The sequence below is a fragment of the Vibrio sp. A1-b2 genome, from assembly GCF_021726015.1.
Lineage (GTDB): Bacteria > Pseudomonadota > Gammaproteobacteria > Enterobacterales > Vibrionaceae > Vibrio > Vibrio diazotrophicus.
Map to the genome: position 1 here is coordinate 230,687 of NZ_JAKKCI010000002.1, position 230,686 is coordinate 461,372.

Annotated in this window: 206 protein-coding genes and 2 pseudogenes (2 of these 208 cut by a window edge); 89 read left to right on the forward strand and 119 right to left on the reverse strand. The window is 42.6% G+C overall.

The features are described from left to right. The 3 genes from L3V23_RS05850 to L3V23_RS05860 all read right to left on the reverse strand — a co-directional run. A protein-coding gene (locus L3V23_RS05850; RefSeq protein WP_042481119.1) for a response regulator crosses the window boundary here: on the reverse strand, positions 1-89 show its 5' end (the start). It extends 916 nt beyond the left edge of the window; only the first 89 of its 1,005 coding nucleotides appear in the window; the start codon lies at positions 87-89; its stop codon lies beyond the left edge, outside the window. 101 nt (positions 90-190) lie between these two features. Beyond that, positions 191-424: a hypothetical protein gene (locus L3V23_RS05855; RefSeq protein WP_042481122.1), complete on the reverse strand. Its 234-nt coding sequence runs from the start codon at positions 422-424 to the stop codon at positions 191-193. A 149-nt stretch (positions 425-573) separates the two neighbouring features. Next, a complete protein-coding gene (locus L3V23_RS05860) occupies positions 574-942 on the reverse strand; it encodes a hypothetical protein (protein WP_042481125.1) in 369 nt (122 codons plus the stop codon). Positions 943-1,412: 470 nt separating this feature from the next. On the opposite strand from L3V23_RS05860, the gene L3V23_RS05865 reads away from it, so the two are divergent. Beyond that, positions 1,413-2,576, forward strand: a complete 1,164-nt coding sequence (locus L3V23_RS05865) for a threonine/serine exporter family protein (protein ID WP_042481583.1) — start codon at positions 1,413-1,415, stop codon at positions 2,574-2,576. Between the two features lie 55 nt (positions 2,577-2,631). Here L3V23_RS05865 and L3V23_RS05870 read toward each other — a convergent pair whose 3' ends face one another. Then, on the reverse strand, positions 2,632-2,835 hold the full coding sequence (locus tag L3V23_RS05870; protein WP_042481127.1) for a ribosome alternative rescue factor ArfA: 204 nt from the start codon (positions 2,833-2,835) through the stop codon (positions 2,632-2,634). A 358-nt stretch (positions 2,836-3,193) separates the two neighbouring features. Between L3V23_RS05870 and L3V23_RS05875 the strand changes: the two genes are divergently transcribed. Further along, on the forward strand, positions 3,194-3,403 hold the full coding sequence (locus tag L3V23_RS05875) for a cold-shock protein (RefSeq protein WP_042481129.1): 210 nt from the start codon (positions 3,194-3,196) through the stop codon (positions 3,401-3,403). A gap of 71 nt (positions 3,404-3,474) precedes the next feature. After that, entirely contained in the window at positions 3,475-4,017 is a 543-nt protein-coding gene (locus tag L3V23_RS05880; RefSeq protein ID WP_102965820.1) for a YaeQ family protein, read from the forward strand. Between the two features lie 61 nt (positions 4,018-4,078). Here L3V23_RS05880 and L3V23_RS05885 read toward each other — a convergent pair whose 3' ends face one another. The 4 genes from L3V23_RS05885 to L3V23_RS05900 form a co-directional block, all read right to left on the reverse strand. Next, entirely contained in the window at positions 4,079-4,942 is an 864-nt protein-coding gene (locus L3V23_RS05885) for a mechanosensitive ion channel family protein (RefSeq protein ID WP_042481135.1), read from the reverse strand. 149 nt (positions 4,943-5,091) lie between these two features. Next, positions 5,092-6,324, reverse strand: coding sequence for a peptidase T (pepT, locus tag L3V23_RS05890; RefSeq protein WP_042481586.1), 1,233 nt, complete (start codon positions 6,322-6,324; stop codon positions 5,092-5,094). A gap of 508 nt (positions 6,325-6,832) precedes the next feature. Beyond that, positions 6,833-7,786 carry a DUF4382 domain-containing protein gene (locus L3V23_RS05895; RefSeq protein WP_102965819.1) on the reverse strand — a complete coding sequence of 318 codons (954 nt, stop codon included), beginning with the start codon at positions 7,784-7,786 and terminating at the stop codon, positions 6,833-6,835. Between the two features lie 285 nt (positions 7,787-8,071). Then, positions 8,072-9,424: an alpha-amylase family protein gene (locus L3V23_RS05900; protein WP_102965818.1), complete on the reverse strand. Its 1,353-nt coding sequence runs from the start codon at positions 9,422-9,424 to the stop codon at positions 8,072-8,074. Between the two features lie 312 nt (positions 9,425-9,736). Here L3V23_RS05900 and L3V23_RS05905 point away from each other — a divergent pair, with 312 nt between their 5' ends. Continuing rightward, positions 9,737-10,393, forward strand: a complete 657-nt coding sequence (locus L3V23_RS05905) for a DsbA family oxidoreductase (protein ID WP_042481146.1) — start codon at positions 9,737-9,739, stop codon at positions 10,391-10,393. 75 nt (positions 10,394-10,468) lie between these two features. Here the strand turns inward: L3V23_RS05905 and L3V23_RS05910 are convergent, their stop codons facing one another. Then, a complete protein-coding gene (locus L3V23_RS05910; protein ID WP_042481149.1) occupies positions 10,469-12,829 on the reverse strand; it encodes an ATP-binding protein in 2,361 nt (786 codons plus the stop codon). Positions 12,830-13,030: 201 nt separating this feature from the next. On the opposite strand from L3V23_RS05910, the gene L3V23_RS05915 reads away from it, so the two are divergent. Beyond that, a complete protein-coding gene (locus L3V23_RS05915) occupies positions 13,031-13,525 on the forward strand; it encodes a hypothetical protein (RefSeq protein ID WP_102965817.1) in 495 nt (164 codons plus the stop codon). Positions 13,526-13,535: 10 nt separating this feature from the next. On the opposite strand, the gene L3V23_RS05920 is transcribed toward L3V23_RS05915, so the two are convergent. Then, positions 13,536-14,435 carry a LysR family transcriptional regulator gene (locus L3V23_RS05920; RefSeq protein ID WP_042481155.1) on the reverse strand — a complete coding sequence of 300 codons (900 nt, stop codon included), beginning with the start codon at positions 14,433-14,435 and terminating at the stop codon, positions 13,536-13,538. 120 nt (positions 14,436-14,555) lie between these two features. On the opposite strand from L3V23_RS05920, the gene L3V23_RS05925 reads away from it, so the two are divergent. The 4 genes from L3V23_RS05925 (at position 14,556) to L3V23_RS05940 (ending at position 20,323) form a co-directional block, all read left to right on the forward strand. Continuing rightward, positions 14,556-15,314, forward strand: coding sequence for a (Fe-S)-binding protein (locus L3V23_RS05925; RefSeq protein WP_237292031.1), 759 nt, complete (start codon positions 14,556-14,558; stop codon positions 15,312-15,314). After that, positions 15,311-16,774 (forward strand): LutB/LldF family L-lactate oxidation iron-sulfur protein, encoded by a 1,464-nt coding sequence (locus L3V23_RS05930; RefSeq protein ID WP_102965815.1) that lies wholly within the window; start codon positions 15,311-15,313, stop codon positions 16,772-16,774. The genes L3V23_RS05925 and L3V23_RS05930 overlap by 4 nt, the downstream gene beginning before the upstream one ends. Continuing rightward, on the forward strand, positions 16,771-17,430 hold the full coding sequence (locus tag L3V23_RS05935; RefSeq protein ID WP_102965814.1) for a lactate utilization protein: 660 nt from the start codon (positions 16,771-16,773) through the stop codon (positions 17,428-17,430). Before L3V23_RS05930 ends, L3V23_RS05935 begins: the two co-directional genes overlap by 4 nt. A gap of 61 nt (positions 17,431-17,491) precedes the next feature. After that, complete coding sequence (locus tag L3V23_RS05940; protein ID WP_102965813.1) at positions 17,492-20,323, forward strand: FAD-binding and (Fe-S)-binding domain-containing protein; 2,832 nt, start codon at positions 17,492-17,494, stop codon at positions 20,321-20,323. Positions 20,324-20,420: 97 nt separating this feature from the next. Here the strand turns inward: L3V23_RS05940 and L3V23_RS05945 are convergent, their stop codons facing one another. Next, positions 20,421-20,840, reverse strand: a complete 420-nt coding sequence (locus tag L3V23_RS05945) for a PaaI family thioesterase (RefSeq protein WP_042481171.1) — start codon at positions 20,838-20,840, stop codon at positions 20,421-20,423. Between the two features lie 426 nt (positions 20,841-21,266). Between L3V23_RS05945 and L3V23_RS05950 the strand changes: the two genes are divergently transcribed. The 5 genes from L3V23_RS05950 (at position 21,267) to L3V23_RS05970 (ending at position 25,839) form a co-directional block, all read left to right on the forward strand. Further along, a complete protein-coding gene (locus tag L3V23_RS05950) occupies positions 21,267-21,476 on the forward strand; it encodes a cold-shock protein (protein WP_042481174.1) in 210 nt (69 codons plus the stop codon). A 98-nt stretch (positions 21,477-21,574) separates the two neighbouring features. Continuing rightward, positions 21,575-22,171 carry a tRNA (pseudouridine(54)-N(1))-methyltransferase TrmY gene (gene trmY / locus L3V23_RS05955; RefSeq protein ID WP_171136841.1) on the forward strand — a complete coding sequence of 199 codons (597 nt, stop codon included), beginning with the start codon at positions 21,575-21,577 and terminating at the stop codon, positions 22,169-22,171. A gap of 9 nt (positions 22,172-22,180) precedes the next feature. Then, positions 22,181-22,564 carry an aldehyde-activating protein gene (locus tag L3V23_RS05960; protein WP_042481179.1) on the forward strand — a complete coding sequence of 128 codons (384 nt, stop codon included), beginning with the start codon at positions 22,181-22,183 and terminating at the stop codon, positions 22,562-22,564. Positions 22,565-22,808: 244 nt separating this feature from the next. After that, positions 22,809-24,365, forward strand: a complete 1,557-nt coding sequence (locus L3V23_RS05965; protein ID WP_237292032.1) for a PAS domain-containing methyl-accepting chemotaxis protein — start codon at positions 22,809-22,811, stop codon at positions 24,363-24,365. Between the two features lie 148 nt (positions 24,366-24,513). Continuing rightward, entirely contained in the window at positions 24,514-25,839 is a 1,326-nt protein-coding gene (locus L3V23_RS05970; protein ID WP_237292033.1) for an MATE family efflux transporter, read from the forward strand. A 51-nt stretch (positions 25,840-25,890) separates the two neighbouring features. Here the strand turns inward: L3V23_RS05970 and aroG are convergent, their stop codons facing one another. After that, positions 25,891-26,943 carry a 3-deoxy-7-phosphoheptulonate synthase AroG gene (gene aroG, locus L3V23_RS05975; RefSeq protein WP_042481189.1) on the reverse strand — a complete coding sequence of 351 codons (1,053 nt, stop codon included), beginning with the start codon at positions 26,941-26,943 and terminating at the stop codon, positions 25,891-25,893. Between the two features lie 177 nt (positions 26,944-27,120). Continuing rightward, positions 27,121-27,729, reverse strand: a complete 609-nt coding sequence (locus L3V23_RS05980) for a TetR/AcrR family transcriptional regulator (protein ID WP_102963781.1) — start codon at positions 27,727-27,729, stop codon at positions 27,121-27,123. Positions 27,730-27,930: 201 nt separating this feature from the next. On the opposite strand from L3V23_RS05980, the gene L3V23_RS05985 reads away from it, so the two are divergent. After that, the gene (locus L3V23_RS05985) at positions 27,931-28,992 is read left to right on the forward strand and encodes an MBL fold metallo-hydrolase (protein ID WP_237292034.1); all 1,062 of its coding nucleotides are present in this window, start codon (positions 27,931-27,933) and stop codon (positions 28,990-28,992) included. Positions 28,993-29,009: 17 nt separating this feature from the next. On the opposite strand, the gene cyoE is transcribed toward L3V23_RS05985, so the two are convergent. From cyoE to L3V23_RS06005, 4 genes are read right to left on the reverse strand one after another with little or no spacing between them, the layout of a single operon-like run. Then, entirely contained in the window at positions 29,010-29,912 is a 903-nt protein-coding gene (cyoE, locus tag L3V23_RS05990) for a heme o synthase (protein ID WP_237292035.1), read from the reverse strand. Beyond that, the gene (locus L3V23_RS05995) at positions 29,905-30,984 is read right to left on the reverse strand and encodes a COX15/CtaA family protein (RefSeq protein WP_237292036.1); all 1,080 of its coding nucleotides are present in this window, start codon (positions 30,982-30,984) and stop codon (positions 29,905-29,907) included. Before L3V23_RS05995 ends, cyoE begins: the two co-directional genes overlap by 8 nt. An 8-nt stretch (positions 30,985-30,992) precedes the next feature. Then, a complete protein-coding gene (locus tag L3V23_RS06000; protein ID WP_102965806.1) occupies positions 30,993-31,538 on the reverse strand; it encodes a hypothetical protein in 546 nt (181 codons plus the stop codon). Beyond that, positions 31,535-32,272, reverse strand: a complete 738-nt coding sequence (locus tag L3V23_RS06005; RefSeq protein ID WP_237292037.1) for an SURF1 family protein — start codon at positions 32,270-32,272, stop codon at positions 31,535-31,537. Before L3V23_RS06005 ends, L3V23_RS06000 begins: the two co-directional genes overlap by 4 nt. Between L3V23_RS06005 and L3V23_RS06010 the strand changes: the two genes are divergently transcribed. Further along, a complete protein-coding gene (locus tag L3V23_RS06010; RefSeq protein WP_102965804.1) occupies positions 32,271-32,495 on the forward strand; it encodes a DUF2909 domain-containing protein in 225 nt (74 codons plus the stop codon). The genes L3V23_RS06005 and L3V23_RS06010 overlap by 2 nt on opposite strands. A gap of 16 nt (positions 32,496-32,511) precedes the next feature. On the opposite strand, the gene L3V23_RS06015 is transcribed toward L3V23_RS06010, so the two are convergent. From L3V23_RS06015 to coxB, 4 genes are read right to left on the reverse strand one after another with little or no spacing between them, the layout of a single operon-like run. Beyond that, the gene (locus tag L3V23_RS06015; RefSeq protein ID WP_102965803.1) at positions 32,512-33,396 is read right to left on the reverse strand and encodes a cytochrome c oxidase subunit 3; all 885 of its coding nucleotides are present in this window, start codon (positions 33,394-33,396) and stop codon (positions 32,512-32,514) included. Next, positions 33,393-34,004: a cytochrome c oxidase assembly protein gene (locus tag L3V23_RS06020; RefSeq protein ID WP_102965802.1), complete on the reverse strand. Its 612-nt coding sequence runs from the start codon at positions 34,002-34,004 to the stop codon at positions 33,393-33,395. The genes L3V23_RS06015 and L3V23_RS06020 overlap by 4 nt, the downstream gene beginning before the upstream one ends. Positions 34,005-34,028: 24 nt before the next feature. Next, positions 34,029-35,639 (reverse strand): cytochrome c oxidase subunit I, encoded by a 1,611-nt coding sequence (gene ctaD, locus L3V23_RS06025; RefSeq protein WP_237292147.1) that lies wholly within the window; start codon positions 35,637-35,639, stop codon positions 34,029-34,031. A 23-nt stretch (positions 35,640-35,662) separates the two neighbouring features. After that, the gene (gene coxB, locus L3V23_RS06030; RefSeq protein ID WP_102965801.1) at positions 35,663-36,850 is read right to left on the reverse strand and encodes a cytochrome c oxidase subunit II; all 1,188 of its coding nucleotides are present in this window, start codon (positions 36,848-36,850) and stop codon (positions 35,663-35,665) included. Between the two features lie 382 nt (positions 36,851-37,232). On the opposite strand from coxB, the gene L3V23_RS06035 reads away from it, so the two are divergent. Further along, on the forward strand, positions 37,233-38,939 hold the full coding sequence (locus L3V23_RS06035) for a phospho-sugar mutase (protein WP_102965800.1): 1,707 nt from the start codon (positions 37,233-37,235) through the stop codon (positions 38,937-38,939). An 88-nt stretch (positions 38,940-39,027) separates the two neighbouring features. On the opposite strand, the gene L3V23_RS06040 is transcribed toward L3V23_RS06035, so the two are convergent. Then, a complete protein-coding gene (locus L3V23_RS06040; protein ID WP_102965881.1) occupies positions 39,028-39,507 on the reverse strand; it encodes an N-acetyltransferase in 480 nt (159 codons plus the stop codon). 275 nt (positions 39,508-39,782) lie between these two features. Here L3V23_RS06040 and L3V23_RS06045 point away from each other — a divergent pair, with 275 nt between their 5' ends. Next, positions 39,783-41,096: a PAS domain-containing methyl-accepting chemotaxis protein gene (locus tag L3V23_RS06045; protein ID WP_102953597.1), complete on the forward strand. Its 1,314-nt coding sequence runs from the start codon at positions 39,783-39,785 to the stop codon at positions 41,094-41,096. Between the two features lie 86 nt (positions 41,097-41,182). On the opposite strand, the gene L3V23_RS06050 is transcribed toward L3V23_RS06045, so the two are convergent. Together L3V23_RS06050 and L3V23_RS06055 are read right to left on the reverse strand one after the other, a co-directional pair. Continuing rightward, positions 41,183-41,383 carry a chromosome partitioning protein ParA gene (locus L3V23_RS06050; protein ID WP_102965799.1) on the reverse strand — a complete coding sequence of 67 codons (201 nt, stop codon included), beginning with the start codon at positions 41,381-41,383 and terminating at the stop codon, positions 41,183-41,185. A 74-nt stretch (positions 41,384-41,457) separates the two neighbouring features. Further along, positions 41,458-43,374, reverse strand: coding sequence for a methyl-accepting chemotaxis protein (locus tag L3V23_RS06055; RefSeq protein WP_102953598.1), 1,917 nt, complete (start codon positions 43,372-43,374; stop codon positions 41,458-41,460). A gap of 314 nt (positions 43,375-43,688) precedes the next feature. Here L3V23_RS06055 and L3V23_RS06060 point away from each other — a divergent pair, with 314 nt between their 5' ends. The 7 genes from L3V23_RS06060 to L3V23_RS06090 all read left to right on the forward strand — a co-directional run bounded on the left by L3V23_RS06060 (position 43,689) and on the right by L3V23_RS06090 (position 50,930). Further along, positions 43,689-44,645, forward strand: a complete 957-nt coding sequence (locus L3V23_RS06060; protein WP_102965798.1) for a MoxR family ATPase — start codon at positions 43,689-43,691, stop codon at positions 44,643-44,645. 10 nt (positions 44,646-44,655) lie between these two features. Next, positions 44,656-45,579 (forward strand): DUF58 domain-containing protein, encoded by a 924-nt coding sequence (locus L3V23_RS06065; RefSeq protein ID WP_102965797.1) that lies wholly within the window; start codon positions 44,656-44,658, stop codon positions 45,577-45,579. A 10-nt stretch (positions 45,580-45,589) separates the two neighbouring features. Continuing rightward, a complete protein-coding gene (locus L3V23_RS06070) occupies positions 45,590-46,075 on the forward strand; it encodes a DUF4381 domain-containing protein (protein ID WP_042481241.1) in 486 nt (161 codons plus the stop codon). Then, entirely contained in the window at positions 46,062-47,030 is a 969-nt protein-coding gene (locus L3V23_RS06075) for a VWA domain-containing protein (protein ID WP_102965796.1), read from the forward strand. Before L3V23_RS06070 ends, L3V23_RS06075 begins: the two co-directional genes overlap by 14 nt. Next, positions 47,023-48,912 (forward strand): VWA domain-containing protein, encoded by a 1,890-nt coding sequence (locus L3V23_RS06080; protein ID WP_237292038.1) that lies wholly within the window; start codon positions 47,023-47,025, stop codon positions 48,910-48,912. The genes L3V23_RS06075 and L3V23_RS06080 overlap by 8 nt, the downstream gene beginning before the upstream one ends. Before the next feature lie 2 nt (positions 48,913-48,914). After that, entirely contained in the window at positions 48,915-50,597 is a 1,683-nt protein-coding gene (locus L3V23_RS06085) for a BatD family protein (RefSeq protein ID WP_237292039.1), read from the forward strand. Between the two features lie 117 nt (positions 50,598-50,714). Beyond that, the gene (locus tag L3V23_RS06090; RefSeq protein ID WP_042481593.1) at positions 50,715-50,930 is read left to right on the forward strand and encodes a DUF3820 family protein; all 216 of its coding nucleotides are present in this window, start codon (positions 50,715-50,717) and stop codon (positions 50,928-50,930) included. A 132-nt stretch (positions 50,931-51,062) separates the two neighbouring features. Here the strand turns inward: L3V23_RS06090 and L3V23_RS06095 are convergent, their stop codons facing one another. From L3V23_RS06095 to L3V23_RS06125, 7 genes are all read right to left on the reverse strand, one after another. Beyond that, entirely contained in the window at positions 51,063-54,164 is a 3,102-nt protein-coding gene (locus L3V23_RS06095) for an efflux RND transporter permease subunit (protein WP_102965793.1), read from the reverse strand. Further along, entirely contained in the window at positions 54,161-55,477 is a 1,317-nt protein-coding gene (locus L3V23_RS06100) for an efflux RND transporter periplasmic adaptor subunit (RefSeq protein WP_102965792.1), read from the reverse strand. The genes L3V23_RS06095 and L3V23_RS06100 overlap by 4 nt, the downstream gene beginning before the upstream one ends. A gap of 5 nt (positions 55,478-55,482) precedes the next feature. After that, positions 55,483-56,136, reverse strand: coding sequence for a TetR/AcrR family transcriptional regulator (locus tag L3V23_RS06105; RefSeq protein ID WP_102965791.1), 654 nt, complete (start codon positions 56,134-56,136; stop codon positions 55,483-55,485). A 164-nt stretch (positions 56,137-56,300) separates the two neighbouring features. Beyond that, on the reverse strand, positions 56,301-57,437 hold the full coding sequence (locus L3V23_RS06110; RefSeq protein ID WP_180980297.1) for a serine hydrolase domain-containing protein: 1,137 nt from the start codon (positions 57,435-57,437) through the stop codon (positions 56,301-56,303). A gap of 493 nt (positions 57,438-57,930) precedes the next feature. Beyond that, positions 57,931-58,542, reverse strand: coding sequence for a DsbA family protein (locus L3V23_RS06115; protein ID WP_180980296.1), 612 nt, complete (start codon positions 58,540-58,542; stop codon positions 57,931-57,933). 735 nt (positions 58,543-59,277) lie between these two features. Then, complete coding sequence (locus tag L3V23_RS06120) at positions 59,278-59,736, reverse strand: nucleoside deaminase (protein WP_219725627.1); 459 nt, start codon at positions 59,734-59,736, stop codon at positions 59,278-59,280. Continuing rightward, positions 59,730-60,413 (reverse strand): NAD(P)H-dependent oxidoreductase, encoded by a 684-nt coding sequence (locus L3V23_RS06125; protein WP_237292040.1) that lies wholly within the window; start codon positions 60,411-60,413, stop codon positions 59,730-59,732. Before L3V23_RS06125 ends, L3V23_RS06120 begins: the two co-directional genes overlap by 7 nt. Positions 60,414-60,496: 83 nt before the next feature. Between L3V23_RS06125 and L3V23_RS06130 the strand changes: the two genes are divergently transcribed. Further along, positions 60,497-61,399 carry a LysR family transcriptional regulator gene (locus tag L3V23_RS06130; RefSeq protein ID WP_102965788.1) on the forward strand — a complete coding sequence of 301 codons (903 nt, stop codon included), beginning with the start codon at positions 60,497-60,499 and terminating at the stop codon, positions 61,397-61,399. 44 nt (positions 61,400-61,443) lie between these two features. Beyond that, a pseudogene (locus L3V23_RS06135) lies at positions 61,444-61,573 on the forward strand (type I methionyl aminopeptidase); the annotation flags it as partial. 144 nt (positions 61,574-61,717) lie between these two features. Here L3V23_RS06135 and L3V23_RS06140 read toward each other — a convergent pair. Next, positions 61,718-62,611, reverse strand: a complete 894-nt coding sequence (locus tag L3V23_RS06140; RefSeq protein WP_267134727.1) for a LysR family transcriptional regulator — start codon at positions 62,609-62,611, stop codon at positions 61,718-61,720. Between the two features lie 102 nt (positions 62,612-62,713). On the opposite strand from L3V23_RS06140, the gene L3V23_RS06145 reads away from it, so the two are divergent. Further along, positions 62,714-63,337 carry a glutathione S-transferase gene (locus L3V23_RS06145; protein ID WP_102965787.1) on the forward strand — a complete coding sequence of 208 codons (624 nt, stop codon included), beginning with the start codon at positions 62,714-62,716 and terminating at the stop codon, positions 63,335-63,337. Here L3V23_RS06145 and L3V23_RS06150 read toward each other — a convergent pair. Further along, complete coding sequence (locus tag L3V23_RS06150) at positions 63,332-64,048, reverse strand: hypothetical protein (protein ID WP_237292042.1); 717 nt, start codon at positions 64,046-64,048, stop codon at positions 63,332-63,334. The two genes, L3V23_RS06145 and L3V23_RS06150, sit on opposite strands and share 6 nt — an antisense overlap. Before the next feature lie 389 nt (positions 64,049-64,437). Next, on the reverse strand, positions 64,438-65,388 hold the full coding sequence (locus L3V23_RS06155) for a LysR substrate-binding domain-containing protein (protein WP_102965786.1): 951 nt from the start codon (positions 65,386-65,388) through the stop codon (positions 64,438-64,440). 100 nt (positions 65,389-65,488) lie between these two features. Here L3V23_RS06155 and L3V23_RS06160 point away from each other — a divergent pair, with 100 nt between their 5' ends. Further along, entirely contained in the window at positions 65,489-65,704 is a 216-nt protein-coding gene (locus L3V23_RS06160) for a DUF1127 domain-containing protein (RefSeq protein ID WP_102965785.1), read from the forward strand. A 151-nt stretch (positions 65,705-65,855) separates the two neighbouring features. Here the strand turns inward: L3V23_RS06160 and L3V23_RS06165 are convergent, their stop codons facing one another. Both L3V23_RS06165 and L3V23_RS06170 read right to left on the reverse strand, forming a co-directional pair. Continuing rightward, a complete protein-coding gene (locus L3V23_RS06165) occupies positions 65,856-66,179 on the reverse strand; it encodes a DUF1840 domain-containing protein (protein ID WP_042481601.1) in 324 nt (107 codons plus the stop codon). A gap of 654 nt (positions 66,180-66,833) precedes the next feature. Further along, positions 66,834-67,769, reverse strand: coding sequence for a universal stress protein (locus L3V23_RS06170; protein WP_102965784.1), 936 nt, complete (start codon positions 67,767-67,769; stop codon positions 66,834-66,836). Positions 67,770-68,207: 438 nt separating this feature from the next. On the opposite strand from L3V23_RS06170, the gene L3V23_RS06175 reads away from it, so the two are divergent. After that, positions 68,208-68,483, forward strand: a complete 276-nt coding sequence (locus L3V23_RS06175) for a hypothetical protein (RefSeq protein ID WP_042481262.1) — start codon at positions 68,208-68,210, stop codon at positions 68,481-68,483. Between the two features lie 221 nt (positions 68,484-68,704). Continuing rightward, positions 68,705-69,016 carry a hypothetical protein gene (locus L3V23_RS06180; RefSeq protein ID WP_042481266.1) on the forward strand — a complete coding sequence of 104 codons (312 nt, stop codon included), beginning with the start codon at positions 68,705-68,707 and terminating at the stop codon, positions 69,014-69,016. A 55-nt stretch (positions 69,017-69,071) separates the two neighbouring features. Here the strand turns inward: L3V23_RS06180 and L3V23_RS06185 are convergent, their stop codons facing one another. After that, the gene (locus L3V23_RS06185) at positions 69,072-70,787 is read right to left on the reverse strand and encodes a GGDEF domain-containing protein (protein ID WP_102965877.1); all 1,716 of its coding nucleotides are present in this window, start codon (positions 70,785-70,787) and stop codon (positions 69,072-69,074) included. 302 nt (positions 70,788-71,089) lie between these two features. On the opposite strand from L3V23_RS06185, the gene L3V23_RS06190 reads away from it, so the two are divergent. Then, entirely contained in the window at positions 71,090-73,006 is a 1,917-nt protein-coding gene (locus tag L3V23_RS06190; protein ID WP_102965782.1) for a diguanylate cyclase, read from the forward strand. Here L3V23_RS06190 and L3V23_RS06195 read toward each other — a convergent pair. Further along, complete coding sequence (locus tag L3V23_RS06195; protein WP_102953613.1) at positions 72,998-73,945, reverse strand: LysR family transcriptional regulator; 948 nt, start codon at positions 73,943-73,945, stop codon at positions 72,998-73,000. The genes L3V23_RS06190 and L3V23_RS06195 overlap by 9 nt on opposite strands. A gap of 140 nt (positions 73,946-74,085) precedes the next feature. Between L3V23_RS06195 and L3V23_RS06200 the strand changes: the two genes are divergently transcribed. The 12 genes from L3V23_RS06200 to L3V23_RS06255 all read left to right on the forward strand — a co-directional run bounded on the left by L3V23_RS06200 (position 74,086) and on the right by L3V23_RS06255 (position 88,581). Then, the gene (locus tag L3V23_RS06200; protein WP_102965781.1) at positions 74,086-74,865 is read left to right on the forward strand and encodes a transporter substrate-binding domain-containing protein; all 780 of its coding nucleotides are present in this window, start codon (positions 74,086-74,088) and stop codon (positions 74,863-74,865) included. A gap of 104 nt (positions 74,866-74,969) precedes the next feature. Continuing rightward, on the forward strand, positions 74,970-75,686 hold the full coding sequence (locus L3V23_RS06205; RefSeq protein WP_102965780.1) for an ABC transporter permease: 717 nt from the start codon (positions 74,970-74,972) through the stop codon (positions 75,684-75,686). Between the two features lie 10 nt (positions 75,687-75,696). Then, entirely contained in the window at positions 75,697-76,416 is a 720-nt protein-coding gene (locus tag L3V23_RS06210) for an ABC transporter permease (protein ID WP_102965779.1), read from the forward strand. Between the two features lie 76 nt (positions 76,417-76,492). Then, the gene (gene dgcN / locus L3V23_RS06215; protein ID WP_102965778.1) at positions 76,493-77,515 is read left to right on the forward strand and encodes an N-acetyltransferase DgcN; all 1,023 of its coding nucleotides are present in this window, start codon (positions 76,493-76,495) and stop codon (positions 77,513-77,515) included. Further along, positions 77,508-78,491: an N-acetyl-D-Glu racemase DgcA gene (gene dgcA, locus L3V23_RS06220; protein WP_237292043.1), complete on the forward strand. Its 984-nt coding sequence runs from the start codon at positions 77,508-77,510 to the stop codon at positions 78,489-78,491. The genes dgcN (L3V23_RS06215) and dgcA (L3V23_RS06220) overlap by 8 nt, the downstream gene beginning before the upstream one ends. Before the next feature lie 629 nt (positions 78,492-79,120). After that, positions 79,121-80,089, forward strand: coding sequence for a helix-turn-helix domain-containing protein (locus L3V23_RS06225; protein ID WP_237292044.1), 969 nt, complete (start codon positions 79,121-79,123; stop codon positions 80,087-80,089). 243 nt (positions 80,090-80,332) lie between these two features. After that, positions 80,333-81,346, forward strand: coding sequence for an arginine N-succinyltransferase (locus L3V23_RS06230; RefSeq protein WP_237292045.1), 1,014 nt, complete (start codon positions 80,333-80,335; stop codon positions 81,344-81,346). Between the two features lie 42 nt (positions 81,347-81,388). Further along, positions 81,389-82,444, forward strand: a complete 1,056-nt coding sequence (gene astA, locus L3V23_RS06235; RefSeq protein WP_237292046.1) for an arginine N-succinyltransferase — start codon at positions 81,389-81,391, stop codon at positions 82,442-82,444. Between the two features lie 163 nt (positions 82,445-82,607). Further along, the gene (gene astB, locus L3V23_RS06240; RefSeq protein WP_042481305.1) at positions 82,608-83,948 is read left to right on the forward strand and encodes an N-succinylarginine dihydrolase; all 1,341 of its coding nucleotides are present in this window, start codon (positions 82,608-82,610) and stop codon (positions 83,946-83,948) included. A 17-nt stretch (positions 83,949-83,965) separates the two neighbouring features. Further along, complete coding sequence (astE, locus tag L3V23_RS06245) at positions 83,966-84,970, forward strand: succinylglutamate desuccinylase (RefSeq protein ID WP_237292047.1); 1,005 nt, start codon at positions 83,966-83,968, stop codon at positions 84,968-84,970. 242 nt (positions 84,971-85,212) lie between these two features. Further along, complete coding sequence (gene tehA, locus L3V23_RS06250) at positions 85,213-86,154, forward strand: dicarboxylate transporter/tellurite-resistance protein TehA (protein WP_237292048.1); 942 nt, start codon at positions 85,213-85,215, stop codon at positions 86,152-86,154. A 522-nt stretch (positions 86,155-86,676) separates the two neighbouring features. Beyond that, entirely contained in the window at positions 86,677-88,581 is a 1,905-nt protein-coding gene (locus L3V23_RS06255) for a GGDEF domain-containing phosphodiesterase (RefSeq protein WP_237292049.1), read from the forward strand. A 204-nt stretch (positions 88,582-88,785) separates the two neighbouring features. Here the strand turns inward: L3V23_RS06255 and L3V23_RS06260 are convergent, their stop codons facing one another. Next, positions 88,786-89,418, reverse strand: coding sequence for a hypothetical protein (locus L3V23_RS06260; protein WP_042481313.1), 633 nt, complete (start codon positions 89,416-89,418; stop codon positions 88,786-88,788). After that, entirely contained in the window at positions 89,411-91,150 is a 1,740-nt protein-coding gene (locus tag L3V23_RS06265; protein ID WP_042481315.1) for a hypothetical protein, read from the reverse strand. Before L3V23_RS06265 ends, L3V23_RS06260 begins: the two co-directional genes overlap by 8 nt. Before the next feature lie 271 nt (positions 91,151-91,421). Between L3V23_RS06265 and L3V23_RS06270 the strand changes: the two genes are divergently transcribed. From L3V23_RS06270 to L3V23_RS06290, 5 genes are all read left to right on the forward strand, one after another. Beyond that, the gene (locus tag L3V23_RS06270; RefSeq protein ID WP_102965769.1) at positions 91,422-92,024 is read left to right on the forward strand and encodes a hypothetical protein; all 603 of its coding nucleotides are present in this window, start codon (positions 91,422-91,424) and stop codon (positions 92,022-92,024) included. 177 nt (positions 92,025-92,201) lie between these two features. After that, positions 92,202-93,692 carry a cell envelope integrity protein TolA gene (locus L3V23_RS06275; RefSeq protein WP_102965768.1) on the forward strand — a complete coding sequence of 497 codons (1,491 nt, stop codon included), beginning with the start codon at positions 92,202-92,204 and terminating at the stop codon, positions 93,690-93,692. A gap of 399 nt (positions 93,693-94,091) precedes the next feature. Further along, positions 94,092-95,123 (forward strand): spermidine/putrescine ABC transporter substrate-binding protein, encoded by a 1,032-nt coding sequence (locus L3V23_RS06280; protein ID WP_102965767.1) that lies wholly within the window; start codon positions 94,092-94,094, stop codon positions 95,121-95,123. A 9-nt stretch (positions 95,124-95,132) separates the two neighbouring features. Further along, positions 95,133-97,535: a GGDEF domain-containing phosphodiesterase gene (locus L3V23_RS06285; protein WP_102965766.1), complete on the forward strand. Its 2,403-nt coding sequence runs from the start codon at positions 95,133-95,135 to the stop codon at positions 97,533-97,535. Between the two features lie 62 nt (positions 97,536-97,597). Then, positions 97,598-97,966 carry a hypothetical protein gene (locus L3V23_RS06290; RefSeq protein WP_042481327.1) on the forward strand — a complete coding sequence of 123 codons (369 nt, stop codon included), beginning with the start codon at positions 97,598-97,600 and terminating at the stop codon, positions 97,964-97,966. Positions 97,967-98,059: 93 nt separating this feature from the next. Here the strand turns inward: L3V23_RS06290 and L3V23_RS06295 are convergent, their stop codons facing one another. The 3 genes from L3V23_RS06295 to L3V23_RS06305 form a co-directional block, all read right to left on the reverse strand. Then, on the reverse strand, positions 98,060-98,674 hold the full coding sequence (locus tag L3V23_RS06295; protein WP_102965765.1) for a 3'-5' exonuclease: 615 nt from the start codon (positions 98,672-98,674) through the stop codon (positions 98,060-98,062). A gap of 147 nt (positions 98,675-98,821) precedes the next feature. Beyond that, positions 98,822-99,853 (reverse strand): methionine synthase, encoded by a 1,032-nt coding sequence (locus tag L3V23_RS06300; RefSeq protein WP_102965764.1) that lies wholly within the window; start codon positions 99,851-99,853, stop codon positions 98,822-98,824. Positions 99,854-99,884: 31 nt separating this feature from the next. Then, complete coding sequence (locus tag L3V23_RS06305) at positions 99,885-100,859, reverse strand: DUF1852 domain-containing protein (RefSeq protein ID WP_102965763.1); 975 nt, start codon at positions 100,857-100,859, stop codon at positions 99,885-99,887. A 251-nt stretch (positions 100,860-101,110) separates the two neighbouring features. Between L3V23_RS06305 and L3V23_RS06310 the strand changes: the two genes are divergently transcribed. Both L3V23_RS06310 and L3V23_RS06315 read left to right on the forward strand, forming a co-directional pair. Then, positions 101,111-101,812, forward strand: a complete 702-nt coding sequence (locus tag L3V23_RS06310; RefSeq protein ID WP_102965762.1) for a YafY family protein — start codon at positions 101,111-101,113, stop codon at positions 101,810-101,812. 66 nt (positions 101,813-101,878) lie between these two features. After that, entirely contained in the window at positions 101,879-102,247 is a 369-nt protein-coding gene (locus tag L3V23_RS06315; protein WP_102965761.1) for a VOC family protein, read from the forward strand. Between the two features lie 188 nt (positions 102,248-102,435). On the opposite strand, the gene map is transcribed toward L3V23_RS06315, so the two are convergent. Continuing rightward, the gene (gene map / locus L3V23_RS06320) at positions 102,436-103,221 is read right to left on the reverse strand and encodes a type I methionyl aminopeptidase (protein ID WP_102965760.1); all 786 of its coding nucleotides are present in this window, start codon (positions 103,219-103,221) and stop codon (positions 102,436-102,438) included. Further along, positions 103,214-103,438 carry a ParD-like family protein gene (locus L3V23_RS06325; protein ID WP_042481345.1) on the reverse strand — a complete coding sequence of 75 codons (225 nt, stop codon included), beginning with the start codon at positions 103,436-103,438 and terminating at the stop codon, positions 103,214-103,216. Before L3V23_RS06325 ends, map begins: the two co-directional genes overlap by 8 nt. A gap of 182 nt (positions 103,439-103,620) precedes the next feature. Here L3V23_RS06325 and L3V23_RS06330 point away from each other — a divergent pair, with 182 nt between their 5' ends. Then, positions 103,621-104,112 (forward strand): DUF1993 family protein, encoded by a 492-nt coding sequence (locus L3V23_RS06330; RefSeq protein ID WP_237292050.1) that lies wholly within the window; start codon positions 103,621-103,623, stop codon positions 104,110-104,112. Between the two features lie 38 nt (positions 104,113-104,150). After that, positions 104,151-104,471: an antibiotic biosynthesis monooxygenase gene (locus L3V23_RS06335; protein ID WP_102965758.1), complete on the forward strand. Its 321-nt coding sequence runs from the start codon at positions 104,151-104,153 to the stop codon at positions 104,469-104,471. Positions 104,472-104,506: 35 nt separating this feature from the next. Here the strand turns inward: L3V23_RS06335 and L3V23_RS06340 are convergent, their stop codons facing one another. The 3 genes from L3V23_RS06340 to L3V23_RS06350 form a co-directional block, all read right to left on the reverse strand. Continuing rightward, the gene (locus L3V23_RS06340; RefSeq protein ID WP_102963733.1) at positions 104,507-105,046 is read right to left on the reverse strand and encodes a L,D-transpeptidase family protein; all 540 of its coding nucleotides are present in this window, start codon (positions 105,044-105,046) and stop codon (positions 104,507-104,509) included. A gap of 173 nt (positions 105,047-105,219) precedes the next feature. Continuing rightward, positions 105,220-106,353, reverse strand: coding sequence for a 23S rRNA (uracil(747)-C(5))-methyltransferase RlmC (rlmC, locus tag L3V23_RS06345; RefSeq protein WP_237292051.1), 1,134 nt, complete (start codon positions 106,351-106,353; stop codon positions 105,220-105,222). Between the two features lie 143 nt (positions 106,354-106,496). Beyond that, complete coding sequence (locus L3V23_RS06350) at positions 106,497-107,405, reverse strand: DUF808 domain-containing protein (RefSeq protein ID WP_102965756.1); 909 nt, start codon at positions 107,403-107,405, stop codon at positions 106,497-106,499. A 121-nt stretch (positions 107,406-107,526) separates the two neighbouring features. On the opposite strand from L3V23_RS06350, the gene L3V23_RS06355 reads away from it, so the two are divergent. Together L3V23_RS06355 and L3V23_RS06360 are read left to right on the forward strand one after the other, a co-directional pair. Then, complete coding sequence (locus tag L3V23_RS06355; protein ID WP_237292052.1) at positions 107,527-108,456, forward strand: M14 family metallocarboxypeptidase; 930 nt, start codon at positions 107,527-107,529, stop codon at positions 108,454-108,456. A gap of 110 nt (positions 108,457-108,566) precedes the next feature. Then, positions 108,567-109,220 (forward strand): glutathione S-transferase, encoded by a 654-nt coding sequence (locus L3V23_RS06360; protein ID WP_042481365.1) that lies wholly within the window; start codon positions 108,567-108,569, stop codon positions 109,218-109,220. 4 nt (positions 109,221-109,224) lie between these two features. Here L3V23_RS06360 and L3V23_RS06365 read toward each other — a convergent pair whose 3' ends face one another. Continuing rightward, on the reverse strand, positions 109,225-110,013 hold the full coding sequence (locus L3V23_RS06365) for a helix-turn-helix transcriptional regulator (RefSeq protein WP_237292053.1): 789 nt from the start codon (positions 110,011-110,013) through the stop codon (positions 109,225-109,227). Between the two features lie 216 nt (positions 110,014-110,229). On the opposite strand from L3V23_RS06365, the gene L3V23_RS06370 reads away from it, so the two are divergent. Next, positions 110,230-110,790 carry an isochorismatase family protein gene (locus L3V23_RS06370; RefSeq protein WP_237292054.1) on the forward strand — a complete coding sequence of 187 codons (561 nt, stop codon included), beginning with the start codon at positions 110,230-110,232 and terminating at the stop codon, positions 110,788-110,790. A gap of 114 nt (positions 110,791-110,904) precedes the next feature. On the opposite strand, the gene gabT is transcribed toward L3V23_RS06370, so the two are convergent. The 8 genes from gabT to L3V23_RS06410 all read right to left on the reverse strand — a co-directional run bounded on the left by gabT (position 110,905) and on the right by L3V23_RS06410 (position 119,833). Further along, entirely contained in the window at positions 110,905-112,182 is a 1,278-nt protein-coding gene (gabT, locus tag L3V23_RS06375) for a 4-aminobutyrate--2-oxoglutarate transaminase (RefSeq protein WP_042481393.1), read from the reverse strand. Positions 112,183-112,197: 15 nt separating this feature from the next. Next, positions 112,198-113,625: an NAD-dependent succinate-semialdehyde dehydrogenase gene (locus tag L3V23_RS06380; RefSeq protein WP_237292055.1), complete on the reverse strand. Its 1,428-nt coding sequence runs from the start codon at positions 113,623-113,625 to the stop codon at positions 112,198-112,200. Positions 113,626-113,694: 69 nt separating this feature from the next. Then, positions 113,695-114,777 carry an agmatine deiminase gene (aguA, locus tag L3V23_RS06385; protein WP_237292056.1) on the reverse strand — a complete coding sequence of 361 codons (1,083 nt, stop codon included), beginning with the start codon at positions 114,775-114,777 and terminating at the stop codon, positions 113,695-113,697. A 12-nt stretch (positions 114,778-114,789) separates the two neighbouring features. Beyond that, a complete protein-coding gene (gene aguB, locus L3V23_RS06390) occupies positions 114,790-115,656 on the reverse strand; it encodes an N-carbamoylputrescine amidase (protein ID WP_102965743.1) in 867 nt (288 codons plus the stop codon). 18 nt (positions 115,657-115,674) lie between these two features. Beyond that, complete coding sequence (locus L3V23_RS06395; protein WP_042481404.1) at positions 115,675-116,952, reverse strand: FAD-binding oxidoreductase; 1,278 nt, start codon at positions 116,950-116,952, stop codon at positions 115,675-115,677. 37 nt (positions 116,953-116,989) lie between these two features. After that, positions 116,990-118,474 (reverse strand): aldehyde dehydrogenase, encoded by a 1,485-nt coding sequence (locus L3V23_RS06400; protein ID WP_237292057.1) that lies wholly within the window; start codon positions 118,472-118,474, stop codon positions 116,990-116,992. 35 nt (positions 118,475-118,509) lie between these two features. After that, a complete protein-coding gene (gene puuR, locus L3V23_RS06405) occupies positions 118,510-119,067 on the reverse strand; it encodes an HTH-type transcriptional regulator PuuR (protein WP_042481409.1) in 558 nt (185 codons plus the stop codon). Positions 119,068-119,086: 19 nt separating this feature from the next. Beyond that, a complete protein-coding gene (locus tag L3V23_RS06410) occupies positions 119,087-119,833 on the reverse strand; it encodes a gamma-glutamyl-gamma-aminobutyrate hydrolase family protein (RefSeq protein ID WP_042481412.1) in 747 nt (248 codons plus the stop codon). A gap of 339 nt (positions 119,834-120,172) precedes the next feature. Here L3V23_RS06410 and L3V23_RS06415 point away from each other — a divergent pair, with 339 nt between their 5' ends. Then, positions 120,173-121,516 (forward strand): glutamine synthetase family protein, encoded by a 1,344-nt coding sequence (locus L3V23_RS06415; protein ID WP_042481415.1) that lies wholly within the window; start codon positions 120,173-120,175, stop codon positions 121,514-121,516. An 18-nt stretch (positions 121,517-121,534) separates the two neighbouring features. Beyond that, the gene (locus L3V23_RS06420) at positions 121,535-123,010 is read left to right on the forward strand and encodes a Na+/H+ antiporter NhaC family protein (protein ID WP_180980294.1); all 1,476 of its coding nucleotides are present in this window, start codon (positions 121,535-121,537) and stop codon (positions 123,008-123,010) included. A gap of 79 nt (positions 123,011-123,089) precedes the next feature. Here L3V23_RS06420 and L3V23_RS06425 read toward each other — a convergent pair whose 3' ends face one another. Next, the gene (locus L3V23_RS06425; RefSeq protein ID WP_102965739.1) at positions 123,090-124,304 is read right to left on the reverse strand and encodes an MFS transporter; all 1,215 of its coding nucleotides are present in this window, start codon (positions 124,302-124,304) and stop codon (positions 123,090-123,092) included. Between the two features lie 779 nt (positions 124,305-125,083). Here L3V23_RS06425 and L3V23_RS06430 point away from each other — a divergent pair. Together L3V23_RS06430 and L3V23_RS06435 are read left to right on the forward strand one after the other, a co-directional pair. Then, complete coding sequence (locus tag L3V23_RS06430; RefSeq protein ID WP_237292058.1) at positions 125,084-127,051, forward strand: AAA family ATPase; 1,968 nt, start codon at positions 125,084-125,086, stop codon at positions 127,049-127,051. 4 nt (positions 127,052-127,055) lie between these two features. Next, positions 127,056-129,179 carry a UvrD-helicase domain-containing protein gene (locus L3V23_RS06435; protein ID WP_237292059.1) on the forward strand — a complete coding sequence of 708 codons (2,124 nt, stop codon included), beginning with the start codon at positions 127,056-127,058 and terminating at the stop codon, positions 129,177-129,179. A gap of 1,248 nt (positions 129,180-130,427) precedes the next feature. Here the strand turns inward: L3V23_RS06435 and L3V23_RS06440 are convergent. The 16 genes from L3V23_RS06440 to L3V23_RS06515 all read right to left on the reverse strand — a co-directional run bounded on the left by L3V23_RS06440 (position 130,428) and on the right by L3V23_RS06515 (position 152,261). After that, positions 130,428-130,829 (reverse strand): hypothetical protein, encoded by a 402-nt coding sequence (locus tag L3V23_RS06440; protein ID WP_237292060.1) that lies wholly within the window; start codon positions 130,827-130,829, stop codon positions 130,428-130,430. A 205-nt stretch (positions 130,830-131,034) separates the two neighbouring features. Beyond that, a complete protein-coding gene (locus L3V23_RS06445) occupies positions 131,035-131,631 on the reverse strand; it encodes a tyrosine-type recombinase/integrase (protein WP_237292061.1) in 597 nt (198 codons plus the stop codon). 395 nt (positions 131,632-132,026) lie between these two features. Beyond that, entirely contained in the window at positions 132,027-133,511 is a 1,485-nt protein-coding gene (locus L3V23_RS06450; RefSeq protein WP_237292062.1) for a TrkH family potassium uptake protein, read from the reverse strand. A 350-nt stretch (positions 133,512-133,861) separates the two neighbouring features. After that, the gene (locus L3V23_RS06455) at positions 133,862-135,322 is read right to left on the reverse strand and encodes a potassium transporter TrkG (RefSeq protein WP_237292063.1); all 1,461 of its coding nucleotides are present in this window, start codon (positions 135,320-135,322) and stop codon (positions 133,862-133,864) included. Beyond that, a complete protein-coding gene (locus tag L3V23_RS06460) occupies positions 135,315-136,013 on the reverse strand; it encodes a response regulator transcription factor (RefSeq protein ID WP_237292064.1) in 699 nt (232 codons plus the stop codon). Before L3V23_RS06460 ends, L3V23_RS06455 begins: the two co-directional genes overlap by 8 nt. 2 nt (positions 136,014-136,015) lie before the next feature. Further along, the gene (locus tag L3V23_RS06465; RefSeq protein ID WP_237292065.1) at positions 136,016-137,038 is read right to left on the reverse strand and encodes an ATP-binding protein; all 1,023 of its coding nucleotides are present in this window, start codon (positions 137,036-137,038) and stop codon (positions 136,016-136,018) included. Between the two features lie 607 nt (positions 137,039-137,645). Beyond that, positions 137,646-138,467 carry a mechanosensitive ion channel family protein gene (locus tag L3V23_RS06470; protein ID WP_237292066.1) on the reverse strand — a complete coding sequence of 274 codons (822 nt, stop codon included), beginning with the start codon at positions 138,465-138,467 and terminating at the stop codon, positions 137,646-137,648. Positions 138,468-138,548: 81 nt separating this feature from the next. After that, positions 138,549-139,517, reverse strand: coding sequence for a calcium/sodium antiporter (locus L3V23_RS06475; RefSeq protein WP_237292067.1), 969 nt, complete (start codon positions 139,515-139,517; stop codon positions 138,549-138,551). Positions 139,518-139,529: 12 nt separating this feature from the next. Further along, complete coding sequence (locus tag L3V23_RS06480) at positions 139,530-140,333, reverse strand: undecaprenyl-diphosphate phosphatase (RefSeq protein ID WP_237292068.1); 804 nt, start codon at positions 140,331-140,333, stop codon at positions 139,530-139,532. Positions 140,334-140,896: 563 nt separating this feature from the next. Further along, entirely contained in the window at positions 140,897-143,173 is a 2,277-nt protein-coding gene (locus L3V23_RS06485; protein WP_237292069.1) for a P-loop NTPase fold protein, read from the reverse strand. 1,048 nt (positions 143,174-144,221) lie between these two features. Further along, positions 144,222-144,389, reverse strand: a complete 168-nt coding sequence (locus L3V23_RS06490; RefSeq protein ID WP_237292070.1) for a hypothetical protein — start codon at positions 144,387-144,389, stop codon at positions 144,222-144,224. Between the two features lie 301 nt (positions 144,390-144,690). Further along, positions 144,691-144,942 carry a hypothetical protein gene (locus L3V23_RS06495; RefSeq protein WP_237292071.1) on the reverse strand — a complete coding sequence of 84 codons (252 nt, stop codon included), beginning with the start codon at positions 144,940-144,942 and terminating at the stop codon, positions 144,691-144,693. Between the two features lie 213 nt (positions 144,943-145,155). Continuing rightward, entirely contained in the window at positions 145,156-147,345 is a 2,190-nt protein-coding gene (locus L3V23_RS06500; protein WP_237292072.1) for a DEAD/DEAH box helicase, read from the reverse strand. Then, the gene (locus L3V23_RS06505; protein ID WP_237292073.1) at positions 147,342-148,652 is read right to left on the reverse strand and encodes an ATP-binding protein; all 1,311 of its coding nucleotides are present in this window, start codon (positions 148,650-148,652) and stop codon (positions 147,342-147,344) included. The genes L3V23_RS06500 and L3V23_RS06505 overlap by 4 nt, the downstream gene beginning before the upstream one ends. Further along, positions 148,653-150,935 (reverse strand): TerB N-terminal domain-containing protein, encoded by a 2,283-nt coding sequence (locus tag L3V23_RS06510; RefSeq protein WP_237292074.1) that lies wholly within the window; start codon positions 150,933-150,935, stop codon positions 148,653-148,655. A gap of 1,071 nt (positions 150,936-152,006) precedes the next feature. Further along, positions 152,007-152,261 (reverse strand): hypothetical protein, encoded by a 255-nt coding sequence (locus L3V23_RS06515; protein WP_237292075.1) that lies wholly within the window; start codon positions 152,259-152,261, stop codon positions 152,007-152,009. 275 nt (positions 152,262-152,536) lie between these two features. On the opposite strand from L3V23_RS06515, the pseudogene L3V23_RS06520 reads away from it, so the two are divergent. Next, a pseudogene (locus L3V23_RS06520) lies at positions 152,537-153,457 on the forward strand (IS5 family transposase). A 142-nt stretch (positions 153,458-153,599) separates the two neighbouring features. Further along, on the forward strand, positions 153,600-153,875 hold the full coding sequence (locus L3V23_RS06525) for a hypothetical protein (protein ID WP_102969789.1): 276 nt from the start codon (positions 153,600-153,602) through the stop codon (positions 153,873-153,875). 12 nt (positions 153,876-153,887) lie between these two features. Here the strand turns inward: L3V23_RS06525 and L3V23_RS06530 are convergent, their stop codons facing one another. The 6 genes from L3V23_RS06530 to L3V23_RS06555 form a co-directional block, all read right to left on the reverse strand. Next, positions 153,888-154,355, reverse strand: a complete 468-nt coding sequence (locus tag L3V23_RS06530; RefSeq protein WP_237292076.1) for a hypothetical protein — start codon at positions 154,353-154,355, stop codon at positions 153,888-153,890. A 219-nt stretch (positions 154,356-154,574) separates the two neighbouring features. Next, positions 154,575-155,252 (reverse strand): respiratory nitrate reductase subunit gamma, encoded by a 678-nt coding sequence (gene narI, locus L3V23_RS06535; RefSeq protein WP_237292077.1) that lies wholly within the window; start codon positions 155,250-155,252, stop codon positions 154,575-154,577. 2 nt (positions 155,253-155,254) lie between these two features. Next, positions 155,255-155,971, reverse strand: coding sequence for a nitrate reductase molybdenum cofactor assembly chaperone (gene narJ, locus L3V23_RS06540; RefSeq protein ID WP_237292078.1), 717 nt, complete (start codon positions 155,969-155,971; stop codon positions 155,255-155,257). Further along, a complete protein-coding gene (gene narH / locus L3V23_RS06545; protein ID WP_237292079.1) occupies positions 155,968-157,509 on the reverse strand; it encodes a nitrate reductase subunit beta in 1,542 nt (513 codons plus the stop codon). The genes narJ and narH overlap by 4 nt, the downstream gene beginning before the upstream one ends. A 2-nt stretch (positions 157,510-157,511) precedes the next feature. Further along, on the reverse strand, positions 157,512-161,276 hold the full coding sequence (locus L3V23_RS06550; protein WP_237292080.1) for a nitrate reductase subunit alpha: 3,765 nt from the start codon (positions 161,274-161,276) through the stop codon (positions 157,512-157,514). A gap of 103 nt (positions 161,277-161,379) precedes the next feature. Further along, on the reverse strand, positions 161,380-162,792 hold the full coding sequence (locus tag L3V23_RS06555; protein WP_276573990.1) for a NarK family nitrate/nitrite MFS transporter: 1,413 nt from the start codon (positions 162,790-162,792) through the stop codon (positions 161,380-161,382). 357 nt (positions 162,793-163,149) lie between these two features. Here L3V23_RS06555 and L3V23_RS06560 point away from each other — a divergent pair, with 357 nt between their 5' ends. Both L3V23_RS06560 and narL read left to right on the forward strand, forming a co-directional pair. After that, positions 163,150-164,823 (forward strand): histidine kinase, encoded by a 1,674-nt coding sequence (locus tag L3V23_RS06560; RefSeq protein WP_237292081.1) that lies wholly within the window; start codon positions 163,150-163,152, stop codon positions 164,821-164,823. Between the two features lies 1 nt (position 164,824). After that, a complete protein-coding gene (narL, locus tag L3V23_RS06565) occupies positions 164,825-165,502 on the forward strand; it encodes a two-component system response regulator NarL (protein ID WP_237292082.1) in 678 nt (225 codons plus the stop codon). 57 nt (positions 165,503-165,559) lie between these two features. Here the strand turns inward: narL and L3V23_RS06570 are convergent, their stop codons facing one another. Further along, entirely contained in the window at positions 165,560-166,207 is a 648-nt protein-coding gene (locus tag L3V23_RS06570; RefSeq protein ID WP_237292083.1) for a hemerythrin domain-containing protein, read from the reverse strand. A 287-nt stretch (positions 166,208-166,494) separates the two neighbouring features. Here L3V23_RS06570 and L3V23_RS06575 point away from each other — a divergent pair, with 287 nt between their 5' ends. Further along, a complete protein-coding gene (locus L3V23_RS06575; protein WP_237292084.1) occupies positions 166,495-167,577 on the forward strand; it encodes an HPP family protein in 1,083 nt (360 codons plus the stop codon). Between the two features lie 61 nt (positions 167,578-167,638). Here the strand turns inward: L3V23_RS06575 and L3V23_RS06580 are convergent, their stop codons facing one another. The 4 genes from L3V23_RS06580 to norV all read right to left on the reverse strand — a co-directional run bounded on the left by L3V23_RS06580 (position 167,639) and on the right by norV (position 171,912). Next, complete coding sequence (locus L3V23_RS06580) at positions 167,639-168,805, reverse strand: methyl-accepting chemotaxis protein (protein WP_102968634.1); 1,167 nt, start codon at positions 168,803-168,805, stop codon at positions 167,639-167,641. Between the two features lie 94 nt (positions 168,806-168,899). Beyond that, the gene (locus tag L3V23_RS06585) at positions 168,900-169,232 is read right to left on the reverse strand and encodes a DUF1971 domain-containing protein (protein ID WP_102968635.1); all 333 of its coding nucleotides are present in this window, start codon (positions 169,230-169,232) and stop codon (positions 168,900-168,902) included. A gap of 40 nt (positions 169,233-169,272) precedes the next feature. Further along, positions 169,273-170,421, reverse strand: coding sequence for an NADH:flavorubredoxin reductase NorW (norW, locus tag L3V23_RS06590; protein WP_237292085.1), 1,149 nt, complete (start codon positions 170,419-170,421; stop codon positions 169,273-169,275). A gap of 9 nt (positions 170,422-170,430) precedes the next feature. After that, on the reverse strand, positions 170,431-171,912 hold the full coding sequence (gene norV, locus L3V23_RS06595) for an anaerobic nitric oxide reductase flavorubredoxin (RefSeq protein ID WP_237292086.1): 1,482 nt from the start codon (positions 171,910-171,912) through the stop codon (positions 170,431-170,433). 196 nt (positions 171,913-172,108) lie between these two features. Here norV and norR point away from each other — a divergent pair, with 196 nt between their 5' ends. Beyond that, the gene (gene norR, locus L3V23_RS06600) at positions 172,109-173,641 is read left to right on the forward strand and encodes a nitric oxide reductase transcriptional regulator NorR (RefSeq protein ID WP_102968638.1); all 1,533 of its coding nucleotides are present in this window, start codon (positions 172,109-172,111) and stop codon (positions 173,639-173,641) included. 577 nt (positions 173,642-174,218) lie between these two features. After that, a complete protein-coding gene (locus tag L3V23_RS06605; protein ID WP_237292087.1) occupies positions 174,219-174,515 on the forward strand; it encodes a cyclic-phosphate processing receiver domain-containing protein in 297 nt (98 codons plus the stop codon). 22 nt (positions 174,516-174,537) lie between these two features. On the opposite strand, the gene L3V23_RS06610 is transcribed toward L3V23_RS06605, so the two are convergent. The 3 genes from L3V23_RS06610 to L3V23_RS06620 are packed head-to-tail and all read right to left on the reverse strand — an operon-like array spanning position 174,538 to position 175,679. Further along, positions 174,538-174,837, reverse strand: coding sequence for a hypothetical protein (locus L3V23_RS06610; RefSeq protein ID WP_237292088.1), 300 nt, complete (start codon positions 174,835-174,837; stop codon positions 174,538-174,540). A gap of 25 nt (positions 174,838-174,862) precedes the next feature. After that, positions 174,863-175,354, reverse strand: coding sequence for a hypothetical protein (locus L3V23_RS06615; RefSeq protein WP_237292089.1), 492 nt, complete (start codon positions 175,352-175,354; stop codon positions 174,863-174,865). A gap of 19 nt (positions 175,355-175,373) precedes the next feature. Then, on the reverse strand, positions 175,374-175,679 hold the full coding sequence (locus tag L3V23_RS06620) for a hypothetical protein (protein WP_237292090.1): 306 nt from the start codon (positions 175,677-175,679) through the stop codon (positions 175,374-175,376). 152 nt (positions 175,680-175,831) lie between these two features. Between L3V23_RS06620 and L3V23_RS06625 the strand changes: the two genes are divergently transcribed. From L3V23_RS06625 to cas6f, 5 genes are all read left to right on the forward strand, one after another. Beyond that, positions 175,832-176,290, forward strand: a complete 459-nt coding sequence (locus tag L3V23_RS06625) for a hypothetical protein (protein ID WP_237292091.1) — start codon at positions 175,832-175,834, stop codon at positions 176,288-176,290. A gap of 148 nt (positions 176,291-176,438) precedes the next feature. Then, positions 176,439-177,626, forward strand: a complete 1,188-nt coding sequence (locus tag L3V23_RS06630; RefSeq protein WP_237292092.1) for a TniQ family protein — start codon at positions 176,439-176,441, stop codon at positions 177,624-177,626. Then, a complete protein-coding gene (locus tag L3V23_RS06635; protein ID WP_237292093.1) occupies positions 177,627-179,549 on the forward strand; it encodes a type I-F CRISPR-associated protein Csy2 in 1,923 nt (640 codons plus the stop codon). It abuts the gene before it with no gap. Beyond that, entirely contained in the window at positions 179,536-180,579 is a 1,044-nt protein-coding gene (gene csy3 / locus L3V23_RS06640; RefSeq protein WP_237292094.1) for a type I-F CRISPR-associated protein Csy3, read from the forward strand. Before L3V23_RS06635 ends, csy3 begins: the two co-directional genes overlap by 14 nt. A gap of 2 nt (positions 180,580-180,581) precedes the next feature. Next, positions 180,582-181,178 (forward strand): type I-F CRISPR-associated endoribonuclease Cas6/Csy4, encoded by a 597-nt coding sequence (gene cas6f, locus L3V23_RS06645; protein ID WP_237292095.1) that lies wholly within the window; start codon positions 180,582-180,584, stop codon positions 181,176-181,178. 468 nt (positions 181,179-181,646) lie between these two features. Here the strand turns inward: cas6f and L3V23_RS06650 are convergent, their stop codons facing one another. The 4 genes from L3V23_RS06650 to L3V23_RS06665 form a co-directional block, all read right to left on the reverse strand. Continuing rightward, positions 181,647-181,853, reverse strand: coding sequence for a helix-turn-helix transcriptional regulator (locus L3V23_RS06650; protein ID WP_237292149.1), 207 nt, complete (start codon positions 181,851-181,853; stop codon positions 181,647-181,649). A gap of 200 nt (positions 181,854-182,053) precedes the next feature. Next, positions 182,054-183,043, reverse strand: coding sequence for a TniB family NTP-binding protein (locus L3V23_RS06655; RefSeq protein WP_237292096.1), 990 nt, complete (start codon positions 183,041-183,043; stop codon positions 182,054-182,056). Positions 183,044-183,054: 11 nt separating this feature from the next. Next, entirely contained in the window at positions 183,055-184,866 is a 1,812-nt protein-coding gene (locus L3V23_RS06660; protein ID WP_237292097.1) for a Mu transposase C-terminal domain-containing protein, read from the reverse strand. After that, entirely contained in the window at positions 184,859-185,548 is a 690-nt protein-coding gene (locus L3V23_RS06665) for a TnsA endonuclease N-terminal domain-containing protein (protein WP_237292098.1), read from the reverse strand. Before L3V23_RS06665 ends, L3V23_RS06660 begins: the two co-directional genes overlap by 8 nt. A gap of 148 nt (positions 185,549-185,696) precedes the next feature. Between L3V23_RS06665 and L3V23_RS06670 the strand changes: the two genes are divergently transcribed. Continuing rightward, complete coding sequence (locus tag L3V23_RS06670; RefSeq protein ID WP_102953652.1) at positions 185,697-186,191, forward strand: acyl-CoA thioesterase; 495 nt, start codon at positions 185,697-185,699, stop codon at positions 186,189-186,191. 36 nt (positions 186,192-186,227) lie between these two features. Here L3V23_RS06670 and L3V23_RS06675 read toward each other — a convergent pair whose 3' ends face one another. From L3V23_RS06675 to dgcN (L3V23_RS06685), 3 genes are read right to left on the reverse strand one after another with little or no spacing between them, the layout of a single operon-like run. After that, positions 186,228-187,085, reverse strand: a complete 858-nt coding sequence (locus L3V23_RS06675) for a D-amino-acid transaminase (protein WP_102965738.1) — start codon at positions 187,083-187,085, stop codon at positions 186,228-186,230. A 9-nt stretch (positions 187,086-187,094) separates the two neighbouring features. Next, positions 187,095-188,069: an N-acetyl-D-Glu racemase DgcA gene (dgcA, locus tag L3V23_RS06680; protein ID WP_102965737.1), complete on the reverse strand. Its 975-nt coding sequence runs from the start codon at positions 188,067-188,069 to the stop codon at positions 187,095-187,097. Then, on the reverse strand, positions 188,069-189,073 hold the full coding sequence (gene dgcN, locus L3V23_RS06685) for an N-acetyltransferase DgcN (RefSeq protein WP_102965736.1): 1,005 nt from the start codon (positions 189,071-189,073) through the stop codon (positions 188,069-188,071). The genes dgcA (L3V23_RS06680) and dgcN (L3V23_RS06685) overlap by 1 nt, the downstream gene beginning before the upstream one ends. A gap of 897 nt (positions 189,074-189,970) precedes the next feature. Between dgcN (L3V23_RS06685) and alr the strand changes: the two genes are divergently transcribed. Further along, on the forward strand, positions 189,971-191,050 hold the full coding sequence (gene alr, locus L3V23_RS06690) for an alanine racemase (RefSeq protein WP_237292099.1): 1,080 nt from the start codon (positions 189,971-189,973) through the stop codon (positions 191,048-191,050). A 188-nt stretch (positions 191,051-191,238) separates the two neighbouring features. After that, a complete protein-coding gene (locus tag L3V23_RS06695; protein WP_167828590.1) occupies positions 191,239-191,484 on the forward strand; it encodes a hypothetical protein in 246 nt (81 codons plus the stop codon). Between the two features lie 183 nt (positions 191,485-191,667). Here the strand turns inward: L3V23_RS06695 and yghU are convergent, their stop codons facing one another. Both yghU and L3V23_RS06705 read right to left on the reverse strand, forming a co-directional pair. Then, positions 191,668-192,528: a glutathione-dependent disulfide-bond oxidoreductase gene (yghU, locus tag L3V23_RS06700; protein ID WP_102939636.1), complete on the reverse strand. Its 861-nt coding sequence runs from the start codon at positions 192,526-192,528 to the stop codon at positions 191,668-191,670. Positions 192,529-192,733: 205 nt separating this feature from the next. Then, positions 192,734-193,537 (reverse strand): MetQ/NlpA family ABC transporter substrate-binding protein, encoded by an 804-nt coding sequence (locus tag L3V23_RS06705; RefSeq protein ID WP_102939637.1) that lies wholly within the window; start codon positions 193,535-193,537, stop codon positions 192,734-192,736. A 200-nt stretch (positions 193,538-193,737) separates the two neighbouring features. Between L3V23_RS06705 and L3V23_RS06710 the strand changes: the two genes are divergently transcribed. Both L3V23_RS06710 and L3V23_RS06715 read left to right on the forward strand, forming a co-directional pair. Further along, complete coding sequence (locus L3V23_RS06710) at positions 193,738-194,454, forward strand: glutamine amidotransferase (protein ID WP_237292100.1); 717 nt, start codon at positions 193,738-193,740, stop codon at positions 194,452-194,454. 69 nt (positions 194,455-194,523) lie between these two features. Beyond that, a complete protein-coding gene (locus L3V23_RS06715) occupies positions 194,524-195,495 on the forward strand; it encodes a GGDEF domain-containing protein (protein WP_237292101.1) in 972 nt (323 codons plus the stop codon). Positions 195,496-195,584: 89 nt separating this feature from the next. On the opposite strand, the gene L3V23_RS06720 is transcribed toward L3V23_RS06715, so the two are convergent. Both L3V23_RS06720 and L3V23_RS06725 read right to left on the reverse strand, forming a co-directional pair. Then, positions 195,585-196,709 carry a M14-type cytosolic carboxypeptidase gene (locus tag L3V23_RS06720; protein WP_237292102.1) on the reverse strand — a complete coding sequence of 375 codons (1,125 nt, stop codon included), beginning with the start codon at positions 196,707-196,709 and terminating at the stop codon, positions 195,585-195,587. Positions 196,710-196,798: 89 nt separating this feature from the next. Next, positions 196,799-197,719, reverse strand: a complete 921-nt coding sequence (locus tag L3V23_RS06725) for a LysR family transcriptional regulator (RefSeq protein ID WP_237292103.1) — start codon at positions 197,717-197,719, stop codon at positions 196,799-196,801. Between the two features lie 130 nt (positions 197,720-197,849). Between L3V23_RS06725 and L3V23_RS06730 the strand changes: the two genes are divergently transcribed. The 3 genes from L3V23_RS06730 to L3V23_RS06740 all read left to right on the forward strand — a co-directional run bounded on the left by L3V23_RS06730 (position 197,850) and on the right by L3V23_RS06740 (position 202,855). Next, a complete protein-coding gene (locus tag L3V23_RS06730) occupies positions 197,850-198,605 on the forward strand; it encodes an SDR family oxidoreductase (RefSeq protein ID WP_237292104.1) in 756 nt (251 codons plus the stop codon). Positions 198,606-198,806: 201 nt separating this feature from the next. After that, positions 198,807-200,981: an esterase-like activity of phytase family protein gene (locus L3V23_RS06735; RefSeq protein ID WP_237292105.1), complete on the forward strand. Its 2,175-nt coding sequence runs from the start codon at positions 198,807-198,809 to the stop codon at positions 200,979-200,981. A 158-nt stretch (positions 200,982-201,139) separates the two neighbouring features. Continuing rightward, on the forward strand, positions 201,140-202,855 hold the full coding sequence (locus tag L3V23_RS06740) for a S8 family serine peptidase (protein WP_237292106.1): 1,716 nt from the start codon (positions 201,140-201,142) through the stop codon (positions 202,853-202,855). A gap of 95 nt (positions 202,856-202,950) precedes the next feature. On the opposite strand, the gene L3V23_RS06745 is transcribed toward L3V23_RS06740, so the two are convergent. Beyond that, complete coding sequence (locus L3V23_RS06745) at positions 202,951-204,354, reverse strand: glycoside-pentoside-hexuronide (GPH):cation symporter (protein ID WP_042481503.1); 1,404 nt, start codon at positions 204,352-204,354, stop codon at positions 202,951-202,953. A 314-nt stretch (positions 204,355-204,668) separates the two neighbouring features. Between L3V23_RS06745 and xylA the strand changes: the two genes are divergently transcribed. Together xylA and L3V23_RS06755 are read left to right on the forward strand one after the other, a co-directional pair. Next, positions 204,669-205,988: a xylose isomerase gene (gene xylA, locus L3V23_RS06750; RefSeq protein ID WP_042481506.1), complete on the forward strand. Its 1,320-nt coding sequence runs from the start codon at positions 204,669-204,671 to the stop codon at positions 205,986-205,988. A gap of 98 nt (positions 205,989-206,086) precedes the next feature. Beyond that, positions 206,087-207,136, forward strand: coding sequence for a glycoside hydrolase family 43 protein (locus tag L3V23_RS06755; protein WP_102962156.1), 1,050 nt, complete (start codon positions 206,087-206,089; stop codon positions 207,134-207,136). A gap of 121 nt (positions 207,137-207,257) precedes the next feature. On the opposite strand, the gene L3V23_RS06760 is transcribed toward L3V23_RS06755, so the two are convergent. Together L3V23_RS06760 and L3V23_RS06765 are read right to left on the reverse strand one after the other, a co-directional pair. Then, positions 207,258-207,884: a LysE family translocator gene (locus L3V23_RS06760; RefSeq protein WP_237292107.1), complete on the reverse strand. Its 627-nt coding sequence runs from the start codon at positions 207,882-207,884 to the stop codon at positions 207,258-207,260. A gap of 145 nt (positions 207,885-208,029) precedes the next feature. After that, positions 208,030-208,821: a DUF3800 domain-containing protein gene (locus tag L3V23_RS06765; protein WP_237292108.1), complete on the reverse strand. Its 792-nt coding sequence runs from the start codon at positions 208,819-208,821 to the stop codon at positions 208,030-208,032. 252 nt (positions 208,822-209,073) lie between these two features. On the opposite strand from L3V23_RS06765, the gene L3V23_RS06770 reads away from it, so the two are divergent. Beyond that, positions 209,074-209,307, forward strand: coding sequence for a DUF2789 domain-containing protein (locus tag L3V23_RS06770; protein ID WP_040903696.1), 234 nt, complete (start codon positions 209,074-209,076; stop codon positions 209,305-209,307). A 100-nt stretch (positions 209,308-209,407) separates the two neighbouring features. On the opposite strand, the gene L3V23_RS06775 is transcribed toward L3V23_RS06770, so the two are convergent. From L3V23_RS06775 to L3V23_RS06805, 7 genes are all read right to left on the reverse strand, one after another. Next, positions 209,408-210,790, reverse strand: coding sequence for a class II fumarate hydratase (locus tag L3V23_RS06775; RefSeq protein WP_237292109.1), 1,383 nt, complete (start codon positions 210,788-210,790; stop codon positions 209,408-209,410). Positions 210,791-210,949: 159 nt separating this feature from the next. Then, positions 210,950-211,639, reverse strand: coding sequence for an HAD family hydrolase (locus L3V23_RS06780; protein WP_102965723.1), 690 nt, complete (start codon positions 211,637-211,639; stop codon positions 210,950-210,952). Positions 211,640-211,949: 310 nt separating this feature from the next. Beyond that, positions 211,950-213,917, reverse strand: a complete 1,968-nt coding sequence (locus L3V23_RS06785) for an alpha-amylase family glycosyl hydrolase (RefSeq protein ID WP_237292110.1) — start codon at positions 213,915-213,917, stop codon at positions 211,950-211,952. Between the two features lie 38 nt (positions 213,918-213,955). Beyond that, on the reverse strand, positions 213,956-215,086 hold the full coding sequence (gene ugpC, locus L3V23_RS06790; RefSeq protein WP_237292111.1) for a sn-glycerol-3-phosphate ABC transporter ATP-binding protein UgpC: 1,131 nt from the start codon (positions 215,084-215,086) through the stop codon (positions 213,956-213,958). 128 nt (positions 215,087-215,214) lie between these two features. Then, positions 215,215-215,700 (reverse strand): glycosidase, encoded by a 486-nt coding sequence (locus tag L3V23_RS06795; RefSeq protein ID WP_042481530.1) that lies wholly within the window; start codon positions 215,698-215,700, stop codon positions 215,215-215,217. An 80-nt stretch (positions 215,701-215,780) separates the two neighbouring features. Next, on the reverse strand, positions 215,781-216,791 hold the full coding sequence (gene lpxD, locus L3V23_RS06800) for a UDP-3-O-(3-hydroxymyristoyl)glucosamine N-acyltransferase (protein ID WP_102965720.1): 1,011 nt from the start codon (positions 216,789-216,791) through the stop codon (positions 215,781-215,783). 19 nt (positions 216,792-216,810) lie between these two features. Then, positions 216,811-217,845 carry a porin gene (locus L3V23_RS06805; RefSeq protein ID WP_102985748.1) on the reverse strand — a complete coding sequence of 345 codons (1,035 nt, stop codon included), beginning with the start codon at positions 217,843-217,845 and terminating at the stop codon, positions 216,811-216,813. Positions 217,846-218,245: 400 nt separating this feature from the next. Between L3V23_RS06805 and L3V23_RS06810 the strand changes: the two genes are divergently transcribed. From L3V23_RS06810 to L3V23_RS06835, 6 genes are read left to right on the forward strand one after another with little or no spacing between them, the layout of a single operon-like run. Next, positions 218,246-219,475: a maltose ABC transporter substrate-binding protein gene (locus L3V23_RS06810; RefSeq protein ID WP_042481632.1), complete on the forward strand. Its 1,230-nt coding sequence runs from the start codon at positions 218,246-218,248 to the stop codon at positions 219,473-219,475. Between the two features lie 2 nt (positions 219,476-219,477). Further along, the gene (locus tag L3V23_RS06815; protein ID WP_237292112.1) at positions 219,478-220,761 is read left to right on the forward strand and encodes a sugar ABC transporter permease; all 1,284 of its coding nucleotides are present in this window, start codon (positions 219,478-219,480) and stop codon (positions 220,759-220,761) included. 2 nt (positions 220,762-220,763) lie between these two features. Further along, complete coding sequence (locus L3V23_RS06820) at positions 220,764-221,597, forward strand: sugar ABC transporter permease (RefSeq protein WP_237292113.1); 834 nt, start codon at positions 220,764-220,766, stop codon at positions 221,595-221,597. Between the two features lie 15 nt (positions 221,598-221,612). Then, positions 221,613-223,406, forward strand: a complete 1,794-nt coding sequence (locus tag L3V23_RS06825; RefSeq protein ID WP_237292114.1) for a glycoside hydrolase family 13 protein — start codon at positions 221,613-221,615, stop codon at positions 223,404-223,406. Then, the gene (locus tag L3V23_RS06830) at positions 223,403-224,299 is read left to right on the forward strand and encodes an ROK family protein (RefSeq protein WP_102965715.1); all 897 of its coding nucleotides are present in this window, start codon (positions 223,403-223,405) and stop codon (positions 224,297-224,299) included. The genes L3V23_RS06825 and L3V23_RS06830 overlap by 4 nt, the downstream gene beginning before the upstream one ends. Positions 224,300-224,352: 53 nt before the next feature. Beyond that, positions 224,353-225,180, forward strand: a complete 828-nt coding sequence (locus L3V23_RS06835; protein WP_102962169.1) for a TrmB family transcriptional regulator — start codon at positions 224,353-224,355, stop codon at positions 225,178-225,180. Between the two features lie 67 nt (positions 225,181-225,247). On the opposite strand, the gene L3V23_RS06840 is transcribed toward L3V23_RS06835, so the two are convergent. The 10 genes from L3V23_RS06840 to L3V23_RS06885 all read right to left on the reverse strand — a co-directional run. Beyond that, positions 225,248-225,625, reverse strand: a complete 378-nt coding sequence (locus L3V23_RS06840) for a carboxymuconolactone decarboxylase family protein (protein ID WP_102965714.1) — start codon at positions 225,623-225,625, stop codon at positions 225,248-225,250. A 58-nt stretch (positions 225,626-225,683) separates the two neighbouring features. After that, entirely contained in the window at positions 225,684-226,040 is a 357-nt protein-coding gene (locus tag L3V23_RS06845) for a MerR family transcriptional regulator (protein WP_102965713.1), read from the reverse strand. Positions 226,041-226,456: 416 nt separating this feature from the next. Continuing rightward, the gene (locus tag L3V23_RS06850) at positions 226,457-227,080 is read right to left on the reverse strand and encodes a LysE family translocator (RefSeq protein ID WP_102965712.1); all 624 of its coding nucleotides are present in this window, start codon (positions 227,078-227,080) and stop codon (positions 226,457-226,459) included. A 372-nt stretch (positions 227,081-227,452) separates the two neighbouring features. After that, positions 227,453-228,022, reverse strand: a complete 570-nt coding sequence (locus tag L3V23_RS06855; RefSeq protein ID WP_102965711.1) for a flavodoxin family protein — start codon at positions 228,020-228,022, stop codon at positions 227,453-227,455. A 38-nt stretch (positions 228,023-228,060) separates the two neighbouring features. Continuing rightward, the gene (locus L3V23_RS06860; RefSeq protein ID WP_102965710.1) at positions 228,061-228,564 is read right to left on the reverse strand and encodes a GNAT family N-acetyltransferase; all 504 of its coding nucleotides are present in this window, start codon (positions 228,562-228,564) and stop codon (positions 228,061-228,063) included. Between the two features lie 80 nt (positions 228,565-228,644). Beyond that, the gene (locus tag L3V23_RS06865) at positions 228,645-229,175 is read right to left on the reverse strand and encodes a GNAT family N-acetyltransferase (protein ID WP_237292115.1); all 531 of its coding nucleotides are present in this window, start codon (positions 229,173-229,175) and stop codon (positions 228,645-228,647) included. Between the two features lie 22 nt (positions 229,176-229,197). Beyond that, complete coding sequence (locus L3V23_RS06870) at positions 229,198-229,362, reverse strand: DUF3265 domain-containing protein (RefSeq protein WP_102954180.1); 165 nt, start codon at positions 229,360-229,362, stop codon at positions 229,198-229,200. After that, complete coding sequence (locus L3V23_RS06875) at positions 229,328-229,966, reverse strand: DUF2807 domain-containing protein (protein ID WP_237292116.1); 639 nt, start codon at positions 229,964-229,966, stop codon at positions 229,328-229,330. Before L3V23_RS06875 ends, L3V23_RS06870 begins: the two co-directional genes overlap by 35 nt. Positions 229,967-230,058: 92 nt before the next feature. Continuing rightward, complete coding sequence (gene def / locus L3V23_RS06880) at positions 230,059-230,562, reverse strand: peptide deformylase (RefSeq protein WP_237292117.1); 504 nt, start codon at positions 230,560-230,562, stop codon at positions 230,059-230,061. A 122-nt stretch (positions 230,563-230,684) separates the two neighbouring features. Continuing rightward, on the reverse strand, positions 230,685-230,686 hold a 2-nt sliver of the coding sequence (locus L3V23_RS06885; protein WP_102954178.1) for a nuclear transport factor 2 family protein. The gene runs 379 nt beyond the window's last position; a 2-nt sliver of its 381-nt coding sequence is all that appears in the window; the start codon falls outside the window, past its right edge; the stop codon is cut by the window's right edge — 2 of its three bases fall inside, at positions 230,685-230,686.

The window sequence follows — 230,686 nt, forward strand, 5'->3', positions numbered from 1 at the left end:
ATATTTGCATTCAGAGCCGCAGGTAGGGAACGCGCCATCTGCTTTCGAGCAAGAGCTGAATCATCACAGATGAGTACAGGAAACGACATATCATCACCTTCCCTTTAATTTGATAAGACTCTCTAAAGTGTATACCTAAAAATGTGATTAAGGCTAAAAATAGATGACTAGTTATTGATTAATTTAGAGATTACGGCCAAAGAGTAAGCGCAATAATACGTAATAGAACGGAACATACCAGTAGGGCTACGCCTATTCGGTACCATTTATATTCGGAAATCGACATAGGAACGCGCTTATAGAACATAGTGATGATGCCTTTCCAGTCATGGCTGCGTCGGCCGTATTGTGTAATGCTGGTGAGAACAAAGATGATACCTGCGACTAAGATACTTTTTTCAATCCAAAACAGTGCAATATCCATAAAATTTCCTTCATACATCATTTGCAAATAAGTATATAAGGAAAAGCAACGGGACACTTTAGGACTATAGTCGTACAACACGCAGCAAAAAGGGGGCCGACTGGCCCCCTTAGAAAAATCTAATCTGTTATGCAGAATCTAGTGCACTTTTACAAATGCGCCATACGGTTACGAACTTTCTTTGGTAACTCTGTAATGCTTTCTCGGTAGCTAAACCACAAGTAGGTTACAGTAATAGAGAAGAATAAATACGACAGTGCAAACACGAGAGGAGACGTAATAAGTTGCGCTGATAGCCCCCACATGACACCAATAACGGTAACCGTTAACTTAGCTAGCAAACCACAAACCAATAAGAAAACGGCCAGTTCAGGTACACGAGTACTTCTGAAGGCAAACCAATAACAGCTACCTACAGCCAGAGCAGCGACAGACATACCTAAAAGGAAAGAATGAATATGGGCTGCAGAAGCGACACCAGCAGAAAGCGACGTCATTAATATCAATAATAGTTTCATAACATGCCTACCTCTTTAAGTGACAGCAATGAATCCTTTCAATTTTGGAAATTAACTTTTCAGTCATTTTCGCTCATCTTTTATTTATTTCAAGGTTGAAAAATCAACAAAACTTATACTTATTAAACAACCTGTTGGTATGTTAAATATGCGTTAAATTGTCACATTTACTTACAAAGATAAGAGCCAGAATTTGCGAGAAAACGGATTATAAAAGGCTTATTTATTAACATTTGTTTAACCGTAAATATTTTCAAAAAAAAGTATTACAAAATGTAACTAAATAGAGAGATTTTGTATTTACAACTTAATTCAGACAGAAAATGTCAATCGTTCATAAGCCAAATCAATAAAAGACGCACTAAAATTAAAAAACGCTATATTTTTTGTTGGTAACAATCACTAACCTCTCGCCAATTAGACAACGCTCTGATACCTTTACGCCAATTTCATTTCAGCCTTCAAAAACCATGTTGTCTCAACACAGAATTAACAAAATTGTAGAAATTGGCGACACGCTACACCGTAGTGGATGTGCACCGTACAAAGTAGAAAAATACACCCAATATTACGCAAAAAAGCACGGTGTCGATGTAATGATCCAAGCGACACCTACGGCCATCAATTACCAATTTCCTGACGACAACAACGCTGTGGTAATGAAGCGTCATAAACCCGCATCGATTAACCTAAGCCTGTTGGCAAACACCATCATTCGAATCAACCAACCAAGCAGTGAACCTCTGCCAGAGCCTGTTGGTTATTCAAAATGGATTATTGCTCTAGCTAACATGGGCATTCCACCAGCGTATTTAATGCTGGTGGGTAGTACTCTCGAAGCTGTCTCTATATCAGTAGTTTTAGGGCTTGTGGTTTGGTTAAGCCAACTGATCTGTCATTCAAGAAGAGCGATTGCAGCCGAATTTCTTGCCTCAATGCTTACAGGCATATTTGTTGCGTTTTTAGCTAGCACTGGATTACCCATCCCTGTCTGGGCGTTATGTGTCGCTGCAGTGATCTTATTTGTGCCCGGTTTGTCTATTGCTAACTCGCTTGAGTGTTTAGCCTTTAATGACTTAGTTTCCGGCACCAGTTTACTCGGGCAGAGTGCGTTAACTCTGATTAAGCTATTTGTGGGTATTGTAATCGGCCTGAACATTGGTGAAGCCATATGGGGGCAAGCAGTTGCAGCAACCTACAAGAACGAAGTGCCGATGTTGCTGCACATCTTTGGCCTGTTTCTTCTTTCTGTTTCAATCGGTGTTATTTTCAATGCAAGACCAAAAGATATCCTGCTTGGTTTACCCGTTGCAGTATTAGGTATGTGGGGGCCATTTTATCTAGGCTTTGACGCTGGTTGGGTTGTCGGCACTTGGATAACGACTGTGCTGATTACGCTATATGGAACGTGGCTGGCAAAGAAAATGGAGCTAACGGGTTCGATATATATTGTCCAAGGTATCATTATTTTGGTACCGGGAAGTCGCGTGTTGATCAGCGCCAGTCAGTCGGTATTTGAGCAGTCTATATTGCCAATTCCGAGTATAGGTTTGTCGGCGCTGTTTATGTTCTCTGCGATTGTTGCAGGACAAATTACCGCTTACTCAATCTATTCACCGCAAATAGACAGATAACCGCTCTTTAGTTAACTCTGGTAACTAATGAAAGAGCCCTATTCGAAAACAGCAATTAAGCAGCTTTTGAATAGGGCTCTTTACCCTTATGTTTCATTTTGCGATTGAAACTTCCTTTACCTTTTTTCGCTTTCTCTACTCTTTGTCTAAATAATTGACTGGTTACTACCGCTTTTAATGCGTTGTCTTTAATAACACCTCGACCAAATTCAGTATCAACAACTTCGTTTGGTAGAGATTTTTTGATTGATTTACTCATCTCACTCTCCTTTTAAAAGTTATGCGTATTCTGCACTCAATATTGAAAGTGTCAATAAAATCGCCGAATCGATAACAATCAAAAAGTTATTCAACCTCACTTAAATCGCTAAGAAATGGTGTTTAGTGCAAAAAATTGGTTGAAACTTGTTTCACTGATTCGACTGACCTCAAGATCCGATTGACAAGTCAATTCAATTGCCTAGACTCGTCATTAGCTAGAAAGAAGTTCTTTGTATACACATTGTTTCGTTGGATTACTTGTAACTCCCCCGTCGTGTCGTACGCAATAGCAATCTATTTTTCCACGCTATCAGCGCCCTAATCGGCTTTAAAGTAAAAATTTTAGGAAAAGAAATATGTCTACACCTGTTACTGGTACCGTTAAATGGTTCAACGAAACAAAAGGTTTTGGTTTCATCAAGCAAGAAAACGGTCCTGACGTTTTCGCTCACTTCAGTGCAATTCAAAGCGAAGGCTTCCGCACTCTAGCTGAAGGCCAAAAAGTTGAGTTCGTTGTAACTCAAGGTCAAAAAGGCCCACAAGCTGAAAGCATTAAAGTTATCTAATTTTATTGCTACATACTTGTTTAATAGCCAGCGTAATGCTGGCTATTTAGTTTTTACGAGAAAAACTCCTCATGGCCCTTAAACCAACTATCTATAAGTTTCGAATTGCCTTAACTGATTTAAATCGTGACTACTACGACTCACTGAACTTAACCGTTGCTTTACACCCTTCCGAAACCAATGAACGCATGATGGCTAGAATCATGGCATTTTGTTTAAATGCGCATCCTGATTTGCAGTTCACTAAGGGCATATCAACAACCGCTGAACCTGATATCTGGCAACAAAATCTAGAAGGTCGTTCAGAAGTGTGGATTGAGCTAGGCGAGCCAGACGTAGACCGAGTAAAAAAAGCCACGCGCGTTGCAGATGTGGTGAAAGTTTACACTTATCAAGTACGTTCTGACATTTGGTGGAATCAACACAAAGGTAAATTCGGCTACCTTCCTGTTGAAGTGGTACGCTTCGATCCAGAAGCCATCAATCTTATCTCTGCATCACCAGCAAGAACGGTCGATCTTTCCGTGATGATTACAGGGCAATCTCTATTCGTTGAAGGCGATATGGGAAGTCATGAAATCGCCTTTGAAGTTTTACAAAACCTTCCTGAGTAATTCTGCCCTAAAATAGAAAAAGGTCTGTATAAACAGACCTTTTTAGCAATCGCTTCTGGAATCAAGCTTGCGCCATCATTTCCACGGGTACTCTTGGATATTTCTGCTCATAGAGTTCCATAAAGTCTTTTCTTATCAACTGCTCCAAATAGGTAGCGCGTTCTGTTGGACAGAAAATTTTGATATGTACGACTTGCTCACCTGCCGCAGTACTGGTGATTTCCACATGCGGATCAGCACCAGGCAAGTCAACGCCCGCATGTTTCTCGATAACAGCGTTATAGCGTCTTGCAACATCCATAAAGTGAGCAAAGTGAACCTCGATACGTTCATGTATTTGCGGAATCAAAGGGAAAAGATTGACGAACTCTGGCACCACAATGGTGATGTCATGAAACACATAGCGTTTCATAAAGTTCAAGTTCTTTACCGGATAAAGAAAGAACATACTGTTTGGTAACGTCGCCGTTTTACCTGTGTAATGATAATGGGATTTTTGCAACGCTATCTCTTGAATAACCGTTGCCATCATATTGTGTTCAATCACTTCGCCACTGATTGAACCCACTTCAATCCAATCTCCAATGCGGAATGAGCGAGAGCTCGCGCGTTGAATAGAACCTGTAAAACACAGGATGATTTCTTTTGATGCGACAACGATAGCAACAGCAATAGCCGTTACAGAGAGTGCAAACTCACTGATCTCTGATTGCCAAAGCATGAACAACAGAAGCACGATAATGGTAAATGCGCCGTTTTTCGTACGCGACATCCATTTACGTTGTTTCTCTGTAATAAATGCAACATCACCACGGATGTATGAAAGAACTACTCGGCGCACCAGCCATACAACAACCAAAATTAGCGTGGATAACAACATTTTGTGCGCGAATAGAAAATCTACCACCGCATTAAATTTTTCCATAATTCTTCCTACTGCAAACAACCGATCAACTTACTGAAATACCTATGACGACTAAGTTCTGTCGGTATTGATATAAAAAAAGCGTTGGCAAACACATCATTGCCAACGCTCAACTAAGTATAACCGACCGAAATTGTTGATAAAGCAGTTTATTGTTTATAATGCCGTGCAGTTTTCTCAGCTAAGGTCACGATCACACTAACCGCCTGTTCCATCCCCTCAATAGTTATAAACTCATGGATGCCGTGGAAGTTATAACCACCCGTGAAGATGTTCGGGCAAGGTAGCCCCATAAAAGAAAGACGGGCTCCATCTGTACCACCGCGAATCGGTTTAATCAGAGGTTCAACACCGCAATGTTCCATCGAGATTTTTGCCAACTCGATAATATGCGGGTGTGGTTCAACCATCTCTTTCATGTTGGCGTAGCTATCATGAATCACCAGTTCAACGCTGCCTTTTAATAGCTGTTTGTTCAGTTCATCCACTTTTTGTTGCATGAAAGCTTTGCGAGCAGCTAAACCCTCTCGTTCAAAGTCACGAAGGATGTAGTTCAGTTGAGATTTGGCGATACCCATTGATGCAGAAGACAGATGGTAAAAACCTTCATATCCTTCGGTATTCTGTGGGGTTTCTTGTTCTGGCATCATAACTACGAAGCGTGAGGCAATATGCATGGCATTCACCATTTTGCCTTTAGCAGTGCCAGGGTGGACACTCACACCATGACATGTCACTTCTGCGGTTGCTGCATGAAAGTTCTCGTATTCCAGCTCACCGACAGGACCACCATCAATGGTATAGGCCCACTCGGCACCAAATTTTTCCACATCAAAATGGTTCGCACCACGACCAATTTCTTCATCCGGCGTAAAAGCAATACAGATATCACCATGGGGAATAGATGGATCAGCAAGCAGCATTTCGACTGCCGTTATAATTTCAGCAATACCCGCCTTATTGTCTGCACCTAAAAGCGTGTTGCCATCGGTAGTGATCAGATTTTTACCATGCAGTTGATGCAGTTCTGGATACTGAATAGGAGAAAGGACTTCATCGCCTTTGCCCAAAGCAATATCTCCACCTTGGTAGTTTTCTACAATCTGTGGAACCACATGTTTACCCGATGCATCTGGCGCTGTGTCCATGTGAGCAATAAAACCAATAGCCGGTACTGGGTAATCGACGTTTGATTTAAGCTTTGCCATCACATAACTATGGTTGTCGATGGAGACCTCACTTAAACCTAGCTCAAGCAATTCTTCATAAAGTGCTTGGGCAAACACTTTCTGCCCCGCAGAACTTGGGCAGTGATGGTTCTTGGGTTTTGATTGGGTATCGTAAGTAACATAACTTAAAAAACGTTGAATAAGATTTTCCATAACAAGTTCCGCTTTGAATTCATTAGTCAGCAACAGAAAGCTCTATGCTGCAACGCGTATCCCAGCATTAAGTGATACGCAGCTTATTGCATTCCATAGTACGTCTTATTTGAAAGTAAGAATTGCTGTAAATCAGTTTTTGGTAACTTAAGCGGTACAGGCGCGAAGATAAGCCCAGACAGGGAAATTGATGGAGTACGGAGGAAAGGATGTTGACCATAATAGGCGTGTCATAAATAAATGTTCTGTTTCATTCACTACATCTAGTTGGAATTAACATCACAAACCACTAAAAAGGTTAAAAGAAAATCATTCACAACTTTGCTGTTTAAGTTTTGTGCAGCTAAGTTTATCCATGTCTCCTTTATTTTCCCCCCTAGAAAATATTTAATGCTGACAACGTCAAACTTCTTACGAGGTTTCATAAAAAAACATTAAGGCTCAAAAAATAAAAATCCCCAGTATGCTCAACTGGGGATTTTTTTGGTCGCCGTAAGTCAATAAAAGTTTAGTTACTGCTCATATCTAGCGAATTGCTTCCAGCAGACAAAGAAACCGTTGTAACCAAAGTAGAAGGCTGCGGAATAGTCAGTTGATCATACTGAATCGGGTCATCCGCACTACCATTGCAAACAAACGCGGCGGTGTAATCGCCTGTTGGCAAATAGCCAAACTTGTATGTGCCGTCAACATCACTTACGTTCGCAGTCGCAAACGGTTTGAGTGCATCACTAGGTAAGGCAGTGCCTTCTGTGTAGTCGATATCTGTCGGGTCAACTAAATCAACCAAGGTTCCTTCAGTACCTTGATATAAGTAAACAAATGCATTATCCGCTGTCGTAGGACACCCTTCGATGTTTGCGTACAAGCTAGAGTTTACCGTAACCGTCAGGTTTGCCGCTTCTTTGTCATTTAGAATAGTTACGCCGTGAGGCTTAAGAATGTAGCCTTTGTTCGAACCGGTATTGCCACGCATAACCAGCGATTGGCGTAAATCAAACTCGATGGTAAAAGCTTGAGTTTTATCTGCCGTAACCTCAAATCCACCAAGTTTCAATTTGTTACTCGGCTGCTTAAGATCTTGAGTACCATCCGCGTCAACCACAAAGTTAACGTCCGATTCGTTACTGATATGAAGAATCAGATTCTTGTAGGTACCTACTGGAATCGGCTTTTGGGTAATGACTAAAGCCGAATCTTGTCCCTGATAGTCCAACAGATCTATCTGTTCATAATCATGACTTGGTGTTGAAGGCTCGACTTCCAAGAAAATGGATTGACCATCACTTTTCACCAATTCAACTTGCGTAAAGCCTATGGTGACAGAACTGGCTTCATCTACCGGAGCATCTGAAACTGAAAACGAAACATTAGACGTTTGTGTTGAGCCCGAATCATCGCCTCCGCAACCTGAGAGTATCAGAGCAGGAGCCGTTAAGAGCAATATTGGCAAGACTTTCATTTCCACTACCTTATATATTCTTATGAACTATGGTTTAGAAACGAAAGACTAAATTAGTAAAATATGTTGAATGTCAGAAAAATTTCAACCGCATGAATCCTGACATAACGCTGGCAGAAACCAAGCATACATTTAACTGAGTGGATGCATGATGACTGGGTACTTTTTCATGTTAAGTAAGTTACCCCCCTATTAAACTACTGCTAGCTTAAATAGTTTTGCCGCATCCAGTCTGAATGCGGCATTTTTTTATCTTTATTTTTTGGAGGGGTAGTCAGTTTTTGATTACTGCTTGCAAAGCATATAGCTAGATAGAGGAGCCGCTTCGACTACAACTTTCGTACCAGTACTGGAGAACACTTGTTCGCTTAACAAATCCCGTAGTGCGTGATTCCAGTTAAGCTCTACTGTCTGTGGCCTTGCAGATTTATTGATAATAACAATTCCTTTCTCGCCACGACTGAACACCAGTAAGTCATCACTGGCTTCAATCATCACCATAGGCAGCCCGTGCATCCGGTTGTGGAACTCAATTTGAGCGATGATTTTTGGATCGTTCCATGCGTTGACCCAACGAGGCTGACCCGATTTGTTTTTGATGCGGCTGGTATCCAGATCGGTGTAAATCAACGGCACACCGCCATCACGCCCCAAAATATAGCTATACGCCAAGCTTTCTAAAGCTTCATCCATTACTAAGTTCTTGAATACATCATTGTTTGGGATGTCATGGGTCACAGTAAAGGTAATGGCTCGTTCCTTAGAAAGCGCTTCACCAAAACAGTAAGGATCTATGAGTGTTTTCAAACTGCCCGATTTTTGTAGTGCGTTGAACACGGTCTGAAATAAAGGGAAATCGTAAGCACCGAGTTGGGTTTCGGCTAAATACGGCTCTAAGAACAACTTATATTCTTCTTTGGTTGCACCGCCATCGGTAATAATTTCACCGAAAATATGCACATCTCTGGTGATCTCATCACTCCAGACTTTTTTCAGATGCTCAATAGACATGTGCTTTGCTGCATCAATTCTGAATCCTTTCACACCCAATGTTTTCAGTGCTTTAAGATAGGTCTGCTGCATTTCGATCACATGCGGACAGTCTCTTAGAGTTGGTAGCCCTTGATCATGCGGCCCCCCCGTAATCCGCCCATTTTGAACTTGCCATTTGTCTTTCCAGTCTTTGATACCGAAGGCTTCAACAAAGTCTTCTTCTTTGAACAGAGGTTTAGACAAATCACCAAACAACACTTGTTTTTGATAATAGCGAGAAGATTTTTGATAGTGCTTCATATCCTCTTCACTCGGGTATTGAAGATCGAGGCGTTTTTTCGATTCATTGGCCATGTGGTTGAATACCACATCGGCGTAGACGTGTACCCCAAAAGCTTTCAAGGCATTGGTCATATCTTTAAATGCTTGGGTATCACCGAGTTGATTATCGATGACTCTGTAATCTTGAGGTTGGTAACGCTGCCACCACTCTGTGCCGTGGTCGCTTTTCGCGGATTTCATTGGAGGGGAAATCAATACGGCTTTATACCCAGCTTCGAATATTGCTGAAGCTCGTTCAGCTACGAGGGCATAAGGCCAGTCAAATGCGTGCAAAATAACGTCAGTTGGCTGATGAAGACTCATTGTAAATACTCCTTGTTACTCTACAAGCCGAATGAAAACTAAAAATGAATGCGCGGCTTGCTAGGGCTAACAGCCCTGATATATAACCGAGTATAAAATATTCAACCTATTTGAAATCCACCTCTTAATGCTAAATAACGGTGGAGAATGAAGGCGTAGATTGACATATTTAAGCTGGGTTGGGTTATCCTTAACCTCATCACAGTATAGACGCCTATACTTAACTAGGCTGTGCAACGTTGTTTTCATTTACGAGACATCAGGATTTGATGTCATTAATAAGTGATCATTTTGCTCACTATGGAGGATTATATGCGGTCCCTAAGAATCGATATCGTCTCTGATGTAGTCTGCCCTTGGTGCATTATTGGATATAAGCGCCTGCAAGCGGCTTTGAAACTGGTATCGAATGAGATTCAGGCAGAAATACACTGGCATCCATTCGAGCTCAACCCAACCATGCCTGAAGGTGGAGAAAACCTTCGCGATCATCTCGCTCGCAAATATGGTACGACCAAAGAAGCGAGCATTGAAGCCAGAAATACTCTGACTCAATTAGGCGCCGAAGTGGGATTCCATTTCAATTTCTATGAAGAGATGCGAATCTACAACACGCGAAAAGCCCATCAGCTATTAATGTGGGCTAATCAACATCACAAACAAAATGAGCTCGAGCTTGCATTGTTCGAAGCGTATTTCCGTCATGAAAAGAAAATTGATGACGAGAATGTACTAATACAAATCGCCGTTGATGCTGGGCTAAATGAAGCAGAATGCCTAGAAGTATTACATGATGATTCATGGGCAAAAGCGGTCGCGAATACTGAACAACAATGGCTTCAGGCTGGTATCCATGCCGTCCCCGCCATTATTATCGATCAGAAACATCTCGTCTCCGGCGCTCAATCCACAGAGCGACTGGTTGAACTATTAAAAAGCATCTCGAATAACATGGCATCAATTCATTAATTAATATGACTCGGAATAAATATAGAAAAGGCCTTCACTGAAGGCCTTTATGTATTGTTTCATCCACTTACGCAGTTACTTTCTTAACGCATTCAATTTGGCCTGAGCCAGACCGTATATGCTGTCCACCGGGTAGCTACCATCTTCTGTCGCGATACCGACTTTTTTACCCGTGAAAATTTCTATCGCTTCAGAAACATGGCTTATCGCCCAGATATTGAATTCGCCTTTTTCTACGGCTCTGACAATATCAGGTCTTAACATCAAGTTGTGCTTGTTAGCCTGAGGAATGATCACCCCTTGAGAATGACTTCTCCCCTTGATGCAACACACATCAAAGAAGCCCTCAATTTTCTCGTTCACTCCACCGATAGGTTGAGATTCACCAAACTGGTTCATAGAGCCAGTAATCGCAATATCTTGTCGATTTGGCTGCTTGGAAAACGCCGAAACGATCGCACAGAACTCCGCCATACTTGCACTGTCACCATCAACACCGCCGTAAGACTGCTCAAACGTGATGGTGGTGGTTAGCGGTACACGCGCCGTACGTCCAAACACCGAGTTGAGATAAGCAGAAAGAATCATCACGCCTTTTGAGTGAATACTTCCCCCTAGATCAACGCTGCGTTCAATATCAATGATGTCACCCTCACCGTAAGACGTTGTCGCTGTGATACGGTTTGGCGCGCCAAACATATGATCTTTCGTAGCCAGAACAGATAAAGCATTCACCTGCCCCACCGCTGAGCCTTCGGTCTGAATAAGTGTTGTGCCGTTGGAGAAAGTTTCCATCACACTTTCTTGCAATCGATTGACGCGCATTTGCTGATTACTCAGAGCCTCTTCTACATGACTTTGGCGAATCATGTTCGAGTTCGCCTGCTTCGCGACGTAGTTTGATTCACGCAGTAAGTTAGCAATATGAGCCGAATGAAGAGAAAGTTTTGACTGATCGCCTGCCATCCTCGAACTGTGTTCAATAATTCTCGCGATGGCCTTACGGTCACAATGTAATAAGCTGCTGTCGTGCACAATGCTGGAAATGAAACGCGCATAGTGAAGCTCTGTATCATCAGTACGCTTCATCTCATCTTCAAAATCAGCCGTAACACGGAACAACTCGCTAAACTCTGGATCATAGTGAGCAAGCAATTCATAAGTGCGGTAATCACCAAACAGAATGATTTTGACATCCAGCGGAATAGGTTCAGGATCCAGAGAGACGGTACCCGTTAGCGTCACTTCTTTTTCCAACGAAGTGAAACTGATTTGACGCGAGCGCAGCGCACGTTTCAGACCATCCCAAACGTAGGGTTGTTCCAATACCTTCACCGCATCCATCATCAATACGCCACCATTTGCCTTATGCAAACTACCCGCACGAATCAATGAGAAATCGGTAAACACTGTGCCTTTATAAGTTGCGGTTTCCACATAACCAAACAGAGAGTGATAGTTCGGGTTTTCCTCAACCACAATAGGGAAATCGTCAGAACAACGGCTCACCAGCACATTCACTTTATAGCGACGTGGCAGTTTCTTATCTAACGCTGCCGTTGCAATATCACCCTGCTCTCCTGCGCCTTCTAAAAAGATATCTACGTTTTCCAGAATGTCTTTTTGCAGGTCGGTCAGGTAGCTTTTGATCTCCGCATACTGCGAATAATCTTGTTTTAATTGCTTAATGAAATGAGCAACAACATCAAGCGTCACGTCATCATTAAGCTTTTTAATTTTTTCCGTGTACGACTCTTCCCACTCAGTTAAGTGACGTACCATATTACGTAACGCAACTTCGAGTTCATCAATCGTCTGGCTAAAATGTTCTTGCTCTTTTTTGGTTAGCGCATCGAAAGATTCTTCGGTGTGCAGTTCTTCACCATTCAAAGCTACAAACTGATATTCACCTTGGTTGGTAATGGTTAGGCTGATGCCTTTTTCTTTGGCGTCTTTCGTGATGTTTTCCAGTTCGCTTTGCTGCTTTTGATCGAGCTGATTTTTCAGCTTTTCAGCACGACCAATGTATAGCTCATTATCAAAAGCTAACGGCATACCGTTCATTAGCTTGGTCATTAGCTTTTCAATGTCTTGGCGAAACGCGCTGCCAACACCACGTGGCAGCTTTAATACTCTTGGAGTACGGATATCATCGAAATTTGCGACATAACACCAGTCATACAGGTTATCTGTCTCATATTTATGGCGACTGAGATAACGCATGATCATAGTACGTTTGCCTAAACCATTTCGGCCAATCGCGTAGATGTTGTAGCCCTTCTCTTTGATCGACATAGCAAACTCTACCGCTTTTTGCGCACGTTCTTGACCAACGATTTCGTCAAGTGGGGGAAGTTCTTTGGTGGATTTGCAAGGCAATTGTTCTAGCTTTGCTACGTGGTAAAGCTGTTCTGCGTTCAGTTGTTGAATAGCCATAGCTCCACTCCTTTGATTTTATATTCTTCTTTTGTATATCAAGTTTAGCCGTAAAGCTTTGACTTTTTAGTGATTTCGCCCGTCTTAACATGCAAGCGGACAAATATTAAGCAAAATTACCAATTCTTATCATTGATAATCATTTGCATTTGAGATTTTATTGCATTTAAATAAGTACAAACGAGCGAATGAGAACAAGTGATGAACTTAAAACAGTGCTGGGCACACTACGCAAAAGCAGAAGAACTTTTAAAAGCTGGTCATTGGCCTCAAGCCCACTATTTGCTTGAAGATGTCCTGCATAACCTTCCCAATCATCTTGAGAATACAGCAAGAGATCCTGCTGCCAAGCCGTGCCAGCTTGTTTGTCTGATTTCAGGATTACACGATGCAGCTATCCATCAGGCTGAGATTCTAAATAATATGGGTCAACAGAAACGGGCTTTTGACGCACTCAATCAGGCTTATGGATTACTTCAATTTATGTCCATTGAAAGAAGCGAGCTGATTTCGGCAGTCGCGTCTGTTCTCGATAAACACAGCACCAACTTATTGATGCATTTAAGTGCGTTTTGTCTCGCGCAAAGGGACGCAAACTGGCAATTGGAATATCAGGATATTGAAAAAGCTCACCAGTACTTTACTCAGCTAAAGCTCTCTTACGGCCTATGTTTAGAAACACCGACACTTAACTAAACTGAGTTGATTAGAAGTAATGAGAGATGGCTAAGTAACGAGTACGGATATGTTCTATCAGCAAACGGACTTTATTCGGTGGCTGGCGTGTAAACGGGTAGACCGCGTAAATACCAAGCTTCTTGCCCACCTGCTCTGGGAAAATATCCACCAATTCGCCGTTTCGGAAATCATGATAAACCAAGCATCTCGGCACATAAGCAATACCGTGACCTCCAAGTGCAGCTTTACGCAGAGCGGTCGCATTATCTGTTGAAAAAGTGCCAGAGACTTTAACGATATAGTTACCTTTGCTGCCCTTAAACTCCCAGTCACTCGCCCCAGTGGTCTGATACGCGTATTGCAGGCAATTATGATTGACCAAATCTTCAGGTTTAAGTGGTTTACCGTTGCGCGCGATGTAAGAAGGGGAAGCACACACTACCCATTGCGAATCCAATATATGACGCGCAATCAGACTGGAATCGTCCAGATAACCGGTACGGATAACCAAGTCATAGCCCCCTTCCACCAAGTCCACAAAGCGATTATCGAGTGACATATCTACCGTTAGTCCCGGATGCATATTGCAGAATTCCGCTACTGCATCGGCGAGAATCAGATCGCCGGAAATAGAAGGTACAGACATCTTAATGTGTCCACTGATGTTCTCGCCAAATCCTGCAACGGCATCCATCGCTTCCTGAGTGGCTTGCTTCACATTTTTCGCACTCGACATCAAAGCCTTACCCGCTTCAGTCAAAGTTAATTTACGCGTTGTTCGATATAATAACTGCACACTCAGCTCTTCTTCCAAACGCGCAATTCTTTTGCTAACTACTGAATTTGTCAGGTTATTTTGTTCAGCCACTTTACTAAAACTGCCAAATTCAACCACTTGGGAAAACAAGATTAAATCGTCTGCACGCATCAAATTATGTCACTTTGGGAAATAATGATTTTCATTATTTCCCTATATTAAGAAAAAGGAAAGCGCTAAATTCACATTTAATTAACACGATAATTACAATAACTCCCGTTAGGAGAAGCAATGCGTATCTACCCTGCAAAACCACAAAAAGTGTATTTCTACGCCACGTGTCTGGTGGATCTGTTTGACCCTCAAGCAGGGCTAGATGCGATAACCCTTCTTGAACAGCAAGGGCTTGAAGTTATCTTCGTTGAAAAACAAACCTGTTGCGGACAGCCCGCTTACACCTCGGGCTATGACGACCAAGCCAAGAAAGTGGCATTAAGCCAAATCGCGCTGTTTCCTAAACCTTATCCAGTGATTGTGTTATCGGGTTCGTGTGGCGGCATGATGCACCATCATTACCGACGCTTATTCAAAGAGGATTCCCAGCAAGATCAGGTTAACGAATTCTGTGACAGAGTGTTCGAACTGACTGAATTCTTAGTCAATGTCTGCCGTGTCAAGCTGACGGATACTGGCGAACCCACTTCCGTGGTCATGCATACCTCCTGTGCTGCACGTCGGGAAATGAATGTCCATGTTACGGCCACAGAATTGCTGAATCAGCTTGAGAGTGTAGAGCTTCGCATGCAGGACTACGAGAGTGAATGTTGTGGATTCGGCGGTACCTTTTCTGTCCGTCACCCCAATATTTCTCAAGCCATGGTTGAAGATAAAACCCATCACATTACTCAAACCAACGCAGAGACGTTAGTCAGTGCCGATTGGGGATGTCTGCTCAATATCAATGGCGCTTTGCAATACCAAGGCAAAGCACTGCAAGGCCGCCACCTAGCAAGTTTCTTATTAGAGCGCACCAAAGGAGCACAATCATGAGTCAGACTCCTCAACAGTTTCATATTCAGGCAAAAGTTGCTTTGGAAGATCCTCAACTACGCGCCAATTTCCGTGGTGCCATGGACTACCTGAGAGATAAGCGTAGAACGGCATTTTCGGATGCAAAAGAAGAGAAAGCGATTCGTGATTTAGCGGAATCTATCCGACAACGCTGCCTGAGTAAGTTGCCAACATTACTGGAACAACTTGAACAAAAATGCTCCCAAAACGGTATTTATGTCCATTGGGCTGAAAACCCAGAACAAGCCAATGGCATTATCGCCGAAATTGCGCAGCGCCATCAGGCGAGAATGATCATCAAAGGTAAGTCGATGGTCAGCGAAGAGATCGAGATGAACCATGAAATGGCAAAACTCGGTATTGAATGTTTAGAAAGTGATATGGGGGAATACATTGTCCAGCTTGATGGAGATAAACCTTCGCATATCATCATGCCGGCGATTCATAAAAATAAGCAGGAAGTGAGTGATACCTTCGAGAAAAATCTTGATGGCTTTACCCCAACTCTCGATGTTGATGAACTGATTCAAACGGGGCGCACCCGTCTTCGTCAGAAATTTCACGATGCTGATATTGGTCTCTCAGGGGTTAATTTCGCCGTTGCTGAAACGGGCACTCTTTGCTTGGTTGAAAACGAAGGAAATGGCCGGATGTCGACCACGATTCCTAAGGTTCATATTGCCATCACAGGCATAGAAAAGGTGGTTGAATACCTTGCCGATGTCCCGCCGCTATACAGTGCTTTAACTCGCTCGGCAACGGGCCAGGCTATCACCACCTATTTCAATATGATCACTTCGCCGCGCAAAAAAGGCGAGAAAGACGGTCCGAGAGAAGTGCATTTGGTCTTACTTGATAATGGTCGCAGTCAGGCTTATCAAGACGAGGAAATGCGTAAGACGCTGCAATGCATCCGCTGCGGTGCTTGTATGAACCACTGTCCGGTTTACACCAAAATTGGCGGGCACGCTTATGGAACCGTTTATCCGGGTCCGATTGGCAAAATCATTTCACCTCATCTCTTGGGTTTAGACGCGACAAAAGATTTGGTTACCGCATCAAGCTTATGCGGCGCGTGCGGTGAAGTTTGCCCAGTACGAATTCCAATTCCTGAACTGTTACAACGCCTGCGCAGAGAAGCAAAGCATGATGCGAAGTCAGGTAACACGGTTATGGAAGGACAGAAAGCCGCGCACAGCAATCTAGAAAGTATGGCGATGACAAGCTTTGCCTTTGCAGCAACGCACCCTACTTTTTACCACTCTGCAACAAGGCTTACCACCAAGATGCAAGCGCTTATCCCAAACAAGCTTGGCGCGTGGACACAATGTCGAACCACACCAAAACCTGCGAGTAAAACCTTGCATCAGTTGCTCAAAGAGAAGCAAACCTTGGCAGACGACCACTCAGAAAACAAAAGTAGTGAGGACAAATCATGAGTACGGCACGCGATAACATTCTAAAACGACTCAAAAACGCCAATGCTATACCAGTCCAAAAAACAGAAATAGCTTTCGAACCATGGGGTTTCGATAAGAGTAAAAATGAGCAGGAAAAAATGGCGCGATTTTACCTAGCGCTCACCGCAAGCCATGCTCAGGTTATTCAACTAGAGAGTTCAGATATTGGTACGACTCTAGAAACGCTCTGCTCAGAAAAAGGATGGCACCGAGCCGCCATTGGCACTGAAGGTGAATGGATTAACGACTTCAGACAAGGCTTAAAAGCGTTAGATATTATTGAATATCAGAATGACATCGAAAATTGGAAAAGTGCGCTGTTCCATGAAGTGGATGTGGGGGTCACGCATGTATTAGCAGGCATTGCTGACACTGGCGCTCTGGTCTTATGGCCAAGTGTGCATGAACCAAGAACATTATCACTGGTACCGCCCTGCCATATTGCAGTGATGCGCGCATCTACGTTACACAATCACTTTCTCGAAGTGATGACTGAACAAAACTGGTCAGCAAACATGCCGACCAACGCACTTTTGATATCGGGACCTTCCAAAACGGCTGACATTCAACAAACCTTAGCTTATGGCGCACATGGACCAAGCGAACTTATCGTCCTCATTGTTAATGATAAATAGACGAAAGATAAATAATAGATGAACGGTAAGTCATCGCGTAAATGGCAACGAGATAACTAAAATGGAAATCAAGACTCGCTATCAACAACTGATAGATGTTCTGAAAACTGAAATTGACGAAGAACGCATTATCACTCAGGAAGCCCAAAGACTCGCTTACGGTACAGACGCCAGCTTTTATCGGCTTATTCCACAGGTAGTGCTGCGTCTTAATAGCCTTGAAGAGGTGGTATTCACCATTAAGAGCTGTGAGAAATTAGCTTTACCTTTTACCTTCCGAGCGGCAGGTACGAGCTTGTCTGGTCAAGCCGTGTCAGACTCAGTACTGATTACCTTAACCGATGACTGGCGTAAGCATCAGATCTTAGAACAAGGCGAAAAAATCCGTTTGCAACCGGGAGTGATTGGCGCCGATGCCAACAAATATCTCGCGCCTTTCCAACGCAAAATAGGCCCAGATCCAGCGTCTATAAACACCTGCAAAATTGGCGGTATTGCTGCGAATAATGCTAGCGGCATGTGCTGCGGCACCGCGCAAAATTCTTATCAAACTGTCGATAATATGAAGGTGGTGTTTGCAGATGGTCTGGTGTTGGACACCAGTGACTCAAACAGTGTAGAAGCCTTTAAACAACAAAGAAGCGATCTTGTTTCTGGACTAGAAACGTTAAGAAAGGAGACGCTGACGAACAAAGAACTGAGCGCTCGAATCAAGCACAAATATCGCTTAAAAAACACAACCGGCTACGCCCTCAACGCACTGGTCGATTACGATGACCCGATTGATATCCTGAAACACCTATTTATTGGCTCTGAAGGTACACTCGGCTTTATCGCCGAAATTACCTATAACACTGTGGTCGAACACAGCTATAAAGCCTCAGCATTGCTGGTATTTGAAAATATCGAGCAAGCAAGCCAAGCCGTAACCACCTTAAAACATTCACCCGTTGCTGCGGTTGAAATGATGGATGGCAGAGCCATGCGTTCTGTCGCCGACAAAGCGGGTATGCCCGATTTCATCAAGTCTCTCGATTTAGAAGCGGCGGCTTTGCTTATTGAATCTCACGCAAGTCACCATAAAGCATTACAGCACCAATGCGGTGAAGTGATGGAGTCACTGAAAAACTTCAATATCATCGAATCGGTTCCTTTCACTTCCGACGCTAATACTGTCTCAACTCTTTGGGGAATTCGTAAAGGCATGTTCCCTGCGGTCGGAGCGGTAAGAGAAGTGGGAACCACCGTTATTATCGAAGACGTCGCCTTCCCGATTGAAAATCTTGCCAACGGTATTCGTGACCTACAAAAGCTATTTGATAAATACCACTATCAAGAAGCGATCATTTTCGGCCATGCGCTGGAAGGCAACCTGCATTTTGTCTTTACTCAGGGATTTGAACAACAACAGGAAATCGAGCGATACGGAGCCTTTATGGATGACGTCGCAGATTTGGTTGCGGTGAAATATCAAGGTTCATTAAAAGCGGAACACGGTACGGGGCGAAATATGGCTCCGTATGTTGAACTCGAATGGGGTAAAGAAGGCTACGCATTGATGCAAAAAATCAAAGCCTTATTTGATCCAAACGGATTGTTGAATCCTGGGGTAATCATCAACAGCAACCCCAAAGCGCACTTAGATAACTTGAAACTGATGCCAGCGGCAGATGAACTTGTAGATCGCTGTATTGAATGTGGATTCTGCGAACCTGTTTGCCCTTCTCGAACGCTGACGTTGTCACCACGTCAACGTATCGTTCTCTACCGTGAGCTTCAACGTCGACGCAAAAACGGAGAACAGGCATCAGCTGAAGAACTAAATAAAGTGTTCGAATACCAAGGTCTAGATACTTGTGCGGCGACCGGACTGTGCGCCGACCGGTGTCCCGTCGGAATCAATACAGGCGATCTTGTAAAAAAACTGCGCAGTGCAAAATACGAAAAGTTCACACCAATAGCACGTTGGACAGCAGACCATTTTTCCGCGACAACTGCGATGACACGGTCTGCTTTAAAAATGAATAAGCTCGCTTCTGGAATCCTTGGTGAAACATCGGTCAAGCGTATTGTCGAAGGTACCCGAAAACTGACTCATGGGAAAACGCCTGTTTGGCTTGCAGAAATGCCGCAAGCAAACCGATATCCGCTTGAGAAAGCGGCCAGTGACCTTCCGCAACGTGACAAGAAAGTGGTTTATCTTCCATCATGTGCCAGCCGTAGCATGGGGCAACAAACCGATGCTAAAGATCAGCGCCCATTAACGGAAGTTACTCTTTCCATTCTCAATAAAGCCGGATACGAGGTAATTCTCCCTGAAGATATTAATCAACAGTGCTGCGGGATGCCTTACGACAGTAAAGGTATGAGCGATATTGCTTATGATAAAGCTCATCAACTAGAAGAAGTACTATGGAAAGCCAGTCAGTTTGGTCGCTACCCAGTGTTAATGGATACTAGCCCATGTGCTAAACGCAGTATTGAGCGGTTCACAAAACCGCTAAAAATTTACGAGCCTTCTGGGTTTGTAAGCCAATACTTGCTGGAACACCTCAGCATCACGCCTAAGCAAGAAACCGTGATGCTGCATGTGACTTGTAGTTCGCGACGAATGGGGCTTACTAATGAGATGGCGAATCTCGCCAAAACCTGTGTAAGCAATGTTGTAATACCGGAACATATTGAATGCTGTGGTTGGGCGGGAGACAAAGGTTTTACCACCCCCGAACTCAATGCAGCAGCGGTTCATCCACTCAAAGAGCAAGTTCCTGAAGATTGCACAAGAGGATTCAGCAATAGCCGAACCTGTGAAATTGGCTTATCACATCACAGCGGAATCACCTATCAGTCGATTCTATATCTTGTTGATGAGGTCTCTAGGCCCATTTTATAGAAACGAATGTGTAGAACCTAACGAATAGAAACGAAGCTAACTCTTTATTAGAGGCTAATTATTTAGAAGCTAACCATTTATTTGGTTAGCTTCTCTTTCAATGATGCTCCGCGAGCTTTGAAGCAATAAATTTTCCATTTGCAGACACACGTGTATCTTGCCCCACTTTCAAATACGCTTTTAAGAAATAGATACCTCGCTTCACCGTCAACAGCTCGCCAACAACCTTGACTTGATCACCGACTTTTATCGGGCTGTGATAGCGCACATCTAACTGAGCAGTTAACGCGGTGATTTGCTGGCTAAGCAAACAGTGCGTCATTGCTGCATCAAGCAACGAACTCGCTATTCCTCCATGCAATAAACCGAAGTAGCCCTGATGCCGCGGTAATACCGCAAAATCACTCTGAACGGTATGGTCCTCTTCCACCTTGAACTCAGCACCCAATGAGTAGTAGTTGTTTTCTTCTTTACCACACACCGCGCACATGACATGTGATTTATGGAAATGCTTCATATCAATACGTTCCTAACCTTTTACAATGTAAATGATAAGTAGCATATGCCATTTATGCGCATCGAAGTTTTCGGTAATCATTGTTTACTGCAAAAATTTTTGGCATCAGCTTCAATCAATCGGCTAAAACGTGACCCAATAACTTTACAGAGCCACAAAAGTTACATAATTATGGTCTAAACTTACTTTGTTTTCGTTTGAGTGTGCGTGCTTTCACTTAATTTGAAATATTCGCTAGTTTATTACGGGTACTTGCGTTATTATGCGCGCGTCCAATCGATTCACGCTCGATAGGTTGTGCGAAGGAAACCTTCCGGTACTAGCGTTTAGCCAGTTATATGTAGAAGCATTTTGTTCAAACGTCACCTAAGTAATAAGCGCCTTCTTTTGGCTAAATAGATTAATTTTTTAAGATTTGGAGACATCATGTCTAACACTACTGGTACCGTTAAATGGTTTAACGAAACTAAAGGTTTTGGTTTCATCGCTCAAGATAACGGCGGCGCAGACGTATTCGTACACTTCCGTGCAATCACTGCAGAAGGTTTCAAAACTCTGAAAGAAGGCCAAAAGGTTTCTTTCACTGTTGAAAACGGCCAAAAAGGCCCACAAGCTGCTAACGTAACTGTTATCTAAGCTTGATTACAATCTTCGGATTGACGTGAAAAGGTCGCTATATGCGGCCTTTTGTGTTTTTGTTGTCTCCTAATTTCGCTACACATTAGAGGAACCCAATGCGTACTTTTGTTCTTAGAGCACGTTCAGCCCCAACCGATAGCCAAAAACTGCAAGCTGAAGTGGGTGGCAAAGCCCACGCTGAAATTCTTGCACACGGTATTATGAACGCGATTTTCACCGCTCAGTCGCACCGTGAAGATGCTGTTATTCACCTCGTGCTGGAAAGTACCCAAGATTACTCGCGTACCATCACTATTGATGCGAACACCATCAGCGATGTTGGCGGTTTCCACGAATCGGCGTTAATTGCTCTGTTGGTCAAAGCATTGGATAAATCTCTCGGAATGACCAAAGAACAAATTCGCGAAGTGCAACCTGGTCTAACGGTGCAGACAATCAGTTTCGAAGCCTTGGTCACTAAGCTGGCTGATACTCACTCTATGTATATGATGGATAAGAAAGGCGAATCCATTCGTACCATCGACATTGGTCCAAACCCTTGCTTCCTTCTGACTGATCATATTCCAATGCCAAAGAAAACCGGTAATTCACTGAAACGGTTAGGCGTTGAGAAACTCAGCTTAGGTCCAAAAATGCTATTTGCTTCCCAATGTATTACGCTTATTCACAACGAACTGGATATGCGTGAATAAAGGTAAACCATGACGCACTCTGACAGTGAAGAAATGCTTACTGGCCGTTGCCACTGCGGGAATGTCACATTAACCATTCCCTACCCTTCAAAAACAGCCACAGAATGTAACTGTTCCATTTGCTCACGTTACGCTTCCATTTGGGGATATTTCAAACAGTCGCAAGTCACTCTCACGGTAAAAGAGAGCGGCGTGGAAAGCTACAGTTGGGGAGATAAAGAGATTCTCTTCTACCATTGCAAAAACTGTGGTTGCATTACTCATTATTCATCAGCGAGCAAATCTGACAATGATCGGCTCGCTGTTAACTACCGCATGTTTAAGCCAGCTCTGCTAAACAGTATCAAAATTCGACATTTTGATGGCGCTGACAGCTGGACCTACCTTGACTAAAAATGTATTTCAGACGGTCTGATGTCATTCGATGTCAGACCAGTAGCACAAATTTAGTGAGGCACATCCCGTTTTAACACGACATCCTATTTGGTGATTGCATTCCTAATGTGACATGAGTATAAATTGAGCAAATAATAATCATAAGCCCTACAACAATAATAAGTACGCGACGTCTTTTAACTACAAATCTCGTCAAACGCTAGGTGTACATTTTTGAATTATTTTTAGGGTGCTCAACACAATGCGTATTAATCAACCTGTTACACAAAAAGAAGTTCTTTACCCTCCTCATTACAACTTACTCTCTATTACTCAACCCAATAGTCATATCACTTATGCTAGCGAAGAGTTTTGTGAAGTTGCCGGATACAGCCTAGAAGAGATGGTAGGTCAACCTCATAACTTGGTTCGCCATCCGGACATGCCAGAAGCGGCATTTCAGGACATGTGGTCACATTTAAAAAACGGCCAATCTTGGATGGGATTGGTTAAAAACCGAACCAAATCCGGTGATCACTACTGGGTTGATGCTTTTGCTTCGCCAATTATTGAAAATGGTAAGACTGTCGAATACCAATCCGTCCGCCTGTCACCTAATCGCGAGCATGTTGAGAATGCGGAAAAGGTGTACTCACAAATCCGTGCTAACAAAACGCCCTGGCAGCTCAAGTTACCTAGAACGCGCTTATGGCAGCGTATGACCGTAGGATTTCTTGGCGCCGCACTCATTGCAGCCGCAGTAGATCATTTCTTGACTGGTGCTGGTGTCCCAATGATGCTGCTACTGAGTATCGTGGCCAGCTACAGCTTAACTCGTCGTTTAGAAAGAGTAACGGAAACAGCACGTAAAGTGTTTGATAACCCATTAATGGAACTTGTTTACAACAAGCGAGTGGATGACATTTCAGAAATTCAGCTTGCGCTGAAAATGCGTCAATCTGAATTAAACGCGGTAGTCGGTCGAATTCAGGACTCGAATTTGCAATTGGTTGAAGCGGCAAAAGCATCATCCGTAAACTGCAACCACACTGCTGACAACTTAGATGGTCAAGCGCGCGAAACTGAACAAGTGGCTACCGCTATTACCGAAATGAACTCGACAGCCAACGAAATTGCAAATAACGCGCAAGCGGCTTCCGCCGCCGCAAACAGCGCCCAGACAGCTGCGAGTGAAGGCATGGATTCTGTCGAAGATACTGTGGGTTCGATTATTCAGTTAGCCAAGCAGCTAGATTCTGCTACCACTGTTATCGAAAAACTCTCTGCCCAAAGCGCAACCATCGGACAGGTTATAGAAGTCATTCAGAGTGTTTCGGATCAAACCAATCTCCTTGCGCTAAACGCTGCAATTGAAGCAGCACGAGCAGGAGAGCAAGGTCGCGGCTTTGCCGTAGTTGCTGATGAAGTCCGCAAACTGGCGCAACGCAGTTCAGAATCCAGCAGTGAAATACAAAATATTGTTCAAACTATTCAGAGCAGCACACGTGAAGCGGTGGAAGCGATCAGTCAAGGTAACTCGCTTTCACAAAGTTGTGTGAACAGTGCAAATGAATCTGGTGACAAACTTAAAGCTCTGCTGGCGCAGATGGCCGATATTGCTCAAAGAAACGAACATATAGCGACAGCAGTAGATGAAATGGCACGCGTAACAGAAAGCATGAACGTAAGTGTTCAGTCTATCAGCGACGGTTCAGCCGCTACTTTATTGCTAGCAAATGACACCCATGAGCAGTGTAAGGCACTGGTTTCTAACCTAGCTTCACAAGGTGTACTTGTTAAACAGTTCCGCCGTTTATAAGACATGAACTCTTTTCAAAGCGTCTCATTTGAGGCGCTTTTTCTTTATCTGACCTATTAGTTGGCTTTTCAAGGTACCAATAGCGGCTACATTGGCTCATAATAAACGTCATTAACATTCTCAAAACAACTAAGATCATAATTCACTAATGAATCCTCCATCATTATCTAATCAGCTATTTCAAATGACTTGGCCGATGCTTTTTGGCGTCATGTCACTAATGAGCTTTCAGTTAGTCGATAGTGCATTTATCGGTCAACTTGGTGTTTTGCCGCTTGCTACGCAAGGTTTCACTATGCCTTTGCAAATGGTGATTATCGGCGTTCAAGTCGGCCTAGGCATTGCTACAACAGCTGTAATCTCCAAGGCTTTAGGGGCTGAAAAGACACGATACGCCAAACAGCTAGGCGGTTTAGTGTTGGCAATGGGTAGCGGCTGCGTTGCTATCTTCGGCTTAATCATTTACTTACTTCGATACCCTATCCTTTCATTGCTTGATGCTCCTGAAACCATCTATTCGATTATTGATGTCTATTGGATTTGGTGGGCTATCAGCGCGTGGACAGGCGCAGTTCTGTATTTTCTTTACAGTATCTGTCGTGCCAACGGAAATACTATGCTGCCGGGCACTATGATGATGGTGACAAGCGTATTAAACCTTGTGTTGGACCCACTGTTTATCTTTGTGTTCGATCTCGGCATTAATGGCGCTGCGATCGCAACCATTCTGGCATTTGGCATCGGTGTGGCCGTTGTTTTACCAAAAGTTTATAACAAGCACTGGATGAGCTACGAATGGCATGATCTGGATATTGTCGCTAGCGTGAAATCTATCGGGCATATCATGGGGCCAGCAATGCTGAGCCAACTATTACCACCACTTTCCTCTATGCTGGCAACTAAACTGTTAGCAAGCTTTGGCGCGACAGCGGTTGCTGCGTGGGCGCTGGGTTCACGTTTTGAATTTTTTGCTATCGTTGCGGTGTTGGCGTTGACTATGTCAATGCCACCGATGATCGGCAGAATGTTAGGCGCAGGAAAGCTCGCGGATATCAGAAAGCTGGTGAATATCGCCATTCGCTTTATTTTGATTTCCCAACTTGCTATTGCGCTGATTACTATCGTGCTATCCACTCCTCTGGCATCGCTGATGACCAGCGAAGCGAGTGTCGAAACTATCTTGAACTGGCACTTAATGATTGTGCCGTTAAGCTTAGGTTCGTTAGGGGTTTGTATGCTGATGGTGTCAGTGTCTAACGCTCTGGGTAAGTCTTACATCGCTTTAACGATTTCAGCATTAAGGCTGTTTATCTTCTTCCTGCCTTGCTTATGGATAGGTTCTGAGTTCGGCGGATTACAAGGTCTGTTTATCGGCGCTTTTATCGGTAACTTATTGGCTGGCAGCACCGCTTGGTGGGTATATCAAAGAACTTTGAAACAGATAGAACAGAACTATACGCTTCAAACTTCCTGATCAAAAAAGGCTCTCAATTGAGAGCCTTTTCTTCATCTATGCACTTATGCTTTAGCCTTTACGACGTTTTTCTACCGCATCAGCAAGTTGACGCAATACAGTCTCGGTATCATTCCAACCAATACATGCATCTGTAATCGACTGGCCGTAAGTCGGCGCTTGACCATCGACTAAGTCTTGGCGACCTTCAACAAGATGTGACTCAATCATCACACCGAAAATTGCGTGTTCGCCACCAGCGATTTGTGCACTCACATCTTCGCTTACAACCATTTGACGTTGGTATTGTTTAGAACTGTTGGCGTGGCTGAAGTCAATCATCACTTTTTGACGCAGACCAGACGCTTCCAGCTGGTTCTTGATGTCACTAACATGTTCAGCGCTGTAGTTTGGCTCTTTACCACCGCGAAGAATGATGTGGCAATCAGGGTTACCTGCTGTTTCAACAATCGCTGAATGACCAAATTTAGTGACTGATAGGAAGTGGTGTGATGACTCAGCTGAGCGAATCGCATCAGAAGCAATTTTGATGTTGCCATCAGTACCGTTTTTAAAACCAACCGGACATGAAATACCAGAAGCCAGTTCACGGTGTACTTGTGATTCAGTCGTACGAGCACCGATAGCGCCCCAGCTAATTAAATCAGCTACGTATTGCGGAGTGATCATATCTAAGAATTCACTCGCAGTCGGCATACCCATGTCTGTCAAATCAAGCAATAGCTTACGACCCATGCGTAAACCGTCATTAATCTTGTAAGTATCGTTAAGGTATGGGTCGTTGATCAGACCTTTCCAACCCACTGTTGTACGCGGTTTTTCAAAATAAACACGCATCACAACTTCAAGTTGACCACTTAACTCATCACGCAGTTTCTTCAAACGCTTACCGTACTCGATCGCCGCTTCTGTATCGTGGATAGAACATGGGCCAACAATAACGAGTAGTCTGTCATCTTCGTCATTCAAAATGTTGTGGATTGCTTGGCGCGCTTGAAACGTTGTTGAAGAAGCAACATCAGTCGCTGGAAATTTTTCTAATACTGCAACTGGGGGTAATAATTCTTTAATTCGTTTAATATTTACATCGTCGGTTTGATACATCGCTTACTTCTTCCTATTTTGCTTTGCTGCTGGTGCTATTGAACGGTGAATAGCAAATCCTTTGGCAGTCTCGTTTCCTCAGTCCGTAACTTAATCCACCTAGGCAGATGAGTGCAACCATTATTTTAAATAAAATGCAATATGCAGAAAATATTTACAAAATAGAAATGGTGTAACTTATTTTTTACACCCGTAATGACTGATAAAGAATAACGTGGTTTGTTGTGCCAAATAGCGCTTTTCTTGGTCTGACAAACTGGATTTAATCCCCATAACTTGCGGCCAGAAGCAGCCACCTTTAACTAGGCTGTGCAACTGACCATTAGCGAGATCAACATCCTGAATATCAAGGTTTTTTAACGAAATCTGATGTTTAAGCCAACTGAGGATCTGCCCCTCTTTTTTTGCCATCAATTCAGATTGTTCAATCAACTCATCGGGGCGATAAAGATAGTAGCCGAGCACTACTCGCGCTAGGTCGATATACTCATTTGACGACAGAATTTCTATTTCGCTGTAAAGCAGTTGTTCTAGCTGCTCTTCCATTGGCAGTGACATTAGCTGATCAGAATCGACAAGGTTAGCCGTTGCACTCCACAAGTCTGCCAGCAAGGTCATGATCAGCACTTCTTTTGACGAAAAGTGGTTATACACGGTGCGCTTGGAAACCTGCGCTAACGCCGCAATCTTATCCATACTGGTGCTTTGTGCCCCGAACTCTCGGAAAGCTTCCTTTGCTGCCAACAATATCGCTTCACGTTTTAGTTCACTTCGAGTTTTCTTCATCACTGTGTTCTGCATATGTCTTGAAAAATAATTCTGACACCAATATTACACTACTCAGTTTACTTTTCATTAAAAATACGTAAACTACACCGTATAGTTTACTTTAAAAGTTCTAAGAAACGTCACAAACGTTTCATATCTCTATTCGATCATAGAGCTCAGAAGTAAGGAAACTTTTCACTTGGCTACAGGAGAAAGACAATGAATACAGTTGAAAACAATCAAGTCTCAGATACAGCAGCACTTGATGGCAAATTTGCTAACCACGAAGTGGATAACAAAAACAGCATTCGCGATTTCTTAGCTATCTCTTGGGCTTATCTGACTGAGAAACACGAGGATACAGTGCCAAAAAAGCCGATTCCGGTGCAAAGTATCACTAACGAACAGCTAGAAGTTGAAAACGATGATGTGGTCTATCGACTTGGTCACTCTTCGATTTTAATGAAACTCGATGGCCAGTGGATCCTTACCGACCCAGTCTTCAGTGACCGCGCTTCACCGGTGCAATGGGCAGGACCAAAACGTTTCCACCAGCCACCCATCTCCATTCAGGATCTGCCAACCATTGATGTGGTGTTAATCAGCCATGACCATTACGATCACTTAGACAAAGCCGCTGTAAAAAGCTTGGCGAAGAAAGTTGACCATTTTCTCGTTCCATCAAAAGTGGGCGCTTTATTACAGAAATGGGGAGTACCTGCCAGCAAGATTCAGGAGTTTCTTTGGTGGGACAGTGCGAACCGAGGTTCTGTTGAATTTGCTTTCACACCTACTCAACACTTCTCAGGCCGAGGCTTGACGGATCGTAATCAGACCCTCTGGGGAAGCTGGGTTATTCGCAGCAGCAAAAAGTCGATTTTCTTTAGTGGCGATTCCGGCTATTTCAGTGGATTTAAAGAGATTGGCAATAAATACGGCCCTTTCGATTTAACCATGATTGAGACTGGCGCTTACAACAAACTTTGGTCTGAAGTACATATGTTTCCTCGCCAAAGCTTACAGGCGCACATCGATCTGAAAGGCAAAATGATGATGCCAATCCACAACAGCACTTTTGATTTGTCTATGCACCGTTGGTATGAGCCACTTGAGAAAGCATCGAATCTCGCAAGATCTTTAGGCGTTACGCTGGTCACGCCTGTTATTGGTCAACGCATGTCGTTAAACGAATCATTTCAATCGGTGAGATGGTGGGAACAACTGGAAGTGGAAATGGAAGCAGAGCCATCAGTGCAAAACTGTTTTAACTCTGCCTCATAAACTTTTCATATCACCACTTACACGAAGTAGTGATCGAGCAGCAGCGCAATAAACAACATCATCAAATGATAGATAGAGTATTTAAACGTGGTGATGGCTGACTGCTCATCTGAGCGATATTTCAGTACCCATGCTGAATAAATAAAACCTAAGCTCAAAATGGTGGATGCAACAAAATAAAGCACCCCACTCATTCCCACCAATACCGGCAATACACAGACAATCGCCAGTAATACTGTATAGAGCAGAATCGACGTTTTAGTGTATTCCACTCCGTGCGTCACTGGCAGCATAGGGATATCCGCTTTGGCATAATCTTCTTTGCGATGAATCGCCAAAGCCCAGAAGTGAGGTGGTGTCCAGATAAAGATAATCATCACCAATAACCAGGCATGGCCGTGCAGTTCATTGGTTATTGCTGTCCAGCCTAATAGTGGCGGCATTGCTCCGGCCAAACCAGCAATCACAATATTCTGCGGTGTTGCACGTTTAAGGTAAACGGTATAAACCAACGCATACCCCAACAAACTGGCAAATGTCAGCCAAGCGGTCAGTGCATTTACCCCAGCATAGAGCACGACAAATCCCGCAATTCCAATCGCCGTAGCAAATGCAAAAACTTTATAAGCCTGAATCTCTCCAGAAGGTAGCGGACGACGATACGTTCTCGCCATAATCGCATCGATTCTTCTGTCAATCAGATGATTGAACGCTGCTGCAGAGCCTGCCATCAAGGCAATGCCACTCAACCCCAACACCACCGCTTGCAAAGGAAGCGCAGCTGGTTGGGCTAAACACATTCCGACCAGAGCGGTAAGCAGCATTAATGCGACCACTTTAGGTTTGGTCAGAGTCCAATAGATTCTCCATCGAGAAGGAGATACGGCGATACCAGATGCGACAGTGACCGACTTATTCATGGGAAACACTCCTTGTTGTAACTTTAGAATTGGCTTTAGCGTCAATGATTGCTTGGCTCATAGGCTGAGAAGACCACAATTGATAGTTGCATTTGAGTACTGCAATCATGAGCAGTGCTGCGCCCAAATTGTGCATAACTGCAATCGTTAAAGGCAGATTGAAAACCACATTGCTGACGCCGAGAACAACCTGAACCAAAAGCGCGCCTAACAACATTTTCGACAATGAAAGCAGGCCAACTTTCCATAGACGAAACGCTAACGCTGACACGACTAAGATGGTCAAGATAGCGCCAAACCGATGTGATACATGGATAGTCAGCCTTGGACCGTACTCCAGTACGCCAAACTCATAGCTGTCATGTCCGTGATGAATCAAAGTAAAGGCTGTTTTGAAATCCAGATAAGAGAGCCAGTTACCTTCACATATTGGCAGACTGCTGCACATCAACGCCGCGTAGTTAGACGATGTCCAGCCACCAAGCATGATCTGCCCGACCACCACCGCCATAGTAAGTACCGCACCGAGCTTAAGGCTCGAAGAGAAAGGCTGTGCTGATGAACTTATAAGAACTCTATTTTCAGAGGCTGACGTCCGTTGTAACTGCCACAACAATAACCACAAACTGGCGAGCAAGGTGAATCCCCCCAGTAAGTGCCCCATCACCACTATCGGCAGAAGCATCATGGTTACCGTCCACATACCAAGTAAGGCCTGAAAAATCACAACTGCAGCAATCATCAAAGGCAGAGTTATCGCCACAGGTCGAGTTTTAATACAGAGAAACGTGATTAAAAACACCACCAGACCAAGAGTGCCGGCAAAATAACGATGAATCATTTCCGGCCAAGCTTTATGCGGCTCCACATCGAGATGAGGGTATAACAGCTCTGCTTTTTCAAGCGCTTGGGAAGATTGCGGAACCGTGAAGTGACCGTAACAACCCGGCCAGTCAGGACAGCCCAATCCAGCATCGGATAAACGAGTATAAGCACCCAATGCAATTACGGTCAGCGTTAACAACAGCGCAAACTTAACTAATCGAATTAACCCTGTATTGGAATTGGCCATCGTCCACCTCACCCAACACGAGAAAGTTTGAGTAACTTACGTAAATCCGCCAGCACACTTTTGCTTTGCATCACCAGTTGCGAAGGGTCTGTTTTGGGGTAATGCATAACCAGTTGACCAAGCGGATCGACAATCACAATTTCAGAGCTCTCAATAGCCGCCATAAAAGCTTGATTGATCGCAAATTTCTCAACGGAGATGTACTCCACACTTTGGATGTCACTTTCAGGTTCAATCAGTAATACAGGTTCCACTCTGCCCTGCTCTTTGCCCAATGCAGTATGACTTTGCATCAGCATATAGATGTGCTGTTGGCACTGCTCATCGCACTGTTTGGGAACCACATACCCTACGCGCCAAAGCTTATCCTGTGTCGAAGTTCCTAACCCTAATGAACTCAAAGTAATTCTTGGTTCAATCAACACACCTTTATTGGTCACTCCTGACTGATACCAATGGTTAGTTAAGACCGTCTTTGCCACTACGGCAGGAAGCGCAAAGAAAAGCACAATCGCTAGCAACATCAAACGCCCTTTGGTCTTTGAATTCATCATGGCCTCCTTGCTTTAAAAGCTCTGACACAGATAAGCAAAACAATGATTAACAATACGGCAGCCATGGCGAACCACTGCACGGCGTAGCCAAAATGTTTTTCAGCACTGAGAGGAAAAGGAACCCATGGCTGCGCATACGGCCAGTTCTGTTCCTGTGGTTGAAACAGAGCTGGCAAAATGGGTTCTCCCAACCACTGAGAAAGCTGCTCAATGTTTAGGTTCTGAATACGGTGCGGTGTCTGACTTTCAATATTCAAATCCGAACTCAGTGGATTATTGGATTTTTGGTACAGACGCCCAACTAACTCTTGAGGCTCAATAAGCCAGTTAACCTCCGGCAAGATGCGTCTATCGTTAGTTGCTGCAACAAAGCCCCTTTCGATCAACATCCAGTGCCCGTTTCGCTCTTTTGCCAGTTGGTAAGCCAGATAACCTACTTTCCCTTGATAGGTTTGGTTGTCGAGCAGAAACGTCATGTTGCTGACTGGCGAGAAAGAAACTCTTACCTGCAAGCCCGTCAAATCTGAGACGGGATACCTTTCTAAAGCCATGCCTAAAGAGATCGGTTCCATCTGCTGACGAAGCAACAGCTCCTGCTCAAGCGCCTGTTTTTCTTCGCCACGCGACAATTGCCAGAAACCCAATTTGACCAATAACAGAAACACAACCACAGTTAAAACAGCACCTAAGATTACTTTCATAGACAACACTCGACTCTTTAGAGGATCAGACATGCTGCCACTTGTTGTAAAAATCATTTTGGTTCTGTTTCTGCTATTCATCATATTCAACCTTGCTCGCGCCTTAATTCAGATGGTTAGAGACCCCAATGATGACGATGAGCGCCCGATGAGCTATTACCTTGGGCGACGCCTTATATTTTCAGCTTTCGTCGTTATCTTGCTCATTTTTGCTCTCCTCAGCGGCTGGCTTCATCCCAACCATACACCTTACTAAAGCGTTAACACTGTGCTTATAAGACATAGACAAAGACAAACAGACACAACCACACCACATCGACAAAGTGCCAATACCAACTGCCCGCTTGGAACGCGAAATGATCTTTGGGCGTGAAGTGGTCTTTCGCGATACGCGCAAGCAGCACAATTAAAAACAGTGTGCCGAGGCAAACGTGTAAGCCGTGAAAACCTGTGAGCATAAAGAAGGTGTTGCCATACACGCCAGATTGCAGAGTCAGTCCCATTTCCTGATAAGCGTGAGCATATTCAACCCCTTGGAAATACAAGAAAAATCCAGCAAGAACGATGGTAATTTCCAGCCATACAATCAGTGCCATGCGGTGATTTTTCTCTAAACTGATGTGTGCCATGTGCAAAGTAATCGAAGACATCAGCAGAATAATGGTGTTTTTGAGTGGGATCCCCTGCCAAGGCATGGCTTGTACCGTCTCCCCTGCTGGCGTTGTAATCAGTGGCCATATCGCTTCAAAACCCGGCCATAACAATTCGTTGGTCATGGCATTGTTGCTGGCACCGCCTAACCAAGGGACAGCCACCATTCGCGCATAGAACAGAGCACCAAAAAATGCACCAAAGAACATCACTTCCGAAAAGATAAACCAGCTCATTCCCTGACGAAATGAACGTGCTATTTGTTTGGAATACAACCCTGCTAATGATTCTCCAATTACGTTACTAAACCAGCCCGCCAACATGCTGAGCAGTACAATAAAACCGATAATCAAAATGGCTTTGCCAAAGACACTTCCCACACCACCAGTGCCAACATGTTGCACTGTTAAACCTGCCCCCACCGCCACCAAAAACAGAGCTACAGCGCCGATAATCGGCCAACGACTTTGAGCCGGAACATAGTAAGAATCGTGTTTAGTACTCATAGATTTGCTCCTTGCGTTGGTGCGCCGTTCACGTGAGCACTTTGGCTTGTTTTGACCAGTTGAGGCTCTGCTTTTTCCGTTATGTTGTACAAGGTATAGGAGAGCGTTAAGGTGTGAATGGAATCGGGAATATCCGGTTCGATATAAAATATCAACGGCATCTCAGCATCTGCCTTGGCCGACAGTGGTTGCTGATGAAAACAGAAACACTCAATTTTATTGAAGTAGCTGGCGCCTTGTCCCGGAGATACCGAAGGAACCGCTTGACCGACAAGTTCGTCATTGGAAAAGTTGTTAGCTAAAAAAGCCGTTTGTATCACCTGCCCAGGATGCACGTCCATGTGCGAAACTTTAGGTTCAAATTTCCAAGGCATGCCATTACTGACATGTGCCATAAACTGAACGCGAATCGTGCGCGATTCGTCTACCACCATGGTTGTCGGTTGAACTGCCGCCACTTCGTTGGTTTTCCCATTGATGCCTAGTGCTTTACACATCACGTCGTACAAAGGCACCAAGGCAAAACCAAACCCGAACATCAGCACAGTACCAATGGTCAGTTTTATTATCAGTTGTCGGTTCTTGCTTTTAAGTGATTCGTTGTCCATTTTTCACGCTCCTAATCCACCCAACTATTCCACTTTGGGTGGTGTAGAGAATGTATGGTGCGGCGCAGGGCTTGGAACCGTCCATTCCAATCCTTCAGCTCTTTCCCAAGGTTTAGCCGGTGCAGGTTTTCCTCCCCGCACACACTTAATCACAACCCACAAGAAAATCAGTTGTGATAAACCAAAGGCAAAGCCACCAATCGAAACAATCTGGTTTACGTCGGCGAACTGAATCGCGTAATCAGGAATACGTCTTGGCATTCCCGCCAAACCCAAGAAATGCATTGGGAAGAACAACACATTGACCGAGATAACAGAACACCAGAAATGCCACAGACTTAGGCGCTCATCGTACATATGCCCTGTCCATTTCGGCAGCCAGTAATAAGCCGCCGCCATAATCGAGAACACAGCACCAGAAACCAGAACGTAGTGGAAATGCGCCACCACAAAGTAGGTATCGTGATATTGGAAATCCGCAGGCACAATTGCCAACATCAGCCCAGAGAATCCACCTATGGTAAACAGCACAATAAAGGCAATCGCGAACAGCATTGGCGTTTCGAACGTTAGCGAGCCTCGCCACATGGTCGCAACCCAGTTAAATACTTTTACTCCGGTTGGGACGGCGATCAGCATGGTGCAATACATAAAGAACAGCTCGGCAAACACCGGCATACCAGTGGTAAACATATGGTGAGCCCAAACCAAAAATGAAAGCAGCGCGATACTGCTGGTTGCGTAAACCATCGAATGATAGCCAAACAATTTTTTGCCACTAAAAGCAGGAACGATGGCAGAGATAATGCCGAAGGATGGCAGAATCATGATGTACACTTCAGGGTGACCGAAAAACCAGAAAATATGCTGGAACATCACAGGGTCGCCACCACCAGCCGCATCAAAGAAGCTCGTACCAAAATACTTATCGGTCAAAACCATAGTGACCGCCCCAGCTAACACTGGCATCACCGCAATTAAGAGAAACGCTGTGATTAACCAAGTCCAAACGAACAACGGCAATTTAAACCATGTCATACCCGGCGCTCGCATGTTGACTATGGTCACGATGACGTTAATCGCCCCCATAATCGAGCTGATACCCATAATATGAACCGAGAAAACAAACAATGCGGTACTGTCTGGGCCATAGGTTGTCGATAGCGGCGCATAGAATGTCCAACCAAAGTTAGGGCCGCCACCTTCCGTAAACAGTGATGCAAGAAGAATTAAAAAGGCAAATGGCAGAATCCAAAAACTGAGGTTATTCATCCTTGGCAAAGCCATGTCCGGTGCGCCAATCATTAGAGGCACCATCCAGTTTGCAAGCCCTGTAAATGCTGGCATTACCGCACCAAACACCATAATCAAACCGTGAACAGTGGTCATCTGATTGAAAAAGTCAGGTTCAACCAACTGTAAACCCGGCTGGAACAACTCAGCACGAATCACCATTGCCATTGCGCCACCAATCAAAAACATGGTGAAGCTGAACCAGAGATACAAAGTGCCTATATCTTTATGGTTGGTTGAATAGATCCATCTCCCTAGACCTTTAGGTACGTGATGTTCATGTTCACTTTCGCCATGATCAACGGAACCGGTATCTGGATTCGAGATATCAGCATCCGCCATTGGAGCCGATTTTTCCTTGTGAATCATTGTCCTTGTCCTCCATTACCCGATTGACCAGAAGCTCCAGCGCCTTGTGACTTAAACGCATTAATATCGGATGCTTGAACCGCATCACCAGTGTTGTTACCCCAAGCGTTACGTTGATAACTGATCACAGCAGCCAGTTCTTTATCACTCAACTGGTTGCCAAAAGCCTGCATTGCTGTTCCCGAACGACCATTAACGACCACATCAAGATGAGCACTTAGATCCCCCGTTGCCACAGGACTGCCTTTGATGGCAGGAAAAGCACCCGGTATACCTAAACCTGTCGGCTGATGACAAACAGAGCAGCGGTCCATGTAAACTTTCTCGCCCATAGCCATCAGCTCATCCAACGACATTGAACTTTGCAGTGCTTTTTCGGCTTCTTGTCTGGCAGCAGCAATTTCGGCTTTTTTATCCGCGAGCCATTGGTCGTATTTTTCTGGCTCCATTGCCTGAACCACAATTGGCATAAAGCCATGGGCTCGTCCACACAACTCCGCACATTGACCGCGATAAACGCCCGGTTCATCAATGCGCGTCCAAGCTTCATTGATATATCCCGGAATGGTGTCTTTCTTCACGGCAAAAGCAGGAACCCACCAAGAGTGGATCACATCATCAGATGTCAGTAAGAAGCGCACTTTACGTTCAGTCGGCAAAACCAAAGGCTGATCCACTTCTAGAAGGTAGTGTGCTCCTTTGGTCTCTTCGCCCTGAATTTGTTTTTGCGATGTCGCCAAAAGACTGAAAAATTCCACGTCTTGCTCAAAATAGCTGTAATGCCATTTCCATTGTGAACCGGTGATCTTGATAGTGAGGTCAGATTGAGAAGTATCTTCCATCGCAACTAAAGTTTTCGTTGCGGGAATCGCCATGGCGACCAAGATAATGATTGGGATAATCGTCCAAATAATTTCGACTTTGGTACTTTCGTGAAAATGAGCCGCCACCGCTCCCTTCGATTTGCGGTGCTTGAAAATGGCATAGAACATGGCACCAAAGACCACGAGAGCTATCGCGACACATATATAAAAAATAAGCATGTGTAGCTCATACACCTTACCACTAATTTCGGTAACACCCGGTGTCATGTTTAATGCTCGTTCTGCAGAAAAAACCTGTGGGGAAAAGCTGAGTAACAGCCCAACCATTGGCAGCCACAGATCGGTTACAAATCTTCTCAAGAGCTCTCTCCTCTGCTTCGCTGTACTTCAACACCTCTCTGTACTTCAATACTTCTCTGTACTGCAATACAAGGAACGTGAATCGACACAAACAGCAAACTTGACTCAATTGTTACATTTGTTAATTTTTTGTTATTTCAAAATATTAAGTAAAGGCTAGTTAGGGTTTTAGATTTGTTCAAGAAAATATCAAAACAGTTTGATAAAAGTGGGTTGTCAAAAACTGTCCTAGAATAGTTTTAAAACTCATGAAGATATTTAAATCTAACGACTGGCGTCTGTTGACCTAAGGTTTAATACAGGTTTTAGCGATTGCGCACTCATAAATGAGAATAAATATCAATTATGCTGCGTGCTCAAATTAATACACAAGGTGGCAATCATGATGGAAAAAGTCACACAATGGTTATCAGCAGATCCTGATCCTAAGACTCGGGAAGAACTGCAATATCTGATTGACCATAAAGAATATGAAGAGTTAGAAGACCGCTTTAAATGCCGACTCGAATTCGGTACAGCAGGTCTGCGCGGAAAAGTAGGTTGTGGTCCAAACCGAATGAACCGTTTAGTGATTCAACAAACCGCTTTAGGTCTTGGTGAATACCTAGTGAAACACGTCGACAATGCTAAACAGCGTGGCGTAGTGATCGGCTATGACGGCCGCACAGATTCCAAATCCTTTGCACATGACACAACAGCCGTTTTAACGGCTTTAGGTATTAAGGTTTACTTAACCCATAAAGTGGCGGCTACGCCAATTGCAGCCTTTGGTGTGAAGCATTTCAACGCGGCAGCAGCAGTTGTGGTGACAGCGAGCCATAATCCGCCAGAATACAACGGATTTAAAGTCTACTGGGAAAACGGCGCGCAAATCATTCCTCCGCACGATTCTGGTATCGCACAAGAGATTGATATTGCAGCCACTCGCGTGATTCCATTGATGCCGCATTCCGAAGCTGAGCGTCAAGGTCTGCTGGTTTGGTTACGTGATGATTATTACCAAACTTACCGTGCAGCGATTAACAGTAATCCTTTGCTTTCTCATCATACCGATCCAAGCAGCATTTCTATTGCTTACACAGCAATGCATGGTGTCGGTGCAAACATGGCGGAAGATCTTCTCCATGATGCTGGATTCAAGAAAGTGATGAGCGTGAAAGAACAGCGTGAGCCAGATGGCTCTTTCCCAACAGTGAACTTCCCTAACCCAGAAGAAGCGGGCGCGATGGACATGGTGATTGAGCTGGCTGACTCCATCGAAGCGGAGCTTGCTTGTGCTAATGACCCAGATGCTGACCGTTTTGCGGTTGCGGTACGCAAACCCGATGGAAGTTACCAAATGCTCACAGGTGACCAAGTGGGTACTCTTTTCGGTCATTACTTGCTTAGTAAAACCGATGCAAAGTCCCAGTTGGTGGGTAACACCATTGTCTCTGCCAGCCTGTTAAGCAAAGTGGCAAAAGCGCATGGTGCGAAGTATTACCAAACGTTGACTGGTTTCAAATGGCTCACAAACATTGCAATGCAAGAGCAAAGCGATGAGCACAAGTTTCTGTTTGCTTACGAAGAAGCGCTTGGCTACACGGTCGGTAATACCGTTTGGGACAAAGATGGTTTATCCGCTTTGGTCGCTTTTGCACAGCTAGCAGCAGAACTGTACGGCCAAGGCAAAACCATTTGGGATCAACTTGAAGAGATCTACCGCGAGCATGGTATGTACATTAATGCTCAACGTAGTATTGCGCTAGACCCTGATTACCCGCCTGTGGGTGAACTGCTTCGTGCAGATCCTCCGAAAAAAATTGCTGGTAAGAAAATCTTAGTTACCGAGGATTTAAAACACTCAGTGCGCACAGACAGTAATGGAAAAACGCAGGCAATCAACCTGCCTAGCAGTGATGTGCTGATCTACCACTTAGAAGGCGGCTCACGCGTTATTGTTCGCCCTTCCGGCACAGAACCGAAACTCAAATGCTACTACGAGGTGGTTGGCAGTTTCGCTAAAAATGAGAGCTTCGCGAGCGCTCAAGAAAGAGCAGAAGAACAAATGTCACTGCTGATCAGTGAACATCAGAACAGCTTGAGATAAACGTCACCGAGCTATACAACAGTGATAAACCAAGAGACAAAAGCGAGTTCGTTTTTGTCTCTTTTCACATCAGACATCTGAAGCGCAATTATTGAATAGTGTCGCCAACGTTTCTGGCTATCATCAACACCTCATCAGCTGAATACAGATTGGAAATGGTGCTTTCTACTTCAGCGCCTAATGTCTTTTTGTATAACTGCTGGGCAAAATTATCTGCTCTTGTAGTAACGAGCACATGCTTGAGCACTGAATCCTGCTCAGCTAATTGCTGCTTAACCAACGGCAAAGATTCCAAAATTAACGCTTTTGCAACTCCTTGTCCCTGGCATTCAGGCAGCACAGCCAGTTGCTCTAACTCCAATACAGCTTCCGGTCTAAAGCCGCTTTTCTGAACCCAAATAATATAACCCACCACTTTGGACTCTGGTTGCTCATCGAGCTCGGCAACATAGATCATATATCGAGGAAAAGCGTTCAAGTTACACTGTAGCCACTCAAATGAACGACGTTGTCTGACAAAAGCTGATTGATGAACCAACGCGGCTTCAGACAAATCACTTTCCTGCATCAAGCGAATAATCACTTTATCTCCTAGTTCGATTAAACTGCATCCGTACCAAAATTCGGCATACCTTTCTTGAGCTAAAACTTGAGCAAAATCCTGACATTTAATGCTTATGAATGAAGAACACATAAGACCACTAAATCCAAAATTAACTTTGACAGACTCAAGCTTTAGACAAAATAATAATATTGAATGATAAATATAACTATTATTTACCTAGACAAGATTTAGGTAACTCCCCCACTAGAGATCGGCGCTTAAACAAAGCTAAGGTTACTATGTTTTTTAATAAGTCACTTCAAAAAGAAAACCAAGAATTAAAAGAGAAACTTTATCCACTTGAACAAGTTCGAGAGAGCCTCGATGAGGACATGTTGAGGTTAACGTTAGATCCTCAAGGTAAAATTATTTCCACTAACGCTAATTTTGAACAAGAGCTTGGAATTAGACTTGAGACAATATCAGGCTCTCACCTCACTTCCTTAGTCCCAGAGAAAGCGAAGAAAACTAAGCATTTTCAGAAACTAAAAAGCGCATTAGAGCAGAAACATCACTGGAACGGCGCATTACAAATTACTAAGGCAAACCGTCAGGAAGCATGGTTGCGCATCATTTTGCAGCCGATCTTTGACATGCAGAAAAAACTGCTTCGTTTTTCTGTTTATGCCACAGAGTTAACTCGAACCATATCCGCCTCCAGAGAGCATGAAGATATGCTCAAAGCGATAAACCGTTCAATGGCGGTTATCGAGTTTTCTCTAGATGGCACCATACTTCGTGCTAATGAGAATTTCCTGAAAACGATGGGATACAAAAGCGAGCAGATCGTAGGTAAACATCACCGAATTTTCTGTGAAACGACGGAAGCTAACTCAAAAGAATACGCAGAGTTTTGGAAAAAACTGGGCCGAGGCCAGTTTGTATCGGATCGTTTCAAACGTGTCGATAACTATGGGCACGTGGTCTGGCTAGAAGCTTCCTACAACCCTATTCATGATGACGCTGGTGAACTTTATAAAGTAGTTAAGTTTGCAACTGTTATCACAGAGCAAGTTCATCAGGAGATGGCTGCTCAGGAAGCTGCACAAATAGCGTTCAACGTATCGGAAGAAACCGGACACCAAACAATACAAGGACAAGAGGTTATTACCGCCATCATCGCTAAGATGGATAACTTAGTGCGACAAATGAAGCAGGCAAGCAAAGATATTGAAGCACTGAATGAGCACTCTAAAAGCATTAGTGATTTGGTTGGTAGCATAAGCGGTATCGCTGATCAAACTAACCTGTTGGCGCTCAATGCAGCAATTGAAGCAGCGCGTGCTGGTGAACAAGGTCGCGGCTTCGCTGTAGTAGCAGATGAAGTTCGTCAACTTGCTTCAAGAACCAATAACACAACTGAAGAAATTGTGAGCGTCGTGGCTGAAAATATGAAACTTACCGCAAAAGCAGTTGAACTCATTACAGTGTGTCAATCTCAAGCAGGCGAAGCTCTGGATCTATCAACCCAAGCAGGACAAGTGATAGAGCAAGTAGAACAAGGTGCCATTCGCGTCGTTGAAGCGGTTCGTCAGTTCAATCAGCAACTGTAAGGCCTAGTCATAAAAAAGGTCTAGCTAAGCTAGACCTTTTTATTGGAATGTTGTCACTATCAATATCGCATAGTGAGGAAGCAAGTTTAGTGAATAGGTGCTTCGTTTTTCGCGTTAAATTTCCCAAAGTGCTGTTCCAGAATTTCTGGAGTTAGCTTACCTTCCGCTTCCAAACGCTTAAGTTCTGCGACTATCGCTTTCTGTTCTTCAATACTTGGTAATGAAACTTCTCCCTCGTTACCTGCTTCTTGAGTCATCTGCTCTAGTTCTTTTTCAAAATCGCTCATTATTCTTACCTAAACTTCAAAGTTCTAAATATCAAATACTGGGGAGAAGTTTAACCCAACTCCCCTGCAGGATACTAGAGCTTAAAGCTACCAACCATCTTATCTAGACGTGCTGAGAGTTCACGAAGCTCTTGGCTTGCACCCGCAAGCTCTTCGGCCGTGCCCGTTGTGATCTCGTTGATAGAGTTAATTTCTTCAATGTTCATGTTGATGGTATGAACCACTGTCGACTGTTCTTCCGTTGCTGTTGCCACCTGTGTATTTCGGTCTGAAATATCGTGGATACGCTCAGAAATACCGATCAGTACTTGAACCGCTTCATCAGAAGAAGAAACACCTTCCAGAGTTACTGACTTGCCTGCTTCCATCGCAGAAACCGCGTCTTTAGCGTCGCTTTGAAGCTGGTTAATCATCTTCTGAATTTCTTCGGTAGATGCTGCGGTGCGGCTTGCGAGATTACGAACTTCATCAGCAACAACCGCAAAGCCTCTGCCTTGCTCACCGGCACGCGCTGCCTCAATGGCCGCGTTTAGCGCTAGTAAGTTAGTTTGATCAGAAATGTCGCGGATAACATCAAGTATTGAGCCGATATTTTGAGTGGTTGACGCAAGCTGGCTAACCACCTGACCAATGTTTTCAATATCATCTGCTAGGCGAGCAATCGCATCTTTCGCTTGATTCACCACTGTACGACCCACTTCGGTATTCGAGGTCGCTTGGTTCGCTGTTTCAGCTGCGGTTGCTGCGTTTGAAGCGATTTCACTAATGGTTGCGCCCATTTGGTTAATGGCCGTTACGACCTGAATCGTTTGATCACGTTGCTGCTGACTGTTGTCATGCGTGGTATGCGCTTTGGTAGACACCGTTTCTGCCGCTTCTTGCAATGCATGACTGGTTGACGCCACTTCCTTCATCGACTGATGAATCTTCTCGATAAATCCGTTAAAGCCAGAAGAAAGTTGTGCAATTTCGTCGTTGCCCTGAACTTCGATTCGTTGAGAAAGGTCACCATCGCCTTTGCCTAAATCAGTAAAGCGAATCGCAATTTGACGAATTGGGTTTGCAATACTGCTCGCCAGAATCAAGCCCATCGCAATAAAGATGGCTGCAACAATAATGGTCGTGATCAACATACGTTGAGCAACATCGTTTAAGTCTGCGAACACTTCGTTCACTGGCACAGTACCCACTACGAACCAGTCCATAGACTTCACGTAATAACTCGCAACGAACACATCAACGCCATCATGTTGTGCCGTAATCAAGTTGAAACCAGATTTGTTAAGCAAATTTTTTGTCTCAGCGCCAAACAACTGGCTCAGGCTAGACTTAGCTTTCGATTTTTCACGGTGAATCTGCACTTCGCCTTTCGCGTCGGTAAGGAACACATAGCCCGTTTGCTCAATCTTGTAGCTGTTAAGCAACTTCACCATGTCATCCATCGATTTAGATAAACCTGACATAGTATCGCCGTTCACATCTTGGAAGTTAGCGAACATCTTCACTTCGCCCGTTGCTTCTTGGAACATGCTCACCATGGTTGGATTACCAGAGCTCACAAAACCGTAGAACCAGCCATCTTGTTGCTTGTTCAGTTCACGCAGGAAACCATTTTGGTTCCAGTAGTATGCTGTTTTGCGGTTCGCCACAGACGCATCGTTCAATTTGAACTGAGTACGGATGTTGTTTAGCTGCTTAACCAACATAGCTTCATCGCCAGAATCAATGTTCTTAGTGGCAATCGCTTTCTTAATAAATTCACTGTGAGTGATCTGTTCGGCAGCCAATAGCAGTTGTGTCACTTCGCTATTCACTGAGCTGCTGATCTGTTGAAGCATAGACGGAAGCTCTATGTCCACCAATCGGTGCTCCAATACGTCTCTTGCCTGACGTTGTGCCATTACCCCGACAATAATTGTTGAGGCCAATACCGCAAAGGTAATACCTGCGACTACCTTTGTCTTAATGCTGACGTTACTAAATTTGAGCATCTATTCTTTACCTATTTTGGCGATTTATTTTTAACGAACGTTATATCGACTTTAAAGCATAAATCTTTATTGTGAAACGGCAATTAATTCACCAAATTTATCAATCAAATAGGCCGAAAGCTGCTATGTACATTTATTTCTTTGAAAAGGTTTAGAAAAGTGGAAACAGACTCCATGTATTGAATATCAAGCAACATCTTATAATTCATCCGTTTGTTCAATATTCATCCAAACAAACGAATATCTTGCCTCACAAGGAACTTTTTGAGTTTCAGGCTCACTAAGAACAAGATTATCAAGGAGATTAGGATTTCATGCAGTCAGAAACCTTTCATTCGCTACAGCAGCATTTAAACCAACAGGTTATTGGTCAATCAGCCCTAGTAGAGCAATTACTGGTCGCGTTATTAGCAGACGGTCATATTCTGGTTGAAGGGCCTCCGGGTCTGGCAAAAACTCGCGCGGTGAAATCGTTAGCAGACTGCATTGAAGGGGATTTCCACCGCATTCAGTTCACGCCAGACTTACTACCCGCAGACTTAACGGGTACGGACATCTTTCGCCCTGAAACAGGTGAGTTTAACTTCCAACCTGGACCTATATTTAACTCGCTCGTCCTTGCTGATGAAATTAACCGCGCACCGGCGAAAGTTCAGGCTGCGATGCTGGAAGCCATGGCAGAAAAGCAAATTACTGCGGGTAGAAAAACCTATCGATTACCTGAACTGTTTCTGGTAATGGCAACGCAAAACCCGATCGAACAAGAAGGTACCTACCCATTACCTGAAGCGCAACTTGACCGCTTTCTGCTGCATTTAAATGTTGATTATCCTGACGCCGAACATGAGCTAGAGATTCTTCGCCTAAACCGCGGCGAAGCGAAAGGTCAAGCTTCATCGAATCTGCCGAAACTCACCCAAGAGCAAATATTTGCTGCGCGCCAAGAAGTGCTGAACATTCATATGGCGGAAACCATCGAGAAATACTTGGTGCGTTTGGTGATGGCGACTCGCAAACCTGAACAATACGATTCAAAACTCGCACAGTGGTTAGAAATGGGAGTCAGCCCGCGAGCGACTATCGCTCTTGACCGCTGCGCACGCGCACGCGCATGGGTTCAGGGTCGCGACTACGTAAGTCCTGAAGACGTACAAGCAATGGCGTTTCCTGTTTTACGACACCGCTTATTGTTGACCTATCAGGCACAAGCGGAAGGCGTACATCCAAACCAAGTCATTACTCACTTACTGACTCTAGTTGGCAGCGCGTAAGGCAAGCATTATGGCTCAGTCTGTAAAACAACTTTTACCCGCACATGCTGATGGCGTTCATCTTTGTCTAGAAGAGCTACTGCCCTACAAGCAACATACGGTGAAATGGTTGCCGCCTGCCAAAAGTTTATGGTCACAGCTTTTAGGCCAACATCAGAGCAAGCAACTTGGGCGTGGTATGGACTTCGCCGAAGTTCGCCAATATCAGCCGGGTGATGATATTCGTGCCATTGATTGGCGTGTAACTGCCCGCACAGGTAAACCGCACACCAAGTTGTTTTCTGAAGAACGGGAAAAGCCCGTGATTCTCTATGTGGATTTAAGCTCGACCATGCAGTTTGGTTCTTCTCTGTTACTCAAATCGGTACAGGCTGCACATATAGCCAGTTTGATCAGTTGGTTATCCGTTGCAGAGAAAGATCGCATTGGTGCGGTGATTGACACAGGTTCAAGCCTCGTTGAAATAAAACCAACCAGCAGAAACAAAGGGCCATTACAAATCATCGCCCAGTTGGTCGAGTGCCAACAACAGGCACTTTCAGGAGCTTCGACACCCAGTTCCATGCAAACCGTTTTAATGACATTAAACCGTCTCTGCCCGAAAGGCAGCGAGGTAATAATGATCAGCGATTTTGTTAATTATGAGGATTCTTTCCGACCATTATTCAACCAGTTACGTAAGCACAATCGCGTGAAGTTAGTCCATATTTTTGATCCCCTTGAGCAAGGTGAGACCCAATTTAGAGGAATTGAGAGAGTGAGCGATGGCAAAAATGCGCGCTGGCTTAACTTTTCGTCCAAATCTGATCGCCTAAGCATCAAAAATGCCTTTGATTCTCGGAAATTAGAATTAGAATCATTGAGCCAATCTATGGAAATGGACTACCGATCTCTTTCTAGCGATATATCTTTGCTACAACAACTTTCTGGATAATTTAAAAGATATGCAAGAATCATCAAATTTACTCAATCTTAGCGATTTGCATTTACCTGAAGTACCTTCATGGCTGCCACTTTCTTGGGGATGGTGGGCAAGTCTATTGGCCATTGTCGTGGTACTGGTAAGTATTGCTTTAATTGTCCGTGCTAAAAAGAAACGTATGGCGCCGAAGAAAACCGCTTTGCGTTTGCTTAACCCAGCACTAGGACATCAAACTCCATCATCAGCGATTGAGTTGGTTCGTCAAGCAGCGTTATGTTATTACCCGCGTGAGCAGGTTGCTCATTTAACCGGTCCAGATTGGTATGCATTTTTGGATTCCCAAGTTGATTCCCCTATTTTTACGAAGAATGAGGAAACTTGGCAGAAGGCTTTGTATCAAAAACAAAAAGTCGAAAATGCACAAGATTTGGTGGCGGATTGCTATCAATGGGTGAACACAGCGTTGCCGCCGCAAAAAAGGAGAAACTTGAGCGTTGGCAAATATTGAGTTCGTATGGTGGTGGCTAGTTGTTCTATTGCCACTGCCGCTAGTTATTCATCGTATTTTACCTCCTGTAAAGGAAAGGGCAGCCATAAAGTTGCCCTACTTACCTCAACAAAATACCGTCGCACCGCCTAAACAATGGTTGGGCAAACTGTTGGCCGTATTGATCTGGCTATGCCTGATTGCCGCTGTTTGTCGCCCGGTTTGGTATGGCGACCCTGTCACCACTTCGCCAAAACATCGCGACATGATGTTGGTTGTCGATCTCTCTTACTCAATGAGCCAAGAGGATATGAAATCCGACGGCGATTACATTGACAGGCTCACTGCGGTTAAAAAGGTTTTGAGTGATTTCATCAGCAAGCGCGAAGGCGACAGGCTGGGCTTGATCTTTTTTGCTGATCACGCTTATTTGCAGACACCGCTGACTTTAGACCGCCAGACGATCAGCCAGCAATTAAATCAAGCCATACTAAGATTGATCGGAACTAAGACCGCGATTGGTGAAGGTATTGGCCTCGCAACCAAAACCTTTATAGATAGCGACGCACCCCAGCGTGTAATGATTTTACTCAGTGATGGTAGTAATACCTCAGGTGTTCTTGACCCGATTGAAGCCGCTAAAATTGCTAAGAAGTACAACGCGACCATCTACACTGTGGGTGTTGGCGCAGGCGAAATGATGGTGAAAGAGTTCTTCCTCACCCGTAAAGTTAACACTGCTCAAGATCTGGATGAAAAGAGCTTGATGGAGATTGCCAAAATCACTGGTGGTCAATATTTCCGTGCTCGTGATGAAAAAGAACTCGCGACCATTTATGACACCATCAACGCACTGGAGCCAATTAGTCAGGCAACTCAGACTTGGCGTCCACAAACTGAGTGGTTTGGTTATCCACTAACAGTTGCGCTGCTTTTGTCTGTCATTTTGTTTATCGTAAGGAGAGACCATGTCTGATTTCGAGTTCCTTACTCCTTTATGGCTTTTAGCACTTATTCCCCTAGCCGCAATTCTATTTTGGCTTTCAACCCATAAACAAAGCCAAGGGCTTATCGCCAACCATATAGCCAGTGCGCTGGGAATCGAAAATCGCAACAAAACCAAATCTGTTCTCTTATTGATAGCGCTTAGTTGGTTGATTGCTGTAATTGCTTTAGCTGGGCCAAGTTTCGAGAAACAAACACGCCCAAGCTACACCAATAGCAACGCTCGTATTCTGGTGATGGATATGTCTTTGTCACTGTACGCGACGGATATTAAACCCAATCGCTTAACTCAAGCTCGTTACAAAGCGCTCGACTTACTTAAAGGTTGGACAGAAGGCAGCACAGGCTTAGTCGCTTATGCCGGTGATGCGTACACAGTTAGCCCGCTGACTAGCGACAGTGCAACCATCGCTAACTTGCTGCCTAATTTATCCCCTGACATCATGCCCTATCAGGGAGCCAATGCCGCATCAGGTGTAAAACTGGCTATAGAGATGCTTAGAAACGCAGGAATGGCACGCGGTGAACTCATCCTGCTAACCGATGATCTTGATGAGCAAGAACAATCAGACATAGAAAATGAACTATCTGGTACACAGTTTAAGCTAGTGATATTGGGCATTGGTACGGCTTCTGGTGCGCCAATTACACTCAGTGATGGTTCACTTCTGAAAACCGACAATGGACAAACCGTCGTTGCCAAAACCAACTTTGAAACCATGCAGTCTCTGGCGAAAAACGTCAGCGGTGTTTTCACGCCATACCAAGCGAATGGTCAAGATGTTGCACGTATCTTGTCTGAACAAGGTTTGAAGCAAGATGTGAGCAAGAAAGACGATAAAAAAACGCTAACCGAAAACGTCAACAATGGCTATTGGCTACTTCCTCTGTTAATTGTGCCCGCATTATTACTTTTCCGTCGTGGGCTGATCTTTGTTGCAGTTCTAACCACGGGATTCAGTGTCATGTCGCCAGATGCAAGCGCCGCATCTTGGCTGGATAGTGGTTCGCCTTGGAAGAACAGCAATCAGAAAGCGATGGAAGCCTTTAATAACAAAGATTATCAAACTGCCAGCGAGCAATTTACCGATCCGGAATGGCAAGGTGTCGCTCGTTATCAGAACAAAGATTATAAAGGCGCAATTGAGAGCTTTTCTAAAGTAGAAAACCCCTCTTCGAGAACACAATACAATCTTGCCAATGCGTATGCTCAAAATGGTGACTTGGAAAAAGCCAAAGCGCTTTATCAACAGGTGTTGCAGCAAGATCCAAACAACCAAGATGCTAAAAGCAATCTCGATGTTGTTGAAAAAGCCCTGCAACAGCAACAGCAACAGCAACAGCAACAGCAACAGCAACAGCAACAGCAACAGCAACAGCAACAGCAACAGCAACAGCAGTCTCAATCGGGTTCGGATTCTGGTCAATCGCAAAACAACGAATCACCGCAGCAGGATTCACAGTCGCCACAACAAAACGATCCGCAACAGTCGCAAGATCAAAAACAAGCAAACTCTCAAAACGATAAGTCACAAGACCAACAGAGTAAGGATTCTGCACAAGACAACCAAGATGCAGACAAGAATGCAAAGCGTGGAAAAGAATCCACGCAACAAACCGATGCTCAAGCCAACGCCCAAGGCGATAAACAAGACGATGAATCAGAGCAGGATTCGCAGCCTGATGAAAAACCGACAACGGCAACCTCAACGACAACTGAAAATATCGATCCTGAATTAAGGAAGCTGGAAAAAGTTGAAAACGCTCGCGACCCAAGTCAACTATTGCGTGCTCAATTGATTATTCAGGCTAACAGTAAACAGCCTCCACAAACTGATGGTAAAAAGTGGTAATGATGAACGTATTACATTCTCCATTCGCTAATTCCCCGCGATTTGCATACATCTCTCGCTTAGGACGACTTGCTCTATTCTTAGCTATTGCAGCTATTAGTTTGAATAGCTTTTCCGTTCAAGCGGCATCCTTTTATGCCAGCGTCAGTAAGAACAAAGTCGTAAAAAACGAAGTTTTTCAGCTACGAGTGGTGAGTGATCAAAAAGCCTCATCAGACGATATTGATTTCACCGTATTAAGCAGTGATTTCCTGTTGGGACGCCCGAGTTTTGGTTCATCAATCAATATCATTAACGGTACGCGCAGCAACAAAAGCGAATGGACGATATCACTCGCAGCCACGCATATAGGCATTGTTACGATTCCGAGCTTTGAACTCAACGGACAAAAAACTCAGCCAATCGCGATTCAGGTAGCACAAGACGAACAAGCGCCAGAGGTGAATGACCTGGTTGAAGTGCAAACTCAACTATCAACAACCGAACTCTATCCGAATGAAAGCGCCTTGCTAAAAGCTCGATTAATCATCAAAGCAGACCCACGTCGTTTGCAAAATCCAACCGTCGCTCCACCAGCCGTTGAAGGGCTTGAACTTAACGCTGCCAGTGAAGCCAATCAGTATCAAACGGTATTAGACGGCGTAGAAGTGACTGTCGTCGATCAGGATTTTCGTATCACAGCAAAAGAAGCTGGAACTTATCAACTCAATGAGCCAGTTTTCAAAGGCACCATTGTCTACGGTAGCAACTACAGCGGTGGCACCCGATTGGTTCCTATTGAAACTAAAGCGAAGACATATTCGATTACCGTCAATCCTAAACCGTCAAACTATCAGGGTATTTGGCTCCCTACGAGTAAGTTGAGCCTGACTCAAAAATGGACGGACAGTCAGGGAAATGCGATATCTGGCGACAGCTACAAAACTCAGGTTGGAGAATCCATTACCCGCGAAGTGAACCTGCAAGTTGCGGGACTAACCCAAGAACAGTTGCCAAACATTAAGCTCAGCGACCCTACTTCGCTAAGTATTTACGATGAGAAACCTCAATTCACAACGCTGGATAACGGAGACGTTGTGATGACAGTGAAACAGGTACTTATCCCACGTCAAAGTGGCGATATTGCTTTGCCTGAAATAACTGTGGATTGGTGGAACACCACAGCAAAACAGCAACAAGCGAGTAAAGTTTCAGGGCTTACCTTAAACGTTAAACAAAATGATACTCCACTGGTTGCGGCACCTACTCCAGTCCAACCCACAACAAAAGTGGAAACCGTCACTGTTAAAGATGCGGGTTTCTGGCCTTATTTAACCGCATTGTTCGCAGTACTTTGGGTGATCACTGGTGTGCTTGCATGGCGTTTTAAATCATCAGCGTCAGACCAATCGACCTCCACAGAAACAACAAGCTCAAGCGAATATCAGGCTGTCAAAAATGCCTTGTCTGGCAAGGTTGATGGCATTGCTATGAGTGCTGCGATAAAAGCTTGGCTAAACACTGTAGTACTAGAAGAGCAAGAGCAGGTAGCGATCAATAAAGCGCTAAATGACATCAATCAGGCTCTCTATTCTTCGACGCCTCAAGAGATCAAAACGGACGAACTTGAAAAGCTAGTTGAACGTATTCAAAAACAGCAGGCAAAGCGCAGTAAAGTTAAACCTGTAACCCTAGCCAACCTCTAATCGATGATCTTCGGCCATCTTTATTAAAGGTGGCTGACTATCGAAAGAAAAAGATCAATGTGCCATTGAAAGATGGCACAATACTCAGAAATAACGCAACAGATCGGCGATCCATTCATGTTAGAAAAAGAAAACCTCATCAAACTTGCACGCATTCAAATGCCCTTTGGCAAATACGCAGGCCGAGTACTGATTGATCTACCTGAAGAATACCTGTTGTGGTTTGACAAAAAAGGCTGGCCCGCAGGCGAGCTAGGTCAATTGCTTCAACTCTGTCTGGCACTAAAAATTGAAGGATTAGATAGCGTTGTTAAGCCGTTGAAACGGATGTAGCTTTTCCGAGTAAACCGCTCAGCCTCCTCCAGCCTTAAAACTCAGACAATAGCGGTTTAATGATGAGAAGCAAACTCAGCAGAAACATTTTAACTTAAGGCAAAGCGGCTCAATTAACCCGCTTTGCCTTAATTAGATTTCCTCGTGTTTATGTACCAAGCCGAAGTCTTCAAGAACCGAATAAGCTGCCGGGATCATAAATAACACCAACAAGGTTGAAGCAAAAATTCCGAACACAATAGAGATGACTAAAGGTTGAATGACCTGAGCTTGCAAGCTGGTTTCAGTCAATATAGGGAGTAAACCCGCAGCCGTGGTCATCGAAGTCAAAAACACCGCTCTGAAACGTTCTCGGCTTGCTTTCACCACAGAGTCGTGAACGCTATCACCTTCATCGACGTGATGACGTATATACTGCACTAGCAAGATCGAATCGTTAACCACGATGCCCGCTAGTGAAACAAAACCCAACAAACTAGGCATGCTCAGTGAGTGACCGAGCAATATGTGTCCCCAAACCACGCCAATGAAAGCTAATGGGATCGCAAGCATAACGACTACGGGCTCGAGATAGCTACGGAACTGATAACTAAGTATGACAAACACACCGAACAGACCGAGTAAGAAACCTTTGCCCATTGAAGCGCCAGTTTCGGCGGTATCTTTGGTTTGGCCTTCAAAATCGAAACGTAACCCTGGGTATTTCGCCATCAGTTTAGACGCTTCTTCACGTTGGAATTGAGCGATGATTGCAGTTGAGCTGGCTTTGGTACTGTCGACATCACCAAATACGCTAATAGTTCTTAGGCCATCAATACGTTGGATTCGAACATAATTACGTTGAAAATCTAACGTTGCGATGGTTGCCAGTGGTATCTGACTACCATCCGACATGATGATTGGAAAATTTGCCAACTGTTGTAAGTCGCCCGCTTGAATTTTATCGAGACGCACTTCAATTGAGATGTTTTCGACACCAACCTGAATTTCATCAGCGGTCTGACCAAAAAAGGCCGCACGTAACTGATTAGCAACCAATTGACCATTGATACCGTAAGTTTCAGCGCCTGGGCGAAGTTTGACTAGCACCTCTTCTTTACCCATACGCATATCGTCAAGCACGCCATGTACCCCATCGAATTCGTTGAGATACTGCTGAATATCTATTGAAGCCGCTTTGAGTTCATCGAGATCATCATGTTTGGCGCGAATTTCAATCGCACGCCCACCCGGCCCCATGGTTGGTTGTTTAAAGACCAGCGAAATGGGATCAGCCAGTTCACCAATATCTTGACGCCAAGCGGTGATGAACTCATCAATCACGGTATTGCGGCTTTCTGCACCGAGTAGATCAAGTCGAACGGTGGCGATATGTGGTCCCGACTCGTCAGCGTCAGCATTGGCATTAAACTGACTGGTTATATGCTCAATTAGTGGAACACCGTTTTCAACATCTCGTGTCCATTCTTTGTTTAGCTTCTGAGCAGACGCAACGAGCTTGCCAACCACGGCCTCAGTTTGAGACAGTGATGACCCAGGGGGCAGAATGATGCGTGCTTCGGCGATATCACCGTCTAACTCCGGGAAAGGCTGAAACTTGAGTAAACCTCCAGCTATAGTAGCTACGGAAATCAGAAGTAGTGTAAGAATCCCACCGATAAAGGCGTAACGAAACTCAACCACTTTCTCCACGGCGTTGACTAGAGTTGTATTGCGAAAGTTCTCAAAACCATCAAGGAGTTTCTTTTTAAATTTTGCAGGTGGTTTTTCATTCTTCTCTTTATGCAGTGAATGCGATAAATGGTTAGGAAGAATTAGAAAAGCTTCAACTAAACTCAGCATCAGAACGAGAATCAGCACTTGTGGAACGGCTTTGAGCACAGCCCCCATTTCGCCTTGCAAAAACAACAAGCTACCGAAAATACACACAGTGGTAAGGAAAGAAGAAACAACCCCAGGAAGGACTTTTTTCACTCCTTTGATAACGGCATTATCGACATCTTCCCCCCTATCAAGGTGAGAGGCAATGGATTCGGCAATCACAATCGCATCGTCCATCATAATACCGACCGCCATCAGCAGGCCGACAAGAGACATGACGTTAATTGACAGCCCGAGTTGCGCCATCAGAAATAAACCACCAAGGAAAGCAACGGGTAAGCCAGCTGCAACCCAGAATGAATAACGAAAACTAAAGAACAGCCACATGGTTGCGAACACGAGTATGATACCTTGCCAACCATTATTAAACATCATGCTTAAGCGGTCCCACAGTACAGACGAGATATCATTAGTCATTTCTAGTCTGACACCATCAGGAGCGATTGCTTGTTGCTGCTCAACGAACTGAGCGACGCGCTCTTTGATTCTAAGCGCATCATCTTCTTTGTTCTTACTCACTTTGAGCAGGGCTGAAGGGTGACCATCGAAAAGAACTTTTTGTTCATCTAATTCGAAGCGGTCGGTAATCATAGCAATATCTTTAAGTCGAATCAGTGAGCCGTTGGCTCCAGAGCCAATGACGATCAGTTCAAGTTGCTCCGGTGATATACGCCTGTCATCAAAACGGATAAGAAAGTTCTTGTCTGGTGTTTCAATATAACCACTTGGTAACTTAATGTTCTGACGACCAATTTGAGTGGCAATGTCGCCGACACTCAAGCCAAGTTGACGCATGGCTTTCGAGTCCAATTCGACACGAAACTGGTGATCAGAAAACCCCGCTATATTAACCAGAGAAACGTCGTAATCGAGCTTTAATGTACGCTTAAGCTGTTCTGCGTAAGCTTTCAATTCCGGCCAAGTAGTATCTGCGGTAATAGCCACGTCCACCACAGGTTCATTCCAGTCCAGTTCCTGTACCACTGGAGATTCAATCTCCTGTGGAAAATCATTGATCGAGTTGATCTGGGTTTGCACATCGACCAACATTCGTCCGATGTCCGCTTTCCCGTTGAGCTTCAAGATCAGTCTTGCCGAGCCCTCAATAGCTTCACATTGCGTCTCTTCAATATTAGCAAGACCATCAACCGCATCTTCCATTCGAACACAAATGCTCTCTTCTACTTCTTGTGGAGAAGCTCCGGGGTAGACCACGCCTGCCATTATGTAAGCAGGATCGAATGCAGGGAAAGTCTCGCGCTTAATGTTGGATAACGATGTCACCCCCAATACAAGCAAACACAACATCAGCAAGTTGGCTGCGGTTGGATGTTTGGCAAAGAATCGAATCATAGCGCTGACTCCTCGTGGCCTTTGTCAGCCTCTTTAAGCAGCATGCCGTTAATCGCTGGTAGCAGATCGTTGAGAATCAGCTTTTGCCCTTCCTCTAGGTCACCTTCTACCACGACTTGGTTGTCACGACGGTAGAGAACCGACACGGTTTCAATCACCAGCTTATTATCCTCATCCATCAAATAAATTTTATCGCCATGCAATGCTCGTTCAGGAATCACCCAGCTTGGATTCGGCTGCCCTTCGATAAACGCTCTGACGAACATGCCGTTGACAAGTGGAGGTCGCGAGCTTAGATTTAGATGACGATAATCTTGTTGGATCTCCAGAATCACACCGACAGTGGCCTGATTTGGGTCTACGGTTTCGCTAATTCGGCTCACTTTCGCAGGCCAACTTGCCTTCATATTGCCGCTGCTAAATTCAATACTCGCGTCAATAAAGGTCATATCGGGTTGGGGAATCCCCGATTCATTGCGGTTAACTTTACCAATACTTGAGGCGAGCGTGCGCATATCATGAATAGAAAGTTGAGCCTCAACTTCCATTATGTCCATACCGTGTGCGGTTACCATGGTTTGCTGCAGGTTAACAACCTGATATTGCTCATTGTCAACTTGAGCAATACGCAGGTCATCGGGCAAAGTAATGATGGTTTTTTCCAGTGAACGATGCGCTTCTTCCACTTTAGATGAGTTAACTTTGACCAAAGCTTCGGCAACCCGTTTTTCGTCGGGCATCAAACCGATTTGATTTTCAATGTCGAGCACTAATTTGCGTTGTGAAAGTGCGCTTTGCTCTTGCTGATCGACATCTGATTGTGAAGTGAGTCCTTTGGTACGTAAATTTTGTTTACGTTCGAGCTCTTTGTTGGCGATCACTAAACGATTACGCTCAATTTTAAGCGTCTGCTCTAGATTTCGCTCTTCTTGGCTTAGCTTAGCAAGAGAAGTTTGAGCAGAACTGAGGTCCGCCTGTGCTTGGACCAACTTAAGTTCGTAGTCGAGTGGATCGATACGCAGTATTTCTGTTCCAGCCTGAAGAATTTGGCCTTTTTCTAATTTAGGGTGTCGGTAGACGATTTTGCCCGTTACTTCTGCAATGGCTTTCCATTCAACCTTGGGCGCAATCTTGCCATAGCCAATTGCTTGTGGCGCTATAGCTTGGCGTTGCAACGGGACAGTTTCCACCAAACGTGCGCGATCGGCAGCAGGCTTAACGGGTAAATCAGGCTTAAGTTTTATGGCAAGTATTAACGTGATTACCCCTATGGCAAGTGCCGGAAAAAACAGTAATTTTTTATTGATTTTCATAAGTGTTAATCCTGCAAGTTTTTGGGTTGTAGCATGCCATCAGTCATCAGTTTTATGTTGTGTTCAAGCAGTCGGTTAAGGAAATCTTCAGAAAGCTCAATACCGTGTAGGGAAAGGAGACCTGGCGGGGCAATAAAAGGAAAGGCCATCAAGCTAAAATAGGAGACTTTACATAATTCAGGCTCGACATCAGGTTTTAAAATATTACTGTTGACGAGCTTGTCAAACATCACCATTTGCATGGGTTGACTGATATCAGCGAACACTTTTTCGAGCAGTTTCCGCTGAGTATCCGATGTATCCATGTGCATGATTTGAAACACTAAACGGGGAAACTGTGGAATTTTGAACATTTCATGATAATAGGTTCGCATAATGTCGAGAAAGTTCTTTTGTGAACTGTCTTTGACCATCATATGTATGCGTTCTTTCATAGGATTGATCGTTTCTCGTATCACCGTTTCAAATAGCCCTTCTTTGTTGCCGAAATAATAGTGAATCATCGCGATGTTCACACCAGCTTGATTGGCAATTTGACGATTTGAAACTTTATCGTAAGGCATGCTCGTGAACAGTTCACGAGCATGCTCGATAAGCTTTTGCCTAACGTCTATATTATTGTCCCTGGGGCGACCTGCTTTTCTGTTATGGGTGGTCACACGTAAAGTCCCTTTAATTAAATGTCTGATTAATTATAGAGTGATGGTGAACTTACGGATATGACAATAATTAAGCAATATTTACGTAAATGATTAATTTTTAAGATTTGATGGTAGTTCAATCCCAAGAAAGCGCCTGTAGTTGCTGCCAATTAGCCTTATAGTCAACCGCCATATTGCTCGGCTAACGCCAAAATATCTACTCGCCTTGTAGTATTAAAATTGCAAAGCTGAATGTAACCTAGCTTCAATTTTGGTGAAAACCAAAAATCACTTGCCATACCATCGATAGATAATCCACCATGGGTATATGAACTACCCTTATTGGTGCGAAAAATTACAAGACCATTAGAATAATGTTGAAGCCCTGACTTCCAAGTCGGTGCTTTGCCGTAAACAGGATCATCAGGGTTGAGAAATGAAACCCAAAGCTCTTTATCGGTTTTTGGAGTCATCAGGTGACTTATCCACTTAGCATAATCAGATAATGTGGTTTTTACCCCACTAGTACCTTGCGTCACGATATTGTTTTCAGTTGGACGATACACACCATCGCCAAAATCAATATATCCTGTCGCACTCCATTTAATCTCACCATTTAACTTTCCATGTATTGTTGTCGATTCCATGCCAAGTGGTTTAAATAACCTATCTTCGGCAAGTTTATTAAATTCAACACCACTTGCCTTCTCAACAATATCGGCCAATAACAGATAACCTGTATTACTATATATCGCTAAAGAGCCTGATTTAAAAATTGGAGAGTCCAAACCTTTCATCCAATTTACAACCGCTGTTGTCACTGTATCTTTGGGAATTGGTTGCCCTATAGTTAACCCACTAGCCAATTCTGATTCATTGACAAGTTGACGAATGACTCCATTCCTTGTTTCGATATCATTAATATAGTCAGGTAAACCACTTTGATGGTGGAGCAAGTGATAGAGCGTTATATCCTTGAACCAATCAGGGCCATCTTGGTAATATTTTTCAAGACTATCGGATCGGGAAAGCTTACCTTCACTTTCTAGTAATAACACCAATGAAGCAGTGATATGCTTGCTGTTAGAGCCAATGTTGAAGACTGTCTTTTTATCTATCGGAATATTGTACTTCAAGTTAGATTGGCCAAAATATCCCTCGTAGAGAAAACGGTTATTTTTTATGATCCCAACTGCACATCCTGGCGTTGTCTCGTTCAAATCACTAAAGCTTCTAACCAAATCACCATTGTCGTTACTCGTACAGCCTAACAAGAATAAAAAACCAATCACAAAACAAGTTTCTTTAAAAGCCTTCACACCTAATTCCTTACGATAGTAACAAGATAGCCTCAAAACCTTTCAAGTATCATCACTTCGAACGAGCAAAAGCATGACTCAAAATGCAGACATAATGCTAAGCCAAGAGACTGGAAACGCTATTACGTAAACTCAACTCATACTAAAAACGCCAAGCGTTCACAGTCCGTCTTAACATTTCAAAAATATGCATTTGATTGTATATATAAATTCACACCAAAAAGAAAACCCAATACACAAAAAACGAGTTTAAAGATCGGAAAAGTTTAATTCAGAGCGAATTTGTCCACCAAGTTAGGTAAAGAAACGCTGTATTTATCACAACAAATAAAATGTCCTTTCGACACCAACAAAACCTATTAAGAATATGGACCTTCAAAGCAAGATTTCAGAAAATAAATAAGCTTCAAATTTGAACAGAGAACATAACACCGTCATCACATAGACCACGGCAAAGTAAAAACCACGCGTTGCACCTTCTCTTGAACCTTTGTTATGTGTTTACTTGGGTAAATCGCTTTGAAAGCTCCTTTGACTTGCAATATCCAAGTGCTAAAGGATAAGCCTGATTACTTTCTGAGACATAGAAAAGAGCCGGGAAACCACTTACTTTTAAACGAGCTGCTATATATAAATGCTCCTGAAACTGCTGCTCTATTTCTTTCGATTTCAACTTGAGTGCAAACTGGCTTTCACTCAAATTGAGCGACTTAGCGCAGTCAATCAATGTTTGATTCAACGACGGATTTTTAGCTTCAAAGTAATAAGCTGATTGAATAGCCTTTACCATTTTCTCAGAGCTACTTTCTACCATGTTTTCAGCGGATATTACGGCCCGACAAGCTTGATATGTTGAACGATAAGGTATGTTCAACTCCCAGTAACTATGATTAAAAGTTACGTGAGACACCTTCTCTATTTGATACCAATAAGAAGAAATGGTTTCCTTCAGATTATCATCCATAGGCACATCATTATCAGGAGCTAGGCCCCCCATTATCCAGTCAACCTTTGCAGTAGGGTGCTTTTCCAAGAATTGTTCCAACTCAGGTTGAAAAGCAAAGCACCAAGCACACATAGGATCCATGACATAGATAAACCGCATTGCATTACTCTCCATTTTAGTGGGAACATCTCTGACACATACCTAACGCCGCTGTAACCGGCAAAAAATTGTTGGCTAAAATGTGTAGCGAGGCGTAACAGCCAACAAGTTTTTTGTCCGCGCTTACGACCTTGTTATACCGTCTTTTCAATTGAAGTTCCATTTATAATCAATAATTTAGTTAGAGGAAAAGGGGAATTTAATCCGTATTCTCTTTAATCACCTGCCATAAAACCAAATGTATAAGGTGCTACAGTTAACCCCTCACGGGCCCTAAGATCTTGGCTTTCGCGCAGTTTATTAAACATCCACTCATCTAACTTGTGAGTCATCTCGATAAACTCCTCATGTGTGAGTTCTGCTTTTAAAGAAATAAGGAATGCTTGGTTATCCTCTGTAAATCAATAACTCTATCTTGAAGCTGGTTCAACACTTGGCTGGTAAAGAATTGTGGAAACTTAGAACCTTTTTCAAATGACGTATGTGTCGGCACCAACAATTTACAAGCGTTGTGCCCCAGTAACTCAATGAGCTTAAGTTTTTCAAGTTGTCTAAGGTATAAATGCAAAATGGTACACACTTCTTGTGCCAACTGTAGGCATTAAAAAACCGGGATATTGGCCAGTATTTACTGACTATTTGGCTATCCAGTATGCTCTAGACAAGAATACTCGGGGAGCATTGCCTTAGCTAGGTCCACCTTGCCCTAACGCTTTAATCAGAACCCAATCGAATCTAAGCTTTTTGGCACTGAATAAATGGAGCTAGTTTAAACTCATAGGGTAGGTTCTCAACCTTAAAGCTAGGTACCACATCATGTTGCGGCTGATAGGTCCAAAGATAATCAAATCCGACCTGCTTGACTTCATTTCTATCTAGCAAAATCACAATGTGACTGATTTTAGCTAGACGTATCGCCATATAACATAAACCACATGGCTCTCCAGAAGCGAACAAGGTTGAACCTTTCAGAGTGGTACGCCCTAACTTCTCACAAGCTTTTCTAATCGCTTGTATTTCTGCATGAGCCGTACAATCATTTAACTCATTGACTTGATTTACCCCCTCAGCTATACAATCACCCTGTTGGTTAACAATTACAGATGAAAAAGGTAGACCGCCTTTTTCGACTTGTTGCTGAGCGAGCGCAATTGTCTTTCTAGCAAAATAGGTAATTTTCATTGTGTCTAACATGTTTCTAGCCTCCCTTTCTCGGCTAACTTACATGCGAGTTCATCAGCTTTGAGTTCTGCCATTTGCAATGATTTTTCATGTCTATAATCGGCAAACTCCTGATACTCAGACGCTATCTCGTAAATTTCTGCCACACCTAAATATTTACTTAAAGTGCGTAAATGCGGCACCAAATGACTGGATGCTTCATTTACTCCTCCTTTTTCGAAGCCAAACTCACCACTTGAAGTAACGATTACTAAAATCTTGTCAGACAATAGAGGTGCCAAGGGCTGATCACCACGTGCTAAGTCAAAGTCAAAGGTTTTGTTGATGCGTATAATTTGATCAAACCACGCTTTTAACTGCGCTGGCATCCCGTAATTATACATTGGCGACGAAATGACGAGGATATTCGCTTTTTCTACCTCAGTAATAAGCTCATCTGACTGCGCCAAAAGATGTTGCTGCTGTTCGGTTCTTTCTAGCTCTGGTGTAAACACCGCGCCTATCCAGTCTTGGGTAATAAATTGAGGTGAATTTACTCCGACATCACGATATATATACTCATCTATCGCACCTTGCACCTTAAACTGATTGATAAACCTTTTTGCTAGTTTTTTCGAAATGGACTCATGTTGTAGGTTGGCATTTGAAATTGCTCTAACACTCGATTCTACGTGTAAAATAATACTCATCCTAGGTACCTTTGCTTGTTCAATCTGTCTACCATTTTTCTTCTTGACGGGATAAATCGCAAACGAGAAAAAGACATTTACAGATGAATAAAATTCATCTAAATTTTTCTTTCATTGTTTCAAGAGTAGCAATCATGCAAGTTTCTTTACCTGCGCTTAAAGCGTTTGAGTCTGCTGCTAGGTTAGGCAGTTTTAAGGCCGCTGCGGCTGAATTATCCATTTCTCCAACAGCAGTGTCTCATCACATTAATAAACTTGAGCATCGACTAAACGTTACCTTATTCACACGTTCAGCAAGAAAAGTGACACTTACGGAACTCGGTAAGGAACTCGCCGTGGCTACCAGCCAGGGATTTCAATCTATTAGAGCTGCGATCGAAAAAATTACTGAAAAAGATAAACAAATCAATGTGACTACCACGTCATCATTTGCGGCTTTGGTTTTAATTCCTGCTCTTCAAGCGTTTTATACACTTTATCCCGAGAGTAAGGTGAATATCACAAGTGGTGAGAGCATTGACACCAACAACTTCACGTTACCCATTCGGCTCGGGGAAACTGACAAACAGTCAAGCATGGATATAATCAAAGTCGAACAATTTAATCTATTTTGCACAGCGCACGCTGCTACACAGTTTCGCCAGGCAGAACAAATAACGATTTACACTACCGATTGGAAAAATAGCAGCTTACCCAGCGTTCCATTGCAAGCATGGTTAGAACTCAACGGGTTACAGAATAAGCAGGTTCAAGTTAAACATTTCGATCAAGAGTTATTTGGTATACAACAAGCCTTGCTGGAAAACGCTTATGTATTCTGTTCAAGAACGCTCTCGCAAGGTTATTTAAAGGCAGGCGTATTAACTGAATTGAACACCCACGCGATCTGTTCTGAGCTTTGTTACTACATAGCGAACAAAGCAATGCATCTTTCTCGGCAGAACTTTATGTTCATAGAATGGCTAGAAAAGTTGCTTAAGGAATGATGATAGCTAGCAGTCAAGACGGTACTGCTAGAATAAAAACCAAAAAAGATGGTTGGACGGTGGTCACTAGAGACGAAAAAACTCTCAGCTCAATCTGAACATACAGTACTAGTCACTAGTACAGGCTATGAGGTTCTCACGTTAAGGGAAGACGAAAAGCTACCAACGATGTAATGATTGACAGTAAAGCTTTCGATCAAAACAAATATGTAGCAAATCATAAGAAATATTAATTCAACGTGGACACCTACCAATTATCAATAACTATGCCTCAAAATCATTTCGGGGCATAGACGTGCAAGCACATATCTGCTGTGTTCAATCAATTGTACCAAGCTTACCAATAACAAAATCTAAAAAGACTTTCACTCGTTCAGGTTGATAAGCACCTCCACGGTAGAGAGCGTTCAATGGATACTTAAGTGGTTTAAAACCAATATCAAGCTTTTGCAGTAGTCCTTTTTCCACATAAGGTGCAACGATAATATCGGGTTGATAACTTGCTCCGACTGCTGAGAGCGTCAACTGACGAATAAGCCTTGGGCTATTGCTTTTGAAAACGGCACGTACGGCGAGACTATTACAGCTATTGCTCTGGTTCAAAGCGTTAGCTACAGGCCAACGAGCTGTGGAGTGAAGATTGTTATCGATAAGGCAAGGCAATTGTGTTATTTCCCGATCATGGCAGTACTGTCTTGCTAACTCAGGCGCGGCGTAAACTGAACTTTGAAGTGACATGACCTTACGGTATCTTAAGCTGGAGTCATCTAATTCACTGGCACGAAAAGCGATGTCTATGGCTTGTTCCACTAAATCAAGTTTTTGGTTGGTCACGATGATATCAATCTGTATATCTGGATAACGAGCCAGGAACTCAGGAATAAGTGGACTTAATAACTCTTCTGCAAAACCCTGTGATGCCGTTATACGTAAAGGACCTGAAGCCTCGTTATTATTTGAGTGGAGTTGGTGATAAAGCTGGTCAACCTTAGCTAAAACCTGTTGTGCTTGAAGGTAGTATTCTTGGCCCGACTGATTAACGGAAAGCTTGCGGGTGGTGCGATGAAACAGTGTGACTCCGAGCTGCTCTTCTACGCGATTAACGTATTTGGAAGTCAAAGATTTAGAAATACCTAAACGCTCTGAAGCAGCGGTAAATGAGCCAGTTTCTATTACTGCCACAACTGTTCTCATTCCATCTATAGTGTCCATAAATTGTCAACATGCTGGAAATTATCATTCCATGTTAGCGGGGTTTTTCTTCTTCGCAAGTTGTTCTTAAATATCTAACAGACAACGAGTTAGGAGAAAACAATGATAAAACTATACTGGCACCCCTTTTCAGGGCACGCACACCGCGTACACATGCTTTTAAGTATCCTCGAATTGAATTTTGAGCTCATTCCCGTCGATTTACCAGCAGGGGAACATCAACGACCAGAGTTTTTGGCACTTAATCCGTTTGGTCAAATACCCGTATTAGTAGATGGTGAAATCGTTATTTCTGACTCAAACGCAATCTTGGTTTATCTCGCTACCGTCTATGATAGAGAACAGCAATGGCTTCCGAATACGCCTCTAGCACGTGCAAATATCGAACAGTTTCTTTCTCTAGCGGCTCATCGACTAGCAGGCTCAATAGCCAAACTACGCGCAGCGAACCTGTTCAATCGCAGCATAGACCGTGAACCACTCACTCAAGAAGCACATAAGCTACTCAAACAACTTCAAAACTACCAAAACGGCCGCCAATGGTTGGTTGGAACAAACCCTACTATTGCGGATTTAGCCCTCTATAGTTATATCAAGTTAGCACCAGAAGGCGGAATAAGTTTAGCTGACTACCCTGTTCTGGAAACTTGGCTCAAACGAGTAGAAGGACTAGCTGGCTTTGTGCCTATGCAACTTTCGAATGTCGGGCTACGGAAGGAATCATGAAACAGGAATGATACACACTGCTGTCCAACCATTAGGGTAATCGGTGGATGGAACCTTATTGTCACTGCTTACATGGTTAACTCCAAAATGTTTTAGATCCTCAATTGAAAAAGTCCAACCATCTAGATGTCCTTTCTTATCAGCCTCGATACAAGATGGTTCTGCTTTCATTAGAGCAAAATCATTTAACTGACCGTAGATAGTAATATCTTCATTTACTCCTATATGCTCAAAAAAATTGCGTTCTAATGTTGTTATAGTGTGCCAATGTTTCCAATCATATGAATCTGCATCAGCATCAGGCTTGAAATTCTTTTGTAACGCTCCCCCATGCCATCCTACAACTGCTCCCTTGTTAATATGAACAGAGGCTGCCGCAGTAAAAAAATAATTAGCACAGGAGGAAAAACATTGATCCACAGTTAATGCGATATCGTGATCATAAATCCATCGTCCCAACTGCATTGCAGGGATAATATCTCCGCCTTGACTCTTAACTGTCATATATCGAATGTTACCTTTATATTTTTCTATTTCTGAAAAGGCATAATTTATTGAGTCATGGGTAATCTCTCCTCGAAAAAACAACCGATCATTTTTTACATATATTTTCTCTGCTAATGTGGATGTTTCCTGACTTGCACTCACGCTTGAACTAAAAGAAAAATAAACGCTTAAAAATAAAAGTACTAAATAACGACATGTATACACAACACCCTCTTCATAATCAACAAGTTGAATAATAATCGTAATACTATTCCTTTTATAAGAAAAAACAACTTTTAGGAAACGGAATAGATACCAACTTGATATCCTCTTTTATTCATACCAAAAACATTAGGTCAATTTAGGCAAAGATGTGTTATATCGGTTCAGGCTTTGTTGTAGGATTCGAGAGGAGCGACTCACCTTCTAGACGTTGAAGCTGATACTCATGAAATTATTGCTGTAGAGTTAACACGGTCAGGAGTGGCGAATGCAGCAGTACTTCGTAGCGTTCTCAAACAAACACTCCAAACCATCAAAGTGACTTCGCGAGATGCAGCTTATGATTCTTTTGTTTAATCCATTTCTTCGGGGTTCAATATTACTTCCGCGGTTTAGAACTCAATCACACCATTGGCATTTGGTTTTAACTCACGTAAATCTATCCCAGATGTGTCGTTTTTATGTACCGCATCTACCTCAGACTTTATCCATTGCATAAATATCTTATTTTTCTCACGATTGGCATGATTACGAAGTGAGCACAGATAGTAGCTGTATCTGGATTTTACTGCTTTATTGCCAATTCGAACTAATTGTCCATCCTGAATGTATCGTTGAGCAAAACTATGTTTTACCAATGCCACTCCCTGAGCAGCTAGAGCTGCATCCATTACGAATTGAGATCCCTCATATTGGAGAGAGGCATTAACAACGGGTAAGTTCATGGTTTCTAACCAGCTAGGCCAATCCTTATCTGGTGAAATCTCTTCAATTAAATCTGCCTTTATGAGATCACTAAGGTCATATAGTTGTTTTTCTTTCTGATAATTTTTATGACATACCGGATAAATAACCTCATCCATCAGCCAAACTGACTCACAATCAGCATAATTTCCAGTTCCATGACGAATACTGATATCCACTAAATCATTCTGAAAATTCACTAACCTATTGGTTGGGTCAATCATTAAAGATAATTGAGGATATTGCGCGCGAAACTGCTTAATTTTGGGAATTAACCAGTACTGAGCAAAGGTCGGCTGAACAGAAATGGAAAGCTGATTCGGAGTAGGATCCTGATTAATTTTTCGGATACCCTCATACATATGAGAAAAGCCTTGTTTGACAGATTCAAACAAAATATGCCCTTCCGAAGTCAACTCCACATTTCGGTGCTGACGGACAAAAAGTTCACATTCTAGCCATTCTTCAAGCAATCGGATTTGTTGACTTATCGCTGCAGCCGTAACAAATAGCTGCTCTGATGCCACCTTAAAGCTTCCATTCTCGGCTGCTACATAAAAATAATATAACCAGCGTAATGGCGGTAACTTCTCTTTCACTTAAGATTTCCTTATCCAAACATCAATTTCTATCGTTTGTAAAACATCTATTCCTCAATGATTATTTAGCATAACGAACTCAATAATTATAGGTGATCGCATGAATAACTTAGAAAAGCACAGTAAATACTGGATTGAAGTTCAAGATCAACCACCACTATCCTTAGGTAAGAATATCTTACTTACCATTAAGCGCTGGCACCAAAACTCAGTAACAAGAAAACACCTAAAAGATTTACCCGATTACCTTTTAGATGACCTAGGAATAGACAAGCAGCTTGCAAAAAAAGAAACAGATAAAGCATTCTGGGAATAGTCAATCTCGACCATCGTCCTAACTTAACTAGATTAATGTTAGGGCGAAGAACATTCCAATTAGTATCATCTGGGTACAGCTAGAGAGGTACTCCGACATGCGCTTGGTCAACATACCGCTCGCTGTGTGAGTTGTCTCTCGCACCTGTAAGTTATTGCGATTCCCACATAACGTTACATTTCCCCTCAATGGCTGTATTTAGTAACTCAAGCAATGGATAAGCTCTGTGAATAATCGAAACGGTGTACTCTGAGTTTTCATTTTCATCTTCGTCATCCGTTTCAGCGATATTAAGATCTCGTAGCTTTTCTTGTTCAAGCGCGCTCTTTAGATGAGCTAACGCCTCTGGAACATTTGGTGCCAAAATTGCACCAGGTACAGTCCCACTATGCCCCATCATTTTTATCATTTCCTGTGCGATTTCACCAAACATGGTGACATTTGCATGATTTTTACAGCTAAATGTTACTAACATAATAAACCCTCTCTCGCTTGCCATCTAAACCAAACTATGGCGTAACTTGTTCCAAAGACCACCTTCCTTTAACCTCGATAAACGATGGAAAAGGTTATGAACTGGCAGAGGTCTTGGACCTTTTGGCTTTCTTAAAATTCTTCGATATACATTGTTCTTGTGAACTTGATATGAGTTGTTTTTCTGTAGTGCGAATTCGTGATGAAGCCAGATTCGGAAATGTGAGTAAAAAATATCGCTCAACACATCCGTTAAATCTTCTTCGCCAGTATTAGTTCATTCACTTGTTATCGATTATACGCCGAAGATGGTGATGTTATGTTATTCATACTGAACTAAATCGAAATTCTACAGAATGAGGACCAAAGCGGGAAAATGACTTTAGCCGAGAACGAGAGTGGTTTGGTTTTCCTGATACCACAGGTTGGAAAACAGGCTTAAATCTGAATTTAAAAACGCTAATGGTGGTATTTACAGCATAGAAGAACTTGGGGCACTGGCACTTACTCAACCAGACCCTAAAGGATTCTTAAAAATATTGGGGATAATGTCTTCGGAGAAGAACCGAATAACGTTTTTGAGTAGAAAGTCCTACCATTGTATGTGTTATCCCCAACCTTGAGTTGGTAATAATCTAGCTATATTTCTATTCATTCATTGTGATACAGGTGATTTAAATGAATCTGGTTTTAGAGTTATAACCGAGCATCCAAGTTGGTTAATCATAGACTCAGCCGTGTTTCCCATCACAAAGCCAGATATCCCAGCTCTAGACATTGAACCTAGAATAACTAAATCTATCTCATTACTACTTACATACTTCGGCAATACATCCCTCGGCTCCCCTTCAAGTAATTTAACCTGTATTGGTACGGCGTTGTTAACATACGGAAGTAACAACGAATTTAGTCTTTCCATTCTTTCATTACGCAATTTCTGCGAAAGTAGAGCGATATCAATATCGGAATAACCGCTCCAGTTTTTAAGAAAATCTTCACATTCAAGCTTCCAAACGTGACAACAGGTAAGACTAGCACCAACGGTTTTACAAAACTCTACGGCTAGAGATATAAGCTTTGAATTGAAATCTTGATAGTCTTGGTTCGTCAAATCAACTGCCGCCACTACGTTGCTTATTACCTTTGGCTTTTTGCTCACAGACCAAATAGGAATTTCAGATTTACGCATTAAATTCAATGTATTACTGCCTCTTTGACACGCTTGCTTCTTAGTATAGCGATAAGAATCAATCATGATCAGCGAGGAGTTAGTCTCTTTTGCTTCTTTAATAATTTCAATAAAAGGGATGCCTATGCGAATTTGCGTAGCAAACTTTATGTTGGGGTATTGCTTTCCCAGTTCATGAATGTGTGCTTTTAAAACGTTGTGGTAATGCTGAGTCGCTTCGTCCAGTATGTCTAATGCGGATCCCGAGATATGATGTATCTCTTTAAACTCATCTAATGCTTTAATGACGGATAATAAAGTTACCTGCGACGAACATTTGTTAGACAAATGAAGTGCCTGATGGAGGGATTCGTTTAGTTCTTGTTCTGGGGCTATAGGGATCAAAATCCTATCAAAAATCATTTCTATCCTCCCTCTGAATTATCTTGTGCAATTTTAACTTATACAAAGTAACTATAGAAAAGAGTACGTGAATTGCTATTGTGTCCTAGTAAAGAAATTGAACAGAACTAGTGAAGTCTGTACCCCCAAAATACCCAAGTGCAAGTCAACGTACTTGTACCTAGCACTTCGTGATAAAGAGTTTGATATACATGCACTGATGTCAGGGAGTCAACCATTCATGGCAGGAAACAATCGGATAAGAACGACCCTGTATCATTTAGTTTTAGTCGAACGTATTGCCCATAGTCTTAAGTTACAGTTCCGTTTGTGGCGAGAAACTTACCAGATAGGAAAACTTAATTTTCGGGAACAGAAAAAGAAACTTGATTCATATCAAGAAACCAACCAAGCAAATAGGAGTACGTTAGATCTTGTTCAATTTTTGAGGGATTAAAAATGACGACGTCTAAAGTGATATTAAGAAACCTACTCGGGTTGTTACTTATTATGTCCGTGGTGTTATGTGGACTCTATTTCTTGCTAGATGCACTAGCGATATTCGCTTATTTTAATCATGAAGTGGTAATTGCAAATCAGTTCATCGATGAATCTTTTTACCTCTTGTTTTTCTTTGTACCTCCCTACTTCATTGGCAAGTACATTAATCGTCCCGATATCGTCAAAGCTGTCGAAGAGTATCTCTTAGCAAAAAGTAAAAACGAGCATTACTAGCGCGTCCCTAATACATCGAAACAAGTTCTTTTGCACCTACTCTACCGACCCGTGAACGCCTCTTGTTTCAGCAAGAGGCCTATAGAAAGTCGGTAGAATGCCTAACGTCTGTTGCCAAGGCTAATTAACAAATTTGTTAACATCGACCAATAATCCGCTCATAAAACCAAAAGCTTTGCCTATACTTTAGCTATGTTGGTACATCGAATATGGATATCTTGATGGCAGAACAAAACATAGGGCAAATCCTTCAAGCTTTTAACAGCATTGAATCCAAAATCCGAGAGCAAAGCGGAATGCTCAGAGAACTCACCGCTCAGGTCAAAGCGCTCGAAGGACAAAATAAGCAATTAGTACAACTTGTACATCAGTTGAAATCCCCTTCAGCACCGCCTGCTGAGCAGTTCGATTCTGGCAAAGCAGAGTTCCAAAACTCTGTAACGAAAAGCTTGAAATCGATTGAAGAGCAATCGAAAAAAACCATGGATATGATTAAAGCCAATGGTGGTGCGAAAAAACGGGCATGGCCTTAGTCTTCAAACCTGATGAATTGAAGACTATACGAGTTCCCTATATTGCGAATTCGCTTTAAACGTTACTTTCATTAACACTCAGTGCTTTCATTTGATTGATATAAAAGCAGTTTCTCCCGTTATCTTTGGCTTTATACAACGCTTGGTCGGCATTTTGTAATAGAGTGTCGATATCTTGCCCTTGCACGTACATAGAACCGCCAATACTCACACTGATTGAGAAGCTGTCTGAGAACTCATGACGAGAGATTTGCAAACATAAACGTTCCGCCAACTGAGCCAGCTCATTCTCATCAACATTGACCAACAGCACGAGAAACTCATCGCCTCCCCAGCGAGCAGCCATATCATAAGACCGTATGGTTTCCCGAATGACTTCCGCTATCGCTTTTAATGATTCATCTCCAGCCGCATGGCCGTAGGTATCATTGATATCTTTAAACCAATCAATATCAATCCACAACAAACCCAATGGAAGGCTTTCACGTTTAGCGCGATTCAGACTCGCTTCAATCTGCTCAGCCATACCGCGTCGATTATAGAGTTCTGTTAACGGGTCTATTTGTGTGAGCCGTTCTAGCTCTACGGTTCTTTCTTGTACTTTAAGTTCAAGATCTCGCTTCGATTGCAAAACGGTTTCAGCCATCTGAATAAAGTGGTTAATCACTCGCCCCAACTCACCTCTTCTGCGATTGGTAATTTCAGACTTCGGATTCTGCCCTTTCTCAAACAATGCCAACGCTTTATCCAGTTCGCTGATTGGGTTTAACACCAAACGATTTAGCACCAAGTTCATTAGCATCAGAGCAATCAATAGCGTGCCTATAAACACGACAACGATCTTGGTGAAGTGAGAGACAGGAAGGAAAATGCTCAGATCTATCAAGGTTATTTTGTACCAGTCGATTTCCGGCAGATAAACCAAGCCCACCAATTGACGAGAACCTTGCATATCAACAAAAGTGGTAACGACTTGCGTGTCACCAGACTCTAACTGGTGCATCAACTGGTAAATGGTATCCAAGTCATTTTTATTATCAAAAATCAGATCAATCGTCTTGTGATCTGTATGCGCCTTCATCACTGACCCATAATCAATCATCGCTTTATCACGATGAAGCTGAATCGCTCCTGAGTGGTCAATAAAGAAGCTGTGTATGCCCGGTTCCACCTCATCCACCACACTGTTTAAAAAGGTGGTGAGATCCAACCCCGTCCCAACCATACCGAAGATATCTTCACCATCTTTAATCAGTACATCAATCCACAACTTAGTTATGCCGAGCTCAACGTCAGGGTTTACGTTGATATGAATGTCGCGTTTCTGTTCGATTAGGTTGTAAAACCAGCTGTCTTCTTGCTTGCTCGGGTCCAATATGTAGCGAAATTCTTTACCGCGAAACTCATCTAACGCGTTGTTGTGGTAATAGTGTCCATTACTCAGCAAAGCGACAAAATAGCTTTTGTCCTGAAAATTCTGGCGATAGTTTTCCAACTCGTCGAGCGCAATAGCTTGCAGAGATTCATTTTGAGGAGAATGTGCCCACTGTTTAATGGTATTAGAAGTAGCAAGCTGACGAGAAAGCGCCAGCTCACGCAAGATTGGCTGCAGCGTTCGGCTTTTATCGTAAAGGGTTTGCTTCGTAATATAACGCGGAGCCCACTGCTCTATGATTCCTTCAGCAAGCGTTCGAACTAACCAAGATACTGCGCCAGCCGTGACGATAAACACCAAAGCAGTAACTAGCATAAACTGAGGCTTTAACTTCATTTCCTTCTCCAGTGAAGTTTGAATCGTCATATCTATAACTTTAGCCAACTCTAATAAAACAATATCAGATATAAGAGAAGAAAATCATCCGTTAATTGCCCATTACAGCTAATATCGGAATCGCACTGAACAAAAGTGGAATCTACGACATAGTTATATGTCTCAACTAACCTATTTTCTCGGTAAAGATGTGTTATTCGACAGAAGTTGAATATTTGGTATGAGATAAAAAACGCATTTCAAACAAACAACCACTTCATTTCTGTCTATCTTTAAAGAACTAGGGGAAACGGAAATGATAAATGCGCTTACATAAAAGCCTTCCAAAACTCATTTTTATCCTAATATCTTTTGGGGCGATCATTGTCGTAACCGAATTTTTAACAAGAGAGCTGCTATTCTCCGGTCAAACAGAGACCATAGCTTTAACCAACGCCAATCAAAAAACCAAAGAAAGAGAGAATTTACTCGCCAACTTCTTTACCGACTCTGAAAACACCATTAAAGCGATAAGAATGAGTCCGTCATTCAATCAGTTTCAACTCAACCCGAAAACGGGCAAACAGGATTTTGAACAATTGGCACTCTCCATCGCGGAAAGTCAGCAAGATATTATGAAAATCCGTTATATCGACAACCGCGGAATGGAAGTGGTCAGAATCGACAGAGACCAGCTTGGCGACCAAGCAAAAATTGTTGAAGCCAATAAGCTACAAAATAAGTCTCATCGTTACTTTTTCTATGACTCTATCGAGAAACAGCCCGATGAAATTTGGTTTTCAAACCTTGATTTGAATGAAGACAATGGCCGAGTTGAAATACCATACAAGCCCACACTGCGCGCAGTAATGCCCCTTTCTTATACGGACACCTTCTCCGGCATTTTAATCGTCAATTATTTTCTCCAGCCACTATTTGTAACCTTCGCCAATACGCCTTTATATAATTCAATACTGGTGGATAGCGACGGTGAAATTCTGCTTCACTATGACAACAGCAGAGAATGGAGCCGATACACTGGCAACGATAATATTTATAAAGATATTCCTAATTTTAAGGAGTTAGTGAACAACGGTACTTATCAAAATTCGATTTTTTACTCGAGAAAACTCAACCTGCCAATCCCTCAGGAATTAATTTTAATTCTTTCTCTCAATAGCACTTACTCACATTTGCAGGCATCAATGTCTCACAAGAGTTTTCTATATAGCTCGGGAATCACCTTGTTTATTACCGTTGTCTTTGGTTTCATTTTCGCCAGTGTATTAAATAAGTTTTTCACTGATTACACCAATCGTGGCAACTATATTGAGAAGTTGATGGATCTGAATTTACGAATCAATAACCTCAATCAGAAAAACAAACTCTATATGGAAATGGCGAGCGATGGCATACACGTCCTCGATAAAAGCGGCAACATCGTTGCTTTTAGTCATTCCTTTGCAGAATTGCTTGGCTACAGCGAAGAAGAGATGTCAAAGCTGAATATGCGCGACTGGGAAGCAAGATTAAAACCAGACGAAATTGCCGAGACTATGGCAACCTTTGGAACTGAAGCCAAAAAATTCGAAACCCAACATCGTAGAAAAGATGGAAGCATTATTGATGTAGAAATTAATGCCAAGTGGATTAGGACCGCTGACGGTCGCTATTTCTATGCATCTTCACGAGATATCACTGACCGCATACGTTTGGAAAAGGAACTCCACAAACTCGCCACTACAGACGCGCTAACCCAATTGCCAACACGCAGAGTATTTATGGAACGGCTAGCGACTGAGATGGAAAGATACCATCGCAAACAATGTGACGCTGTCACGGTTATTTTCATCGATTTAGACAACTTTAAGGCGATTAATGACACTTACGGTCACGGTGCAGGCGATAAGGTACTGATCTCGGTTGCTAATATTCTCAGTGACGAAATCCGTAAAGTTGACTCGGTGGGTCGTTTAGGCGGTGAAGAGTTTGGCCTGATACTAACCGGAACCACCGCCGAAATGTCGGTACACTTTACTAACCGCATACGTAAGCGGATAGAAGAGTCTCCGGTGGTATTAGATCACAGCGTCATTCACTGTACCGCCAGTATGGGCATTACTACCATTAATGCTCTGGATACAGACATTGATAAGATACTCGAACGTGCCGATAAAGCGCTTTACAGCGCCAAACATCACGGGCGTAACCGAGTAGAAGTCTTTAAAGAACTAGCTTAAATTTCGTCTAACAAGCGACTGTGTGTTCTGCTTTAACATCTGAATAAATTTGGACTCAATTTCATTCAAACTCACTGTATCTGGGGTAACCAAGTACATATCGGTCACTGGCAGTGACTCATACGGCGGCAGAGGCCATAAAAGTTCCTGAGCAACAAACGGCTTCGCGCTTTCAACCGTTAATGCACCGAAGCCAATTCCGGCCATAATCATGCGTCTGACTTCTTCAAGGTTTGAAGACACCGCCACCAGCTTACCCCAGAACTGTTGTTGGTCACGGAACTGAGCAATAGCATCTAAGCCCTCACCGGGTTGGTCACTTTCAAAAGAGATGTAAGGCAAACCACGAATGTCTTCCAATGTAAGATCTTCTCTGCCGAAACACGGGTGTGCCCGCCCACAGTAGAAGCCCATCTGCTCATAGCCGAGAAAATCACACCTAACACCTGTCTTAGCTATTTTCTTGTTACTAAGGCCAATATGCAGAACACCTTCTGCCACATGGTTAACAATATCTGCGCTGGGGAACGTATTAACGTTGAAAATCACGTTAGGAAACAATCCGTGGTACTGAGCCAGCGTCACATCATAAGCCGGACATTGAAGATGGCTTGCGATTTCGATAGTTAGCTCACCTTGAATGTTATCAGTCTGGTCTACAAACTGATCGGCCATGGTTCCGACAATACGGCCAACGGAAGAGGCGTACTCATACACGCGCATTCCATGCAAAGTGAGGGTAAAAACGCCTTTCTTGCGCAAGATAAGGCGCTTATCCAAATGATCCTCTAATCGCTTAAGAGCGTTACTCACACTTGGCTGGCTTAACGATAACCTGCGAGCAGCGGCACTAATTCCTCCTTCATTCACAATCGTTAAAAAGGTATAGAGCAAATTCCAATCCAGATTACGAAGTAGTCGGTCTTTAGCATTCAGCATCTCATCGTCCTTTTAGTGGCTTATCCATAGCGACAGGCTATGTATATCATATTTATTCATCATTATGGATATTAGCTAACTTTGCACATACTCAATAAACAACAATTCCAATCTGCAACCATTACGAAAAGGACATCACAATGGCAAAAGCAAAATTACTCAGCACTTTACTGGCTTCAGGTATCGTCCTGCTTGCTTCTACTGGTGCGGCAGCCGAAACGTTAAAAATTGGTACAGAAGGCGCTTACCCTCCATTTAACTATTACACCGCGGACGGTCAGCTTGCGGGTTTTGATATTGAGATAGGTAAAGCGTTGTGCGCCAACATGAAGATTGAGTGTGAGTTTGTCGCACAAGATTGGGACGGCATTATTCCAGCGCTACTTGCGGGGAAATACGATGTAATTCTGGCTTCAATGTTTATTACTGATGAGCGTAAAAAACAGGTCTCTTTCAGCGCGCCATACCAAGCTTCCGCAATGACTTTCGTTGTTGATAAGAACTCCGGAATCAAAGATGTCTCTCCTGCTGCAATGAAAGGCATGATCATCGGTGCACAAAGCTCTACTACTCAGGCGGAATACCTTCTTGCTCAATACCCAGATTCTGAAATTCGCCTTTATCCAACGCAAGATGCTGTAAATCTTGATTTGGCAAGCGGCCGTATTGATGCACAAGCTGGTGACATCATGCCAATGACAGATTGGATAAACTCTGAAGACGGCTCTTGCTGTCAAAAAGCGGGCAACTTAATTACTGACCGTGCTTATGTGGGTGACGGCGTGGGAATGGCGCTGCGCAAAGAAGATGAAGAGTTACTAAAACGCTTGAATCAGGCTCTGGAAAACATCATCGCAGACGGCACGTATAAGAAAATTAATGATGAGTTCTTCTCAATCAACCTTTTAACGCTTCAATAAGACCCAGAATTTCAACAGGCAAAATCGCTATTTAGTAACAACGTCATGGGTGGTAATACGCCACCCAAACCATTGCGAAACAATAACTCAAAGAGACACGTGTAATGGAATATCTGATGTATCTCAGTTTTGGTGACCAAGGTTGGGGAGATGAATTACTGAAAGGCTTAGCCATAACTCTGGGACTTGCACTCTGTGCTCTTCCCGTTGGTATGGTGATTGGAACTTGCGTTGCGGCTTTGTCCGTCAGCATTCGACCTGTTCATCGTTGGTTTGCAACCACCTATACCACTGTGTTGAGAGGTCTTCCTGAGCTGCTTACGCTGTTCATTATCTATCACGGTGTTGGGCTGCTGATTAACAAAACGCTGAAATGGATTGACCCAAGTAACGGATTTTTTGAGTTAAACCCTTTTGGTGCAGGTGTGATAGCACTGGGACTGGTTTTCAGCAGTTATGCAGCCGAGGTATTGCGCGGAGCCTGGAAAGCCATGGACAAAGGACAGCGTGAAGCTGGCTATTCATTGTCGATGAGTCCTTGGCAGATTTTCTGGCACATTGAGCGACCACAGTTATTGCGCCTTGCTTTACCGGGCTTAGGCAACCTGTGGATTAACTTACTCAAAGACACCGCACTCGTTTCGGTGATTGCTTTGAACGACTTAATGCGAGCCGCCAACATCGCCGTTGGTGCGACCAAGAAACCGTTTCTGTTTTACCTGACTATCTGTTTGGTTTATTGGGCCATATGCGCTTGTTGCGAGCGTTTGTTATCAACCATGGAAACCCACTCTAAACGTGGTATCCGCGTAAGCCGTTGAGGAAAGGACGATGCTAGAGTTTATTGAAAAAGTCTCCCCAATGCTCCTTAGTGGCGCATGGATGACCATTAAGATTACCTTTGTGTCCGTGGTTATCGCCGCAATCCTTGCCTTACCTATGTCTATTTTGCGAATTCAAAAGTCCGCTGTTTACCGTGTTCCTGTGCAGGTGTTTATTTCCTTCTTTCGCGGCACGCCGCTGATTGCTCAGCTGTTTCTGGTTTATTACGGCTCCGGTCAGTTCCGACCATTTCTAATGGAAATGGGATTGTGGCATTTCTTTAGAGATCCGATGAACTGTGCGTTACTCACTTTCACGCTCAACTCTCTGTCGTATCAAACTGAAATTATGCGTGGCGCAATTCAATCAGTAGATGCGGGTGAAATTGAAGCCGCCAAATCGATGGGAATGAACAACAGCCTGCTGTATCGACACATAGTGTTACCCCTCGCCTACCGAATTGCCTTTCCGGCATTAGGCAATGAATGCATTTTGATGCTCAAAGGTGGCGCTGTCGCGAGTGTCATTACGGTAATGGACTTAATGGGTCAGACGCGTCGAGCGTTCTCCCAGACATTCGATATATCAACCTATTTTCTCGCTGCGGTGATGTATCTGGTGATCACCACCAGCTTTGTCATCGCTTGGCGCTACGCTGAACGTTATCTGTATCGACATCAGATCCAACGATCACCGAATAAACCCGTACTTCAAACAGCAACAAATTAACTTTGATATCAACAAACAACCGTCTACAGGGGCACCGCTCTTGGGGATTCGCATTATCTGAACAAGGATTTATACGATGAATACAATTGAACTAAAAACACCTTATTTAGTATTTCTTGGTGACGCTAATGATCTTCTTATGGCGAAAGTCGCGAAAGGCGTCGCACACTGGCGTCCTGAAAAATGCCTTGCTCAATATCGCCTAGCTGGTGCAAAAGCCGATTTGGGCTTACCTGAAATGAATCCTCGCGAAGCGGCGGCTTGCGGCGCAAAAACCTTTATTCTTGGCTTAGCACCTGTGGGAGGAACACTGCCTGAAGAATGGCTGGATCTGCTGATTGAAGCAATGGAAGCTGGACTAGATATCGCAAGCGGTTTGCACATGAGACTGAACGATATTCCACGTTTAGTTGAAGCGGCAGAACGTACAGGCCAAAAGCTGCTTGATGTGCGAGTTCCTCAAGGCCCAATGGTGTGTGGTACTGGCCTTCCTCGTTCGGGCAAAAGATTACTCAGCGTAGGTACGGACTGCTGCGTAGGTAAAATGTTTACTACGCTCACTATCCATCGTGAAATGGAAAAACGCGGCATTCCAGCAACTTTCCGTGCAACAGGTCAAACAGGAATTCTGATTGAAGGAAATGGTGTACCCGTTGATGCGGTTGTGTCTGATTTTATCTCTGGCATGGTAGAGACACTAACGCCAGACAACGCGCCAGAACATTGGGACATTATCGAAGGTCAAGGTTCGCTGCTACACCCTGCTTATGCTGGCGTAAGTTTGGGGCTGCTTCATGGCGCTCAGGCTGATGTCATCATCGTGTGTCACGAAGCTGGCCGTGTTCAAATGGACGAAATGCCTGGCTTTACTGTTCCAGATCTACAAACCGTTATCGACATCAACCTCACTATGGGTCGCGTCACCAATCCAAATATCCGTTTAGGCGGCATTGCTCTTAACACTGTAAATCTCAGCCAAGAACAAGCGCTGGCAGAGATTGCACGAGTAGAGAAACAGTTTGGTGTGCCTGTTGTCGATCCAGTTCGCACAGGTGTCGCATCAATTGTCGATCAGCTTGAAGAGGTTTGTTATGCGTAAGATGTCGATCAAGGTTGAACAGTGGCCACTGCACGAACCTTTTGTCATCTCTCGCATGGCTCCGATGCTGCACGGTGAAGTCGTTGTTGTGGGAATAGAACAAGCTGGCTGCATTGGTCGCGGTGAATGTGAACGTATGGATGTATTCGAGCCTGAATATCCAGACGTTCTTGCTATGGTTGAAGCGTTCAAATCTGAAGTGGAATCGGGTATTAGCCGCGATAAACTTCGCGACATTATGCCCGCAGGCGCAGCTCGCAACGCTATTGACTGCGCTTTGTTCGAACTTGAAGCTAAGCAGAACAAGCAAACAGCGTGGCAAATGGCTGGGTTTGCCGAGGCACCGAAGCAAGTCACCACTGTATTTACGCTTTCTTTAGATACGCCGGAGAAAATGGCTAAAGCGGCGGCGGCGCATAAAGACCGACCAATTTTGAAACTGAAACTTGGCCGCGAAGGTGATTTAGAACGCGTGAAAGCCGTTCGTGAAGCCGCGCCAAATGTACGTTTGGTTATTGATGCCAACACAGGCTGGAGCTTTGAACAGCTAAAAACTTACTTGCCGGAGCTCGCCAAACTTGGCGTAGAAATGGTGGAACAACCGTTAAATGCTCAGGAAGAACATTTATTGGAGACCATTACACCAGAGCTGCCAATTACTGCAGATGAGTCGTGTATCGACCGCTCGTCACTGGCGAATTTGAAAGGACGTTATCAAGCAGTCAACATCAAGCTGGATAAAACGGGCGGTATGACAGAAGCGTTAGACTTGCTTAAAGACGCACAAGAGATGGGTTTTGAAATCATGGTCGGTTGTATGATTGGAACATCACTGGCGATGGCTCCTGCCCTGCTTTTGGCTCAACAAGCTCGCTGGGTCGATATCGACGGGCCGTTACTGCTGTCGAAAGATCGGTCTCCGTCTCTCCATTATCATCAAAGCCAAGTTGAGCCTAACGAAGCGGTTTGGGGATAGTTCTTCACTCACCTGAACTATGTGTGCCTGAAGCATACTCTGCTGTAATATCCTAACGCTCACCGACTGGTGGGCGTTTATTTTTAGAGTTCAAACTTCAAAATACAATTGTATGAATCCTCTATTAAACGCACCAACACAATTAAAATATTAATTCACATTTATTATATTTATAGTCAATTAAACATTATCAGACTAATACACCCCAAACTCGGCACTTGCCAGAAAAAGCGAACCACAATATTTTATTTATATTTCATTACCTTAAATACAAATAGCACCTTAAAATTGTTTCCAATTTGTTTTATTTGTTAGTTTTTAATTATGCCTTTAATAATTTTATGCGGTAAAATCATTCAACAAACAGAATGGTCAACAGCATTAATTATTAATATTTGCCATATCTATTGAATATATTTTCATCTTTAAAACATCTTAGTGATTATTTATTCGTTAGTAACCCAAATATTCATTTTTAGTATTGGCAACAGTTGATTTGATTTTCGAATGTAAGCGGTCGAGTCTGCGGACAAATGGAGTGCTTACTTTTAGCAGGATGCGCTGACATAAGTATGCCTAAAACTTCTTCACAGCACAGAATTGGAATTTTCATCCCAAATGAATGCTCTTTGCTTACGTTGGGATCAATCACCGAGCCTTTTGCACAGGTGAACAAAATTCTGGGTGAAGAGAAATTTCAGCTTCTCTATGTGGGAGAACAGGCTGGTGCAAGCATCGAAATCAGTGGTTTTCCACAATCGATGGCAAGCCCACCTATCACCTTGATGACGCAAGCAAGCCTCGCAGACATTTCCCAATACGATGCGCTTATCATTGCCAGTGAACAACAACCAAAAGCCCCTTTATCTAACACCGCTCAACTCGCGCTGCAACACTACTATCAACAAAAAAACACATTCATTATCAGTGTTCAGGCTGGCTGTTTTTGGCTGTTGGAAAATGGTATTGGGCTCGATGAATCATGGGCGATTCACTGGCGCTGGGAAGATGAAATAAAAACAAAATACCCAGACCTTACTGTTCAATACGAACACTTTCGTCAGTCCGCCAAGTTGGCAAGCTGCGCGAGTTATTCCGACTGCCTCGATTTATTAATGGCGTATCTCGCCAAACATGAAAGCCAAGTGGCCGCACGTTCCGTCGCTGATGAGTTGTACCTAGACAGAGACAAACAGTCGTCACAACAACGAAATGCCACTTCAGAAGATGAACTGGCTAATGGAGGACTGGAAAACATCGAGCTGCCTCCAAGGCTCGCAAAAGCCATATCACTGATGGAAAGCAATCTGGAAGAACCATTGTCAGCAGATATGATCGCCGATTTAGTGCATGTATCGAGACGCCAGCTAGAGCGGCTTTTCAAACGTTATCTCGACACCATGCCTGCTCGTTACTACCTGCAACTGAGATTAAAGAAAGCGCGGGATCTGTTACAGACCACCAATTTGTCAGTGGTACAAATCGGCCTGACCTGTGGGTTCTCAAGTGGCCCGCATTTTTCGTCTGCTTATAAATCGTATTTTGAAATCACACCCAGAGAAGAGAGGTCAAAACGTTTATATGCAACCAAGAATTAATGTAAAAAAGCGACCTCACATTTGTTAATAAAAGGTGAAAATCTATAAAAACTGGTCGTTTTTACGAACGTAATGTCGTAACTCGTCGCGTATTCTGAAAGTGATGGAACTGTTCACAGAGGCAAACACAATGACGTTTCCCTTTATCCAGAGCCGAAGAGTACTGAGTAAGAATCGGATACTGGCCTTACTCATTTGAGTAAGTAATAGAAGCGTTGTTAGATACAAAATAAGGTTAAACCCATGATTGTATTACGTCCTGTCAAACTGACTGATTTAAGCAACATAGAAAAGCTTGCGGTAGATAGTGGCCCAATGGTGTGCACACTGCCAGCGAAGCGCGAACACCTATTGCAGAAAATTGAGCAGTCCATTTACTCATTCGAACAAGACGTTTTTTGTCCGGGCGAAGAATCTTACTTCTTTGTATTGGAAGAGACCGACACCGGGCATTTGTTGGGCACAGGAGCCATCAACGCATTAGCGGGATATCGTCAGGCGTTCTACTCGTTTCGCAACGACATCATTATCCACTCCTCGCGAGAGTTAAATGTTCACAGCCGTATTCACGCATTGACGCTGAATCATGACTTAAGTGACCACTCTCAACTGTGCTCTTTTTATATTGATCCATCGCAGCGCCACTCGCTTTCTCCGGCGTTAATCACGCTAGGACGTTTGATGTTCATGAATGCGAACTCTAACCGATTCGCGAATGAATGGATGGCGGTGCTGCCGGGTATTGCAGACACCCAAGGCCGCGCTCCTTTTTGGGAACACGTTGGTCGCAAATTTTTCGGCATGGACTACAACCAAGTCGAATATTACAACGGCACACGCGACAAAGCGTTTGTTGCAGAACTGATGCCTCACTATCCACTTTACGTGCCTCTTATTGACGAAGAAGCACAAGCGGTTATGGGACAAGTTCATCAAGATGCTGAACTTCAATATCAGCTCTTAAATGACCAAGGTTTTGAGCCAGACAAGTATGTGGAAATCTTCGATGCTGGCCCTATTTTGACGGCTCCGCACAATGCGTTGCCTATTTGTCTGAATATGAAAACCGGGTCACTGGTCGGTGAACCTCTTCACGCTGACACAAAGCAATACTTGGTTGGTTACCAAGGAGCCAAAGGCTTCTGTGCGTTTATCGCCGAGGGGAACCAAACAGAGGATCGACTGATCATTACTAAAGAATTGATGGAAGAAGTGGGCCTGACTCAACACCAGAAGGTGTGGTTCTTAGCCCTGTAGTCTCTTCTCTCTTTTCAGGAAAAATAACAAGGAATTTAAACTATGATGGTAATTCGCCCAGTCACTAGGGATGACAAGCAAGCTTTATTAAAACTGGCGACCAAAACCGGTGTAGGTTTTACGTCGCTACCAAACAATGAAGCGAGATTGGCAGCACGTATTGAGCGTATGATCGAGACATGGGAAGGGAAAGCACCTATTCACGATCAAGGCTATCTATTTGTATTGGAAGATACGGAAAGTAAACAAGTGGTTGGTATCAGTGGCGTGGAAGTCGCTATTGGTCTAACAGAACCTTGGTATGATTTCCGTGTTGGCACTTTGGTACATGCGTCAAAGGAGCTTAATGTGTATACCCAAATGCCAACGCTTTTCCTCAGCAACGACCACACAGGTTACAGTGAACTTTGTACACTGTTCTTAGACCCTAATTACCGCAAAGATAAGAACGGTCACTTGCTGTCGAAAAGTCGCATGCTATTTATGTCTACCTTTGAAGACAAATTTGCAGACAAGCTGATCGCTGAGATGCGCGGCGTGTCTGATGAGAACGGTAACTCGCCATTCTGGGAAAGTTTGGGGCGTCACTTCTTCTCTATCGACTTTAGCGAAGCAGATTACCTGACAGGTATTGGTCAAAAAGCGTTTATCGCCGAACTTATGCCTAAACACCCGATGTATGTTGATTTCTTAACTGACGAAGCAAAAGCGGTAATTGCAGAAGTGCACGAAAGCACGCTTCCTGCGCGTAAGATCCTTGAAAGCGAAGGCATGCGTTATGAAGGCTACATAGACATTTTTGATGCAGGCCCTACGCTTGAAGCGTACACCAAAGATCTTCGTATTGTTCGTGAAAGTGAAACTCGTAAAGTATTGATTTCAGATACTTATCACGAAACAGAATCAACACTGCTTGTTGGCAACCTTGATTACCGTAATTATCGAGCCATCATTGGTTGTCAGCCTTGTACAGAAACAGAAATTACCCTGTCTCCTGCACAAGCAGAGATTTTAAATGTTGCGAATGGCGACTTGATTCGAGTTGCGCCACTGTTTGCAAAAGAAGAGTGTCGCGAAGAGCTCGCTCAATCCGAGTAATTGAATATTCATGGCAGAAAATGCCCTCGCGCCTTAATCGGTACACTTATTAGAAATTTATCGGTTAAGTCGCTGGGGTAGACAAACAATAATAACGTACCCTGCCCAAACTGTTTACCTCGCCTACTCTTCCCATTGAGTAGGCTGATAGGAGTCTAAAATTATGTCAGCTTATGAAGTTAACTTTGATGGTCTTGTCGGTTTAACGCACAACTACGCGGGTCTTTCGTTTGGTAACGTTGCGTCTACATCGAACAAAAACGCAGTAGCAAACCCGAAACTCGCTGCGCTGCAAGGCTTAGCGAAGATGAAAAACCTTGCAGATTCAGGATTCAAGCAAGGTGTGCTTCCTCCGCAGGAGCGTCCATGCGTTCACACTCTGCGTACTTTAGGTTTCTCAGGTACTGATGCAGAAGTGATTGCTCAAGCCGCGAAAAAAGCACCGCAACTGCTTGCGAATGTCAGTTCAGCATCATCAATGTGGGTAGCCAACGCGGCAACGGTTTCACCTTCTGCGGATACTGCGGATGGTAAAGTTCACTTCACTGTGGCGAACCTCAACAACAAGTTCCACCGTTCCATTGAAGATCAAACCACCAGCAATGCGTTAAAAGCGATTTTTGCAGATAATCAACACTTTGCTCACCATGCTGCGCTACCACAGCAAATGCTATTTGGTGACGAAGGTGCAGCGAACCACAACCGCTTATGTCGCAGCTATGGTGACAAAGGCGTTGAAGTGTTCGTGTATGGTCGCCAAGCATTTGGTGGTCAGGTTGAACCTAAAATCTTCCCTGCTCGCCAAACGCGTGAAGCAAGCGAAGCAGTGGCTCGTCTGCATCAGTTAGACGAATCACAAACCGTATTCCTACAGCAAAACCCAGATGTGATTGACCAAGGCGTCTTCCACAACGACGTGATTGCAGTAAGTAACGGCCCAGTTCTTTTCCATCACCAAGAAGCGTTCCTCAATCAAGCGCCTGTGTTTGATGAAATTCGCCGCAAGCTAGGCCAATTTGACTGTGAATTTACTCCAATCGAAGTACCGACCAATAAAGTATCAGTGCAAGACGCAGTGGGCACTTACCTATTCAACAGCCAGCTTCTAACCAAAGCTGACGGCAGTATGGTGATTGTGGTTCCAGAAGAGTCACGTAAGAACGAGCGCGTTTGGACATACCTGACAGAGCTAACCCAAAGCGGTGGTCCAATCAACGAAGTGAAAGTATTCGACCTACGCGAAAGTATGTGTAATGGTGGTGGTCCAGCTTGTCTGCGTTTGCGTGTTGTTCTTAACGAACAAGAGCTTAAAGCCGCAAACCCGCATGCACTAATGAATGATGCGCTTTATGGTTCACTGACTCAGTGGGTGAATAAACACTACCGTGATCGCCTGACTGAAGCAGATTTGGCAGACCCGCAGCTACTAATTGAAAACCGCACTGCACTGGATGAGCTGACTCAAATCATGAACCTTGGTTCAATCTACCCATTCCAACGCTAAGCAAGGATTTATTGGAAATGGATTTTTTAAAACAGACATTATCAGGGGAAGCCTTTTCCCCTGCATCAGGTGAAACCGCCACTTTGCGTTGGAATTGTCCGGCGCAAGGTATTATCGCTTTCGAACCTGTAGCGTTCTCAGATAGCCCACAATCGAAAAGTGTGGTTATCTCCGCAGGCATTCACGGTAACGAAACCGCGCCTATCGAGATTGTTTCTGAGTTGGTTCAGGATTTTCTGGCAGAGAGACGTTCTTTAAATGTTCGCTTGCTAGTCATACTTGGCAACCTCGAAGCGATGCGCACAGGTGACCGCTACCTAGAAGTGGACATGAACCGCTTATTCAGCGGTAAGCATGCCAACTATGAAGCGTGTGAAGAAACTCGTCGCGCACAAGTCATTGAACAGCAAGTGATCTCGTTCTTTGAACAACAACCCAATACTACTCAGCGCGTTCACTTTGACCTGCATACCGCAAGAAAGCCGTCTTTCCATGTGCGATTTGGTCTGCTTCCTTATGTAGAATCTGGTAAGTATCAACCTGAAATGATCGAATGGCTGCGTAATGTCGGCTTAGAAGCGCTGGTGATCAACCATGATCCAGCAGCAACGTTCAGCTACTTCAGCAGCCAGACTTGCGGTGCCCAAAGCTGCACTTTAGAGCTGGGTAAAGCGCTGCCATTTGGCGAAAACGATCTTTCTCAGTTTGTTGGTATCAAAGAAGGCTTAATCGCCCTCACCACTGGCACTCCTTGCCCTGACAACAGTGCTCCAGAAATGCCGGTTTATAAAGTCAGCCAAGAGCTAACCAAACTGACCGAAGCTTTTGAACTGAATTTTGCCGAGAGCGTGCAGAACTTCACCGCATTCGAAAAAGGCAGTTTGCTTGCTACCGACGGCGATAAAGAGTACCGCGTTGAACAAGATCAAGAGTGGCTGATTTTCCCGAACAGCGGCGTTCGTCCGGGTCTACGAGCGGGTTTAATGCTCACTCAAACCGCTTTAAATGATTGGATAGCTTAACTATCAAATCTCACTTCCTCTAAGCGCAATTTGTCACTTTGAATTCAAGACTGAATATGAAATGACAGGTTGCGCTTCGTTGTATTTGCCTCAACATTTGATTTTTACAGACACCCGTTCTTGATGAATCCGTATGCGATTGTCTTTGAGATTCGGCAAAAACCTTGATAGAACAAAGCCTTTTGCAATTAGCCCTTGTTTATGATTTGATCGGCGTTTTTCTGCTACCTAAGAGTATAAGCATGCCCAATAAACCCCGCCCTCGTACGACGATTCCTGCTTCTTATTTTGGTATGGTGCTTGGGCTTTCCGGTCTGGGTCAATCTTGGCGTGTTGCTCATTCCCTTTGGGAATTACCATCAATCATCGGCGAAACTCTGCTTGCAGTAGCCATATTGGTATGGCTACTGCTTTTGTTCGCCTATATAGCACAAGCAATTCGCACTCCTTCTGCAGTCTACGAGGAGTTTCGTCACCCAGTACAGGGGAGCACTCCTGCGCTCATAGGTATATCTACATTACTAATAGTCCTTGCAGTTCAACCTTATTCACGTCATTTAGCGTGGGCTTTAACCACTGCAGGAATAATGTGGCACCTGTTCTTTTCGCTTTGGCACAATGGGGCTCTGTGGAAGGGATATCGGCAAAAAATAGACTCTGTGCCTACGCTGTATTTACCTACCGTTGCTGGAAACTTTACTAGTGCTGCTGCACTCGGTTCACTAGGTTATCCAGATTGGGGATGGCTATTTTTGGGAGCTGGTATGTTTTCATGGCTGGCACTGGAGTCATTGATTATTCAACGTCTTTGGCAAGAAAATGAGCTACCTTCAGCTCAGCGACCATTACTTGGCATTCAGTTTGCGCCGCCCGTTGTATGCGCAATGGCTTGGCTTGCCATCGAACCATCAAGCCATGACCACTGGATATTAATGCTGTGGGGCTATGGACTCTATCAGCTTCTTCTGGGGATTCGGCTCGGCAAATGGCTCGGCGCCGAATCGTTCGCTCCATCTTATTGGGCTTACACATTTGGCATTGCGTCAGCAACGGTGAGTGGGTTAAAGCTAGCGCTGGCAGGAGTAAGCACAGCAGAGTTAATTGCGATACCTGTGTTTATCAGTGCGAATCTGTTTATTGGTTATCTGAGTATCCGAACGTTACGCATTTTCGTCGCAAGATAGATGGTTGACTAACGCCCCTTTATATTTGCACGCTTAGCACTCCATCGAATTGAAGATCGACCAATTGGGTTAATGCTTACTAAAATGAATGCATAGCCAAATTGGTTTATATCGCTTCCTCAAGGAGTAACCAGCTTAGTATAAGTGGTTTGCGCCTATTCTATTTGCCGCCCAACTTAATCCAATCACTCATCACCTATACACTTGTACAAATTATCAGCTTTAAACATTTCACAAACGAAAATATTAAAAGCCCGGCTCTAGTATTAATTACTGCCCTATTCGTCTTCACAGAACAAATACGGTTAGACATTAACCAAAAAATATCTAGCTATCAACTTACGCAATACAAATATAACGCATAAGATATTGTTATTACTTAATAGAGTGTTACATTAGATATAGTTTATGTATGAGTAATCTTACCCATACATAAACTATATTAGCCTTTGCTTGTGAAGCCCAAACCTCATGGATGATGTTTCACGAGTTCTTATAACGATGCTTCAGAGAATAACTTCGATGTACAAGTACCAACGTTTGTTGATTTTATCTGCAAATCTTCCTGTCTTACTGGCAATAAACATAGTGATTGCTTTTACTTTAGTAATGACTGATATGTATGGAACCGTTATAGGACAAGAGAAATTATTTTGGTTAATCTTATTAATTTCAGTTACCGCTTTTAGATATTTTGTTCATTCTTATTTTTCAAATGACAATAAACATAAGCTCGATTTGCACTTTGTTGGTGTCGTGATTGCAGGCCTTACCTGGGCTTTTTACCCATCTCTATTTCACCAGAGTATGTCGACTAAAGAGACTATGCTGTCATTAATTATTTTTTGCGGCATGTCTGGCGGTAGCGTTACCTTGTTGTCCTGTGACCTTCGCTCTGCGATCGCTTATGTTTCACTGACCATTTTCCCATACAGTGTCGTGCTAATTATGTCCGGAGACCCAAGCCTAGAAAGCCTTGGACTTATGGGACTACTCTATGGTGTAGCTCTATGTATAACAGCCGTAAAAAGTTCTCGGATTATATTCTCTCTTATAGACAGTCAGGCAAAAGTAGAAGCAATCGCATCAGATTTAGAAATTGATTCTCACAACAAAGATCAAAAAATATCCATGCTTGAGCAGCGTGACATGTTGACGGGGTTGCTTAACCGAAAGAGTTTCATATCTGCAATAACTCTAATAAAAGCCAAAAACAATCAGCACCGCTCGCTCAATGGATTTGTACATATAGATATAGAAAAACTTCATAATGTTAATCAGAACTATGGTCACCAATACGGTGACCACATTATCACCAAGGTCGGTGAGGTTCTAAAAAACATTGATAAATTTTATGACACTTGCTCAGCCCGATACGGCAATGATGAGTTTACCATCCACATAAAAGTAAACACCGAAGAAGAGATCTTAAAATTTATTGCCACAATAAAAAAACAATTAAGCGTTTACTTTCAACTAGATAACATCCGAGTTAAACCTGATTATTATTTTGGTTACTACATAGGAGATGACAGCATTTCGATCAATCAAGCGATGAGAAATGCTTATCTAGCCGTTACACAGGGAAAGAAAAGCAACACAAGAGTTTGCTGTTACGACACAAAAATTCAAGAAGATCAGCAACGAAATCAATACTTGCGTTATCACTTAAAAGCAGCCATTGGCGCTGAGAACTTTTTCATGAACTTCCAACCTATAGTACGTTGTAGCAATCAAGAAGTTCATTCGTTTGAAGCTCTCGTTCGTTGGGAGCTAGAGAATAAAAACATCTCGCCAGCCGAGTTTATATCAGTAGCAGAAGAACATGGATTGATTATTGAACTAGGACAGTTAATCTTGAAAATGTCTATTGAGGCATTAGCGGATATGAATAAAACACATCCGTCGATTTCTATCTCGATTAATGTGTCTGTAATTCAGTTGGAAGATGATGATTTTATTAACTACTTGCAGTTCATTATGAATAAATATTCGGTTAATCCAGCGAATGTTCATTTAGAAATAACTGAAACTGCAATGATTTCAAATATTACCAAGCTCACTAACCGTATTATTCAGGCCAAAGAAGCCGGAGTAATGATTTCTGTCGATGACTTTGGTACGGGCTTTTCATCCATTGCTGTACTTAGAAACCTGCAGATTGATTATATTAAAATTGATAAGTCCTATATTGATAACATTTGCTCTTGTGACAAAGACAAAAGCATTGTTTCTGCTGTCACAAAAATGGCTCATACAATTGGAACAAATGTTATTGCAGAGGGTATTGAGACGGATGAGCAATTAGCATTAATTGGACAAAGTGGTATAAATTTTTATCAGGGATATTTATTTAGCAAACCTGTCTCATTTAAAGAAGCTGTCCATATATTGGAACAAGAGAAACAGAGAAAAATTAATAAGTAACACTAAAGGCCATTGGATTCGAAGTTAAATATGCGCTGAGTCATGAAGTTTTCATACTAAAAAATAATGTACATGATGAATTTTGAAAGCTCCTGAAAAAGAAAGTTGACGAATTGAATACAATAAAAAGGTTACCGTTTAATACCCGGTAACCTCTAGAGTAGACTAACGTTTCCACTTTGCTAAGCGCTATTTCTTACGTTCTTAACGTCTCATGGTATAGTGAAAATGCTGCCCTTCCGAATTTAGGTTGACCACATCTCGAATGGTTTTATATCCACGTTTAGATATTTCGATCTCATAACCTTCTTCTTTAAAAGGAAGTTTCATCCCGTATCGATATTTAGGTTTGATATTCATTACCCTAATCGTTGCATTCTTCGGAGTGGTGGTAATGTTGAATTCAAACAGCATGTTGCGTGCATAGAATTTGGGGACGGTAAGTTCTTGGGAATGCCCTTCTTTAATCACAACTTTTCCTTTGTAGTACATCAAGTTTGTGTCTGAAGGAGTAACAAATACCGTGTGCTGCCCTACGGGTAAAGAGGCATCACCAAAGAGTCTGATGCTTCGTTGTGTTCCGTATAGTGAGATCCAAGCATTTTTATGTTCTTGCTCAGGCTTATAATTCAATCTGCCTTTATGTGGCTTATTGGTTACAAGCTTGTATTTTTTGGCTTCTTCTAGTTCTTGAAGCTGTTTGAGGCCGGGTAAGCTTGCTATTTGCGACCCGACCTCTCCATAAAACCCTTCTTTCAAAATTTCATAAAGCTTCGACTCAGCTTTAACAGGTAGAGCAGTCATCAATAAAGCAAAGGTTGAGATGAATCTAATCACTGAACACCTCCACTCCAAGGCCTGAAACATACTCACCAAGTTCAGGGAACAGCTCGGTTAACTCATCCAAAATAAATAAAGTCATTTCTGGGTCTACGTCATTGTCGATAATAGAGAAGGCCAAGGCGTCTACCTCATCCTTATATTTTTCATAGATTTTCTGAGTCAATATTGATGCCGCCTCATATTGTGTCTCGGACTTAATCTCATCTCTAAGTGCATCCTCAAGTTCTTTGAGCAGCTTCTTCGTTTCGTCGGCTTTGGCTTTGTACTTGTTGTATTTCGCCTTATCAATTGCAGCGGAAAGATCTTTCTTGGCAGGCTTACCCTGTATCTGTGATACCAGTGATGAGATATTGGTTCGCGCAAGTGCGGTAAAGTATTTTTCGCGAGCATCCATTAAACTCTCCCCCTCAAATGATTTTAAACTTGGGAAAGCGTAATCGGTGATATTAGGATCAGGAATACTTCTTAATTCCCCGCTATCTACAACCTCTCCTTTTATCAATAATTTCCAATGGGCTTTAACGCCAAAGTAAAATGCTGAAATCGGAGTCCTTGAAACTTTCTTACCATTAAACACTTTGGTTAGTTGGCTCTTACTATCCTCAACTCTGTAACCCACAGGGTACGGGGCATCTGAGAGATCTTTGAAGTCATCACTCTCGAGTGAGCATACGTATTGAATATGGAGTACGGCTTGCTGTTTAGTCATAGAATCCGTCAAAGCATCAGATTCTTTAACAGCAAGGTAATCTTCGCCCACCACCAGTCTTGCTAGTGAATCTACTTGGCGATAGGTTTCACGTGAGAATATTTGCAAAGCACTTGTTGGAAATATATATAAATTTTCTCGGGCGGTTCTTAGTACAACATCCATCTTAGTGTCTGTATTTGTTCCGTCCGCTTTTTTCTGTGCATCGCGTTTGGCTAACTCTAATAGTTGCTTTTCAAACTCTTCTGGATAGAGCGCTCCATATTGCATAACCACGGACTCATTCTCACCACGAGTCAGGTGTTCCGCGACTACATGTAAAGTAGATAAACCCGCATCTTTAACCTTCTGTAATCCCGAAAAAATAGCGGGTTCAATACCGCGCGCTTTAATCGCTTTGGTGACTACGGCTAGCTTTTGGGCGCTAATAACATCAAGTCGTTTACGTCTCTCTTCAGACTCGCGCAACAACTTAAAAGAATGAAGTTTTCGTACCTTGTTTGCTTCTGCCCACTCTTCAAACTCAACATAGGACTTCTTTTGGTCTGCCTCCAACGCCTCGGCCCATTTGCCGTCGAGTTTTCGACTTCTGGTAAGCCAGAATGTTAAAAGCAGCAAAATAAGCATTCCTCCAAAATAATTTACCCAAATTAGAGGGTCTTTTACGTAAGGATGCTTTTTACTCAGAACTTTTCTGTCCGAATCATGAACTTTGTAAATATCAGTAAAATTGTAAGTGTAGAACCTTGGAACATGGAGGGCGGGTATCAAACGATTCTCAGAATAACCAAAAAGGACTTGCGTTGAACCATTGTTAATTTTGTAGGCAGCTTCAACATGGATTTGGTTTTGAGGAATGCCAAATCCTTTAATAATTATCCAAATGATACTCATGGTTAATGAGTATCCAAGCAATCTTCGACATTTTATTGTTTTTGTCTTTTCGGGGTTGTCTTTAGTCTTTTGCCTTAAAACTAGCCACACCAAGGCCAATGCTAATAAGATAAGTTTGAGCATGCAACAATCCTATGTCCGTCACTTAAATTTCGCTAAGCTTGCTCCTTTTTCAATGACTTAGCGAACCACATGAAGACACATTTAACATATTTACATTACGTAAAAAAGACTTTTGACTCATTTAACCATTTGATTAACTGATACTTTTAGCTTGATCAAGTTACGAGCGAAAGTACGCTTGTCTCTTCTCTTTGACAGAGTAGTATAGCCACTATCTAAATAACGCTGCAAAAGCTGGCCGCTATCATCTTCATTCAAGCAGGAGATCACAATGTTTGAACCCGTCGAATCTGTCGCTGATGAGTTACAAATAGCTATCTGTATACCTAAATTAGCTTCCCTAGAAAATGGGTATTCTATTGCAACAAATGAACTTACAGAGTCGACTTTATCTCACATCCGGCTTGACGCCCTATTTGTATCTGGTCTTTCTCTTAAACAACATTCTGAATTATCAAAAATTTGTCTGTTGCATCATGTTGAACTTGTTGTGTTCGATAATCCTAAAAAGGATTCAACAGTCATTAGAGACGTTGTTATTAATTTAACTAATAAATTGGCATCGAAAGAAATGCCAAATAATCTGGACTTAGCGGACATCCGAAGTTTGAATCAATCATCAGACTGTCTCTTCGCGTTTAATAGCAAAGAGACAGCAATAGATTTCATGAAATATCAGCAATTAGGCGCTGTGGTTGGTGGTATTTATCTTGCTCATGGGGATGTCGGCTTAGGTGAGTATGAATCGACGAATAACGCATTGCTGCATTACTTATCCGAGAAGGCTATTTTGTGTTCTAGTTTTCTCTCAGTTGGGGTTTCCGATTGCACAATCCTTCTCGGTATAAAAAAGCCCATTCAGAACAAACAATAATCACAACTGAAAAACCATAAATCGCTTAGATTTCATAATCACTGCCTATTTATTGTTGTAACTTTGATCCTAAATATATTCACTAAATCGATAAATATTATACTTCTTCAGAATGTCACCTACGTCATTGCTAGATGAGAAATTATTCCAGCATGATAACTGTTCATGGAGTTGAAAATGTTAATATCGATGCGAACTGTACTTTTATCTGCATTACTAGGGCTTTTAATTGGGTGTGCGACGAATCCATCCGTATCAACAGGTAGTAATCTCAGTCTGTCTGACTTAGCTATTGTTGATAACGGTAAGGCAAAGTTGGTTCTTTACAGAAACTGGCATTTTGTGAATGGTGGTGTGCCATCTGCTTTTTATATCAATGACGAAATGGTGTGCGAGTTCCGCTCAGGTTTATGTTCATTGGAACTTACACCGGGTGAATACAATATTTCTTTTGCATTGCCATCCATTACCATTAAAGAAGGTATTAAACCAAGTGAGAGTACCAGCTCATTCGTAAGCCATATCAAAGCGGTGTTAAAGCCAAACACCTTATATAGTATTTATTCGGATGGTAAAGGTAGCCGAACTAGTGGATTAGTCACAGGTTTATCAAACGACGCTCTTGGTACTGAAGTGTACATGCCTAACGCAACGGCATTCGTACCAATCCTAAGTTATGAATTAGTATTGGAAAGGCAACTCAAAAAAGAAAAGCAGGATGAAATAAACCGCATTGAAGCAGAAAGGCTTGCCAAACTCAAAGAGTTGGAGGCCCAGAAGAAGGCTGAAGAACAAAGACACGAACGACAAAAAATTGAACAAGAAAAACGCATAAAAGCCGAGCAAGCCGCTAAGTTGCAAAAGGAAAAAGAAGAGGCAGAACGCCAAAGACTGGCGAAGATAGAAGCCTCTAAAACGCCTGAACAAAGAGCCCTCGAAAAGGCGTTGATAGAGTGGAAAAGTGATCGAGCAAGTTTGCAAAAAAGCTTGGACGCCGAATATAAAAGCCTCAGGCGTGAATGGAGCAAACGTTGCCAAGATGTGTTAAATGACTTTTTTCAGGCTGACTTGGGCCCAGGAGAGCATATGTGCACTGCCTGCGACCGCTGTGATGACAGTAAAAGCAGTGCCCTTGAACGTTTAACAGAACAAAATGAAAGAAGAATGGCTCAATGGACTCGAGCCAATCCCAAGCCAACCCTTGAATCGGTAGCTATGAGTGCAAATGCAAAAGCGACAAGCGCATCTCCAAGTAACCATCCTTCATCGCTTCGAATAACAAAAATGTATTACAAAGATGCTTACGCAGACACAACCATATCGATTCCCGCAGAGTTCTTTGGTAAATATGTTTTTACAAAAGAAGACACGCCAGGTTTCGATCAAACCTACATATTTAACAAAGACGGTACTGGCTCTTACAAGAGCAATCCAGAGGGTTATTACAAAACAAGAAAAATAACCCAATGGGGTGTTTTAGTTGAAAACAATGAGATCTTTAAAAAGAATGTGACCTATCGTTATTATGAGCAAAGAACGACAAGTGCCATGATTATTGTATTCCTATTGGAAGATGGTGAAGCAGGCACGAACGTGTTCTTTATTAATGATGGCCACCCCTCTGTCTTTGGTCCTTATGGAGCAGTCATACATAAGGTTGAACAGTGAAATATACGGGAGCTGTTTGTGTGTTCTTCCTATTCAAAGGCATAAACGAATAGACTTCCCCAAAGGTTATAGACCTGAGTTCTAGGACTGGTTTCCTTTATCACAAACTGACCCACTTTATCGAGCCAGCGGATATAAAGCTTCTCCATGCGTATTGTTTTCTAGAATAAAAGAAACAAGGCAACAACTTTCACTCAAATGCCCGTTGATGTGCATGTTAAGAAATAAAAAATGCCCCCAGATAACTGAGTTGTTGTCTAATTGAACACAGTCGCTGTCTGAGTCTTTGATTTTTTATAGAAAAATGATGTGCTTAACAAGTCATTCACTTGCAGATTGTAGAGCACGGCTATGCTGCTAGAATTGGAGTAGATAGTTAGCCCCCTTAGGACGGTTTTAATGAATATGACATTTTCATCCAAATTTTTGGGGCTCTTACTATTGAGCCTTGCGGTAAGAGCGGAAGAAGTGAAGATTTACACTTGGGAAGAGTATATATCGCCGGAGTTGATTGATGCGTATCAGAAGGAAACCGGCAACAGTATTGAGCTGGTATTTTTTGAAAACGAACTACTTCGAGATGAGGTTATCAACACCGGGCGTGGTAATATTTATGATTTGATTATCGTTGATAGCATCAATCTCCAGTCGATGTATCGGCTTGGAAAATTTCATTCATTAGCATCACCAGCAATTACTCATCGCGAAAACCTAAACCACCAAGCAACGGTCAGTTGTGGGGAAGGTGGCAATCCTTACATGTGGGGTTCTATGGGTATTGTTTACCGTAATTCGCAAACCGATCGTGCAGTTACCAGTTGGATCGAACTGTTTAATCCACGGAGTGAACATAAAAACAAAATTACAATTCCACTTGATGATATAGACACCATAGCTGCGGCGTTATTGGCTTTGAACTATGACCCTTTTACTAGTGATCAACAGCAACTTAAGGAAGCGTTTGATCTGCTACAAAATGTTAAGCCACATATACTGGCTATGCGTAACACCGCCAGCTATACCCTAGAACATCAGCAGCAATCCGAAGTCAACATGGGGCTTGCCTATTCGGGTGAAGGCTATTTAATCAATGAACAAATGCAAGTTGAAGATTGGAGTTATGTGGTCCCCAAAGAAGGCACTTTGATTTGGCATGAATGCTTTGCCGCCCCCAAAGGACATCCCATTAAACAGGCAACAATTGAGTTTTTGAGCTTTATCAATCGCCCCGATATTTCAGCGATTAATGCTGAGTCTGTTTGGTATGCCACTTCCAACGATGCTGCAATAAAACTAACCAGTGATGAATACCAGCTTGACTCGGAGTTGTTTCCTGACCCAGAGGTGCTAGAGAGAAGTTACTTGTATCGCGAAATAGATGTTGAAGGAATGAAACTACGTAATCGTATGATTAGCGTTCTAAATCAGTGAGCACCGTAAGTGAAATTATCAAAACGTATAAACTTAATCATTCTACCTGTTCTCATTGCGATTTTTACTATTGCGGGTTTCGTGGCTTATTTATCACAAAAATCCATTGTATTGCAGGCCCTTCAAGACAAACTGCAATACCAAACAGGGCAAATCATTGACAACTTGAACACCGAGCTGATTGAGACAGATAGCTTACTTAAGCAATTTTTAAACAGTGTAGAAGTCGCAAACTATTTAACTCAGGAACGATCTAGTTACCAAAGCTACTCTGCAGAAGGCTACCTCACTCGATTTATTAGCAGTGTGAACAAAAGCACGGGAAAATCGATTCAGCTTAGAATTACCAACAGTTCGGGAGAACTGCTGTTTTATTTTGATAGCACAGACCCTTTTTCTGAAGCTGATGAAAGCAGTTTATTAGCGGCACACCTAAATTTTATTGATAGACAATTAAGCTCAGATTATTCATCGATAATAGAAACAACCAGTTACAGTATCGAAAAGATAAAGGGAGATCTTTATCAACTGAACGTGTTTAAAAGCTTCTCACCTGAAAAATCGATTTATGATACAAGTTATTCAAAGGACTCTCGACTATTTACCTCAGTCATGTCATTGCACTTTAATCTAAGTGAACGTTTTTTACCCAATATCCTGGCCAACTTTACGGACCGTTCAAAGCTTGAGCTAAATACCAAATTGAACGTTAGTACCCTGAACCGTCTTGAGGCAATTTCGTATTCCCAACCAGATTCCTTGGCTACATCGGCAGAAAACGGATTGGTCAGAGCCACAATCAAAGTATCTGAAACGTATATCGACACGCTATTGAATCCTTACAAAATAGCGATTTTCAGTTTAGTCATTAACGTTACGTTAGTGTGTTTTTACTTGTTAAGACTCTTAATCCAAAAGCAGATAATTCGGCCAATAGAGCACCTAACTCAACAGGTGGAAAAGGCTATTGATGGCGATGAAAAAGCGTTAAAGAGAGTTCCTCATGATGATGAAGTCTCCTCACTGAATAACAACTACATTAAGTTGTTGGAAGACCTGAATTACCTTGCAAAGAGAGACCCACTAACCGGACTTGCTAACCGCAGCGTATTCAGTGCGGCATTAGTGCGTAATATCCAAGATGCGATGAATAATTCAACATTATGTGCACTATTTTTCATTGACCTCGATAACTTTAAAGAAGTCAATGACACTTATGGCCATTACATGGGTGATCGGCTTCTGGTCGAGTTTTCTCAGCAGCTTAGTCAATGCTTCCGAAAGGAGGACTTAATCGTTCGCCCAAATACGTATAGCGACGTTGCTAGAATTGCTGGCGATGAATTTGCCGTTATCCTACCTCATCCACCTAACATCGACATCATTTCGAAGGTTGCACAACGCATTGTCGATATATGTAAAGACGGACTATGGGTAGATGGGCGACATCTTGAAGTAAATCTGAGTGTGGGAGTAGCGGTCTCACCGAATGATGCTACAGATGCTGATACACTTATGCGGTATGCAGATACAGCTATGTATCAAATAAAGCGAAGTGGCAAAAACGGCTTTCATTTTTATTCTGAATCACTTGAAGAAGAGATCTACTTCCATGCGAGCATTGAACAAGCCATACGCAATGCTTTAAGAGATGATAATTTCTATCTAAATTTTATGCCTATCTACGATAGCCAAACACTCGAAGTTATTGGTATAGAAGCGCTTATTAGAGCTAAAGAAAGTCTGCTAAAAGAAGTCGGGCCAGACCAATTTATTCCTATAGCTGAGTCAACAGGTTTAATTCGTTGTATTGATGAGTGGGTTTTAAACAAATCTCTTGAATGTTTACGCGAATTAATCGATAAGCAGCAATACAGTGGCAAAATGTCGATAAATTTTTCTTCATGGCAGTTGAAAAATGACAACTTTGCTTCAAAAGTCGATGAATTACTGGATTTTCATAAAATCCCTCCACAGCAAGTAGAGTTGGAAATTACTGAAACGTGCTTAATTGCCGATGACAATAAAACTATAGACAGACTTGGAAAACTAAAAGGTCTGGGGATTTCACTATCATTAGATGACTTCGGGACTGGGTATACAGCCTTTTCTCAGCTCCAACACTATCCGGTTGATTGCTTGAAAATAGATCGCTCGTTTATTTACCGTCTATCGGAATCGACAACTAAGCATCGTCCATTAGTTGATATTATTTTGGAATTGGCCTCACTCTATCAACTTACCACGGTAGCTGAAGGGGTAGAGACTGAAGAGCAGTTCCAGTACGTAAAAAGACTAGGGTGTGATCAAGTACAGGGCTACTACTTTTCGAAACCCCTAGGCTGGAAGGAGTTAACGAATTTACTTGATAACCAGAAAAGAAACCGTGGACCTCAAAAAACTGAATCTTGAGATAAGTTTTCCAGTGATTGGAAAACTATCTCGCTACATAACACTTAAAGAAGAAATGACTTATGACTGACTTTCAATATTACTTTCATCAACTGCCTTGTTTTAACTGTAAAAAAACCACAGTAAGTACTGATCTTGGTTGGTTAACAGCTGCGATGAAAGAAGATGTTTTAGCGCAAGTGGCTGCAATCATCGAGCAAGGTGACGTTGAACCAGACCTCTCTGTAAACGTGACATGTACTAAAGACGAAGCTCGTGATTACTTATTGCTGAACTTTTACGGCTACTCTGAAGAAGAGCTGGAGAATCAAGTTGAAGAGGAAGACGAGCAAGAAGTAGCGGATGAAATCGCAGAGCTATCGGAAGAAAATACAGTCGTCTTTGAACACGAAATCGCACTACAAAGTTGTACTGATTGCGACGTTGAATAATCAAAGTCAGCGTAATTTTTACGCTTAAAGACGTAATAAAGGCGTTAGCAGATGCGAATTTGCTAACGCCTTTTTGCTTTCTGCGGGTTTTAATTAAACACGGCTTCTAGCAAGTAATAGGTTCAATTTCCCTTTCGCTGTTTTACTAACAGTTTGCATAAACTCAAAGCTTGGCTTTACGATTCCGGCTTGCTCTAAGTCTTCAACCATTCTAAGCCAGAGGTGGGCTGTCATTTGTGCATCGGCTAAGGCTCGGTGAAAAACGCCGTTGTTTTCGATGTTTTTATAGCGAACAAGCTCGCCAAGTTTGTGTGACGGTGCATCTGGAATCAGTCGTCTTGCCACCAGTAAAGAGCAAGCAAACTCTCCTGAATAACTGCAATTGATTCTCTCAAGTTCTGCGTCTAGAAAACGTTTATCGAACGAAGCGTTATGCGCTATCAGGTTTTCATCAGCAATAAACTCACTAAATGCTGCCATTACTTCGTCGCAGCTTGGAGCTGTGCGCAACATGTTGTTAGTGATACCAGTGTAACTTTCAATAAATGAGCTTACTCTGAAGCCGGGGTTCATGAGTTGCTGAAAACTATCAACTATCTCACCATCCACTAATTTAACCGCACCTATTTCAATGGCGCGGTCACCGAGATTGGGAGAAAGGCCAGTGGTTTCAAAGTCGAGTACCACCACAGAATTGGCTTGAGGCATGAGATTATCCGGCTAAAAAATTTGTACAAGAGTATCTTCGAAAGCGATAGAAAAAGAAAGGCGACGAGTTAGATGCAACAAAAAAGGTTACCGATTGATTAAGCGATAACCTTTCTAGTTGACCTAATTCGATGTGAGTAAGTGTTGTTACTTGGCTAAAAGCTCGTTTCTCACAATCTCTGCACCGGCGCTGAGTGCGCTGAGTTTTTCACGTGCTACCTCACGAGGTAGCGGAGCCATACCGCAGTTTGTACATGGGTAAAGCTTGTCGGCATCAACATATTTCAGTGCTTCACGAATTGTCGCTGCTACTGATTCAGGTGATTCAATGCTGTTGGTTGCTACATCGATAGCACCGACCATCACTTTTTTACCTCGCACCAGTTCTAGTAATTCCATCGGTACATGTGAGTTATGGCACTCTAGAGAGATGATGTCGATATTCGATTTCTGCAGTTTAGGGAACACCTCTTCGTATTGACGCCATTCGCTACCCAGAGTCTTTTTCCAATCTGTATTGGCTTTGATTCCATAGCCATAACAAATGTGCACTGCGGTTTCGCATTTCAGACCTTCGATTGCGCGTTCAAGAGCCTCGATGCCCCAGTCATTAACTTCATCGAAGAAAACGTTGAACGCAGGTTCATCAAACTGGATGATGTCCACACCAGCCGCTTCAAGTTCTTTTGCTTCTTCATTCAGAATTTTAGCGAACTCAAGCGCTAACTCTTTACGAGATTTATAGTGCGCGTCGTACAAGGTATCAACCATAGTCATAGGCCCTGGAAGTGCCCATTTAATCGGCTTGTCTGTCTGTGAACGCAGGAATTTTGCATCTTCAACAAACACGGCTTTTTGTCGTGAAACAGGACCGACAACGCTTGGTACGCTAGCTTCGTAACGGTCACGAATTTTCACTGTCTGGCGGTTTTCAAAATCAACGCCATTTAGGTGTTCAATAAAGGTAGTCACAAAGTGCTGACGAGTCTGCTCGCCGTCACTCACGATGTCTGTGCCTGCGAGCAGCTGCTCCTGTAGTGCTACACGCAGTGCATCATGTTTACCGTCAATCAGCTCTTGTCCTTCTAGCTTCCAAGGAGACCAAAGTACTTCTGGTTGAGCTAGCCAAACAGGTTTAGGCAAGCTGCCTGCCGTCGATGTTGGGAATAATTTTGTCATAATGTTGGCTGTTCTTCTGTCTCGTTAAGGATTACGCGTATTGAGCAGACCATTGCTCAAGAACCGACTGATAAGGTTTGATAAAGACTTCTTCAGCAAACTTACCCTGTTCAATGGCGAGTCGAGTGCGTTCTTCGCGGTCATACACAATGTCTGTTAATGCGTGCTCATTGCTCTTCAAATTCGGTTGATAACGCTCCCCTGCTACTGTGTTGGCAAAGTAGATTTCAGGGCGGTAAATCTTCTGGAATGTTTCCATTGTGCTGATGGTGCTGATCAGTTCCAAATTGGTGTAGTCGTTCAGTAGATCGCCAAAGAAGAAGAATGCGAATGGCGCTACGCTGTTCTTAGGCATGAAATAACGCACTTGTAAGCCCATTTTCTGGAAGTACTGTTCCGTTAATGACGACTCATTCGGCTCGTATTCAACACCAAGAACTGGGTGTTGGTTGTTGGTGCGGTTATACACTTTGCTGTCTGAAACGCTCAAACAAATCACCGGAGGTTTGGCGAAGTTTTGTTGGTAAGCCTCTGATTTGATGAAAGACTTAAAAATGTTGCCATGCAACTCGCCAAAATCTTCTGGTACTGAGAATTGCGATTTGCCTTTGTTGTGGTCCAGTAAACGAACGCTAAAGTCGTAATCACGCACATAAGACGAAAAGTTGTTACCGACTATGCCTTCAATACGTTGGTTCGTCTTGCGATCAACAACATAAGTCTTTAACACTTCAATAGATGGAATAGCTTCGTCTGCATTTTCCATTTTGATATCCGCAGAGATGATTTCCAGCTCTACCGAGTAACGATCGCCCGTTGGGTTATCCCAACACGCGAGTTCATTAAAACGGCGGTCAATCATGTTTAATGCGTTGCGTAAGTTCTGCTGACGGTTTTCACCGCGCGCTAAGTTCGCAAAGTTAGTTGTGATACGTGTTTTGTCTGATGGACGATAATTCTCATCAAGACAGGTCTTTTTAATTGTGAACGTAAATTTCTGAGTCATGAGCGTTATCTTCAATGTGCTTAAGATGAAAACAAAATCATCTTTCGTAAAATCCATGACTTAGTTATAACTGGCGTGCTACAAGTTTAATAACGCTATTACTTAATGTTGATTGTGAGAAAAATTCATGATCGGAATGGTTAAGACGAAAAATATTTGCTCAAGAGCTAATTTGGTTGGTTTACTTGTTTCATATCCCATGGAATGTAACGATACTGAGAAGCCTCAACTCTTCTGAATACTTCGCACTTATGTCTAGAAGCCAACGACTGTTTGATTTACTGCAATTACTCCGGTGTCATAAATACCCTATTTCCGCTGAACATCTGGCCGAGCAACTGAATGTCAGTGTGCGCACCATTTACCGTGATATTGCGACCCTGCAAACACAAGGTGCTGAAATAGAAGGAGAAGCGGGGCTTGGGTATGTATTAAAGCCAACATTTACGCTGCCTCCGCTGATGTTTTCAATGGAAGAGTTAGAAGCTCTTTTATTAGGTGCCGATTGGATTTCCAAACAAGCAAATGGCGAGTTTAGCGAATCGGCTAAAAACGCCATTGCAAAAATCTCAGCCGTACTGCCCGCAGATCATAAGGTCAAACATAGCCAAGAAGTCATGCGTGTTGCATCGATTATTGAAGTGCCAGAATTGACCATTGATATGTCTGAGATCCGACAGGCAATCAAACACCAATACAAAGCCAATATTAACTACCTAGATTTGAAAGGGAACTCAAGCTCACGGGTGATCTGGCCAATACTGATTGGTATGTTTCAGCAACACTATGTGTTGGTCGCTTGGTGTGAAACAAGAAATGCGTTTCGCAATTTTCGGTTAGATAGAATTGAAGATTGGCAGACACTTGAACAAAAGTACTTACCGCATCGTTCTGAGTTGCTAAAAAAATGGCAGCAAGAAGAAGGGATTAGCCAACCAAAACTACGCTACTGACAAAAACTGTCACAGGGGTTCATTACATTAACAGTCAAATCTTACTGTATGACCTTTGGAGCATGTATGTTTACATTTGATTCGTTTGTTTTGTATGTGGAAGATATTGAAATCAGTAAAGCCTTCTATAGCGATGTATTTGATTGTGAAGGACACGTTTTATCACCAACGTTTGTTTCTTTCCCATTGAAAATGGGTATCAATATTGAGCTGAAGCAGTTAGCTCAAGCCGACCCGATATCCAAGGTTACCGGTGGCGGAACGGAGCTCTCTCTGATAGTTAAAGACTCGGAGACATTGCACCATCTGTTTAACCAATGGCAATCGAAGGGCGTTAAATTCCTCCAAACACCAACAAAGGTTGTCTTTGGCCTTAGCGCTGTTGCCATTGACCCCGATGGTCACAGAATACGCCTGTTTGTACCTAATCAATAACGACCTGCTCTATACTGGTAATTAGGTTTATTAGCCGCTACCGCGAAGAGATCATTCATCAAAAAGCTCAACGATTGAGTCAGCCAACCTGCGCTGACTCTTCATTACCGCAAGTCGAATCGAAACAGATGTTTTTCTACATCGCCGAGCATGTTTGAATATTTTGCCACTTAGTTCTTAGAGTGAGCTTACATCTGAGGCAGCTTTTCTTCTTCTCTTAACGTCAGGACTTCATAACCCAAACTTGTGACTAATACCGTATGTTCAGATTGAGCAGAAAGCTTCTTATCTCGGGTAACCACTGTCCAGCCGTCTTTCTTGGTCTTTATTTTCGCAGTACCCTGATTAACCATAGGTTCGATAGTGAATATCATCCCCTCTTTTAACGTGAGTCCACTATTTGGCAGGCCATAATGAAGCACTTGAGGTTCTTCATGCATTTCGCGACCTATTCCATGCCCACAGTATTCTCTTACAATGCTGTACCCATGAGACTCGGCATATCGTTGTATTGCATAGCCAATGTCACCAAGTTTGGCTCCAGGCTTAACCTGTTTAATCCCTTCCCACATAGCATTGTAAGTTGTGTTAACCAACTGAACCGCGAGTGGTGAGGCTGAAGGCATCACATACATTTTGCTTGAATCTGCAATGAATCCATTCTTTTCGAGAGTAATATCTAGGTTGATAATATCGCTACTTTTTAGGATCTCAGTCTCTTTTGGTACTCCGTGGCACACCACTTCGTTGATGGATGAATTTAAGACGTACTGATAGTCATACTGTCCTTTACTTGCAGGACGAGCATTCAGTTCATTGACGATATATTGCTCAACTTTGTTATTGATATCCATCGTTGAAATGCCAGGTTGAACGTAGTCATCAAGCATTTTAAAAACCTGAGCAAGTAACCTTCCAGATTCTCGCATCAAAGCGATGTCTTGTTCTGATTTAATCAATACTTCCTTACGCATCAGTGTACTCTTCCGCCGTCGAAACATTTGAAGCAGAAACATTCGCTGATTGCATCAGATTCGCAATGATTTGATTGAATGAAAGTTGAGGGTGTAATTCGGCTAACATGCCCATTTTGATCCAAAACTCTGCTTGTGAATTAATTGAACGTGACATAACCGAACTTGCTTTGCGAAGTTCTTCATGAAGCTCATCCGAAATTTTAACAATTCCCATAAACATACGCTTAATATATAAATCGTATACGTAGTGTATTTATTTTGGATGCTGTGTCAAATCTAAAGGATCTAAGCTAGATGTCTTTTTAGAGCATGTTAAACGTTGACCTGCTTTTTCTTATAGCCGACTATGTTCTTAGTTTTATATAGATAGTTTCCTCTAAGGGCTTGTGTGGAAAAATGACAAACTCAATTAAAAATTTGTTCTTAGGCTATCTGGAACAACTAAAAGTTGTTGTTGAAAAAGTGCCGGAAGAGTTATTTACGGATTCCCTAACGGAAGGTATGTTCTCCCTTGAGATGAATGCACAAATAGCCGCGAACTTTCTTTTAAGGGGGTATTGCCCTTTAATCGGCAAAGATGTGATTTCCTGTACGAGCTCTCAACATGGGAAAGAGGAAGTTCTTCGTCTTATTTCAGACGTTCATATGTTATTAAATGAGTTCCCAGAAGTGACGGAGCTCGACGATAGCGTGTTGCTTTCAGATTCTGCGGGCTTCAACAACATCAACCTTCCTCAAAGCCGTTTTATATTCAGTTATATAGTTCCGAACTACATGTTCCATGTCAGCATGGTATATGCAATAGCAAGGAAAGAAGGCGTTCCACTGAGCAAAGGGGATTTTGATGGTTTACATTCCTATCCAAATGGCTTTAGCTTCATTCGATAGGTTCGTACCTTAAATTGGCACTAAAGGAGAAAAGGATCATGTTCATCGCTGTATATGAGTTTGAAGTTAAAGAAGGAAGCGAAGCCGTATTTCGGGAATCATGGCTAGAGGTGACCAAAGCCATTTATCAGCATTGTGGTAGCTTTGGCTCTCGGCTTCATCAGTCGGATGTACCGAATGTTTTCGTCGGGTATGCACAATGGCCCAGTAGAGAACAATGGGAAAAAGATCATGTTATCAGCGATGAACTCTATAAGGTCTCTCGTCAAAAAATGCATGATTGTCTGCTGAATTCGAAGACAGCCTATAAGCTTGAAGTCTGTGATGATTACCTACAACCATTCCAAGCGCAGGCATAACCAATCTCGATAACTTAAAAGAACTATGGTTTGAATCACCATTCAATTTCTATTGGCGTACCAATTCTCACTAGGCTTAAAAACTCATCCATCTCTTGGTTGGTTAAGGCGATACAACCATTTGTCCAGTCAAAGCTTTGGATGAATTGTGGGTCTCCATCATAGCCATCTTTTAAGCCGTGCACTTTTATTTCACCGCCGGGGTCAACGCCCTCGGCCTGTGCGCGCAATTTATCTCTTAGATTCGGATAACTGATACTCATCGAACGATAAAACTGACTACTTGGCATAATGTCATCCAAATAGTAGCGCCCTTCCGGTGTCCGTTGGTCACCTTCCTGCTGCTTATGTCCGCGCGGAGATTTCCCTAGAGCAATACGATACTCTTTAATCACTTCACCTTGGGATACGAGATACATACGTCGTTTGGACTTATCGACTTTGACCAGATCGACTTTCGCCACTTCAGTTTTGGGCAAGTGAGCTTTGATTGACGGGCCACGTAACACATTGCCCTGAGCAAAGGCAGTGCAGCTTATCAGTAATGAAAGGAATGAAATCAGTAGTCGCTGCATGTTTGTCGTTAGGTTGAGTCAGTGTCTAATGTTGAGCGTGGGTCATTATTAACCAATGTAGTTCCACGCTTCTAGTTGTCATTCTCTATCAATGATAGCCAGACTTTGCTCAATCTATCGCAGTTTCTGTCAGTCGAAAAGCAAACATACGCGGCGATGTTAACTCCAACTGACTAGCTTAATCTTTCTAAAAGCGCTAACACTTCGGCATGGTTGGTATGTGGGAACATATCAAACCACTGAACTTTCACCACTTTGTAGCTTGGTAAGTTCTTCACGTCTTCATTCATGGTGTGAGGATTACAGCTTGAGTAAACAATATGCTTTGGCGCAAGCGCTTCCAGTTGGTCCGTCAAACTGCTACCAAGGCCCCTGCGTGGTGGATTGACCAGCACAAGATCCGGCGCTGAATTTTGTGAGTGAGAGAACTGGGCGGAATCTAACGCGGCAAAACTCAGGTTATCGATACTCATCTCCTGCGCAGATCGTTTTGCGCTGGCAATGGCTTCCGGCTCAATCTCAATACCAATCACTTCCGTTGTTGGTGTTGAACAATGCAGCGCAAATCCGCCCACACCACAGAACAGATCCCACATTTTGCTTGGCGAAACTTCTCTTACCCAATCTCTAGCCGTCGCGTATAGCGCCTGTGCGACTTTCGGGTTGGTCTGGAAAAAGCTCTTAGGTCGAATAACCAGTGGCACATCGTTGAAGCGCTCAATCAGATACTCTTGCTCGGTCAAAAAGATCTCTTCATCACCTTCCAAACGCGCCATGTGTACTGGCTGAATGTTGACTGAAACCACTTCGATAGCAGGAAAATCTTCAAGTAATCGAGGCAGATTGTTGGTAATACGAGGCAACACCTCTTTACTACGCGCAACAAAACGCAACATGAACTTACCACCATGTTCACTGCGAGTTAGCAAGATGAATTTCAGTTCACCTTTCTTTTTGATTTTGTTGTACGGTGGGATGCCCGAAGTGCGAATCCAGTTTTGCAGATACGCCAGTAAATCCTGCATATCTTGCGGATACAAAGGACAATGCGTTAAAGAAAGAGGTTCACCATTGAGCGTATTTTCGATACCCAAAATTGGCGCATGAGCTGCGCCAAGCACAACCATTTTTGCTTTATTTCTGAATCGGGTTTCACTGCTAGTGACAGGGGACAACCACTGCTCTGGATTAAGCTCAGCCAACAGCGTTTTCAATTCGGCATCTTTTACAGAAACCTGTTGTTGATAAGGCTGAGCGCAGTTCGTGCATGAAGTACATAGTTGCTGAGTAAAGAACTCGCATTGCATAGCAGTGGTCACCAAATTTCGAAAAGCGCTAGTCTATTCGCCTAGCGACAAATCGCCAAATAAATATTTCACCTAAATACTCATGCGTCGCCACGAGCCAAACCAGCCTAGCCTAACGCTGCAAACTGAAGCTGCACATAGGCTTATTTACCTCGCACCTTATGGATGATTTCCATAACCGCGACAACAATTAAACCTGCTGCCACACCAATGGCTCCATTCAGTAACGTCGGAACCAGCGCATTGACTAAAGTTAGGTCAGGCAGTTTCATAATAATAGGCTCAACCCAATGATGAATAAACGGCACGTTGTGCACAACGATACCGCCACCGACTAAAAACATCGCGGCAGTGCCAACCACAGTCAGGCCTTTCATCAGTTTAGGCGCGAAAGCAACCAGCACACCACCCAGCTTTGCCATTAAGCCTTCGCCTTTGGATTTTCTCTCAAGATAAAAACCGAGATCATCCAGCTTTACAATGCCAGCCACCAAACCATACACACCTGCGGTCATGACCATCGCAATTAAACTCACGACGATAATTTGCGTCATCATTTCTTTGCCTTGAACCGTGCCCAAAGCAATCACGATAATTTCAGCAGACAGAATAAAATCGGTACGAATCGCGCCACTGATTTTGCTTTTTTCATATTCTTCAATGCTTACTTGTTGCAACTCCGCCATCGCCTCTTCTGGTTCTTTCTTTGGTGCGGAATGAAACAGTTTCTCCAGCACTTTTTCTGCGCCTTCAAAGCAAAGAAACAAACCACCGAGCAGCAGTAAAGGCATAATAAGCCAAGGAACAAATGAACTGATCACCAATGCAGCAGGTACTAAGATCAGCTTATTACGAAACGACCCTTTCGCCACCGACCAGACCACTGGAATTTCGCGCTCTGCGGCTACACCAGACACTTGTTGAGCGTTCAGTGCTAAGTCATCCCCCAGCACACCTGCGGTTTTCTTTGCTGCCACTTTCGACATCACAGCAACATCGTCGAGTACGGTTGCGATGTCGTCTAATAAAGTGAGTAAGCTAGCTCCAGCCATATGACATTCTCTTTTTGGGTTTGTATAAAACAAGAGGTAACATAGCAGCCTGTCAGAAATGATGAAACATCTTTAATAACGCTCATCCCATGGCATGAGAATAATTATTCCAAGGAAAGTAATGAACAATTCACAAGCTTACCCAATCGGAACCCCTGGTCAAAAATGGGGAGAGGCTGAACGCCTACAATGGCGAGCGACAACAACCATCAAACGCGAATATCAGCAAGAAGTTGTGCCCAAAATTAAAGCGTTAGAAAACGAATTTGTTGTGGAGCAATACGGTGCTTTGTCTTATGACAAAGAGCGCTACCCGCTGTTCTCAATCAAAAGCAAAAGCTGGCAAGCGAACAAACCAACCATGTTGATTACTGGCGGTGTTCACGGCTACGAAACTAGCGGTGTACATGGCGCACTTAAGTTTATGGCAAACGAAGCTAAACGCTACAAGCAGCACTTCAACATTATTGCTGCGCCTTGCGTCAGCCCTTGGGGATACGAAACCATCAACCGCTGGAACCCTAATGCGATTGATCCAAACCGTTCGTTCTATGCTGACAGCCCAGCAGAAGAGTCAGCAAACCTAATGGCATTGGTAGCAAGCCTGCCTCAAGAAGTTTTAGTTCACATTGATTTGCATGAAACAACAGACACAGATGAAACCGAGTTTCGCCCTGCTTTAGCCGCTCGCGATGGCATCGACTACGAAGCCGACAGCATTCCAGACGGTTTTTACACCGTTGGCGACACTGAATTGCCTCAGCTGGAATTCCAAGCGGCAGTTATTGAATCTGTTGCGAAAGTAACACACATTGCGCCAGCAGACGCGAACGGACAGATTATCGGTTCAGATGTGGTTCAACACGGTGTGATTCTTTACCCAATGAAGAAACTTGGCCTATGTGGTGGTGTTACCAATTGCCAATACGGCACAACAACGGAAGTCTACCCTGATAGCCCGAAAGTCACTGATGAAGAATGTAACGATGCTCAGGTTGCTGCAGTAGTTGGGGCTCTGGATTATGTGATTCGTCAGCTAGCTAACCAATAACCGCACATCTTATATAACTCTCGCCAATGTATAGCGTATTTTAAATTGACCTATGCTTAGCGATTGGTGAGACTAGCAGGATAAATCAATAAGTAACGTCAGAGGCCTTTATGATTATCCTGCACCATCTCGTTCAGTCCCGCTCTAATCGCATTGCGTGGTTATTAGAAGCGTTAAATCTTCCTTACGAAATTAAAGTTTACCAACGCGACCCTAAAACCTACGGCGCACCAGAGTCACTCAAGCAAATCGATCCGCTGGGTAAATCGCCGGTCATTACCGATGGAGAACTGGTAATTGCTGAATCTGGCGCAATCATCGAATATCTGATTGATACCTACGACACCGAGCAACAGTTCAGACCTAAAGATCCTAAAGCTCTGTTAGATTACCGTTACTGGTTACACTTTGCTGAAGGCTCAATGATGCCTTTGTTGGTAATGCGACTGGTTTTATCAAAAGCGGTCGATAAACCAATGCCGTTCTTTATTAAACCTGTGATTAAAAAGTTTGTGCAGGCGTTAAACCAATACTTCATCGACCCAAGAATTATTCCGCAACTCAAACTGGTTGATAAGCATCTGTCAAACAACAAATGGTTTGCTGGCGATGAACTCTCTGGCGCAGATTTCCAGATGGTCCTAGCTCTGCAACTTGCAACAGCACGTTGTGATATGTCTCCTTACCACCACATTAAGAAGTACATAGAGCAAGTTGAAAAAGTAGAAAGCTATCAAAAGGCGATGAAAAAACTCAGCGAATAGCCAGTTACATCAAACGGTTCTTATACTGCTCCGGCGTTTGGCCGGAGTATTTTTTAAACATGGCAATAAACGGGCTGGCTTGGTTGTATCCCAAGGTTAAGGCGACCTCTTTGACCGAGTGTCCACTTCGGAGTAAGTCCATTGAGTGCAGATAGCGAACACGCAAGCGCCACTCAGTAAAGCTCATGCCGAGTTCTGCCTGACAATATCTGGCGAGCGTTCGCTCGGTAGTGTGTACTCGCTCAGCCCACTGCTGCAAGCTGGTGTTATCGGTCGGGTTTTCTTCTACCGCCGCTAAAATCGGTGCCAAATATTTGTGGTGGCTGGACGGCAAAAAGTGCTGCTGCATCTCGCGTGTCGCAAGCTGATCAATCAATACCTGTAACAGACGTTTGTCTTCGACACTTTCCGCTACACCGATTTCGCGCATGCGGAAGTCATCAATAATCGCTGTCACAATTGGGGTAACTTTAATTAAGCTTGTTTTGGTCGGAAAAGAGTGTGTCATTTCGGCTGAAATATTGATGGAACAATAATCCAGAGGCTTACGGTTAAAACTCTTGTGTCGAGTGCCTGCTGGAACCCAAATCGCGAGATGAGGTGGAGCAAGAAAACGGGTGTCTTCCGCTTCCATTTCCAATATACCACCAGCGATTAACTGAACCTGCCCCCAAGCGTGGCTGTGTACACGCGTTTCAGTGTTCGACAAAAACGCTTCGAAGTTCATGAATACGTCTGAAGGCGCCTTAGCAATTGCTAGAGAAGGATGAAGATTTCTCGCCTGTTTTTTCACTATGCTTTCCTTGTCGATCTATGTTCCTAATGGACTATGTCTTTTTAACGATATTTATCAGGTTAAAGACTTTAAACGAGATGAAAGCAGATATCAAAACCCTAGCGTAGATAAATGAAGAAATAGCCTCTATCGGCTTCATTTTGGCTGCATAGCCAAAAGTTTAGTGGTTATAATGCGACCTTCATTTGGCTGAAAGTAAAGGATTACAGTGACATGACGGACTCGACAACGAAAGGGGATGGGAGCAACGAAGCCCTGTTGATCATTGATATGCAGATAGGCTGTTTCCACACACCAAGACACGACAGAGAAGGCGTTATTTCAAGAATCAATAAGCTTTCTCATGCTTTCCGCGCCAAAAACTTACCCGTTATTTTCATTCAGCATAACGGTATTAAAGAAAACTACTTATTGCCGGGTACAGATGATTTTGAAATCGTCAGAGAGCTTGTCATCAGTGATGCAGATTACACCGTCGAGAAAACCGTTAATGGCGCTTTCTATAAGACAAATTTGAAAGAGCTTTTAGACTCATTAAATGTCGGAACCCTGTATATCACAGGGTTAGCGACTGATTTCTGTGTTAACGCAACCATTCACGCCGCGCTGGTAGAAGACTTCAATATAGTGGTTATTTCCGATTCTCATACAACGGCTGACAAACTGGAAATGAGCGCAAGTGACATCATCAAATTCCATAACTTCATTTGGTCTAACTTAACGCCGACCGAAGGTGTTATTTCGCTTAAAACCCACGAAGAAGTGCTGAGCTAAATCGCGCTACGGATTAGCATGTTTCTGATAGGGGTATCTCCTAAATAAAAGAGCCTGCGAGTGATTTCACCAACTCGCAGGCTCTTTTGCTAATAAGGTCTGAGTGAGAGCTTATTAAGCGTTAACCACTTCTAGAATGATTTTTTCTAGCTTATCCAAACCTTCATTAAGCACATCGAACTCAATAGTCAACGGCGGTAGCAGACGAATCACGTTCGCTTTAACACCACAAGAAAGCAGGATCAGGCCATTCTCTTGAGCTTTGCTGATCACCGCTTTGGTGACATCTTGCAAAGGAGCGCCTGATTGTGGGTCCGTAAACTCAATCGCCATCATCGCGCCCGTGGTACGTATTTCACCAATCGCAGGTACAGACTGCTGTAGCTTGCTCATGCGAGCGTTTACCACTTCACCAATGCTCATTGCTTTGGTACACAAATCTTCTTCTTCGATGATTTTCAGCACTTCTAAGCCAGCTACACAACCTAGTGGTGAACCTGCATAAGTACCGCCAAGGCCGCCCGGTAAGGCTGAATCCATCACATCAGCTTTACCGACTACTGCTGAGATTGGGAAACCGCCAGCAATACCTTTCGCCATGGTCATCAGATCCGGTTCGATGCCCAAGTATTCCGTTGCAAACATTTTACCTGTGCGAGCAAAACCCGTTTGGATTTCATCAGCAATCAGAACGATACCGTGTTTGTCACAGAGTTTACGCAGACCTTGCGCAAATTCTCTTGGCGCTTGGTAGAAACCGCCCTCGCCTTGCACTGGTTCAAAAATGATCGCTGCGACGCGTGCAGGTTCGATATCACATGCAAACAGATCTTCTAGCGCCTGAAGGCTCTGCTCGACACTGATACCGTGGAAAGCGTTAGGATAAGGCGCATGGAAAATTTCACTCGGGAAAGGACCAAAGCCCACCTTGTAAGGTGCAATTTTTCCTGTTAAGCCCATTGTCATATGTGTACGACCGTGGAAACCACCTTTAAACGCGATGACGCCGCTACGACCAGTATGCGCACGTGCCACTTTCACTGCGTTCTCTACCGCTTCTGCACCTGTAGTTAAGAAGATGGCTTTTTTCTTAGTATCACCCGGAGCCAACTCGGTCAGCTTTTCTGCTAGCTCAACAAATGAAGCATAAGGCGTGACCATCGCGCAGGTATGGGAGAAGTTATCTAGCTGAGCTTTCACCGCTTCACTGATACGTTTGTTGGCATGTCCTGTATTCGTTACTGCGATACCGGCTGCAAAATCGATGTACTTGTTGCCTTCCACATCCCATACATAGGCATTTTCAGCTTTTTCTACGTATAGGGGATACAGAGCGCCCATCCCTTGAGCAATGACCTGACTTCTTCTTTGGTGTAGTTGTTGGTTTGTCATTTTTTCGTCCTTAAATTAGTTTCCGCCAAAGCACAGGTATTTCACATCCATGTATTCATCGATGCCTTGCTTCGCGCCTTCACGTCCGATACCAGATTGTTTCACACCACCAAATGGTGCGACTTCAGTAGAGATTAAACCTTCGTTGATGCCCACCATGCCGTACTCAAGCGCTTCGGCAATCTTCCATACACGGTGAATGTTTTGACTGTAGAAGTAAGAAGCCAAGCCGTAGATAGTGTCATTCGCCATTTCGATCAGTTGTTCGTCGTTCTCAAAACGAATCACAGGCGCAACTGGTCCAAAAATTTCTTGCGAGACGATCTTCATATCGTGTGTCACGTCTTTCAGCACTACAGGTTGCATGAACAGACCATCTAACTGGTACAATTCAGACACAGGTTTCGCGCCTTGTTCAATGGCTCCATCAATCAGTGCTTGGATATTCTGTTTTGCCGATTCACTGATCACTGGGCCAATGTTCACGCCAGCTTCCAAGCCGTTACCGACTTTAAGTTTCTGTACCGCAGCATCAAACTTAGTGACGAACTCGTCATACACTTTGCTGTGAACATAGAAGCGGTTAGCACACACGCAGGTTTGACCCGCGTTGCGGAACTTAGATGCAATCGCGCCGGTGACCGCGGCATCAATATCCGCATCATCAAACACGATGAAAGGCGCGTTGCCGCCCAGCTCCATGGAGGTACGTTTGATATCCGCAGCGCTTTGCTGCATGAGAATACTGCCGACCTGAGTAGAGCCGGTGAACGAAAGCTTACGAATCAGAGGATGTGTTGTGAAAATACCGCCCACTTGACGAGAGGTTTCACCCAGAACCACCTGCAACACATCGCGAGGAATGCCAGCCTGATAAGCCAACTCTGCCACTGCAAATGCAGAAAGAGGGGTTGATTCAGAAGGCTTAACGATAAAACTACAACCTGCCGCCAAAGCTGGGCCTGCTTTACGAGTGATCATCGCAATTGGGAAGTTCCACGGCGTAATTGCACAGGCAACACCAATAGGTTGCTTGATGGTCACTAAGCGTTTGTCTTTACTTGGGGCTGGAATCGTTTCGCCGTAAGTGCGTTTTGCTTCTTCGGCAAACCATTCGATAAAGCTCGCGCCATATACCACTTCACCTTGAGCTTCCGCCAACGGCTTACCTTGCTCAAGCGTCATAAGACGACCAAGATCTTGCTTGTTATCCAGAATCAGTTGATTCCATTTTTGTAGCAACGCCGAGCGCGCTTTGGCTGGCATCGCCGCCCACTCTTTCTGAGCGACACTCGCTCTTTCAATGCCATTAAGAATGTCGCTTTCTGCTGACACCGGAGCATAGCCAATGACTTCGCCAGTGGCTGGGTTAGTCACCGCTATCCCTTCCGCTTCATTCGACACCATAAACGAAAGAAGGCTTTTGTTTTGTATCTGTTGCATGGTCAATCCTTATGATGACTTTGCTGCGTTGCTCAGAAGGTTTCACCGACTGAACAACACAGCTTTAAATTACGCTGGGATCTGCTGAGTGATGCAGTGGATGTTCCCGCCGCCCAAAAGAACCTCTCTGGACGGAATACCGATAATCTGATGGTTCGGCATCGCCGCGCTCAAAATCTCTATCGCTTGTGCGTCTGTATTTTTATCAAGCAGTGGCAAAAACACATGATTATTGACGATAAGAAAATTCGCGTATGAAGCGCTTAGCCTTTCTCCTGCGCTGCGATTCATACCAGAACTCACATCAATCCCGCTCACTTCGTTCTCACTATAGTGTAGTGGTCCCGGCAGTGGTAACTTCACGATTTCTATCGCTCGACCTTTCGCATCAGTTTCAGATTTCAGAACAGCTTCTGCTTCGCGAGACAAATCGTATTGTGGATCGCTTGGATCATCTGTCCAACTTAGCACCACTTTCGCTGGCGCAATGACGTGCATGAGGTTATCAACATGTCCGTCAGTTTCATCATTAAACAGGCCATTCGGTACCCAAATGACTTTCTCAACCGCCAGATACTGTTTCAGTAGCGCTTCAATCTCTGACTTACTCAGATGAGGGTTGCGTCCTGGACTCAGCAAACACTCTTCGGTGGTGTAAAGTGTTCCTTCACCATCGGTATGGATTGAGCCACCTTCCAATACAAACGGCGCTTGATAATGATCAATGCCGATAATGTCGCAGACTGAAGCTGCCACCAAATCGTCTTGTTGCCAGTTATCATAAAGCCCATTGTATTCACCACCCCAAGCGTTGAATTTCCAGCTTATGCCTCGGCGCTCACCCTTATCATTGATGACAACCGTCGGGCCTATATCTCGCATCCAAGCATCGTTAAATGGAATGTCCACTAAGCGAACCTCTGAATCTAGCATTTCACGTGCGCGGTCATAACTGCCAGAGCATACCGCCACACGAACTTTTGCCACTTGAGAGATAGCATTAGCAATGTTGGCAAAGGTTTCTTGCGCTGGCTTAGCGTCTTCACGCCAGTTATCACGGCGTTCTGGCCAAGCTAACCACACTTCACTGACCGGCTGAAATTCAGCCGGAAAATAGAAGCCATCTTGCACCGGAGTTGTTGACAACTTCATCTTAACGCCCCTTTAAACGGTTAGTTTGCCAACGCTCGTGTAAAGGTCTGGACGGCGGTCGCGGAATAAGCCCCAAGCATGACGAGCTTTCGCTGTCGCATCTAAATCGATCTCTGCGTAGATGATGGTTTCGCCTTCGCGTGGCGCTTCTGCAATCTTTCCACCTGTGTGGTCGGTAATGAAAGAAGAGCCGTAGAAAGTAGTTTCAATGCCATCATCCACTTCTGTACCTACACGGTTTGAAGCAATAACAGGCACTAGGTTCGCAGCTGAGTGACCTTGCATTGTGCGTTGCCAGTGGTCACGTGAATCCAATGTAGGGTCTTGAGGTTCAGAACCAATTGCTGTTGGATAGAAAATCGCTTCTGCACCATGCAATGCTAGGCTACGAGCCAGCTCTGGGAACCATTGGTCCCAACAGATACCCACGCCAAATTTGCCGAACTTGGTTTGCCATACACGGAAACCTGTGTCGCCAGGGCTGAAGTAGTATTTTTCGCTGTAACCCGGACCATCAGGAATGTGTGACTTACGGTAGTTGTCCATCACTGTACCGTCAGCATCAATCATGACTAATGAGTTGAAGAAGTTGTTACCAGAACGCTCGAAATAGCTAACCGGAATCACTACGTTAAGCTCTTTAGCTAACGCACTCATTTCTTTGATTAGACGACAGTTTTCTGTTTCTTCCGCCAATTCGAAATATTTTGCTTCCTGCTTTTTGCAGAAGTAAGGGGCAGCGAACAGTTCCTGAGGAAGAATAACATTCGCTCCGTTTTGTGCCGCTTCACGAATGGCTTTTTTCGCTTTATTGAGGTTATCTTCCAGATCCCAGCTTTTAGATAGCTGAATAGCTGCAAATTTAACGACTCTGCTCATTTCGATGTTCCTTATCTCTTAAATTGCCAATTTGTCACGTAAGTTGTAGTAAGCCGCACCGATCGCTGTAAATGGAACTTGGAAATGGCGACCGCCTGGGAATGAGTAATGTTTTAGCGCAGCGAAAGCATCAAAACGTTCCGCATGGCCCGTTAATGTTTCTGCCAGCAATTTGCCCGCTAGGTGTGTACAGGTAACACCATGACCGCTGTAACCTTGCAGGTAATAAATGTTGTCTGCGAACGAGCCAAACTGAGGCATGCGTGAATAGGTCAGCAAGAAGTTCCCTGTCCATGTGTAATCGACTTTGATGCCTTTCAGTTGCGGGAAGACTTTTTCCATCTTCGGACGGATCAACGCTTCGATATTTTCTGGGTCGCGAGCGCCGTAAACCACGCCACCACCGAATAACAGACGGTTATCTGCCGTCAGACGGAAGTAGTCCAATAAGTAGTTGCAATCTTCAACACAGTAACCGCTGGTTAATACTTGTTGCAGCTGCTCGTCAGACAGAGGTTCCGTTGTAATTACCTGAGTACCACATGGAATCGCTTTGTTACTGATATTCGGTGCCAAACCACCAAGATAAGCATTGCCAGCCAGCACAAGGTACTTGCTTTTAACGCTGCCCAACGCTGTTTTCACAACTGGGTTAGCACCTTTCTCAATCGACAATACCGCTGACTGTTCAAAAATCTGACCACCCAGTGACATGAACGCCGCAGCCTCACCTAACGCCAGTTTAAGCGGGTGAATATGACCGCCACGCATATCCAAAAGACCACCGGTATAGACTTTTGTACCTACGGTTTGCTCGATTTCTTTTGCATCCAGCAGAGTAAGTTGGTCGTTACCGTAGCGCTCCCAGTTGCGCTTGTGTTCTTCAAGCCCTTTTAACTGCTTATTGTTGAGAGCGGTGAACAGGCCACCTTGTTTGAAATCACACTCGATATTGTATTTATCGATGAGGCCACGGATGATATCGCCACCTTCGAAGATCATTTCACACAAAGCTTTGCCTTGGGTTTGACCATAACGGCTTTCAATCACATCAACATCTCGGCTGTAGCTATTGACGATCTGTCCACCGTTACGGCCAGTTGCTCCAAATCCAACTTTGGCACTTTCTAGAACGACGACTTTAAACCCTTTTTCCGCCAGATGAATCGCGGAAGAAAGCCCTGAGAAACCGGCACCGACAATACAGATGTCACATTCAATGTTGTCTTGAAGTTGAGGGTAATCTGGCATATTTGGCACAGAATCAGCGTAATACGAGTCCGTATGCTTGTTCATAATCATATTCCTTTATTTATCGTAATCGTCGGTGGGCTTAACCGTGGAGACGAATCCAAGTGGTTTTGGTTTCAGTGAATTTTTCCAGAGCGTGGAGTGATTTATCACGGCCGTTACCGCTCATTTTGAATCCACCAAACGGGACAGTCATATCCCCTTCGTTGTAGTTATTGACCCAAACGGAGCCAGCTTGTAGCTGCTTGGCAACACGGTGTACTCGATTGATGTTGCTGCTCCACAATGCGGCACCTAAGCCGTATTTAGAATCGTTGGCAATCTCGATAGCTTCAGCTTCATCCTTAAATGGAATGACGCAAAGTACAGGACCAAAAATCTCTTCCTGAGCAACACGCATTTTGTTACTGACGTTGTCCAAAATGGTTGGTTCAACAAACGCGCCTTGACCTTCAACATCACCACCACAACGCAGCGTTGCGCCTTCAGCCTGACCTAGTGAAATGTATTCCAGTACTTTCGCTTTGTGGTCTTGGTCGATAAGCGCGCCCATCGATGATGTTGGATTCATAGGATCTTTAGGCGTGAACGCTTTTGCTGCTGCAATCACTTTTTCGATGAACTGATCTTTGATGCTCTCATGAACCAGCAAACGAGTCGCGGCAACACACACTTCACCTTGGTTATAAAAACAACCAGAAGCCGTTTCTGCTGCTGCGCGGTCTAAATCGTCGCAATCTTCAAAAACGATATTGGCGTTCTTACCACCAGCTTCCGCGAAGACGCGTTTCAGGTTGCTTTGACCTGAACTGACCATCAACTGACCAGCAATCCGTGTTGAACCGGTAAAGGCGATGCAATCTACATCGTGGTGTTTTGCTAAGGCATCACCTGCTTCATGACCGAAGCCAGTAATCACTTGGAACACACCGTTAGGCATGCCTGCCTGAGCCGCAAGCTGACCAAGGAAAATCGCGGTTAAAGAAGATTTTTCTGAAGGCTTTAGAATAACGCTGTTACCCGCAGCCAATGCTGGGCCAAGCTTCCAACATGCAATCCATAGAGGGAAGTTCCACGGAACAACAGCAGCAATAACACCAATCGGTTGATGGGAAATAAAAGCGTGTACGTCTTTTTCTGTCGGTGCGACTTCACCGTACACTTTATCGATCGCTTCCGCGTACCAGCGCAGTGAATTAGCAGCACCTGGAATATCGGTAGAAAAACTGTGGGAGATAGGTTTACCGGTGTCGAGCGTTTCAAGTAGTGCTAGCTCTTCACGGTTTTGTTCAATCAGGTTAGCGAACTGATTCAGTACTGCTTTTCGATAAGAAGGACTGCTTTCACTCCACTGACCTGATTGAAAAATTCGTCGAGCGTATGATACCGCAAGATCGACATCTTCACTTTGGCAACGAGCGATTTCTGTAATGATTTCGTCTGTTGCTGGGTTTACTACGGGAATCGTCTGCCCGCTCAGCGCGGCGCTGTATTCACCGTTAATATAGGCCCGGTTTTCAATGTTTAGATTATCTTTTAACTCAATCCATTGCTCTTGGGTTTTCATACGCTCTCCTTGTGATCACACAAGGCAAGCGCCACTTAGAAAGTGGTTGGCGTATGCGCACTTATCATTCGACAAGCCTTGTCTGTGTGATTAGTAAATCTATGCGGCTCGTTCGTATCAATAACGTACGACTCGCCAGCTTTGATAACGTGAGATTTGCCTTTGTATTCCAGAGTGATTTGTCCCTCTAAAACCGTGCCTATCTCTTCGCCTTCGTGTTCGATTTCTCTCGCACCTGTCGTTCCAAAAGGTGCGTACTCTTCAATCAGGAATCCAATCACCTGATCTTTTTTGCCATTGGTCACTAGTTTCATCGAGACAGACTCACTGCCCATTTCAACCAGTTCCTCAGATGGAATAACAACCTTCGCTTCATTTTTCGGAGATTGTTCAATCATGAAAAACTCCGAAAGAGATAAAGAAAAAACATTGACGATCTTTTGCAACGAGCTCACCGACGGGCTCACTTTGCCATTCTCGATAGAAGAGATAGCACTGTGTGTTATGCCAGCTCTTTCAGCGAGTTCCCTTTGTGACAATTCATGCTTTTTACGCAACTGAACAATAGTTTTTCCAATCTCCAAATTGTCCATCAATATGCAGCTCCAAACGTTAACGTGAGGCTGCCATCATAAACTCTTTAAATAAAATTTGTGAGAAATGATTTGTTTTAGCTTTCCATTCTGGGTGCCACTGAACACCAACAAAGAAATCTTGCTCGGGAAGGCTAAATGCTTCTATCAAACCATCGGGGGCTTTAGCTTCTACTCTTAACTGAGGTGCCAACTGTTCCACACCCTGATTGTGTAAAGTGTTGACGTGGAAGTGAGCTGCATTTTCCCACTCCTCCTCTTTCAGCCAACGCTCAAACAAACTCTGCTCTTGTACTAATACCAAGTGGCCGTGTGCGTATTTTTGTTCAAAATCTTCAACATCCGATTCTCGGTGGTCATTAAAACCTGAATCGTGAACGGCTGGATTCAGCGTTCCGCCCAGTGCAACGTTCATTTCCTGAAAACCACGACAAATGCCTAAACATGGAATGTTTCGGTCAATGGCTTTTCTAATCAGAGAGATAGAAAGCTCGTCACGCGCTTCATCTCGTTTATTTTCAGTGTGGCTCGCGTTGTAGCGATGCGGTGCAACGTTTGAATGGCTACCTGGGAATAAAAAGCCATCACAGACATTCAAAATTTCTTCCACTTCATCACCAGACATGTCTGGCGCAAGAATGATTGGCATTCCACCAAAATCTTTGACAGCGCGAAGATAAAATCCATTAACCGCTTGAATTTGATAGCCGTTGAGCTCCTTCGTACAGCTAACAACGCCAATGATCGGTTTGCGTTTTCCTACCATGACAATTCCGTGTTCGATATATTTAACATTTACACTACAAACCGTGTACAAAATTATCAACACGGATGTTCAAAATAATGGCAATAACGTGACACTGAGCACCTTTTTAGCATTAAAAGTGAATATTCATGCCCATTATATTGAACAAAACAAAAACGACTGTTACAAAATAGTTAACAAGAAACACATGAAAGCAACTCACCAGAATTCAACGCAAAACAATAAGTGACTGTTTCAATTACAAATAACTGAAGAAACCATATTTCAAAGATGAAGATGTGATTTTTTTGTTAAAAGTTATCTCTAATTTCGATACGTCAGTTTATTCGGAGAAGAAAAATGGAAGCTTATCTACAGGAAGTACAAAATTTTAAACAAAACTGGCCCAGTATTGAGTTTGTCGACCTCATATTCACAGACATAAATGCAGCCCCAAGAGGAAAACGAATCCCAATCAATGCATTAGATAAATTGAACAAAGGTGTTGCCCTACCGCTCTCTACTATTTCCCTTGATACAAAAGGTAACGTTGTTGAATCGGCCGGGCTTGGAGAAGATCTAGGCGAGCCGGATAATTTGTGTTTCCCGATCAGCGGAACACTAATGCCAACAGCCAAGGAGCAGGTCGGGCAACTACTGATCAGCATGATGGATGAAAAAGGCGAACGACCAAATCCACTTTTCATCCGTAATATCGTTTCTAGCATGCTAGAAACACTCGCGAGCAAAAATCAGTTTCCCTGCATAGCACTAGAGCTTGAGTTCTACTTGATCGATAAAGTTCGTGGTGAGCATGGCGAACCGTTAACCGCCATTAACCCAACCAAAAAAACGCGAGAGAAAGACACCGAAGTTTATGATTTAGATGGATTGGACGACTATGCTGACTTCCTTTCTGATTTAAACCGTATTGCTTTCGAACAAGGGTTAAATACTTCTGGTGCACTTTCTGAATCCGCTCCGGGTCAATTCGAGCTTAACTTCAACCACTCGAAAGATGTTCTGCGAGCCTGTGATGAAATCATTATCGCGAAGCGCTTGATCCGACAAATTGCTCACCAACATGGTTTCGACGCAACTTTCATGGCGAAACCTTTCGCAGATCAAGCGGGTAATGGTATGCACATTCACCTGAGCTTGGTCGATAGCGAAGATAACAACCTCTTTAGCCAGCAAGATGGCCAAGCAAGTTCCCTTTTCTATCAAACAATGGCAGCGATGCTTTCACAAACATCTCAAGCCATGGGTTTGATTTGCCCTAACGTTAACTCTTACCGCCGTTTCACTCCTGGTGCTTATGTTCCAACGAAAGCCAACTGGGGAGAGAACCACCGTGGTGTTGCGCTACGTGTTCCAATTAGTGACAAGAACAACCGTCGAATAGAACACCGTATTGCAGGTGCTGACGTTAACCCCTATATTCTCGCTGCAGTTGTACTTTCCGCAGTATTAGCGAGTGATAACTATACCAAGGAGCAATGTCCTCCACCTTTAAGTGATAATGCGGTAACTCTGCCACTACGCATGCCTGAAGCCCTTGACAGGCTAGAGCGCAGCGAACTCAATCAATATATTTCGAGAGAGTTTATTGACCTGTATCTAGCTTGCAAACGAAGTGAGCTCGCTGAATTTGAACGAGCTATCACCCCAATGGAAATCGACTGGATGTTACACTCAGCATAAACAAAGGAACTGTACTTCATGACTAGTCAAACCAAAGCGCTGGAAGCGCCACTAAAGATTAATACGCAACATATCTTTGTCTCTCTTATATCCTTAGCCACGTTTATATTTTTTACGGCGATAGGATTAAACCACGAAGAAGGCGAACTCTACGGGTGGATGAGCCTTCTACCAACAACGCTGGTATTGGTGTTTGCACTGACCACTCATCGCACTGTTGAAGCGCTTTTCAGCGGTGCTATTGCTGGGGTGTTGTTGCTTAATCCAAGAGAAGCGGTTGAACAAATCGTGGATATTTCAATGGGCGTAATGATGGATGAAACCATCGCCTGGATTATTCTCGTATGTGGCCTGATGGGTGGCTTGATTGCGGTACTGGAAAAAGGCGGTAGCATTCTGAGTTTCTCAGATATGTTAGTTACTAAGGTTAAAAGCCGCAGACAATCGATGTTGATGACGTTTGTTCTGGGCATTGTTATTTTCATTGATGACTACTTGAATGCTATTGCTATCTCTTCTTCTATGAAGAAAGTAACTGACGGTTACAACATCTCCCGCGAGAAACTGTCTTACTTAGTCGATTCAACAGCAGCACCGATTTGTATTCTTGTACCGATTTCAACGTGGGCGATTTTCTTCAGCTCACTACTGGAAGCAAACAACGTTGCTGAAGCGGGTGAAGGTATTAAGACCTATATTGAAGCGATTCCTTATATGGCTTACGGTTGGGTAACACTGGTGATTGTGCTGCTGGTTGCGATGGAGAAGATCCCAGATCTGGGTTCAATGAAAGTTGCTGAACAGCGTGCGAAAAATGGTCAAGTTCGCCCAGACGGCGCAACAGACATCGACTTTGGCTCTGATATCTCCTCTCACACTAATCCAACCATGGGTTTGATTAACTTCCTTCTTCCTATGATTGTGCTTGTGGCTGCAAGCTGGTACTTCGGCATTGATTTGCTGGCTGGTGTTTTCGTTGCCCTTATCTTCACTATCTGTTTCTACGGCGCTCAAAGACTGATTTCAATGAACGACATGTTCGAGTCTGTTTACGATGGCATTAAAGTCATGTTGCTGCCTCTTGCAACTGTTATCGGCGGCTTTATGTTGAAGTCAGTGAACGACCAGCTAGGCGTAACTCAGTATGTTATTGAAACAGTGAGCCCTTACCTATCTGCTTCTTACTTCCCAGCGATTATCTTTATGATTACCGGCGCTTTGGTATTCGCCACTGCATCATCTTGGGGTACTTTTGCAGTAGCAATGCCAATCGTTCTGCCATTGGGTGAGCAGCTTGGTGTTCCGCTACACCTAACGGTTGCAGCACTGCTTTCTGCATCGGCTGCGGGTAGCCACTCATGTTTCTTCAGTGACTCGACTGTCCTGTCGGCACAAGGTTCTGGTTGTACACCTATGCAACACGCGACTTCTCAGTTCCCATATGCGCTTATCGGTATTGTCGCCACTGCTATTTTCTTCTTAGTGATTGCGTAAATCTCTAACGAAAAAGTACACCAAAACAAAGCCCCTTATTTAAGGGGCTTTGCTATTTGTATCTAAAGCAGTTGGGAATTTAAGCTCGCAATTTTCCAACTTTCGCAGCTGCTAGAGCTAAAGCGGCCAAAATCAAAGGAACGAAGGATACCCACAACACCATCTGCCAACCGTAAGCGCTTAAAAGCCCGCCTGATGAAAAAGAGCCTATTGCCATCAAGCCAAAAATAATAAAGTCGTTGAGCGACTGAACGCGATTTTTCTCTTCCGGTTTATGACATTCCAACACCAAAGCTGAAGCGCCAAGAAAGCCGAAGTTCCATCCAATGCCCAGTAAAATGAGTAACCACCAGAAATGGTTTACATCTACGCCCAACAAACCAACAGCCGCAGAAACACCCGTCAAAACAATGCCTATTGCGGAAATACGCACAGCGCCAAATCGCGCTATCAGTTTGCCGGTGAAAAAGCTCGGGGCATACATGGCAATCACATGCCATTGAATACCTAAGTTTGACGACTCATGGCTGTGGCCGTGCATATGCATGGCGAGCGGGGCTGCAGTCATAAGAAAGTTCATGATCATGTATGACGCTGCGCCACACACCACAGCAGAAATAAAGCGCGGTTGAAGTGCAATTTCCATTAATGGTCTTCCTCCACCATGCTGCTCTTTTACAGCCGGAGACTGAACGCCATATAAGATCACACCTGAGATCACAGCAACTACTGCCTGTGCAAGGAACGTGGCAGCAAACATTTTTTCTGGCCACAGATACATGGTTTGTGTCACTAGCTGCGGCCCGATAACACCTGCAACAATACCACCAGCCATAACTAGCGAAAGTGCTTGAGGCCTTTTCTCTGGCGGTAAGCCGTCCGTCACAGCAAAACGAAAAGAGAGAACAACAGCAGCGTAAGCGCCACCTAAAAGGGTCGAAAGGCAAAACAACCAGAACAATCCCGTGAACATAGCAGCCATCGCTAACAACCCCGTTAACACGCCAGCTACCGAACCCGCCATAAACGCCGCTTTTCGTCCGTACTTTCTTGCTAATTCTCCAGCTGGAAAAACACACACAGCCATACCGACAACGAAAATAGAAATAGGCAGTGTGGCGAGCAACGGAGAAGGCGCCAGCATACTTCCGACAATGGCTCCGGTTGCAAATACAACCACTGAATTCGCCCCTGCCAATGCTTGTGCCAATGTTAAACGCCATAAATTGGAACGGCTGACGTCTGGACCAAGTATTGCGGGATCAGAGATTGTCGAATACGAATCGTTAGACATGAACTTTACTTTCCTTGTATGAATTCTATTTCTTATACGAGCATATTAGATCAGAAGCAAAGCTCAAAGGCTTATTCAATACTCTACTCCCGTGCTCTACAAACATCCCATAATGAGTTTTCAACCATCACACCATTCTTGTTGGAATTATGTAAAAGAATGGTAGTCAATTGATTAACTTTCAGGTTATCGTAATTGCGTTTTCAACATACGGTTGGATCACTACCATGTATGGTTGTTTGGCAATTGTTGATACAACCATAAAATGATGTTTATGATTTATTATAATTCAGATAGTTATAAAAAATACAACCATATATTGATATCGTCCAATGCAACCATAAGTTGATATTTTTGTGATGATTGGATTTGGGAGTTAAATTTTTTGTAAGAAAGTTTCTTACAGAAAAATGCCCTGAACTCCCCTCACTTCACCGACAAATTCAGTAGCGAGTTAACATATGACAAAATCGCTTGGTGATCACAACACTGATGTCCGGTATCGTAACTCGGAAATGGACAAAAGTTTGCCAGTAATTTTTCTAATTTAGCAATTCATGAATTACTTCAAGTATGGCAGCCTTATATAACGGCGTGTCCAGAATTAGTGGTGCAGTTCAAAACGCATCCAATCCTCAGTGTGCATATCACTTTTGGAGTAACCTGCTGAAAAAATGAGTATTCCTCTGATAATTTGAATGAGACAATATGCTATGCATCAATGCTGTCTTGAACTTTCGAACACAGCCAAGTCTCAAACCCATCAGTAAGGAGCGACCTTGTACTTATCAAAGATAAAGATTACTAACTTTCGTCTATTTCAAGATTTAGAGTTAGACCTAAATCGAGGTCTTAATATATTGGTTGGAGAGAATGACTCCGGTAAAACAGCTTTAATTGATGCAATCCGCTATACACTCGGAACGAAGTCAAACGACCGATCCTATGTTAGCGATGAGGATTTTTACAATGACACCAGTGAGCTAAAAATACAGGTAAAATTCTCAGAGGTAGATGCCCATGCTCATCGTTTTGTAGAACACCTCTCCCATGAAGAGTATGAAGATGATGAAGGAAAAACGAGGTTGCGTTCTGTTCTTTATGTGCAGCTTCGCGCTCGAATAACTGGAGTTGAACGCCGAGGATACCCTTATATTAAAACTGAAGTACGCTCCGGTGTAGAAGGAAATGGATTAGCTATTGAGTCAGAAATTAGAGATTTCCTAGCTGCCACATATCTAAGGCCGTTAAGAGATGCGGAAGCAGAGCTTTCCTCTGGCAGGGCCTCAAGGCTTTCACAGATATTAAGCTCTTCTAAGGATATCAACATAGGTATGGACAATATTCTTAACATCGTAGCCCAAGCGAATGAAGAGCTACTATCTAAAGATTCTGCACTTAAAAAATCTGCCGAGAACATACAGAATAAATACCTTTACAAACTAATTTTTGATGAAGACCAATCCAGACTTGGCGCATTCATTGATATTGCTGGTGTTAAACAAGATGACTTGACCAGCTTACCTGAACAGTCCAAAAAGCGACATCTTAGAGCTTTACTTGAAGGACTGTCACTGACTCTCACTGATGATAAACGAGCTCATGGTCTTGGGTACCACAACTTACTCTTTATGGGTGCTGAATTATTACTGTTAGAGCAAGAAGTAAGTAATGAACTTCCTCTATTACTTGTTGAAGAGCCTGAAGCTCACCTTCACCCTCAATTGCAGATGAAGCTTCTCCAGTTTATAAATAAGAAGTCTAAGACCTTAGAAAATCCAGATGGAGTCCAGTGTTTTCTAACCACTCATAGTCCTAACATTGTATCAAAAGCAGATCCTTCAGAAATTATTATGTTATCAGAAGCGGGTGCATGGTCTTTAAGGGTTGGCGAGACAGAACTTGAAGAGCCTGATTATAAATATTTAAGAAAATTCCTCGACGCCACCAAAGCGAACATCTTCTTTGCTAAAGGAATACTCCTCGTTGAAGGTGATGGAGAAAATATACTTCTACCTGAAATTGCAAGATTGCTAAACCGTCCACTCGAAAATTACGGTGTATCCATCGTTAAATATGATAACAGTGGTTCTTGGAAGCGCTTTGCCAAATTATTTCTTAGGCCGGGACAAGAAGATAATTGTGCTCAATGGCATCCGACAAAAGTTTGCGTACTTCGTGATCTAGACCTGTGGCCAGACTGTGCAGAAAAAAAAGACGATGATAGTAACCCCTACGGTTTCAAAAAGTTCAGCACCCGAAACAAAAGTTATTGGCTCAGGAGCTATGAGAATAAATCAGAGAGAAAATTAGACCTTATTGAAGGATTAAGTAAGCAGAATGTCTGTGTAAAAATATCTGATGATTGGACTTTTGAATATTGCCTCGCTAAACATGGGCTTTTTGATGAATGCTATGAGGCAATAGATGGCCCATTAATACCAAAAGACGACATACTTGATGACAAAGATCAGAAGGCAACATATATCCTCAATCAAGTAATGAAAACCGATTTTGCATATGACTTGTCAGAAATATTGCAAAAACAATTGGATGAGAAGATAAAAACAGAGATTTCAGCGCTTTCAGAACAAGATATAAACTGTCATACAGCACGCCATAGCGCTATAGAAGCTGCAAAGTCAGCGTACGCCACAGAGTTAAGAGCAAAGTTGCCTCCTTACATTGTTGAAGCTATAGATTTTGTTACCGCACCAAGCGGAAAAAAAGAAACTCGTGAGGATTAGAGTAATGAATCACGAACTTGGGAACCTCATTACCCGTGAGGATATTGCAGCTTTAGCTGAGGATGAACAGCTTGTTCTTGATGATAACGTAAGAATATCAATTCTTGAGGCAATGCACTCTATTGATGTTCAGGCGTGTCCTGGAAGTGGAAAAACAACTCTCATTGCTGCGAAACTTATTCTTTTGGCGCAGAAGTGGAGAAGCCAACACCGTGGAATATGTGTTCTTTCTCATACCAATGTAGCTAAAGATGAGATTATTGAACGGATTCAACACTCGAAGACAAAAGAAGCACAGGTGCTACTTAGCTATCCACATTTCATTGGGACTATTCAGGAGTTTGTACATCGCTTTTTAGCACTTCCCTACGTTCGATGTAATAATACTTGCGATATTACTGTAGATAATGATGAATACGCCAAACAAGCAGTGAAGCTACTTAGTAGAAAGCAATTTAGTTGGCTTCGCGGTACTTTAAATTGCTTAAGAAATAATGAAGCTAGAGAAGCCTTTTTCAAAGAAATATACCACTATTCATCTCAAGACGGGACGGCTATAAATATAAAGACAAGGCCGAAATCTTGGAAGAGCGACGCTAATTTTGAAAGGGCTAAGCGTGATTTATTGTTATTAAAAAAATATCTTGAGGAAAGTGGATATTTTCTTTATCGAGATATGTACAGCCTTGGGCAAGAAGTATACAAAAATAATAACGCTATTATAAATTCTCTAAGGGCAAGATTTCCGTATGTTCTACTTGATGAAATGCAAGATACACAGAAATTCCAAGATGAACTGTTATGTGAAATATTTCCAACTAATAATGATGAATTAGTTGTTCAAAGGTTTGGAGATCCAGATCAATCGATTTTCCATGGAATAGGCAGTGAAGAAGCGAATTGTAGCTTTAATGGTAAGAATCGAGATGATATGGACTTTTTGATTCATCACTCTCACCGCTTTGATCGACAATTATCCGAGTTAATTAAACCACTAAGCTTTAATGAAATAGCTTTGGAAAGTGAAATATCAGAAAAGGAGATAAAGAGAAGGTCTGAAACTTACTCTGCTGTCGGTAAATTTGAACACACAATAATTCTATTCACAAAAGAGACCTGCGATAAGGTTGTCGAAACATTTTCGCAAATAGTCTCAACCCAGTTCTCAAATGACTATAAAAAGTCCAAAGATTTTACTGTTAAAGTAGTTGGTGCAGTAGGGAATAAAATCGAACCTAATGCCGAACAATTAAAAATCGGACACTACTGGATTGACTTCGACAAAAGTAAATCAACAAATAGCTATCAAGAAACTAGCCTTATTGATGCTGTCCGTTATTGCCAACGAAGTGTATCCATCGATTGGGCTGATAAGTACAATTTTTTAATGTCATGTATCCTGAAGTTAATGAAACTGTCAGGGAAGGTCGATGAAAACGACCGCTACTATTCAGCATCTACTTTGCGATTGTCTCTATCGAACAATAGTAATTGGGAAAGTTTCCGTAAAGGGATGTTTTATTTGCTAGACAACCCTAAAGCAACACAGCGTAAAATTTGGTGCCAGGTATGCTCAAGGTTTAGCGATCTGTTAGAGCTTCCTCCTCTCCAGTCAGAGGCTGCTGCATATATAGCTTTTAGCGAAGATGTCGCCATTACTCAATTAGAACCTTCTGAAGAAAAACAATGCAGTACTATGCTTGTTTCTTTAAAGGATAACAAAATTGCTCACAGAGATGGGTTTAATATTGAGCTTTCTACGATTCACGGGGTTAAAGGAGAGACTCATGATGCGACTTTAATCGTAGAAACAAAAAATCATACGTTCGATCTAGAAACAATGATGCCTTATTTGATTGGCGAATACCCATGTATTGCTCACCCTAATATGCGGTTACCTGAGAAACCTCACTCACAAAGAGCATTCAAGCCAAATAAAGTTTTTATGCGTCAACTGTATGTTGCGATGAGCCGACCTAAACACCTTCTATGCCTTGCTATGGACGCAGATCGTATTTCCCAAGAGCAAAGAATATTGTTATCAGAACGCGGATGGCACATAAAGGAGACTGAACTATTGACCGACTGCGACTCTAAGATTTATCAAGCACCAGATAAAGTTTTGTAGGGCAAACGCACATTAACAGGGTGTGAATGAGTAGAAGGTCTAACGCGAAAAGGGGCACAAATGATTCAGCTCAGATCAAGCTGAATCGAAGATGGACAAAACTGAGTCAGTGACTTAGCTAAATTAGTAAATCAGGGATACATAAAAGTATGGGCAGTCGCCTAGTTAGTATCCGGTATTAAGCTGAAAATCACCTGATTTTATCAACAACCAAACATCTTTAATGATCACGTGTATAGTTAAAAAAGGCATGACCTAGTCACAACCTGCCAATAAAAATGGCCTAGCTAAAAGATAGACCATCTTGAACTTTGGAACAGTACAAAAAAATAAGGCAATTAAGTTATTTGTTACTTTTTTAGTAGCACCTATCCCAATAAATGTTGCTTCTCTTTAACCGCGATATTATTTGACTTTGGGTAGCAAGTAGCCAACTACCATACTATTAACTATGCATAGTAGAGCACTTACGAATAAAACAATTGCAGCAGGGAATTTCACTACAATCAAACCAATTATGGTCAATAGTGATAGTCCATAATACCACCTGTATTCCAAACTATTCTTTAACAAATAAAACACTACTGTTTGTGCTAAGCTAGCTAACACTATGAGTACTAGAATTACTATCGTTGGGTAATAAGCTTCGTCACTACTTGGCAGCTGAAACCATAGATACAAAAACGGAGCAATTAGTAAACTTACACCTGAGAGATACATTTTTTCTGGAAGCCCTTTTACCTTTCTCATACTTTTTACTCTCTATTATCAGACCGCTCTTCATTGGAGGATGCTTCATTGAACAGTACATTAGATACAGTAGTGATAACTTCACCGCCCACTCTTATGGGAGTTTCATATTGAGCCGGAAGAGCGGCATTGTCCATCTGCTTACTCAGACTTTGCTGCATCCTCAGGGTAATTTTCATCCAATTTTGCTTAAGTTCGAGTCGAGTTATTATCGGCCAAATTCTTCCACCTTAAAGGGGCTTTCTCATCCCTGTCAGTGTTATTGTTGTCGACATATTCTTTTTGGTTTCCTTATTTTGATTAGCCAAGAATGAGGGCAGCCTTCCAACTCAGATACACGATCAACTTGGTGAGCTAACGAACCCCACGGTTTAATTTCAGATGAGTATTTTTAAGACAAAATGATTCATACCATTCTGAGCTAACTGTGACGTTAAAACGTTATGGGGCAAAGGTGAGTTGCACCAGTACATATTACCTCTGGCACTTTATAGGTAATTATTCTGATTCAATATTCTTCTTTTTATAATATTGGGCTTTTTGCTCTTTCAACAAATTGCGTAATTTAACGGTATCGACATCATTAGAAATTAAGTTTAAGCAATAATCCATGTCAGACTCAGAAAACAGCTTCTCCTCTTTGGCTCTATTGGCACGTGAACGAATCGGATTACTACACTTATTCCGTTCTTCAATATCCTTTATATCTTGACATGGTTTATAGGCAAGCATTGCGAAAGTCATAGTCAAATAGCCCGGCCAGCGGAGATCGCCTGTCATAATAGAACAGTGCAATAGTTCTTCTGCTAGAAACATATTAACCTTTGATGCAGAATAGCTAACCGAAGGGAAGGTGCAACTGCTAAAAAGAGTCCCATAAAACAAGACTTTGTAAAACATAATAATCACCCGATGCGCATTAGTTTCCATTTATATTAGTTGCTTTTCGCTCTTTCAGCTTCGTACAGAGAGTTTCGTCTTGATCTGGTCTAATCATTAGTTCAGATTTTGAAAAAACAAAATGTTAAGCTTTAAACGATAAACTGAGGAAACACATTCCGGGGCACAGGCTTCTCAGCGACATGAAAAGCCTGTATTAATCTTTCTAGCAATCCGTTTGCTCTGAGAGTCTCAGAGCATCTTCTAGTTCAACGCCAAGGTATCTAATAGTGTTATCTAGCTTCGAATGGCCAAGTAAGATTTGTACCGCTCGTATGTTTTTCGTTCTGGCGTAAATCAGAGTAGCTTTAGTACGACGCATAGAATGCGTACCATAATAGTCCGCATTCAAACCAAGCTTCACAGCCCAGCTCCTGATAATCGTACGATAAAACGAATAGCTGATGGGTTGGCCTTTACGGCGACTGCTTGGAAATAGAAAACTACTTGCTTCTAGGTTTTCTGAGTAGACCCACCGGTTAATACTCTGTTGCGTTCGCGGAGTAATCTCATAGTGTACATCGGTACCTGTTTTTTGCTGGATGCATTGAACCCTCTCATAGATTACTCCTTGCGAAGAAACATCATATAAGTGGAGTTTTAATAGATCACTTGCCCTTAGCTTGCTATCAATGGCTAGGTTCAGTAGTGCAAGCTGCATTAGGTCATTTTCAAGTTCTAGCCTAGTTCTGATTCGCCAAATCTCTTCCAACTTGAATGGTCTTTTAATGCCGCTGCATTTTCCCGAAGATAACTTTCTCATGTTGACCTCCTCTTCGATGTTGTTGGTCAACATAGAGTCTGGCTATCAACTAGAACTGTTCCAGTCGCGACGAGATTCGGTCAGGGTGAACTGAAACATCCGTGGACAAAAGTGAGTTTCGGAAATTAGAATATTAGCATTTCATGTATAATTTAAAGTATGGAAAAGTATCTTAACTCTTAGTCCAAACCTTCTGGTGCAGATTAATCAGTATTGATCCTACGTCTACAACTTAAGCATATATGTGAGATATTTTTTGACCACAATAAGGGCAATACTTGGCGCTTCCATCTGGGTTGTAGTGCAGCCCTTTTGAACATTTGAACTTTATCCAATACGTTCTTCTGATAACTCGCCAGCAATGAACCATACAGAATCCCTCAATATTGCAGTGTTCAGAAACGCCAGAAGGCACGCGAAAAAATAATCAATATTGGAAAAATTTCTAAGCGACCAAATAACATGGCAACGCACATTAACCACTTACCTTCCGGTTTTAGTGTGCCAAATCCTGAGGCAGTCTCACCGTATCCAATCCCCATATTGTTTATACATGCCGCCACAGTACCAAACGCCGTAACAATATCATGTCCTATCGCCACCATTCCCCAGATGAAAACACAGGTGAAAAAGATATAAAGGAAAAACAATCCCCATACTGAGCGAATCACACGATCGGATACGCTCTGCCCGTTTACTTTCGTGGTTAATATGGCATTCGGATGGATGAGACTGTTAATCTCTCTGCTGCTTTGTTTATAAAGTAAGAGAAAACGAACGGCTTTAATACCACCACAGGTGGAGCCAAAACATCCACCAAAAAAACTCGCACCTAAAAGCAGCAATACAACATGGTTCGGCCAACTCGGATAGCCTCCGGCACCCAGCCCGTTGTCTGTCATCACTGATACCGTTTGAAAAAAACCGTGAACCAGTGAATCCTGCAAGCCAAAAGTCTGCGTTCGATACAATTCAAGACAGGCAACCCCAACGATGCAAGAGAGGATAAAGATGAAAAAGCGAAATTCCGCATTCTGAAGAATGGGGCGCACACTCCTTCTCACTAGCGCTACGTAATAGAGGGCAAAGTTGATAGCGGCGAGGATAGAGAATACGCCGGCAACCAGCTCAACCGCCGCACTATTGTAGAAACCTAAGCTATCACCGTGAGTAGAAAATCCGCCTAATGAAACGGTTGATAAGCTATGACAGATAGCATCAAACCAATTCATCCCCGCAGCTTTAAACGATAGAGCACAAGCAAGCGCAAGTGCGGAATACAAGCCCCATAGGTTTCGCGCCGTATCCGCAAGTCGAGGCGTCATCTTCTCTTCTTTCATCGGTCCAGGCATTTCAGACTGATAGAGCTTGGCACCACCAATGCCCAAAAATGGCATGATCGCGACAGCTAAAACAATGATCCCCAACCCGCCTAAAAAGTTCAGCTGAGCTCGGTAAAACAAAATCGATTTAGGTAGTGTATCTATATTGGAAAAAATCGAAGCTCCAGTTGTAGTAATGCCGGAGACGCCTTCAAACACCGCATCCGTCAATGTCATGTTTAAGCGGCTATCTAAAATGAAAGGCAGTGCACTCATCGCCGAGAAGATTAGCCAGAATAAACATGCAACCATAAAGCCATCGCGCTTTTGTAGGTACTTGTCTTCACCTTTGGTTGACTTCCAGCCAACGATTCCAATCGAAAGAGAGAGTAAAAAAGTAAGAAGGAATGCCGTAATGTAACCATCGCGATTGAGCAGCGAGACTACGATTGGAACCAGCATGGTAAAGCTGTAAATGATAATTAAGAAGCTACATAGGTGAATAATCGTTGTGAAACGAGAGCTGACTTGAACTCTTGAGGAAACATTAAACATCATGCTCGACGTCTCCATCTGATTGGCAATTTACTGTATAAACCTAAGGCAACAGGATGGAGATGAGTAGCTCCGCTCATCGACGATTCGGAACGAATGGGTGGAACATCGCTTGGAATAGGGAACATGATAACCAGTCTTCAGAGCACGTTTTAGCGCCTACATTATCAAAGTGGCAGAACTGAATCGCGTAAAAAAAGCGTAAAAAATTCACGAAAAACAGAGACAGGATTATGCGTTGTGAAGCTTCATACGTCTTCATTCATCGCTGTAGTGATAGAACAAATAATTCTAGGTATAGGGGCAATACACCCACATCAAATGACAATCGAATGCACTGGACAATACCTTTACTATTTTTTCCAAAAGTGTGGCAATAACATGGCTAACACCGTGAAGTATTCCAATCGGCCAAGGAGCATTGCCAGATTTAATATCCAGATACCTGTATCAGAAACCGGTTGAAAATTGCTTGCTACCACGCCAAAACCTGGTCCAAGCACATTGATACACGCTACCACTGCGGTAAAGGACGACCAAAAGTCCAGCCCTGTTGCCATCATCAGCAAAGTGAACACCACGGTGGTCAGCGCTGCCAGAGACATAAAAGCCATCACAGCATTGGTCACATCAGAGGTTACAACACGCCCTTGATAACGGATAGGCAAAATGGCTCTGGGATGACTAAGCTGACGAATTTCTCGTCGAATCACTTTAAACGTGATGATATCGCGCACAAATTTATTGCCCCCTGCGGTTGAACCTGAGCAACCACCAAGATAGGCACAAAACACCAAAAAGAGCGCGCTTGCCGCAGGCCAACTGCCCAAATCCGCTGCCCCAAATCCTGTACTGGTCATAAATGAGACGACGCTGAACATGGCAAAACTAAGAGAGGTAAAGAAATCATCGTAGGCAGAATGGCTAAAAATGTACCAGCCCAAAACAAAGGAGAGCGCTATCGCGGTAAGAATAAACACTCTCGACTCTTCATCAGAGGCATAAAGACGCAGTCCTGCAAAACCATTTCGAAACACACGAAAATGAAGGCCAAAACTGATCGCGCCCAACATCATGAAAATATTGGATAGCATAAGGATAGGGTGACTTTCAAAATACCACATACTGGCGTCATGCGTCGAAAAACCGCCTGTTGAAACCGTGGTAAAACTGTGCGCAATGGCATCGTAAGCCGACATCCCCGCAAAATAGTAAGCCAACGCACACGCGACGGTAATCGCTAAATAGACACCCCAGAGATAATGCGCTGTCTTATTGATACGAGGCGAAAGCTTGTCATCCTTGATCGGCCCAGGCGTTTCTGCCTTAAGCAGACGCATTCCTCCGACATTGAGCATGGGCAGTACCGCAACGACAAATATCACCACGCCTAACCCACCCATCCACTGAAGAAATTGACGATACAAAAGAAAAGATTTCGGCATATCGTCCAAGCCAGTCAGGATGGTGGCACCCGTGGTGGTTAAGGCGCTGATAGACTCAAATACCGCATCAGTCATGCTCACGTCTGTGACCAAATGAATGGGGAACGCCCCTAAAAAACCCGTTAAAACCCAGGTTAAGCTGGCAAACATTAACGCATCTCGAAAGGTGACTTTGTGCAGTTCACTTTTTCGCAATAGAACGGACAACAAAAAGGCACTGAACATCATCAACGCCGAAGGAGAGAAAAAGTCACCGGATATATGGTCTTGAAAGACAAACAGCGACAACAATCCAAATGAACCTTGTACAATACCCATCCAAAGCATAGGCATGACCAAGAGTCGAACGGTATTCTTGAGGTTAATCACGAGGTGGCTCCATCGCAACTAAACGGTAGCCGATCCCTGATTCGGTTTTAATGAGCTGTTGTTCGTCTGCACTGTCGTTGAGTTTTTTGCGCAACTGGCTGACCAGTACGCGCAGATAATGGGTATCGTCGGTATGACTTTCGCCCCACACCTCTCTCAACAAGTCTGTTTGTTTCACAAGTTGCCCTGGTGTAACCATGAGCATTTCAAGAAACGCAAACTCCTTTTTGGTCAGAATCACTTCGGTATCAGAAAGCCAACATTGATGGGTGCTCTTTTGCAGTTTGAGCACACCGAAGTCTAAGATATCCTCGCTAATATGCTCACTAACCAAATCTCGCAGTAGTACCTTAATCCGTACAATGAGTTCTTTAATGCCAAACGGCTTACTGAGGTAGTCGTTAGCTCCCGCTTCAAGTAAGCGGATCTTCTCTTCTTCTTGATCGCGTGCCGTTAGGATGAGCACAGGTGTTTTATTTGACTGACGGATCATTGATAGGAACTCGATACCATCACCATCAGGTAATCCCAAGTCGAGCACCACCACATGCGGCTGAACACGCTCAAATTGCACTTTTGCCGTCGCTAACGAGTTAGCTCCCACGTAATCAAAGCCTTCAGCCGCCAAAGAAATGCGCATAAAAGTTTGGATTTGAGGCTCATCATCCACCACCAGTATTTTGTAGTTCACTACTACTCTCCTTGTTGACTGCTTGGCAGCGAAATCCGAATCAAACAACCTTGTTGTACTTCTACACATTCGATATGGCCTTGATGGGCTGAGACCACGCCTTTAGCCACACTCAATCCAAGACCAGAGCCAGAATCGTCACTTCTTTTTTCCTTGCCTGAATAAAACAGCTCGAACATTCGTTCTGCTTCATCGGGTTGCAGTGATTGGCCTTGGTTGTAGACATCAATCACCACATTTTGCTGATTCTGATAAATTGTCACGCTGACCTGTTTATCTTTAGGGGAATAGCGCAACGCATTGTCCAATACATTAAATAACGCTTGCTCTAACAAAGCCCGGCTGACTTCAACCGATGAAACCGCCTCATTGACGACCACCTCAATACTTGTGGTGGATGAAGAGAAACGGCCAATGACGCTTTTTACAATGTGTACTATGGATTCTTGTTGCTTCTGGATACGAACCACGCCGTGCTGCAATTTCGTCGCTTGCAAAAGGTTCTCTATGTATTGGTGTAAGCGATGGCTTTCTTTGATGGCACTGTCGAGCAGTTCATCCTTTTCTTTGGCTTGCAGTTGCGTCTGATACTCTTTGAAGGTGGTGAGATTACCGATAATCCCCGCGAGTGGGGTTCTCAAATCATGAGATACGGAGAGCAAAATTTGGTGGCGCAGTTGAACTTGTTCTAGCGCATTCTGTTGGCGTCGATACCGCTCAGCGAGCTGGCTAGTGGTAAAGGCAACCACAATAAAAACAAGTAAGTTGATGATGTCATCCAAGTGGAACATCTGAAGCGAATATCGAGGCGTGGTAAAGAGAAAGTTGAAACTAACGGCTTCGGCAATCGCAGCCACATACGCTATTCGTGAGTGACATTGAAGGGCTATCACAACAATAGAAAGCTGGAGTATCAGTAACACCGCGATGGCTGAGCCTAGCCAATGCTCAAGCCCCGATGAAATGACGAGTGCAATGATGAACACCGACGCAGATAAGAGATAGCGATTTTGCGTCCAACTCATTGTCATACCGATCATTTAATTGAAAAGTCGTGAGTTTGACTGTATCAGATACGTCACAAAGGTTCGCGTAAAAAAAGCGTAAAATTTGATAAGTGAAAATGAATTACTATTGAAATAAACCATAAAATCAGGGCTGTGACCTCCATGATTTTACTCGTTGCCCCAAATTGGGATGACTTACATGAAGATTTTTCGTTCAGATTAAAACCACCGACATTAATATGTAGTCTTCAAGAGAAACATCACACCATTCTATGAACCTTTTTAAGTCTGACTGTATGAGTAGTGAAGTTTACTTGTGGAATCTTATTATTCCAGTCAGCTTAGTCATGCGTTTTAACTATAATACATGGCTTGATATTGTGAACGAGGATTGCATGATAGAAATGAAGTGGCACATTTGGGGGCTGAAATTTGCTTGCATTTTGCTAGTAATAGCAACAGGAATATTTGCTTATTGGCTGTATCACTTTTTAGTTAACCATAATTGATACAAAAGCTTTGGTTAAACATACTCTCTGATCAGCGGTGTTTTATGTTGGTTCAACCGATCTAGACTAGAAATTCTCAATCGGTCAAACCAAGGTATCTACGAATAGCCATTGTTTTAGCTGTTCGCTATAACGTGAATCTCTCTCTGTGGAAAGGGAATGGTTAAACCAGCGGCTTCAATTCTTGGTTTGACCTCCTTCTGAACAGACCAATAAGTCTCCCAGTATTTATCCGTTGGACACCAAGCGCGAAGTTGGAGGTTAACTGAACTATCCGCCAGCATGTGGACAATCACTTGAGGCTCAGGATCTTTAAGAATATGCGATTGGGATAATGCCAGTTCTTTTAATACGTTCAGCCCGACCTCTACGGAATCTTTGTAAGAGATGCCAACCGTGATATCCATACGACGTTTGTTGTTACGGCTAAAATTGCGGATGGTTGAATTCCAAACGGCACTGTTCGGGCTAGAAATGTAGAGACCATCTGCCGTCTCGAACACAGAAGTGAATAGGCCAATATCGACCACGCTACCTGAGTAGCTTCCGAATTCAACGAACTCGCCTTTTTTGATTGGCTTGAGAAATAAAATCATGATACCTGCGGCAATGTTGCTCAGTGTGTCTTTCAGAGCAAGGCCAATAGCTAAACCCGCTGCACCGACTAAGGCAACCAAGCTGGCGGTATTCACACCAAAGAGGTCTAGAACAATGACCAACGCGACTAAATAAACCGCATAAGACGCCACTTGAGAAAGCAAGCGAGCGATAATTTCATCCCCACCGCTGACTTTCTCTGTTGCTTTAAATACCCCGCGCTTGACGAGCTTGGATACCACAGAAGCCAAGATAAAAATAAAAATCGTCAAGAGCGCATTTTGCAAGACCTGCATAATGAGTGCCTGATGAGTATCGTAAAAACCCGTGATATGTTCCATGGTTACTCCTCTATCTCTTTTTTGTACGGATTGGTAATGTTTACTGCGTGACTCAATAAGTTCACCGTCCAATATTGTGTATTACAGCGCTCCATAGATGAGATAAACGTTGTATCCCAAATAACACACCAACAGAACAGTGCCTTCACTGCGAGAAATCGTCTGTGATTTGCCAAAACGAGCGGCGGTCAACAGCAGTAATCCTGTAACAAAAAGCATCGATGTCCAGTCACGCCAGAAGACTTCAGCACCAATATTGGCAATAGGTTCAATGGTGCCAGCAATACCGATGACGGCTAAGGAGTTAAACATATTTGAGCCAACCACATTACCCACAGCTATATCATGCTCGCCTTTACGAGCTGCCACGATGGATGCTGCTAATTCGGGTAAGGACGTTCCTAAGGCCACAATAGTTAGGCCAATCAATAAATCGCTGACACCGAGTTGTTGTGCGATTTCCACCGCTCCCCACACCAAAATACGCGAGCTGATAATCAGTAACACTAACCCTGTAATCAACCAGAAAATAGATGACTTCAGCGACATACTTTGGCTAGACAGCTCTTCGTCCATCTCTTGTTCTAAGTGGTCTCCCTTTGAGTGCAAGGCGCTCCAGATTGACCAACCAATCAAAATCATGAATCCACCAATCAACGCCCATGCTTCTAATGTGCTTATATGGTGATTCCACAACATTGCGCCAATGACAAGCGTGATGAGTAAAAGAATGGGAAGTTCTTTACGGATGATGCTTGAATGCACAGCAATCGGTGCAATGATTGCTGTTACACCGAGTATTAAGGTAATGTTGACAATGTTCGAACCGACGGCATTTCCAAGCGCCAGAGCAGGGTTGCCATCCATAGCCGCCATTGCCGAAACCACCATTTCGGGTGCCGATGTACCGAATCCGACGACCAGCATACCAATCAATAAAGGCGGCATTCCCGCATAGTTGGCACTAGCGGCTGCGCCTTCAACAAATTTATCTGCACTCCAGACAAGCAGTGCAAAGCCAGCGATAATCGCGAGTGTCGCTAATAGCATGTTTAATCCCTATTAAATAACGTAAAAGTATAGAATAACGGCCAAAATTAATCGGTAGATGACATAAGGCATCATCCCAAATTGATTCAGGAATTTGAGGAAGTAGTGGATCGCCAGTATTGCGGTGAGAAAAGAGGTAACGCTACCAATTAAAAGTGCCAGCCAATCTACGGTTACCGAACTATCCATCGCTACTTCAGCGATTTTGGCTGCTGCCGCGAGAGCAGTAATCGGTATGGCAAGCAAAAATGAAAGGCGCGAAGCGGCCTGACGCTCGAAACCAAGCATCAACGCAGCGGTAATCGTCGCCCCTGAACGTGAGGTTCCAGGTATCAACGCGAGCGCCTGTGCGCAGCCTACAACCACCACATCCTTCCACGTTAACGTGCTGATATCTCGTGTTTTCTTGCTAAGAATATCAGCCAAACCCAGTAATACGCCAAAGAAAACTGTTGTGAAAACAATCACTTCAACCGAGCGAAGTTGGTGATCAATTACATCCATTAGCAGTAATCCTGCAAGTGCTGCGGGAAAGGTTCCCCACAAAATCGCCCAAGCTAAACGACTGTGTGATGTCGAATATTGACGATGAGTGATTGACTTACTCCACTCCGTAAGCAGCAGAACGATATCTTGACGAAAATAGATAAGCACCGCGAGCAGCGTACCAATATGAGTGGCGAGATCGAAGCTAATACCTTGATCCGCTTCACCAAGCAAGGTGGGCATTAAAATCAAATGAGCAGAGCTGGAAATGGGAAGAAACTCGGTGATCCCTTGGACTATCCCTAAAAACAAAGCGTACCATGCATCCACAGCAGGTTTCCTTTTGTCATCTCGGGCAGGCAAAAAACAAAAGCAAAATTGCGATCCTACCCGTATCGCGATTTAGCTTAAGTCTTACCAGAACATGTCGAACGTGAATACCACAAGCATGAGGCTTGGAGACTGTTGATATTCACTCCACTATTAATCAGTAGTGGAAGGCTACTCCCTTAAACGAGCTGAATTGTAACTAATAAATACATTTTACATCAAATGTTAAATGAATAAGTTGAAATAAGAAAAAGTTTGGGCTGATAGTATGTGTACGAGTTTTTGCTCTAACTAACAATACACAGTTTCACAATTCATCAGAGATAAGTTTTGTGAGGGCTACGCATAGTACAGTTGACAGTAATGCTCTTTGCCGCAAAGAAGGAATGGGGCAGATCTGAGCTAGCCACATCAGCTAGCTCGAAGATGGATAATTTCGAGTTAAAGTCTTGACTCTAACTCGTCTGCTTCGGATAAAAGTATCTATGGGTAAACGCCGCACTCTGCGGCAAATTTGGAGCGCAGCGGAAAAGTTCTCCGACAGCAGCGCTTTGTTAGATTCATTACCAATCGTCTTCGATTCCTTTTTCTCTCTTTTCAAGAGCATCACGAAAAGCCTTTAATGCTACTTTCGCTTGAGAATCGACCTTGTCTTCATCAATATCCCTTACTTTTTCTTGAATTCGTTCTATCTCTAGAAAGTTTTCGATGCTCTCAAGCTTTATGTACGTAGTAATTTTAACTACGTAATCTCCCATTGCTTGAGATGAAGATTTACTTGCAAACCTTTTTAACAAGGTCAAACACTCTTCGGCAGTCTGAGTCTGCAACTTTAACCAGTCTATAACTTTATTCTCATCTCCCCAGCGCTTCCATCTATACAAAAAAGAAACCAAGTGTTCATTAGAAAGTAGTTCGCTAGGCGCATTTTCAGACATTTCATCCAGTTTTTTTACAAACACTGCCTTAAGTAGCTCAAACTCCTCATCTCGTAGTATCTGGTCAGCATCAGCTTTCTTTCTGCGATTTTCATCACCTAGTAATATGTGTTCGACAATAGAGAGCCCTTTTGACGCTTTGAAGCATTCTAAAAGCAGCTTACCTCGCTCCTCGAGATCGTCAATGCGCCGTAGAAACCAAACAACAAGCCTTACAGCATGTGTATTCGAGCTAAACATCGTAAACCCAATTGATTCATGATCAATTTGGTCACCAATATCTAAAACGCCCTTAATATACGCACTGCCATTTTCAAGAGGCACTTCATCTGTGAATGATTCAAACTGTGAAAGAGCATTTTTTAGAATGCCACGTTCTTTGAGGGACAAGATAAATGAAGAAAGCCTGTCAGAATCATCAGTTAGACTAAGCATTTCCTGCAGGTCTGAGTTTGAGAGTTCCCCACTTGGAATTGAAAATTGAAAGTATTTATCAAAGTTAGAGGGGTGACAAACACGCATCTCTCTCAACCATGTACTAGAAAATTCTCCAGAATAGTGTGTGCCTCCCAGAGCCCATTCTATTGTTGGAAATAGTTGCTCTACCATTTCCTTTACAGCATCTCGCTTATTCTCAGAAGCCTTATCCAATATGCTATTAATTAGGGCAGCAGCAGATTCCTGGCTTCTTCCATATCTATCGGAACCATTTTTAGTGAATATCTCTTTCGCGCGTGCGATTTCCTTATAAACATCAGGCTCAAAAACTCTTAGGCACTCAATTGCCATTAAATCCACTGGGTTGACCTCAAAAGCACTTTTGCCTTTAAGTAGTGTAAAATGGAATGAAAGAGTAGAGGTGTATCTATAAACGCTTCGCAGATTGTCAAAATATGCGCTCAGAGCCCCGTGAAACATGTTCCCCCACCGCCCCGAATCAAACATATTTGCAGCTGATTTGTCTTGCTCGATAATTTTATCTAACTGATTGAACAATAAGTTATGCAGTCGTGTAGTTTCTATTTGGGGTATGTCAAAAGGTACCTGAATTATTTTCTCTAAATAATCTCGACCCTGTTGCGCCCCGTCATTCATTTTATCTTCTACCAGATCTCGCTGAAATAGAAGAAGGAAGACCACATTCGGAAATTCCAAGTTTGCTTTTATAAGCTGAAAAACCATCCTTAATTGGGATGACGTCAGCCTATCCAAATCATCCATTACAACGATCAACGGAGATTTTCTTTCGAGTAATAATCCTGTCAATTCCCGTCTTATATCACTCAAACTCTGCTCTTTTTCCTTGGCAGTCGCCTCAACATTTCCACTCAAATTTTCAAGGAAGCCTTTGCCCCACTTTAATATTGCAGCCCATCCACCCAAAATCAGTAGAATAGTAGTACTAACGTTGCTTACCCAAGCTTCGTTTGAAAAATTACCGCCAACCCCTATAAGGGTTGCGAGTACAAACAGTGTAGGGAGAGCCGCTGAGAAACCTGATACTACTGTTTCACCCGTATTAAGATACCGACCATATTTTTTTAGAGTTGCCGCTAACTTTTTACCAGACTTGCTTTTATCTGTGTGACCTATTGACTTTGATACTTCTTGAAAAAAGGAGGCAGTTATTTTTTCTTGAGCGGCCCATTCCCATGGGGAAAATTCAATTACATCAGGTTTTTTCTCTGTTATTTCCGCTAGTCGAGATAGGGCCATGTTTTTAATAGAAGACTTCCCTGATCCCCAGTTACCATGCAAGGCTACTACTAAGCTATCATTTCCATGCCAACTTGCCATTGCATTAGCCAAGTCCATGGAAAAGCCTGACCGTCCCAACAGGTCCTCTTCTACTTTTGTGATCGGCCTATCAGAAGCAAATCCGTGTAAATCTTTTGGTTCCATATGAAATCTCTATAGGGAATCTAACATTTTATTGGTGACATGCGCATTTACCTCGTTGGTTCAGTAAAACGCGCAAAGTATAACCATCTGTATACAAAGAATTTATCAGCTTCACTTCAAATATACTATCTGGAATAACGTGCACGGTATGGCAAGATTTGAGTAAAATGGATGAAAATTTGTACGCGAAGAAGTCTGTGTTTGAATGCGCCACAGACAACGAGTTAACTCGTTTTGGGGCATAGATTAGTTAATCTCTACTGTGGGTGACTTACTAAATCACTAATGCTTGCGATGTGGTATGCTGTGTGCAGTGGTTAAAAAGTAAAGGCATAGCTATGAAGTCTACGAAGCAAATTACAAAAGCTAGAAATGTAAAAATTGAAAGCATGAAAGCAATTAAAGCTGCTTACCTGAAGGCTATGGATGAAGGGCGCATAAAGATCTATCGAATTACGCGAATTCGGTAACGAACTAATGGGGTAGTTTTAAGCTCAGGTTGCTTTGTTGTTGAATTTAGGAATAGACTAGACGCTATCAATGATAGTGGGACTTCTTCAGTACATTGATGTCTACTCTGACAAGTTGCAGGCCGCGCCTGCGATAACCAAAGACCTCCGCAATATCAATAGCCCTGTTCTCTTCCGCTCATAAAGTATTGACCACAGGTAGCGCGTAATATAATCACTTCCTATACACCCTAGCATATAAGTGATACGCACTTTGTGTGCTAGAGCGCATTTACATGCATATAAAGCAAGCGTTAATAATGCTTAATAATCGCTATAACTATTGCTACTATCGATAAAAGTAAAGGGATTGATACAACCATCCATGGCTTAATTGGTGAACTTGGTTCTTGGGTTCGTATCGTTGGGTTTAAGCGCTTAGATAATTCAACAAACACCGCTGAATTGTTGTTTTTTAATTCCTGAAAATCATGTTCGTTCATGAGTACCTAAATACTTGATTAGTTAGCGTGCTTAGAGATCGTAATTTGCGTATTTATATAAAACTTTGCGTACTTGACCATCGTATTTTGCGTACTTTAGCCACCATGTAATTGAACCATAGTAGACTCATAACGTTCAATAGGAGGCCACAGAACATCAAGTAAAATCGCATAACTATCGTCGTAATCATTTGTCAGTTTATCAGCCACAGCCACAGCCAGAGCGTTAGCATACTCTTCTTTCGAGGTGATATAAAATGGCAAAGCGTTCTTTAGCTCCTTTGCAAGATGAAGAATGTTATCAATGTCTTCCTGTTAGTCTAGGTTGAGTTTTGTCATTACTTTTCATTAAGTACAATCTTGTATTGGTGAAGTATAGTGAAAATCAAATGTTACTTTAAACGTAAATACTTTATTCCGTGGACAAGATAAATTTAAATTATCTGAATAGCTGTCAGTATAGTTGTCATATTTAATGTAACTAAATGCATGTCAAATCTACGGTCGATAAAATAATCAATCAACTATGCGTAACTTTGAATGGGGCAAAAGTACGTTGCAGTTATTAAATGGGGAAGTGTTTTTCCTCATACTCTTCAACCAATGCAGCGAGCCTTTCAAGCTCGTCACCTTCAGGAGTGCCTGGTTCGGCTGCATCAAACAATGATTCAATTCGCTTCAATGCGGCCTTGTAATCACTTTCAGAAATTTCAAGGCCCAACTCATCTACTGTTACCTCAGCTAATTCATCACTATGCACTGTATGGGGTGTCATCCCTTCGACCAGTTCTTTTTCTGATAACCGTTTTTTGCTCACTACTCGTCTTTCCATTTAAAATGAGATTAGATAATTTATAGCATACTGAGTTATTAGCTACAGCGTAAGGTTTTGTCCTGAAACACGTAATGGGGCATTTTTGAGTTACGAAGTGCCAACTGTGAAGGTTCTGGACAGTTCGTTAGAGTTTCTACTTAAATTAGCAATATACGGATTAAATCAGGTATGGGAAGCCTATGTCTGGTACAGATATTAAACAATATTAAGCCACTCTTTAGCCCCATTTATATCAAACGCCTTTGTACCATATCCAATAGAGAGAATATCCTCAGGCAAAAACTCGTCAAACTTATCGATTTGCTTTTCCAGTACGGACTGGGCTAACTCTGTCTCACTAGGCAGTTTTTTTGAAGCTAAAGTACGTAAAGTCGATTTAACACCCTCAACGGATGTTTTTTCCACTTCAATAACACCGGCATATGCGCTAGCTTCGTATCCATTCATGATTAGGAGAGCTACAATAGTATTGACTACTTTATCTCCCAACCATGTAAACAAATAAGTACTGTTGCCAACTTTCAGCAGCGGTTTTCGTGCTAAATCTGATAGTTGAAAAAAGGTGACACTTTCCTTGAATTGTTCTCTTGCAATAGCATCTGCAAAATCCACTTTTTTATTACCGACTGAAATTCTGTAGTCACCATCTTTGAGTATGCGAAACATTTCTTGGCGAACGACGTCATGGATTGTCATTCCACTGCCGCCAAATTTTGGTGGTTTACCGCCTTTAGCGCGTTCAACATAAATGGTTTTTTTGTCACTATCGATATCATTTACTTTCCATCGTTTCCCACCAAACACAATGTTCTGCCCAACTAACACAATTGAGTCGATAGGAAGTGTTCCCAGCGTTTTTGTCCCATTAATAACCCTGTACTCTTCTGGCGTTTTGAATACAGCATAAAATGAATAGTGACTTGTAATACGTTCACCTAAGATGCCTAAAACTAATTCACCATTACCTAGCTGAGTAATTAGATTAGTATTCCCCATATGACCTAAAAGTCCTTTGAAGTCATCTACGCCAACTTTCTGAAATGGTCCTTCTTTACAGAGCAAGTTAAATAATTGATCGGCCCGAATGCCCCCCCACTGAGCTATAACAGCGAGTATTTGATGTAGAAGTGTAGAAAAGTGGTAAAGGGACGAATCTGCAGGCTCATACCATTTACTGCCGATGAGTAGCCTAATCATTGCTAGGGATTGTATTAACTCCAGGCGGAGTATATCGACAACGTTTGAATCTTTTGTGAGTTCATCCTCTGCAATCAACACTCGCAGTATAGAAGGACCACCACGTCTTCCTGAGCGTCCCATTCTCTGTCGCAGGCTCGAAATTGAGTGAGGGGCCGTAACCTGAACGACGGAGTTTACTTTTCCAATATCGATACCCAACTCAAGAGTCATGGTACACACCGCTGTAGTAGGATACTGCTCTTGTAGAAGACGTTTCTCTAGGTCTTCTCTCAATTCCTTGGCAAGCGAACCATGGTGAGGAAAGAACTCATTCGGCACGCATTGCTGATCACAGAAATCGCTAAGCGTTGCAGCAATGCTTTCAGTTCTTTTCCGGCTATTTGCAAATACTAAATGGTTACCTCCTCGACAAAATTTAAATAGGTCTTGGCAGATTTTGTATTCAGCGTCAATTGGCGTTTCACTGTCTACCTGAGCTGGGTTCACATACCCTTTGACTTGCACCTTAAGTACCGATGTCGAATTCGAGTCCCTTATTATTTTACATGGCAAAGATTGATTAGGACGAAGTGACAATGGGACTTTATCTAACTCACCGAGAGTTGCACTCAAAGCAACCCTAGGAATCGGCTTCTTCAAACTCCCAAGAAGATGCTCCAATCGATGAAGCAAAGAAAGTAAGTGATGTCCGCGCTCAGTGCCAAGAAATGCGTGAAACTCATCAATGACGATATATTTCAAATCAGAAAATGCAGACTTCATCCAGCCTGAATCTCGGATAAGCAACGATTCGAGCGATTCGGGAGTGATTAATACAATTCCCGCTGGTGTAGTTTTTAACTTATTCTTTCGGCTTTTAGCACTGTCTCCGTGCCACGGGGTGACTGGCAAATCCATTAGATCTGAGAGGCTTTCTAAACGTCTATCTTGATCATTTATTAAAGCTTTTAGCGGGCTGATATAAAGGATACCAACCCCTTCATCTTGATTAGCAATAGCACTGATTGCTGGAAGAAAAAATGCTTCAGTTTTTCCCGCAGCTGTCGAGGCACTGATAACAAGGTCTGTTTTCGCTGAAAGAATCGGCTCAATAGCTAGGCATTGGATTTCTCGTAGGTTTGCCCAACCTTGTTTAAATATCCAACGCTGAACTCGGACATCGAGCTTTTCATGTTCATTAATCATAATTTGAAGTCAGCGAGGCCATCTTCGTTTTCATCTAATTCAAGTTCAACGTCAGAGGGCTTATCTTCTTCAATTCCAACCGATGAAACTAGGTTGTTCCAGCTTATCGTTGGATTTTGATCGATTACCGCAAGCATATCCAAAAAAGCCTTTATCGTATTACGTGGAGTTCGAAAATAAGCGTCTCCAATAGTCTGACTGCAATGTTTTAGAAACGCCATTAGGGATTCGTCAGGAACAAGATATTTGCTTTCATCACCTTCGGCATAAACGTGACGCAAATTTTTTAGTAGTATATACAGCTCTTCCGGGGTCAAGCTTGCGAGGTGCAGTGCTGGAGATGAGTAATCGATAAGGCCTGCTTGCTTCGCAAAGTTATTTCCCGCAAGTCTGGACTGAAGGGCTTCATAACTATAAAGACCTTTCCTAGGATCAAGCAGGAATTCAGGCGTTCCACCAAGTAAAAAGCCTAAATACTCGGTAGTGCCTTGTAGACAGTCGTTGAGAATTCGTAATATTTGTTCATAGTTAGAAGTCCTAGCTGTTGTGTTATTCAACTTATACAGATTTACCATTTCATCGAGGTTAACGAGCAACCCCTGATATCCCGCTTGGCGAACGAATAGACTCATTATTTTGAGTGCATCATAAAAAGACGTATCTGAAATTATTGTTCTGACGCCTAAATCTTTGCGGGCGTCCGTTTTAGTTGAATATTCAGCGCGAAGCCATTTTATGGCATTAGCTTTTTGTGTGTCATTGTCTTCTTCATGTCCAATCCAATAAGCCTCAATGACTTTGGCGAAGTCATATCCACCGACAAGATCAGAAATTGAAGATAGCTTTTCATGTATAACTGTATTAATGTTTTTTCCAGTCGTATCAGCTTCCTTTCTCGTTTCAGTGATAAACTTTTCAACCACACTGGTTAGCGCATTTCCATCTGGTTTATTGCGCGTGGACATATTGCGCATTAGTTCTGAGTATAGATTTCTAGCTTGCCCAGCAGATGCATGCATTCGTCTATCAGGAGACAAGTCAGCATTAACAGTTACCAACTTTCTTTCTAAAGCAATAGCTCGAACAACACTTAAGAAAAATGTTTTGCCTGATCCATATTCTCCAATAATAAGCCTAAAGGCTGAGCCTCCATCGGAGATGCGTTCAATATCTTGAAGAAGTGCTTTTAGCTCGTTAACGCGACCAACTTGAATATGCTGAATCCCAACTTTGGGAGTTACACCAGATTTCAGCGATTGGATAATTGCATCTCTTTCTTTTGCACGTATTTTTTTTGCAACCATCATTTAACCTTTTAATTCTTTTACAATTTCTAGATCGACGTATATATCACCATCATCATCCAAGACAGGAGCATCTACTTTTTCGTAAGCCCAGTCATTGATAGTTTCTATAGCGCCATCAACCATTAAGTTAAGTTTCTTACAAAGTTCATGAACTTCATTTCGAGGCCATATTTCTTTACTAAGCAGCATATCGAACAGATTTTTATGCTCATTATCCAGTCCATCATGGCCTGTAGAGAACGAACTCATCGTCTCTATTTCTGGTTCGATATCAACCGTAAATATGCTTTCTAACATGCTCTTGGCATCGCTGGTATCACTCTCATGCATCGCCAGAATGTCCTCATCCAACTGGAACTTACCTCCGCTTTCGTCTGTATTTGTTGGATAGGAGGAATTAGGTGTTCTTGTGGATGCTAGGTTGTGAATGTCGCTCGTAACAAGTGATTTATCTAATCCTAGGCATGTATAGATTTTCTCCATTTGTTTTATTTCAGATGAATCGACCTTACCGTCAGCAAGAGCAATTGAAATCATAAATTTCTTTAAGGATTCAATTTGTGGTGAATTGAGTTGCTCTATTCTTGCTTTTAATCCCGCAGTATTCGCTGGACTATTAAGTCGCCACGTCAGATAAGCATTCAGTGAACTTTTCTCGGATGGAGACAGTCGGTCATCATGTTCAATTAGTTTTTGCAGCGTCAGTTTTTCATCTTGGTCAACGATACCGTCAATAGTTGCCACCATTGTACCAAGCCTCATCCACAGACTTACTTGGTTGAAAGCCGAGCTAGGTTCAAAAAATTCACCATGCCCTGGTGAGAACAATACAATGTTGCCATCAGCTTTGAACTTGGTTTGATGAAAACGCATATCCGGGGCGATACCTATATCAGCTTTAGCAGCAAGTTTGATAAGGAGCTCGTTTTCTTTCTTGTTCATAGATTTGGGAAGCGGTATTCCAGTGTGAGACCAGAACTCTTTAACAGTTGTTATTCCGTTATTATTCTGAACTACTTGAACAGCCCATGACTTAAAAGATTCAATGACTGATGAGTTGGATTCATTTGCTAGTTCTTTTGGTAGTAACATCAGTGCGGCTATATCATTTTTCGAGGTATCAGCCTTGCCTAAGTAGCGACTATAGCTACTTAACTCTTCTGCACACTGCTCTGCAATAGGAATAAGCTTGTTTATGGGACCTTTGAGAATACTCGGATCAGGCAACTCTTCCAGATTTAAATCAATACCATTAATGCCGTTGCTTGCTGCGTGATATGAGAGTCGAAGCTTTGTTTTGTTTGGCTTGACTGATATACCCTTGCCAAATTTTTGAGAGAATCTTATTTCGAAAAGTTTCCGAAACTCCTTTTCACATCTACGAGCTGGAGTTTTTAGCGAATATTCAAATGTATCTTTTAACCAGTCTAAAGCTAACTCAGCTCCAACGGGTTGCCCATTAACTATGGTTTTGGCTAGTTTCAGCTTGAATGACAATGCATTGTTTGTATCTGGTATTTTTGCAATCCGTTGTTCAAGTAGAGTCGGTCTGAGCAAAGCCATCAACTCAAGAAAATTGGCTGAATATCCTCTAAAAGAGCGGTTTGTATTGAACACTTTATGGAGACGTAATACCTCTTCAAATATTGTGGTAAATTCTTGATCGGATACCTGTGAGCTAGTTTGATTTTCAATGATTCTTCTTTCAAAACCATAGAAGTAAATGAATACGTATCCGATTGGTGTGTTTGGATCAGAGCGGTCAGACGCTAACCAGTCTAGATAGGCACCTCTGCACTCTTTTGATAAAGAGGAATAACTTGGCCAGTACCCTAGTGTTTCGTCGGTATGTAATTCCGCCCCGATTTTCATTAAAGATTTCGATGCGGGGCGTTCCTCATCGATAAGAGATGGTTCTACCCCATATCCATCAAGTGAGTTCATTATCCCACCAAAGTAAAAAAGACCTTTGTTGAGGTTTCTTCCGATAATAGTGAGCTGTTCACTTTCGCCAACCCATCGGCCCTTTTGTTTGTTAGACGATTTTTCAGCTTCTCTTCCAAAACTCGTGTGAATTGTAAACGTTGCAAACTCTTCATCATTTTCATTGTATGAGGAAACTGATATCGCTTGCGTGCCATAAGCATCACTCTTTTGAACAGAAGGCTTTGAGACTGTATTGTTTTTGGGAGAGTTATAGCTGTTGGAAGTTTTGGACTTAGAGTTCCTAGTTATCAGCTTGTACAGAATATAGATGATGATAGCCCCAACAAAAAATTCCATTTTTTACCTTTGTATCAATGAGGTAGATAGGTCCTAACAACCACCTACTCAGTAGTCAATAAATGGCATATTGATGTATTAGATAAACTAGGTCAAATGGAAGCATAGCAAAGTGTGAGGTGTTTTAATGATAAAATACAAAGGGGCAGTTTCGTGACGGCAGAAATCAAACTGACACGTTATGGGCAGTTGTGAGTTTAATACGCATGTTGTGAAACGCACGTTGTGAAACGCACGTTGTGAAACGCACGTTGTGAAATTAATTTTTGGATTAAATTTAATCACTTAAAACACAAAGCACCATTAGTTTTAATGGCAACAAAAGACATTTTTTGCCTTAAAAATTAGGATATCTCATTATACAAAAGATGGTTATATAACTATTAACTTAAAAATTACAAAACAAAGGACACTAATCAATATGCTGTTCTTAAGTGAAATCTCAGTTTGGCCTTAAGTGAGACATTTTTATCTTAGGCTCGACTATTATCACATCACTTTTACATCATAACTCATTGTTATTCATCGTTTAACAATAACGCCTTAGTAATTGTGTTTGTAATTCGATCAAATTTTAAGATCTGTTGTCCGCTTCCCAAGACAAATTTCACCTAGTCTTTGGAGGTGCCCGAAGATGTTATTCACAGTAATTAATGTATGATTCGAAATCATCAGTTGTTCTACCTGTAGCGCCTCCAATTAAGTGTAAATCTGGCAATTTAACACACGTATTCAATTGAAATGTCACCCCTTGAAGGGTTTTGAGTCGTTCATGTATCACCTCCATGCGGGCGTATCTTAAGTAATTACATGTAAACCCGAAAAGCTTTGTCTGATATAACATATCAAACAAAGCTGAGTACATATCATGTTATAAGAAAAGTAGGTCAGTCACTGAGCTAAGGAGGCTCTCAGGACTCCATGTCAAGATTGATGTACGGGGTATTTTTGATTCAGACGGATTCCTTCAAACAAGCTGCTGCACAATTGGAAAAGTCATTAAGCCATTAGTCAGTCTTATTAAATAGACGGTACGGCTGCAACACATATAGAGGCAAAAATGCGTTGCAGTTATTTAATGGGGAAGTGTTTTTCCTCATATTCTTCAACCAATGCAGCGAGCCTTTCAAGCTCGTCACCTTCAGGAGTGCCGGGTTCGGCTGCATCAAACAGTGATTCAATTCGCTTCAACGCGGCCTTGTAATCACTTTCAGAAATTTCAAGGCCCAACTCATCCAATGTTACCTCAGCTAGTTCATCACTATGCGCAGTATGGGGTGTCATCCCCTCGACCAGTTCTTTTTCAGATAACCGTTTTTTGCTCACAACTCGTCTTTCCATTCAAAATGAGATTAGATAATTTATAGCAATACTGAGTTCTTAGCTACAGCGCAAGGTTTGTCCTGAAACACGCAATGGGGCAGATATTTGTTAGCTAATTTCCCGCTAACCCTCTTTTGAATTCTTTGACGCTTGTTTGACACAACTATTCAATGTTCTTGGACATATTAAAATCAGTAATGGCTTTGTTGCGTAATTCGATGGAACTAAATCAGGAAGTTACGATCTGATCGGCTAAATCAGTTAATCATCGTAGCCTTATGTCGAAACCTCGTTATAAAACAACTAACTGGAAACAGTACAACAAAGCTTTAATCAATCGCGGTTCACTCACTTTTTGGATTGATGAAGATGCCATTCGCGAATGGAAGCAAAGCAAACCGGACAAACGAGGCAGGCCTCGTCAATTCAGTGACCTAGCTATTACTACCGCACTGATGGTAAAACGCATTTTTTCTATACCATTAAGAGCGCTACAAGGTTTCATAGACTCCGTATTTAAGTTGGCTAACATGCCGCTTGTTTGTCCGCATTACACCTGTATAAGCCGTTGAGCTAAAGAAGTAGAGGTTTCATTTAAAACCAAAACTAGAGGTGTGATACAGCATTTGGCCATTGATGCCACTGGTCTCAAGGTCTATGGCGAAGGTGAATGGAAGGTGAAAAAGCATGGTACTGATGGGAAGCGCAGAGTCTGACGTAAGCTACATTTAGCAGTAGATACCCACACCCACGAAATAGTCGCAGCAGAGCTGAGTTTATCTAACGTTACCGATGCCGAAGTGCTTCCAAACCTACTTAAACAGACACGTCGTAAAATCGCCGAAATATCAGGTGATGGTGCTTATGACACAAGACATTGCCATGATGCAATACGAATCAAGCGAGCGGTTCCGCTCATCCCGCCACGGGAGGGGGCGACCTTTTGGGAGCGGGGGCATCCTCGCAATTTAGCGGTAGGTTGTCAGAAACTTTACGGCTCGAACAATAAGTGGAAAAAGCGGTATGGCTATCATAAGCGCTCGCTATCAGAGACGGCAATGTATCGAGTGAAACAGTTGTTGGGTGGGAAACTCAGTCTTCGAAATTACAACGCTCAGGTTGGTGAAACTTATGCAATGATTAAAGCGCTGAACAAGCTTACAGGGCTTGGTATGCCTGAAACTCGTTATATTGTATAAAACGCGCTCAACTTTAGGCAGCTTAATCTCTCGTCTGAATTACGCAACAAAACCAATACGAACTGTTAAAAACTTTTAACTCTTTAGGATAACTGAAATTTAGGTTTCTATCGTCGATAATGCCGTATCGAGAGGTGAGTTTATGAACAGAAAACCAGACAGAATAACGGCGATGCAGCAAATAATTGATGCCGTTAAAGTAGAATTTCCACTATACAATGAAGATACTTTTAAATGTGGAACTGATAATAATTGTATCGGTTGCCCTAAAAAGCTAATGGAACTTGTCGATTCCGAATTATCCTATTGGCAACATCAACTAAATAGGGGAGTTCCACCTACATTTGATGAAATATATTCATTTGGGAAAATGTGCAAAAATGTACGGCGTGCTCTTGTAAGAAATAAAAGACTATAGATTTATCTCTTATCATGTTTTAACATCAATAAACTCCGACAAAATATAGTTACTATTTTTTCTATTTCTCTCAATATCTCCAACCAAATCATCCAATCCATCAAAAAAGTACACTGTTAATTTTTTATTGTGAGGGAAGAGCTCAAGGCTTATGAACTTTCGTTTGGATTTATAGACTCTAACTCTTGATAAATCTACCCATGAAAACTTAAGTGCTTTCTCTCTTACCCGATAAACTACTCCATTTTTATCTATCACAAGTACTGTATTCGTTAGAAAATAAATACGTACTATCGTTATTAATAGTGTTGTTAAAAACAAAATGACACTAGAGTTTTTTATAGTAATAATTAGTTGTTCATTTATATCAACGCTAATAATGAGTGAAGTTAGATAAGCTAACAACAACCAAAGTAAAGTAAGGATAAATGGTTCTAATCCTTTCTTTAAAAGGTATTTTTTTGAGACATGATACACCATACCTTGCCCTTACCATTAAAATCGATATCCCCTTCCTACTTGAAGCTGCAGCGGTGTTGACTGCGTTCGCTCACCCCAATCACATAGTTCATCTATGCTCATGGAGATTCACTCACTTGTCGCCTACCTGCAACTCCAAGTAGTTTGGGTATAATCAATTTAATCAAAAATATAAGCAAAGTGAGCACGTTATCAAGGTGCTCACTTCGTTAAAGGGAATTATCTTCTGCTTCTCACTATTTGATAGCGACGCGTCAGATATTCAACCGGAACGCTCCAGATATGTACCAAACGACAGAATGGGAAGAGTAAGAAAATCGTCATACCTAGCACCATGTGCAGTCTAAAAATAAAGCTCACCCCTTCAAGATTACCAGATGCTCCCGCATGGAAAGTCACTACATCTTGCGCCCAGCCAACCAGTTTCATCATTTCACTGCCATCCATATGCTGCGCTGAAAACGGGATGGTCAAAACACCGAGTGATGCCTGAACCACCAGCAGTGTTAAGATCATGATATCGGCAAATGAGGATGTAGCACGAACTCGCACATTCGTTAAACGACGTTTAAGTAACATGGCACCACCGGCGATGGTCATCAAACCACACGCGCCGCCAGCTATCATGGCAATAGCTTGCTTAGTTGGCAGAGAAAGGAATGACTCATACACCCAGTGTGGGGTTAACATACCGAAAAAATGGCCTAAAAAGATGCCGATAATGCCGATGTGAAATAACCCAGAAGCTAGACGCATGTTGGTATTATCCAGTAGCTGACTGGAACCTGCTCGCCATGTGTATTGACCATAATCGTATCGAACCCAACTGCCGATTAGAAATACTGCACCGGCAATATATGGGTAGATGTCAAAGAAAAAACCACTTAGAAAATTCATGGTTAAGCTCCATTTAATGCATTGATGTCTAGGTACTGTGGAACAACAGCATCAGCAAAGCGTCGCTGATGTTGAACTTGCTGTGCCGAAGCACATCCCTCTTCACCTAAGAATTTAATCTGCTCTTCTTCCCACACCGCATCGAGAGCTTGCGGTGTATAATCTTTTGCTTCTTTAGCAACCGTGTCGGCTAATACTTGCTGAGCAATCATTTCACCAGACAATTCAACCAAAGTTTGTAGCAACACCTTATAGTGACTCTCCCTCTGAGTGAGTCGCTCTTGCAGCAAAGCCAAAATTGGCGCGATATCTTTTAAACCCTCGACAGCCTCACCACTTTCTAAACGTGACAGGTACTCCAAATACGTTGGCAAGTAATCGGGTAACTGTTTAGAAATAAGCTCCATTCCTGCACTGGCATACTGATTAATCAGATCAATCATCGCCTGGCCTCGATCGCGAGATTCACCGTGCACGTGTTCAAACAACAACAAGGAGAGTGAACGACCTCGGTCAAACAGATCACAATAATCGGCTTGTTTGTCCATTAAGGGCCCTTTAGCTATAAGTTTGATAAACGCATTGAGTGCCACTTTTTGCTGGTTAGTGAGTTCATGACACAAGTCAATCGCATTGTGCAATTCAGTTGCGCTTTGCCAAACATCCTCTTCCGGATAATCAAGTAACAGAGCTATTAACTGTAACGATTTCATGGTCATGACTCGTCTCCTAATGTCTTAGCAGTAATATCAATGGCATTAATTCGTTGGCTATTAAACAGATTAAACTTGCTATCATCACCGCCATGGCAACCATTACCAAAGCTGAATCCACAACCTTTTGCTTCTGGGAAAGCTTCTTTAGCCAATTCACGATGACTACTTGGCACAACAAAACGGTCTTCATAGTTGGCGATAGCAAGGTAGCGATACATCTCCTGTGCTTGGTGAGCAGTCAAACCAACCTGTTCAAGCGCACTGGTATCAAGTATGCCGTCAACAGTTTCGGCGCGTTTAAAGTGACGCATCGCCAGCATACGATTTAGCGCATTTAACACCGGAGCTGTTTGTCCAGCAGTTAACATATTGGCTAAGTACTGAAGCGGAATACGTAAGCTCTTCACATCGGGCAATACACCTTCACTACCAATAAACCCGGCGTCTGAGGCAGACTGAATTGGTGACAACGGTGGAACATACCAAACCATGGGTAAAGTACGATATTCAGGGTGCAGAGGTAGAGCGAGTTTCCAATCTATCGCCATCTTATACACTGGAGAGTTTTGCGCAGCCTGAAGTACGCTTTCTGTAATACCTTGCTTTAATGCCTCTTCAATCACTTTTGGATCGTTTGGATCTAAGAAGATATCAAGCTGATTCTGATACAAATCGGCGGTATTGGTTGCGGATGCCGCCTCTTCAATGCGATCAGCATCGTACAGAATGACACCAAGGTAGCGAATACGACCGACACAAGTTTCAGAACATACGGTTGGTTGGCCCGCTTCAATACGCGGATAACAGAAAATACATTTTTCTGACTTACCACTCTTCCAGTTGAAATAGATTTTCTTATACGGACAACCCGTTAAGCACATACGCCAGCCACGACATTTGTCTTGGTCAATCAGAACGATGCCGTCTTCTTCACGCTTATAGATAGCGCCACTCGGACACGTAGCCGCACACGCTGGGTTTAAACAGTGCTCACACAGGCGAGGTAAATACATCATGAACGTATTTTCAAACTGCCCGTACATCTCTTTTTGCATAGCGTTGAAGTTCTGATCGGCCGAACGCTTTGAAAATTCTCCACCGAGGATCTCTTCCCAGTTCGGACCTTTCTCAATCTTGTCCATACGTTCGCCAGTGATCAACGAACGAGGACGAGCGATTGGTTGATGCTTGCCCTGTGGCGCATTATGCAGATGTTCATAATCAAAAGTGAACGGTTCGTAATAGTCATCAATCGTTGGCATATCAGGGTTGTTGAACAGTTTTGCTAATACGCCGACTTTGTTGCCCATTTTAGGCTCAAGTTTGCCTTTGATATTACGGATCCAACCTCCTTTCCATTTTTCCTGATTTTCCCAATCGGTCGGATAACCAGTACCAGGTTTACTCTCTACGTTGTTAAACCACGCATACTCCATGCCTTCACGGCTGGTCCAGACGTTTTTACAGGTAACAGAACAGGTATGACAGCCGATACACTTATCTAAGTTAAGTACCATGCCGACTTGTGAACGAATTCTCATGCTTATTTCTCCCCTGCCTGACCACTGTACATGTTAGGTGCTTGTGTATAATCGTTGTTTTCGTTGTCCAACCATTTCACTTCTTTCATACGACGAACAACAACAAACTCGTCGCGGTTAGATCCCACAGTGCCGTAGTAGTTAAAACCATAAGCCTGATGAACATAGCCACCAATCATGTGCGTCGGTTTAGGACAAACGCGAGTCACCGAGTTATGGATACCGCCACGTTGTCCGGTAATCTCTGCTCCGGGGATGTTGACTAAACGTTCTTGTGCGTGATACATCATCACCATACCTTCTGGTACACGTTGACTCACGACAGCACGAGCGGTTAATGAGCCATTGGTGTTAAACGCTTCAATCCAGTCGTTGTCTTCAATGCCAAGATCTTTTGCATCAATTTCGCTCATCCATACAATTGGGCCACCACGTGACAATGTCAGCATCAGTAGGTTTTCACTGTAAGTTGAGTGGATACCCCATTTTTGGTGTGGCGTGATCCAGTTCAGCGCCTTCTCTTTATTACCATTACCTTTTTTACCCATAATGTCGTGCACTGTACGGGTATTGATTGGCGGTCGGTAAGCAATCAAACTTTCACCAAAATCGCGCATCCATTGATGGTCTTGATACAACTGTTGACGACCAGTCACTGTACGCCATGGGATCATCTCATGTACGTTGGTGTAACCCGCGTTATAAGAAACATGTTCATCTTCCAGACCCGACCAAGTTGGGCTAGAAATAATCTTACGAGGTTGAGCCTGAATATCACGGAAACGAATTTTCTCTTCTTCTTTATTGATAGCCAGATGACGGTGCTCACGACCAGTAAATTCACTCAATGCATCCCATGCTTTTACGGCTACATGACCATTGGTTTCTGGTGCTAAAGTTAAGATTACCTCGGCCGCATCGATCGCTGATTCAATCTTAGCTAAGCCCTCAGCGGCACCTTCATGGTGAACGTAGTTGAGTTTTTTCAACAATTCGACTTCGTTATCAGTATTCCAGTTAATGCCTTTACCACCGTTACCCTGACTATTTAACAGTGGGCCTAACGCGGTAAATCGAGCGTAAGTATTTGGATAGTCGCGTTCTACCGTCATAATGTGTGGTGCTGTTTTACCTGGGATGAGGTCGCATTCACCCAGTTTCCAGTCTTTAACATCGAATGCCTGAGCAATCTCTGCTGGCGAATCATGTTGGATCGGTAACGTAACCACGTCGGTCTCTTTACCTAAGTGTCCCTGACATACGTGAGAGAAGGCCTTGGCAATACCTTTATAGATCTCCCAGTCAGATTTTGCTTCCCATGCTGGATCGACTGCGGCTGATAGTGGGTGAATAAACGGATGCATATCCGATGTATTCATGTCATCTTTTTCGTACCAGGTCGCCGTTGGCAATACGATATCCGAGAACAGGCAGGTGCTGGACATACGGAAATCTAGTGTAACAACAAGATCCAGTTTGCCTTGTGTCGCCGTATCCTTCCATTCAACCTCATTCGGTTTAGTTACACTGTAATCACCCAGATCTTTACCTTGAATACCATGTTCGGTGCCCAGTAAGTATTTCAGCAGGTACTCATGACCTTTACCCGATGAACCCAGCAGGTTAGAACGCCAGATAAACATATTACGTGGATAATGATCTTCGGGTTGCTCAGATGCGAAACGAATTTCACCCTCTTTCAATGCTTTAACGGTGTAATCGGTTGCAGAAAGCCCTGCCTCACTCGCCTGTTTCGCGATGTGTAACGGGTTAACGTTAAGTTGTGGCGATGATGGCAGCCAGCCAAGACGCTCAGCTTTAACGTTCATATCGATCAGATGCTCGCTATAACGGGTTTTATCCGCCAACGGGGATAACAACTCCTGAGTATTGAGTTTTTCGTAGCGCCATTGACTAGAATGGTTATAGAAGAATGATGTACCGTTCATATGACGCGGCGGTTTCTGCCAGTCAAGGCCGAATGCCAGAGGCTGCCAACCGGTTTGTGGACGAAGTTTCTCTTGACCCACATAGTGTGCCCAGCCACCACCACTTTGACCCACACAACCGCAGAACACTAGCATGTTGATCAGACCACGGTAGTTCATATCCATGTGATACCAATGGTTAAGACCAGCACCAACGATGATCATTGAACGGCCGCGTGTTTTCTCTGCATTATCTGCAAATTCACGGGCAATACGGCTAATATCATCGGCAGAAACACCGGTGATTTTCTCAGCCCAAGCCGGTGAATAAGCCTTAATTTCCGTATATTCTTGTGCACAACTTGGATCGTTTAGACCACGTTCAACACCGTAGTTGGCTAACGTTAGATCGTAAACCGTAGTGACATAAGCTTGAGAACCATCGACTAATTTAATGCTTTTCGCTGGCAATTTACGATTGATGGAATCAGCCAAAGGGACGCTATTAAAGTGCTCATGCTCTAAGCCACCAAAATATGGGAAAGCAACATCAACTACATCGTCTTGATCGGCAATGCCTAAACGCAAACTCACATCACCTTGCGTTTCACCAGCAAGTTGGTCTAAATTCCACTTCCCTTTCTCTCCCCAGCGATAACCCGCAGACCCATTTGGCGCAACCAGTTCACCAGTGAGATCATCAATAGCAATGGTTTTCCAGTCAGGGTTGTTCTCTTCACCTAGATTATTAACCAAATCAGAAGCACGTAGGAAACGTCCTGCGGTAAAACTGCCATCTTCACGACGGTCAAGTTTCACCAGCATCGGCATATCCGAATACTGACGCAAATAATTCTGGAAGTACTCAGATTGGCGATTAACATGGAATTCACGCAGAATGACATGACCCATCGCCAACGCAACTGCGGTGTCTGTACCTTGTTTTGGATTTAACCAATGGTCACACAGTTTCGCCACTTCTGCGTAGTCGGGAGTGATAGCAACTGTCTTGGTTCCCTTATAACGAACTTCAGTAAAAAAGTGCGCATCCGGCGTACGGGTTTGTGGGATGTTAGAACCCCAAGCAATAATATACGATGAGTTATACCAATCCGCAGATTCTGGTACATCTGTCTGTTCACCCCAAGTCATCGGTGATGCTGGTGGTAAGTCACAGTACCAATCATAGAAACTTAAGCATGAACCACCGATAAGTGACAGATAACGCGCACCAGCAGCATAAGAAACCATTGACATCGCAGGAATTGGAGAGAATCCAACCACTCGATCAGGACCGTGTTGTTTGACGGTATGCACGTTAGAAGCAGCAATAATCTCGTTCACTTCCTGCCATGAACTGCGGACGAAACCACCTCGCCCACGGGCAGTTTTATACTGTTTGGCTGAGGTTGGGTTAGTGACAATAGATTGCCAAGCGTCAACAGGATCTGAATAGCGTTGTTTCGCTTCACGCCATAATTTAAGAAGTGGTTTGCGCACCATCGGATATTTCAAACGGTTAGCACTGTATAAATACCAAGAGTAACTCGCACCACGTGGACAACCTCGCGGCTCATGATTGGGCAAATCCGGGCGTGTTCTCGGGTAGTCCGTTTGCTGAGTTTCCCAAGTCACTAAACCGTTCTTAACATATATTTTCCAACTGCATGAACCCGTACAGTTTACGCCGTGAGTCGAGCGAACCACTTTGTCATGTTGCCAACGTGTTCTGTATCCATCTTCCCAATCACGGTTCGTATTTAGCGTTTGTCCGTGTTCACCAGAAAAAGAATCTCCGACTTGTTTAAAGTATCGAAATCGATCCAAAAACTTGCTCATTCAGTGTTTCTCCTATATTTAGGAACTAATTATTATTTATTTTTAATTATTAATTAAAAGCTAATATCAACGATTAAATAAATATTCGAATTGGATATGTATTTTATTTTTTTGTTGCATAACCATTTTCTATATTTCGTCCATAAACGAACCATGTAATAATGGAACAAACAACATAGAAAAATAGAAATATTATTAAGGCGCTTGATGCTGTTCCTGTAATGGAAAGCGATAAACCAAAAGCTTGAGGAATAAAGAAACCACCAAATGCGCCAATAGCCGATATAAATCCTAATGCTGCGGCGGTGTCCGTGCCGGATTTACGAGCAATAACGTCTTCGCCCAAACCTGCCGCTCTTCCTTGCAGCGTAACAATACGTCGGAACAACACGGCTATCATTTGAAATGTTGAGCCGCTGCCAATACCTGCACAGGCAAATAAACCCATAAAGATAACAAGAAAAAGAACAAATTTACCTGATGAATTTTCTGATGACATGACAAAGAAGATAAGAGTGGTTAATAACGCCATTAGAACGAAATTCAAAAACGTAACTTTTATACCGCCAAATTTATCTGACCAAGCGCCACCAACTGGTCGCATAAGCGCTCCAATAAGTGGACCAACAAAAGCAAATTTTAAAACATCAACTTCAGGAAACTGAGTTTGGGACAACATAGCAAAACCAGCAGAGAAGCCAATAAACGAACCAAATGCTGAGAGATATAATAAACTCATCAGCCATAGATGCCCCTGCTTAAGTACTTTTACCTGTTCTTTGAATGAGGCTTTGGCATTTTCTATATCGTTCATTCCAAACCAGGAGATAACACTAAGCAGCAAAATGGGCGGAACCCAAATCCATGCTGCGTTTTGTAATTGCAGACCTTGAGGTTGCGAACTAAACCATTGAATGGAAATAGCGATAGGAACCACCAACTGCATTATGCTTACACCTAAGTTTCCAAGGCCACCGTTTAAACCAAGCGCACTGCCCTGCATTGCTTTGGGATAAAAGAAGCTGATATTAGCCATGCTCGACGCAAAGTTCGCACCACCTAAACCGCATAACAGAGCAATCATGACAAAAGTGGAATATGAAGTATGAGGATTACTGATTGCTATTCCAAGCCAAACCACTGGTACAACAAGCATAAGTGTGCTAAATGCGGTCCAACGTCTACCGCCAAATATTGAGATAGTAAAAGAGTAAGGAATGCGGCCGAGTGCACCGGAGACCGAAGGTAATGCTGTTAGTAAAAAAAGCTGCTCAGTGGTAAATGAAAAACCGACTTTTGGCAGGTTAACTGCAACGGCACTAAAGATCATCCAAACACAAAACGACAATAGAAGACAGGGAATCGAAATCCATAAGTTTCGCTTTGCAATGTGTTGCCCCTGAGATAACCAAAATGCTTTATCTTCAGGGAACCATTGTTTAATTGAATGAGTACTTATTCGATCAGACGACGCCATGTCCTTTGTATCTATATTTATTGACATGATTAACACCATTATTATTGGAAAAACCAGTATATTTAGTGCTAACCACGCATTAAAATGGTTGATTTAGATCAAGAACATATGCCTAATATAATCGTCTTGGTTGGCAACACTACTCGTTATAGTTATACCCCAAGCTTATAACTCACTGATATTAATGAATATACATTATCTAGCTTGAAGAGCCACCAAAGCAAACTATTAGGTATTAACCCACAAGTAGTATGTCGCATACCTTAAAAAAGCGATATGTTATTGGTAATACAACAACCTAGTTTCTTAGATAAAACAATGAATTTTTTAAACATATCGATAACCAAAAAAATTTCATTCTTTATATTAATACTTTGTAGTATGTCGATCTCTGGAATGCTTATTTCACTTATAACTGTAGACAATATTCAAGGTCGAACCCACATTGTTAATAAAATTGGGTCAATAAGAATGCTAATTTATAAATCCATTATTCCCAAAGAAAATCATACTCCGTCAGAAAATATCAACATTATTAAATCAATACTAAATAATCCTGAAATCAATGACTATATGATAGGAAGTGATTTAAGTGTTGAGCATAATGAATTGGTAGATTTCTTTAAAACAAAGATAGAAAACAAAGATATTGATTCAATAAAATTAAATTTAGATAGATTTGTAAATAAAACCAATATTTTAATTAATAAAGTAGAACGTAGTACAGAGAAAAGCATCAAATCATTAGAATATATTCAAAAATTCTTTACTATTCTAGTTATCATATTTGGATTATATGCAATTAACAATTTATACTCAAGGCTATTTAAACCTTGGATATCACTATTGGATATATCGAGATCGATTAAATCTGGAGACTTTAGCAAGAGATTCGTCGTACAGAAACACAAAGATGAAATGAATGAATTGGGTGACTCGGTTAATTTAATGTCTGACAGTTTAAAAGAAATGTATATGAATTTGGAGCAGATCGTTTACCAAAAGACTGAGGATCTTAATCAAAAAAATAAATATTTAGATTTTCTTTACCGAGCATGTAAAAAATTTAACAATGAACAGTACAGTTGCGAAATGTTAGCACCATTAACGCAAGAATTAATCGAATTAACTAATATATACAAGGTAAGAATTTCGATTAAGGATTATCAAGAAAGCGATAGTAATCAAATATTCGATTTCGGATCATTAAATAGACCTGTCTTTTGTGAAAACTCTCACTGCAATCTTTGCTTCGATAAAGATAAACCGATGATTGAAAATGTATCTTCAATTAGTATAAGACTAAAAGATTCTAGCAATGATTATGGTGAAATTATCATATCAACAGATAGTACATCCCCCTTAAATACAGAAAATGAACAGTTAATAATTACATTTTCCGAATTATTAACACAATCACTTGCCGTTTTCTATAAAATTCAACAAGACCAACAGCTATTAATTTTAAAAGAACGAAATACAATCGCTAGAGAACTGCACGATTCAATTGCTCAATCTCTCTCTTGCCTAAAAATAAAGTTAAGTATTTTACAAATGGATTTGTCTAATCTAAGCAATGAACAGGTCGAAATTCTTAATGAAATGAGAGAAGAAATAAACGTTGCATATAGCCAACTTCGAGAATTACTAACCACTTTTAGATTGAAATTAGATGGACTAGGATTTTTACCCGCACTAGAAAACACCGTAACTGAATATAAGAAAAAAATAGGTACAAAAATAGATTTCAGTTATACAATTCCTGCTAATACAATATCGATTCATCATTCAATACATTTAATACAAATCATTCGTGAACTATTGAACAACATTTATAAACATGCACAAGCATCATACGTATCTCTAAATTTATCAATGGAAGATAACAATATATCTCTGGTTGTTCTCGACGATGGCTGTGGATTTTCTACGTCACAAGAAAGCTCCCGTTATGGATTAAAGATTATTGGTGATAGAGCACAGTCTTTATCAGGCAAATGGGATATTATATCTTCTCCTGGTAAAGGGACTCAATTTTGTCTAATTTTCCCTATGTATTCACGAGCGTAATATGATTAAAGAGCACACATTTACCAACGCCGACTCGGCTACAATACTATTAATCGATGATCACCCGATGTTGAGAAATGGCATAAAGCAATTACTTAATACCAGAAAGCATCTAACCGTTGTCGCAGAAGCAAATAATGGACAGCAAGGGATTGAGTATGCAATTGACTACCGACCTGACTTAATATTATTAGACCTTAATATGCCAGACCTAGGCGGTTTGAAAACATTAAAATTGTTACGAGAAAAAAACATTAAAAGTAAAATTATAATTTTTACCGTTTCAAATTATGAAGAAGATGTGTCTAAAGCAATTAAATTAGGGGCAGATGGATATCTCCTAAAAGATATGGAACCCGAAGAACTACTAGCTTCTATAGAAAATGCTTGTTTAGGGAAAACGGTCATTAGTCCTGAATTAACATCTATTTTAGTCGGAAATCTAAGAGAAAAGAAACAGGAAAAATTAACCAATGTAACGATTGATGTTCTAAGTGCTCGGGAACAGGACATACTGGAAAACATTGCTATTGGTTTATCAAACAAAATGATTGCTAACAAACTTTTCATATCCGAAAGTACAGTAAAAGTTCATGTTAAAAATATCTTAAAAAAACTACAATTACGCTCTCGAGTTGAAGCAGCAGTTTGGGTACATCAAGAAAATATCAGATTTTAATAACCAGAGATTTCTGCCTAAAACTAGATTAAGCAGAAATCCAATTTTAACCATACACTAATGTTTGAATAAAATGTTATTCTCTAGAGCAATATGTGTAAGGATGTCACTTTCAAATTGTTCTAATAATAAATATAATTTTTTCCATGATTGACAGGCATCTTCGTGAAGTTCTAAGTGATTAACCAAAACCATCAAAGAACTCAATGCCTGAATATGGTCATCATGCTCTTGCTCCATAACGAAGATTGGACCATCAGGATAAATTCCTTGGCTGATCATTGGAAACAATATTTGTTCTTCTTTTTCCATATGGCTATATAGTTCATTAGCAATAGCCTCCAAGAAATCACTCAATCCAATAGGACATTTAGGATGCTCATAATGTGTGATTTCAACGCGTTTTGCTAACTCTATCGCTTGATTCAACTGATCTCGGTGTTTTATGTGAAAATTAGTAATTATATGCTTGATTAATTCTTGATGAGGTATATCACAAAATTTAAGAAGCTCTTTATTATCTCTACTCAAATCATTTAATTTATCAATCATATCAGAATATTTAATGGCATCCTCAACGACTAAAAGTTCATTTAATGTTTTTCTTAGATTCGTATATACATTGATATCATAAGATTTCAATACATTGATTGACCCAGGAATGTTTTTTATGATCTCACACAGCGTAGTGTCATTCATGTTCATGTCTATTACCCTCTTTAATAATTTCTTATTATACTTTGAAAAAATTCAATCGATTAGTTGTACAATATTAATTGATTAAATTTACCACCAAATGATTATCACAATAATGAAAAGTAACATTCCAGTTTTGGAATTACCCATAATATAAATTACTTTTAAAATCAAATAATACAATATAACTATTAAACAATTTATCTTAACTTATATTATAAAAAGATAATTTTAAACGCTTTATTAACAATTGCTAATCACATAGAATTTTATTTTAAACTTTTACATCAATTTTTATGTCACATCTTGACCGCTTACTCAGCCTTTCATACATTGCAATACCTGTACTTCTTACATCAGCCATCATCGCGGCATTTGCAAACTATGGACATACCACCCACACAACCCCTCTATTGATTGCATCTATAGGAGCTTCTGTGACAATCATATTTGTGGTTCCTAGCAGCCCAATGGGGAAAACATGGCCTTTAGTCGGTGGACATTTAATGGCGGCATTGATAGGCATCGCATTGTCTGCGATATTCGATGACATCATAGTGTTGATCACACTGACAATCACCAGCACAATTATCATTATGATTGTACTAAAGTGTGTTCATCCACCCGGCGTAGCAACTGCTCTTATCCCTGTGCTGAGTAATACATCTCAACCAGATGTCTACTTCTTACTCGATCCCGTTTTATTGAACGTGCTTCCTCTAGCCTTATCTGGTATTGCGTATCGTAGGTGGATCACTATGAGATCTTCGAACACAACTGAAAAACCATCAATGAACTCAAAGTCTGCGCATGAAAAGTCATCACTCTACTTTGATGAATTACATGAAGTTTTGGAAACGAGAAAGGAATGGTTAGACATTGATGAAAAAACACTCGACGAAATTTTTAAACAAACCCACCTGCTCGCTTTAGAGCACAAAAGCCAAAAACTGACCTGCAAACATGTAATGACAGAAAACATTCTGGCACTCACAGAAAATGATTCAGTCTACAAAGGTCTCAACATACTTCAAAAAAATAAATTTAGTGCAATTCCTATTATAAACTCCGATAAAGAAATTGTAGGTATTTTTTCATTAGTCGATTTTTTACTTTATGTTGAAAAAAGAAAAATAAATTCGTTTGTAGGTTTATACCTCTTAGCGAAGAAAAAAACGTCTAAGACTATTGACCAATATATGAAAAGAAATCCGATTTCTATGCATAAAGATCAACATGTTGCTCGTCTTATTCCTTATTTAACCTCAGGATTTCACCATATTCCGATTACAAATGATCATAACCAGTTAGTCGGGATGGTCACACAGGCAGATCTAATCGAATTCTTGTACAACTTAAACAATAAACTAAACGATTAATAGATTTATTTCCTATGAAAAGGTTGGTTGATTTTAATAGTTTACAACCAACCAAATTCACTCAAGCAGTTTTGAACATACTCAGTTTTTCAACAACATTTTCTGTTACCTTTGTTAAATTAATACCCTGTTTTATAAGGGCCTCACAGTCAATAGCGTTCGAACTAGACAAATGTTTCAACTCATCAACTTTAGCATTTGCTTCACCAACTAGTTGACTTACCGTATGAATGTTAACTTCTTGTTCGCTTTCATTATGTTCAATAAATGACAGTACAGATCCAATGCTTTCATTGGCGATGCGAATTTCAGTTTGGCTTTTAATCGTATTTTCAGATAGAAGAGTTATCGTCGAAGTTTGCGACGACATTTGCGATCCAGCCATTTTTACAGTCGTTGATATATCAGAAACTATCGAGTTAATTTCATGCAAGCTCTCTTGCGTTGATTGCGCCAATCTTCTGACTTCATCTGCTACAACTGCAAAACCTCGACCTTGATTTCCAGCACGAGCCGCTTCAATTGCAGCATTCAATGCTAGCAAATTCGTTTGGTCCGCTAATTTTGCAATAACTGAAACGACATTTTCTATCGATAGTGTTTGCGCGGAAAGCTGATTGAAGCTCTTCTGTAACTGGTGGTTACTTTCTAAATATTGATCGAGACCTTGGACAAGGTTGTCCATCATCCCAACAGAATGCTCAAGCTTCGCGTGTGTGCTCTTTACTTGCATCTGGGTTTCTTCAGCCTTCACTTTAAGAGCGATTGAAGTGTTATCAAGCTTTTCAAGCTGTTCATTTAGTGAACTAACACTGGCATTCTGTCTTAAAATTCGATCTGAGATATTTGTCGATTTGTATTTCAATTGCGCAGAAATCTCATCTGATGCCATCGCTTGTTGCTGAATTTCTTCAAGCGCCAGCTTCACATTGCGTCTGAATGTGTTGATTACATTCAATACATTAGTAATTTCACTGTTATATTGGCTGTTAACGTTGCAAGGTATTGATAAATCTTTTCTTTCAAAGTTTTTCATATACATGGTTACATTCTTTAGAGAATCAACGCCCCAAATTTTTTCATCTATATCGTGTATAATTAAAAAAATAACAACGATGCTTTGAAGTATCTGAGAAATCATATTTTCAGTAAGAAATAATGCATTCATTAAAAGAATAATAACACCTAACCAATGCACAAACCGCATACGAATAAATAGTGAACGCATCGACTTTCCTTATTTTTAGGACTAACAATAGGTATTTTATTAACATTTGAGGCAACAAATGTTGCCCCAAGATATATAGATAAAACTATTTAGGCTATGAATGATACATTGGCTGATTGGTTTTAGTTGAATTGGACCAAAAATTAATATTGAATTGGGCATCATCACTCAACTCAATACGATGCCAATATTCCGGTGGACTTGTCGCAAATTGACCCGCATTAATGACAACAACCACTTCAGGTTCTGTGGAATTCGCATCGGCAAAACCATAATAAGTCACTTGCCCCTCCATCACACACAATTGACCGAACACTCCTTCCGCTGTGTTATGGTGAGATAGTAGCGCTTGCGGCACGTTATCATTTGTGAAAAATGGTGTTGAGCGTTGAATCGTCCACTCTTTTGGAATACGTAGGTGCGACATAATACCCTCTTTGTTTAACTTTTATTGAAATTCGATGTTTCTATTGACCAGATAGTTTTGACAATTCGCGAAGCAGTGGGAATGCCTGCGTGACTTGTTCGCTTGTAACGACAAAACCAACGAGATGGCCGTTATCATCTGTCGCTTTCGCCACAATACCAGGAGCAGATATACTCACCTCCCAATTCTCAACACCGTTTACGGTCCCCGCGAGTTGGATTGGGTAACTAGGTGTTTTGACCTTAACCATCATAGGAGGTAACACCAGCTCGGCGTCTTGCCCCAATAGTTGTTTGCCTAGTACGTTGGCGCTTAAAACAATGGGTTGTAGGTATGGCATCATTCGCTCTTGGATTTCTACGCAATCTCCCAACGCAAAGACATTGTGAGTTGAAGTCTGCAAGCGACTATCAACGACAATCCCTTTGTTAACCCTAATAGCCGCTTCTTTAGCCAACTGTGTATTGGCACATAAGCCAGCCGCTGATATCACGATATCGGTTTCAACTGTGCGCCCAGAGCTTAATGTTGCCGTTGATCCACTTTCTGAACGGTCTACTGCTACTACGCTAGTTTCTAACGCCAGCTGAACGCCTTGCTGCTTAAGCTGTCTTTCTATTGGCAAAGCAATGAACTCAGGAATTAAGTTTGCCAATAAGCGAGTATTTGGCTCGATAACGGTTACGTTTTTACCACTGGTTGCAAGATCCATAGCAATTTCAACACCAATTAACCCACCACCGATTATCAAAACCCGTTTTGCTCGGCTAATATGCGTCTCAGCCGCCTGGTACTCTTGTAGCGAGTTCAACGTCAATACGTCTCTTACTCCATCACCATTCATTGGTGGTACGAATGCTTTTGCTCCCGTAGCAAACACCAGCTTTCCATAGGGGTAAACTTGCCCATTTGCTGTCACCTGCTGCGTGTAAACATCCACCTTTTCAACCTTGGTGTTTGCAAACAACTCGATGTTATGTTCTTTAGCAAACACGTCGCCAGATTTGACAACTAAATCCGAGGCGGTTTGTTTTCTACTAAAGACATGACTCAAATCTGGTTTGTTGTATTCGGCACCATCTTCAGCAGTAAAGACCTGAATTGGAATATGTGCGTCCATACGACGCACTGTTTTAATTAACTGGTAAGCAGCAAAACCACTACCAATAATCACTATAGGTGTCTGCATACTGCCTCCTTACGCTTTATATTCAACAAAGACATCTTTGCCTAAGTGACATTCTGGACATAAGAAGTAATCGGGTATGTCAGACCATACTGTTCCAGGCTCAATGCCTTGGTTTGGCTCACCTTTTGAAGGATCATATACCCAGTTACACACAGTACATATCATGCACTGACACCCTTCAGGATGTGGCGGCTCCTGTTGGACACCAAGCTGAACTTCTTCGACTTTTCGCGGATTCACTTGTGGTGTTTGCTCTAAAGCTTGCGAACGGAGTTCAATAGGTCTTAATAGCAAGTTGTTGGCCCATAATTTAGCAATAGCCTGACCATGTTCACGACATTCGCGCATCGCTTTTCCGTCTGGTCGCCATTTGGTTTTCAAGCTGATTGCAGTTTCGAATCCTGCATCGGTTAACCGCGCATGTATACGATCAACCGCGCCACCATTCCAACCGTAACTACCAAAGGCGGCCGCTTTTTTCGCTTTAAAACGAAGACCTGTAATTTCCTCTAGCATTCCTGCAATTTTTGGCATCATGACGTTGTTCATGGTTGAGGACCCGACCAAAATCCCTTTGGAGCGGAATACGTTAGCGAGAATTTCATTCTTATCATGCTTAGAGACGTTGAAAACCTTAACGGCAACGCCAGAATCAACATCATGAATGCCCTGTGCAATCGCATCCGCCATCATTCGAGTATTATTTGACATCGAGTCGTAGAAAATCGTAATGCGATCTTCTTGATAATTATCCGCCCACTCTAAATATTGCTCAATAATTTGAGCAGGATTATCTCTCCACACAATACCATGTGATGTAGCAATCAAATCGACAGGCAGATTAAAACTGAGTACCTCTTTAATCTTTGCCGTTACTAGGCTGCTGAATGGCGTTAAGATATTGGAATAGTAACGTAAGCATTGCTCCATCAACTCATTTTGATCGACTTCATCATTGAATAATCGTTCATCGCAATAATGTTGGCCGAATGCATCATTACTAAATAACACCGCATCACCCGTCAGATAAGTCATCATACTGTCAGGCCAGTGAAGCATTGGCGCTTCAACAAAAACGAGCTGTTTTCCGTTACCAATATCAATGCTGTCACCTGTTTTTACCGTTTTGAATTTCCACTCAGGATGATGGTGATGTCCAACAATTGAATCTATCGCGGCTTCGGTACAATATATGGGGGTGTTAGGAATTTTCTCCATTAATGCGGATAAAGCGCCTGAGTGATCTTCTTCCGCATGGTTCACAACGATAAAATCAATGGACTTAAGATCAATTTCCATCTCAAGGTTTTGAAGAAACTGATGGCTGAATCGATGATCAACAGTATCAATCAATACCGTTTTTTCTTCTCGAATGAGGTAACTGTTGTAGCTGGTACCTTTAGTCATTTTGTATTCTGTACCATGAAAATCTTGCACTTCCCAATCGCGTTGACCTACCCAGTGAATATTGTTTTTAACATGAATTGTCATTGTCACTACCTTAACGTGGATTTAAATTAATTTATCTCTGATACATTAGTTATTGCACAAGGCATGCCAAAAACACATATTGTTATTTATCAAACATTTACCACAAACTCGTCACACAAACGATGTCTTTATGACATTGTTGACAGCTGTCATTAAGACATTATAATTGTCATATTGACAGTTGTGGATATTCAATATGACTACACTAATCGCCCAATGGCTTCACATTACACAAGATCTGAATTCAGCTCTTACTCGACAAGCTCGTTTTGACACCTTGCTCACCACAATACGAGAAGTCTTAAAGTGCGATTCTTCTGCCCTGCTTCTTTACGAAGATCAGCACTTTAAACCGCTAGCCATCAACGGTTTAGCAAAAGAAGTATTGGGCCGCCGTTTCTCTATCAATGAACATCCAAGATTAGAAGCGATTGCCCGCGCGGGTGATATTGTACGTTTTCCATCGGATAGTAACTTGCCCGACCCCTACGACGGCTTGATCCCTAATCATGAAGACAAATTGCACATCCATTCATGCATCGGGTTACCGTTATTAATAGACGATTATCTCATCGGCGCTATCACCATTGATGCTTTTGATCCCTTCCAGTTTGATTCACTTCTAAATCATGAGCTACGTTTTATCAGTGCGTTGGCCGCTGGCGGGCTTCATACCGCATTGCTTCTCGAACAATTGGAAACACAAACTAGCTTGCCGAGAGAATCGTATACTGAAAAACGTACATTGAATGACGACATTATTGGTGAGTCACCAGAAATGAAGTCATTGCAACAACAAATTAATGCGGTCGCTGACACTGAACTGTCCGTATTAGTCATGGGCGAAACTGGAGTAGGGAAAGAGTTGGTCGCCAACGCTATTCATCATCGTTCTAATCGCGCAGATAAAACATTGGTCTACCTAAATTGTGCAGCGTTACCTGAATCTGTAGCAGAAAGTGAATTGTTTGGGCATATAAAAGGAGCGTTCACTGGAGCGATCAGTAATCGCAAAGGTAAATTCGAGCAGGCCGACGGTGGTACTTTATTTTTAGATGAGATTGGTGAGCTGTCACTTGAATTACAAGCAAAGCTGTTGCGAGCTTTGCAGTATGGGGACATTCAGCGCGTCGGGGATGATCGGCACATTCGTGTTAATACTCGTATTGTGGCAGCCACCAACCGAGTTTTACATGAAGAAGTGACAGCAGGACGTTTTAGAGCCGATTTATATCATCGTTTAAGCGTCTTCCCGATTCGTGTTCCTCCACTGCGTGAACGTGAGGAGGACGTAATATTATTAGCAGGTTTCTTCGCAGAACAGCTACGAAGCAAATTGGGACTAAGTAGCATCCGCTTTTCATCAGATCTTATTCAAGCATTAAAAAAATACTCGTGGCCAGGGAACGTACGAGAACTGGAGCATATGATCAAACGTGCAGGTGTATTGTCCAAAGCACGCGCACACTCAGTGGACATCGAACTGATGGTAGCAGACTTTGATATCTATACGTCACCGTCTGCAATTTCACATGGAACGAACACACCAGATATTTCGTCGATTAATCAACCAAATGTCGGACTTAAAGAAGCAACGGATAGATACCAGAAAAAACTCATTCTACAAGCTCTCGATCTTAATCAAGGCAATTGGGCAGCAGCAGCTCGTCAATTAGAAATGGATAGTGGAAACCTACACCGTTTAGCTAAACGTTTAGGGATCAAGTAGTAAGGCACTTTTCCCCAGAGCAGAGAGCCAGATAATTAATTAATAACTTATGTAATCACCATTAGTGCTCTATGAGCAAGGATTCCCTCAATTATCCGCCCTCTCGTACACATTAGCTCAAATATAACTGCCTCGCTCATGTCATTGCCGTTATTACATAACATTTGAAATGCATCTCTTTCATCAATCTTTTGATACTTTGAGAAATGCGTTCCCCCTTTCCGGAGCAAAGCTTCGAGAGAATGTTCCTCATTTTTCTTAATCACAGGGAGGCTTATCGACAAGGACGGACCATTATAGTAATCATCATATTCAAAAGTATAACCAGTGTGCTCTTCACCACGGACCCTGCATAACGACTCATGTTGAGACTCTCTTATGTCAAATATCGACGATTGAGGTACGTTGTTGGCTGCGATTATTTGTGCAAATACTGTTTTAAGTCGTTATAAACTGCTACGTAACTCATGGCTCATCGAAATTATGATAGTTAATGGTGTATCAATCTAACTGGTTGTTATAAAAGTACTAAATTCAAATTTATCTTAGCAAATACGCCATAAAATAAGGAGCTAAAATGAAAGTCTACCTCGATGATGAACGGCAAACTCCAGAAGGATGGCATAGAGTTTACTGGCCCGAGGAAGTCATTAACTTACTTAAGCAAGGTATCGTTACTGAAATTGGTCTCGATCATGATCTTGGAGACGATGAACATGGAACGGGCTATGACGTGATCCTGTGGATTGAAGAGGCGGTTGCAACTCAAGGCTTTCAACCACCTTTAATCCGCGTTCATAGTGCTAATTCATCGGCAAGACAGAAAATGGAATTCGGTATCACAAATATTAAACGATTAAGTATGTTAGATTGAACTAGGAGGTGCTCTGCTTCTTCTATGTAAACGTTGATATATATACAACAACGTTTACAGCAAAAATAGCTGCTACTTTTACCGAAAACGATATCCATTTTCTTTTAGATGAATGATAAATCGCTTGTTTAACTTCTTGTAGCTCTACCAGCAAGCGCTGTTCTTGGTACGATAAAACCCCATCAAGTATCTTTTGCGCAGTTCCTGATTTCCATTGTTCGTACAATCTTAGTCTTTCAAGAGAAGGGAAATCATCAGCAGCATTTCCGCTTCCAGAGGAAGCTAAAATCTGCTCTACAGTTCGTCTCTTTCTCAAAAACATCGACACACGGCCCCGTAAGTTAAATTTAATAGTCTGCTGATCTTAAGTCGCGTATTTTAGAGATGAGTTGACAAGTGACGCCCTTTCCAAACTCTGAACGTAAGTAACGTTCTGGATAGGGTTGTAATAGTTCCTCAGAACCGATTTCTCCGCAAACATACCATTGAGCATTCAATCCATATGAGTGAGCTATCATCCTACGCACTGGGTTGTTGTCGTACATTTGCATCCTGAAGGGCAACTCTGTCTCCGGTGCTAATTCATCGCTAGAAAATACACCATGTTCAATAAGATATGCTCGGTCATAACAAGTTCCCAAAGGGTAAAGTAGTAGGCCTGCTTCTAAGGCTGCACTTCTTAGCTTGTCGATAGCTTGAGAATCCGGTTCTACCATTTCTAAAAGAGCCTTTGTTCGAGTATTGAACCATTCTTTATACTTGGCGTGTACCCTTGCATTACGGTGAAAATATTCATTCGAATAGAACAAACTAAGTATGTCGAAATATAAAATTTTCATTGAAATCCTCTAATTCGTATTAAGAATAGTTAAAATGGAGCTTCATGAAAATATCCAGGTGACATCCTCTTTCTAAGGCTCTTTCCTCAATTTGCTTCCACAGCATAGGTAAATAGGTCTTAAGAACTTCCGCATCAGATTGATGGTATTTATCTTCACATTCTCCTGAGGCTGCCTTTAGCCACTCAGAAGGAGTTAAAAGAGTGAGACCTTGATGAAAATACTCTGGAATGACTGCCCGAATTGAGTCTTTGCTACCGCTAGCAACATAAATCGTGACACCTTCACCCGTCGCGTAATAATGACTAACACCGATATAAAACATATCAGCTCCTAACTAAATTAACTTTCATATCAACCCATTAAGTAGCTACAGTTAGTACAATACCTCTCCAAACTGAAGAATATATTGAACAATGCATTTTGAGGATTATAATCCCCATAATGCATTTATGACAACCTCTGACAAAAACACCGATGCTTAGACAGAACTACTTTAGATATTCAGACGTTAGCTCAGAGCTCTCTCGGCTAGCCTTAATTGGCACAGAAGCTCGAATAATTTATGAAGAATATAAAGACACTTCATTGCTCAATGATTGGATTACAATCATAAAAACTGAAGAAAGTAATGCTATTAGTGAACTGTACACCCATGGACGCCTGGATAGTTGGGATCTATTTGAGAAAACGACAAGTATAGATGAAAAAGAAACATTGAGTGATTTTCTTATATTTTGCAAAGAGTTAGTGAAGCCTCAAACCAGAGTTTTTGAAAATGCATATCAATTGTATGTCCAAAAATATAAAAATAATCTTGCGCTAAAAAAGACACTTCGGTTAACGTATTTATTAATAGCACTGTATAACGAAGTATTTGATTTAATTGAAAAAATAAAAGAAAGTCAATTGTACCGTTTTGAAAATTTGTCTTAATTACAGGAGCACTGTTATACCGCAGAACTTCTTAATAGCTAAAGTCCATGCTAACCCACTGTGATATATAGCAAATTTTCAAAAATATAACCTTCATCAACTATTTTATGAACTACAGTTAATAAAACACCGTAAATCAATATATCTAATGCTCCTACAACGCCCTAAACCTTATCCAGATGAAAGCCTTGAGAGCTTTTTTATCCGTGTAGCCAACAAAAATGGCTACGATGATATCCAACGATTTTTAGAAGCACTCAAGCGTTTCCTGATAGACAAAAACCCTAGGCAGTTCCAAACATTTCCAACTAACATCTGTAAAATCAACCCGTACTCATCTAAAAATCATTCTATTTCACGAACAAATGCTCTCCTTGAGCTCAGCCATATGACATTCAACGAACCAGCCAATTTATTGGGTATGGCATTGAATAGAAACCAAATGAAGTTCTCGCCATCAACGACAGCCCTGATACGTAATGCCGAAGTTATTCCACGCTCACTTTTACTTAAAGACTCAGTTCCATGCTGTCCAATTTGTCTGAATGAAAAAGGATATGCGAATTACCGATGGCATTTCTCAGGCTACGATTATTGCCACGAACATAATGTTAAATTAGCGAGTCACTGTATCTGTGGGGCAATTTATGATTATCGTAACGCGGGTTTGTCCGGAATCTGTCCTGAGTGTGGTGAAGTCGTTACTTCGACTCCAGTTAGTGATGATTCAAGTGGCGTAAAAATCGCGTCTTGGTTATCCGGATTCGATGTAGCTCCGTTGCCAATTATTCCCAAGAGTTACCGATGGGGGCTAATTCATTGGTGGTCTCAAATGTTCGAGGCAACTCAAACCAGTGACTCTGAAAAATTTATGACTTTTTGGGAACAATGGCCAAACTCCTTCCACGACATGATTGAAACTGAAATCGAATCCGGCTTTGAATATGCCGTCGTTAGTCAAGCCGAATTACGAATAAAAGATGTTCTGGGCAAAATACTATTTAGTTCGATTAAACTTCCTGACCGAAACTTTCGCTCTAATATTATCTTGAAAGAGCTCTTTCAATATTTAGAAGCACACTTGTGGGATAATGACGGAAGGCTAGCAAATCTGAGACTGAATACGTCCGACATATGTATCGTACTGAACTGTTCTAAAGAACAGGTAGCGTCGATGGTTAAACAGCGGATTCTTATCCCAACTCGACACCCTAAAAGTCGGGAAATCTTAATCGACACAGATTATGTCTTTTATTTCGGTGATATTTATTGTCTTTGGCTTTCAGAATGTCAGACCGATGAGTTTAATCGCTATTTCTATGTATCAAGGTGGTAAATGAGGACACTGGCAGAAATACTAAAAAGCAAAACGGACAATCTCAACCGAGACTTACGCAGAGCATTTCGACCGCTTTCTCCTCCTGTGGATATATCGGACTCCCCTGCCGAAGCATTAACCATACTAGTAAACCTGACAGATAAGGTCATTGAACAAAAAGATCTGCTTGACCGAAGTAAATGTAAAGAAAAGCTCAGAGATGAAAAATGGTGGCTAAGCTGTTTAAAGACCGTTAAATATCGTCAAAGTCATAATCCCAAGTTCCCCAACATCAGAGCAAGTGGAATCATCCGAGCTATCCCTATGGGTGATATACCACCTTTTATGCTCTCTTCAAGTAAGTTAGCAAGATGTAATTGGGCTTATGCTAATGATTCAAGTCAGGTTAATAAATCCTCATTTTTAACCAGCGAGTTTATCTGGCATAACCGTGTTCACTTCTTAGGAGAACTACTTACTGATATTGAACATCCTCTGTGGAATATATTGAAAAAACTCGGGTGTTACGTAAAAACGTCCAAAGAAATTTCTAGAAAACTGGCACTTATTCCTCCACATGATATTAGCACACCGCTAGCACGAAACTACCTGACACAGATATCTCTTCCGGATAATGATAATTCATATATTTCATTGTCACCTGTGGCATCCCAATCAATACAAAATAATTGTTATGAGACACTGAAAGAACACTACCGATTTTCTTCAATCACGCGGTTCAGTCGAGCAACAAACATGGGAACGCTGGCTATGAGTTGTGGTGGTAACTTCAGAATGCTTCATTCTTTACCTCCGATAGAAAAATACAAACACCATCATTTAACTGATACAGAACAATGGCTCACGAAAAAATCGGTAAAGGCACTACGAGAATATACAGAATCTACCCATTGGATAATTTCACCAAATCAACTAGCAAAAAAAAGAAAATCAATCATAGAAAACATTCGACTAATGCTTACTCAATGGTTAAGTACAATTAGCGAACGGGAATATTCAAATAGGAAAGAATTGACTGAACGCTTCAATGCCGATTTAGCGAAAACAAAGTTCGCAAGTCGCTATGCTTATGATCCCCTGTTAACTCAGTTAATCTACAACTCTATAGGTTCAATCATTCAATCACCGCCTCAAGAGGTCCCAAAGCCTGAGGGAATCGAAGAAAATTACTTACTGTTGCCGAATCTTAAAATCTCTGGCGCATCTGCCATGAACACTTCTGTGAGTATTGGGTTACCTTCTATGACGGCATTTTATGGATTCGTGCACGCTTTTGAGAGAAATCTACAAACAGTAATTCCCAACGTTAAAATAGAAAGTTTTGCCGTATGCATTCATAACTTACACGTAGAAAACCGGGGATTAACAAGAGAGTGGGCTCTCAATACCAAAGATGAAATTAAGGCTCCTGCAACGCGAGATGATTGGCAATCTGACCTTAACGCAAGTCTTATTCTTCAATGCAGCAATTACTCTCCGCTAGTACCATGTGATTTCATGCGCCTATTACCTAGAAGACTAGCCAGAGGAAAGGTAACGGTCGCAATTTCAGCCATTGACCGCTTGGGAAGGAGTTTAAGTTTAGCTGAAGCAATCAAAACAATACCAGTTGATACCGGCAGGTGGCTCAGCCTGAATCACGAAGCAGTATTAAATAGTATTCAAGACATCATTGATGAATTGAAAGAAAACCGAATGCAAACAGTCAACTGCATTGGATATCACCTGTTAGAACTTCCTAGTGAAAAACGTTACTCACTTCGCAGCTATAAACACGCTTTCGCCGAAACCATACTTGGTGTCATGAAATTATTCGCAATTAGTGAACATACAATTCCCGACCAATACTTTTGGAAATATCACTATTCGAAGCAAGGCCCAATTTTACTTCCTAGGAGTATATCCGATGAAACTTCCTAATAGCTTGTCTTATATGAGATCTATCGATCCTTCTGATATCGTATTTCTTGTTAACTGGTCTGACGGCAAGAGAACACCACTCCCATACTCCAGCCGAACAGCACTAGGTAGGAAAGAAGGTACATCATCTGCATATAAAAACGATGATGAAATTAATAAGGATGTCACCGAATATTCTTTAGCCCATGGTAACCCACACGAAGTCGACTATTGTTGTGTGCCTTACGGTGCAGAGAGTATTGAGTGCGAATTTTCTGTTTCATTTGCCTCAAGTCTTCGTAAACCATTTAAATGTTCCGATCCAGAAGTAAAACGAACCCTTGTTCACTTAATTAAGCTCTACGAGCAAAAAGTTGGTTGGGAGGAACTAGCCACCCGATTCCTCGAAAATATTTGTAATGGTAGATGGCTTTGGAGAAATAACGAGCACACATACTCTACATCAATCAGCATAAAACCTTGGCCATGGGAAGACGAGGAAGCCATTATCTCATTCAATGACATACGAAGAAACTATACTGATATTAATAAGTTCAGGGATCATAAAGACTGGGAGGCTTTAATCAAGTTAATCACTGACGCTTTTACCCAACCAAATGGACTCTGTATTTTCGAAGTCAGCGCCACATTTCGTTTAGGCAATAACGCACCTATTTATCCTAGCCAAGTGTTCAAAGATTCAGTCCAAGGCGAAAAAAATCGCATTTACCAAACAGCGGAAGTAAATGGAGAAATCAGCCCGATATTAGGTTGCTATAAAACCGGAGCGGCAATAGCTACTATTGACGACTGGTATCCGGATGCAGAAGAACCAATACGAGTAAGTCACTATGGGGCGCATAAGGAAGATGTTTTCTGCTATCGTCACCCGAGCACCGGAAAAGATTTATTTACACTTTTGGAGCGAGCCGATGAATACGTCGAACAGCTTCAGTCTACAGATGTATTACCTGATGAAACAATTAATGACCTGCATTTTGTTGTTGCAAATCTCATTAAAGGTGGACTACTTCAACGAAAAGGGAGCTAACCATGGAGTTGTACTATAGAACCATCACCTTTTTGCCTGAATATAGAAATAATGAAGCAATTGCAGCTAAGTGCCTAAAGGAATTACATTCTTTTAATTACGAATACAAAACCAGGTCTATTGGTGTCTCATTCCCACTCTGGAACCAAGAAACAGTGGGACAAAAAATAACATTCGTCAGTACCAACAAAATGGAACTAGATTTTTTGTTATCACGAAGATATTTCACACAAATGATAAAACTTGGGTACTTTAGCATCTCCTTTGTCCAAATCGTCCCTGATGATTGTTCTTATGCTCTGTTTAGACGCAAGCAATCTATAGACAAAGCCACACCTGCGGGCCAAGCAAGAGAACTAAAGCGACTTGAAAGAAGAGCATTAGAGCGTGGCGAGGTATTTGACCCAGCATCTTATTCCAAAAACACAATTCACGCATTCCATAGCTACCACTCACTTAAAGAAGATAGCAGTAGTGGTAATAGGTTCCGATTGAACATACAAATGGAAAATCTAGAAGATACTATAAGTACAGGAAGGTTTAGCAGTTATGGGCTAGGCAATACAGATAATTCATTGCAGGTAGTACCATTGATTTAACCTTATTTCTAAACCCTATTCATAACCCATTGATTTTAATGCTTATAACGTAGCATTAAATTTAAAAGGGTAAATTAATATAATAATCATTAACCAACTGATATTTGAGGACTATTATTACATTGGTAATAGTGAACTGCCGCATAGGTAGCTGATAATAGCATATCTTTTGATAGAAACGGGACCAACTGTGAACTGCCGCATAGGTAGCTGATAATTCATTGTAAACTTTGTCCAATGCCGTCTGAGAGTTAACTGCCGCATAGGCAGATACTTTTTAAAATCAATGCTATTACCATTTCCAAACAGCTAACTCTTTAGCCGTTTGCTTTAGCTCGTAATGAGGACTATAATCCTCGAAACTACTGTAAAGTAGCTGATAATAAATTTACATCTCTCGGATCCGCCAAAAAACAAATACTGCCGAAAAGGTAGATCATTTAATTAAACCATCGATAACAGATTTTCTTACGGTAAAAGATCTCGAACATCACACCCAAGGACGGCCGCTATTTGGTATACTTTTTCTAGTGTGGTATTCACTTCACCCCTTTCAATTCGACCAACATAACTGCGATCAATATCTGCAGATAGAGCAAGTTTGCCTTGAGAAATACCTTTGTCTTTTCGCATCAAGCGAACGTTGTGACCAAATTTTTTCGCTAAATCTTTCATTTCAATCATACATTAGCACGGATTATGATCCGCATTTATTTTTTGATTGCTCCTATCACCAAACGAGAATTCATAGAAGAAAACAATACGTCGTATAACTCGTTTACTTTGGAGCATTTTAGGGAGCGAGTTATAGAGGCGTTTTCCTCTTTATAAATTTATGGCATACCCTCCAATCCACAGGATATATTTATAATACCTTACTCAAACATATTACTACCCTTGCGTCTTTGGTTTTTGGGCCTAACGTTATGATAATAATCCTCCCACCCAATATCTTTTGGCGGCACCCGCAACATGTCTTCCGTTACCTTAACATCCTTATCAAAAGGATTTTTCCAGGTAATAGGTTTATCACCCGAGGTCAACTTCGATGCAAAAACAAAATCTTCTTCGGTGATCGTCACATGCTGATTATCAATTGCTTCAATAGATGCTTGATAAATGAGATTTCTCAATGAGCGCATGTTTCCTTGAGAGAATGCATACAATTTTTTCTGCAAACTTTCGTTAGCTAAGCCAGCCTGCTTTTCAAAAGGTAGAGCTTCATCAAGGTACTCCAAAAAAGTTTTGAACACACCTTTACCTCCTTGGTAACTGAAGGGCCGCAGTTCGAACTGAATGGAAAATCGTCCATGAAGTTGTGAGTTAGCTTGTAGTACGACCTTTGAATATGGCATGCCGAAAAGAACAATTGGACATTTCGTTTTGTTGAGTATCATTTTGAGCCAGTTACCTACTTGCGTGAGAACCCGATTTGACTTTTCTTCTACTAGATGCTGGAACTCATCGATAATAATCAACTTCACGCCAACCACTGGGATTAAATCAATCAGTTTTTTCGTCAATCTGGCTAAATCTGTTTCATAAAGCGCTAGCGGATCCCCCATTTCAACCAGCAACTCCTTCGCAGCATCTACCGGTTTCGCATTGTCCGGCAGCTCTATATGCAAGACTGGAATTATATCGCCCTCAACTTCAGAATCTCGCCTGTTTTGATTTAAATATTTTTTGATAATGGTCGTTTTACCGACACCCGAAGCACCATAGACCATCATGCAAGTAGGCTCAGAATCGAAACCTGATAAATCTCTACATCTATCCATGTAGCATAAGATTTTCGTAACACTCGGCGTGGATACAAATGCTCTTTTAGCTTTTGAGATGCGCGTTTCTCGAGTTTCATTCATCTGATGATTTCTTAAACATAATCAATATCCCAATCTTCATTATCGTCAATTACAATTTCGTCTTCATATTTCTGGGATGATACAGGGTTTGCATCGCTGATGGACTTTGCTCTTGCGCTATTCTCTTGATGTCTAGCCCCACGCCTCCGGGCTCTGATTTTCTTAGTCTTAACAATAGAACTGTCAGCGGTTTCTTCAATTTTTATCTCTGCATCAATTTCCTTGTTTTCATCATATTCAGCTGAATTTAATTCTGCTTGATACTTCATATTGAATTTATGTTGCCAAAGAGACACTCTACTTGCATATTCGTAGTGTATCGCGTTAACCGTGAAGTACTCGTTCAGGTCTTCATCTAACACCCAAATGACCGCCATACACTCCGGATTATATTTGAACTGAACTTTATGATTTCCTTTCTTACCCCTATACTCGGCTAAACGTTCACTACTGTATGTCAGTTCTTTATAAACGGTTACACCAGCTTTGGTTAGTTGTTTGTGATCAACAATAGCGAATTTAAAGTCCAACTCATCTTTAGATCCAGTAAACTCTTCAGGCTCCCATTCTTCACAGCCCCTTTTCCATGCTACATTGGGACAATTAGTACCTCTCTGGTTAGGTTTTTTATGATAAATATCTACTAACCAAATTAAGTAAATTTCTTTAATTTCATCAAGTGTAAGAGTAGCTTCGCCCACAGAATCGTAACCATCTCTCTGAAGGTATTGGCTGAAGGCTTTCCCTGGTAAATCGTCTAGTAGAGAAGTATTAATAGTACCGTAGTTGCGTTCAACATACGGTTTATTGTCGGGCGTTTCGACTCTGTTTTGATGTACATTGATCAACAGTGATTCACATGCTTTATCAAAAGCTTTAGACAAAAACTCTTTACCATTATCAGTTACGAGTAAGTCAGGAATACCGTAACATAGCCATTCATTTTCTACTGAGTCGAACGAACTTAAAAGGTCATCTTTACGGACTATTGCATTCTTAAGAGCGAGTGATACTGATACGTAACTCGGTGGTTCAAACCCTAGGTAAAAGCCAATAACTGCTCTGCTGTAACAATCGACTAATTGAGTAAGCCAAGGACGCCCTAATGGCACTCGATGTTCCTCATGCACAGCAAAGAGATCCACCACGGTATGATCTATTTCTACTCTCTCAAGCACGTAGGACGTCAATATCTTTTTTCCCATCCGACGGAACTCTCTTTTCGCAACTCGCTCGCCCTTCTTCGCGGCCAGTAATTCGAAAGGGGTCTTCTTTTTAACTCGTTTCCGAATGGATTCATATGTTGGGTATTTGTATTTCGTTCCGTTGTTCAGATTATGCTGACGTAATTTCCTTCGCACGTGCTTGTAAGCACTTCTTATACGCACTTTTCGCCCAGAGATAACTCTATCTACAGCTTGTTCCATCAAAGCATCAACGAATGTTGGTACTTTGGCTTTACTGTTGCCCTTATCTTTATTCTTAGGAGCTAAGCTAACGGGATTACAACCAGACGCTCTGAAAACTAACCACCACCTGTATATTGATATCGCACTTGGAATCTTCCTGTCGTGTAAACGTTGTAGCGCGACGCGATGCGGTTCGATAGTCTTGGGAATGATTTGTTCGCACTTACTGGCTAAATAACGAAGGATACTTAAACGAAAAGTAATCTGAGTGGCTATATTGTCAGGAAGTGCGGATATATCTTGATATGTTGCTTCGTCGACATCGCTGGTATCAACAACCCTATCATTCGGCTCAAGTTTTTCTTGCTGAAATGCTGACTTCCGATGAAAACTCGAAAATGATTTCTTAGACATAACAACCCAACTCAAATTCAGACTCGAGTGACAGTGGCGTCTCTAAGCTGGTTTGAAGTAAGTTTCGAGAGAGCAAATCACAGAGGAACGGTAATATTTTTCTTCCATTTAGGTCAAGGTGGCGACCTAAACTATTTGCGGTTTGGGTGCCATTCAATTTAAAGGTGGCAAGGAGAGTTTGATGAAAGTGATTCAAGTTATCTCTTGAAGCATATCGATGCAAAAGCTTAAGGTTGCTAAATATAACCTCATTTAGTATTTCTTCTTCTGTAACCAGCTCTAGCTCCAAACCTAACTCAAACGCGCCTTGGACTTTTGCTTCCCATTCACATTGGAATTCCTCCTTTGAGGATTCCATATCGGACTTTACTTCGTACAACTTATATTCACCAGTATCAAATTGAACTAGAAAGTCTGGAACATAAGTATGGAACTTACCATTAAGGCAATATGAAAATCTTATCGGCTGAGAACAGAAGCGAACAATGCTAGGCTCGAAATCAAAATGATAACAAGCAGCACATTCTAAAAAAGATTCTACTGTAACTCTTTTTCCCATCTTAGCACTGACGTAACGGTGTATGTTTTTCCCACGTGACTTAGTTAAGTTCCGAGCTGGCGTAGTAAATGCACTTTCAAGGGCAATCAGTGTGGCAGTAGAAGGGTAAGGTAGAGCAGACATAATATTGCCTCTTTGCGATTTTGTCGTAAACTTACATAAGTTTAGACTATGAAGGGTCAATATCAAATTATGGTTGCACCAAATATCAATATATGGTTGTAATTATCAATTTATGGTTGTTTCAACAGCAATGTAAAAGGAATCGCCGATGAGTAATGGCAAGAGAGAAAGTACCCTTCGTTTTTTAGCAGAACCGGGCGATGTGAACTTTGGCGGTAAAGTTCATGGTGGCGCAGTAATGAAATGGATCGACTTAGCAGCATACGCTTGTTCTGCGGCTTGGAGCGGCAAATACTGTATTACAGCTTATGCTGGCGGTATTCGCTTCGTGGCTCCTATCCATGTTGGAAATATCGTAGAAGTGAGTGCGAAGGTTATCTACACAGGTAAAACCTCTATGCACATTGCCATTGACGTACAAGCCAGTGATCCAAAAGAACTCAAAAACCGATTAACCACCCATTGCATTGTTATCATGGTTGCTGTTGACGAAAATGGTAAGCCAACGGCAATTCCTGAGTGGGTACCCGAAACCCCAGAAGATATCGCTCTTCGTAACTCAGCAATTAGGCTGATGAACATGCGAACAGAAATCGGTGAAGAAATGGAAGCGCATGTGAAATACCTTAAAGCTGACGGATAAAAAAACACCCGACTGAAGTCGGGTGTTTTGCTTATGTTATTCCGCTAGCTCTTGCGCTGTTTTTATATAGATATCACGCAGTTTTAGAGCTATTTCTCCCGGTTTGCCACTGCCAACAGGTTTGTCATCAATTGCGACCACAGGCCAGACAAACGTTGTTGCAGAGCTGATAAACGCCTCTTTCGCCTGATACGCTTCATCGATTGTGAATAGACGCTCTTCAATAGTTAGCTTGAGCTCTTGAGCTAGCTTCATCAAAGACGCGCGAGTAATTCCATGCAAGATGTCATTACTCAAAGGACGTGTTACCAGAACATTTTCCTGAGTCACGATATAAGCGTTACTTGAACCACCTTCAGTCACAAAGCCGTCTTCTATTAACCAGACATCTTCAGCGCCAGCAGCATGAGCCGCTTGTTTTGCCAAACAGGCTGGCAATAGGCTGGTTGTTTTGATATCACGACGTCGCCAACGGATATCATCAAACGAGATCACTTTAATACCGGTTTGGATCTTAGGACTGTTGATCAGACTTCTGGACTGCGTAAACAGCACCAAAGTTGGCTCGATATCATCACTGTAGGAAAAGTCGCGGTCACCTTCATCACCTCGCGTCAGTTGCAGATAAATGCCACCTTCAAGCAAAGCGTTTCTTTTTATCAGCTCTCGCTGAATTTCCATCAGTTGCTCGCCCGTTACAGGCAGTTTGATGTCGAGCTCTTTTGCACAACGCTCTAAACGCGCAAGATGCCCTTGATGATCGATGAGCTTACCGCCCAGTACTGCAGTAACTTCGTAAACGGCATCAGCAAACAGAAAGCCACGATCAAAGACCGAAACTTTCGCTTCACTTTCCGCAACGAATTCGCCGTTTAGATATACGATTCGTTCCATTCTCTCTCCCTACCCCCACAGCTTTTGTTGAAAGGGCAACATAGAATTGTTTTCAAATTCAAATCCGTTTTCGATATCTGCGCTAAGCAATAGCGGGCCATCGAGATCAACCACTTCAGCACCTTGAGCCACGACAAAAGCCGGAGCCATGCTTAATGAAGACGAAACCATGCAACCAACCATAACCCGCAATCCTAATGACTGCGCTTGATCTTTTAGCTTTAGTGCTTCGGTTAAACCGCCGGTTTTATCGAGCTTAATATTGACCATGTCATACAAACCAACGACTTTCTGCAAGCTATTTCTGTCGTGACAAGATTCATCGGCACAAATAGGAATTGGGCGCTCTAGCGAGGCCAATACAGAGTCTTCATCGGCGTGGAATGGCTGCTCTATCATCGCCACATCCAGCTTTATCAATTCAGGAATAAGCTGTTTGTAGGCTTCTACCGTCCACGCTTCATTCGCATCAAGAATAATTTTTGCGTTGGGTGCGCCACGGCGCACCGCTTGCACACGCGCTAAATCTTCTGGACCACCCAGTTTGAGTTTGAGCAGCGGCCGGTCAGCATTTTCAATCGCCGTTTTCTCCATATTCTCAGGAGTATCTAACGACAGAGTGTAGGCTGTGGTGAGTGGCTCGGCGGCTAAACCGACCTTCGCCCATATCGATTGCTTGTCTTGCTTGCATTCAAGATCCCACATCGCGCAATCCACCGCATTTCTCGCCGCACCGGCAGGAAGAAGTGGTTGTAACTGCTCACGCGAGATACCCCTTTCAATGTCTGCAATAACTTCGGTGATTTGCTGAAATACACTTGCGATGGATTCACCATAGCGGGCATAAGGAACGCATTCCCCTCGCCCTGTCAGACCTTGGTGTTCAATCTCAACAATGATGGTTTCAGCTTGAGTTTTACTCCCCCGGGAGATAGTAAAACTGCCGCGAATTGGCCAACTTTGTGTGTAGAGTTTTACCTTCATTACAGCTCCAGAAGCTTATCGACAATACGGGCAACACCTTGGCGGAACGGGTCGACAACAGGTAAACCAATTTCTGATTCCACCTTATCCATATACGCCACTGCATCACTTTCGCTCAAACCTGAGGTATTGATGGATACACCTACGAACTTAACCGCAGGGTTAGTTAAACGAGCTGTGGCAATATTCGCTTCCATACACACTTTAAGGTCTGGTAACTGATAGTCAGGCAATCCACGCATATGTGTGCGAGTTGGTTCATGACAAAGTACCAGAGCGTCAGCTTGTGAACCATGAATTAGACCCGTTGTAACCCCCGCAAATGAAGCATGGAATAACGAGCCCTGACCTTCAATAACGTCCCAGTGTTGTGGATCGTTTTCTGGTGTAATGGTTTCAATTGCTCCAGCAATAAAGTCTGCAACGACACAGTCTGCACTGACACCAGCTCCGGTAATCAGAATACCCGTTTGACCAGTAGCGCGAAAATCAGCGTCAACACCACGCTCTTTCATCTCTTTTTCTATTGCAAGTGAGGTGTACATTTTGCCAACAGAGCAGTCTGTTCCTACTGTCAGAACACGTTTTCCTGAGCGCTTTTTACCATTGGCAACAGGATAAGTTTGTGTGGGGTAACGAACATCATAAAGTGCGCAACCGTTCTTTTTCGCACACTCAACAAGTTCGGGAATGTCTGTTAATTTGTTATGCAGACCAGCTGCGATATCCATCCCAGCTTCAAGCGCTTCTATAAGAACTGAAATCCACTCTTTAGAGATCACACCGCCACGATTAGCAACGCCGATAACGAGTGTTTGTGCGCCTGCTGCTTTCGCTTGCGCCACCGTTAAGTCTTGCAGACCAACGTCAGCATTACACGCTTCAAGACGTAGTTGTCCTACACAGTACTCAGGGCGCCAAGTCTTAATACCCTGCGCAACTTTAGCTGCCAGAGAATCTGCAGCATCACCCAAAAATAATAGATACGGTTGCTTAAGTTCCATCTTTTTTCACTCCATTTTGGTCATCTAGACCAGACACTAATTTCGACTTCTTTTACAACCTACAGTTTAAAATCCTCATCAACAATAGGGTCGACTGTTCACTTATATTCAAAATAATTTATTAAATTAAAATTTTATGCACTAAAAATTCATAATTAGCGCAAATGGTGAATTTTAATTCAATCAAAGAAGTTTTTAGAAAATATCGGAAGTGAAAGAAAATTAAGCAATATATGAAAGCATCTATGTATCTAATCGAAAGATTGTCTTACAGACCAATCAAATAGTTGTTATATCTAAAATTCAGCCAAAACACCCCATTGGTATTTAACTCCAAATATAACAATATTTTTAGATTTTCATGTTTTGTGATCCAGAGCAACAATAAACAATTTTGTATACAATTTAACCATAAATTTGAAGTGTAAGAACATTGCACTTTCTTATGGAAATCGAATAAAAAATCGATAAGCCACCTATTTCCAACCGATATAGACCGTCATTAGTTAATAACAATGAGTATTTAGGTTAAATTCTTTTGCAAAGAACAGTGATCGACAATACTTTTTTATTACAAAAACAATAATTTTATTAAACTAATAATACTTAAATATACAGAATAATATTCTTACCGATCATCTAATAGACTACTTTGCTAGAAATAAAAAACAGCCAGTGGTTTTATCCATACACAAAACTCCAAAATAGGCGTAATAACTGAAATGCATGCAGACCTTGGCATGGTCTGTTTATTATTCAATAAATGTATAAAATCTTTTGCTGCGAGCGATGGCTCGCTGTTGGAGAAACAGACATTACTCAGTATGATAGCTACTCTTTAGTAAGCCCCCATTTCTGAGCTGCAATGGAAACAAGGTAATAATTAGGACGGATTCAATGATCACAGCAGAAGCTCTTATCAATCTAAAAGCGCTTAGTGATAACTACGATTTGCTAAAAAAGAAATGTGGAAACAAGCCTGTTGTAGCGGTTATTAAAGGTGACGCTTACGGCCACAACGCAGTAAAAACAGCACAGGCGCTGGCTCAGGCGGATGTATTTGCCGTTTCTCGTATTGAGGAAGCACAAGAATTAAGAAATGCAGGCATTCAACAGCCTATTCTGCTGCTTGAAGGGTGCTTTTGTAAGAACGATTTGGAAATAGCTTCACGTGAAGGCTTTCAAACCGCTATTCATTGCCAAGAACAGCTGGACGATCTGAAAAATGCTACGTTAGCGAAACCAATGATGATATGGCTTAAGCTGGATACCGGTATGCACCGTCTGGGTGTTCAACCGTGCGAACTGAATGATTATGTTGAGCAGATTGAAGCCACAGGTAAGCTATCTGGTCCAGTTGGCTTCATGAGTCACTTTAGCTGTGCCGATGATCTTTCTTCTGCCTCTACACAAAAGCAAATCGATCTTTTTCTGTCGCAAACCTCTCACTTCCCGGGTCCTAAAACCTTGGCAAACTCAGCAGGTATTCTGTATTGGTCTGATTCTCATCTCGATTACATGCGTGCAGGCATTGCTCTGTATGGCATCAGCCCGAATGAAGATGAGACAGGTAAAGCACATGGTCTGCATTGCGGTATGACTTTAACCTCAAAACTTATCGCGGTTCGCAAACACAAAGCCAACCAGCCTGTTGGTTATGGTGAGACTTGGACGTCACATCGTGATACCTACATTGGCGTGGTTGCTATGGGTTATGGTGATGGATACCCGCGAACAGCGCCAGAAGGTACACCTGTTTATATTAATGGTCGCATCGTTCCAATTTCAGGCCGAGTATCTATGGATATGATTACCGTTGATTTAGGTCCTGACTCACAAGATAAAGTGGGTGACTGTGTCGAATTCTGGGGTGAGAATTTACCGATTGAGCAGGTATCAAAGCACATTGGAACGATTCCGTATGAACTCGTCATCAAACTGACTAAACGAGTGCATAAAACCTACATCGAAAAGTAGTGTATTGAGTTAAAAGAGCGTGATTATGATTACGCTCTTTTTATTTGCACCAATCGTTTAAATTCAAAATTAAATTCAGTGCTTTAAGATGTTTGTCATACCTGAGTTTTTGTCATAGAAGTTTCATTTTTCTCTGATTTAATATGCTAGAAAATTGAATAGCCTCCCTAGAGAACAAAAACATGGCCTTGCCCATCAGTGATATTACTTTAAGTGAAAACACCCTCTCCGATTTAAAATCTGTTGAATATCATTGGATTCGGACTATGTATGTAGAAGGCTATCAACCTTCTGAAATCAATCACTATATTCGTACTTGCTTTGGCGGTGATGACACATTCGCTGATCTATTCCGCAAAGTCGCTCTGCAACAAGAAAGCCTGTATGTGCTGTTACAGTACATTGGTTGCGCACCATCCAGTAAAGAATTCTAGCCGTTCCAACCTAAGTGTCACATCTTTTTAGCCACACGGGCTCGTGTGGCCGATAATTTGCCATTCCATTAGACTTAACGCGTCATTAAGGCTCTAAAAATTTCAGTGGAACGGTTGTAGCAGATAAAACAAAAAAGGGAGAGCCTCTACAGACTCTCCCTTTTATTTATCAATATGAAATGGTTACTTAGGCTGCTTACTCAATACCGCGTCAATGTCTGCTGCGCTGTGGCGCTCTGCGACTTGTTCCCACTCTTCACCAAAAGTGCGGTTTACAATTCGGCCACGTTGAACCGCAGGACGTTCTAACATCATTTTAGCCCAACGCTGAACGTGCTTATAAGACTCAACATCTAAAAACTCGCCAGCATTGTATGCTTTGCCTAGTGCTAGGTTGCCGTACCAAGGCCAGATCGCGATGTCAGCAATACTAATTTCTTCGCCAGCAATAAAGGTATGTTTTGCCAGTTGCTTATCGAGCACATCAAGCTGACGTTTCGCTTCCATTGCAAAGCGGTTAATCGGGTATTCAAATTTCTCTGGCGCATACGCGTAGAAGTGACCAAAACCACCACCAAGATAAGGTGCTGAGCCTTGAAGCCAGAACAACCAGTTCATTACTTCTGCACGTGCCGCTCCTTCTTTAGGTAGGAAATGGCCGAACTTCTCAGCAAGATAGAACAGAATATTACCGGATTCGAACACGTTGACAGGTTCATCACCGGAACGATCAACCATTGCAGGAATTTTTGAGTTCGGGTTTACCGCAACAAAGCCAGAACTGAACTGGTCACTTTCACCAATTCGAATCAAAAATGCATCGTACTCAGCTTCTTTCACACCCAGAGCAAGTAGCTCCTCAAGCATGATGGTCACCTTCTGGCCATTTGGCGTACCCATTGAGTAAAGCTGAATTGGGTGAGAGCCCACTGGAAGTTCTCTTTCAAAACGAGCACCTGAATCCGGTCGGTTGATACTCGCCCATTGACCACCATTTTCGCTGTCCATTGTCCAGACTCTTGGTGGGATATATTCACTTGCCATGGTTGATCCTTCTCTTGGTTTACGTATTCGATTTACGACTTCTTAAGATATAGGGGCAAATTATTGCAGATAAAGTCTTTTATGAATTTTTAGTTATAACAATAAATTATTGCAAGGGAGAAGAAATTATATAGGCAGGGAGAAACAATCAAAGCGGAGGTTTGACTTCCCGCAGCAACAGGCGTTGCTACGGGAATCTGGGCAATTAGAACGCAGGTTCAATAGTGCCATTGAAGGTTTGTTGCATGAAGTCTCGAATCGCTTGTGACTGGTAGATTTCTACGAATTTTTTGTACGCTTCGTTATCTTTGTCTTTCTCACGGCTTGCAATCACCATCACCGCTAGAGGTGCTTGCTTCGATTCTAGGTAGATACCCTGTTTCTTAGGATCAAGACCCGCAGACATTACGTAGTTCATCGTGATAGCCGCAGCATCAACATCGTCCAAAGTACGTGGTAATTGCGCCGCATCCACTTCCAAGAACTCGAAGTTCTTCGGGTTTTCTACGATATCGTTTAGCGTCGCTTTAAAGCCAGCATCCGCCTTCAAGGTAATCAAACCAGCGTCAGCAAACAGCAGTAAGCCACGACCACCGTTGGTTGGATCATTTGGAATGGCAATACGCGCATTCTCTGGCAACTCTTCTAATGATTTGTATTTATTCGAATAAATCCCCATACGCATCAGGATAGATTCACCAATAGAGACAAGGTGAGAACCTTGACTATTGTTGTAGTTGTTTAGGAAAGGAAGATGCTGATAGCTGTTCAAATCAATGCTGCCATCTTCCAACGCCGCGTTTGGCGTAATGTAGTCAGAAAACTCGACTACTTTTACCTTTAAACCCTGCTTAGCTGCCTCTTTTGCAACCGCTTCCACTACCTGCGCGTGAGGGCCAACTGTTGCGCCAACAGAGATTTCATCACTCTCTTTCTGACCACAAGCTGCTAAGCCGAAAACCAACGATGCCACTAAGCCCAACTGAGAGAGTTTTTTATATCCGTTCATTTTATTTATTCCTTACCTAAACATAGAGACGTATAGCCGTCTAAACAGCTATATTATCGATGGCGAAGTAATATGCAATTAAAAATTAGCTATAAGATAGTTCCCACTGTCCTTTTCTTAAGCGCAACAAATAGCGATTGAACTCACATTTCGTTTTCACTAAATTAGCCAAAGTAGCAGAAAGTCAGAAAAAGGAATTTATGAAAACGTTACTGATAATTAATGTTGGTCAGGCTCCTGAACAACAACTCAAGAAATACGGTGATTTTGAACACTGGGCACAAAGAGCCATCAGTGAGGTCAATATCCCTGTGACTTTCCTAGATGGTACTCGCAACGATTTACCTGCTTATGATTCTTTGGCAGGTGTCATCATCATGGGTTCACTTTCTATGGTGACGGAAAAGACAGACTGGATGCTGAAATTATCAGACGACATCGTTGCCCTCACTGAAAAGAGAATTCCTCTTCTTGGCATTTGCTTTGGTCACCAATTAATCGCCCAAGCTCTTGGTGGTGCTGTGGGTTATAACCCGAAAGGTCTGGAAATTGGAACGGTAGAGTTGGAGCGTTTACCGAGCGCGAGTAATGACCCTTTGTTTGAGTCACTCCCAGCAAGCTTTGCAGCTCAAACAGTACATTTCCAATCGGTGCAGCAGCTTCCACCGAACGCTGTTTGTCTAGCCAGAAGCGATTTGGATGAACACCATGCCTTCCGGGCTGGCAGTTGCACTTGGGGTGTTCAATTCCATCCGGAGTTTACCAGCGACATCATGCGAGATTCTGTTGAAGGTTTGAAAGAAGCGATTGCCGATAGCTACACAAGCAAGCTCGAACAGGTCGCTGAAACAGAACAGGCGAAACAAATTCTGGTTAGATTCGCCAGTATGTGTAAATCACGTATTGATCACCCTTAGACTTTAAAAACATGAGCTAAAATATCAACAGTTGAGCCACTTTTGTTATGAATGTGAGTGGTTCAGCCTATGATTAGGCCTATTGGAAAGGGTTGGAACTACGTGAAAGTAGAACATATGGATAGACAGTGTTATGAATGCGAAGAATACGCTGCGGTAATTTCAGCTCTGCCTGATTTGGTTTTTGTTCTCACTGAATCTGGTCGCTATGCGGCGATATTTGGTGGTGAAAACTCCGATCTTTACCATGACGGATCATCTTTAAAGGGACTCACCCTCGACAATGTTCTTCCAGCAGAAAAGGCCACTTGGTTTAAAGATCGAATTAAAGAAACGCTCGATTGCGATTGCATTAAAGTTTTTGAATATTCCTTGTCTGCAGATGATGTAGATACGGTCGATGAAGCAACGGGCCCGATTGGGGAACTGCGTTTTGAAGGACGTGTCAGCCCTCTAAAATCATTACGCTATGGCGAAAGAGCGGTGGTGTGGGTTGCTCGCAATATTACCGCTCGATACCATATTCAGCAGCAATTGATCTATCAATCTGAAGTGGATGATTTATCCAAAACACTCAATCGAAGAAAACTGTTTGAAACGCTTAACGACGCGTTTTACGCCTTCAAGCGTTACCATGAAAACTACTGCTTCCTAGTCGTCGATATCGATAATTTCAAACGGATTAATGACTCCTACGGGCACAGCCTAGGCGATGAAGCGATCCGTAAAGTCGCAGAGATATGTAAACTCAAAGTGCGTAAAACTGACGCCATTGGTCGGCTCGGTGGCGATGAGTTTGGCATTATTCTCAAGCATACTGACGAGATTTCTCCCGTCGCGTTTGCAGAGCGGTTGGTAGATGCGGTATCCAACACACTCCTACACGAAGAGCTTTCCGATACGCGAATCTCCATTAGTATCGGTTTAAGTTATTTCGCTGAAAGTGATGCGGGGATGGAAGACATATACCATCGCGCTGACCTCGCACTTTACGACGCAAAACGCCGAGGTAAAAACCGAGTATCGACCAAAATCAATTAATTGGCGTCATCCAACTTCTGCATTTCCACCAAATACAACAAAGGCACGTCAGAGAACTGGCGTGCCTTTTATCGATTACGGTTTGTATCTTACAGGTGGTCAATTACCGCAGGAATAGCGGCCAGTACATCTTGACCAAAGGCCACACTGCGCTCAGGAGACCAGCCATAAAGCTCATCAGGATGGCAGTTATGATCTTTGAACGGCATCTCTAAGGTGTAAGACAAACACTTAAACTCTTCAGCAACCCAGTTCGAACCAACGGTCAGATTTGCTTTACCCGGTTCATCTTTATCGTAACCAAATTCATCCTGAAACTCTGGTGTGATAAAGGTTAACGCTTGCTTAAACAGAGCTTCAAGGTTAGCCATTTTCTCGTTGTAACTTGGAACACCTTCTGCACCAGCCACGAAGTTATAAGGAATGGCTTCATCACCGTGAATATCGAGGAACAGATCAACACCCGTTTCTATCATTCGCTGACGAACGTAGTAAACCTCAGGGCTTTTCTCTAATGACGGTGATTGCCATTCACGGTTAAGGTTAATACCAATCGCATTAGTTCTGAGGTGACCACGAACGCTACCATCTGGGTTCATGTTTGGCACAATGTAGAACACCGCTTTTTCAAGCAGAGCATTCGCTACTGTGTCAGTGTTATCGAGTAGACGTTGCAGCAAACCTTCCACAAACCATTCAGCCATGGTTTCACCCGGATGCTGACGTGCAGTAATCCAGATATTTTTCTTCTCAGAACTTGGTTCACCAATCGTTAGCAGGCTGATGTCACGGTTATCCAGAGTTTGACCTAGCGTTTGAAGTTTAGTTTGCGGGTGCATTTGAGCTTGATGCAACAAGTCCAAATGACGCTCATAGCTGTACGGCGCAAAATAGGCGAAATAGATCGAATCGTACTCTGGCAGAATCGAAAAACTCAGGTTGTCGCCGTCGTAAGAAGCAGGCACACGGAACCACTCTTCACGATCATAAGAAGCCACCACATCATAACCGTCCCAGCCTTCTGGATAAGCCGATTTTGCAAGGTTCATTATGCGGAACTTATGCTCTGTGTTTGCTTCACTTTCTACTCGAAAGAAAAACCATTGAGCAATTTCAGTCTCGTTATCACGTTTAATCGACAATTGAATATCTTCACGATTTTCAGCGTTGATAACTTCAATGTTGCCTGCGTCAAAATTACTAAATATTTTCATAAAGTCACTATATTGCTCTGTGTCTTGGCTGTTCGGTGTTTTGTCTAATTTATCAATATAAACCATGAGTTAAAAGAATGTTCTAAAGATTACAACTTTGTATCTGGTTGATTGTTGCTAAATCGCGCAAATACATGGCATATCCAGTCAATAAACTCACGTATTCTTCTTGGCTGCTGGTGTCGGGATTCGTAGAGCACCGACATTGGCATCGGCATACAGACATAATCACTCAGTACCTCAATCAACTCTCCTCTGGAGATTTGCTCCTGAACTCCCCATTTAGGTAATTGGATAATACCCAAACCATTAAGACACGCAGAAAGATAGGCATCTGTTGTACTGACCGAGATAAGGCTCTTGGTTGACACAAAATGTGTTTTGTTATTTTTGACGTACTCAAAACCACTCTGTAGTGCACCCTGCTCAGGCGCGTAATCCACGACAAAATGCTGATCAAGCTGATTCAATTGAGTTGGCAACCCATATCTCTCAACATAACTAGGACTAACACAGTTAATCATTTCAATGTCGCCCAAATGCCGCGCAATCAAATTGCTGTCTTCCAATACTCCACCACGAATCACACAGTCGATACGCTCTTTGATTAGATCAATTCGATAGTCTGCACCGACTAATCTCAGCTGAGTTTTCGGGTGAAGTTCGAACCATTGATGAAGATTGGGAGCAACGACAGTAGAAAAGAAACGGCTTGGCATATCCACTTTTATCACACCGCTCAGTTCATTACTTTCACGTTGAAACTGATTCTCTAACCCTTCTAGCTCGTCAATCAGTCTCTGACTTTGAGACAAATAGCGTTCGCCAGCCTCTGTTAAAGAAACTTGCCTCGTACTTCGTCTCAATAACCTCGTCTGTAGATGCTCTTCCAAACGGCTCACCGACATGGAAATCGCTGACTTCGGCACGCCAAGTTGATTGGAAGCCTGAGTAAAGCTGCCATTTTGAGCAACAGCAATAAAACGCTTCATCGTTTCAATTTTATCCATCAGCCTTGTTTACCTACTGGTTATTGTTCATTTGATACGAACAGTGTTGTCTGATTGCCACTATTTTTCAATCCAATACGTTGGCGTAACGTATAAACGAACCCAACAACTGAGCCCAAAAGGTAAAAACATGAACAAAATTGCACTGATAACTGGTGGTAGCCGTGGTTTAGGCAAAAGCGCTGCGCTTAAATTGGCAGAGAACGAGGTCGATATCATTTTCACCTATCACAGTAACCAACAAGCAGCGCTGGATGTCGTTGCCGAAATCCAACACTTGGGACAAAAAGCAGTAGCTTTACAATGCGATATACGTGATACCGCATCGTTCTCTGCACTTGAACGTTCCCTTTCGAAGATCCTACAAGAGCAGTTTGCGCGTTCTGATATCGACTTTTTGCTAAACAATGCGGGTACCGGTTTGCATTCCACCATCGAAGAAACGAGTATTGAAGATCTCGAAGAGATGTTTAACACCCATGTGAAAGGACCGTTTGTTTTCACTCAAAAGATGCTCCCGCTAATCAAATCTGGCGGCCATATCGTGAATGTATCTTCTGGTTTAACGCGATTTTCTTTCCCCGGTTCTGCGGCCTATGCCATGGCTAAAGGTGCTGTGGAAGTAATGACTCGCTATATGGCGAAAGAGTTTGCGACAAAAAACATTCGAGTGAACACCCTTGCTCCTGGGGCTATCGCAACCGATTTTAGAGGCGGTGCGATTCGTGACAATCAACAGGCACAAGCGATGGTGTCATCGGTTACCGCTCTCGGACGTGTCGGTGAAGCTGACGATATTGGAAAGATCATTTCATCAATGTTTAGCGAAGGTTTTGACTGGGTAACAGGGCAACGAATTGAGGCTTCAGGCGGTATGATTCTTTAATTTCTGATACGAAGGGCATAGTTTGACTGTGCCCTTTTCTCTTTTGAGAAAACAGATTCCAACTCATTCGGGTGCGATTTAAAAGTAAGCGTGGCGTAACAGATCCAAACGGTGTAAACATAACGACATAAAACTCTCATGCAACTGACACACAGCCCAACTAGCGTGATCGGCTAAGTCTTAAATAACTGGGAATAAGGCATGGAAGTCAAATATTTAAAAACCACATTACTTGCGGCAACCATTGCAGCCGCTTCATCTTTTGCGCATGCAGAATCATTTCAACGTATTGCTACATTTGCGGTAGCGGACAACATTCCGGCAGGTAAAGCGAAATCATCGGTGACTTCATCAGAGATCATAACCGCATCGGAAGATGGCAATACCTTGATCTATTCTGACAGCCCGCTGGGCGGTATTGGTTTCATCGACATTAAAAACCCAAATCAACCTTTAGCTGCGGGGTTCCTTGATTTACAAGGTGAACCGACATCAGTAGCAGCAATCGGCAAAATGGTGGTTGCGGGTGTTAACACTTCTAAAAGTTACACCGAACCTTCAGGTTATCTGGCCGCTGTTTCTATCTCGAGCCATAAGCTGATTCAAAAATGTGATTTGGGCGGACAGCCTGATTCTGTGGCGGTATCAAAAGATGGGCGTTTTGTTGCTGTTGCGATAGAGAATGAGCGTGACGAAGAACTTAACGATGGCGAATTGCCACAAATGCCTGCGGGTTATCTTTCGATTGTTCCGATCACAAACAACAAACTTGATTGCGCGAGCATCAAGAAAGTGGATTTAACGGGCATCACCGAGATTGCACCAACCGATCCTGAGCCGGAATTTGTCGCTTTCAACGATAACAATGAAATAGCGCTGACACTTCAGGAAAACAACCACATCTCCATCATTGATGCGGAATCTGGAAAGGTCATCCATCATTTCTCGGCAGGCACCGTTGATCTCAAAAATATTGATATCAAGAAAGATGGCGCGCTGACTTTCAACCAATCGCTAACAAACGTGCGCAGAGAACCCGATTCAGTAAAATGGCTCGACAATGACCGTTTCGTCATAGCGAACGAAGGCGATTACAAAGGCGGTGCTCGCGGCTTTACCATTTTCAACAAACAAGGCGAAGTTCTGTTTGAAAGCGGAGCGAGTTTTGAATACGAAGTGGTCAAAGCGGGTCATTACCCAGAAAAACGTTCAGGTAAGAAAGGCGCTGAGCCAGAAGGAATTGAAGTTGCAAAATTCGGCAACGATACGTACATATTTGTTATGTCTGAACGTGGCTCAATTATGGGTGTCTATCGTGATACTGGAGCCGAGCCAGAACTTGTTCAAATGCTGCCTTCTGGCATCGCACCTGAATCAGCGATTGCGATTCCAAAACGAGGTCTGATTGCGACGGCAAACGAAGAAGACATGGTGAAAGACAAAGGTGCCCGCTCTCATGTGATGATTTATCAATGGACGAATGCAGCACCGACCTACCCTATGATTCAATCCACAATGGACAACAATAATCGTCCTATTGGCTGGGGAGCATTATCAGGGCTGGCGGCAGATCTAAACCAAGCAGGCACACTTTATGCCATCAGTGACAGTTTTTACTCTGCTCAACCCGCTATATTTACTGTTGATGCCACACAGTCTCCTGCGCTGATTAAAGACAAAATCATCATCACTCATGGCGGCAGAGCCGCGGAAAAACTCGACTTAGAGGGTATTGCCGTTGACCCACAAGGCGGATTCTGGCTCGCTTCTGAGGGCAACGCTGAAAAATCCGTTCCGCATCAACTGCTACATGTAACCAAAAGCGGCGCAATTGAACAAACCGTTCCTTTCCCTGCTGAATTACTTCAACATCAAGAACGATTTGGTGCTGAGGGTATCGCTATTCAGGGTGATTCTTTATGGGTCGCAATTCAACGTCCTTGGAAAGATGATGAGAAAAACACCGTCAAACTGCTTTCCTACAACACCAAAACCAAGCAATGGGGCGCGGTCAGATATCCATTAGAAAGCGCGCAAAAAGGTTGGATTGGTCTGTCTGAAATCACTATCTACGGAGACAACGCATACATTGTTGAGCGTGATAATCAGCTGGATAGCGATGCGAAAGTAAAACGTCTTTATAAGGTTGCACTTTCGGAATTAAAACCTGCGCCATTAGGCTCTCAGTTGCCAACAGTAAGTAAAACCTTGGTTCACGATTTCCTGCCTGAACTAAAAGCAGCGAAAGGCTATGTGGTCGATAAAATCGAAGGTTTCACTATCGATGCATCCGGTCAGGGTTATGCAGTCACCGACAATGACGGTGTAGACGACAGCAGTGGTGAAACGCTGTTCTTCAAAGTAGACAAGTTCTAAGTTCACTTCAGAGTCAGAATACTACTCTCCAAGCGAGCCCTAAGCGGCTCGCTTTTTAATTCGTTCACTCCCAAAGCAACACTTTAGTATTAAGACCAACCTCACACTTATTAACTATACTATCAGTAACATTTAAAAGACGTTTAAGGTGAGCGGTCATGAATATCATGCGCAACGTTTTGCTTTTAATGCTAACAACCTTCTTTATATCAACGAGCTATGCTCAAAATGCCGACGTTTTAAACAAATATATTGTTGTACTCAAGCCAAGTACGATTCCTTCTGCAGTGGCTAGTGACATTGCACAGCAAGCAAATGGTCGTGTTGGCTATATTTATGAAAATGCCATACGAGGTTTTTCTATTTCAATTCCAGAGAAAGCGTTAAGAGGAATCCTAAACAACCCCAATGTGCTGTATGTGGAACAAGACCTGCCGATAACAGCATTTTTGCAAACATTCCCTACTGGTGTTGAGAGAATTTTCGCAAACGACGTAACTCTGAGCATCAACAATACCGATGATCAACATGTAGATGCAGATGTTGCGGTGCTTGATACGGGTATTGATATTGACCACCTAGACCTCAACGTGGTTGGCGGTGCGAACTGTCTAAGTTACTCAGGGAAATCTCCATGGAATCGAACTTACTATTGCGATGAAACCAAAGGCTACGATGACGACCACTACCACGGTACACACGTCGCAGGAACCATTGGTGCCTTAGATAATGATTTTGGAGTTGTCGGTGTCGCGCCAGGAGTACGTTTGTGGGCGGTTAAAGTTTTGGATTCAGCGGGTTCAGGTTCGCTTGCTGGAATCATTGCCGGTATCGACTGGGTGGTAAAACAGGGCAATATCGACGTTATTAATATGAGTTTAGGCGGCAGTGGACAAAGCAACGCAATGGATAGCGCCATTAAAGCAGCCTTTGAAGCAGGTGTATTTGTTGTCGTAGCGGCCGGGAACTCAAATGCCGATAGCGCCGGCTTTACCCCAGCAAACGCACCGTTTGCATTTACAGTTTCCGCTCTCGCTGATTTTGATGGACTAGAAGGCGGCTATGGCTCTGCTACATGTCGATCAGACGAAGATGATACTTTAGCCAATTTTAGTAATTGGGGAACACCTGTAGACATCGCCGCCCCTGGTGTATGTATTACCTCAACTTACCCAATTGAAAAAGGAAGCTACGGTACGATTAGCGGAACATCAATGGCATCCCCCCATGTAGCCGGAGCAGCAGCGCTATTAGCCAGCAAGGAAAATGAACCAACTCAAATCGAAAATATCCTTATCACAAAGGGAAATAGTAACTGGGTAGATACCAGCCCCGACGGTGTCAAAGAGCCACTACTCGATATTCAAAGTGCCGCTTTTGTACCGACATTAATTGATGTGAATAGTAGTAATGAGAATGCTCCACCAGCGGCTCAATTCAATGCAAACTGTATCGATCTTACCTGTACCTTTGATGCTTCTGCCTCAACGGATAGTGACGGTACGATTGTCTCTTACGAGTGGAATTTTGGCGATTCTTCATTTGGGTCTGGTGATATTGTCGTTCATGTTTACGGTGCTTACGCTTCCTATAACGTGACTCTCACCGTTACTGACGATAAGGGCGCCGTGGATGTGTATGAGAATACTGTCAATGTCAGCGAATCTCCTGCAATCGTGACAGAAAGTATTAGTATGGGCAAAACTTGGATTGCTAGAGTCTCATATAGCTCCGGTGCAAATATTTCAGGAACATGGTCTGAATCTGGTGGCTCATGTACACAAACACAATGTGAAATTGAACTCGCTAAGAAGAAAGCCAGCGTGGTATTTACCAGTGATCAAAATGAGTCAGTGATTATCTACAAGCCTTAATATTCTTGATGGATAATTAAGGTGAATGACAAGAGAAAGCCCCTGAAATCAGGGGCTTTCTTATTTGTTATGAGAAGAATGGCAATTCAGATGAATTATGCGAGTGCTTCTTGCTCTTTAATTTCAGGGACAAAACTTGCTGATTGCTCTTTCTCTTGTTGTTTTACCAACTCTTGTTTTATTTCACCCAACTTTTTGTTGTCGAGCTTATAGAACAACATAAACACCGCTAGCGACGCAAAGAACACACCCGGTAACACGGTAAACAGAAGATTGATGGCATTAACCGCTTCATCAGTTTGCACTTCTGCACCACCTTGATAGCCAGCCCACGCAAGAATCCAGCCCACGCCTGCTCCACCAATAGCAATACCAAGTTTGATAGCGAATAGGTTGGTTGAAAACACCATTCCACTCAGAGAACGATTGCTGCGCGTTTTCTCGTAATCAACAACGTCAGACATCATACTCCACAGAATTGGCGTAGTTGCCATCTGTACTATGCCGAGCAAAATCACTAATGAGAAAACCGCTACGATGTTTGATGGTTCAACCAAGTAAATCATCGCAGAAAGAATACCAGATATCACAATAAGAATTTTGTAGACCGTTGGCTTGTCGTACTTACCTAACAGCGGAGCAGATAAGATAGCGCCAACGATATTTGCCAGCATGCCACAAACCATGAAAGTGGTTGCCAAGTCAGCTCTGCCCATCACAATTTTTACGTAATACATGGTTGATGCGCCTTTAAGCACAACGCCCGTCAGCAGCACAACGTTAACAACGAACAACACTCTCCATTGGCTATTCTTCGCCAGCAATTTTAGATCTTTAAATACGGACTGTTTTTCTTCTTGAGGCACATAGCGCTCTTTGGTGTTTGAGAAACTAAAGAAGAACAACGCAATTGCGCCAACACCCATAATTGCCATGGCACCAAGGTAGCCTTTTTGCTCATCCCCTTGACCAATAATTTCTACCAATGGCAAAGCAACCATAGCTACAACAAGGCCACCAGCCGTACTTAAAGCAAAACGGTAAGACTGCAATGACGTACGCTCTGCAGAGTCATTCGTCATAGCATTTGCCATTGCACAGTAAGGAACGTTGATAGCGGTATACATTAACGTCAGGAAGATGTAGGACGCATACGCATATACGATTTTACCCACTTCACCAACATTTGGCGTGAAGAAAGCGAACATACAAGCAGCACCAAAAGGCACAGCCATCCATAACAGATAGGGTCTGTAACGCCCATGTTTTGACTGAGTTCTATCAACAATAGAACCCATAACAGGATCAGTGACGGCATCAATAAAACGAACGATCAAAAACATGGTTCCCATATGTGCTGGGGATAAACCATAGATGTCGGTATAGAAGTAAGCTAAAAAAAGCATGACAGTTTGCCATACAAAGTTACACCCCGTGTCGCCTAATCCGTAGGCGACCTTTTCCTTTATTGATAATTTATCGGTATTGGCCATATTCATTTTTATATTTACTCCAGGATACATTTTCACCGATAAATATTTTGTTTATCCACAAAAATATAATCAATTTGCACAAATTAGTAATGCTTTTACGATATTTCACTTATGTGAACAGCACTGAAAAACCCATGAATCAAAATCAGTAAATCAATGAGTTACATGCATATTAGTGATGAATTAATAGTATTTCTGAGATATTTAACACACTTGTAAAATAGAGGAATACCAGTATTAAAAAACATAATTGATAGAAAAAACAAAACCTTTAAATTTGTCAGAGAATAAAGCCCATATGAAACTATTGGAATTACACAATGACTGAATACTTTAAAGGTATAAATAAAATCCAGTTCGAAGGAAAAGATTCGACTAACCCACTAGCATTTCGCCATTATGATGCAAATAAGATGATTCTTGGAAAAAGCATGCAAGAACACCTAAGATTCGCTGTAGCTTACTGGCACAACTTTGGCTGGGGCGGCTCGGATGTTTTTGGTACTGGAACCTTTGAACATGAATGGTTAAAGAGTTCAAACTCAATGGAAGCTGCTTATGTAAAAGCAGACGCTGCATTTGAATTTTTCACAAAACTCGGCGCTCCATACTACTGCTTCCATGATGTTGACGTAGCACCTGAAGGTAATTCACTGAAAGAGTACGTCAATAACTTCCAAACGATGGTCGACGTACTAGAACGCAAACAAGAAGAGACAGGAATCAAACTGTTGTGGGGAACGGCTAACGCATTCTCCAACCCTCGCTATATGGCGGGCGCGGGTTCAAACCCTGATCCGAAAGTATTCGCGTATGCAGCGGCTCAAATCTTCAATGCAATGGGCGCAACTCAACGACTAGGTGGTGAAAACTACGTATTGTGGGGTGGTCGAGAAGGTTATGAAACTCTTCTTAACACCGACCTTCGTCAAGAACGCGAACAACTTGGTCGCTTGATGCAGATGGTGGTTGAACACAAACACAAGATTGGCTTCAAAGGCTCTATTCTTATCGAACCAAAACCTCAAGAACCAACCAAGCATCAGTATGACTATGACACGGCTACCGTTTATGGCTTCCTGAAACAATTTGGATTAGAGAAAGAAATCAAAGTTAACATTGAAGCAAACCACGCAACCCTTGCTGGCCATAGTTTCCAACATGAAGTTGCCACTGCAACATCGCTAGGCGTCTTTGGTTCTATTGATGCAAACCGAGGCGACCCACAACTTGGTTGGGATACAGACCAGTTCCCGAACAGTGTCGAAGAAAACACTTTGGTAATGTATGAAATCTTAAAGGCTGGCGGTTTCACTACCGGTGGCTTCAATTTCGATGCCCGACTACGTCGCCCTTCGACAGATTTAGCAGACTTCTTCCACGGTCATATTGGCGGCATGGATACTATGGCTCTGTCACTAGAGCGTGCGGCAGATATGATTGAAAATGATCTCTTATCTAAGAACATCGCTCAACGCTATGCAGGCTGGAACACGGATCTAGGTAAGAAAATACTTTCTGGTGATATGTCTTTAGAAGCGGTGGCAAACTACGCTGTTGAAAACTCTATTGCTCCAGAAAAAGTATCTGGCCGCCAAGAGTACTTAGAAAACATCGTTAACGGTTTCATTTATAAATAACTGTAACGCCTGATTAAGACGGTCTGAGGTGAATTTTTGCAGCTCAGATTCGTCATCTCATGGTATTTTTTATCAATTCCAATAAGAGAAACCAATTCATGACGGACCAAACAGTAGAACATCCTGAACTGAGCGATGCTGAACGCATTACTCAACTTGACCTTGCCCGAGCTAACTCGCTAAAGCCGATATCGCCTCCACTGGTAAAACACATGTACACGGCAGACCCTTCAGCCCATGTGTTTAATGACCGTATCTACGTCTACCCTTCTCATGACATTGAAACCGATCAGCCACTTAATGATGATGGCGATCATTTTGATATGTCTGACTACCACGTCTTCTCTCTTGATGAATCTTTAGAAGAAGTGACAGACCACGGCCTTGCTTTGGATGTGAAAGATGTAAAGTGGGCAGAACGACAAATGTGGGCGCCCGATGCAGCTGAAAAAGATGGCAAATATTATCTATATTTCCCAGCTAAAAATGCGCAAGGTGTTTTTCATATAGGCGCAGCCGTATCGGATTCTCCAGCAGGTCCTTTCAAAGCAGAAGAAACGCATATTGAAGGCACCTTCAGTATTGACCCTGCGGTATACCAAGACAACCAAGATTACTATTTGTACTTCGGTGGTATTTGGGGAGGACAACTACAACGTTGGACTCAAGGTGAATATGGTGAAGACAACTACCCTGCAGATGACCAAGCTTCTCTAATGCCTAAAATGGCAAAGTTAGCCAAAGATATGGTGAGTTTAGAAGAGCAACCAAGAGACGTGCTAATCGTTGATGGAAACGGTGAGCCGCTAAAAGCAGGTGATACAGAACGTCGCTATTTTGAAGGCCCTTGGGTTCATAAGCATAATAATGTTTACTACCTCTCGTACTCCACGGGAGATACGCACAAGATTGTCTACGCGACAAGTGATTCGCCATATGGACCATTTATATATCAAGGCGTGATTCTTGAACCCGTGCTAGGCTGGACAACTCACCACTCGATTGTTCAGTATCAAGGCAAATGGTACTTGTTCTACCATGACAGCACGTTATCAGGCGGTCAGACTCACTTAAGAAGCATCAAAATGACCGAGCTTCATCACAATGCAGACGGCTCAATCCAAACCATTAAACCTTATCTGGATTAGTTCACTATTAGTGATAACCCTTCACCACTTTCCAGAGTGACTGGTTAAGCTGGAAGTAAAAAGCGAGCCACCAAGGCTCGCTTTATTATGGGTTATCGGTTCGGGTTTAGTTCAAAAATACCTAACGATCACTAATAGCCACTTTACTTGCTAACCCAATAAGCAGAACTCCAGAGACTCCCTCAAGTGCTCGTGAATATCGCTGAGAGTTTGGACGACTAAATACCCAACTACCAACGGAAGCGTATAGAATGTTACACAGCGTAGCTAATGCACTGAACAACGAACCAAGCATTAGTAATTGCATTGATGCAACGCCTGCTGATGTATCGATAAATTGAGGCAAGAATGAAAGGAAAAATAGCGCGACCTTCGGGTTCAAGACACTAACAATAACACCCTGCACAAACACATTTTTATTGCGTTCAACATTCTCACTAACCACCAATTTGCTCTCACCGCGCCACATTGAAATTAGCGACTGAACTCCTAAATAGACTAAGTAAGCAGCGCCCAGCCATTTTACCGCACTAAAGGCGACAGCAGAGCTGAGGATTATTGCAGATAAACCTAAACACGCGGCGAGTGTATGAACAAAGTAGCCCACACCCAACCCCATTGCAGCTTTAAAGCCTGAAGCCAACTTACCTTTCATTGTATTGGAAACGATGTAGATTACGTCTGGTCCAGGTATCATATTGATAGCCAGACAAGCGATCACAAATAGTAACAGTGAATTTAATTCCATTTATTTTCTCCATGTTGAATGCTTTAGAATAACGCCACCTTAAGGTGTTGGATACGCCCCACTAAACTCAAGATATCAACCGCAAATACGTAAGCCGATTTGAACACTAGTTGCTAAGCATTTTCAATCAAACCTAAACGTCTTGTTATGTGCGTTTGGGGAGTGGGTATTTAAGGTTAACCTCTTTGGTTTCGATTTCACGAGGACCTTTAGTGGGGTCATGAAAATACCAAATGTTGAACTTCCTTTCATGTGGCTTGGTATCGTGTAATAAAGAGTCCCACCCCAAATAGCTGGCAATGTTCTCAGCAACTTTCAGTTTCGCAGGGGAACTTGCTTTACCTTGGAATGCACTCATTACAGCTCCGAGCAAAAAATCAGCAATTTGTATTTGTTCTGACTCCTTAGAATCTTTAGTTACCACTGAACGTATAGGTACTTCACCACCGAATTGATTCTTAAGCATACTATTTGCAATTTTATGGAATGCTTCATCAGCTTTCTTATAGCGTGACGGTAAAGGGTCTACTTCAATTCGAAACTCGCATTGCCTCTGAGGGTGGGCTTTATAAACTGCGCCAATTTTGGTTTGAATCAGTTTGGTGAAATGCTTACGCATTGCTAGGTCGTAATCGCCATCATGATACTTTTTATCAACCATACCCTTGCGGATAACAATACAGTGAAAAGCTAACCATTGATGCTTGAAGAACATTTCGATTAGATCTTCATAAAAGTCAGCATAGTGCTTTTTATGAGCTTTTTGCCACTTAATCTCGTTGGTATAGTTATGCTTATCTCTCAACTCTCGAACAATTCGAACGAAGTCTCCTCGTCTTTGGTATTTCATCCATAGCGAACCAAAACCATAATATATCTGACCATCCACGCCCGATTCATCACACGCAACATGCCAGATCAACTTACCGTTTTGCATCTCACCTCCCGTTTACTAATTACTCGAAAGCAAATCCCAGCTTCGGTATAGCATCCCATATCAAACTAAGGACATATTCATCCATTAACAAAAGTTGGTCAATTATTGATAAACAGGTGTGGTGTAAAGCGTGGGCTAGCACACAATCGATACCCGCTTTGCTTCAGGAAAACACTCGCATTTGGCTTGCCCTATCAATTTCTGAGTAGCGTATATACTTGAGGTAAGTAAACTCTATTGAGGAGGTCGATAATGGAAATATATCAACACGGTATGCCGGAGCTATTTAAGCAGCTTGGTTTAGGGCATTCTCCTAAAGAAATCAAAGAGTTCGTGAAGAACCACCGGCATACCCGAGATTCAGCTCCAATACATAAAGCGAGTTTTTGGACAAGGTCACAATCGGATTTTTTGAAACAGGCTATCGAACAAGATGCCGACTGGGCAGAGGTAGTGGATCAGCTCGACATTATGCTGCGAGACTAACTGAATCCTTAATAAATCCGCTAATGTATTCAAAAGCTTATTAATATTCAGAGAACTATTCCTACGCTGCGGGCACAGTTATTCTGTCCCGCAGTTTCGTTTATACAAGTCCACCTCGCGTTAATGTTTTAGGATCAAGATAGTGCTCTAATTCTTCGCGGCTCAAATCGGTTTCTTCTTCCGCGACATCAATGACAGCTCTGCCTTCCTTATAGGCTTTTTTCGCTATTTCGGCTGCTTTCAAATAACCCACCACCGGATTTAACGCGGTAATAAGGATTGGATTTTTGGCAAGAGCCTTATCAATATTTTTCTGACGCACTTTGAACGGCTTAATCGCTTTATCTGCCAATGAAATACATGAATTGGTGAGCAAATGAATCGATTCAAGCAGGTTGTAAGCAATGACGGGCAACATAACATTAAGTTGGAAGTTGCCTGACTGGCCGGCAACTGTAATGGTTGTATCGTTACCTATTACCTGTGCCGAAGCCATTGCCACAGCCTCGGGGATCACTGGGTTTACTTTGCCCGGCATGATTGATGAACCCGGTTGTAAAGCTTCCAGCTCAATTTCACCTAGCCCTGCAAGCGGACCTGAATTCATCCAACGTAAATCATTGGATATTTTCATCAAGGCAACAGCCAGCGTCTTTAACTGACCAGATAGAGAAACAATCGAATCCTGACAGCTCAAATTAAAATAGAAGTTGTCACTTGGCTTAAAGGATAAGCCACTGAGCTGACTTAAGTTATGACAAAAATCTGCAGCAAAGCCTGTATGAGCATTGATACCCGTTCCCACTGCGGTTCCTCCCTGCCCAAGTGCTCTTACCGATTCCAAAGCAGAGGTAATTGACTGCGAAGCATGTTGTATTTGAGCTTCCCAGCCACTTAGTTCCTGACTAAACGTAATTGGCATCGCGTCCATTAGATGCGTTCTGCCCGTTTTAACAATCCCGTTCAGTTCCTTCTGTTTGCTTCTGAGTGTTTCAGCTAAATGAGTGAGTGCCGGAATCAACAATTTCTCACATGTCATGACAGCACTCACTTGAATGGAAGTTGGAATCACATCATTACTGCTCTGCCCCATATTAACGTGGTCGTTGGGGCTTACTTTCTCGTTCAATATTTGGCTTGCCAGAGTCGCCAGTACTTCATTGGCATTCATATTTGTACTGGTGCCAGAACCAGTCTGAAAGACATCAATCGGAAACTGGTCATGATACTGACCATCAATAACGCTTTGCGCAGCTTTGATTATTGCATCAGCGACGTGGCTGTTTAATGTACCTAACTTGGCGTTTGTCTTTGCTGCCGCCTGTTTGATATAAGCTAACGCCACAATCAAGTCTTTAGGCATCTTATGTTCACTGATGTTGAAGTTATCGATGGCTCTTTGTGTTTGAGCCTGATAGAGAGCATCAAAAGGAACTTTAACGTCCCCCATACTATCTTTCTCAATTCGATATTTCTTATTCATAATACATCCTTGAATTAACCTGAAATCGGTTTTTGTATACCGTAATTATAACCGTTGAAATCAGGCCGGATGTTTATTCAGGCAACCTCTGGTATTGCTAAGTTTAATTAAAGAGATATGCCGAAAAGGTGCGATAAACAGTAAAGAGACTCTTCTGAGTCATAAACTCAAAACATCGAGCACTTCAGCTAAACTATTAACCGTTAACACATTTTGGGGAAGGTCAATATTTTCATGAAATCCTGCGAGCCATACTGCTGTCATGCCAGCATTAATAGCTCCAAGAGCGTCTTTTACTGGGTGATCTCCAACGTAAACACATTCATTGGTTTCGAAACCCGCTTGCCTTGTTGTATCCGTAAAAATCAAAGGATCTGGTTTACTGACCCCAAATCCATCTGAACTGACCACTTGAGAAAATAGATGACTAAAAGAAGTCGCGTTGATTGTTACTCTTCGACTTAGATCAGCACCATTTGAAATTACACCTAGATGATATTTTCTGTAACTAAGATAATTAAGCAGGTTTGCAGCCCCATTCATTTCTACAGCACATCTTGGGAAATTGTGCTGCCAATATTGACTTAACTCTTGCGCACTTCTCTTGTTTTTCCATGGTAGTTGAACAGAAAGTTCAGCACCGACAGCTTCAAATATATGACTGTATGGTGAGTTGTCCGATAGGTATCCACCATTATCTTGTTTCTTAATAATGTCACCCACCTGAAGTGCGTTGATTCTACTAAGATCTGACGAAAACCGTTGAACAAAACAACTAACAAACCGATCAATACTGGCATCCCTATTTACCAGTGTGTTGTCTAAGTCAAAATATATGGCTTTAATCATTCGAGTTTCCAACTAGTGAAAGCTTTCCGACTTTACGGCTACAACATTAAGCTTTTGTGTAACATCTAGCTTCGTTCACCGCTATACGTGCACTATGCCGTTTTGTTTTGAGTAAATAGTGTCATTGGATTTATGTAACTTCGAATAGAGAAAATGTAAGTCACCAAAGGGGAGCGGCTAATTTAGTGATGCACAGAAAAGCTGACTAGATGAATGCAATGGAAACGTCCCCAAGATACATAGACCGTGGGGACGTTTAGTTTTAACAGCAGCTATTCGGGCAATTTTAGTTCATATCTTCGAACTAAAATTAGAAAGAGCCTTGGGTTGCATTGGCGTTGCTATCAAGTTGGTTATTACCCCCTGATTGCCAAACTACGTTCAACTCAGGATTGGTTTCATCCCTTTTTAGACACTTCCACTCGATGTTTTGCGCTGCTGGTACATCAATGGTTGCGCTCCAAGTTGGATACTGCGCAGGGTCGAGTTTAACCGCGCCTGCCGGAGCCCAACCGCCTAACTGTGCAGCACTGCCAACGGCATAAACACTTTGACCAAGATTGGTGTAGCCGTTGTAGCAAGTGAACGCGACGGTTTTGAATGTTGGGTCGACGCTACCACCACTACCATGCAGCACCACCGCTTGGTTTTGGGCTAACTGGAAAGTCGCCTCGCCACCGCTCACGCTTACAATGTCATCACCAATTAAACTGGTGTGGCTGCCATCACTAAGTGCCAAATTACCTACCGTTACTGATGTTACTGAGCCGCGATTGAGTGCGACAGTCACAACATCTTCTCCTTCTTGGCGCTCATAGACCAACACATCGTCATCAACCCATCGCTGCGTGTAGCTACCGCGTTGAATCGCTAGACTATTTTGGCGTAGATCAGTCAAAGCTTGGATGATCTTAAACGCTTGTGTGTCTTGGCTAAAGCTTGGCATTTTCTCACGGTTGTACGGGTCACTGCCTACTTGACCAAAAGCGTTCTGGGTAAAGTCTGCCGAATAGTGTTCGGTACCGTAGTAAATGGCTGGGATACCACGTACTGTCATAGTCGCCACTAGCCCTAAATTAACACGCTGCTGGGCAAACGCTTCACTCTGGTTGCCGCCCGCCTCGTTGTTACCGGGGCCAAACGTAGAAGCGCTAGAACGCAACGCAGTTGAGATACGCGCCATATCGTGGTTATCCATAAACACCACTTGCCAATCGTCAGTGGTGAAAACTGATTTTCGCGTTTCCAAGTAGCTATTTAGCGTTTTCATACTATTGCCAGCACGGTTGGCCAACACTCGCTCTAAAGTGTCGCGAAAACCGAAGTCAAGCAGCGCTGAACCGGAAGTGTTAGCGTAATCTATCGCGTAACCGTCGATACCCGTGGTGGTATTGGCGCTGGCACCAAACCATTCTCCAAAAAAGTAAAAGCCATCACGACCAAGGCTCTTACTGTAGTCATAGATGTCCGTCGTCCATTGCTGAATAAAAGACTTATCCATATGCTTGATCGCATCAATTCTTATCGCATCTACCCCTGCATCGATCCAAAACTTAGAGCCATCGAGCAAGTATTGATACACATTGGTATTCGATTGGTTAAAGTCAGAAAGGTTGAACAAATTAAAATTGCGTACTTGATACCAATCGTTCCAGTTGGTCACACCACCATTGTGGTGATACCAGTCAGTGCCTGCCGCGACATCGCTGTTGTAGTCAGTGATAAACTGCCCATCACGATATAAAGCGCCGTATTCGTTTTCATCGTTCCCATTGGAATGGTTAGGAGCATAGTCGAGAACCAGCTTCATGTTGTATTCTGCGCTGTGCATTTTGCTGGTCAGTTCTTTGAAATCATCCAAGGTGCCGAAGTGCTCATCCACACGGAAGAAATCACGTCCCCAGTAACCGTGATAACCAGCCCCGCCATTGGCATCGATATTGTCGGCGTTATCCACTGGCGGAGTAATCCAAATCGCGGTTACACCAAGTGATTTTAAATACGGCAGTTTGTCAATTAGGCCACGAAGGTCTCCCCCAACATACTTTTTCAAGTTGTTCGGATCGTAAGTTGCTGGATTGTGGCCCGTGTTGTTGCTTACATCTCCATCGCTGAAACGATCAAGAAAAACAAAGTAAATCGTTTCTTTGCGAAAATCGAGATAAGTGCCAGTTTCCGTATCAGCACTGGTCGCAGCGAAAGTTGTTGGGCTAAACATCAGTCCATTTGCGGCAATAGCAGCCAGCAGCGCACTGCAAAGCAAAGTGCGTTTTTTCATTGGAGACTCCCCCGTGGTTTGTGAAAATTAACCGGGATTCATTCCCGGTTGTTGGTTAAGTTCTTTTCACTGTAGAAATCGAAGATATGACAGAAGGCAGTGTTGAGATTGAAGCGCATCGGCTTGCCAATATCTGCGGTTGTGATGGTTTGATCATTAACGCGCGCTATCACTTCTTTCCCGCCTACTTTGAAGTAGAGGTACTTCTCATTCCCCATATTTTCCACCACCGTCAAAACACCTTCAAAGGCGTTAATGGTGTCGCCAGCGTCAGCAACACCAATGTGTTCTGGGCGAATGCCGAAGCACACTGGTTTATCCACGTATTCTCTCAATGCTTCCTGTTTTTCCACTGGAATAAACATGCGAATACCCGAGCCAATTTCGATGTAAAGCTGTCCGTTTTCTTCTCGGATCACGGTATCAATCAAATTCATCGCGGGTGAGCCGATAAAACTCGCCACAAACTTGTTGGCTGGGTAGTTGTAGAGGTTAGTAGGCGTATCCACCTGCATGATTTTGCCTTGATTAAGTACGCAGATGCGATCGCCAAGCGTCAAAGCCTCGGTTTGATCGTGCGTGACGTAAATCATGGTGGCGGGAGTACCTTCTTCTTTCAATGATTGGTGTAACTGAGCAATTTTAACTCGCATCGACACACGCAATTTGGCATCAAGGTTCGATAACGGCTCATCAAACAGGAACACTTCAGGCTTACGCACAATGGCACGTCCAACAGCCACACGCTGACGCTGACCTCCGGACATTTCCTTCGGCTTACGATGCAGCAGTTCCTTGATCTCCAGTTTTTCCGCTGCCTCTTCGACACGACGCTTAATCTCATCTTTCGGCCGCTTTTGCATTTTCAGGCCAAACGCCATGTTGTCGAACACGGTTTTGTGTGGGTAGAGCGCATAGTTCTGAAATACCATCGCAATGCCGCGATCTTTCGGCGGTAAGTCATTCACCACTCTGTTGCCAATGAGAATCTCGCCACCAGTGATACTTTCCAGACCAGCAATCATGCGCAAGGTGGTTGATTTCGCGCAACCCGACGGTCCGACAAACACCATAAATTCGCCTTCGCGAATATCCAAATCGATGCCATGGACAGCTTTAAAACCGTTGTCATATTTTTTTTCTACTTTACGCAAACTAACCGTCGCCATGAATCTCTCCACTTACCAAAAGGGTATAAAAATGATCCTCAATTTACCGAGGCAGACTGGTTGGCAATCTGTCTGGGTAAATCAGGCAGCCGAATACCGTTGCGGCTGCCAACTGTATGTGTTCTTAACTACTTACATTCACTAACCATGGCAAATAGTGGTGCTTTGTCTGGCGCAAGCTGAATGGTCCACACATACTTGCCATCTTTAGGCAAACTCACTACGGTGTTTTTCGCAAATCCACCACGTTTTAACTCATTCACTTGTCCCACGGTCATCGACATACCTGCTGCTGTAAACTGAGGTGTCCAGCTCATCGTGGCAAATTGCAAACTGACATTGCCCGCTTGTTCGTCCGAGACCACTTGATAAATTCCATCGCCTTTGTAACCCATTTTGTGAGTATCTAGGTGAATCCACTGACCTTCAGGGAAGGTGCCTACCACAAACAGTGACGGCTTGATTGGACCACGGTCGTCTTCTAGCGTCGGTAAGTTACAGTCAGAAAAACGTGCATCGGCATTGGTCGCAGCAGACTGAGATTGTTCAGTGGTGCTGGCACAACCTGCCAGTAAAGCTGTTGCGGTCGCAGCAATCAAAAGTGTATGTTTCATAACAAATCCTTGATTATTTCGTTCTCGTTTCATCCAGCGGAGACCGGCTTGCCTGCTCCGCGTGTCGGTTAATTCGCTTGTTAGGCCGATCTCTTTTCAAACAGTCGCGCAAGCCAGCGCTTTTGCTCTGGTTGCGACGTTTTCAATTGCTCATAGTGCTGAGTCAGTTTGTTCAGCACCGCAAGATTACGGTAATACGCTTTGGACTCTTTAGCTGGGTAACCAAACAGATCGCTACCTGGAGGGCAAGAGTGGCTCACGCCTGACTTGGCCTTAATCACCGAGTGGCTACCGATATTAATGTGTCCAGCAGTGCCAACTTGTCCATGTACCACTACGTGATCGCCCAGCACGGTGTGTCCGGCGAAGCCACATTGAGAGATGATCAAACAATGTTTACCAATGCGGCAGTCGTGACCAATTTGCACTTGATTGTCTATTTTGCTGCCTTTACCAATTACAGTGTCACCTAGAGTGCCGCGGTCAATGGTGTTGTTACAGCCAATCTCGACATCATCCTCAATAATGACTCGACCAATACTTTCCACACGTTGATAGCTGCCATCTTTGCCAGACATATATTCAAAGCTGTAGTTACCAATCGAGTTATTGGAATCGATAATGACGTTATTGCCGATCACAGTTCCTTCTTTGATCACAGTATTGGCATGAATTGCTACATTGTTGCCAATCGTCACGCCATTCATGATGCGTACTCCGGGCATGAAATGGCAGTTCTGCCCGATCTGACAATGTTTGCCAATGTAAACTCCATCAACGGTCGAGGTGTTTCCTTGGTCAAACAGTTGGTATTTATGCACTTTGTAATAGCGCAATAGCTGGTTGATTTTCTCTACATCTAAATGATCAATCACAATGTGTGCTTTGGCGGGGCTTTGCAAAATCGCCGCAGGCCCCACCAGCACTTCCGCTGAGGTTTCAGAAAGCTGTTTAAGATCAGATCGGGCAAACACAACGGCGAGTCCACCCTCTACATCACTGACAACAGGACGTATGGTGTCCACCACTAGTGAGCCATCCCCCTCAATTCGACCTGATAAACTTTGTGCAATTTCTGAAACACTCAGCATGTTGACCTCTTAACTCGGGTTAGAAACGGTATAAAGCTTGAAGATAAACCGTGTGCTGTTTTAGCTCACTCTCATTCTTCGCTTCCCATCCAGCCAGTTTACTTTTTTCTTCTACTTCATTCGCGTACTCATACTCGCCTTTTAGCAACCAGCTATCACCAACTGCTTGTTCATAACCCAAGGTTGCTTTACGAATGTCTTTGAAGTAATCGATGTCAGCATTTCCACCGCCACTGTTAGAAGCATTGCGAGTTTCGTTTTCACCAACACGAATACGCGCATAAAGCACACCGGCATCATCAAAGCTATATTGCACAATAGGTTCGATATATTTCTCAGTGAAATCACTGATTTCATTGATACCACCGTTGGCTTGGTGATCTTCATTGTCTTTGATTTGGTAGTACAACTCGACACCCAACTCCCAGCTGCCAAAGCGCTTATAAGGCTTGAAGAGTAAGCTATAACCTTCTTCAGTACGCTCACCCCATTCGCTTTTGTCTTCTGCACTATAGAGATACTCTAGGTTTGAATAGAAACCCCAGTTGTTCTCGTTGCTATAGTAAGTCAGATAAGGGCGGAAGCTGTGCTCTGCAAGCGATTTACGCAGGCCGCTAACATAAGGTGAAAAGACTTTACTACGCGTATATTCCAGCTCGTATATGGCACCAGTTGCCCAACCATTGCCTAAATCAAAGCCTTTGTTGAGTGAGAAAAGTTGCTTAATGCCGTCTTCATTTTCGAAGTAGCTTGGCTCTTTTTGCTCACGGTTTTCCAGTTTAAGACCATACAGTGCACTAAGATTCCAACGGGCATTGTTGTAGTACACGCCAAACACTTCATGGGTTGTTGTACGCTCCTTTTTCTTGGTGCCGTTGAAACCATCAGTCACTTTGTCTTCGTATTCGAGTGAAGTACCGACATGGCCACCAAACTGCATTGCTTCGTCAAGGAAACCAACATCGGCATCCATGCCACGCTCACTAGCTGCTAGTGTAGGGAAAGATAAAGCAAGCGCCGCCGCTACGGAGACGGAAATTAACGTTCTTTTCACGATAGGTCCTTATCAACCTCTTGGTTGTAAATCGTAGATATAATTAAAATGAATATTTAGTAGTTCACTGTGAACGCCTATCTATTCTTCTGTATGTTGATTTGTTTTTCCTCCTCCCATTTTTTCAAATGAGACCCCCATCACTCTCACCACCTCATTTGAATGACATTCGTCACATTTTTATATTTAACAGATAAGGACGCATTCAGTTTGTGTACACTTTTTGCTCTTGATAAAACCTGTTACTCACACCTCTTAGATAACTACACCAAGCCTAGTCCACACCGATATTTATTGATGAACATCACACTTGAACTCAAAGTTCGATGGATAGTAGTTGACTTAAAATAAGGCGGATTTAACCTAGTAGTATATTATGAACTACTACAGAGCTATCACGATGAAAAAGACATGGATAAAAGCAGCGCTACTCGCTACGTTCGTTAGTCTGCCAACAGTTACATTCGCTGAAGATATTCAGCCGGAGCCCGGCTCAGACCTGCTGATCTGGACGGATACCACTACGCTGGATTACATGAAGTACGCAGCAGAGTCGTTCAACCAAGATTTCGGTTACAAGGTGAAGTTCTCATTTCGTGGTTTAGCTCCAATCGACTCAGCATCACGCATGATTCAAGATGGTGGCTCAGCTCGAGTTGCTGACATCGCTGAAATCGAACACGATTTACTTGGTCGTTTGGTTGTTGCTGGCGGCGCGATGGAAAACCTCGTGTCAGCAGAGCGCATTCAATCGACGTTCTTGCCGAATGCCACCTCGGCGGCCAAATACGCTGAAACCAGCTATGGTTTTCCGGTCAGCTACGCGACTTTAGCGCTGTTCTACAACAAAGATCTGCTGCCAAACGCGCCCAAAACCTTTGAAGAAATCATCGATTTTGGCAAAAGCTTTAATAATGCCAAAGAGAACAAATACGCACTGCTTTGGGATATTCAGAATTACTACGAATCACGCATGTTCTTGACGCTTTATGGCGCGTATGAATTTGGTAAAGGTGGTACTGATGCCAAAGATCTTGGCATTAATTCACCACTTGCTCAGCAAGGCATGTCGGCGATGAAAACGCTGAAAGCGGCGAACAACTCCAATCCGGTCGATATGCGTAACCCTCAGGTGCGCCGTGGCTTGTTTGGTGAAGGTAAAGTTGCCGCTATCATTGATGGTCCTTGGGCTATTCAGGGTTATGACAACAGCGGGGTAAATTTTGGCGTAGTTCCTATTCCGACTTTCGAAGGTAAACAACCGCGAACATTCTCAACCGTACGTCTGGCTGTTGTATCAGCATATAGCGAGTACCCAAAGGCGGCGCAGCTGTTTGCTGACTACCTCTCTTCAGAAAAGATGTTGATGAAACGCTATGAGATGACCAAATCCATTCCACCAGTACAGGACTTGATGGAAAAAATCATTGTCGATGCGGATGAAGCAACCTACGCAATTATCGCTCAAGGCTTCCATTCAGACGCAATGCCATCAATTCCAGAGATGGGTTACTTATGGTCTCCAATGGCCAGCGCCATCACCGCAATGTGGGTCAATGATCAATCGCCAAAACAGGTACTTGATCACGCCAAAGCGATCATTGAAGAGCAGATCGCGTTTCAGGAGTAGTTATGTTGTTGTCGCAAACTGTCAAAGCGCCGAAAGTGCCAGCCTCCTTGTTTATCATGGGGGCAACACAACTGGCGCATAAACATTGGGTAACAGGCGGGGTTTTCCTCGCCATCCAATGCCTTTTTATTATCTTCTTGCCTGATTTGGCTACCGCGATCAAAGGGCTAGTGTCACTTGGCGACGTGGCACAAACTCGCCAAGGCTTTAAAGTAATTCAAGGGGACAACTCTATCTTTTTGCTGGTGGAAGGGGTAATAGCCGTTTTGTTCCTTTTCCTGGCAATTATCGCGTACGTAACGAATGTTCGACAGTCGCAACATTGCGAGCTTTGCAGATTGAACCTGCGTCAGCAATTCAAAGCAATCTACGACGAGAAATTTGCCTTTATCGTTTTGTCGCCTGCGTTTATTGCCAGTATCGCTTTCATTATCATGCCTATTGCGATCACTGTGTTGGTCTCTTTCACCAACTACTCGGCACCGCACCATATTCCACCGAAAAATCTGGTCGACTGGGTAGGATTTAAAAACTTCCTGACTCTGTTTGAGCTGAAAATATGGTCGAGCACCTTTATTGGCGTGGCGACTTGGACCGTCACTTGGGCAATTGCAGCAACTGTTTGTACCTGCGGCTTTGGTTTTGTTCTCGCTTTGGCACTGGAAAATCGCAATATCAAAGCGAAGAAGTTGTGGCGTTTTGTCTTTATCTTGCCTTATGCCATTCCGGCGTTTGTTACCTTGCTGATGTTTCGCTTGCTACTCAACGGCATAGGTCCGGTCAACGCCACACTTAATGCTTGGGGGTTCGAATCGGTCGCTTTTCTATCTGATCCGCATATCGCAAAACTGGCAGTCATTGCCGTGAGTGTTTGGGTCGGCGCACCTTACTTTATGTTGCTGATTTCCGGTGCATTAACCAATATTCCTCGTGATCTATACGAAGCAAGTGAAGTGGATGGCGCGAGTAAATTCCAGCAGTTTCGAGAGATCACGCTACCGATGGTTTTGCATCAAGTCGCACCTTCTCTGGTGATGACGTTTGCCCACAACTTTAACAACTTCGGTGCAATTTTCTTACTCACTGGTGGCGGGCCAATCAATCCGGAATATCGTTTCGCAGGTCATACCGACATTCTAATCACTTGGATTTACAAACTGACGCTGGACTTCCAGCAATACCAAATCGCTTCGGTGATTTCGATTGTTATTTTCTTGTTCTTGTCTGGCATTGCTATCTGGCAGTTCCGCCGTATGAAATCCTTTAAAGACGATGTAGGAATGTAATCATGGATAAACTACTCAGCAAACTGGCAACCGTCATCGTCTATCTGTTCCTCGCAGCCAACGCAATTATAGTGCTTGGGCCTGTAATCTGGACGGTGCTCGCCTCTTTTAAGCCCGGCAACAACCTGTTTAGCTCCTCATTTGGCGAGTTCGCATTTACGCTGGATCACTACAAAGCACTGTTTAACGACACGCCTTATTTGCAGTGGTACAAAAACACTTTTCTACTCGCCACTGCGAATATGTTGATCTCACTTGTGGTGGTCACCATGACGGCATTTGTCTTTTCCCGTTACCGTTTTCAGGGGAAACGCAATGTATTGATGAGCATCTTGGTACTTCAGATGTTTCCAGCCTTTTTGTCGATGACAGCTATTTATATCTTGCTGTCGAAAATGGGCTTAATTGATACCTATATCGGCTTGTTGTTTGTCTATATTACTGGCTCGCTACCGTTTATGACTTGGCTGGTGAAAGGCTACTTTGACGCCATTCCTACATCGCTGGATGAAGCGGCGAAAATTGATGGCGCAGGCCATATGACCATCTTCCTAGAGATCATCTTGCCACTGGCCAGACCCATTTTAGTGTTTGTTGCCTTGGTCTCATTTACTGGGCCATGGATGGATTTCATCCTTCCGACGCTGATTTTACGCAGTGAAGAGAAAATGACCTTAGCGATCGGTATCTTCAGTTGGATCACATCTAACTCAGCGGAGAACTTCACCCTATTTGCCGCTGGCTCTCTGTTAGTCGCCATACCGATTACCTTGCTGTTTGTCGCCACACAAAAACACATTACAACTGGCTTAGTCAGTGGCGCAGTAAAAGAATAATTATTAGGAACCGTTATGATTACAAGAAGCTCATTAACTCACTTGGCGAAGAGTGCGGACAGTTACGCTTACGACAACGACACCCTCCACATTCGTTTTCGTAGTGCAAAAGGCGAAGTTGACCATGTAACTCTGTGGATAGGTGACCCTTATACTTGGGCAGAAGGCGGCTTGGACGGAGGAAACTTGGGCGGAAGCGATGCCCACGGCTGGACTGGAGGAACAGAAGTTCCAATGCAATTGGAAGGACAAAGCGAACACCATGACCATTGGTTTGCTACTTTCGTACCACCGAAAAAGCGCACCCGCTATGGCTTTATTCTGTATGGAAAAGATGGTGAGAAATTGCTGTTTGGCGAAAGGCGTTGTGTTGATATTCAAGACGAGCAACGCGCAGAAGTTGAGTTGAGCAACTTGAGCAACTTTTTCTGCTTCCCTTACATCAACCCGAAGGATGTGCTGAAAACACCTGAATGGGTTCGCAACACCATCTGGTATCAAATCTTTCCAGAGCGTTTCTATAATGGTCGTCCGTACATTTCCCCAGCCAATGTACAACCTTGGGGAAGTACGCCCACCAGTGACAATTTTATGGGTGGCGACTTGTGGGGCGTAATTGAGAAATTGGATTATTTGCAGGAGCTCGGTATCAACGGGCTATATTTCTGTCCAATTTTCACCGCTAATGCCAACCACAAATACGACACCGTCGATTACTACAATGTTGACCCACATTTTGGTGGTAACGAGGCTTTTCGTGCCTTAGTACAAGAAGCCCATCGCCGTGGGATGAGAGTGATGTTGGATGCGGTATTCAATCACATCGGTCATCAATCTCCACTGTGGCTGGACGTGATTGAAAAAGGCCAACAATCTCGCTACGCCGATTGGTTCTGGATAAAGCAGTTCCCCGTGTATCCGGATAAGCCCAAATCTGAGTGGGATTTTGACAACCTTAACTACGAAACATTCGCCAACGTATCAGAGATGCCCAAGCTCAACACCGAGAATCCAGAATGCCGTGCATATCTATTGGACGTTGCGCGACACTGGGTACAGGAGTTCGATATTGATGGCTGGCGCTTGGATGTCGCCAACGAAGTCGATCACGAATTCTGGCGCGATTTTCGACGTTTAGTAAAAGGCATCAAGCCAGATTGCTATATCCTTGGCGAAATCTGGCATGAGGGAATGCCGTGGCTACGGGGTGATCAATATGACTCGCTGATGAATTACCCATTAACTCAAGCCATTACCGACTTTTTCGCTCTTGGTCTCGATGATAAAACAAGCTTTATCAATGCAGTAACTCGCTCTTATCTTTCCTACCCGAGGAATGTCAACGAGGCGATGTTTAACCTGTTGGAAAGCCACGATACTACCCGCTTAATGAGCCTGTGTGACAACGATAAGCGCAAAGCGAAACTTGCGTATTTGTTCATGTTTACCCAAGTCGGTTCACCGTGTATCTACTATGGCGGTGAAATTGGCATGGATGGACAAAAAGGGATGGGACTTGAGCTTAATCGCAAATGCATGATTTGGGATGAAGATAAGCAAGATCTCGATTTCAGAACCTTTATACAAAAGCTGATTAAGCTTCGCCAGACTTACCCAGAGTGCAACCAACCTTATCTTGAATGGTTAGATATCGATCACCCACATGTGGTCGCTTTCCGAAAGGGGGCTTTGCAAGTTGTACTCAATAACAGAGATGTAGAAGTGCAATGTTTTGCCAACGATATTGAACTGACTTTGCCTCCGTTTGGCTATGAGATACGCGATATTGCCACTCAGGAACAGCTATGAAGCTTGGCCTTTCTGTTGACTCAAAATGGATATGGGGCGTTGTCATTGATGATAATGATAAGTCCCACTATCGTAATCAACTAAAGACTCCCGTCAGTGCGCAGCAAACTGCTGCGCTCATATCTAGCATGGCGCTGAGCATGCAACGTATGTTCGGCCCACTAACGCTAGTTGGTATTAATCTGATGCCAGACTGTTGGCATGGACAAGAGCAAACATCCAATGCTAAAGAAGCTCTGTCTGATTGGTTAGCGATACAGCTTTCCATTCCTTACCAGTTGTTCGATCCAGCGGTGATTGCGCTGTCACTCATGCCTTCTCTGCCGAAAGGGAACGTGCTAAGTGCGATACTGGATGACGGTTGTGAGCTGTGCGTCACTGATCAAATTTGCCCAACTAAGCCATACCTAAATGTACTCGACTTGGGCTGGGCGCATAAGCCACTGAAAGGCTATCAAAGCTTAGTCGATGGTTTGACGCCATTGTGCAGTTGTGGAAGTGATGAATGCGTTCGTCAATATCTTTCACGGGAAGGGATAGAGCGCCAATATCATCAGCTCTCATTGCAGAATCGAGATGCCAACGACATCATCCACGGTATTGAAGAGAACCACAATTGGTCAACTCGGGTCTATCGCATCTGGATTGATCAACTCGCGAGAGCGCTCTCTGACGCTATCATTCGCTTCAAACCCAAACTTCTGGTACTGAGCGGCAGCCTAACTTCTCATCCAGACTTAGCCCTGACACTAAAAAGCACCCTAAGCCGCTACTGCCAGTATGACTCTCTGCCGGAGATTATTTGTCTGCATAACAACGAGTATGGTTTTGCTCAGGGCGCTATCTCAATGTGTACCGTAAATTGTGCACAATCATCTACATTCATTGCATAAGGAATGGTAACCTTGACAGGAAATTTTGCGTGAACAATTACCGAGGAACTCCCGTGACCGAGCTGGTAACAAAACTGATGGACTTTGGCTTTACGAAAACTGATGCTTTGGTTTATATCAACTTGCTTAAAAATGGCCGATCCAGCGGTTATAAAATAGCCAAAGAGATTTCCCTCTCTCGTTCATCTGTTTATTCGTCGATTGACAACCTGTACAAGAACGGTTGTATCTTTATGTCCGACGGAGATACCAAAGAATATGAAGCCAAATCTCCGGATCTGATATTCAGTCAGATTGAGAAAAAAACGATAGAGAACATTCACATCCTGAAGAAAGAGCTTTCACGCATGATGCTTCAGGAAGAAAAAGAATTTATCTATAACGTTACAGGGTTTGAAAATTTGATTCAGAAAGCTCGGGAAATGCTCAATCTGGCGCAAATGGAAGTTTATCTTAATACGGATTTTCATCTCGAACTGATTGCAGACGAGATCTGCCAGGCCATAGAACGCGGAGTACGGGTGATTGTGTTCTCTTTTAATCGCTTAGATTTACCACACCCAAAAGTTGAACACTATTCTCGCTCAGAAAATCCTGAACAGCGCTATCCTTCTCACCGTTTTATGCTTGTGGTAGACATGAAACAAGCGATGATGTTCTCCCACCGTGAGGAAACTCAAGGCTTGTTCTCAAACAACCGCTTAATCATCAAGATGATGGCTGAGCACATTCACAGTGACATTTACCTGACTGAATATGAAAAATTGGCTTTAGAGAAGCGTTTTCGAATCGCCACCATCCATGAATTGGAAAACAACATGGTGACGGATGACCGCTTAAATGTACATTTGCAGTCAGAACATCAAAGTAGTGATCTTTAGTGATTGAGATATAACTATAGAAGAATAGGGGCAGCTTTAATTTACGCTGCCCTATCGACCTAAATTGCTAATTGTTTCGTTCAGATAGCACTTCTTTAAAAGCAAACATTCCATTTAATGCTGCTGGGAACCCAGCATAGACTGACATTTGTATTATTACTTCTTTCAGCTCTTCCTCTGTACAACCAATGTTAAGGGCAGCGTGCAAATGTACTTTTAGCTGTGGCGTACAATTCCCCATAGCTGTCAATGCAGAAACAGTCGCGATCTCTCTTGATTTTAGGTCTAAGCCCTGACGGGTATAAATATCACCAAACGGGTATTCAATGGTGAATTTGGCTAAATCAGGGCATATGTCACGCAGGCTTTCTATAACTTTTTGACCAGCCTCACCATCAATTTTTGATAACTGTTCTAACCCAGAATTAAATCGCTGATTTTCCATTTTGTGTGCTCCTATAAATGACTACCAGCACACCTTACTAGTTAGAGTTCACTCTAAGTCAACTCACTTTCCCACTTTTATATAAATCAATTTTTACTTCTAATGCGTCCAGATGCTCGACCTGTTGCTGGATATGTTGTTTCAGTTTTTCTCGGTGTTTCTCTAACAGTGCTTGGCGATCTACTCTGGTTTGAGCACCTATATCTCTCAATGACGCATATTTTTGAATTTCTTCTAATGGCATTCCCGTGTCTTTCAGTCGTTTAATAAAGTTGATCCAATCAATATCCCGATTTGAGTAGACACGGTGACCACTGCTATTTCTTTGCACATGTTTGAGTAAACCAATTTTTTCATAGTATCGAAGCGTGTAAGACGAAAGCCCAACGAGGTCCGAAAACTTTTTCATATTCATCTTTGTTACCTTTCTACTTTAATTGGCTAGACCAACGTCAACGCCCAACTGCTGACAATAATTACTGCCGAGAAAACACCCAAGTTCTCGTAACTCTATGCTAGGACGCAATAATTTAACCAAACCCAAAGAAAAAAAAGCGAGCACTAAGCTCGCTTTTAGCAATATTGCTTTAATTGTTCTTACAGCAATTCAACCGACTGTTGAGCAATAACAAATTCTTCGTTGGTTGGGTTTCTATTAGTATCGCACCTACCAACGAGGATTTGGACATTTGTGACTTACAAGCCATAGGAGATTCTTAATTTCCTAATATTACACCTAGATTGCTTGATCACATCTGAGTGGCCAAATTTTTTCAGGCGCTACATATTAGAAAAAGCATCTTGAAACCTTATAGCTCTCCGAATCTATCATCAGTTTTTCTTAACTGTTGCGGTGTATAAGCCAGCAAATATCAAGCATAAACCACCTGTAAAATTAAAAGCTTTAGTGAATTTCTCAGATCTAAATAGTTTGCTGGCTTTAGATGCTAATAATGAGTAAAAAGTAACATTTATCAAAGCGAGACATAAAAAAGTTATTGCTAAAATGGAAAACTGATAGGCAATATTATTTGGTGTGATTACAAATTGAGGCATAAATGCAGAATAAAATATAATTCCTTTCGGATTTAACGCATTTACCAAAAAGACATCTTTGAACAATTTTTTTGAATTATAGGCAGAAGAATCAACTGTCTGAACACTCATATTTGAACTTGCCATAAACATTTTTATTCCAAGATATATCAAATATGTAGCACCTAAGTACTTTATTACAATAAATGCTGTAGAAAAAATGGATAAAAATGTACTCAATCCAAGTAATGACAAGATTATGCACATAGCATCACCTAATATAACGCCAATAGATAAAGGTACACTAGCTTTATGACCATATTTCAACGACTGTCCTACAACATAAATAATTGTAGGTCCTGGAATAATAAGAATAAGGCTTGCTGTAAGTACAAATGTTAACCAGATATGTATTGACATATTCTCTTCTCTCCATGATGAGAAAATAACTCTATTCGAACAAGTTTTGATTGTTTTTTATACCCTAATAATGTTCTCTTTCCATCGTAATTTCAACGGATAAGCAATTTGTTGGTGAAACTAATGGTCAGTTAGATTGAATATCTGAACAGCTACCAACAATAAGATAGAGAAAGTGAAACATTACTAAAATTTGGTCAATTTGACGCTATGAGACCTCGCGATCTGGAACGCTGACAGCTTGAATTTAGGCACAGGCTTTTCAACAATAAGAAAATTTTGTATCAATGTTTTAGCAGTCAGTTTGCTCGGAAAGCCTTAAAGCATCTTCTAGTTCAACGCCAAACTTTACGAATCCGCCTTAAAGCGTTGTTATGTTTTGGATGTCAGTTTAGCAACGACACTAGCAACGCGTTTACCTAAATACTGTGCTGAGAGATCATCAATGCTGTGCACGTTACCATCCGAAGACTGAGAGACAACCCCAAGTTGGCAACCAAGCCGATTTAATCCGAGATCTTTGTAGCCATGTGCGAGATCCAAGCCAACCCAATACATCCCGTGTTGGTTAGCTAGGGTGATTAAGTAGTTTAGAGTACTAGACTGGTCGCCATTTAAAGCACTACCACTAGTAAAGCCTGCTGCTACTTTATTTGCCCACAATTGCTCGCTCCAATACTCACTACTTGCATCTGCGAATGCCTTGAACTGGGCAGCAACACCGCCCATATAAGTCGGTGAACCCATTATAATGGCATCACATGTAAGAAGACTGTCAAACAGCAAAGGATTTACAAACCTCCCTTCTACTATTTCCTTACCACTGATTTTATGCTCAAGTATTTCTATGTCTTCGGCTTCTTCTTTTATACCCTTAATTATTGATTTTGCTAACTTTCCAGTGACATCTGTATGAGTAAAGTAAACTAATGCAATCTTCAACGGATTTCCCTTTTCATCTTAAAAACATAACGCTTCAATCACGCGTGTGTCGCGCGCGTTGGTTTGTTATCTTCTAGTAACTTCTCAATTTGAGGTTGATTTAACCGAAATACTGAGATTTCATCTAATTTTTGAGCTCCTACATTCAAATAAAACTTAATTGCAGAGTCATTTGTTTTAAGTGCCCACCACTCAAACCGGGCACAATCTTGTTCTCTAGCTATTTGAGCCAGATACGCGAGTGCTTTCTTGCCAATTCCCCTTCCTTGACACTTCGGTTCAACATATAAATCATCCAGATGCAGGCCTCGCTTTCCGGTTGTAGTTGAAAATGTAAAGTAATAAACAGCAAATCCACATGGCTTCTCATCTAGATAAAAAATAACGGCTTTTGCTGCAGCATCTTTACCTAGTAAGTTAGTCTTAATATCCGATAGTGAAACAGAAATTGGAAAAGGAAAGTTTTCGCTAGTAGCCAAATCTCTAATGTATTTCAAGATCAGTTTCGAATCAGTATTGTGGGCCGGTACAAATTTCAACATTGCTATTTTTCCTCCAAGCACATAACGCTGAGCTAAGTTGCACAATGCGGGACAATTATTTTGTCAACTGAAGCGACTTGTTAGCTATCTTTTAATCTCTTGACCATAACAAACATTCCTATCTCGTACCTGTCAGTTTTATAAGGTATTTCATCAACTATTCTAAATTGATGTCGTTGATAGAATTTTTGGGCTTGCACGTTGTTTTTTAACACATCCAGCCACACGTATTTGCTATCGAGTTCTGATGCAAGTTCCATTACACGCTCGATTAGCCCTGAACCTAGATTATTGCCAACACTATCCTTTTTTAGATAGATTTTTTGCAATTCAATGCATGGTTTGCCCATACCATTCAGCTCGGAATTTATATTTAATTTGGCAAAACCGATCAGTGTATTGTTTCTAAGGGCTAGCAGATAGCGGTGACTTAATGGTGAATTGATACACGATTTAATTGCATCATTTGAAAAATCAGCATTTAAAAAACTATCAATGTCATGCCAAATATCGGCAAAGTGTTCTCTATATGTGTTACGACCTAAAACCGATATTGCTGAAACATCTTTTAATGTTGCTTCTCTTATATTGAATTCCGTTTCCAAACTCACTTATACCTCATGATTTAGATAGCTAACGCCGTGTTGTGGGGTGAACGCCGCATAAACCAAGCTTCCGCAAATCACTTTCACCACCAAAATCACCGCATACCAAAAATGCCACGCGGCATAAATCCCACTTGAACGCCTTGTTATATTTTTGGTTACTCCAGTATTGTTGATATCGAGCCACTGCCATTTATTTTTTTATCAATGGTTTGTGGAATCCCTAAATACTCAATACGACCTGAACCATTTACTTTCCCCATTAGTTCGGAAGAAACATTTAGTCGAACTAAGCCTGAACCATTAACTTTGATTTTGCCCGTTTGAGACTCTAGCAATGTAGCTTCCACTTGAGCTGCACCATTTAGGGCAACATCGAAATCGTCAACTCTTCCAAACAAATTTGCTGTACCAGCTCCATTTACTACAAGAGTAAAACTTTTAGCCGCCAAATTTGTAATGTCGACCGTTTGCGCACCATTTAAAGTTAGACTAGACACTGAACCGTTGGCTAACTCAAAGATTAAGCCTTCTTCTATTACAACAGCATCTTTAGTGTTAATTTCAAACTTGCCGTTAAAACAGGTGTATTTCAATGCATCCAGTTCTTTATTGATACCTTTCACGCGGCCAGACGAGTCACCACTAGCAACCAGTTTAACTGTTGAAGGGACGTTAATGGTCAAACTAGTGTAATCGCATGCAGGAACTAAAGTTTCAACTATGTTCTCATTAGCAAAAGCCAAAGAACCATTTATCAAACATACAGATAAGAAACTGATATTTTTTATGTTCATCCATTTTTCCCTAAAAATATAACGACTAGCCAAGTTGAACCAAAACCGCCACAGGTTTACTGTCTGACTTGAACGCCTTGTTGTGAGCGTGGCTAAGAATGAGCTCTAATGTATTTCTTGACCTTTTTCATCGCTATCTGACGCTTAAGTGGCGAAAGATAGTCAATAAACAAGTTACCCGACAAATGATCAATTTCGTGCTGCATTACGATAGCTAAAAAATCATCACTTTCAATTGTAAAGGGCTTACCCTCACGATCTAACGCAGATACCACAACTGATGTAAAACGCTCCACATCTGCATAATAATCGGGCACTGACAGGCATCCTTCTTGACCTAGGGCTTTGTCTAAACCAGAGACCACCTCAGGATTAACCAAAATTAATGGTTCGTCTCGACTTTCTGACAGGTCGATAATAACAACGGCTTCCTTACGGCCAACCTGAGTTGCAGCCAAACCGATACCATTGTCCGTTGCATACAATGTTTCCAACATATCGTCGATCAACGTTTGTACCGATGAAGTATCCTGCACCTTTTCCGCTTTCACCTTCAGCCTCGGATCTGGAACTGTGATAATTTCTAAAACTGCCATATTTACCTTTTAATTCTCTGAAGCTCAAAGGCCTAGCACAGCAGCAGCTAGCCATTGCACCAGCGAGTATTTGACTCTAAACAGCGCTCGCCCAACTAAACTGTGTCTGCTGCTGCGCATTGTT

Excerpts from the sequence above, each read along its gene's own strand:
- L3V23_RS05855 (WP_042481122.1), bottom strand. The coding sequence starts at position 424 with ATGGATATTGCACTGTTTTGGATTGAAAAAAGTATCTTAGTCGCAGGT.
- L3V23_RS05860 (WP_042481125.1), bottom strand. The coding sequence starts at position 942 with ATGAAACTATTATTGATATTAATGACGTCGCTTTCTGCTGGTGTCGCT.
- L3V23_RS05865 (WP_042481583.1), top strand. The coding sequence starts at position 1,413 with ATGTTGTCTCAACACAGAATTAACAAAATTGTAGAAATTGGCGACACG.
- L3V23_RS05870 (WP_042481127.1), bottom strand. The coding sequence starts at position 2,835 with ATGAGTAAATCAATCAAAAAATCTCTACCAAACGAAGTTGTTGATACT.
- L3V23_RS05875 (WP_042481129.1), top strand. The coding sequence starts at position 3,194 with ATGTCTACACCTGTTACTGGTACCGTTAAATGGTTCAACGAAACAAAA.
- L3V23_RS05880 (WP_102965820.1), top strand. The coding sequence starts at position 3,475 with ATGGCCCTTAAACCAACTATCTATAAGTTTCGAATTGCCTTAACTGAT.
- L3V23_RS05885 (WP_042481135.1), bottom strand. The coding sequence starts at position 4,942 with ATGGAAAAATTTAATGCGGTGGTAGATTTTCTATTCGCGCACAAAATG.
- pepT (WP_042481586.1), bottom strand. The coding sequence starts at position 6,324 with ATGGAAAATCTTATTCAACGTTTTTTAAGTTATGTTACTTACGATACC.
- L3V23_RS05895 (WP_102965819.1), bottom strand. The coding sequence starts at position 7,786 with ATGAAAGTCTTGCCAATATTGCTCTTAACGGCTCCTGCTCTGATACTC.
- L3V23_RS05900 (WP_102965818.1), bottom strand. The coding sequence starts at position 9,424 with ATGAGTCTTCATCAGCCAACTGACGTTATTTTGCACGCATTTGACTGG.
- L3V23_RS05905 (WP_042481146.1), top strand. The coding sequence starts at position 9,737 with ATGCGGTCCCTAAGAATCGATATCGTCTCTGATGTAGTCTGCCCTTGG.
- L3V23_RS05910 (WP_042481149.1), bottom strand. The coding sequence starts at position 12,829 with ATGGCTATTCAACAACTGAACGCAGAACAGCTTTACCACGTAGCAAAG.
- L3V23_RS05915 (WP_102965817.1), top strand. The coding sequence starts at position 13,031 with ATGAACTTAAAACAGTGCTGGGCACACTACGCAAAAGCAGAAGAACTT.
- L3V23_RS05920 (WP_042481155.1), bottom strand. The coding sequence starts at position 14,435 with ATGCGTGCAGACGATTTAATCTTGTTTTCCCAAGTGGTTGAATTTGGC.
- L3V23_RS05925 (WP_237292031.1), top strand. The coding sequence starts at position 14,556 with ATGCGTATCTACCCTGCAAAACCACAAAAAGTGTATTTCTACGCCACG.
- L3V23_RS05930 (WP_102965815.1), top strand. The coding sequence starts at position 15,311 with ATGAGTCAGACTCCTCAACAGTTTCATATTCAGGCAAAAGTTGCTTTG.
- L3V23_RS05935 (WP_102965814.1), top strand. The coding sequence starts at position 16,771 with ATGAGTACGGCACGCGATAACATTCTAAAACGACTCAAAAACGCCAAT.
- L3V23_RS05940 (WP_102965813.1), top strand. The coding sequence starts at position 17,492 with ATGGAAATCAAGACTCGCTATCAACAACTGATAGATGTTCTGAAAACT.
- L3V23_RS05945 (WP_042481171.1), bottom strand. The coding sequence starts at position 20,840 with ATGAAGCATTTCCATAAATCACATGTCATGTGCGCGGTGTGTGGTAAA.
- L3V23_RS05950 (WP_042481174.1), top strand. The coding sequence starts at position 21,267 with ATGTCTAACACTACTGGTACCGTTAAATGGTTTAACGAAACTAAAGGT.
- trmY (WP_171136841.1), top strand. The coding sequence starts at position 21,575 with ATGCGTACTTTTGTTCTTAGAGCACGTTCAGCCCCAACCGATAGCCAA.
- L3V23_RS05960 (WP_042481179.1), top strand. The coding sequence starts at position 22,181 with ATGACGCACTCTGACAGTGAAGAAATGCTTACTGGCCGTTGCCACTGC.
- L3V23_RS05965 (WP_237292032.1), top strand. The coding sequence starts at position 22,809 with ATGCGTATTAATCAACCTGTTACACAAAAAGAAGTTCTTTACCCTCCT.
- L3V23_RS05970 (WP_237292033.1), top strand. The coding sequence starts at position 24,514 with ATGAATCCTCCATCATTATCTAATCAGCTATTTCAAATGACTTGGCCG.
- aroG (WP_042481189.1), bottom strand. The coding sequence starts at position 26,943 with ATGTATCAAACCGACGATGTAAATATTAAACGAATTAAAGAATTATTA.
- L3V23_RS05980 (WP_102963781.1), bottom strand. The coding sequence starts at position 27,729 with ATGAAGAAAACTCGAAGTGAACTAAAACGTGAAGCGATATTGTTGGCA.
- L3V23_RS05985 (WP_237292034.1), top strand. The coding sequence starts at position 27,931 with ATGAATACAGTTGAAAACAATCAAGTCTCAGATACAGCAGCACTTGAT.
- cyoE (WP_237292035.1), bottom strand. The coding sequence starts at position 29,912 with ATGAATAAGTCGGTCACTGTCGCATCTGGTATCGCCGTATCTCCTTCT.
- L3V23_RS05995 (WP_237292036.1), bottom strand. The coding sequence starts at position 30,984 with ATGGCCAATTCCAATACAGGGTTAATTCGATTAGTTAAGTTTGCGCTG.
- L3V23_RS06000 (WP_102965806.1), bottom strand. The coding sequence starts at position 31,538 with ATGATGAATTCAAAGACCAAAGGGCGTTTGATGTTGCTAGCGATTGTG.
- L3V23_RS06010 (WP_102965804.1), top strand. The coding sequence starts at position 32,271 with ATGCTGCCACTTGTTGTAAAAATCATTTTGGTTCTGTTTCTGCTATTC.
- L3V23_RS06005 (WP_237292037.1), bottom strand. The coding sequence starts at position 32,272 with ATGTCTGATCCTCTAAAGAGTCGAGTGTTGTCTATGAAAGTAATCTTA.
- L3V23_RS06015 (WP_102965803.1), bottom strand. The coding sequence starts at position 33,396 with ATGAGTACTAAACACGATTCTTACTATGTTCCGGCTCAAAGTCGTTGG.
- L3V23_RS06020 (WP_102965802.1), bottom strand. The coding sequence starts at position 34,004 with ATGGACAACGAATCACTTAAAAGCAAGAACCGACAACTGATAATAAAA.
- ctaD (WP_237292147.1), bottom strand. The coding sequence starts at position 35,639 with ATGGCGGATGCTGATATCTCGAATCCAGATACCGGTTCCGTTGATCAT.
- L3V23_RS06035 (WP_102965800.1), top strand. The coding sequence starts at position 37,233 with ATGATGGAAAAAGTCACACAATGGTTATCAGCAGATCCTGATCCTAAG.
- L3V23_RS06040 (WP_102965881.1), bottom strand. The coding sequence starts at position 39,507 with ATGCAGGAAAGTGATTTGTCTGAAGCCGCGTTGGTTCATCAATCAGCT.
- L3V23_RS06045 (WP_102953597.1), top strand. The coding sequence starts at position 39,783 with ATGTTTTTTAATAAGTCACTTCAAAAAGAAAACCAAGAATTAAAAGAG.
- L3V23_RS06050 (WP_102965799.1), bottom strand. The coding sequence starts at position 41,383 with ATGAGCGATTTTGAAAAAGAACTAGAGCAGATGACTCAAGAAGCAGGT.
- L3V23_RS06055 (WP_102953598.1), bottom strand. The coding sequence starts at position 43,374 with ATGCTCAAATTTAGTAACGTCAGCATTAAGACAAAGGTAGTCGCAGGT.
- L3V23_RS06060 (WP_102965798.1), top strand. The coding sequence starts at position 43,689 with ATGCAGTCAGAAACCTTTCATTCGCTACAGCAGCATTTAAACCAACAG.
- L3V23_RS06065 (WP_102965797.1), top strand. The coding sequence starts at position 44,656 with ATGGCTCAGTCTGTAAAACAACTTTTACCCGCACATGCTGATGGCGTT.
- L3V23_RS06070 (WP_042481241.1), top strand. The coding sequence starts at position 45,590 with ATGCAAGAATCATCAAATTTACTCAATCTTAGCGATTTGCATTTACCT.
- L3V23_RS06080 (WP_237292038.1), top strand. The coding sequence starts at position 47,023 with ATGTCTGATTTCGAGTTCCTTACTCCTTTATGGCTTTTAGCACTTATT.
- L3V23_RS06085 (WP_237292039.1), top strand. The coding sequence starts at position 48,915 with ATGAACGTATTACATTCTCCATTCGCTAATTCCCCGCGATTTGCATAC.
- L3V23_RS06090 (WP_042481593.1), top strand. The coding sequence starts at position 50,715 with ATGTTAGAAAAAGAAAACCTCATCAAACTTGCACGCATTCAAATGCCC.
- L3V23_RS06095 (WP_102965793.1), bottom strand. The coding sequence starts at position 54,164 with ATGATTCGATTCTTTGCCAAACATCCAACCGCAGCCAACTTGCTGATG.
- L3V23_RS06100 (WP_102965792.1), bottom strand. The coding sequence starts at position 55,477 with ATGAAAATCAATAAAAAATTACTGTTTTTTCCGGCACTTGCCATAGGG.
- L3V23_RS06115 (WP_180980296.1), bottom strand. The coding sequence starts at position 58,542 with ATGCGGTTTATCTATGTCATGGATCCTATGTGTGCTTGGTGCTTTGCT.
- L3V23_RS06120 (WP_219725627.1), bottom strand. The coding sequence starts at position 59,736 with ATGTTAGACACAATGAAAATTACCTATTTTGCTAGAAAGACAATTGCG.
- L3V23_RS06125 (WP_237292040.1), bottom strand. The coding sequence starts at position 60,413 with ATGAGTATTATTTTACACGTAGAATCGAGTGTTAGAGCAATTTCAAAT.
- L3V23_RS06130 (WP_102965788.1), top strand. The coding sequence starts at position 60,497 with ATGAATAAAATTCATCTAAATTTTTCTTTCATTGTTTCAAGAGTAGCA.
- L3V23_RS06140 (WP_267134727.1), bottom strand. The coding sequence starts at position 62,611 with ATGGACACTATAGATGGAATGAGAACAGTTGTGGCAGTAATAGAAACT.
- L3V23_RS06145 (WP_102965787.1), top strand. The coding sequence starts at position 62,714 with ATGATAAAACTATACTGGCACCCCTTTTCAGGGCACGCACACCGCGTA.
- L3V23_RS06160 (WP_102965785.1), top strand. The coding sequence starts at position 65,489 with ATGAATAACTTAGAAAAGCACAGTAAATACTGGATTGAAGTTCAAGAT.
- L3V23_RS06165 (WP_042481601.1), bottom strand. The coding sequence starts at position 66,179 with ATGTTAGTAACATTTAGCTGTAAAAATCATGCAAATGTCACCATGTTT.
- L3V23_RS06170 (WP_102965784.1), bottom strand. The coding sequence starts at position 67,769 with ATGATTTTTGATAGGATTTTGATCCCTATAGCCCCAGAACAAGAACTA.
- L3V23_RS06175 (WP_042481262.1), top strand. The coding sequence starts at position 68,208 with ATGACGACGTCTAAAGTGATATTAAGAAACCTACTCGGGTTGTTACTT.
- L3V23_RS06180 (WP_042481266.1), top strand. The coding sequence starts at position 68,705 with ATGGCAGAACAAAACATAGGGCAAATCCTTCAAGCTTTTAACAGCATT.
- L3V23_RS06185 (WP_102965877.1), bottom strand. The coding sequence starts at position 70,787 with ATGAAGTTAAAGCCTCAGTTTATGCTAGTTACTGCTTTGGTGTTTATC.
- L3V23_RS06190 (WP_102965782.1), top strand. The coding sequence starts at position 71,090 with ATGCGCTTACATAAAAGCCTTCCAAAACTCATTTTTATCCTAATATCT.
- L3V23_RS06195 (WP_102953613.1), bottom strand. The coding sequence starts at position 73,945 with ATGCTGAATGCTAAAGACCGACTACTTCGTAATCTGGATTGGAATTTG.
- L3V23_RS06200 (WP_102965781.1), top strand. The coding sequence starts at position 74,086 with ATGGCAAAAGCAAAATTACTCAGCACTTTACTGGCTTCAGGTATCGTC.
- L3V23_RS06205 (WP_102965780.1), top strand. The coding sequence starts at position 74,970 with ATGGAATATCTGATGTATCTCAGTTTTGGTGACCAAGGTTGGGGAGAT.
- L3V23_RS06210 (WP_102965779.1), top strand. The coding sequence starts at position 75,697 with ATGCTAGAGTTTATTGAAAAAGTCTCCCCAATGCTCCTTAGTGGCGCA.
- dgcN (WP_102965778.1), top strand. The coding sequence starts at position 76,493 with ATGAATACAATTGAACTAAAAACACCTTATTTAGTATTTCTTGGTGAC.
- dgcA (WP_237292043.1), top strand. The coding sequence starts at position 77,508 with ATGCGTAAGATGTCGATCAAGGTTGAACAGTGGCCACTGCACGAACCT.
- L3V23_RS06230 (WP_237292045.1), top strand. The coding sequence starts at position 80,333 with ATGATTGTATTACGTCCTGTCAAACTGACTGATTTAAGCAACATAGAA.
- astA (WP_237292046.1), top strand. The coding sequence starts at position 81,389 with ATGATGGTAATTCGCCCAGTCACTAGGGATGACAAGCAAGCTTTATTA.
- astB (WP_042481305.1), top strand. The coding sequence starts at position 82,608 with ATGTCAGCTTATGAAGTTAACTTTGATGGTCTTGTCGGTTTAACGCAC.
- astE (WP_237292047.1), top strand. The coding sequence starts at position 83,966 with ATGGATTTTTTAAAACAGACATTATCAGGGGAAGCCTTTTCCCCTGCA.
- tehA (WP_237292048.1), top strand. The coding sequence starts at position 85,213 with ATGCCCAATAAACCCCGCCCTCGTACGACGATTCCTGCTTCTTATTTT.
- L3V23_RS06255 (WP_237292049.1), top strand. The coding sequence starts at position 86,677 with ATGTACAAGTACCAACGTTTGTTGATTTTATCTGCAAATCTTCCTGTC.
- L3V23_RS06265 (WP_042481315.1), bottom strand. The coding sequence starts at position 91,150 with ATGCTCAAACTTATCTTATTAGCATTGGCCTTGGTGTGGCTAGTTTTA.
- L3V23_RS06270 (WP_102965769.1), top strand. The coding sequence starts at position 91,422 with ATGTTTGAACCCGTCGAATCTGTCGCTGATGAGTTACAAATAGCTATC.
- L3V23_RS06275 (WP_102965768.1), top strand. The coding sequence starts at position 92,202 with ATGTTAATATCGATGCGAACTGTACTTTTATCTGCATTACTAGGGCTT.
- L3V23_RS06280 (WP_102965767.1), top strand. The coding sequence starts at position 94,092 with ATGAATATGACATTTTCATCCAAATTTTTGGGGCTCTTACTATTGAGC.
- L3V23_RS06290 (WP_042481327.1), top strand. The coding sequence starts at position 97,598 with ATGACTGACTTTCAATATTACTTTCATCAACTGCCTTGTTTTAACTGT.
- L3V23_RS06295 (WP_102965765.1), bottom strand. The coding sequence starts at position 98,674 with ATGCCTCAAGCCAATTCTGTGGTGGTACTCGACTTTGAAACCACTGGC.
- L3V23_RS06300 (WP_102965764.1), bottom strand. The coding sequence starts at position 99,853 with ATGACAAAATTATTCCCAACATCGACGGCAGGCAGCTTGCCTAAACCT.
- L3V23_RS06305 (WP_102965763.1), bottom strand. The coding sequence starts at position 100,859 with ATGACTCAGAAATTTACGTTCACAATTAAAAAGACCTGTCTTGATGAG.
- L3V23_RS06310 (WP_102965762.1), top strand. The coding sequence starts at position 101,111 with ATGTCTAGAAGCCAACGACTGTTTGATTTACTGCAATTACTCCGGTGT.
- L3V23_RS06315 (WP_102965761.1), top strand. The coding sequence starts at position 101,879 with ATGTTTACATTTGATTCGTTTGTTTTGTATGTGGAAGATATTGAAATC.
- map (WP_102965760.1), bottom strand. The coding sequence starts at position 103,221 with ATGCGTAAGGAAGTATTGATTAAATCAGAACAAGACATCGCTTTGATG.
- L3V23_RS06325 (WP_042481345.1), bottom strand. The coding sequence starts at position 103,438 with ATGGGAATTGTTAAAATTTCGGATGAGCTTCATGAAGAACTTCGCAAA.
- L3V23_RS06330 (WP_237292050.1), top strand. The coding sequence starts at position 103,621 with ATGACAAACTCAATTAAAAATTTGTTCTTAGGCTATCTGGAACAACTA.
- L3V23_RS06335 (WP_102965758.1), top strand. The coding sequence starts at position 104,151 with ATGTTCATCGCTGTATATGAGTTTGAAGTTAAAGAAGGAAGCGAAGCC.
- L3V23_RS06340 (WP_102963733.1), bottom strand. The coding sequence starts at position 105,046 with ATGCAGCGACTACTGATTTCATTCCTTTCATTACTGATAAGCTGCACT.
- rlmC (WP_237292051.1), bottom strand. The coding sequence starts at position 106,353 with ATGCAATGCGAGTTCTTTACTCAGCAACTATGTACTTCATGCACGAAC.
- L3V23_RS06350 (WP_102965756.1), bottom strand. The coding sequence starts at position 107,405 with ATGGCTGGAGCTAGCTTACTCACTTTATTAGACGACATCGCAACCGTA.
- L3V23_RS06355 (WP_237292052.1), top strand. The coding sequence starts at position 107,527 with ATGAACAATTCACAAGCTTACCCAATCGGAACCCCTGGTCAAAAATGG.
- L3V23_RS06360 (WP_042481365.1), top strand. The coding sequence starts at position 108,567 with ATGATTATCCTGCACCATCTCGTTCAGTCCCGCTCTAATCGCATTGCG.
- L3V23_RS06370 (WP_237292054.1), top strand. The coding sequence starts at position 110,230 with ATGACGGACTCGACAACGAAAGGGGATGGGAGCAACGAAGCCCTGTTG.
- gabT (WP_042481393.1), bottom strand. The coding sequence starts at position 112,182 with ATGACAAACCAACAACTACACCAAAGAAGAAGTCAGGTCATTGCTCAA.
- L3V23_RS06380 (WP_237292055.1), bottom strand. The coding sequence starts at position 113,625 with ATGCAACAGATACAAAACAAAAGCCTTCTTTCGTTTATGGTGTCGAAT.
- aguA (WP_237292056.1), bottom strand. The coding sequence starts at position 114,777 with ATGAAGTTGTCAACAACTCCGGTGCAAGATGGCTTCTATTTTCCGGCT.
- aguB (WP_102965743.1), bottom strand. The coding sequence starts at position 115,656 with ATGAGCAGAGTCGTTAAATTTGCAGCTATTCAGCTATCTAAAAGCTGG.
- L3V23_RS06395 (WP_042481404.1), bottom strand. The coding sequence starts at position 116,952 with ATGAACAAGCATACGGACTCGTATTACGCTGATTCTGTGCCAAATATG.
- L3V23_RS06400 (WP_237292057.1), bottom strand. The coding sequence starts at position 118,474 with ATGAAAACCCAAGAGCAATGGATTGAGTTAAAAGATAATCTAAACATT.
- puuR (WP_042481409.1), bottom strand. The coding sequence starts at position 119,067 with ATGGACAATTTGGAGATTGGAAAAACTATTGTTCAGTTGCGTAAAAAG.
- L3V23_RS06410 (WP_042481412.1), bottom strand. The coding sequence starts at position 119,833 with ATGGTAGGAAAACGCAAACCGATCATTGGCGTTGTTAGCTGTACGAAG.
- L3V23_RS06415 (WP_042481415.1), top strand. The coding sequence starts at position 120,173 with ATGGAAGCTTATCTACAGGAAGTACAAAATTTTAAACAAAACTGGCCC.
- L3V23_RS06420 (WP_180980294.1), top strand. The coding sequence starts at position 121,535 with ATGACTAGTCAAACCAAAGCGCTGGAAGCGCCACTAAAGATTAATACG.
- L3V23_RS06425 (WP_102965739.1), bottom strand. The coding sequence starts at position 124,304 with ATGTCTAACGATTCGTATTCGACAATCTCTGATCCCGCAATACTTGGT.
- L3V23_RS06435 (WP_237292059.1), top strand. The coding sequence starts at position 127,056 with ATGAATCACGAACTTGGGAACCTCATTACCCGTGAGGATATTGCAGCT.
- L3V23_RS06440 (WP_237292060.1), bottom strand. The coding sequence starts at position 130,829 with ATGTTTTACAAAGTCTTGTTTTATGGGACTCTTTTTAGCAGTTGCACC.
- L3V23_RS06445 (WP_237292061.1), bottom strand. The coding sequence starts at position 131,631 with ATGAGAAAGTTATCTTCGGGAAAATGCAGCGGCATTAAAAGACCATTC.
- L3V23_RS06450 (WP_237292062.1), bottom strand. The coding sequence starts at position 133,511 with ATGATGTTTAATGTTTCCTCAAGAGTTCAAGTCAGCTCTCGTTTCACA.
- L3V23_RS06465 (WP_237292065.1), bottom strand. The coding sequence starts at position 137,038 with ATGAGTTGGACGCAAAATCGCTATCTCTTATCTGCGTCGGTGTTCATC.
- L3V23_RS06470 (WP_237292066.1), bottom strand. The coding sequence starts at position 138,467 with ATGGAACATATCACGGGTTTTTACGATACTCATCAGGCACTCATTATG.
- L3V23_RS06475 (WP_237292067.1), bottom strand. The coding sequence starts at position 139,517 with ATGCTATTAGCGACACTCGCGATTATCGCTGGCTTTGCACTGCTTGTC.
- L3V23_RS06485 (WP_237292069.1), bottom strand. The coding sequence starts at position 143,173 with ATGGAACCAAAAGATTTACACGGATTTGCTTCTGATAGGCCGATCACA.
- L3V23_RS06500 (WP_237292072.1), bottom strand. The coding sequence starts at position 147,345 with ATGATTAATGAACATGAAAAGCTCGATGTCCGAGTTCAGCGTTGGATA.
- L3V23_RS06505 (WP_237292073.1), bottom strand. The coding sequence starts at position 148,652 with ATGATGGTTGCAAAAAAAATACGTGCAAAAGAAAGAGATGCAATTATC.
- L3V23_RS06510 (WP_237292074.1), bottom strand. The coding sequence starts at position 150,935 with ATGGAATTTTTTGTTGGGGCTATCATCATCTATATTCTGTACAAGCTG.
- L3V23_RS06525 (WP_102969789.1), top strand. The coding sequence starts at position 153,600 with ATGAACAGAAAACCAGACAGAATAACGGCGATGCAGCAAATAATTGAT.
- L3V23_RS06530 (WP_237292076.1), bottom strand. The coding sequence starts at position 154,355 with ATGGTGTATCATGTCTCAAAAAAATACCTTTTAAAGAAAGGATTAGAA.
- narI (WP_237292077.1), bottom strand. The coding sequence starts at position 155,252 with ATGAATTTTCTAAGTGGTTTTTTCTTTGACATCTACCCATATATTGCC.
- narJ (WP_237292078.1), bottom strand. The coding sequence starts at position 155,971 with ATGACCATGAAATCGTTACAGTTAATAGCTCTGTTACTTGATTATCCG.
- narH (WP_237292079.1), bottom strand. The coding sequence starts at position 157,509 with ATGAGAATTCGTTCACAAGTCGGCATGGTACTTAACTTAGATAAGTGT.
- L3V23_RS06550 (WP_237292080.1), bottom strand. The coding sequence starts at position 161,276 with ATGAGCAAGTTTTTGGATCGATTTCGATACTTTAAACAAGTCGGAGAT.
- L3V23_RS06555 (WP_276573990.1), bottom strand. The coding sequence starts at position 162,792 with ATGGTGTTAATCATGTCAATAAATATAGATACAAAGGACATGGCGTCG.
- L3V23_RS06560 (WP_237292081.1), top strand. The coding sequence starts at position 163,150 with ATGCTTATTTCACTTATAACTGTAGACAATATTCAAGGTCGAACCCAC.
- narL (WP_237292082.1), top strand. The coding sequence starts at position 164,825 with ATGATTAAAGAGCACACATTTACCAACGCCGACTCGGCTACAATACTA.
- L3V23_RS06570 (WP_237292083.1), bottom strand. The coding sequence starts at position 166,207 with ATGAACATGAATGACACTACGCTGTGTGAGATCATAAAAAACATTCCT.
- L3V23_RS06575 (WP_237292084.1), top strand. The coding sequence starts at position 166,495 with ATGTCACATCTTGACCGCTTACTCAGCCTTTCATACATTGCAATACCT.
- L3V23_RS06580 (WP_102968634.1), bottom strand. The coding sequence starts at position 168,805 with ATGCGTTCACTATTTATTCGTATGCGGTTTGTGCATTGGTTAGGTGTT.
- L3V23_RS06585 (WP_102968635.1), bottom strand. The coding sequence starts at position 169,232 with ATGTCGCACCTACGTATTCCAAAAGAGTGGACGATTCAACGCTCAACA.
- norW (WP_237292085.1), bottom strand. The coding sequence starts at position 170,421 with ATGCAGACACCTATAGTGATTATTGGTAGTGGTTTTGCTGCTTACCAG.
- norV (WP_237292086.1), bottom strand. The coding sequence starts at position 171,912 with ATGACAATTCATGTTAAAAACAATATTCACTGGGTAGGTCAACGCGAT.
- norR (WP_102968638.1), top strand. The coding sequence starts at position 172,109 with ATGACTACACTAATCGCCCAATGGCTTCACATTACACAAGATCTGAAT.
- L3V23_RS06605 (WP_237292087.1), top strand. The coding sequence starts at position 174,219 with ATGAAAGTCTACCTCGATGATGAACGGCAAACTCCAGAAGGATGGCAT.
- L3V23_RS06610 (WP_237292088.1), bottom strand. The coding sequence starts at position 174,837 with ATGTTTTTGAGAAAGAGACGAACTGTAGAGCAGATTTTAGCTTCCTCT.
- L3V23_RS06615 (WP_237292089.1), bottom strand. The coding sequence starts at position 175,354 with ATGAAAATTTTATATTTCGACATACTTAGTTTGTTCTATTCGAATGAA.
- L3V23_RS06620 (WP_237292090.1), bottom strand. The coding sequence starts at position 175,679 with ATGTTTTATATCGGTGTTAGTCATTATTACGCGACGGGTGAAGGTGTC.
- L3V23_RS06625 (WP_237292091.1), top strand. The coding sequence starts at position 175,832 with ATGCTTAGACAGAACTACTTTAGATATTCAGACGTTAGCTCAGAGCTC.
- L3V23_RS06630 (WP_237292092.1), top strand. The coding sequence starts at position 176,439 with ATGCTCCTACAACGCCCTAAACCTTATCCAGATGAAAGCCTTGAGAGC.
- L3V23_RS06635 (WP_237292093.1), top strand. The coding sequence starts at position 177,627 with ATGAGGACACTGGCAGAAATACTAAAAAGCAAAACGGACAATCTCAAC.
- csy3 (WP_237292094.1), top strand. The coding sequence starts at position 179,536 with ATGAAACTTCCTAATAGCTTGTCTTATATGAGATCTATCGATCCTTCT.
- cas6f (WP_237292095.1), top strand. The coding sequence starts at position 180,582 with ATGGAGTTGTACTATAGAACCATCACCTTTTTGCCTGAATATAGAAAT.
- L3V23_RS06650 (WP_237292149.1), bottom strand. The coding sequence starts at position 181,853 with ATGAAAGATTTAGCGAAAAAATTTGGTCACAACGTTCGCTTGATGCGA.
- L3V23_RS06655 (WP_237292096.1), bottom strand. The coding sequence starts at position 183,043 with ATGAATGAAACTCGAGAAACGCGCATCTCAAAAGCTAAAAGAGCATTT.
- L3V23_RS06660 (WP_237292097.1), bottom strand. The coding sequence starts at position 184,866 with ATGTCTAAGAAATCATTTTCGAGTTTTCATCGGAAGTCAGCATTTCAG.
- L3V23_RS06665 (WP_237292098.1), bottom strand. The coding sequence starts at position 185,548 with ATGTCTGCTCTACCTTACCCTTCTACTGCCACACTGATTGCCCTTGAA.
- L3V23_RS06670 (WP_102953652.1), top strand. The coding sequence starts at position 185,697 with ATGAGTAATGGCAAGAGAGAAAGTACCCTTCGTTTTTTAGCAGAACCG.
- L3V23_RS06675 (WP_102965738.1), bottom strand. The coding sequence starts at position 187,085 with ATGGAACGAATCGTATATCTAAACGGCGAATTCGTTGCGGAAAGTGAA.
- dgcA (WP_102965737.1), bottom strand. The coding sequence starts at position 188,069 with ATGAAGGTAAAACTCTACACACAAAGTTGGCCAATTCGCGGCAGTTTT.
- dgcN (WP_102965736.1), bottom strand. The coding sequence starts at position 189,073 with ATGGAACTTAAGCAACCGTATCTATTATTTTTGGGTGATGCTGCAGAT.
- alr (WP_237292099.1), top strand. The coding sequence starts at position 189,971 with ATGATCACAGCAGAAGCTCTTATCAATCTAAAAGCGCTTAGTGATAAC.
- yghU (WP_102939636.1), bottom strand. The coding sequence starts at position 192,528 with ATGGCAAGTGAATATATCCCACCAAGAGTCTGGACAATGGACAGCGAA.
- L3V23_RS06705 (WP_102939637.1), bottom strand. The coding sequence starts at position 193,537 with ATGAACGGATATAAAAAACTCTCTCAGTTGGGCTTAGTGGCATCGTTG.
- L3V23_RS06710 (WP_237292100.1), top strand. The coding sequence starts at position 193,738 with ATGAAAACGTTACTGATAATTAATGTTGGTCAGGCTCCTGAACAACAA.
- L3V23_RS06715 (WP_237292101.1), top strand. The coding sequence starts at position 194,524 with ATGATTAGGCCTATTGGAAAGGGTTGGAACTACGTGAAAGTAGAACAT.
- L3V23_RS06720 (WP_237292102.1), bottom strand. The coding sequence starts at position 196,709 with ATGAAAATATTTAGTAATTTTGACGCAGGCAACATTGAAGTTATCAAC.
- L3V23_RS06725 (WP_237292103.1), bottom strand. The coding sequence starts at position 197,719 with ATGGATAAAATTGAAACGATGAAGCGTTTTATTGCTGTTGCTCAAAAT.
- L3V23_RS06730 (WP_237292104.1), top strand. The coding sequence starts at position 197,850 with ATGAACAAAATTGCACTGATAACTGGTGGTAGCCGTGGTTTAGGCAAA.
- L3V23_RS06735 (WP_237292105.1), top strand. The coding sequence starts at position 198,807 with ATGGAAGTCAAATATTTAAAAACCACATTACTTGCGGCAACCATTGCA.
- L3V23_RS06740 (WP_237292106.1), top strand. The coding sequence starts at position 201,140 with ATGAATATCATGCGCAACGTTTTGCTTTTAATGCTAACAACCTTCTTT.
- L3V23_RS06745 (WP_042481503.1), bottom strand. The coding sequence starts at position 204,354 with ATGAATATGGCCAATACCGATAAATTATCAATAAAGGAAAAGGTCGCC.
- xylA (WP_042481506.1), top strand. The coding sequence starts at position 204,669 with ATGACTGAATACTTTAAAGGTATAAATAAAATCCAGTTCGAAGGAAAA.
- L3V23_RS06755 (WP_102962156.1), top strand. The coding sequence starts at position 206,087 with ATGACGGACCAAACAGTAGAACATCCTGAACTGAGCGATGCTGAACGC.
- L3V23_RS06760 (WP_237292107.1), bottom strand. The coding sequence starts at position 207,884 with ATGGAATTAAATTCACTGTTACTATTTGTGATCGCTTGTCTGGCTATC.
- L3V23_RS06765 (WP_237292108.1), bottom strand. The coding sequence starts at position 208,821 with ATGCAAAACGGTAAGTTGATCTGGCATGTTGCGTGTGATGAATCGGGC.
- L3V23_RS06770 (WP_040903696.1), top strand. The coding sequence starts at position 209,074 with ATGGAAATATATCAACACGGTATGCCGGAGCTATTTAAGCAGCTTGGT.
- L3V23_RS06775 (WP_237292109.1), bottom strand. The coding sequence starts at position 210,790 with ATGAATAAGAAATATCGAATTGAGAAAGATAGTATGGGGGACGTTAAA.
- L3V23_RS06780 (WP_102965723.1), bottom strand. The coding sequence starts at position 211,639 with ATGATTAAAGCCATATATTTTGACTTAGACAACACACTGGTAAATAGG.
- L3V23_RS06785 (WP_237292110.1), bottom strand. The coding sequence starts at position 213,917 with ATGAAAAAACGCACTTTGCTTTGCAGTGCGCTGCTGGCTGCTATTGCC.
- ugpC (WP_237292111.1), bottom strand. The coding sequence starts at position 215,086 with ATGGCGACGGTTAGTTTGCGTAAAGTAGAAAAAAAATATGACAACGGT.
- L3V23_RS06795 (WP_042481530.1), bottom strand. The coding sequence starts at position 215,700 with ATGAAACATACACTTTTGATTGCTGCGACCGCAACAGCTTTACTGGCA.
- lpxD (WP_102965720.1), bottom strand. The coding sequence starts at position 216,791 with ATGCTGAGTGTTTCAGAAATTGCACAAAGTTTATCAGGTCGAATTGAG.
- L3V23_RS06810 (WP_042481632.1), top strand. The coding sequence starts at position 218,246 with ATGAAAAAGACATGGATAAAAGCAGCGCTACTCGCTACGTTCGTTAGT.
- L3V23_RS06815 (WP_237292112.1), top strand. The coding sequence starts at position 219,478 with ATGTTGTTGTCGCAAACTGTCAAAGCGCCGAAAGTGCCAGCCTCCTTG.
- L3V23_RS06820 (WP_237292113.1), top strand. The coding sequence starts at position 220,764 with ATGGATAAACTACTCAGCAAACTGGCAACCGTCATCGTCTATCTGTTC.
- L3V23_RS06825 (WP_237292114.1), top strand. The coding sequence starts at position 221,613 with ATGATTACAAGAAGCTCATTAACTCACTTGGCGAAGAGTGCGGACAGT.
- L3V23_RS06830 (WP_102965715.1), top strand. The coding sequence starts at position 223,403 with ATGAAGCTTGGCCTTTCTGTTGACTCAAAATGGATATGGGGCGTTGTC.
- L3V23_RS06840 (WP_102965714.1), bottom strand. The coding sequence starts at position 225,625 with ATGGAAAATCAGCGATTTAATTCTGGGTTAGAACAGTTATCAAAAATT.
- L3V23_RS06845 (WP_102965713.1), bottom strand. The coding sequence starts at position 226,040 with ATGAATATGAAAAAGTTTTCGGACCTCGTTGGGCTTTCGTCTTACACG.
- L3V23_RS06850 (WP_102965712.1), bottom strand. The coding sequence starts at position 227,080 with ATGTCAATACATATCTGGTTAACATTTGTACTTACAGCAAGCCTTATT.
- L3V23_RS06860 (WP_102965710.1), bottom strand. The coding sequence starts at position 228,564 with ATGTTGAAATTTGTACCGGCCCACAATACTGATTCGAAACTGATCTTG.
- L3V23_RS06870 (WP_102954180.1), bottom strand. The coding sequence starts at position 229,362 with ATGGCAGTGGCTCGATATCAACAATACTGGAGTAACCAAAAATATAAC.
- L3V23_RS06875 (WP_237292116.1), bottom strand. The coding sequence starts at position 229,966 with ATGAACATAAAAAATATCAGTTTCTTATCTGTATGTTTGATAAATGGT.
- def (WP_237292117.1), bottom strand. The coding sequence starts at position 230,562 with ATGGCAGTTTTAGAAATTATCACAGTTCCAGATCCGAGGCTGAAGGTG.